The organism is Streptomyces sp. NPDC002209, from assembly GCF_042890265.1.
In the GTDB taxonomy this organism is placed as follows: domain Bacteria; phylum Actinomycetota; class Actinomycetes; order Streptomycetales; family Streptomycetaceae; genus Streptomyces.
Genome location: NZ_JBIARX010000002.1, coordinates 337890 through 564946, shown reverse-complemented (window position 1 = coordinate 564946; position 227057 = coordinate 337890). Strand labels below are relative to the sequence as shown.

At 71.6% G+C, this 227057-nt stretch carries 206 protein-coding genes, 5 tRNA genes, 2 pseudogenes and 3 riboswitches (2 of these 216 cut by a window edge); of the genes and pseudogenes, 72 read left to right on the top strand and 141 right to left on the bottom strand.

The features are described from left to right. A protein-coding gene (locus ACFYXK_RS07455) for an ATP-binding protein (RefSeq protein WP_389410204.1) crosses the window boundary here: on the bottom strand, positions 1-405 show its 5' end (the start). Its footprint begins 1707 nt before the window's first position; 405 of the gene's 2112 nt are visible here — the first part of the coding sequence; the start codon lies at positions 403-405; the stop codon falls past the left edge of the window. A gap of 248 nt (positions 406-653) precedes the next feature. Here ACFYXK_RS07455 and gabT point away from each other — a divergent pair, with 248 nt between their 5' ends. From gabT to ACFYXK_RS07440, 3 genes are all read left to right on the top strand, one after another. Then, the gene (gene gabT / locus ACFYXK_RS07450; protein ID WP_389022295.1) at positions 654-2000 is read left to right on the top strand and encodes a 4-aminobutyrate--2-oxoglutarate transaminase; all 1347 of its coding nucleotides are present in this window, start codon (positions 654-656) and stop codon (positions 1998-2000) included. Between the two features lie 133 nt (positions 2001-2133). Beyond that, the gene (locus ACFYXK_RS07445) at positions 2134-2904 is read left to right on the top strand and encodes a phosphatase PAP2 family protein (protein WP_389410203.1); all 771 of its coding nucleotides are present in this window, start codon (positions 2134-2136) and stop codon (positions 2902-2904) included. A gap of 40 nt (positions 2905-2944) precedes the next feature. Further along, positions 2945-3397, top strand: a complete 453-nt coding sequence (locus tag ACFYXK_RS07440; RefSeq protein ID WP_389410202.1) for a hypothetical protein — start codon at positions 2945-2947, stop codon at positions 3395-3397. Here ACFYXK_RS07440 and ACFYXK_RS07435 read toward each other — a convergent pair. From ACFYXK_RS07435 to ACFYXK_RS07400, 8 genes are all read right to left on the bottom strand, one after another. Further along, on the bottom strand, positions 3394-5220 hold the full coding sequence (locus ACFYXK_RS07435) for a chitinase (RefSeq protein ID WP_389410201.1): 1827 nt from the start codon (positions 5218-5220) through the stop codon (positions 3394-3396). The two genes, ACFYXK_RS07440 and ACFYXK_RS07435, sit on opposite strands and share 4 nt — an antisense overlap. A gap of 85 nt (positions 5221-5305) precedes the next feature. Then, on the bottom strand, positions 5306-5770 hold the full coding sequence (locus ACFYXK_RS07430) for a hypothetical protein (protein WP_389410200.1): 465 nt from the start codon (positions 5768-5770) through the stop codon (positions 5306-5308). A gap of 164 nt (positions 5771-5934) precedes the next feature. Beyond that, positions 5935-7353 (bottom strand): NAD(P)/FAD-dependent oxidoreductase, encoded by a 1419-nt coding sequence (locus tag ACFYXK_RS07425; RefSeq protein ID WP_389410199.1) that lies wholly within the window; start codon positions 7351-7353, stop codon positions 5935-5937. Between the two features lie 21 nt (positions 7354-7374). Beyond that, the gene (locus tag ACFYXK_RS07420; RefSeq protein WP_389410198.1) at positions 7375-8169 is read right to left on the bottom strand and encodes an ABC transporter permease; all 795 of its coding nucleotides are present in this window, start codon (positions 8167-8169) and stop codon (positions 7375-7377) included. Continuing rightward, positions 8169-9098 carry an ABC transporter permease gene (locus ACFYXK_RS07415; RefSeq protein ID WP_389410197.1) on the bottom strand — a complete coding sequence of 310 codons (930 nt, stop codon included), beginning with the start codon at positions 9096-9098 and terminating at the stop codon, positions 8169-8171. Before ACFYXK_RS07415 ends, ACFYXK_RS07420 begins: the two co-directional genes overlap by 1 nt. Then, positions 9095-10246: an ABC transporter ATP-binding protein gene (locus tag ACFYXK_RS07410; protein ID WP_389410196.1), complete on the bottom strand. Its 1152-nt coding sequence runs from the start codon at positions 10244-10246 to the stop codon at positions 9095-9097. The genes ACFYXK_RS07415 and ACFYXK_RS07410 overlap by 4 nt, the downstream gene beginning before the upstream one ends. 71 nt (positions 10247-10317) lie before the next feature. Continuing rightward, positions 10318-11568, bottom strand: coding sequence for a spermidine/putrescine ABC transporter substrate-binding protein (locus ACFYXK_RS07405; RefSeq protein WP_389410195.1), 1251 nt, complete (start codon positions 11566-11568; stop codon positions 10318-10320). A gap of 72 nt (positions 11569-11640) precedes the next feature. Then, positions 11641-13158 (bottom strand): gamma-aminobutyraldehyde dehydrogenase, encoded by a 1518-nt coding sequence (locus tag ACFYXK_RS07400; RefSeq protein ID WP_389410194.1) that lies wholly within the window; start codon positions 13156-13158, stop codon positions 11641-11643. A 182-nt stretch (positions 13159-13340) separates the two neighbouring features. On the opposite strand from ACFYXK_RS07400, the gene ACFYXK_RS07395 reads away from it, so the two are divergent. Together ACFYXK_RS07395 and ACFYXK_RS07390 are read left to right on the top strand one after the other, a co-directional pair. After that, positions 13341-13895: an NADAR family protein gene (locus ACFYXK_RS07395; RefSeq protein ID WP_389410193.1), complete on the top strand. Its 555-nt coding sequence runs from the start codon at positions 13341-13343 to the stop codon at positions 13893-13895. A 477-nt stretch (positions 13896-14372) separates the two neighbouring features. Then, on the top strand, positions 14373-15968 hold the full coding sequence (locus tag ACFYXK_RS07390; RefSeq protein WP_389410192.1) for a TROVE domain-containing protein: 1596 nt from the start codon (positions 14373-14375) through the stop codon (positions 15966-15968). A 127-nt stretch (positions 15969-16095) separates the two neighbouring features. Here the strand turns inward: ACFYXK_RS07390 and ACFYXK_RS07385 are convergent, their stop codons facing one another. Continuing rightward, the gene (locus ACFYXK_RS07385) at positions 16096-16764 is read right to left on the bottom strand and encodes a DUF4190 domain-containing protein (RefSeq protein ID WP_389410191.1); all 669 of its coding nucleotides are present in this window, start codon (positions 16762-16764) and stop codon (positions 16096-16098) included. 111 nt (positions 16765-16875) lie between these two features. On the opposite strand from ACFYXK_RS07385, the gene ACFYXK_RS07380 reads away from it, so the two are divergent. The 5 genes from ACFYXK_RS07380 (at position 16876) to ACFYXK_RS07360 (ending at position 21895) form a co-directional block, all read left to right on the top strand. Next, entirely contained in the window at positions 16876-17901 is a 1026-nt protein-coding gene (locus tag ACFYXK_RS07380; protein WP_389410190.1) for an adenosine deaminase, read from the top strand. Between the two features lie 22 nt (positions 17902-17923). Further along, on the top strand, positions 17924-18631 hold the full coding sequence (locus ACFYXK_RS07375) for a glycerophosphodiester phosphodiesterase (protein ID WP_389410189.1): 708 nt from the start codon (positions 17924-17926) through the stop codon (positions 18629-18631). Beyond that, positions 18628-19821 (top strand): sensor histidine kinase, encoded by a 1194-nt coding sequence (locus ACFYXK_RS07370; RefSeq protein WP_389410188.1) that lies wholly within the window; start codon positions 18628-18630, stop codon positions 19819-19821. Before ACFYXK_RS07375 ends, ACFYXK_RS07370 begins: the two co-directional genes overlap by 4 nt. Next, positions 19818-20543 (top strand): response regulator, encoded by a 726-nt coding sequence (locus tag ACFYXK_RS07365; protein ID WP_389410187.1) that lies wholly within the window; start codon positions 19818-19820, stop codon positions 20541-20543. The genes ACFYXK_RS07370 and ACFYXK_RS07365 overlap by 4 nt, the downstream gene beginning before the upstream one ends. Before the next feature lie 146 nt (positions 20544-20689). After that, positions 20690-21895, top strand: a complete 1206-nt coding sequence (locus ACFYXK_RS07360) for a serine hydrolase domain-containing protein (RefSeq protein ID WP_389410186.1) — start codon at positions 20690-20692, stop codon at positions 21893-21895. On the opposite strand, the gene ACFYXK_RS07355 is transcribed toward ACFYXK_RS07360, so the two are convergent. From ACFYXK_RS07355 to ACFYXK_RS07345, 3 genes are all read right to left on the bottom strand, one after another. Then, complete coding sequence (locus ACFYXK_RS07355) at positions 21862-22362, bottom strand: hypothetical protein (RefSeq protein WP_389410185.1); 501 nt, start codon at positions 22360-22362, stop codon at positions 21862-21864. The genes ACFYXK_RS07360 and ACFYXK_RS07355 overlap by 34 nt on opposite strands. Before the next feature lie 99 nt (positions 22363-22461). Further along, the gene (locus tag ACFYXK_RS07350; RefSeq protein ID WP_389410184.1) at positions 22462-23640 is read right to left on the bottom strand and encodes a PotD/PotF family extracellular solute-binding protein; all 1179 of its coding nucleotides are present in this window, start codon (positions 23638-23640) and stop codon (positions 22462-22464) included. Between the two features lie 105 nt (positions 23641-23745). Continuing rightward, a complete protein-coding gene (locus tag ACFYXK_RS07345) occupies positions 23746-25185 on the bottom strand; it encodes a gamma-aminobutyraldehyde dehydrogenase (protein ID WP_389410183.1) in 1440 nt (479 codons plus the stop codon). Between the two features lie 169 nt (positions 25186-25354). On the opposite strand from ACFYXK_RS07345, the gene ACFYXK_RS07340 reads away from it, so the two are divergent. From ACFYXK_RS07340 to ACFYXK_RS07315, 6 genes are all read left to right on the top strand, one after another. After that, positions 25355-25858 (top strand): Lrp/AsnC family transcriptional regulator, encoded by a 504-nt coding sequence (locus ACFYXK_RS07340; protein ID WP_030298396.1) that lies wholly within the window; start codon positions 25355-25357, stop codon positions 25856-25858. 3 nt (positions 25859-25861) lie between these two features. Then, positions 25862-27223: an aspartate aminotransferase family protein gene (locus ACFYXK_RS07335; protein ID WP_389410182.1), complete on the top strand. Its 1362-nt coding sequence runs from the start codon at positions 25862-25864 to the stop codon at positions 27221-27223. A 184-nt stretch (positions 27224-27407) separates the two neighbouring features. Beyond that, a complete protein-coding gene (locus ACFYXK_RS07330; RefSeq protein WP_389410181.1) occupies positions 27408-28205 on the top strand; it encodes an ABC transporter ATP-binding protein in 798 nt (265 codons plus the stop codon). Beyond that, complete coding sequence (locus ACFYXK_RS07325; protein WP_389410180.1) at positions 28187-29260, top strand: hypothetical protein; 1074 nt, start codon at positions 28187-28189, stop codon at positions 29258-29260. Before ACFYXK_RS07330 ends, ACFYXK_RS07325 begins: the two co-directional genes overlap by 19 nt. Positions 29261-29286: 26 nt before the next feature. After that, on the top strand, positions 29287-30378 hold the full coding sequence (locus ACFYXK_RS07320) for an LOG family protein (RefSeq protein ID WP_389410179.1): 1092 nt from the start codon (positions 29287-29289) through the stop codon (positions 30376-30378). Between the two features lie 91 nt (positions 30379-30469). Next, entirely contained in the window at positions 30470-31387 is a 918-nt protein-coding gene (locus tag ACFYXK_RS07315) for a hypothetical protein (protein ID WP_389410178.1), read from the top strand. An 88-nt stretch (positions 31388-31475) separates the two neighbouring features. Here the strand turns inward: ACFYXK_RS07315 and ACFYXK_RS07310 are convergent, their stop codons facing one another. The 9 genes from ACFYXK_RS07310 to rpsB all read right to left on the bottom strand — a co-directional run bounded on the left by ACFYXK_RS07310 (position 31476) and on the right by rpsB (position 41324). Beyond that, positions 31476-32498, bottom strand: coding sequence for an ABC transporter ATP-binding protein (locus ACFYXK_RS07310; RefSeq protein WP_389410177.1), 1023 nt, complete (start codon positions 32496-32498; stop codon positions 31476-31478). After that, positions 32498-34114, bottom strand: coding sequence for an ABC transporter permease (locus tag ACFYXK_RS07305; protein ID WP_389410253.1), 1617 nt, complete (start codon positions 34112-34114; stop codon positions 32498-32500). The genes ACFYXK_RS07310 and ACFYXK_RS07305 overlap by 1 nt, the downstream gene beginning before the upstream one ends. Positions 34115-34185: 71 nt before the next feature. Beyond that, positions 34186-35289 (bottom strand): thiamine ABC transporter substrate binding subunit, encoded by a 1104-nt coding sequence (locus tag ACFYXK_RS07300; RefSeq protein ID WP_389410176.1) that lies wholly within the window; start codon positions 35287-35289, stop codon positions 34186-34188. An 85-nt stretch (positions 35290-35374) separates the two neighbouring features. Beyond that, positions 35375-35484: riboswitch (TPP riboswitch) on the bottom strand. Positions 35485-35542: 58 nt separating this feature from the next. After that, positions 35543-36655, bottom strand: coding sequence for a 23S rRNA (adenine(2503)-C(2))-methyltransferase RlmN (rlmN, locus tag ACFYXK_RS07295; RefSeq protein ID WP_053786137.1), 1113 nt, complete (start codon positions 36653-36655; stop codon positions 35543-35545). A 158-nt stretch (positions 36656-36813) separates the two neighbouring features. Continuing rightward, a complete protein-coding gene (locus ACFYXK_RS07290) occupies positions 36814-37890 on the bottom strand; it encodes a phosphatidate cytidylyltransferase (protein ID WP_266663282.1) in 1077 nt (358 codons plus the stop codon). Continuing rightward, entirely contained in the window at positions 37890-38447 is a 558-nt protein-coding gene (gene frr, locus ACFYXK_RS07285) for a ribosome recycling factor (protein ID WP_030298420.1), read from the bottom strand. The genes ACFYXK_RS07290 and frr overlap by 1 nt, the downstream gene beginning before the upstream one ends. Positions 38448-38531: 84 nt before the next feature. Next, positions 38532-39311 carry a UMP kinase gene (gene pyrH, locus ACFYXK_RS07280; RefSeq protein ID WP_351777809.1) on the bottom strand — a complete coding sequence of 260 codons (780 nt, stop codon included), beginning with the start codon at positions 39309-39311 and terminating at the stop codon, positions 38532-38534. Between the two features lie 162 nt (positions 39312-39473). Continuing rightward, positions 39474-40310, bottom strand: a complete 837-nt coding sequence (gene tsf, locus ACFYXK_RS07275) for a translation elongation factor Ts (RefSeq protein WP_319724501.1) — start codon at positions 40308-40310, stop codon at positions 39474-39476. Between the two features lie 135 nt (positions 40311-40445). Next, positions 40446-41324, bottom strand: coding sequence for a 30S ribosomal protein S2 (gene rpsB, locus ACFYXK_RS07270; protein WP_053786134.1), 879 nt, complete (start codon positions 41322-41324; stop codon positions 40446-40448). 250 nt (positions 41325-41574) lie between these two features. Here rpsB and ACFYXK_RS07265 point away from each other — a divergent pair, with 250 nt between their 5' ends. Beyond that, a complete protein-coding gene (locus ACFYXK_RS07265) occupies positions 41575-42039 on the top strand; it encodes a M23 family metallopeptidase (protein ID WP_389410175.1) in 465 nt (154 codons plus the stop codon). 25 nt (positions 42040-42064) lie between these two features. Here the strand turns inward: ACFYXK_RS07265 and ACFYXK_RS07260 are convergent, their stop codons facing one another. From ACFYXK_RS07260 to proS, 18 genes are all read right to left on the bottom strand, one after another. Then, positions 42065-42622 carry a TetR/AcrR family transcriptional regulator gene (locus ACFYXK_RS07260; protein ID WP_389410252.1) on the bottom strand — a complete coding sequence of 186 codons (558 nt, stop codon included), beginning with the start codon at positions 42620-42622 and terminating at the stop codon, positions 42065-42067. A 52-nt stretch (positions 42623-42674) separates the two neighbouring features. Next, a complete protein-coding gene (gene whiG, locus ACFYXK_RS07255; RefSeq protein ID WP_383515252.1) occupies positions 42675-43511 on the bottom strand; it encodes an RNA polymerase sigma factor WhiG in 837 nt (278 codons plus the stop codon). Between the two features lie 209 nt (positions 43512-43720). Then, positions 43721-45013: a DNA-processing protein DprA gene (gene dprA, locus ACFYXK_RS07250; RefSeq protein WP_389410174.1), complete on the bottom strand. Its 1293-nt coding sequence runs from the start codon at positions 45011-45013 to the stop codon at positions 43721-43723. After that, positions 45010-46644 (bottom strand): YifB family Mg chelatase-like AAA ATPase, encoded by a 1635-nt coding sequence (locus ACFYXK_RS07245; RefSeq protein ID WP_389410173.1) that lies wholly within the window; start codon positions 46642-46644, stop codon positions 45010-45012. The genes dprA and ACFYXK_RS07245 overlap by 4 nt, the downstream gene beginning before the upstream one ends. Next, positions 46644-47015, bottom strand: a complete 372-nt coding sequence (locus ACFYXK_RS07240; protein WP_389410172.1) for a YraN family protein — start codon at positions 47013-47015, stop codon at positions 46644-46646. The genes ACFYXK_RS07245 and ACFYXK_RS07240 overlap by 1 nt, the downstream gene beginning before the upstream one ends. Before the next feature lie 109 nt (positions 47016-47124). Further along, complete coding sequence (locus tag ACFYXK_RS07235; protein WP_006139554.1) at positions 47125-47433, bottom strand: DUF2469 domain-containing protein; 309 nt, start codon at positions 47431-47433, stop codon at positions 47125-47127. A 55-nt stretch (positions 47434-47488) separates the two neighbouring features. Further along, the gene (locus tag ACFYXK_RS07230) at positions 47489-47995 is read right to left on the bottom strand and encodes an NUDIX hydrolase (RefSeq protein ID WP_389410171.1); all 507 of its coding nucleotides are present in this window, start codon (positions 47993-47995) and stop codon (positions 47489-47491) included. Beyond that, entirely contained in the window at positions 47985-48815 is an 831-nt protein-coding gene (lepB, locus tag ACFYXK_RS07225; RefSeq protein ID WP_389410170.1) for a signal peptidase I, read from the bottom strand. The genes ACFYXK_RS07230 and lepB (ACFYXK_RS07225) overlap by 11 nt, the downstream gene beginning before the upstream one ends. Positions 48816-48859: 44 nt before the next feature. After that, positions 48860-49762 (bottom strand): signal peptidase I, encoded by a 903-nt coding sequence (gene lepB, locus ACFYXK_RS07220; protein ID WP_383515271.1) that lies wholly within the window; start codon positions 49760-49762, stop codon positions 48860-48862. A gap of 104 nt (positions 49763-49866) precedes the next feature. Further along, positions 49867-50697 carry a signal peptidase I gene (gene lepB / locus ACFYXK_RS07215; RefSeq protein WP_389410169.1) on the bottom strand — a complete coding sequence of 277 codons (831 nt, stop codon included), beginning with the start codon at positions 50695-50697 and terminating at the stop codon, positions 49867-49869. Between the two features lie 166 nt (positions 50698-50863). Then, positions 50864-51592, bottom strand: coding sequence for a signal peptidase I (gene lepB, locus ACFYXK_RS07210; RefSeq protein WP_389410168.1), 729 nt, complete (start codon positions 51590-51592; stop codon positions 50864-50866). 44 nt (positions 51593-51636) lie between these two features. Then, complete coding sequence (gene rplS / locus ACFYXK_RS07205; RefSeq protein ID WP_008737520.1) at positions 51637-51987, bottom strand: 50S ribosomal protein L19; 351 nt, start codon at positions 51985-51987, stop codon at positions 51637-51639. Positions 51988-52120: 133 nt separating this feature from the next. After that, positions 52121-52942 carry a tRNA (guanosine(37)-N1)-methyltransferase TrmD gene (gene trmD / locus ACFYXK_RS07200; protein ID WP_383515279.1) on the bottom strand — a complete coding sequence of 274 codons (822 nt, stop codon included), beginning with the start codon at positions 52940-52942 and terminating at the stop codon, positions 52121-52123. Beyond that, positions 52942-53505: a ribosome maturation factor RimM gene (rimM, locus tag ACFYXK_RS07195; protein ID WP_389410167.1), complete on the bottom strand. Its 564-nt coding sequence runs from the start codon at positions 53503-53505 to the stop codon at positions 52942-52944. The genes trmD and rimM overlap by 1 nt, the downstream gene beginning before the upstream one ends. Before the next feature lie 179 nt (positions 53506-53684). Then, positions 53685-53924, bottom strand: coding sequence for an RNA-binding protein (locus tag ACFYXK_RS07190; RefSeq protein WP_030011889.1), 240 nt, complete (start codon positions 53922-53924; stop codon positions 53685-53687). 2 nt (positions 53925-53926) lie between these two features. Further along, complete coding sequence (gene rpsP, locus ACFYXK_RS07185; protein WP_030298453.1) at positions 53927-54367, bottom strand: 30S ribosomal protein S16; 441 nt, start codon at positions 54365-54367, stop codon at positions 53927-53929. Between the two features lie 278 nt (positions 54368-54645). Then, positions 54646-55245 (bottom strand): hypothetical protein, encoded by a 600-nt coding sequence (locus ACFYXK_RS07180; protein WP_389410166.1) that lies wholly within the window; start codon positions 55243-55245, stop codon positions 54646-54648. A gap of 217 nt (positions 55246-55462) precedes the next feature. Beyond that, positions 55463-56875: a proline--tRNA ligase gene (gene proS, locus ACFYXK_RS07175; protein ID WP_389410165.1), complete on the bottom strand. Its 1413-nt coding sequence runs from the start codon at positions 56873-56875 to the stop codon at positions 55463-55465. 131 nt (positions 56876-57006) lie between these two features. Here proS and ACFYXK_RS07170 point away from each other — a divergent pair, with 131 nt between their 5' ends. Then, complete coding sequence (locus tag ACFYXK_RS07170) at positions 57007-57684, top strand: class I SAM-dependent methyltransferase (RefSeq protein ID WP_389410164.1); 678 nt, start codon at positions 57007-57009, stop codon at positions 57682-57684. 51 nt (positions 57685-57735) lie between these two features. Here the strand turns inward: ACFYXK_RS07170 and ftsH are convergent, their stop codons facing one another. The 6 genes from ftsH to ACFYXK_RS07140 form a co-directional block, all read right to left on the bottom strand. Then, a complete protein-coding gene (gene ftsH / locus ACFYXK_RS07165; RefSeq protein WP_389410163.1) occupies positions 57736-59655 on the bottom strand; it encodes an ATP-dependent zinc metalloprotease FtsH in 1920 nt (639 codons plus the stop codon). Between the two features lie 139 nt (positions 59656-59794). After that, on the bottom strand, positions 59795-61363 hold the full coding sequence (gene ffh, locus ACFYXK_RS07160) for a signal recognition particle protein (RefSeq protein ID WP_389410162.1): 1569 nt from the start codon (positions 61361-61363) through the stop codon (positions 59795-59797). A gap of 218 nt (positions 61364-61581) precedes the next feature. Beyond that, entirely contained in the window at positions 61582-64023 is a 2442-nt protein-coding gene (locus tag ACFYXK_RS07155; protein ID WP_389410161.1) for a [protein-PII] uridylyltransferase, read from the bottom strand. 17 nt (positions 64024-64040) lie between these two features. Then, positions 64041-64379, bottom strand: coding sequence for a P-II family nitrogen regulator (locus tag ACFYXK_RS07150; RefSeq protein WP_389410160.1), 339 nt, complete (start codon positions 64377-64379; stop codon positions 64041-64043). Then, complete coding sequence (locus ACFYXK_RS07145) at positions 64376-65722, bottom strand: ammonium transporter (protein ID WP_389410159.1); 1347 nt, start codon at positions 65720-65722, stop codon at positions 64376-64378. The genes ACFYXK_RS07150 and ACFYXK_RS07145 overlap by 4 nt, the downstream gene beginning before the upstream one ends. A gap of 382 nt (positions 65723-66104) precedes the next feature. After that, positions 66105-67610 carry a hypothetical protein gene (locus ACFYXK_RS07140; protein ID WP_389410158.1) on the bottom strand — a complete coding sequence of 502 codons (1506 nt, stop codon included), beginning with the start codon at positions 67608-67610 and terminating at the stop codon, positions 66105-66107. A 409-nt stretch (positions 67611-68019) separates the two neighbouring features. Here ACFYXK_RS07140 and ACFYXK_RS07135 point away from each other — a divergent pair, with 409 nt between their 5' ends. Beyond that, on the top strand, positions 68020-68688 hold the full coding sequence (locus tag ACFYXK_RS07135; protein ID WP_389410157.1) for a bifunctional DNA primase/polymerase: 669 nt from the start codon (positions 68020-68022) through the stop codon (positions 68686-68688). A gap of 95 nt (positions 68689-68783) precedes the next feature. Here the strand turns inward: ACFYXK_RS07135 and ftsY are convergent, their stop codons facing one another. Continuing rightward, positions 68784-70004, bottom strand: a complete 1221-nt coding sequence (ftsY, locus tag ACFYXK_RS07130) for a signal recognition particle-docking protein FtsY (protein ID WP_383515305.1) — start codon at positions 70002-70004, stop codon at positions 68784-68786. Positions 70005-70147: 143 nt separating this feature from the next. On the opposite strand from ftsY, the gene ACFYXK_RS07125 reads away from it, so the two are divergent. Further along, positions 70148-71638, top strand: coding sequence for a cytosine permease (locus ACFYXK_RS07125; protein ID WP_389410156.1), 1491 nt, complete (start codon positions 70148-70150; stop codon positions 71636-71638). 64 nt (positions 71639-71702) lie between these two features. Continuing rightward, positions 71703-72689 (top strand): LLM class flavin-dependent oxidoreductase, encoded by a 987-nt coding sequence (locus ACFYXK_RS07120; protein WP_389410155.1) that lies wholly within the window; start codon positions 71703-71705, stop codon positions 72687-72689. A 41-nt stretch (positions 72690-72730) separates the two neighbouring features. On the opposite strand, the gene ACFYXK_RS07115 is transcribed toward ACFYXK_RS07120, so the two are convergent. From ACFYXK_RS07115 to ACFYXK_RS07100, 4 genes are all read right to left on the bottom strand, one after another. After that, positions 72731-74167, bottom strand: a complete 1437-nt coding sequence (locus ACFYXK_RS07115) for a sugar porter family MFS transporter (protein WP_389410154.1) — start codon at positions 74165-74167, stop codon at positions 72731-72733. Positions 74168-74376: 209 nt separating this feature from the next. Then, positions 74377-78195 (bottom strand): AAA family ATPase, encoded by a 3819-nt coding sequence (locus ACFYXK_RS07110; RefSeq protein WP_389410153.1) that lies wholly within the window; start codon positions 78193-78195, stop codon positions 74377-74379. A gap of 220 nt (positions 78196-78415) precedes the next feature. Continuing rightward, positions 78416-78631, bottom strand: a complete 216-nt coding sequence (locus ACFYXK_RS07105) for a hypothetical protein (RefSeq protein WP_030162422.1) — start codon at positions 78629-78631, stop codon at positions 78416-78418. Between the two features lie 366 nt (positions 78632-78997). After that, entirely contained in the window at positions 78998-79279 is a 282-nt protein-coding gene (locus tag ACFYXK_RS07100) for an acylphosphatase (protein ID WP_266636384.1), read from the bottom strand. Between the two features lie 134 nt (positions 79280-79413). Here ACFYXK_RS07100 and ACFYXK_RS07095 point away from each other — a divergent pair, with 134 nt between their 5' ends. Both ACFYXK_RS07095 and ACFYXK_RS07090 read left to right on the top strand, forming a co-directional pair. Beyond that, positions 79414-80331 (top strand): CAP domain-containing protein, encoded by a 918-nt coding sequence (locus tag ACFYXK_RS07095; RefSeq protein WP_389410152.1) that lies wholly within the window; start codon positions 79414-79416, stop codon positions 80329-80331. Positions 80332-80450: 119 nt separating this feature from the next. After that, a complete protein-coding gene (locus ACFYXK_RS07090) occupies positions 80451-80828 on the top strand; it encodes a winged helix-turn-helix transcriptional regulator (RefSeq protein WP_389410151.1) in 378 nt (125 codons plus the stop codon). On the opposite strand, the gene mutM is transcribed toward ACFYXK_RS07090, so the two are convergent. The 9 genes from mutM to ACFYXK_RS07045 all read right to left on the bottom strand — a co-directional run bounded on the left by mutM (position 80801) and on the right by ACFYXK_RS07045 (position 89932). Beyond that, positions 80801-81661 carry a bifunctional DNA-formamidopyrimidine glycosylase/DNA-(apurinic or apyrimidinic site) lyase gene (mutM, locus tag ACFYXK_RS07085; RefSeq protein WP_389410150.1) on the bottom strand — a complete coding sequence of 287 codons (861 nt, stop codon included), beginning with the start codon at positions 81659-81661 and terminating at the stop codon, positions 80801-80803. The two genes, ACFYXK_RS07090 and mutM, sit on opposite strands and share 28 nt — an antisense overlap. Before the next feature lie 128 nt (positions 81662-81789). Then, positions 81790-82650 (bottom strand): ribonuclease III, encoded by an 861-nt coding sequence (rnc, locus tag ACFYXK_RS07080; RefSeq protein WP_389410149.1) that lies wholly within the window; start codon positions 82648-82650, stop codon positions 81790-81792. 19 nt (positions 82651-82669) lie between these two features. Next, positions 82670-82843, bottom strand: coding sequence for a 50S ribosomal protein L32 (rpmF, locus tag ACFYXK_RS07075; protein ID WP_003965982.1), 174 nt, complete (start codon positions 82841-82843; stop codon positions 82670-82672). A gap of 2 nt (positions 82844-82845) precedes the next feature. Then, a complete protein-coding gene (locus ACFYXK_RS07070; RefSeq protein ID WP_383515322.1) occupies positions 82846-83511 on the bottom strand; it encodes a YceD family protein in 666 nt (221 codons plus the stop codon). 122 nt (positions 83512-83633) lie between these two features. After that, positions 83634-84692, bottom strand: coding sequence for a DivIVA domain-containing protein (locus ACFYXK_RS07065; RefSeq protein ID WP_389410148.1), 1059 nt, complete (start codon positions 84690-84692; stop codon positions 83634-83636). 103 nt (positions 84693-84795) lie between these two features. Then, on the bottom strand, positions 84796-85275 hold the full coding sequence (gene coaD / locus ACFYXK_RS07060; protein ID WP_389410147.1) for a pantetheine-phosphate adenylyltransferase: 480 nt from the start codon (positions 85273-85275) through the stop codon (positions 84796-84798). 29 nt (positions 85276-85304) lie between these two features. Then, positions 85305-85883 (bottom strand): 16S rRNA (guanine(966)-N(2))-methyltransferase RsmD, encoded by a 579-nt coding sequence (gene rsmD, locus ACFYXK_RS07055; RefSeq protein WP_266663349.1) that lies wholly within the window; start codon positions 85881-85883, stop codon positions 85305-85307. A 130-nt stretch (positions 85884-86013) separates the two neighbouring features. Beyond that, on the bottom strand, positions 86014-88224 hold the full coding sequence (recG, locus tag ACFYXK_RS07050) for an ATP-dependent DNA helicase RecG (protein WP_389410146.1): 2211 nt from the start codon (positions 88222-88224) through the stop codon (positions 86014-86016). 16 nt (positions 88225-88240) lie between these two features. Next, the gene (locus ACFYXK_RS07045) at positions 88241-89932 is read right to left on the bottom strand and encodes a DAK2 domain-containing protein (RefSeq protein WP_389410145.1); all 1692 of its coding nucleotides are present in this window, start codon (positions 89930-89932) and stop codon (positions 88241-88243) included. Between the two features lie 249 nt (positions 89933-90181). On the opposite strand from ACFYXK_RS07045, the gene rpmB reads away from it, so the two are divergent. After that, positions 90182-90367, top strand: coding sequence for a 50S ribosomal protein L28 (gene rpmB, locus ACFYXK_RS07040; protein ID WP_030298506.1), 186 nt, complete (start codon positions 90182-90184; stop codon positions 90365-90367). A gap of 152 nt (positions 90368-90519) precedes the next feature. On the opposite strand, the gene thiD is transcribed toward rpmB, so the two are convergent. Both thiD and ACFYXK_RS07030 read right to left on the bottom strand, forming a co-directional pair. Continuing rightward, positions 90520-91323, bottom strand: coding sequence for a bifunctional hydroxymethylpyrimidine kinase/phosphomethylpyrimidine kinase (thiD, locus tag ACFYXK_RS07035; protein ID WP_389410144.1), 804 nt, complete (start codon positions 91321-91323; stop codon positions 90520-90522). Next, positions 91320-92303, bottom strand: coding sequence for a thiamine-phosphate kinase (locus ACFYXK_RS07030; RefSeq protein ID WP_389410143.1), 984 nt, complete (start codon positions 92301-92303; stop codon positions 91320-91322). Before ACFYXK_RS07030 ends, thiD begins: the two co-directional genes overlap by 4 nt. 244 nt (positions 92304-92547) lie before the next feature. Between ACFYXK_RS07030 and ACFYXK_RS07025 the strand changes: the two genes are divergently transcribed. Next, positions 92548-92781 (top strand): Lrp/AsnC ligand binding domain-containing protein, encoded by a 234-nt coding sequence (locus tag ACFYXK_RS07025; protein WP_030298511.1) that lies wholly within the window; start codon positions 92548-92550, stop codon positions 92779-92781. A gap of 23 nt (positions 92782-92804) precedes the next feature. Further along, positions 92805-93305: a DUF3515 domain-containing protein gene (locus ACFYXK_RS07020; protein WP_383515505.1), complete on the top strand. Its 501-nt coding sequence runs from the start codon at positions 92805-92807 to the stop codon at positions 93303-93305. Positions 93306-93391: 86 nt separating this feature from the next. Here the strand turns inward: ACFYXK_RS07020 and ACFYXK_RS07015 are convergent, their stop codons facing one another. From ACFYXK_RS07015 to ACFYXK_RS07005, 3 genes are read right to left on the bottom strand one after another with little or no spacing between them, the layout of a single operon-like run. Beyond that, positions 93392-94549 (bottom strand): D-alanine--D-alanine ligase family protein, encoded by a 1158-nt coding sequence (locus tag ACFYXK_RS07015; RefSeq protein WP_389410142.1) that lies wholly within the window; start codon positions 94547-94549, stop codon positions 93392-93394. Between the two features lie 39 nt (positions 94550-94588). Beyond that, positions 94589-95599 carry an NAD(P)H-dependent glycerol-3-phosphate dehydrogenase gene (locus ACFYXK_RS07010; protein ID WP_389410141.1) on the bottom strand — a complete coding sequence of 337 codons (1011 nt, stop codon included), beginning with the start codon at positions 95597-95599 and terminating at the stop codon, positions 94589-94591. Then, positions 95596-96348 (bottom strand): lysophospholipid acyltransferase family protein, encoded by a 753-nt coding sequence (locus tag ACFYXK_RS07005; protein WP_389410140.1) that lies wholly within the window; start codon positions 96346-96348, stop codon positions 95596-95598. The genes ACFYXK_RS07010 and ACFYXK_RS07005 overlap by 4 nt, the downstream gene beginning before the upstream one ends. A gap of 167 nt (positions 96349-96515) precedes the next feature. Here ACFYXK_RS07005 and cofC point away from each other — a divergent pair. Then, positions 96516-97193, top strand: a pseudogene (gene cofC / locus ACFYXK_RS07000) (2-phospho-L-lactate guanylyltransferase); the annotation flags it as partial. Between the two features lie 300 nt (positions 97194-97493). Here cofC and ACFYXK_RS06995 read toward each other — a convergent pair. The 4 genes from ACFYXK_RS06995 to leuC all read right to left on the bottom strand — a co-directional run bounded on the left by ACFYXK_RS06995 (position 97494) and on the right by leuC (position 100701). Then, a complete protein-coding gene (locus ACFYXK_RS06995; protein ID WP_383515343.1) occupies positions 97494-98168 on the bottom strand; it encodes an HU family DNA-binding protein in 675 nt (224 codons plus the stop codon). A 144-nt stretch (positions 98169-98312) separates the two neighbouring features. After that, positions 98313-98540, bottom strand: coding sequence for a hypothetical protein (locus ACFYXK_RS06990; RefSeq protein WP_008739877.1), 228 nt, complete (start codon positions 98538-98540; stop codon positions 98313-98315). 137 nt (positions 98541-98677) lie between these two features. Beyond that, positions 98678-99271, bottom strand: a complete 594-nt coding sequence (leuD, locus tag ACFYXK_RS06985; RefSeq protein ID WP_383515346.1) for a 3-isopropylmalate dehydratase small subunit — start codon at positions 99269-99271, stop codon at positions 98678-98680. A gap of 5 nt (positions 99272-99276) precedes the next feature. Further along, a complete protein-coding gene (gene leuC / locus ACFYXK_RS06980; protein ID WP_389410139.1) occupies positions 99277-100701 on the bottom strand; it encodes a 3-isopropylmalate dehydratase large subunit in 1425 nt (474 codons plus the stop codon). Positions 100702-100885: 184 nt separating this feature from the next. Here leuC and ndgR point away from each other — a divergent pair, with 184 nt between their 5' ends. Then, entirely contained in the window at positions 100886-101602 is a 717-nt protein-coding gene (gene ndgR, locus ACFYXK_RS06975) for an IclR family transcriptional regulator NdgR (RefSeq protein ID WP_030304142.1), read from the top strand. A gap of 179 nt (positions 101603-101781) precedes the next feature. On the opposite strand, the gene ACFYXK_RS06970 is transcribed toward ndgR, so the two are convergent. The 9 genes from ACFYXK_RS06970 to ACFYXK_RS06930 all read right to left on the bottom strand — a co-directional run bounded on the left by ACFYXK_RS06970 (position 101782) and on the right by ACFYXK_RS06930 (position 105775). Next, a tRNA-Glu gene (locus tag ACFYXK_RS06970) sits at positions 101782-101854 on the bottom strand. A 15-nt stretch (positions 101855-101869) separates the two neighbouring features. Further along, positions 101870-101941 (bottom strand) — tRNA-Gln (locus ACFYXK_RS06965). Positions 101942-101962: 21 nt separating this feature from the next. Beyond that, positions 101963-102035, bottom strand: a tRNA-Glu gene (locus ACFYXK_RS06960). Between the two features lie 64 nt (positions 102036-102099). Next, a tRNA-Glu gene (locus ACFYXK_RS06955) sits at positions 102100-102172 on the bottom strand. Positions 102173-102199: 27 nt separating this feature from the next. Further along, a tRNA-Gln gene (locus ACFYXK_RS06950) sits at positions 102200-102271 on the bottom strand. Between the two features lie 86 nt (positions 102272-102357). Then, complete coding sequence (locus ACFYXK_RS06945) at positions 102358-103086, bottom strand: HAD family hydrolase (RefSeq protein WP_389410138.1); 729 nt, start codon at positions 103084-103086, stop codon at positions 102358-102360. Positions 103087-103237: 151 nt separating this feature from the next. Beyond that, positions 103238-104713: a glutamate--tRNA ligase gene (gene gltX, locus ACFYXK_RS06940; protein ID WP_389410137.1), complete on the bottom strand. Its 1476-nt coding sequence runs from the start codon at positions 104711-104713 to the stop codon at positions 103238-103240. Continuing rightward, on the bottom strand, positions 104706-105494 hold the full coding sequence (locus tag ACFYXK_RS06935; RefSeq protein ID WP_383515357.1) for a fumarylacetoacetate hydrolase family protein: 789 nt from the start codon (positions 105492-105494) through the stop codon (positions 104706-104708). The genes gltX and ACFYXK_RS06935 overlap by 8 nt, the downstream gene beginning before the upstream one ends. Before the next feature lie 98 nt (positions 105495-105592). Then, on the bottom strand, positions 105593-105775 hold the full coding sequence (locus ACFYXK_RS06930; protein ID WP_383515507.1) for a hypothetical protein: 183 nt from the start codon (positions 105773-105775) through the stop codon (positions 105593-105595). A 564-nt stretch (positions 105776-106339) separates the two neighbouring features. Here ACFYXK_RS06930 and ACFYXK_RS06925 point away from each other — a divergent pair. The 8 genes from ACFYXK_RS06925 (at position 106340) to ACFYXK_RS06890 (ending at position 116711) form a co-directional block, all read left to right on the top strand. Then, positions 106340-110026 carry a nitrate- and nitrite sensing domain-containing protein gene (locus ACFYXK_RS06925; protein WP_389410136.1) on the top strand — a complete coding sequence of 1229 codons (3687 nt, stop codon included), beginning with the start codon at positions 106340-106342 and terminating at the stop codon, positions 110024-110026. A gap of 9 nt (positions 110027-110035) precedes the next feature. Then, complete coding sequence (locus tag ACFYXK_RS06920; protein ID WP_007266776.1) at positions 110036-110449, top strand: roadblock/LC7 domain-containing protein; 414 nt, start codon at positions 110036-110038, stop codon at positions 110447-110449. Positions 110450-110600: 151 nt separating this feature from the next. Continuing rightward, a complete protein-coding gene (locus ACFYXK_RS06915) occupies positions 110601-110993 on the top strand; it encodes a DUF742 domain-containing protein (RefSeq protein WP_030859942.1) in 393 nt (130 codons plus the stop codon). Next, positions 110974-111555 carry an ATP/GTP-binding protein gene (locus tag ACFYXK_RS06910; RefSeq protein WP_048475966.1) on the top strand — a complete coding sequence of 194 codons (582 nt, stop codon included), beginning with the start codon at positions 110974-110976 and terminating at the stop codon, positions 111553-111555. The genes ACFYXK_RS06915 and ACFYXK_RS06910 overlap by 20 nt, the downstream gene beginning before the upstream one ends. 333 nt (positions 111556-111888) lie before the next feature. After that, positions 111889-115074, top strand: coding sequence for a nitrate- and nitrite sensing domain-containing protein (locus ACFYXK_RS06905; RefSeq protein ID WP_389410135.1), 3186 nt, complete (start codon positions 111889-111891; stop codon positions 115072-115074). Between the two features lie 10 nt (positions 115075-115084). Then, positions 115085-115498 (top strand): roadblock/LC7 domain-containing protein, encoded by a 414-nt coding sequence (locus ACFYXK_RS06900; protein WP_008739857.1) that lies wholly within the window; start codon positions 115085-115087, stop codon positions 115496-115498. A gap of 93 nt (positions 115499-115591) precedes the next feature. Further along, entirely contained in the window at positions 115592-116149 is a 558-nt protein-coding gene (locus ACFYXK_RS06895; protein WP_389410134.1) for a DUF742 domain-containing protein, read from the top strand. Beyond that, positions 116130-116711, top strand: a complete 582-nt coding sequence (locus tag ACFYXK_RS06890; RefSeq protein ID WP_037792108.1) for an ATP/GTP-binding protein — start codon at positions 116130-116132, stop codon at positions 116709-116711. Before ACFYXK_RS06895 ends, ACFYXK_RS06890 begins: the two co-directional genes overlap by 20 nt. A 138-nt stretch (positions 116712-116849) precedes the next feature. Here the strand turns inward: ACFYXK_RS06890 and ACFYXK_RS06885 are convergent, their stop codons facing one another. Beyond that, a complete protein-coding gene (locus tag ACFYXK_RS06885) occupies positions 116850-117053 on the bottom strand; it encodes an acyl-CoA carboxylase subunit epsilon (RefSeq protein WP_383515365.1) in 204 nt (67 codons plus the stop codon). Between the two features lie 23 nt (positions 117054-117076). After that, positions 117077-118660: an acyl-CoA carboxylase subunit beta gene (locus ACFYXK_RS06880; protein WP_030304122.1), complete on the bottom strand. Its 1584-nt coding sequence runs from the start codon at positions 118658-118660 to the stop codon at positions 117077-117079. A 256-nt stretch (positions 118661-118916) separates the two neighbouring features. Here ACFYXK_RS06880 and ACFYXK_RS06875 point away from each other — a divergent pair, with 256 nt between their 5' ends. Further along, positions 118917-119543, top strand: a complete 627-nt coding sequence (locus ACFYXK_RS06875) for a YceI family protein (protein WP_389410133.1) — start codon at positions 118917-118919, stop codon at positions 119541-119543. A gap of 32 nt (positions 119544-119575) precedes the next feature. On the opposite strand, the gene ACFYXK_RS06870 is transcribed toward ACFYXK_RS06875, so the two are convergent. The 6 genes from ACFYXK_RS06870 to ureA all read right to left on the bottom strand — a co-directional run bounded on the left by ACFYXK_RS06870 (position 119576) and on the right by ureA (position 127114). Then, on the bottom strand, positions 119576-120922 hold the full coding sequence (locus ACFYXK_RS06870; RefSeq protein ID WP_389410132.1) for a hypothetical protein: 1347 nt from the start codon (positions 120920-120922) through the stop codon (positions 119576-119578). 99 nt (positions 120923-121021) lie between these two features. After that, positions 121022-122644: a citramalate synthase gene (cimA, locus tag ACFYXK_RS06865; protein WP_383515371.1), complete on the bottom strand. Its 1623-nt coding sequence runs from the start codon at positions 122642-122644 to the stop codon at positions 121022-121024. A gap of 295 nt (positions 122645-122939) precedes the next feature. Beyond that, complete coding sequence (locus ACFYXK_RS06860) at positions 122940-123548, bottom strand: TetR/AcrR family transcriptional regulator (RefSeq protein WP_365955399.1); 609 nt, start codon at positions 123546-123548, stop codon at positions 122940-122942. A 29-nt stretch (positions 123549-123577) separates the two neighbouring features. Further along, the gene (locus ACFYXK_RS06855; RefSeq protein WP_383515374.1) at positions 123578-124615 is read right to left on the bottom strand and encodes an agmatine/peptidylarginine deiminase; all 1038 of its coding nucleotides are present in this window, start codon (positions 124613-124615) and stop codon (positions 123578-123580) included. Positions 124616-124634: 19 nt separating this feature from the next. Further along, positions 124635-126368 (bottom strand): urease subunit alpha, encoded by a 1734-nt coding sequence (locus ACFYXK_RS06850; RefSeq protein ID WP_389410131.1) that lies wholly within the window; start codon positions 126366-126368, stop codon positions 124635-124637. After that, positions 126365-127114 (bottom strand): urease subunit gamma, encoded by a 750-nt coding sequence (gene ureA, locus ACFYXK_RS06845; RefSeq protein WP_389410130.1) that lies wholly within the window; start codon positions 127112-127114, stop codon positions 126365-126367. Before ureA ends, ACFYXK_RS06850 begins: the two co-directional genes overlap by 4 nt. Before the next feature lie 156 nt (positions 127115-127270). On the opposite strand from ureA, the gene ACFYXK_RS06840 reads away from it, so the two are divergent. After that, positions 127271-128713: a cytosine permease gene (locus ACFYXK_RS06840; protein ID WP_389410129.1), complete on the top strand. Its 1443-nt coding sequence runs from the start codon at positions 127271-127273 to the stop codon at positions 128711-128713. An 81-nt stretch (positions 128714-128794) separates the two neighbouring features. Here ACFYXK_RS06840 and ACFYXK_RS06835 read toward each other — a convergent pair whose 3' ends face one another. The 5 genes from ACFYXK_RS06835 to ACFYXK_RS06815 form a co-directional block, all read right to left on the bottom strand. After that, entirely contained in the window at positions 128795-129229 is a 435-nt protein-coding gene (locus ACFYXK_RS06835) for a hypothetical protein (RefSeq protein ID WP_389410128.1), read from the bottom strand. Between the two features lie 408 nt (positions 129230-129637). Further along, complete coding sequence (locus ACFYXK_RS06830) at positions 129638-130723, bottom strand: branched-chain amino acid aminotransferase (protein WP_389410127.1); 1086 nt, start codon at positions 130721-130723, stop codon at positions 129638-129640. Between the two features lie 232 nt (positions 130724-130955). Then, complete coding sequence (locus tag ACFYXK_RS06825; RefSeq protein WP_389410126.1) at positions 130956-131996, bottom strand: 3-isopropylmalate dehydrogenase; 1041 nt, start codon at positions 131994-131996, stop codon at positions 130956-130958. Between the two features lie 83 nt (positions 131997-132079). Then, positions 132080-132208: a hypothetical protein gene (locus ACFYXK_RS06820; protein ID WP_266625109.1), complete on the bottom strand. Its 129-nt coding sequence runs from the start codon at positions 132206-132208 to the stop codon at positions 132080-132082. 260 nt (positions 132209-132468) lie between these two features. Further along, positions 132469-133365 carry a LysR family transcriptional regulator gene (locus ACFYXK_RS06815; RefSeq protein ID WP_389410125.1) on the bottom strand — a complete coding sequence of 299 codons (897 nt, stop codon included), beginning with the start codon at positions 133363-133365 and terminating at the stop codon, positions 132469-132471. A gap of 101 nt (positions 133366-133466) precedes the next feature. Here ACFYXK_RS06815 and ACFYXK_RS06810 point away from each other — a divergent pair, with 101 nt between their 5' ends. Together ACFYXK_RS06810 and ACFYXK_RS06805 are read left to right on the top strand one after the other, a co-directional pair. Beyond that, entirely contained in the window at positions 133467-134483 is a 1017-nt protein-coding gene (locus ACFYXK_RS06810; protein ID WP_389410124.1) for an NADP-dependent oxidoreductase, read from the top strand. Positions 134484-134602: 119 nt separating this feature from the next. After that, a complete protein-coding gene (locus ACFYXK_RS06805) occupies positions 134603-136630 on the top strand; it encodes a phosphocholine-specific phospholipase C (RefSeq protein WP_389410123.1) in 2028 nt (675 codons plus the stop codon). Between the two features lie 4 nt (positions 136631-136634). Here the strand turns inward: ACFYXK_RS06805 and ACFYXK_RS06800 are convergent, their stop codons facing one another. Beyond that, positions 136635-137171 (bottom strand): GNAT family N-acetyltransferase, encoded by a 537-nt coding sequence (locus tag ACFYXK_RS06800; RefSeq protein ID WP_389410122.1) that lies wholly within the window; start codon positions 137169-137171, stop codon positions 136635-136637. Positions 137172-137270: 99 nt separating this feature from the next. Here ACFYXK_RS06800 and ACFYXK_RS06795 point away from each other — a divergent pair, with 99 nt between their 5' ends. Continuing rightward, positions 137271-137975, top strand: coding sequence for a nitroreductase family protein (locus ACFYXK_RS06795; RefSeq protein WP_389410121.1), 705 nt, complete (start codon positions 137271-137273; stop codon positions 137973-137975). On the opposite strand, the gene ACFYXK_RS06790 is transcribed toward ACFYXK_RS06795, so the two are convergent. After that, a complete protein-coding gene (locus tag ACFYXK_RS06790) occupies positions 137972-138418 on the bottom strand; it encodes a MarR family winged helix-turn-helix transcriptional regulator (protein ID WP_389410120.1) in 447 nt (148 codons plus the stop codon). The two genes, ACFYXK_RS06795 and ACFYXK_RS06790, sit on opposite strands and share 4 nt — an antisense overlap. Positions 138419-138506: 88 nt before the next feature. Between ACFYXK_RS06790 and ACFYXK_RS06785 the strand changes: the two genes are divergently transcribed. After that, entirely contained in the window at positions 138507-139433 is a 927-nt protein-coding gene (locus ACFYXK_RS06785; protein WP_389410119.1) for a zinc-binding alcohol dehydrogenase family protein, read from the top strand. 79 nt (positions 139434-139512) lie between these two features. Here the strand turns inward: ACFYXK_RS06785 and pruA are convergent, their stop codons facing one another. Next, on the bottom strand, positions 139513-141144 hold the full coding sequence (gene pruA / locus ACFYXK_RS06780) for an L-glutamate gamma-semialdehyde dehydrogenase (RefSeq protein WP_389410118.1): 1632 nt from the start codon (positions 141142-141144) through the stop codon (positions 139513-139515). Between the two features lie 31 nt (positions 141145-141175). After that, positions 141176-142102, bottom strand: coding sequence for a proline dehydrogenase family protein (locus ACFYXK_RS06775; protein ID WP_383515411.1), 927 nt, complete (start codon positions 142100-142102; stop codon positions 141176-141178). Between the two features lie 199 nt (positions 142103-142301). Between ACFYXK_RS06775 and ACFYXK_RS06770 the strand changes: the two genes are divergently transcribed. Continuing rightward, entirely contained in the window at positions 142302-143459 is a 1158-nt protein-coding gene (locus ACFYXK_RS06770; RefSeq protein WP_389410117.1) for a PucR family transcriptional regulator, read from the top strand. 65 nt (positions 143460-143524) lie between these two features. Here ACFYXK_RS06770 and ACFYXK_RS06765 read toward each other — a convergent pair whose 3' ends face one another. Then, complete coding sequence (locus ACFYXK_RS06765) at positions 143525-147907, bottom strand: CHAT domain-containing protein (protein ID WP_389410116.1); 4383 nt, start codon at positions 147905-147907, stop codon at positions 143525-143527. A gap of 189 nt (positions 147908-148096) precedes the next feature. On the opposite strand from ACFYXK_RS06765, the gene ACFYXK_RS06760 reads away from it, so the two are divergent. Together ACFYXK_RS06760 and ACFYXK_RS06755 are read left to right on the top strand one after the other, a co-directional pair. Beyond that, complete coding sequence (locus ACFYXK_RS06760; protein ID WP_389410115.1) at positions 148097-148516, top strand: hypothetical protein; 420 nt, start codon at positions 148097-148099, stop codon at positions 148514-148516. Then, entirely contained in the window at positions 148513-149451 is a 939-nt protein-coding gene (locus tag ACFYXK_RS06755; protein ID WP_389410114.1) for a hypothetical protein, read from the top strand. The genes ACFYXK_RS06760 and ACFYXK_RS06755 overlap by 4 nt, the downstream gene beginning before the upstream one ends. A 42-nt stretch (positions 149452-149493) precedes the next feature. On the opposite strand, the gene ACFYXK_RS06750 is transcribed toward ACFYXK_RS06755, so the two are convergent. Continuing rightward, positions 149494-150084: a TetR/AcrR family transcriptional regulator gene (locus ACFYXK_RS06750; protein WP_389410113.1), complete on the bottom strand. Its 591-nt coding sequence runs from the start codon at positions 150082-150084 to the stop codon at positions 149494-149496. A gap of 89 nt (positions 150085-150173) precedes the next feature. Here ACFYXK_RS06750 and ACFYXK_RS06745 point away from each other — a divergent pair, with 89 nt between their 5' ends. The 3 genes and pseudogenes from ACFYXK_RS06745 to ACFYXK_RS06735 all read left to right on the top strand — a co-directional run bounded on the left by ACFYXK_RS06745 (position 150174) and on the right by ACFYXK_RS06735 (position 152507). Continuing rightward, positions 150174-151718 (top strand): MFS transporter, encoded by a 1545-nt coding sequence (locus ACFYXK_RS06745; protein WP_389410112.1) that lies wholly within the window; start codon positions 150174-150176, stop codon positions 151716-151718. 67 nt (positions 151719-151785) lie between these two features. Beyond that, positions 151786-151914 (top strand): annotated as a pseudogene (locus tag ACFYXK_RS06740) (IS30 family transposase); the annotation flags it as partial. 371 nt (positions 151915-152285) lie between these two features. Next, positions 152286-152507 (top strand): hypothetical protein, encoded by a 222-nt coding sequence (locus ACFYXK_RS06735; protein WP_389410111.1) that lies wholly within the window; start codon positions 152286-152288, stop codon positions 152505-152507. A 454-nt stretch (positions 152508-152961) separates the two neighbouring features. Here ACFYXK_RS06735 and serA read toward each other — a convergent pair whose 3' ends face one another. From serA to ACFYXK_RS06705, 6 genes are all read right to left on the bottom strand, one after another. Continuing rightward, positions 152962-154551 carry a phosphoglycerate dehydrogenase gene (serA, locus tag ACFYXK_RS06730; RefSeq protein ID WP_389410110.1) on the bottom strand — a complete coding sequence of 530 codons (1590 nt, stop codon included), beginning with the start codon at positions 154549-154551 and terminating at the stop codon, positions 152962-152964. 277 nt (positions 154552-154828) lie between these two features. After that, complete coding sequence (gene ilvC / locus ACFYXK_RS06725) at positions 154829-155830, bottom strand: ketol-acid reductoisomerase (protein WP_383515431.1); 1002 nt, start codon at positions 155828-155830, stop codon at positions 154829-154831. Between the two features lie 124 nt (positions 155831-155954). Then, the gene (ilvN, locus tag ACFYXK_RS06720) at positions 155955-156479 is read right to left on the bottom strand and encodes an acetolactate synthase small subunit (protein WP_054223586.1); all 525 of its coding nucleotides are present in this window, start codon (positions 156477-156479) and stop codon (positions 155955-155957) included. Positions 156480-156511: 32 nt separating this feature from the next. Continuing rightward, on the bottom strand, positions 156512-158398 hold the full coding sequence (locus ACFYXK_RS06715) for an acetolactate synthase large subunit (RefSeq protein ID WP_383515434.1): 1887 nt from the start codon (positions 158396-158398) through the stop codon (positions 156512-156514). A 204-nt stretch (positions 158399-158602) separates the two neighbouring features. Further along, the gene (locus tag ACFYXK_RS06710; RefSeq protein ID WP_389410109.1) at positions 158603-161527 is read right to left on the bottom strand and encodes a putative bifunctional diguanylate cyclase/phosphodiesterase; all 2925 of its coding nucleotides are present in this window, start codon (positions 161525-161527) and stop codon (positions 158603-158605) included. Between the two features lie 282 nt (positions 161528-161809). Then, on the bottom strand, positions 161810-162757 hold the full coding sequence (locus ACFYXK_RS06705; protein WP_389410108.1) for a 2-hydroxyacid dehydrogenase: 948 nt from the start codon (positions 162755-162757) through the stop codon (positions 161810-161812). A 79-nt stretch (positions 162758-162836) separates the two neighbouring features. Here ACFYXK_RS06705 and ACFYXK_RS06700 point away from each other — a divergent pair, with 79 nt between their 5' ends. The 3 genes from ACFYXK_RS06700 (at position 162837) to ACFYXK_RS06690 (ending at position 165426) form a co-directional block, all read left to right on the top strand. Next, a complete protein-coding gene (locus tag ACFYXK_RS06700; RefSeq protein ID WP_389410107.1) occupies positions 162837-163844 on the top strand; it encodes an aldo/keto reductase in 1008 nt (335 codons plus the stop codon). A 138-nt stretch (positions 163845-163982) separates the two neighbouring features. After that, entirely contained in the window at positions 163983-165206 is a 1224-nt protein-coding gene (locus tag ACFYXK_RS06695) for a PQQ-dependent sugar dehydrogenase (RefSeq protein ID WP_389410106.1), read from the top strand. Positions 165207-165258: 52 nt separating this feature from the next. Then, complete coding sequence (locus ACFYXK_RS06690) at positions 165259-165426, top strand: DUF6191 domain-containing protein (protein ID WP_389410251.1); 168 nt, start codon at positions 165259-165261, stop codon at positions 165424-165426. Here the strand turns inward: ACFYXK_RS06690 and ACFYXK_RS06685 are convergent. The 6 genes from ACFYXK_RS06685 to ACFYXK_RS06660 all read right to left on the bottom strand — a co-directional run bounded on the left by ACFYXK_RS06685 (position 165392) and on the right by ACFYXK_RS06660 (position 173018). Next, positions 165392-168448, bottom strand: coding sequence for an AAA family ATPase (locus ACFYXK_RS06685; protein WP_389410105.1), 3057 nt, complete (start codon positions 168446-168448; stop codon positions 165392-165394). The genes ACFYXK_RS06690 and ACFYXK_RS06685 overlap by 35 nt on opposite strands. A gap of 80 nt (positions 168449-168528) precedes the next feature. Then, positions 168529-168696, bottom strand: coding sequence for a hypothetical protein (locus tag ACFYXK_RS06680; protein ID WP_168724336.1), 168 nt, complete (start codon positions 168694-168696; stop codon positions 168529-168531). A gap of 190 nt (positions 168697-168886) precedes the next feature. Next, positions 168887-169480, bottom strand: coding sequence for a hypothetical protein (locus tag ACFYXK_RS06675; protein ID WP_389410104.1), 594 nt, complete (start codon positions 169478-169480; stop codon positions 168887-168889). 103 nt (positions 169481-169583) lie between these two features. Then, on the bottom strand, positions 169584-170138 hold the full coding sequence (locus ACFYXK_RS06670; protein WP_389410103.1) for a GNAT family N-acetyltransferase: 555 nt from the start codon (positions 170136-170138) through the stop codon (positions 169584-169586). A 39-nt stretch (positions 170139-170177) separates the two neighbouring features. Further along, positions 170178-172427 carry an MMPL family transporter gene (locus ACFYXK_RS06665; RefSeq protein ID WP_389410102.1) on the bottom strand — a complete coding sequence of 750 codons (2250 nt, stop codon included), beginning with the start codon at positions 172425-172427 and terminating at the stop codon, positions 170178-170180. Between the two features lie 201 nt (positions 172428-172628). Further along, the gene (locus ACFYXK_RS06660; RefSeq protein WP_389410101.1) at positions 172629-173018 is read right to left on the bottom strand and encodes a signal peptidase I; all 390 of its coding nucleotides are present in this window, start codon (positions 173016-173018) and stop codon (positions 172629-172631) included. A gap of 60 nt (positions 173019-173078) precedes the next feature. On the opposite strand from ACFYXK_RS06660, the gene ACFYXK_RS06655 reads away from it, so the two are divergent. After that, positions 173079-173876: a GNAT family N-acetyltransferase gene (locus tag ACFYXK_RS06655; RefSeq protein ID WP_389410250.1), complete on the top strand. Its 798-nt coding sequence runs from the start codon at positions 173079-173081 to the stop codon at positions 173874-173876. A 75-nt stretch (positions 173877-173951) separates the two neighbouring features. After that, a complete protein-coding gene (locus ACFYXK_RS06650; RefSeq protein WP_389410100.1) occupies positions 173952-174452 on the top strand; it encodes a DinB family protein in 501 nt (166 codons plus the stop codon). A gap of 67 nt (positions 174453-174519) precedes the next feature. Here ACFYXK_RS06650 and ACFYXK_RS06645 read toward each other — a convergent pair whose 3' ends face one another. After that, the gene (locus ACFYXK_RS06645) at positions 174520-175254 is read right to left on the bottom strand and encodes a siderophore-interacting protein (RefSeq protein ID WP_389410099.1); all 735 of its coding nucleotides are present in this window, start codon (positions 175252-175254) and stop codon (positions 174520-174522) included. 61 nt (positions 175255-175315) lie between these two features. Between ACFYXK_RS06645 and ACFYXK_RS06640 the strand changes: the two genes are divergently transcribed. The 3 genes from ACFYXK_RS06640 (at position 175316) to ACFYXK_RS06630 (ending at position 179926) form a co-directional block, all read left to right on the top strand. Continuing rightward, the gene (locus ACFYXK_RS06640; RefSeq protein ID WP_389410098.1) at positions 175316-177436 is read left to right on the top strand and encodes a penicillin acylase family protein; all 2121 of its coding nucleotides are present in this window, start codon (positions 175316-175318) and stop codon (positions 177434-177436) included. Next, positions 177433-178023, top strand: coding sequence for a GNAT family N-acetyltransferase (locus ACFYXK_RS06635; RefSeq protein WP_389410097.1), 591 nt, complete (start codon positions 177433-177435; stop codon positions 178021-178023). Before ACFYXK_RS06640 ends, ACFYXK_RS06635 begins: the two co-directional genes overlap by 4 nt. A 73-nt stretch (positions 178024-178096) precedes the next feature. Continuing rightward, positions 178097-179926 carry a protein kinase gene (locus ACFYXK_RS06630; protein WP_389410096.1) on the top strand — a complete coding sequence of 610 codons (1830 nt, stop codon included), beginning with the start codon at positions 178097-178099 and terminating at the stop codon, positions 179924-179926. 88 nt (positions 179927-180014) lie between these two features. Here the strand turns inward: ACFYXK_RS06630 and gatB are convergent, their stop codons facing one another. From gatB to ACFYXK_RS06575, 11 genes are all read right to left on the bottom strand, one after another. Continuing rightward, positions 180015-181505: an Asp-tRNA(Asn)/Glu-tRNA(Gln) amidotransferase subunit GatB gene (gatB, locus tag ACFYXK_RS06625; RefSeq protein WP_389410249.1), complete on the bottom strand. Its 1491-nt coding sequence runs from the start codon at positions 181503-181505 to the stop codon at positions 180015-180017. Between the two features lie 37 nt (positions 181506-181542). Continuing rightward, the gene (locus ACFYXK_RS06620) at positions 181543-181788 is read right to left on the bottom strand and encodes a hypothetical protein (protein WP_360903907.1); all 246 of its coding nucleotides are present in this window, start codon (positions 181786-181788) and stop codon (positions 181543-181545) included. Continuing rightward, on the bottom strand, positions 181785-183281 hold the full coding sequence (gatA, locus tag ACFYXK_RS06615) for an Asp-tRNA(Asn)/Glu-tRNA(Gln) amidotransferase subunit GatA (RefSeq protein WP_389410095.1): 1497 nt from the start codon (positions 183279-183281) through the stop codon (positions 181785-181787). Before gatA ends, ACFYXK_RS06620 begins: the two co-directional genes overlap by 4 nt. 5 nt (positions 183282-183286) lie before the next feature. Further along, the gene (gene gatC / locus ACFYXK_RS06610) at positions 183287-183583 is read right to left on the bottom strand and encodes an Asp-tRNA(Asn)/Glu-tRNA(Gln) amidotransferase subunit GatC (RefSeq protein ID WP_010984178.1); all 297 of its coding nucleotides are present in this window, start codon (positions 183581-183583) and stop codon (positions 183287-183289) included. Between the two features lie 125 nt (positions 183584-183708). After that, on the bottom strand, positions 183709-185907 hold the full coding sequence (locus tag ACFYXK_RS06605) for a putative bifunctional diguanylate cyclase/phosphodiesterase (protein WP_389410094.1): 2199 nt from the start codon (positions 185905-185907) through the stop codon (positions 183709-183711). A 398-nt stretch (positions 185908-186305) separates the two neighbouring features. Further along, positions 186306-188519, bottom strand: coding sequence for an NAD-dependent DNA ligase LigA (ligA, locus tag ACFYXK_RS06600; protein ID WP_389410093.1), 2214 nt, complete (start codon positions 188517-188519; stop codon positions 186306-186308). Positions 188520-188549: 30 nt separating this feature from the next. Beyond that, the gene (locus ACFYXK_RS06595; protein ID WP_389410092.1) at positions 188550-189533 is read right to left on the bottom strand and encodes a methionine synthase; all 984 of its coding nucleotides are present in this window, start codon (positions 189531-189533) and stop codon (positions 188550-188552) included. Beyond that, positions 189530-190219: an SDR family oxidoreductase gene (locus tag ACFYXK_RS06590; RefSeq protein ID WP_389410091.1), complete on the bottom strand. Its 690-nt coding sequence runs from the start codon at positions 190217-190219 to the stop codon at positions 189530-189532. The genes ACFYXK_RS06595 and ACFYXK_RS06590 overlap by 4 nt, the downstream gene beginning before the upstream one ends. A gap of 21 nt (positions 190220-190240) precedes the next feature. Beyond that, positions 190241-191203, bottom strand: coding sequence for a hypothetical protein (locus ACFYXK_RS06585; protein WP_389410090.1), 963 nt, complete (start codon positions 191201-191203; stop codon positions 190241-190243). A gap of 2 nt (positions 191204-191205) precedes the next feature. After that, positions 191206-191550, bottom strand: a complete 345-nt coding sequence (locus tag ACFYXK_RS06580) for a DUF1330 domain-containing protein (protein WP_389410089.1) — start codon at positions 191548-191550, stop codon at positions 191206-191208. 100 nt (positions 191551-191650) lie between these two features. After that, the gene (locus ACFYXK_RS06575) at positions 191651-192631 is read right to left on the bottom strand and encodes a GlxA family transcriptional regulator (protein WP_389410088.1); all 981 of its coding nucleotides are present in this window, start codon (positions 192629-192631) and stop codon (positions 191651-191653) included. A 114-nt stretch (positions 192632-192745) separates the two neighbouring features. Between ACFYXK_RS06575 and ACFYXK_RS06570 the strand changes: the two genes are divergently transcribed. Next, positions 192746-193669 (top strand): NADP-dependent oxidoreductase, encoded by a 924-nt coding sequence (locus ACFYXK_RS06570; RefSeq protein ID WP_389410087.1) that lies wholly within the window; start codon positions 192746-192748, stop codon positions 193667-193669. 18 nt (positions 193670-193687) lie between these two features. On the opposite strand, the gene mnmA is transcribed toward ACFYXK_RS06570, so the two are convergent. Continuing rightward, positions 193688-194824: a tRNA 2-thiouridine(34) synthase MnmA gene (gene mnmA / locus ACFYXK_RS06565; RefSeq protein ID WP_389410086.1), complete on the bottom strand. Its 1137-nt coding sequence runs from the start codon at positions 194822-194824 to the stop codon at positions 193688-193690. Positions 194825-194893: 69 nt separating this feature from the next. Between mnmA and ACFYXK_RS06560 the strand changes: the two genes are divergently transcribed. After that, on the top strand, positions 194894-195577 hold the full coding sequence (locus ACFYXK_RS06560; protein ID WP_389410085.1) for an N-acetylmuramoyl-L-alanine amidase: 684 nt from the start codon (positions 194894-194896) through the stop codon (positions 195575-195577). A gap of 63 nt (positions 195578-195640) precedes the next feature. On the opposite strand, the gene ACFYXK_RS06555 is transcribed toward ACFYXK_RS06560, so the two are convergent. From ACFYXK_RS06555 to ACFYXK_RS06505, 11 genes are all read right to left on the bottom strand, one after another. Further along, positions 195641-196804, bottom strand: coding sequence for a cysteine desulfurase family protein (locus tag ACFYXK_RS06555; protein WP_389410084.1), 1164 nt, complete (start codon positions 196802-196804; stop codon positions 195641-195643). 231 nt (positions 196805-197035) lie between these two features. After that, positions 197036-197887, bottom strand: a complete 852-nt coding sequence (locus ACFYXK_RS06550) for a thioesterase family protein (protein WP_389410083.1) — start codon at positions 197885-197887, stop codon at positions 197036-197038. Positions 197888-197945: 58 nt separating this feature from the next. Then, positions 197946-198602, bottom strand: coding sequence for a trimeric intracellular cation channel family protein (locus ACFYXK_RS06545; protein ID WP_383520965.1), 657 nt, complete (start codon positions 198600-198602; stop codon positions 197946-197948). A gap of 115 nt (positions 198603-198717) precedes the next feature. Then, positions 198718-199788: an ABC transporter ATP-binding protein gene (locus ACFYXK_RS06540; protein WP_389410248.1), complete on the bottom strand. Its 1071-nt coding sequence runs from the start codon at positions 199786-199788 to the stop codon at positions 198718-198720. Positions 199789-199793: 5 nt separating this feature from the next. Continuing rightward, positions 199794-200810 (bottom strand): ABC transporter ATP-binding protein, encoded by a 1017-nt coding sequence (locus ACFYXK_RS06535; RefSeq protein ID WP_389410247.1) that lies wholly within the window; start codon positions 200808-200810, stop codon positions 199794-199796. A gap of 98 nt (positions 200811-200908) precedes the next feature. Further along, complete coding sequence (locus tag ACFYXK_RS06530; RefSeq protein ID WP_383520960.1) at positions 200909-201910, bottom strand: ABC transporter permease; 1002 nt, start codon at positions 201908-201910, stop codon at positions 200909-200911. Between the two features lie 141 nt (positions 201911-202051). Further along, positions 202052-203818 carry an ABC transporter substrate-binding protein gene (locus ACFYXK_RS06525; RefSeq protein WP_389410082.1) on the bottom strand — a complete coding sequence of 589 codons (1767 nt, stop codon included), beginning with the start codon at positions 203816-203818 and terminating at the stop codon, positions 202052-202054. A gap of 41 nt (positions 203819-203859) precedes the next feature. Further along, entirely contained in the window at positions 203860-204852 is a 993-nt protein-coding gene (locus tag ACFYXK_RS06520) for an ABC transporter permease (RefSeq protein ID WP_383520955.1), read from the bottom strand. A gap of 514 nt (positions 204853-205366) precedes the next feature. Beyond that, complete coding sequence (locus tag ACFYXK_RS06515) at positions 205367-206107, bottom strand: enhanced serine sensitivity protein SseB C-terminal domain-containing protein (RefSeq protein WP_383520952.1); 741 nt, start codon at positions 206105-206107, stop codon at positions 205367-205369. Positions 206108-206168: 61 nt separating this feature from the next. Then, complete coding sequence (locus ACFYXK_RS06510; protein ID WP_389410081.1) at positions 206169-206903, bottom strand: enhanced serine sensitivity protein SseB; 735 nt, start codon at positions 206901-206903, stop codon at positions 206169-206171. Positions 206904-206976: 73 nt separating this feature from the next. Further along, on the bottom strand, positions 206977-207648 hold the full coding sequence (locus tag ACFYXK_RS06505) for an AAA family ATPase (protein WP_389410246.1): 672 nt from the start codon (positions 207646-207648) through the stop codon (positions 206977-206979). 194 nt (positions 207649-207842) lie between these two features. Continuing rightward, a riboswitch (glycine riboswitch) is annotated at positions 207843-207946 on the top strand. A gap of 184 nt (positions 207947-208130) precedes the next feature. Between ACFYXK_RS06505 and gcvT the strand changes: the two genes are divergently transcribed. The 7 genes from gcvT (at position 208131) to ACFYXK_RS06470 (ending at position 214392) form a co-directional block, all read left to right on the top strand. Then, positions 208131-209246 (top strand): glycine cleavage system aminomethyltransferase GcvT, encoded by a 1116-nt coding sequence (gcvT, locus tag ACFYXK_RS06500; RefSeq protein WP_389410080.1) that lies wholly within the window; start codon positions 208131-208133, stop codon positions 209244-209246. A gap of 113 nt (positions 209247-209359) precedes the next feature. Then, complete coding sequence (gene gcvH, locus ACFYXK_RS06495) at positions 209360-209740, top strand: glycine cleavage system protein GcvH (protein WP_389410079.1); 381 nt, start codon at positions 209360-209362, stop codon at positions 209738-209740. Positions 209741-209755: 15 nt separating this feature from the next. Beyond that, on the top strand, positions 209756-211012 hold the full coding sequence (glyA, locus tag ACFYXK_RS06490; protein ID WP_301366366.1) for a serine hydroxymethyltransferase: 1257 nt from the start codon (positions 209756-209758) through the stop codon (positions 211010-211012). A 219-nt stretch (positions 211013-211231) separates the two neighbouring features. Then, on the top strand, positions 211232-212614 hold the full coding sequence (locus ACFYXK_RS06485; protein ID WP_389410078.1) for an L-serine ammonia-lyase: 1383 nt from the start codon (positions 211232-211234) through the stop codon (positions 212612-212614). A gap of 255 nt (positions 212615-212869) precedes the next feature. Next, positions 212870-213175 (top strand): hypothetical protein, encoded by a 306-nt coding sequence (locus ACFYXK_RS06480; RefSeq protein WP_389410077.1) that lies wholly within the window; start codon positions 212870-212872, stop codon positions 213173-213175. Between the two features lie 183 nt (positions 213176-213358). Next, positions 213359-213775 carry an SsgA family sporulation/cell division regulator gene (locus ACFYXK_RS06475; RefSeq protein WP_389410076.1) on the top strand — a complete coding sequence of 139 codons (417 nt, stop codon included), beginning with the start codon at positions 213359-213361 and terminating at the stop codon, positions 213773-213775. Positions 213776-213891: 116 nt separating this feature from the next. After that, on the top strand, positions 213892-214392 hold the full coding sequence (locus tag ACFYXK_RS06470) for a hypothetical protein (RefSeq protein ID WP_389410075.1): 501 nt from the start codon (positions 213892-213894) through the stop codon (positions 214390-214392). Between the two features lie 40 nt (positions 214393-214432). Here ACFYXK_RS06470 and ACFYXK_RS06465 read toward each other — a convergent pair whose 3' ends face one another. After that, positions 214433-215146, bottom strand: a complete 714-nt coding sequence (locus tag ACFYXK_RS06465; protein ID WP_389410074.1) for a flavodoxin family protein — start codon at positions 215144-215146, stop codon at positions 214433-214435. 83 nt (positions 215147-215229) lie between these two features. Continuing rightward, positions 215230-215425: riboswitch (cobalamin riboswitch) on the top strand. 28 nt (positions 215426-215453) lie between these two features. Between ACFYXK_RS06465 and ACFYXK_RS06460 the strand changes: the two genes are divergently transcribed. The 5 genes from ACFYXK_RS06460 to ACFYXK_RS06440 all read left to right on the top strand — a co-directional run bounded on the left by ACFYXK_RS06460 (position 215454) and on the right by ACFYXK_RS06440 (position 218734). Further along, positions 215454-216149, top strand: a complete 696-nt coding sequence (locus ACFYXK_RS06460; RefSeq protein WP_389410073.1) for an energy-coupling factor ABC transporter permease — start codon at positions 215454-215456, stop codon at positions 216147-216149. Next, positions 216149-216538, top strand: a complete 390-nt coding sequence (locus tag ACFYXK_RS06455) for an energy-coupling factor ABC transporter substrate-binding protein (RefSeq protein ID WP_389410072.1) — start codon at positions 216149-216151, stop codon at positions 216536-216538. Before ACFYXK_RS06460 ends, ACFYXK_RS06455 begins: the two co-directional genes overlap by 1 nt. Before the next feature lie 3 nt (positions 216539-216541). Next, positions 216542-217291: a cobalt ECF transporter T component CbiQ gene (cbiQ, locus tag ACFYXK_RS06450; protein ID WP_389410071.1), complete on the top strand. Its 750-nt coding sequence runs from the start codon at positions 216542-216544 to the stop codon at positions 217289-217291. Then, the gene (locus tag ACFYXK_RS06445; protein WP_389410070.1) at positions 217288-218109 is read left to right on the top strand and encodes an energy-coupling factor ABC transporter ATP-binding protein; all 822 of its coding nucleotides are present in this window, start codon (positions 217288-217290) and stop codon (positions 218107-218109) included. Before cbiQ ends, ACFYXK_RS06445 begins: the two co-directional genes overlap by 4 nt. Before the next feature lie 64 nt (positions 218110-218173). Next, positions 218174-218734: a PadR family transcriptional regulator gene (locus tag ACFYXK_RS06440; protein WP_389410069.1), complete on the top strand. Its 561-nt coding sequence runs from the start codon at positions 218174-218176 to the stop codon at positions 218732-218734. Between the two features lie 71 nt (positions 218735-218805). Here ACFYXK_RS06440 and ACFYXK_RS06435 read toward each other — a convergent pair whose 3' ends face one another. After that, a complete protein-coding gene (locus ACFYXK_RS06435) occupies positions 218806-219018 on the bottom strand; it encodes an EF-hand domain-containing protein (RefSeq protein ID WP_389410068.1) in 213 nt (70 codons plus the stop codon). Between the two features lie 256 nt (positions 219019-219274). Between ACFYXK_RS06435 and ACFYXK_RS06430 the strand changes: the two genes are divergently transcribed. Together ACFYXK_RS06430 and ACFYXK_RS06425 are read left to right on the top strand one after the other, a co-directional pair. After that, complete coding sequence (locus tag ACFYXK_RS06430; protein ID WP_389410067.1) at positions 219275-220057, top strand: tRNA-dependent cyclodipeptide synthase; 783 nt, start codon at positions 219275-219277, stop codon at positions 220055-220057. Further along, positions 220038-221279: a cytochrome P450 gene (locus ACFYXK_RS06425; RefSeq protein WP_389410066.1), complete on the top strand. Its 1242-nt coding sequence runs from the start codon at positions 220038-220040 to the stop codon at positions 221277-221279. The genes ACFYXK_RS06430 and ACFYXK_RS06425 overlap by 20 nt, the downstream gene beginning before the upstream one ends. Positions 221280-221364: 85 nt before the next feature. Here the strand turns inward: ACFYXK_RS06425 and ACFYXK_RS06420 are convergent, their stop codons facing one another. The 6 genes from ACFYXK_RS06420 to ACFYXK_RS06395 all read right to left on the bottom strand — a co-directional run. Further along, positions 221365-222555, bottom strand: a complete 1191-nt coding sequence (locus ACFYXK_RS06420; RefSeq protein ID WP_389410065.1) for a YncE family protein — start codon at positions 222553-222555, stop codon at positions 221365-221367. Continuing rightward, positions 222552-223343, bottom strand: coding sequence for a polysaccharide deacetylase family protein (locus ACFYXK_RS06415; RefSeq protein WP_389410064.1), 792 nt, complete (start codon positions 223341-223343; stop codon positions 222552-222554). Before ACFYXK_RS06415 ends, ACFYXK_RS06420 begins: the two co-directional genes overlap by 4 nt. Before the next feature lie 380 nt (positions 223344-223723). After that, complete coding sequence (locus ACFYXK_RS06410; protein WP_383504173.1) at positions 223724-224227, bottom strand: ATP-binding protein; 504 nt, start codon at positions 224225-224227, stop codon at positions 223724-223726. Between the two features lie 228 nt (positions 224228-224455). Next, entirely contained in the window at positions 224456-225223 is a 768-nt protein-coding gene (locus ACFYXK_RS06405) for an enoyl-CoA hydratase/isomerase family protein (protein WP_030295145.1), read from the bottom strand. Positions 225224-225309: 86 nt separating this feature from the next. Next, positions 225310-226554, bottom strand: coding sequence for an Ig-like domain-containing protein (locus tag ACFYXK_RS06400; protein WP_389410063.1), 1245 nt, complete (start codon positions 226552-226554; stop codon positions 225310-225312). Between the two features lie 141 nt (positions 226555-226695). Further along, positions 226696-227057, bottom strand: the 3' portion of a protein-coding gene (locus ACFYXK_RS06395) for an Ig-like domain-containing protein (protein WP_389410245.1). The gene runs 859 nt beyond the window's last position; only the last 362 of its 1221 coding nucleotides appear in the window; its start codon lies off the right edge, out of view; the stop codon is at positions 226696-226698.

Genomic DNA, 227057 nt, shown 5'->3' with positions numbered 1-227057 from the left:
GCCGTACCAGATGTAGGAGGCCACGACGGAGGGGAGCTTCCCGGCCCAGGAGTCGGGCGTGAACATGTAGAGGGGCCAGAGCCAGAAGCCGCCCAGGTAGCCGTTCCACAGCAGGGACCACAGCAGCAGCCCCGCGAGCAGGGCGATCAGCGCACCGCTGATCAGCTGCCGGGTGGGGGTCCGCTCGGGTTCCTCGGCGGCGCGCGGCACGTGTCCGTACGTCCACACGCCGGGCCCGTCGGAGCTCCGCGGCGTGCGCAGCCAGTCGGTGAGGGACGGGCCGGGGTCGGCGGGGGCGTGGGCGGGCTTCGGCGGGAGTGCGGGCGGCGGGCCGGCGGGCCGCGGGACGTGCCCGGCGCGCGGCGGCCGCTTCTCGTCCGTGCCGTACGTGCCGTCGGTGTCCATGAAACCCCTGCCCCCTGCCCGTGCCTGCGCTGCGTCGCTCAATGTAGTTGCCCGGAGGCGGCCGTGGGCCCGTACCGGCCTGTACTGCCGCCGCGTCCACAAGACATGCGGCATGTCCTTCCTATGGCCGTCACGGACAAGGACACGCGGGCACCACTCCCGAACGGAGCATGCCGTACCCCCTCCCCCGGGCCTAGCCTGCGGACAAAGACACAAGTGCGTCCGAAAACACCCCCCAGGAGCCCTCTATGACCGCTGTCCCGCAGGAGCGCCGCATCGTCACCGCGATCCCCGGCCCCAAGTCGCAGGAGCTGCAGGCTCGCCGTCTCGAGACGGTCGCCGGCGGCGTGGGCTCCGTGCTCCCCGTCTTCACGGCCCGCGCGGGCGGCGGCATCATCGAGGACGTCGACGGCAACCGCCTCATCGACTTCGGCTCCGGCATCGCCGTGACCTCCGTCGGCGCCTCCGCCGAGGCCGTCGTGCGCCGCGCCTCCGCGCAGCTCGCGGACTTCACCCACACCTGTTTCATGGTCACGCCGTACGAGGGTTACGTCGAGGTCTGCGAGGCCCTCGCCGAGCTGACCCCGGGCAACCACGCGAAGAAGTCGGCGCTGTTCAACTCCGGTGCCGAGGCCGTCGAGAACGCCGTCAAGATCGCCCGTGCGTACACCAAGCGCCAGGCCGTCGTCGTCTTCGACCACGGCTACCACGGCCGTACGAACCTGACGATGGCGCTGACCTCGAAGAACATGCCGTACAAGAACGGCTTCGGCCCGTTCGCCCCCGAGGTCTACCGCGTCCCGGTCGCGTACGGCTACCGCTGGCCCACCGGCGCCGAGAACTGCGGCCCCGAGGCCGCCGCCCAGGCGATCGACCAGATCACGAAGCAGATCGGCGCCGACAACGTCGCCGCGATCATCATCGAGCCGGTCCTCGGCGAGGGCGGCTTCATCGAGCCGGCCAAGGGCTTCCTGCCGGCGATCGTGAAGTTCGCCAACGACAACGGCATCGTCTTCGTCGCCGACGAGATCCAGTCCGGCTTCTGCCGCACCGGCCAGTGGTTCGCGTGCGAGGACGAGGGCATCGTCCCGGACCTGATCACCACCGCCAAGGGCATCGCGGGCGGTCTGCCGCTCGCCGCCGTGACCGGCCGCGCCGAGATCATGGACGCCGCGCACGCGGGCGGCCTGGGCGGCACCTACGGCGGCAACCCGGTGGCCTGCGCCGGTGCGCTGGGCTCCATCGAGACCATGAAGGAGCTCGACCTCAACGCCGCGGCGAAGAAGATCGAGTCCGTCATGAAGGCCCGCCTGACGGCCATGCAGGAGAAGTACGACATCATCGGCGACATCCGCGGCCGCGGCGCCATGATCGCGATCGAGCTGGTCAAGGACCCGGTCTCCAAGACCCCGTTCCCGGAGGCGGCCGGCGCGCTCGCCAAGGCCTGCCACGCCGAGGGCCTGCTCGTCCTCACCTGCGGCACCTACGGCAACGTGCTCCGCTTCCTCCCCCCGATCGTCATCGGCGAGGACCTGCTGAACGAGGGCCTGGACCTCATCGAGGCGGCGTTCGCGGCCATCGGCACGGACGTCTGAGCGACCCTCCGAACACGAGAGCCCGCCGGTACCCCCGGTAACGGGCGGAGGCTGTGAAGAAGATGTGGGGGGCCGATGGCAGGAGCGCGATCCTGCTGTCGGTCCCCTTTCCGCTGCCGTACGGTTTCTGCAGATGAGTGAGACACCCCGCTCCCGGGAAACCGGGGGCGACACCAGTACCGGGCTTCCCCAGCGCCGCACTGGGCCTGCGTTCGCGCACACTCCTCACCGATCGGACGGCCGTTCGCCCCAAACCCCCCGGGGCGCTCGGCAACCCGATCCGGGCGGCCGTCCCGGAACCATCCCCCCTGTTCCGGGACGGCCGGCCACTCTCCTCCTTCTCTCCCTGCTGGGGCTCGCCCTGACGACCTGGCAGGTACTGGTCTCGGGTCCGCTGCTCTCGCCGGACGAGCGCCTCAGCCGCGCCCTGGTCCGCACGGTCCCCGACTCCGTCACCGAGCGCCTCTCCGACCTCGGCAACGTGCCGGTCGCCGTGCCGGTCCTGGTGCTGGCGATGGCGTACTCCGTCCGGCGCTCCCGAGCCTGGGCCCCGGCCCTGACCGCGGGGCTGGCGATGGCCCTGGTCCCGGCCGTGATCGTGCCGCTGAAGGAGTGGACCGCCCGTCCGGGGCCCCTGGAGCCCTGGGCCGCCGGCTACTACCCCTCCGGCCACACCGCCACCTCGGCCGTCGCCTACATCGGCGCGGCCCTGCTGGTCTCCCCGTACACGCGCCGCCCCTGGCCCATGGCCGTCGCCCTGTTCCTGACGGCCGCGACGGCCACCGGCCTGATCCTGCGCGGCTGGCACTGGCCCGTCGACGTCCTGGCCAGCTGCTTCCTGTGCACGCCCCTGCTGCTGGCCGTCGCCCGCGCCGTACGCCGCGCTGTCAGACCTCCCACCTAGCCTGACTCCCGTTCTGCATCGGCGAGAGAGGGGTGGCGCGGTGGGTGCCAGCGGCTGGGACTACGTGACGGAGTACGAGGGCAGCGTCGAGGCGTCGCTGGCCGCCCTTCAGGCCCGGGTGTTCGCGCAGGAGTTCGGGGAGATGGGCGACTACCCGGACCTGTCCGCCCTGTGGGCCGACCACGAGTTCATGGGCACGCAGGGCACGCACACGATCCTCGACGTGGTGCGGGTCGTCCCCGGCCCGAAGGAGGAGGACGGCACCGTCCGGCCCCTCGGCCCCGGCCGGCTGCTCCACCACTTCGGGACGGACCGGCCGACCGTGGCCCAGTACGAGGAGGCACTCGCGCGTGCGGAGCGGGCGATGAGCCACCAGGAGTACACGCAAAGCCTGCTGGGCGAGGCCGACCTGCGCTGGAGCGGGCTGTACGTCCTGCTGTTCACGGACGGGCAGCCCACCCACGTCGCCTTCTACGGCTCCTCCGGCGACTAGCCGCCGAAGTACGCGTCGAAGTTCTTCGAGAACTCCCAGCCGCCGAAGCGGTCCCAGTTGACCGACCAGGTCATCAGGCCGCGCAGGGCGGGCCAGGTGCCGTGCGTCGCGTAGGTGCCGCAGTCGGTCTTCTTCGTCAGGCAGTCCAGCGCCTTGTTCACCTCGGCGGGCGCGGTGTGGCCGTTGCCCGCGTTCGTCGTGGCCGGGAGTCCGATCGCCACCTGGTCCGGGCGCAGCGGCGGGAAGACGCGCGCGGTGTTGCCCGCGACCGGGAAGCCGGTGAGCAGCATGTCGGTCATGGCGATGTGGAAGTCGGCCCCGCCCATGGAGTGGTACTGATTGTCGAGGCCCATGATCGAGCCCGAGTTGTAGTCCTGCACGTGGAGCAGGGTGAGGTCGTCGCGCAGGGCGTGGATGACCGGGAGGTAGGCGCCGGCGCGCGGGTCCTGGCCGCCCCAGGGGCCGGAGCCGTAGTACTGGTAGCCGAGCTGGACGAAGAAGGTCTCCGGGGCCATGGTCAGGACGAAGTCCGGGCCGTACTTGGCCTTCAGCGTCTTGACGGCGGAGATCAGGTTGACGATCACCGGGGTGGTGGGGGCGCGGAAGTCGGTGTCGCCCGTCGCCAGGGAGAGCGAGTGGCCCTCGAAGTCGATGTCGAGCCCGTTGAGCCCGTACTCGTCGATGATCTTGCTGACGGAGGACACGAAGGTGTCGCGGGCGGCCGTGGTGGCGAGCTGGACCTGGCCGTTCTGGCCGCCGATCGAGATCAGGACCTTCTTGCCGGCCGCCTGCTTGGCCTTGACGGCCGCCTTGAACTCGGCCGCGGATTCCACGTTCGGGCATTCGCTCACCGGGCAGAGCGAGAAGCGGATGTCCCCCGAGGTCACCGACGTCGGCTCGCCGAACGCGAGGTCGATGACGTCCCAGGAGGCGGGTACGTCGGCCATCCGGACGTAGCCGGAGCCGTTGGCGAAGCTGGTGTGGAGGTAGCCGACCAGGGCGTGGGCCGGCAGGCCGGGGTTGCCCGGGTTGCCACCGCCGCTCGTCGTGGAGGCGGGGACGGGGGCGCTCTTCGCGGACTCGCCGGCCGCGTTCACCGCGCTGACCTGGAAGGTGTACGCGGTGGACGCGGCGAGTCCGGTGACCGTCGCCGACGTCCCGGTGACGCTCACGGGCGCGGCGCCGTCCCGGTGGATCTTGTACGAGGTGGCTCCGGTTGCGGCCGTCCAGGAGAGGTCGATGCTGTTCGCGGTGGCGCCGGATGCGGTCAGGCCGGTGGGGACGGCCGGGGGCCGGGGCTGGCCGGGCCCGGAGCCGCCCGGGTCGGGGCCGACGAGCGTGACGTCGTCCGTGAGGTGCGCAGGCTGGCCGTACCAGCCGTGCGTGTAGATCGTCACGGAGGTGGTGGCCGCGCCCGTGCGGAAGGTCGTGCTCAGCTGCTTCCAGGCGCCCGGGGTCTGCGTCCAGGTGGACACGTCGGTGGTACCGGTCCCGGCCGCGCCGAGGTAGACGTACGCGCCCTGCACCCAGGCGCCGAGCGTGTACGTGGAATCGGGCTTGACGGTGACGGTCTGGGAGCAGCGGGCGTTGTCCTGGCCGGCCGGGGTGGCCTTGAGGGCAGAACTTCCGCCGTGGACGGGTGTGGTGACGACGGCTCCGCTGCCGGCCGAGCAGCTCCAGCCGTCGAGCCCGGCTTCGAAGCCGCCGTTGCGGGCGAGGTCGGCGTCGGCCGCGGCGGCCGGCTGGCCCGCGGCGAGGAAGCCGGCCACCGCGAGGGCGGCCGCGGTGAAGAAGGCGGCCGTTCTGGTTGGGGGGATGCGCACAACTGCCTCCGGAACATGGGGGGATGGAGCCAGGCCGCCGGTGGAGCGGCAGCGGCGCCCAACATGGTCCAGACCAATGCCCTTGTCAAGGCTTCCGGCTCTCCTCCCCCACCGCCCGGGCCGCGGCCTCGTGCATCGCGAGCTCCAGCAGCACCGGGTCGGTGAGCGTCCCGCGGCCGTCCGGGACCACCAGCCAGCGCACCCCGCCCGTGTGCCGGCCGGGGTACGGGACCACGATCCAGGTCCCGCGCCCGGCTCCCCGTACGCCGGTGGCGATCCAGCGGGACGCCGTACCCGGGGGCACGAAGAAGCCCAGCCGCGAGTCGGCGAAGTCGGCGAGCACCGGGCCGGGCCGGTGGAGGAACTGCATCAGGACCTCGAGGGCCGCCTGCCCCAGCTCCCCGGGCAGGATCAGCACGTCCCACTGCCGGCCGGCGGGCAGCAGGGCGACCCCGAGGGGGTTGCGCTCCCACTCCCACCGGCAGGCGTCGGGGTCCGGCGCCGCCGACGCGAGCCATTCCACCGCGGTCCTGATCTGCGAGCCCTGCATCGCCCGGCCTCCGTTCCTCTGGGGTGAGGTGTCCTCACCGGGAGAGAGCGGAGCCGGGCCCTGCGATGACGCGGGTTTCACCACCCCGTGGTGGTGAAACGGCTCACGGCACGGACCGCGGCGCGCGCCGGGGGCCTGCGGGCCGTCGTGCGGTCATGGTTCGGTCAGCTGTCGAAGCCCAGGCCGAGCTTGTCCAGGGCCTTCAGCCACAGGTTGCGGCGCCCGCCGCGGGCGTCCGCCCGGGCCAGGGACCACTTGGTGAGGGTGATCCCGGTCCAGGCGAAGGGCTCCGGCGGGAACGGCATGGGCCGGGACTTCACCATCTCCAGCTCGGTCCGCTCGGTGCGGGCCCCGTCCAGCAGGTCCAGCATCACGTCGGCGCCGAAGCGGGTGGCGCCGACCCCGAGCCCGGTGTAGCCGGCCGCGTAGGCGACCTTGCCGCCGTGCGCGGTGCCGAAGAAGGCGGAGAAGCGCGAGCAGGTGTCGATGGCCCCGCCCCAGGCGTGGCTGAACTTGATGCCCTCCAGCTGCGGGAACGCGCTGAAGAAGTGCTGTGCGAGCTTCAGGTACGTCTCGGGGCGGTGGTCGTACTCGGAGTCGAGCTTGCCGCGGTAGGGGTAGATGGCGTCGTAGCCGCCCCACAGGATGCGGTTCTCCGGGGTGATGCGGAAGTAGTGGAACTGGTTGGCGCTGTCTCCCAGGCCCTGGCGGCCCCGCCAGCCGATGGCCCCCAGTTGTTCGGCGGTCAGCGGTTCGGTCATCAGCGCGTAGTCGTAGACCGGGACCGTGAACGGGCGGATCCGCTTGACCAGGGACGGGAAGATGTTCGTGCCCAGCGCCACCCGCCGGGCGTAGACCCGCCCGTACGGGGTGCGTACGGCCATCCCGGCGCCCGAGGCGGCCAGGGACAGCCCGCGGGTGTTCTCGTAGATCCGCACGCCCAGCGACAGGCAGGCCTCCTTGAGGCCCCAGGCGAGCTTCGCGGGGTTGAGCATGGCGACGCCGTCGGTGTCCCACAGGCCCGCGAGGAAGGTCGGCGAGTCGACCTCCGCGCGCAGCTCCTCGCGGTCCAGCCAGCGCGAGCCGCCCGCGAGGCCGAGCTTCTGCGCCTCCTCGTAGAGCTCGCGCAGCTCCTCGACCTGGTGGGGCTCGGTGGCCACGTCGATCTCGCCGGTGCGCTCGAAGTCGCAGTCGATGCCGTAGCGGGCGATGGCCGCCTCGATCTCGTCGAGGTTGCGGGCGCCCAGCTCCTCCAGCTTGGCGAGCTCGCCCGGCCAGCGGGCCATGCCGTTCGCGAGGCCGTGCGTGAGGGAGGCGGCGCAGAAGCCTCCGTTGCGTCCGGAGGCGGCCCAGCCCGCCTCCTTCGACTCGATCAGGACGACGTCCCGGGCGGGATCGCGCTCCTTGGCGATCAGCGCGGTCCACAGTCCGCTGTACCCGCCGCCGATGACGAGCAGGTCGCAGGCCTCGTCCGAGGTCAGCGCCGGCTGTGCGGCGGGCTTGCCGGGGTCGTCCAGCCAGTACGAGACCGGCAGTGCTTCGGAAAGCGATTGAGCAACACTTCGCATGGCGACTGGGGCCATGGCTTCCAACTCCCTACAGAGTTACTTGGGCTGTGCGTTCTTGCGGCGGTTCCCGACCATCTGGCCGGCGAGCACCACCAGCACCGCGATGACGAACATCGCCGTACCGATGACGTTGATCTGGACAGGCGTACCGCGCTGGGCCGATCCCCACACGAACATGGGGAAGGTGACGGTGTTGCCCGAGTTGAAGTTGGTGATGATGAAGTCGTCGAACGAGAGCGCGAACGAGAGCAGTGCGCCGGCGGCGATACCGGGTGCCGCGATCGGCAGGGTGACCCGTACGAAGGTCTGCACCGGGCCCGCGTAGAGGTCGCGGGCGGCCTCCTCCAGCCGCGGGTCCATCGACAGGACGCGCGCCTTGACTGCGGCGACGACGAAGCTGAGGCAGAACATGACGTGGGCGATCAGGATCGTCCAGAAGCCCAGCTGGATGCCCATGTTGAGGAAGAGGGCGAGCAGCGAGGCCGCCATCACGATCTCGGGCATGGCCATCGGCAGGAAGATCAGCGAGTTGACCGCGCCGCGCGCCCGGAAGCGGTAGCGCACCAGCGCGAAGGCGATGGCCGTACCGAGCACGGTGGCGCCGATGGTGGCCCACACGGCGATCTGGAGCGACAGGGACAGCGAGCCGCACAGGTCGGCGACCCCGCAGGGGTCCTTCCAGGCGTCGAGCGAGAACTCCTGCCAGGCGTAGTTGAACCGCCCGGAAGGGTTGTTGAAGGAGAAGACCGTCACGACGACGTTCGGCAGGATCATGTACGCGAGCGTGCCGAGTCCGAAGATGACGACGAGATTGCGCCGGAGCCAACGCATCAGACCAGGTCCTCCGTCCCCGCTCGGCGGATGTAGATGGTGACCATGATCAGCACGATGGCCATGAGGATGAAGGACAGCGCGGCGGCCGTCGGGTAATCGAGGATGCGCAGGTACTGCGACTGGATGACGTTGCCGATCATCCGGGTGTCCGTGGAGCCGAGCAGCTCGGCGTTCACGTAGTCGCCGCTCGCCGGGATGAAGGTGAGCAGGGTCCCGGAGACCACGCCCGGCATGGAGAGCGGGAAGGTCACCTTGCGGAAGGTCGTGGCGGGGCGGGCGTACAGGTCCCCGGCGGCCTCGTGGAGGCGGGTGTCGATCCGCTCCAGGGAGGTGTAGAGCGGCAGGATCATGAAGGGCAGGAAGTTGTACGTCAGACCGCAGACGACGGCGAGCGGCGTGGCGAGCACCCGCTCCCCCTCGGTCATCCCGAGCCAGCTGGTGACGTCCAGGACGTGCAGGGTGTTGAGGACCTCCACCACCGGGCCGCCGTCGGCCAGGATCGTCTTCCAGGCCAGCGTGCGGATCAGGAAGCTGGTGAAGAACGGCGCGATGACCAGCACCAGCAGCAGGTTGCGCCAGCGGCCCGCCTTGAACGCGATCAGGTAGGCCAGCGGGTACCCGAGCAGCAGGCACAGGACCGTCGCGGTGCCGGCGTACAGCAGGGAGCGCAGGAACTGCGGGTAGTACTCGGTGAAGGCGTCCCAGTAGGTCTGGAAGTGCCAGGTGACCCGGAAGCCCTCTTCGAGGGAGCCGGTCTGCACCGAGGTGGAGGCCTGGTAGATCATCGGCAGGACGAAGAAGACCAGCAGCCACAGGATGCCGGGGAGCAGCAGCCAGTACGGGACCAGCCGCTTGCGCACGGACGGCCTGTGGACCGGGGGTTCGGTGGCGGCCTCGGCCTCCGGTGGCGCGACGGTGGCGGTCATGCGCCCTCCTCGACCGTCTCGATGCCCGCGTCGATGTCTTGAGCGGCGTCCAGGCCGAAGGTGTGCTCGGGGTTCCAGTGCAGGACGACCTCGGCACCGGGGGCCAGGCGGGCGTCGCGCTCGATGTTCTGGACGTACACCTCCAGCTCGGGGCAGACCTGGCTGTCGATGACGAACTGGGTGGAGACGCCGATGAAGGAGGAGGCGGCTATCTTGCCGCGGACCTTGTTGCGGCCGGCCGCGACGGTGTCCTCCTCGTCGGCGTGGACCAGGGATATCTTCTCGGGACGCACCCCGACCAGCAGCTTTCCGCCGGCCTTGGGCGTGGTCGAACATCGGGCCGCGGGCAGGCGCAGCGTGGTCCCGGCCGAGCTGACCACGACATCGGCGCCGCCCGCCTCCAGGACCTCGGCCTCGATCAGGTTGGACGTGCCGAGGAAGTTGGCGACGAAGGTGGTCTTCGGGTTCTCGTACAGCTCGGCGGGGGCGCCCAGCTGCTCGACGCGGCCGCCGTTCATCACGGCGACCGTGTCGGCCATGGTCATGGCCTCCTCCTGGTCGTGCGTGACGTGCACGAAGGTGATGCCGACCTCGGTCTGGATCCGCTTGAGCTCCAGCTGCATCTGGCGGCGCAGCTTGAGGTCGAGGGCGCCGAGGGGCTCGTCGAGGAGCAGTACCTGCGGGTGGTTGATGAGCGCGCGGGCGACGGCCACGCGCTGCTGCTGGCCGCCGGAGAGCTGGTGCGGCTTGCGCTGGGCGAACTGGCCGAGCTCGACCAGCTCGAGCATGTCCTCGACCTGCTTCTTGACGGACTTGATGCCGCGGCGGCGCAGCCCGAAGGCCACGTTCTCGTAGATGTTCAGGTGCGGGAACAGCGCATAGCTCTGGAACACCGTGTTGACGGGGCGCTTGTACGGCGGCAGCTGGGTGACCTCCCGGTCCCCGAGGTGGACCGTACCGGTGGAGGGCTCCTCCAGGCCGGCGATCATGCGCAGGGTGGTGGTCTTCCCGCAGCCCGAGGCGCCGAGCAGGGCGAAGAAGGAGCCCTGGGGGATGGTGAGATCCAGCGGGTGCACGGCGGTGAACGAGCCGTAGTGCTTGCTGATCCCGGCGAGGCGGACGTCGCCGCCCGCGGTCTTGTCAGTCATGGGTCGCGGCCTTCGGTGGTGGTGTCGTCGGAAGGGTGCGGGGCGCGGATGCCGGCACGGGAGGAGGTTGGTCAGGCTCCGATGAGCTTGGCGAACTTCTCCTCGTACGCGGTCTCTTCCTCACTGGTGAGGGAGCGGAAGGCGTGGGCCTTGGCCGCCATCGCCTTGTCCGGAATGATCAAGGGGTTGTCCGCGAGCTCGGGATCGATCTTCGCAAGGTCTTCCTTGACGCCTTCGACCGGGCAGACGTAGCTGATGAACGCGGCCAGCTGGGCGGCGATCGGCGGCTCGTAGTAGAAGTCGATGAGCTTCTCGGCGTTGGCCTTGTGCCGGGCGTGGGCGGGGACCAGCAGGTTGTCGCTGGAGGTGATGTAACCGGGCGCCGGTATCGCGTACTTGATGTCCGGGTTGCCGGCCTGGAGCTGGATGATGTCGCCGGCCCAGGCCAGGCAGGCGGCGAGGTCGCCCTTGTCGAGGTCCGACGTGTAGTCGTTGCCCGTGAAGCGGCGGATCTGCTTGGTGTCCACGCCCTTCTGGAGCCGGCCGATGGCCGCGTCGTAGTCGGCGGTGGTGAAGTTCGCCGGGTCCTTGCCCTGGTCGAGCAGGGTCATGCCCACGGTGTCGCGCATCTCGGTGAGGAAGCCGACGCGGCCCTTGAGGGAGGGGTCGTCGAGCAGCTGCGTGACGGAGTCGACCTTCTTGCCGTCGGTCGCCTTCGCGTTGTAGGCGATGACGGTGTCGATGCCGGTCCAGGGGTAGCTGTAGGAACGGCCCGGGTCCCAGTCGGGGTTGCGGAACTGCGGGATCAGGTTGGCGTAGGCGTGCGGGAGGTGGGAGGGGTCCAGCTTCTGCGCCCAGCCGAGCCGGATGATGCGGGCGGCGAGCCAGTCGGTGACGACGATCAGGTCGCGCCCGGTGTCCTGGCCGGCCGCCAGCTGCGGGCGGACCTTGCCGAAGAACTCGACGTTGTCGTTGATGTCCTCGGTGTACTTGACCTTGATCCCGGTCCGCTTGGCGAACTCCTCCAGCGTGGGGTGGGTCTTCTCGTCCTCGCTGGTGTCCATGTACTCGGTCCAGTTGGAGAAGTTGATCTCCTTCTCCCGGTCCGAGTGGTCGTCGGAGGCGACGGCCGTGTCACCCGCGCGCTTGGCGGGCGGGATGCCGCAGGCGGACAGGGAGGCCAGGCCGCCGAGGGTGAGCGCGCCGACCCCGGAGGCGCGCAGCAGTGAGCGGCGGGTGAGGGCGCCCCGCCCACTGGTGAGGCTGCGCCGCATCGCGGCGAGTTGCGCCGCCGAGAGGCGGTCGGGCTCGTACTGCTCCATGAGCTGCCCTTTCGGGAGGGGTGGCGCCGCTGGTCAGGCGGCCTGCTGCCACTCGGCAAAAGCCGTGGACGGTTAGATGCGGTCCCCGAAGATGGTGCGGTGCCAGTCCTTCTCGGCCACCGCCGTGTTGTCGTACATCACGTGCTTGACCTGCGTGTACTCCTCGAAGGAGTAGGCGCTCATGTCCTTTCCGAAGCCACTCGCCTTGTAGCCGCCGTGGGGCATCTCGCTGATGATCGGAATGTGGTCGTTGACCCAGACGCAGCCCGCCTTGATCTCGCGGGTGGCCCGGCCGGCCCGGTAGACGTCGCGGCTCCAGGCGGAGGCGGCGAGGCCGTACGGGGTGTCGTTGGCCAGCCCGATGCCCTCGTCGTCGGTGTCGAAGGGCAGGACGACGAGGACCGGGCCGAAGATCTCGGACTGGACGACCTCGCTGTCCTGGGCGGCGCCGGAGACGAGGGTGGGCCGGTAGTACGCGCCCTCGGCGAGCTCGCCCCCCGGGATCTCACCGCCGGTGACGACGGTGGCGTAGCCGCGGGCGCGTTCCACGAAGCCGGCGACCCGGTCCCGCTGGGCGTGCGAGACCAGCGGGCCGAGGTCGGTGGCCGGGTCGAAGGGGTCGCCGAGGCGGACGGTGTCCATCAGCTCGGCCACGCGGGCGACGAAGGCGTCGTGCAGGGGGCGCTGGACGTACGCGCGGGTCGCGGCGGTGCAGTCCTGGCCGGTGTTGATCAGGGACGCGGCGACGGCGCCGTGCGCGGCGGCCTCCAGGTCGGCGTCGTCGAAGACCAGGAAGGGCGCCTTGCCGCCGAGCTCCAGGTGGAGCCGCTTGACGGTGGCGGTGGCGATCTCGGCGACCCGCTTGCCGACGGCGGTGGATCCGGTGAAGGAGGTCATGACCACGTCCGGGTGCCCGACCAGGTGCTCGCCCGCGTCCCGGCCGGCGCCGGTGACGATGTTGACCACGCCGTCGGGCAGGCCCGCTTCCTTGGCCGCCTGGGCGAACATCAGGGAGGTGAGCGGAGTCAGCTCGGCGGGCTTGAGGACGATCGTGTTGCCCGCGGCGATCGCCGGGAGGATCTTCCAGGCGGCCATCTGGAGCGGATAGTTCCAGGGCGCGATGGAGCCGACGACCCCGATGGCCTCGCGGCGCACGTAGGAGGTGTGGTCTCCTGAGTACTCAGCTGCCGCCTGCCCCTGCAGATGCCGGGCGGCGCCCGCGAAGAAGGCGGTGTTGTCGATGGTCCCCGGTACGTCGAACTCGGTGGACAGCTTGATCGGCTTGCCGCACTGCAGGGACTCGGCGTACGCGAAGTCCTCCGCCTGCTCGGCCAGTACGGCGGCCAGCCGGTGCAGGGCGTCCGAACGCTCACCGGGAGTGGCCGCGGACCAGGCCGGGAAGGCCCGCTTGGCGGCGGCCACGGCCGCGTCGACGTCGGCAGTGGAGGCGAGCTCGTACGTGAGCACCTCCTCGCCCGTCGCAGGGTTCACGACGGTGTGCGACCGGCCGGAGGTACCGGACCTGAGCTGCCCGTCGATGTACTGCGCGCCGTCTGCGAAGCGGTCCTTGACCTGGAAGCGATTACCCATCACGCTCTCACGCTCTCCGTAGCTTCAGCTCGAATTGAGTGCCGATCCTGGCAGAGGTGTTCCCCACCGCCAAGTGATTCCGTTGTTGCCTTTTGATTACGCGACGGAATCGGTCGACCATGTGTCGAGACACACCCCAAATCCCGTACGAAGTGTCAGTGGCGACTGCCACACTCGCGTGCATGGAGATGATCGACAAGTTGATCGAGCAGGTCAGCCGCGGTGAGCGGGTGAAGTACCTGCCGTTCTGGGGGCACCGGCCGCGTCCTGACGGGACGCTCGGCCCCAGCTGCATGAGCCAGTGGTGGCCCTCGCCGTTCACCGTGGGTGATGTCCGGTACGACACGGCGGAGCACTGGATGATGGCCGGCAAGGCCCGGCTGTTCGGCGACCCCGAGGCGGAGCGCGCGGCGCTGGGGGCGAAGACTCCGGCGGAGGCCAAGAAGGCCGGGCGCCTCGTGCGCGGCTTCGACGACGCGATATGGGAGCGGGAGCGGTTCGCGCTGGTCGTGGAGGGCAGCGTGCACAAGTTCGCGTCGACCCCCCAGCTGCGCGCGTACCTGCTGGGCACGGGGAACCGGGTGCTGGTGGAGGCGAGCCCGATGGACCGCATCTGGGGCATCGGTCTGGCGGCTGACGACGAGCGCGCGCTGGACCCGTCCCGCTGGCGCGGGCTGAACCTGCTGGGCTTCGCCCTGATGGAGGCACGCGACCGGCTGCGCACGGGCGAGGTCTGACCCCGGGGGCGCGGTCCTAAATGCGTGGCGGGCGGGTGAGCAGGCCGCCTAACGTAGGACTCGTCCAGGTGCGAAGGCGAGACCTACTTCCACTCTTAATGGGGCGGTCGCGGGTTCGAGTCCCGTCAGCGGCTTCGTGCCGGTGTAGCTCAGTCGGTAGAGCACCACGTGGTTTCGCCGGCCCGGAACTCTGGACACCTGCGTCACGCACCTCCCGGTGCGCCGTGCTGCGGCTCCTTCTTTCCAAGAATCCCAAGCCGCCGCCACTTTGATCTCGGGAGGCACGCGTGCGGGATGCCCGGTGCGCGGGCGACGGTTACTTCGGGGACCAGGAGGTCGCGGGTTCGAATCCCGCCCGGCTCCGGCCGGTGGAGCAGCTCGGCAGCTCGCCTGGATATAAGTCCGTCGCCGACCCTGATCTCGGGCATCCCGCACGTCACGCCTCCCCCACGTTCCGCTGAATTCGGGGGGATTCACATGGCTCGCTTCAACCTGCGCCGCGCGTCCAGGGCCGCATCCGCGGCCGCCGCGCCCACCTCACCCGTGCGCTCCACCGGCCGCACCGCGAACCACCAGGGCAGCCGCGGCTTCGCCCGCGACCCGCGCTCCGAGCTGTTCCTGCTCGCCGTTGCCAACTTCGTGACGCAGCGGACGTTCTACGAGAGCGCCGAGGCCCGCGACGACCGGTTCTGCGCCCTCGTGCGCCGCCTCGCCGTCGAGGACCCCGCGTGGACCGCCGGTCTGCTCGGCTGGCTGCGCACCGAAGCGAACATGCGGACCGCCTCGCTGGTCGGAGCCGCCGAGTACGTCAAGGCGCGGCTCGACGCCGGAGCCACGGAAGGGCCGTCGAACCGCCAGGTCGTGGACGGCGTGCTGCGGCGCGCGGACGAGCCCGGCGAGCTGCTCGCCTACTGGACGGCTACGTACGGGCGGAACGTGCCCAAGCCGGTCAAGCGCGGTGTCGCGGATGCCGTCCGCCGGCTCTACTCGGGCGCCTCGCTGCTGAAGTACGACACCTCGTCGAAGGGCTTCCGTTTCGGCGACGTGCTGAACCTCGTGCACGCCTCCCCCGATCCCGCCAAGGCCTGGCAGGGCGAGCTGTTCCGGTACGCCCTCGACCGGCGGCACCACCCCGAGACGGCGCAGGTCCCGGCCGGCAACCGCACCCTGGCCGCCCACCGGGAGCTCATGGAGCTCCCGGTCGAGGAGCGCCGGGCCGTGGTCACCGCGCCGGACGCAGCCGAACGGCTCGCCGCCGCGGGCATGACCTGGGAGGCGCTGGCCGGCTGGCTCCAGGGGCCGATGGACGCGGCCGCCTGGGAGGCGGTCATCCCGTCCATGGGCGCGATGGCGCTGCTGCGGAACCTGCGCAACTTCGACCAGGCCGGGGTCTCGGACGCGGTGGCCGCGCAGGTCGCGGCGAAGGTCTGCGACCCGGAGGTCGTCGCCCGGTCCCGGCAGTTCCCGTTCCGCTACCTGGCCGCCTACCAGCACGCGCCCTCGCTGCGCTGGGCGTACCCGCTCGAGCAGGCACTCGGCCACTCGCTGGCCAACGTACCGGCCCTGCCCGGCCGGACGCTGGTCCTCGTGGACCGCTCGGGGTCGATGTGGGCGCCGCTGTCGGACCGCTCGCAGCTCAACCGGGCGGACGCGGCGGCCGTGTTCGGCACGGCGCTGGCGCTGCGCGCCGAGGAGGCGGACCTGGTGCAGTTCGGCACGGACAGCAAGCAGGTCCCCTACGGCCGGGGCGAGTCCGTACTGAAGGTGCTGGAGCGGTTCGAGGACCTCGGCGGCACCTACACCGCCGAGGCGGTGCGGCGGTTCTACAAGGGGCACGACCGGGTCCTGATCGTCACGGACGAGCAGGCGACGTACCGGCACGGCGGCGACCCGACGGCCCTTGTCCCCGACGAGGTCCCGGTCTACACCTGGAACCTGGCCGGATACCGGGCGGGCCACGCGCCCTCCGGGTCCGGGAACCGGCACACCTTCGGCGGGCTCACCGATGCGGCCTTCCGCATGGTGTCCCTGATCGAGGGCGGCCGGGACGCCGACTGGCCGTGGACGGCGTAGGCCCCGGTACGGGCTGACGGACGGACAGACGGCCGGCCGGCCGAACAGGCGGCAGGACGGCACAGGGCCGGGAGCGGGCACGAGCTGCCCGTTCCCGGCCCTGGGCCGTGCAGTGTGTGGCTGTGCGTCAGACGTTCTCGCGGATCCGCGTCGGCGACGCCGGGCCGTCGAAGTCGGAATTCCTCTCCGGGTCACCGAGCAGGACTCCGGCGATCACGAGCGCGATCATCAGAATGCTGATCAGGATGCTGACCGAGCCCAGGATGATGCCGGCCAGTGCCATCGAGCCGTTGTCGGCCTCGCCGCGCCGGGCCTTGCCGCGGCCCAGGGCGCCGAAGATGACCGCCGGGACTCCGAACAGGACGCCCAGGTAGCAGGTGACCACGCCGATGATGCCGAGGACGAGGGCGGTGACCCCGAAGCCGTTGCTCTTCTGCGGATAGGCGGGGTACCCGGGGTATCCCTGATAACCGGGGTATCCCGGGTAGCCGTACGTGGGCTGCGCGGGCGGCGGTCCGGGGTACCCGTAGCCCCCTGGGTCCGGCTGGGCCGGGTACCCGTACGCGGGCGGCGTCGTCGCGGCGGACTCCGGCGTGGGCGCCGGAGCCTGTATCGGATGCGGCCCCGGTATCTGCGCCGGGGGGAGGTCGGCCCCCGGCATCCCCGCGATCGTGGGCTGGTCGTGCACGGACGGCGGACCCGACACGCCCGGTGTGGCCTGCGGTTTGCCGAGTTCCACCGCCGGCCGCTCCGGCGGCGCCCACGGGTCCCTCGGTTCGGGGCTCTGGTCGGTCATGCGGCGCCCCCCTCTCGTACGGCCATGCTAAGCGCTGCCACCGACGGTCCCGGAGCTGCCTACGATGAAGCCCGATCTGTCCGCACCCGCGTCCCTTCCGGAGGCTCCCTCATGCCCGACCTGACCCCCTTCATCGCAGGGCTGCCCAAGGCGGAACTCCATGTCCACCACGTCGGCTCGGCCTCCCCGCGCATCGTCGCCGAACTCGCCTCCCGCCACCCCGACTCCAAGGTCCCCACCGACCCCGCGGCACTCGCCGACTACTTCACGTTCACCGACTTCGCGCACTTCATCGAGGTCTACCTCTCCGTCGTCGACCTGGTCCGCACCCCCGACGACGTACGCACCCTGACCTTCGAAGTCGCCCGCGACATGGCCCGGCAGAACATCCGCTACGCCGAGCTGACCATCACCCCGTACTCCTCCACCCGCCGCGGCATCGACGAGAAGGCCTTCATGGAGGCCATCGAGGACGCCCGCAAGGCCGCCGAGACCGAACTCGGCGTCATCCTGCGCTGGTGCTTCGACATCCCGGGCGAGGCCGGCCTGGAGGCCGCCGCCGAGACCGCGCGCCTCGCCGTCGAACTGCGCCCGGAGGGCCTGGTCTCCTTCGGCCTCGGCGGCCCCGAGATCGGCGTCCCGCGCCCGCAGTTCAAGCCGTACTTCGACGCCGCACGGGCCGCGGGCCTGCACAGCGTGCCGCACGCCGGCGAGACCACCGGCCCGGAGACCATCTGGGACTCGATCCGCGACCTCGGCGCCGAGCGCATCGGCCACGGCACGAGCGCCACCCAGGACCCGGAGCTCCTCGCGTACCTCGCCGAGCACCGGATCGCGCTCGAGGTCTGCCCGACCTCCAACATCGCCACGCGCGCGGTGACCGACCTGGACCGGCACCCCGTCAAGGAGATGGTGCAGGCGGGCGTGCTCGTCACCATCAACAGCGACGACCCGCCGATGTTCGGCTCGGACCTCAACAACGAGTACGCGGTGGCCGCGCGGCTGCTCGACCTCGACGAGCGCGGGCTCGCACAACTGGCCAAGAACGCCGTCGAGGCCTCCTTCCTGGACGAGGCCGGCAAGGCGAAGATCAGCGCGGAGATCGACACGTACACCGAGGCCTGGCTGGCGCGCTGACGGACTGCGCGGAACGCCGACAATGGCGGTCATGCGCACTCTGACTGCCGTAGGCCACCGCGGAGATCCCTACCGTGTCCGCGAGAACACCCTGCCCTCCATCCGCTCGGCCTTCGCACGCGGAGCGGACGCGGTCGAGATCGACGTACGGCTGACCCGCGACGGGGAACCGGTGCTGCTCCACGACGAGACGCTCCAGCGGCTGTGGGGCCATGACGTGCGGCTCGACGCCGTCACGGCCCCGCAGCTCGAGGAGTTGACGGAGGGTGGGATCCCGACGCTCCGCGAGGCACTGACGGCTGCGGGTGCGGGCCGGGTGATGATCGACCTGCCCGGTGCGACGACCGAATCCGTACGGACGGTCGTCGGCCAGGTCCGGGAATGCGGGGCGCGCGAGCGCACGTACTACTGCGCGGGGCCGGACACCATGCTGGCCGTGCGCGCCGCCGATCCGGGCGCCGAGATCGCGCTGACGTGGACCACGCTGGCGCCGCCGCGCCGGGTGCTGATCGACGCGGTGGCGCCGACCTGGCTCAACTACCGCTTCGGGCTGGTGGACCGGGAACTGACGGACGCCCTGCACCGGGACGGCCTGCTCGTCTCGGCCTGGACGGCGGACACCAGGCGGACGATGCGCAGGCTGATCGCGGCCGGGGTGGACTCCGTCACCACCAACCGGGTGGACGCGCTGGCCGGCGTGCGGGCCGAGTTCGGGCTGCCCGGCCGGTGATACGCGTCTGGGGGGAGCGGATCCGGGGGGCGGATCCACGGTGGCAGGACCTGGGGCTGACGCTGCTGGTGCAGGTGGCGACGACGATTCCGTTCGTCGTGCCCCGTGATCCGCTGGATTCGCCGGCCACCTGGCCGGCGTACCTGCTGACCACGCTGGGCAATGTGCCGCTGGTGTGGCGGCGGCGTGCGCCCGTGTGGGCGATCTTCGGGATGGTCGCGGCCGGCTCGCTCTACACGCTGGCGCTGGACGGCCCCGGGCAGCCCCTGCCGTACGCCCCGCTGATCGGCGTGTACACGATGGCCCTCCTGTGCCCGGCCCGGGTGCGGATCACGATGGGCGTGACGCTGGCGGGGCTGATCCTCGCCTCGGTGGCGCTCAACACCGGGACGGCCAGGGAGCTGCTGTTCGCACTGTTCGTCTTCGCGGCGGCGTATGCGCTAGGGCGGCTCCAGCACACCCGCCAGGCCTACACGGCGGCCATCGAGGCGCGGGCCGCCGAGCTGGAACGGGCGAACCGGATCGAGGCGGAGCAGGCGGCGGCGCGCGAGCGGGCCCGGATCGCGCGGGAGATGCACGACATCCTCTCCCACGCGGTCAGCATCATGATCGTGCAGGCGGAGGCCGGTCCGGTCGCGGTGCGCAGGGCCCCGGAGCGGGCGGAGGCGGCCTTCGACGCGATCGCCGAGACGGGGCGGGACGCGATGGCGCAGCTGCGGACGATGCTGGGGGTGCTGCGGGCGGACGGTGCGGCGCAGGCGGCTCCGCGCACGCCGCAGCCCGGGATCGAGGAGCTGCCGGGGCTGCTGGAGCGGGTCCGGGGCAGCGGGCCGCAGGTGTCGTACGAGCGGACGGGTGCGGTGCGCGCACTGCCCGCGGCGCTGGAGGCGACGGTGCACCGGGTGGTGCAGGAGGCGCTGACGAACGTGGTGAAGCACGCCGGGGCCTCGGCGGTGTCCGTACGGCTGGAGTACGGGACGCAGTCGCTCGCGGTGACGGTGACGGACGACGGGCGGGGCCCGGGGGCGGGAGCTGCCGGCGGCGGGCACGGTGGCGGGCACGGTCTGATCGGGATCCGGGAGCGGGCGGCGGCGCACGGCGGTACGGCGCAGTACGGTCCGGGCCCCGGTGGCCTGGGGTTCTCGGTGCGCGTCGTGCTAGTAACCTCGCCGCTGGAGGTGGGGCGTTGACGATCCGTGTGGTGGTGGCCGACGACCAGGAGCTGGTGCGCAGCGGCTTCGCGATGATCCTGGACGCGCAGGAGGACATCGAGGTCGTCGCGGAGGTCGGGGACGGCGCGGCGGCGGTGGCGGCGGTGCGGGAGCTGGGGCCGGACGTGGCGCTGCTGGACATCCGGATGCCGGTGCTCGACGGCATCGGGGCGTGCCGGACGATCTCGGCCGGGACCTCGTGCCGGACGGTGATGCTGACGACCTTCGACTCGGACGAGTACGTGTACGAGGCGCTGCACGCGGGGGCGAGCGGGTTCCTGCTGAAGGACGTGCGGCGGGACGACCTGGTGCATGCCGTACGGGTGGTCGCGGCGGGCGATTCGCTGCTGGCGCCTTCGGTGGCGCGGCGGCTGATCGAGGAGTACACGGCGGCGACGGCGCGGCCTGCGGCCGCGGGGTCGCCGCCCGCGCAGCGGCTGGAGGTGCTGACGGCGCGGGAGCGGGAGACGCTGCTGCACCTGGGGCGGGGATTGTCGAATGCGGAGATCGCTGCCGCGCTGGTGGTGAGTGAGCACACGGTGAAGTCGCACGTGGGCCATGTGCTGGCGAAGCTGGGGCTGCGGGACCGGATCCAGGCGGTGATCTGCGCGTACGAGACGGGCCTGATCGCGGCCGGGAGCGGGGCGGGGACGGGGGCCGGGAGCGGGGCCGGCTCTGGGGTATCTCCCTCTGGGGAGTGAGGAGCCGGTGGCCGTATCCCTCGCGCCGGTGAGTTGTCGTACCGGTGAAGACCCCTCTTGGTGGTGATCCGCGAACACCCCTCTGAGCTGCAGCATTGAGTCATCGGGGCCGCTGGGGCCCGGATGGTTCACAGGGGGTTGCCACCATGAAGGCCCGTACGCGCACACTGATCGCCGCTGCTCTGGTCCTGGGCATCGCGGCCGGACCGGCCGTCGCCCATGCCGCCCCGGCGCCTGCGCCGGTGTCCGCGGGCGTGTCGGCGCCGCCCGTCTTCACGACCCCGCCCGACGCGGCGGCGCTGCGGAAGGCGATCGCCGGGGTCGGTCCGGACAGCAAGGATGCGACGGCCGCTCTGGTCCGGGTGGGCGGTACGAGCGGGCGCTGGGTGGGCAGTTCCGGCGTGGCCGATGTCCGCACCGGACGCAAGGCGCTCGATGGCGCCCGGTTCCGGGCGGGTTCGGTGACCAAGACCTTCACCGCAGCGGTGGTGCTCCAGCTGGCGGCCGAGGGCAGGGTCGATCTGGACGAGCCGGTGCAGCAGTACCTGCCGGGGCTGCTGCCTGCCGGCCCGAAGGGCTTCGAGCCCATCAGCGTGCGGCAGTTGCTGAACTACACGAGCGGAATCCAGCCGGCGGAGGGCCCGGGAGACTCGTTCGAGGCGCAGTACGCCCACCGGTTCGATGTGGTCGACCCGCATGCACTGATCGCCGAAGCGGTGGCGAAGGGGCCCGAGTTCCGGCCGGGCGAGAAGCAGCACTACCTCAACATCGACTACACGGTCCTGGGCGTGCTGATCGAGAAGCTGACCGGGACGACGTACGAGCAGGCCCTGTCCGCCAGGATCCTCAAGCCGCTGGGTCTGCACCACACTTCGGTTCCGTCGCGTCGGGAGAACCGGATACCGGGGCCGCACCACCACGGCTACCAGGCGGTGCAGAAGCCCGGCGGCGGGACCTCGCTGGTCGATGTGACCGAGTGGAACTCCTCGTCCAACTGGGCTGCCGGGGACCTGATATCGACCACGGCGGACCTGGAGAAGTTCACCGAGGCCCTGTTCGCCGGCCGGGTGGTGCCGAAGCCGCAGCTGGAGGAGATGTTCACGGTGCCCGCGGTGTCGGACTTCGAGTCCGGGAAGGAGGCCGTGCAGACCGCGGGGATGAAGCGGTTCGTCCTGCCGGACGGCACGACGGTCTACGGCAAGACGGGCTCCCGGTACGGCTACAGCACCGTGATCGGCGGGGCGCGCGATCTCTCGCGCACCCTCGTCTACTCGGTCAACTCCACCGACGCCAAGGGCCAGGACATGAACAAGGTGGCCTACGGGATCGTCGCGGCGGCCTTCGCCAGGTAGCCGTCGGACGGCATCGCCTCGAGGCGCTTGATCATGCGGCGGAGCACCAGCAGGGGTATGACCCCGAAGACGCCGAACGACATGTCGATGACGCTCCACCCGAAGGGGATGCCCCGGATGGGGCCGCAGATCAGGGCCAGCGGGATCACGCCGGCGCAGGCGATCATGCCGGCTTCGACGATCCAGATGTTGCGGACGGGGTCGCGGTGGACTCCGTAGAAGAAGACGGCGATCACCAGGTGGGCGAAGGCGAGCCAGTCGGTGCCGTAGAGGAGGAAGGGATGGTCGGTGTCGGCCCGGTCCAGCCCTTCCCCCACCCGCCGCAGCCATGTGTGGGACACGAGGGAGTTGGCCCAGTGCAATTCGCTGACCAGGGGGAAGGCGGTGATACCGCTGAGCACGAGGCAGACGGTGAACAGGACCAGCCAGGCACGGATCCGCCGCTGAAGGGCGCTTCTCTCGCTCATGGAAGGAAGCGTACGCCTGTTTCTGAACACGTTCAGCCAAATCTCTGAACGTGTTCAGTTCTGTGGCGGGACCGTGATCATTCGGCTCCGCGAGGTCGCTCAGAGACCGACGATGGCGTTCCAGCGCTGGGCGAGGGAGCGGCGCTCGGCCGAGGAGATGTCCCGGGCCACGACGAGGCGCTTGCGCATCTCCCCGTCGGGGAAGATCAGCGGATTCTCGGCGAGTGCGGCGGTCTCCTTGTCGTCGGAGCCGGCCAGCACCTCGCGGGCGGCCGGGACCGGGCAGACGTAGTTGACGGCGGCGGCGAGCTCGGCGGCCACCTCCGGGGCGTAGTAGTAGTCGACCAGGGCCTCGGCGTTGGCCTTGTGCCGGGCCAGGTTGGGGACGAGCAGGCTCTCCGCCCAGAGCTCGGCGCCCTCCTCCGGGACCACGAACTCGATGTCGGGGTTGTCGGCCCGGAGCTGGATGGCGTCGCCGGAGTACGCCTGACAGGCCAGGACGTCGCCCTTGCTCAGGTCGGAGGTGTAGTCGTTGCCGGTGAAGCGGCGGATGTGCTTCTTCTTCACCATGTCCTGCACCCGGTCGCACATCCGGTGGAAGTCGGACTCGGTCCACCGGGTGACGTCCACGCCGTCACCCTGCATCAGCAGGGCGAAGGACTCGTCGAGACCGGAGAAGAGGGTGACCTTGCCCGCCAGGTCCGGGTGCCACAGGTCCTTGACGGACTTGATCTCCCGGCCCAGCGCCTTGCGGTTGTAGGCGATGCCGGTGATCCCGGACTGCCACGGGACGGTGTGCAGGCGGCCCTCGTCGAAGGCGGGGGACCGCAGCTGCGGGTCCAGGTGGGCGGCCACGTTGGGCTGCGCCGACCGGTCCATCTTCTGGGCCCAGCCCAGGTGGACGAAGCGGGCGGCCATCCAGTCGCTGACCACCACCAGGTCGTGGCCGGTCTCCTGGCGGTTCATCAGGGCCGGGCTGACCTTGCCGAAGAACTCGTCGTTGTCGTTGATCTCCTCGGTGTACCGGACCTCGATGCCGGTCTTCTCCGAGAAGGCGTCCAGCGTGGGACGGCGTTCCTCGTCCTCGTCGTCGGTGTCGATGTACAGCGGCCAGTTGGAGAAGGCGACCTTCTTGTCCCGGTCGGAGCGGTCCGGGCCTCCCCGGCGGTCCTCGGGGACGTAGGCGGCGGGCACGCCGCAGCCGGCGAGGGCCGCGAACAGGCCGGCGGCACCGAGGCCGCGCAGTGCCGCGCGGCGGGAGAAGGCGAGTTCAGGCATGGGGAAAGCCTCAGGGGAACAGGAGAGGGCGGGCAATAGACACATTGTCTACTGCCCGCCCTCTCAAGCTCCTTCGGTGATCGATGCGATCTCCGCGGAGAGCGATCAGCCGTCGAGCGAGGTCATCACGTGCTTGATGCGGGTGTAGTCCTCGAAGCCGTAGGCGGAGAGGTCCTTGCCGTAGCCGGACTTCTTGAAGCCGCCGTGGGGCATCTCGGCGACGAGCGGGATGTGGGTGTTGATCCACACGCAGCCGAAGTCGAGGTTCTTGGACATCCGCATCGCGCGGCCGTGGTCCTTGGTCCACACGGAGGAGGCGAGGGCGAACTCGACGCCGTTCGCGAACTCCAGGGCCTGGGCCTCGTCCGTGAAGGACTGGACGGTGATGACGGGGCCGAAGACCTCGTTCTGGATGATCTCGTCGTCCTGCTTGAGGCCCGAGACCACGGTCGGGGCGTAGAAGTAGCCCTTCTCGCCGACCTGGTGGCCGCCCGCCTCGACCTTGGCGTGCGCCGGGAGGCGCTCGATGAAGCCCGCGACCTGCTTGAGCTGGTTCGGGTTGTTCAGCGGGCCGTAGAGCACGTCCTCGTCGTCCGGCTGGCCGGTCTTGGTGTCGGCCGCGGCCTTGGCGAGGGCGCTCACGAACTCGTCGTGGATGGACTCGTGCACGAGCACACGGGTCGCGGCGGTGCAGTCCTGGCCGGCGTTGAAGTAGCCGGCGACGGCGATGTCCTCGACGGCCTTCGCGATGTCGGCGTCCTGGAAGACCACGACCGGGGCCTTGCCGCCGAGCTCCAGGTGGACGCGCTTGACGTCCTTCGAGGCGCTCTCGGCGACCTGCATGCCCGCGCGCACCGAGCCGGTGATGGAGGCCATCGCCGGGGTGGAGTGCTCGACCATGGCCTTGCCGGTCTCACGGTCACCGCAGATGACGTTGAAGACGCCCTTGGGCAGGACCGAGTCGATGATCTCGGCCATCAGGACGGTGGATGCCGGGGTGGTGTCCGAGGGCTTGAGCACCACGGTGTTGCCCGCGGCGATGGCCGGGGCGAACTTCCACACGGCCATCATCATCGGGTAGTTCCACGGCGCGACCTGGGCGCACACGCCGACCGGCTCGCGGCGGATGATCGAGGTCATCCCGTCCATGTACTCGCCGGCCGAGCGGCCCTCGAGCAGGCGGGCCGCACCCGCGAAGAAGCGGATCTGGTCCACCATCGGCGGCAGCTCCTCGCTGGCCGTCAGGCCCAGCGGCTTGCCGGTGTTCTCCGACTCGGCGGCCACGAGCTCCTCCGCGCGCGCCTCGAAGGCGTCCGCGATCTTGAGCAGGGCCTTCTGCCGCTCGGAGGGGGTGGTGTCGCGCCAGCCCGGGAAGGCGGCCGCGGCAGCGGCCATGGCGGCGTCGACATCGGCCTGGCCGGACAGCGGGGCGGTGGCGTACACCTCGCCGGTGGCGGGGTTGACCACCTCGGTGGTCCGCCCGTCGGCGGCGTCCTTGAACTCTCCGCCGATGTAGTTGCGCAGACGACGCAGTTCGGTGGTCACTCCAGCCACACTCCTGATCACATGTCCAACGATTGAGACGAATCCCAATTCTAGCCCCTAGGCGGACGCTTTCGGCAGGGCCAGACGCCACGAACTACGAAATCAGTGAGATCGAAGTCCCGAGACAACGGATTTCATCGATTCCGTCTTGCGGAACAGACGACTCCTCGTGCACAGTGAGGTCGTGGTCAGTCGAAGCGCAGATTCCAGGAACAGACAACCGTCCCCTTCGGTCGATGCTGTGTCCCTGGCGATCATCGAGCAACTGCAGGAGGACGGGCGCCGTCCGTACGCGGCGATCGGCAAGGCCGTCGGCCTGTCGGAGGCGGCTGTGCGCCAGCGCGTGCAGAAGCTGCTCGACCAGGGCGTCATGCAGATCGTCGCCGTCACCGACCCGCTCACCGTGGGCCTGCGGCGCCAGGCCATGGTCGGCATCAACGTCGAGGGAGACCTCGACCCGGTGGCCGACGCACTGACCCAGATGGCCGAGTGCGAGTACGTGGTCATGACCGCGGGCTCGTTCGACCTGATGGTGGAGATCGTCTGCGAGGACGACGACCACCTGCTGGAGACGATCAACAAGAAGATCCGCGCGCTCCCCGGCGTGCGATCAACCGAAAGCTTCGTTTATCTGAAGCTGAAGAAGCAGACCTACATGTGGGGAACTCGATAGCCCGTGAGCCAGGACCTCTCCAAGACCGCGTACGACCACCTGTGGATGCACTTCACCCGCATGTCGTCGTACGAGAACTCCCCCGTCCCCACCATCGTGCGGGGTGAGGGCACCTACATCTTCGACGACAAGGGCAAGCGCTACCTGGACGGTCTCGCCGGACTGTTCGTGGTCAACGCCGGTCACGGCCGCAAGGAACTGGCCGAGGTCGCCTACAAGCAGGCCCAGGAACTCGCGTTCTTCCCCATCTGGTCGTACGCGCACCCCCAGGCCGTCGAACTGGCCGAGCGCCTCGCCGGCTACGCCCCCGGCGACCTGAACAAGGTCTTCTTCACCACCGGCGGCGGCGAGGCCGTCGAGACCGCGTGGAAGCTCGCCAAGCAGTACTTCAAGCTGCAGGGCAAGCACACCAAGTACAAGGTCATCTCCCGCGCGGTCGCCTACCACGGCACCCCGCAGGGCGCCCTGTCCATCACTGGTCTGCCGGCCCTGAAGGCCCCCTTCGAGCCGCTGGTCCCGGGCGCGCACAAGGTGCCGAACACCAACATCTACCGCGCCCCGATCTACGGTGACGACCCCGAGGCCTTCGGCCGCTGGTGCGCCGACCAGATCGAGCAGGAGATCCTGTTCGAGGGCGCCGACACCGTCGCCGCCGTCTTCCTCGAGCCGGTGCAGAACGCCGGCGGCTGCTTCCCGCCGCCGCCCGGGTACTTCCAGCGGGTCCGCGAGATCTGCGACGAGTACGACGTGCTGCTCGTCTCCGACGAGACGATCTGCGCCTTCGGCCGCCTCGGCACGATGTTCGCCTGTGACAAGTTCGACTACATCCCGGACATGATCACCTGCGCCAAGGGCATGACCTCGGGTTACTCCCCGATCGGTGCCTGCATCGTCTCGGACCGCATCGCCGAGCCGTTCTACAAGGGCGGCAACACCTTCCTGCACGGCTACACCTTCGGCGGACACCCGGTGTCCTCCGCGGTGGCGCTCGCCAACCTCGACATCTTCGACAAGGAAGGCCTCAACCAGCACGTGCTGGACAACGAGGACGCCTTCTTCTCGACGCTGAAGAAGCTGCACGACCTGCCCATCGTCGGCGACGTCCGCGGCAACGGCTTCTTCTACGGCATCGAGCTCGTCAAGGACAAGGTCACCAAGGAGTCCTTCACGGACGAGGAGACCGAGCGCGTGCTCTACGGCTTCCTCTCCAAGGCGCTCTTCGAGAACGGCCTGTACTGCCGTGCCGACGACCGTGGCGACCCGGTCATCCAGCTGGCCCCGCCGCTGATCGCGGACCAGGGCACCTTCGACGAGATCGAGGGCATCCTGCGCTCGGTGCTCACCGAGGCGTGGACCAAGCTCTAACCAGCAGCACGGCGAAGCGGCAAAGAGCAGCAAACAGTCCGAACCACACGGCCCGGATCCCTCCGTTCGAGTGAGAACGCGGGGGTCCGGGCCGCGTGCTGTCGCCATCCAAGACGTTCATCTCTTTACATCTCAGTGCGGCGCCAGTGACCGAACCGGTTCCGCTTCGTTCCCCCGGACGGAGGTGTACGCCATGGTGGCTCCACCGGACAACGCCCCACCGGACAATGACGTCCTCTGGGCACGGTCCGTTCACTACTCCCACTGGGGGTCCCCCCGGACGAAGTCCGGCGGAGGTTCACCCGGCCTCATCGGGGTCTCGGTCGGCGTCCGCGAGGGCGAGATCCTGGCCCTGACCGGCCCGCGCGGCAGCGGGAAGACCACGCTGCTGCGCTGCCTGGCCGGGCACGTGGTGCCCGAGCAGGGCGAGATCTGGTTCAACAGCGTGCCCGTCCACACCATGGCCGCGCCGGCCCGCGAGCGGCTGCGCCGCGACCGGTTCGGCTGGATCGGCCCCGATCCCCTGCTGCTGCCCGAGCTCAAGGTCTGGGAGAACGCCGCCCTGCCCCTGCTCATCGCCGGCGCCTCCCACCGCACCGCCAAGGCCGCCGCCTGCGAATGGCTGGACCGCCTCGACATCGGCGGCTTCGCCCGCAAGCGCCCGCGCGCCCTGACCCGCGCCGAATCCCAGCGGGTCGCCCTCGCCCGGGCCCTGGTCAACGAGCCCGCAGTGGTCTTCGCCGACGAACCCACCGCCCCGCTGCACCGCGCCGAGCGCGCCCTGCTGCTCCGTACGCTCACCACCGCGGCCCGCTCGCACGGGATCACCGTGGTGCTGGCCACGCACGACGAGGAGACCGCGGCCGTCGCCGACCGCCGGGTCGCGCTGCTCGACGGCCGCCCCGCCGGGACCGCGGGCGCCGTCGGCGGACCGTCCGACGAGACCCCGGAGGGCCAGGCCGCGTGCTCGCTCTCCGCCTAGCCCGCGGCTCCCGCCCGCTCGTCCAGCTGCGCCGGCTGCTGGTCGCCGCCGCCTGCGCCGGCACCGGCTTCCTCCTGCTGTACGTGCTCGCCGAGGCCACCGCCCGGCCTGCCGGATCGTTCCCGCGCCTGCTGTGGGCCCTGGTCCCGCTCGCCGTCACCGTGCAGTTCGCGGTCGCCGTCGCCCGGACGGACCCCGCGACCCGGCCCCGCGAGGGGATGGACGCCGTCGGGCTGGGCCCCGTACGGCTCACCCTCGCCGCGGCGGTCTCCACCGCCGTCTCGTGCACCCTGGGCAGCGCCCTGGCCCTGGCCGCCTTCCTCCACCTGCGGGGCGACCTCACCGGCCTGCCCTTCGACGGAGCCGGGGCCCGATTGCTGCACGCCGACCGGCCGTTGCCCGCGGCGGCCGCCCTCACCCTGCTGGCCCTCGTCCCGCTGGCCGCCTCCGCCGCCACGGCCCTCGCCCTGCGCCCGCACCCGCCGCTGGCCCCGCAGACCGGGCTGCCCTGGGGCATCGCGCTCACCGCCTGCGGACTGGCGGTCGAGGCCTGCACGGGCCTCGGCGGCGTCGGCATGCCGGCCGGCTGGGCACTCACCGCCGTCGGGCTCTCCCTCGCGGGCCCGGGCCTGGCCTACGCCTGCGGGGCCCTGGTGCAGGCGGTCCGCCCGGGCGCCGTGCGGCTGCTGGCCGGGCGCACCCTCCAGGAGGAGGCTCCGCGGCTGGGCCGTCCGCTCGGGCTGCTGTGCGCCGTCGGCGCGGGCGCCCTCACCGCCGCGGCCCTGCGCGACCGGGGCGGCTTCCCCGTCCCGCTGGGCCCGCTGACCGGGCCGGCCTTCGCCCTGGTGGTGCTGTGCGCCGCCGCGACCCTGCTCACCTGCGCCACGGAGGTCCGCCAGGGCCGCTGCGACACCCGCGCGACCCTGCGCGACCTGGGCACTACGGGCACGGTCCTGCGTACGGCCGCGACCCTGCGGGCCACCGCGCTGATGGCCGGGTGCGTACCGGTGGTGTGGGGTGTGGCGCAGCTGACGTCGCTGGCGTTGACCCGCTGACACAGGCAGCCCTTAGGGTGGGCCGAATGGTCAACGCAGACATCGAGATCGAGACGCTCGCCGAATTCGACCAGGTCGTGGCCCGCGGCTCGCTCAGCGGCTACCGGATCCAGTCGGTCAACCTGCTGGAGCGCACGTTCGCCCTGCTGTCCGCCGACACCTCCACTGCCGTCTTCCTGGGCTGCGCGATGGAGCCCGACGCATCGGCCAAGGTGCGCGCGGACGGCGCGCTCGTCTTCCCGCCGGTGCCGGACCTGCCCTTCAACCCGTACCGCGGCCTGCTGTACAGCCCCGACGAGCTGTTCGCGGGGCTGTCCGCCGGCTACGAGGCCACCCCTGACGCCCAGTCGTACGCCTGGTTCCAGGAGACCAAGGCGGACGGCGACGTCTTCTCCTCGATGCTGCGGTCCGTCCACGACGACGCCATCTCCGACGCTCTGGACGAGCACCTCGCCGGCGCCCGGGTGGTCGGTGTCATGGGCGGCCACGCGATGGCCCGCGGCGGCCCGGACTACCGGGGCGCGGCCGAACTCGGCCGGGAGCTGACCCGGTCCGGGCTGACGGTGGCCACCGGCGGCGGCCCCGGCGCGATGGAGGCCGCCAACCTCGGCGCCTACCTGGCCCCGGCCCCGGACCACGCCCTGGCCCAGGCGCTGGAGATCCTGGCCAAGGCCCCGTCCTTCGCGCCCTCGGTGTCCGACTGGGCGCAGGCGGCGTTCGCCGTACGGGACCGCTGGCCCGGCGGCGGCGACTCGGTGGGCATCCCGACCTGGTTCTACGGGCACGAGCCGCCGAACGCCTTCGCCGGCCACGTCGCCAAGTACTTCGCGAACGCCACCCGGGAGGACGGGCTGCTCGCCCGGTCGAACGCGGGTGTGGTCTTCCTCCCGGGCGCCGCGGGCACCCTGCAGGAGATCTTCGACAACGCGACGCCGAACTACTACGGGTCGCGGGGCGAGCCGACCCCGATGGTGCTGGTCGGGCCTACGCACTGGACCGAGCACCTGCCCGCGTGGCCGCTGCTCCGGGCGCTGGCGCGCGGCCGTGCGATGGAGTCCCGGATCGCGCTGGTCGACTCGGTGGCCGAGGTACCCGACGTACTCGCTTCCATGAAGTGAGTGGCGGACCGAGGCAACTTCCCGGCCCGATCGCACGTCTGCCATAGGTAATCAAAGTGCAAAACCCTGCCAGACGTGAACGGAGCCCTCGGTGCTCATAGGCCTGCTGACCGCGATCGCGGCATCCATCTGCTACGGCACGGGGTCCGTCCTGCAAGCCGTCGGCTCGCGCAGGGCGGCCCGGATGTCCCCGGCCGCCGCCGGGGTGACCGCGCACGGCGGCCCGAACCTCTCGTCCACCGCGAAGGCGGCGATGACGTGGGAGTTCATCGTCGGCACCATCCTGGACTTCGTCGGTTTCGGACTGGGCGCGCTCGCCGCCCGGCTGCTGCCGCTGTTCCTCTCCCAGACGGTGATCAGCGCCAACCTGGTGATCACCGCCGTGCTGAGCGTGAAGATGCTGGGCATCCGGCTGACCCGCAAGGAATGGACGTCGATCGGGGTCGTCTGCGCGGCGCTGGTGCTGCTGGCGACGGCGGCGGGCCACGAGGGCGGCCACCACGCCCCGATGTCCACGCACTGGTGGCTGTTCGCCGTGACCCTGCTGATCATCGCGGGCGGCACGGTCGCGGTCCGCCTCCTGGGCGCCCGGGCCGCGATCCTGGCGGGCCTGCTGTCGGGCCTGGCCTTCGGTGCGCTCGGCGTCGGCGTCCGGATCCTCGACGGGATCGACCCGTTCGACCTGGGCGAGCTGCTCGCCGACCCGGCCCTCTACGCCATCCTGCTGGCCGGCGTGGGCGGCATGTACCTGCACACGGTCGCCCTCCAGATCGGCTCGGTGAACGGCGCGACGGCCGCGCTGGTGGTCGGCGAGACCGTCCTGCCGGGTGCGATCGGGGTCCTGTGGCTGGGCGACGCGTCGCGGCCGGGCCTGGCATGGCTGGCGGTGCTCGGCTTCGTCCTGGCCGTCGCGGGCGCGGTGGCCGTCGCCTGGTACGGCAACCACGACGCCCCGGAAGCCCCCGCGCAGGCCCCCGCCCCGGCCGAATCCAGCCCCGCCGGCGTGTGAGGACCCTCCGGGCGCAGTCCGGGTGGAGCACCTCCCGGCGGTAGCCGGGGGGCGGCAGGGCCGGTGGGGAACCGGCCCCGCACGGCCCTCACCCCGCCGGGAGGACGACCACCTCGGACGGGGTGAAGGACACCGCGACCCGGTCCCCCACCGCCGGGGCACCGGCCAGCCCGCACTCCGCCTCCAGCTCCGGCCCCGCCTCCGGCCGCAGCCGCAGCGCCACGTGCGTGCCGCGGAACGTCCGCGCGAGCACCTCGCAGCGCAGCCCGGCAGCCGCCGGCACCACCCCGGCCGGCCGGATCAGGATCCGCCGCTCCCCCTCCGGCGACCCGGCCGGCACCTGCACCTTCCCCCACGCCGTGGCCGCGGCCCCGCCCACCACCGTCGCCGGGACCACGTTCTCGAACCCGAGGAACCGCGCCACGAACTCCGAGGCCGGCCGCTGCCACACCTCCAGCGGGGTCCCGGCCTGCGCGATCCGCCCGTCCTGCATCACCACCACCCGGTCGGCCAGGGCGAAGGCCTCCCCCTGGTCGTGGGTGACGGCCAGCACCGTGGTCCCCAGCCGGGAGAACAGCCCCCGCAGCTCCACCACCAGCCGCTCGCGCAACCCACGGTCCAGCTGTCCCAGCGGTTCGTCCAGCATCAGCAGCCGCGGCGAGGGGGCCAGTGCCCGGGCCAGGGCGACCCGTTGCTGCTCACCGCCCGAGAGGGAGGACACGGACCGGCGCTGGGCCCCGGGCAGCCCGACCAGCTCCAGCAGTTCCGCGACCCGAGCCTCGCAGGACCCCCGGCCGGAGCCCCCCATGCGCAGCCCGAACGCGACGTTGCCGCCCACGTCCCGGTGCGGGAACAGCTGGTGGTCCTGGAACATCAGGCCGACCCCGCGCCGGTGCACCGGCACCCGCACCTGGTCCGCGCCGCCGAGCAGGACCCGCCCGGCGGAGACCGGCTGGAGCCCGGCGACGACCCGCAGCAGGGTGGACTTGCCGCTCCCGCTCGGCCCGAGCACGCACACGATCTCGTGCTCGGCGACCTCCAGGTCGACCGCGTCGACGACGGCACGCTCGCCGAAGCGGACCGACACCCCGGCCAGTTCGAGCAACGTCATCAGAACTCTCCCGAGGTCTTGTCGGGGCGCAGCCGCTCCAGCACCAGCAGGGACACCGCGCACACCAGCATCAGAATCGTGCTCAGGGCCATCGCCTGCCCGTAGTTGAGCTCACCGGCCCGCCCCAGCAACCGCGCCACGGCCACCGGCAGCGTCGGACGGTCGGGCCGCGCGATGAAGACGGTCGCGCCGAACTCCCCCAGCGAGACGGCGAAGGCGAACCCGGCCGCGATCAGCAGTGCCCGCCGCACCAGCGGCAGGTCCACCTCCCGCCAGGCCCGCAGCGGGGACGCCCCGAGCACGGCGGCGGCCTCGCGCAGCCGCCCGTCGACCGCGCGCAGCACCGGCAGCATCGTCCGTACGACGAACGGCACGCCCACCAGCGCCTGGGCCAGCGGCACCAGGATCCACGAGGTCCGCAGGTCCAGCGGCGGCTCGTCCAGGGTGATCAGGAAGCCGAAGCCGACGGTGACCGCCGAAACACCCAGCGGAAGCATCAGCAGCGCATCGAACCCGCGCACGAACCGCCCCCCGCGCCGGGTCAGTGCCGCGGCCGCGAGCCCCCCGATGAGCAGGGCGATGGCGGTGGCGGCGAGCGCGTACTGCAAGGAGTTCCAGATCGCCTCCAGCGGGGGCACCAGGAACGTTCCGCCACCGGCGCCCGCGTCCTGGAGCGCCCGGTAGAAGCGCAACCCGTACCCGCCGGGGCCGTCGAAGGACCGTTCCACCAGCACCAGCAGCGGGGCCACGATCAGCAGCGCCACCGTCAGCAGCACCCCGCCCAGCAGGGCGCGCTGCCCCGGCCCGCTCGGCCGGTGTGCGGTCCGCGCCGGGTCCACCAGCCGCAGCGCCGTCTCGCGCCTGCGCACGGTCCAGGCATGAATGCCGAGGATGAGTCCGACCGCCACGAACTGCACCATCGTGAGGACGGCGGCCGTCGACAGGTCCAGCAGCTGCGCGGTCTGCCGGTAGACCTCCACCTCGAGGGTGGCGTACGAGGGCCCGCCCAGGATCTGCACGACGCCGAAGGAGGTGAAGGTGAACAGGAACACCATCAGCGAGGCGGCGGCCACGGCCGGCCCGAGCGCGGGCAGCGTCACCCGCCGCCAGGCGGCGAACCGCCCGGCGCCCAGCACCCGGGCGGCCTCCTCCTGGCGCGGGTCGAGCTGCGCCCAGAGTCCGCCGACCGTCCGTACGACGACGGCGTAGTTGAAGAAGACGTGCGCGAGCAGGATCGCCCACACGGTGGTGTCCAGCCGGACGCCCCACAGCTCGTCCAGCAGCCCGCCCCGCCCGACCAGTGCCAGGAAGGCCGTGCCGACCACCACGGTCGGCAGCACGAACGGGACCGTGACCACCGCACGCAGCAGTTGTTTGCCGGGGAACTCGAAGCGCGCGAAGACGTACGCGCCGGGGAGCGCGATCAGGAGCGTGAGCGCCGTGGACGCGAGCGCCTGCCAGGTGGTGAACCAGAGCACGTCGGCGATGTCGGGCCGGCTCAGCACCTCGCCGATGCGGCCGAACTGCCAGCCCTCGTCGGTCTTGATCCCGCGGCCGACGATCGCGGCGACGGGATAGGCGAAGAACAGCCCGAAGAAGGCGAGCGGTACGGCCATCAGGGCGAGCCTGACGGCCGTACCGCGTACGCCCTCCTTCGCAGGAGTGCCCTCGCGTGCGCCCTCGCGTCCTACTTCACGACGAGCGAGGACCATGCCTTGACCCACTGCTCACGGTTCTTGGCGATGGTCTCGGGAGCCACGTTCTCCGGCTTCTCGATGACCACGCCGTGCTTCGTGAACAGCTCCGGCAGCTTCGCGTCCTTGACCACCGGGTTCACGAACATCTGCAGCGGCATGTCCTCCTGGAACTTCTTGCTCACCAGGAAGTCCAGGAGCGCCTTGCCGCCCTCCTCGTTCTTCGCGCCCTTGAGCAGGCCCGCGAACTCGACCTGGCGGAAGCAGGTGCCGGTGGCCACGCCCGTGGGGGCCTCGGCCGGCTGCGGCTCGCCGTACAGGACCTCGACCGGCGGGCTGGAGGCGTACGAGACGACCAGCGGCCGGTCGCCCTTGGCCTTCTTGCCGCCCGCCGAGCCCGAGAAGCGCTCGTTGTAGGCCTGCTCCCAGCCGTCGACGACCTCGACGCCGTTGGCCTTGAGCTTGCTCCAGTAGTCCTTCCAGCCTTCCTCGCCGTACTTGCCGACGGAGGCGAGGAGGAAGCCGAGGCCCGGCGAGGAGGTCGCCGCGTTCTCGGTGACCAGCAGGTTCTTGTACTCCGGCTTGATCAGGTCGTCGAGCGTCTGCGGCGGGGCGAGCTTCTTGTCGGCGAAGTACGCCTTGTCGTAGTTGACGCAGATGTCGCCGGAGTCGATCGGGGTGACCCGGTGCTCCTTGTCGAGCACGTACTCGGGCTTCACGTCGGCCAGGCCCTTGGCCTCGTACGGCGTGAAGATCCCGTTGTCGAGGGCGCGCGAGAGGAGCGTGTTGTCGACACCGAAGAAGACGTCGCCGCGCGGGGAGCCCTTGGTGAGGATCTCCTGGTTGAGGGCGGCGCCCGCGTCCCCGGACTTCAGGACCTTGACGGTGTAGCCGCTCTGCTGCTCGAACTCCTTGAGGACCGTGTCGGTCACGTTGAAGGAGTCGTGGGAGACGAGCGTGACCGTCTTGGACTTCGGCGCCTCGCTCGCGCCGCCCGCGGACTTGTCCTTGGCGTCGCCGCCGCCGCACGCGCTGAGCGTGGCGACGCCGAGCGCGGCCGCGAGCGCTGCGCCCGCGAACTTCTTGGTGGTGCTCACTGGTGAATTCCTCCTGGGATGTCCAGGAGAAGACGCGGCCCTGCCCGGCGCTCAGTGCGAGCGGTCGCCGGGCAGGGCGCAACAGCTTGAGTGATGACCGAACTTCCTACCCCGAATGACCGGGGCGAGGTTCAGAGGGTCTGCGGATGACGGATACCGCACTCTCAGCGCTGTGGCGCTCCCCTGTCGGAATATGCAATTGGTTCGGCCACAGGGTACCCCGTGGCCGAATCGGGCCCGCGAAAACCGCAGGCTAGCGCTCCGAGGCCGCGAGCTGGCCGCACGCGCCGTCGATTTCCTGGCCGCGGGTGTCACGGACGGTCACCGGCACGCCGTGGCGGGCGATGGCCTCGACGAAGGCCTTCTCGTCCTCGGGACGCGAGGCGGTCCACTTCGAGCCCGGCGTCGGGTTCAACGGGATCAGGTTGACGTGGACACGCTTGCCCTTGAGTAGTCGGCCCAGCAGGTCGCCGCGCCAGGCCTGGTCGTTGATGTCGCGGATCAGCGCGTACTCGATGGAGATCCGGCGGCCGGACTTCTCGGCGTACTCCCACGCCGCGTCGAGGACCTCACGGACCTTCCAGCGGGTGTTCACGGGGACGAGGGTGTCGCGCAGCTCGTCGTCCGGCGCGTGCAGCGAGACCGCGAGGCGGCACTTGAAGCCCTCGTCGGCGAACCGGAGCATCGCCGGGACCAGGCCGACGGTGGAGACGGTGATGCCGCGCTGCGACAGGCCCAGGCCGTCGGGCTCGGGGTCGGTGAGGCGGCGGATGGCGCCGACGACCCGCTTGTAGTTGGCCAGCGGCTCGCCCATGCCCATGAAGACGATGTTGGACAGCCGGGCCGGTCCGCCGGGGACCTCGCCGTCGCGCAGCGCGCGCATGCCGTCGACGATCTGGTGGACGATCTCGGCCGTGGACAGGTTGCGGTCCAGGCCCGCCTGGCCGGTGGCGCAGAACGGGCAGTTCATGCCGCAGCCGGCCTGCGAGGAGATGCACATGGTGACCCGGTCGGGGTAGCGCATCAGCACGGACTCGACGAGCGTGCCGTCGTGCAGCTTCCACAGGGTCTTGCGGGTGGTGTCGTCGTCGCACGAGATGTGCCGGATGACGTTCATCAGCTCGGGGAGCAGCTCCTGCTGGAGCTTCTCGCGGGAGCCCGCCGGAATGTCGGTCCACTCGGCCGGGTCGTGCGCGTACCGGGCGAAGTAGTGCTGCGAGAGCTGCTTGGCCCGGAAGGGCTTCTCACCGATCGCGGCGACCGCCTCGCGCCGCTCCTCGGGCGTGAGGTCGGCAAGGTGCCGGGGCGGCTTCTTGGCTCCGCGAGGGGCGACGAAGGTGAGCTCTCCCGGAACGGGGCGGGCCATGGCAGGTACTCCTCGTAAGACGAAAGGCGCGCCGCAGAAGCAGCGCGCCTTTCAAGAGTAACCGCCCGGACCCACCCGAAGCCTTCGTACGTACGTCGGCCCGGCTCGGCGGGGTCCCCTGGTGAACCGCCCGCCGGCCGGAACCCGCGGAGCGGGTTTCAGCCCGTGCCGACGAAGGCCGCCAGCAGCAGCCACACCACCGGGGCGGTCGGCAGCAGGGAGTCGAGCCGGTCCATGATGCCGCCGTGGCCCGGCAGCAGCGTGCCCATGTCCTTGATGCCCAGGTCCCGCTTGATCATCGACTCGCCGAGGTCGCCCAGCGTGGCGCTGACCGCGACGGCGAGACCGAGCAGCAGGCCCTGCCACCAGGCGCCCCCGTCGATCAGGAACTCCATGCACAGCGCGCCGGCCGCCATCGCGAAGGCCACCGCGCCGAACAGTCCCTCGCGGGTCTTGCCGGGGCTGATGCGCGGCGCCAGCTTGTGCTTGCCGAAGCGCCAGCCCACCGCGTAGGCCCCGGTGTCGCTGACCACGGTCAGCAGCAGGAAGGTGACCACGCGCTCCGGACCGTCGTCGGCGGTGAGCAGCATCGCGACGAAGGTGGCCAGGAACGGCACGTAGAACGCCGCGAAGACGCCCGCGGTGACGTCCTTGAGGTAGTCCTCGGGCGGTTCGGTCATCCGCCAGACCAGGACCGCCAGCGCGGTCAGGGCCATGGCCACCCAGGCACCCTCGGCCCCGCGGACGTATCCGGCGATGACCATGGCGGCGCCGCCGACCGCGAGCGGGACGAGCGGCGCCTTGATGCCCTTCTTCTCCTGGAGCCGGGAGGTGAGCTCCCACAGGCCCACGACGACCGCGACGACGATGACGCCGACGAAGACCGCCTTCACGATGAACAGCGAAGCGAAGATCACCGCACCGAGGCCGACGCCGACCCCTATGGCGGCACGCAGGTCTCGCCCCGCCCGCTTCTTCTGCGGCGGGGGCGAGGCGTCCTGCGGTGCCTGCGAGGGCGGAGGCGGGGGGCTGGGCATGGGCTCCTGCGGCGGCGTCTCGGCGCGGAACGGGGGGCCGCCGTCGGCGGCGGCCCCCCGATCGCGTGCTTCCCGGTCGTCGAAGTCACGGCCGGCGGCATCGGGCACGATGGGCATGGGCCGAGTGTGCGGGCCCACCAGCGCATCGTATGCGGGACCCGCCGGAACCTGCTCCGTGGCCCAGGGAGAGTCGTTCATCAGACCTCGAGGAGCTCGGCTTCCTTGTGCTTGAGCAGCTCGTCGACCTGCGCGACGTACTTCGCGGTGGTGTCGTCGAGCTCCTTCTCCGCGCGGCGCACCTCGTCCTCGCCGGACTCCTTGTCCTTGACGAGCTTGTCGAGGGCGTCCTTCGCCTTGCGGCGGATGGAGCGGATCGAGACCTTGGAGTCCTCGGCCTTGGTGCGCGCGACCTTGATGTACTCCTTGCGGCGGTCCTGCGTCAGCTCGGGGAAGGTCACCCGGATGATATTGCCGTCGTTGCTGGGGTTGACGCCCAGGTCGGAGTCGCGGATGGCCTGCTCGATGTTGCGCAGGGCGCTCTTGTCGAACGGGGTCACGATCGCCATGCGCGGCTCGGGCACCGAGAAGGACGCGAGCTGGTTGATGGGCGTGATGGCGCCGTAGTAGTCCGCCACGATCTTGTTGAACATCGCCGGGTGCGCACGACCGGTGCGGATCGCGGCGAAGTCTTCCTTGGCGACGACGACGGCCTTCTCCATCTTCTCCTCGGCCTCGAGGAGGATTTCTTCGATCACCACGTGCTCCTGCATGTCAGATTTGGATGGTTCAGGCGGGCGGGGCGGGCTCGGCCCGGGGGGCCGGGCCCGGCGTCGGGACGCTCAGGCCCGGGTGCCCTGGTCGCTCACGAGCGTGCCGATCTTCTCACCCTTGACGGCGCGGGCGATATTGCCCTCGGCGAGCAGCTCGAAGACCAGGATCGGCAGCTTGTTGTCGCGGCACAGCGTGATGGCGGTGGCATCGGCGACCTTGAGGTCGCGGGAGAGCACCTCGCCGTACTCCAGCGCGTCGAACTTCACCGCGTCGGGGTTCTTCTTCGGGTCGGAGTCGTAGACCCCGTCGACGCCGTTCTTGCCCATGAGCAGGGCCTCGGCGTCGATCTCCAGGGCGCGCTGGGCGGCCGTGGTGTCGGTGGAGAAGTACGGCATGCCCATGCCGGCGCCGAAGATGACGACGCGGCCCTTCTCCAGGTGGCGTACGGCGCGCAGCGGGATGTACGGCTCCGCCACCTGGCCCATGGTGATGGCGGTCTGCACGCGGGAGTCGATGCCTTCCTTCTCCAGGAAGTCCTGGAGGGCGAGGCAGTTCATGACGGTGCCGAGCATGCCCATGTAGTCGGACCGCGCACGGTCCATGCCCCGCTGCTGCAGTTCGGCGCCGCGGAAGAAGTTTCCGCCGCCGATCACGACGGCGATCTCCGCGCCGTCACGGACCACCGCGGCGATTTCGCGCGCGATGGCATGGACGACGTCGGGGTCGACGCCCAGTCCTCCACCACCGGAGAAGGCTTCGCCCGACAGCTTCAGCATGAAGCGGCGGCCCTTCTTGTCGTGGTCGCTCTTGTCGTCGGAAGCGGTGTGGGGGTCCACGCCCTGATTCATGGAGATCTCCTCGTGCACATACGAAGAAGGCCATTGCCGGTGGGTCCTCGCGGTTCCCTCTACGGCAATGGCCTCCTCGTCAGATCTGCGGTCGTTCCGCGCGCGGGCGGACGACTGCTTCAGACCCTACCGGGGTCCGGTGTCCGTCGTGTACGGACGGACTCAGATGCCGACCTTGATGCGCGAGAAGCGCTTCAGGGTGACACCGGCCTCGTCCAGGACCTTCTGGACGGACTTCTTGTTGTCCAGGGCGTAGGCCTGGCCGAGCAGCGTGGCGTCCTTGAAGAAGCCGTTGACGCGACCCTCGACGATCTTCGCGATGGCAGCCTCGGGCTTGCCCTCCTGGCGGGTGACCTCTTCGGCGATGCGGCGCTCGGACTCGACCTTCTCGGCCGGGACGTCCTCGGCGGACAGCCACTGCGGGGCGAACGCGGCGATGTGCTGCGCGACGCCGCGGGCGACCTCGGCGTTCTCCTTGTCGAGCTCGACCAGGACGCCGATCTGGAACGGCAGGTCGGGCATCGTGCGGTGCATGTACGCCGTGACGTAACCGCCGGTGAACTGCGCGAAGCGGTCCAGGACGATCTTCTCGCCGAGGTTCGCGTTCGCCTCGTCGACGAAGGCGGTGACGGTCTTGCCGGGCTCGATCTCGGACGCGAGCAGCGCCTCGATGTCGGCCGGGGAGGTGGCGGCGACGTGCGCGGCCAGCTGGTTGGCGACGGCCAGGAACTTCTCGCCCTTGGCGACGAAGTCCGTCTCGCACTTCAGCTCGACGATGACACCGGAGGTGTTGTCGTCGGCGATGAGGGAGACGACGGCACCGTTCTCGGCAGAACGGCCCTCGCGCTTGGCGACGCCCTTCTGACCCTTGATGCGGAGGGCCTCCTGGGCCTTCTCGACGTCGCCGTCGGCGTCCACGAGCGCGTTCTTGCAGTCCAGCATGCCGGCGCCGGTGAGCTCGCGGAGCTTCTTGACGTCAGCGGCGGTGTAGTTCGCCATGAGTCTGTGATTCTCTCTCGAAGTCGTAGATCTACGGGTGAACGGCGGAGGCGCCGCGCCCCAGGCGCGGCTCCCCCGCCGTCATCGTCCGTGCTGTGAGTGCCCGGCGCGTGAACGCCGGGCGCTCTCAGTGGGTCAGGCCTGCTCGGCGTCGGCGGCCGGGGCCTCGACAGCCTCGGCGGCCGGGGCCTCGACAGCGGCCTCGGCCGGAGCGGCCTCGGCGTCGTCGGCCTTCTTCTCGCCCTCGAGCAGGTCGCGCTCCCACTCGGCGAGCGGCTCGGCGGCGGCCTTCTCGCCCGGCTTCGAGTCACCGGTCGCAGCACCGGAGCGGGCGATGAGGCCCTCGGCGACGGCGTCGGCGATCACGCGGGTGAGCAGGGTGACGGAACGGATCGCGTCGTCGTTGCCCGGGATCTTGTAGTCGACCTCGTCGGGGTCGCAGTTGGTGTCGAGGATCGCGACGACCGGGATGTGGAGCTTGCGCGCCTCACCGACGGCGATGTGCTCCTTCTTGGTGTCGACGATCCAGACGGCGCTGGGAACCTTCGACATCTCGCGGATACCACCGAGGGTCTTCTCCAGCTTGGTCTTCTCGCGGGAGAGGACCAGGAGCTCCTTCTTGGTGAGACCCGAGGCGGCGACGTCCTCGAAGTCGATCGCCTCAAGCTCCTTCAGACGCTGGAGGCGCTTGTAGACGGTGGAGAAGTTGGTGAGCATGCCACCCAGCCAGCGCTGGTTGACGTACGGCATACCAACGCGCGTCGCCTGCTCGGCGATGGCCTCCTGGGCCTGCTTCTTGGTACCGACGAACATGATGGAGCCGCCGTGGGCAACGGTCTCCTTGACGAACTCGTAGGCGCGGTCGATGTACGACAGCGACTGGAGCAGGTCGATGATGTAGATGCCGTTGCGCTCGGTGAAGATGAAGCGCTTCATCTTCGGGTTCCAGCGACGGGTCTGGTGACCGAAGTGGACGCCGCTTTCCAGCAGCTCCCGCATCGTAACGACGGCCATGGCCATCTCCTTGGTTTCTCGGTTTGGTTCCTGACGCCCCACCGCGTCCTGCCCCCGACAAGGGGACCGAGAGACGCTTCCACCCGGCCTGAGCGGCTGGTGCTGGGGCGTGCGAAGTCGACCCGGTGACCCGGATCGCCGTAAGAAGTGTACGGGACCGGGCGGTATGCCAGGTGACGCCGTTGTCCACACCCGGCCGTCCGTCCACAGGCGCGGTCACGCTGCGCGAGGTGTCGGCAACCTGGACGGCATGACGACACTGCTGATCACGCTGCTGCTGACCCTGACCCAGGCCCTCGTACCGGGGGCCCGGCCGCTGCCGCCCCCACTGGTGGTGGCCCGCTGGTGGGATCCGCCCCCGACCCCGTACGCGGCGGGGCACCGCGGGGTGGACCTGGCGGCCCCGGTGGGCGCGGAGCTCCGTGCGGTCGGGCCGGGCCGGGTGCACTACGCGGGCCCGGTCGCCGGCCGCGGGGTCCTCTCGCTCACGCTCCCGGGCGGCCTGCGCACCACGTACGAACCGGTGCGGCCGCTGGTCGCGGAGGGCGAGGAGGTCACGGCGGGCCAGGTGGTCGCCGTCCTCACGGAAGGGACGCACTGCGGGAGGCCCTGCCTCCACTGGGGCCTCCTGTCCGGCACCGCGTACCTGAACCCCCTGACGGTCCTCCCGCGCCCCACACCGAGACTCCTGCCGCTCGGGGCCGCCGGCGTCTGAGACACGGGGCCGGGGCCCGGGGGCCTCAGCCCTGCACACCCCGCAGGGCCATGGCCACGGCCGCCTCCGTCACCACTGCGGGATCCTCGGCGGCGCCGAGCTCGATGCGCCGCACCGCGGCATCCACGACCCCCTGCAGCAGCATCGCGGCGAGCCGGGGCTGCTCGTGCCCCAGGGCGCCGAGCGCCTCCACGATCATCGCCACGAGCCCCCCGTGCGCGGCACGGATCTTCTCCCGCGCGCCCGCGTCCAGCTCACTGGCCGAGATCGCCACCACCGCCCGGTGCCGCCGGTCTCCGACCAGGCCCAGCTGGCTGCGCACGTAGGCCTCGACCTTCGCCTCCGGAGACTGCGCCTGCTCCATCGCCGCCTCGATCTCGGCGGCCCAGACGGGGAAGTCCACGGCGCACAGCTCTTCGACCACGGCCGCGCGGGAGCGGAAGTACTCGTACACGGAGGACCGGGCGAGGCCGGTGCGCTCCGCCAGGGCGGGGAAGGTCAGCGCTTCCGTCCCGCCTTCGGACAACAGGGAGCGCGCAGCGTCCAGCAGGGCGCCGCGCTGCATCGACCGGTGCTCGGCCACGGAGGCCGCTCGAATCCTGGGCACCCGTCCACTCTACGGAGGTGGCGCAAGCTCACCGGCCGACATCCGCCAGCTTGGCCCGCAGTTGGAGCACCGACTTGGTGTGGATCTGGCTGACCCGGCTCTCCGTGACGCCCAGTACGTTGCCGATCTCGGCGAGCGTGAGGCCCTCGTAGTAGTACAGCGTCACCACGGTCTTCTCCCGCTCCGGCAGGGTGTTGATGGCCCGGGCCAGGAGCCTGCGCAGCTCACGGTCCTCGGCCACTTCGACCGGGTTGTCGGCGGCGGTGTCCTCCAGGGTGTCCATCAGCGAGAGGCGGTCGCCGCCCTCCCCGCCGACGTGCAGCAGCTCCTCCAGGGCGACCACGTTGGCGAGCGACAACTGGCTGAACACGGCGTGGAGTTCCTCCACGCCGATGCCCATCTCGCCGGCGACCTCGTGCTCGGTCGGGGTGCGGCGCAGCTGGGCCTCCAGCGTGGCGTAGGCCCGCTCCACGGCCCGGGCCTTCTGCCGCACCGAGCGCGGGATCCAGTCCAGCGCCCGCAGCTCGTCGATCATCGCGCCCCGGATCCGGGTGATCGCGTACGTCTCGAACTTGATGGACCGCTCGATGTCGAACTTCTCGATGGCGTCGATCAGTCCGAACACCCCCGAGGAGACGAAGTCGGCCTGTTCCACATTGGGCGGCAGGCCCACGCTGACCCGGCCGGCCACGTACTTCACCAGGGGCGAGTAGTGCAGGATCAGCTGCTCCCGCAGCCGCTCGTCACCGCTCTCCTTGTACGAGCGCCACAGCACCTCGAGGGACGAGGGCGCGGTGGTCCGCACGCTGCCGCGGGCAGCGGGGGGCACCGCAGCGCGGTCAGACCCTGAGGTGTGCTGGGGCATGCTTCGCCTTTGCCGGAGCCGGATTCCTTGGGAGCGTAGCGTGACGGAAGTGTCGCGGTGCGCGAAGAGTACGGGATCGCGCATGGGCACCGGGGCGTCGTGACTCGCGCGGGAGACCCGGGACCGGCGCCTGGCGCTCGGTCCCGGCGGCTGCCATCGGGAAGACCGCGTCTCTCATCGGCTTCACTCTTTCACCGGAACACCCCAGGTCAACGACCGCCTCGCCGGGTGCCGCCGGTTTGTGTGCCTCCTTCAGGTGATTGTGTGGTCAACTGCCAGCCCTCGCCCTGCCGTTCGACGAACCCCAGAGAGTGAAGTTCGTACAGTCTGCCGATGACTTCATCGGTGTCGGTGCCCGCCGCGAGGGCCACTTCGTCGGCGCGGGCGAGCCGCCCGGCCGGGACCGCTTCGAGCACACGGGCGGTCTCCCGGTCCAGCAGGTCCCGGGCGAGCACCGGGCCGCGCCGCTCGGGAGCCAGTTCACCCATGCCTCCGACCAGCTCGACCACTTCCGCGGCGTCGGTGACGAGCACGGCCTCGCCGCGCAGCAGTTCGTGCACTCCGCCGGAGAGCCCGCTGGTGGCCGGTCCGGGGATGCCCATGGTGAACCGCCCGAGCTGCTGGGCCCGCCGGGCCGTGACCAGGGAGCCGCTGCGGTGGGCCGCCTCGACCACCACGGTGCCCCGGGTGAGCGCGGCGATGACCCGGTTGCGCAGGACGAACCGGCTGGGGGTCGGGTGGCTGCCGGGCGGCAGCTCGCCCAGCACCAGCCCCTGTTCGGCGATCCGGCCGAGCAGCCCGGCATGACCGCGGGGATAGGCGATGTCCACTCCGCAGGCGAGCACCGCGGCCGTGGCGCCGCCCGAGGCCAGCGCCCCACGGTGGGCCGCGGCATCGACCCCGTACGCGGCCCCGGAGACCACCACCCAGCCCCGCTCGGCGAGCCCGGCGGCCAGCGTCTGGGCCATGTGCGCGCCGTACGGGGTGCAGGCCCGGGCCCCGACCACGGCGACGGAGCGCAGCGCCCAGGTCCGCAGGTCCGGTCTGCCCCGCAGCCAGAGCCCGACGGGCCGGGCGTCGCCGAGGTCGTCGAGCTGGGTCGGCCACTGCGCCGAGCCGGGGCAGATGAACCGGCCGCCGCCGCGGGCCGCGGTCGCCAGATCCCGCCGCGGGTCGGCGAGCGCTGCCCGTCTGCGGTATCCGGCGAGCCGCCCCTCCCCCACCCCGGTCAGGGCCGCCGCCCCGGCGGCCGGGCCGGTCAGCAGCCGTATCAGCCCGACGGCGCCGTGTTCGCGCAGCCACCGCCCGCCGTGCTCGTCGCCGGGCTCCAGCACCCGGGTCAGCGCAGCCCGCGCCAACAGCTCCGCATCGCACCCGGCGGCGGCTGTCCCGGACCCGGTGGCCGTGTCGGACCGGGTGCTTGTGTCGGACCCGGCGCCTGTGTCGGACCCGGTGCCCGGCTCGGGTGCGGTCGGCGGCTCGGGCACGGCGGTGGGGTTCATGATCCGGCTCCCATGGCCAGGGCCGCGCCACGGGCGATGCCGGTCCGCAGTTCCAGGGCAACGGCCACGTCCAGGGCCTCCGGGCGGTCCCGGCCCCGCAGGTCGGCCACGGTCCAGGCGACGCGGAGCACCCGGTCCAGCCCGCGGGCGGTGAGCAGCCCGCGCTCGAGGTCCCGCTCGGCCTGGGCCAGCGCTCCGGGGGCCGCCTGCCAGCGCGTGCGCAGCTCGTGCCCGGGCACCTCGGCGTTGAGCCGCCACGGGGTGTCGGCGAGCCGGGCCGCGGCGCGCTCCCGGGCCTCGCGCACCCGGTCGGCGACGGCCGCCGTGGCCTCCCCGCGGCCGCCGCGCCCCAGCAGGTCGGACCGGGTGACCGGCTCGACCTCCACCCGCAGGTCCACGCGGTCCAGCAGGGGCCCGGACAGCCGCGCCTGGTAGCGCCGGATCACGGACGCCGGGCATTCGCACCCGGCGCCGAGCAGGGTGTGCCGCCCGCAGGGGCAGGGGTTCGCCGCGAGCACCATCAGGAATCCGGCCGGAAGCCGGACCACCCCGGCGGCTCTGGCGATGACCACGTGCCCCGATTCGAGGGGCTGGCGCAGCGCGTCCAGCGCCTTGGTGCTGAACTCGGCGGCCTCGTCCAGGAAGAGCACGCCCCGGTGGGCCAGGGAGACGGCCCCCGGACGGGGCACCCCCGCCCCGCCGCCCACCAGGGACTGCATCGTCGCCGAATGGTGGGGCGCGCAGTACGGGGGCCGGACGACCAGCGGTTCGCCGGGCGGCAGGATCCCGGCGACCGAGTGGACGGCCGTGACCTCCAGGGAGTCCTGCCGGGAGAGCGGTGGCAGGATCCAGGGGATCCGCTCGGCCAGCATCGTCTTGCCGGCTCCCGGAGGCCCGCTGAGGAAGAGGTGGTGGCCCCCGGTGGCCGCCACTTCCAGGGCCCGGCGGGCGCCGTGCTGCCCGGCGACGTCGGAGAGGTCGGGGAAGTCCGCGGACTCTCCCTCCCCGGGCGGGCGCCGGGAGATCCCGGTGCCGAGCCCGGCGCCGGGGACCACGAGTCCGGCCAGCATCGGGTCCGGCCGCCCCTGGGGACCCGGTGCCTCCTCCTCGGGGACCTCCCCGTCGGTGAGGACGGCGATCAGCTGGCTCAGGCTGCGCACGCCGAGCACGCAGACGTCGGGCACGAGCATGGCCTCGGCCGCGCACTGCTGCGGAACCACCACGTTCCGGTACCCGGCATCCGCTGCGGCGAGGACCGCCGGCAGGATGCCCCGCACCGGCCGCACCCGGCCGTCCAGCCCCAGTTCCCCGATGAGCACCAGGTCGGCGATCGCAGCGGGGTCGACCAGCTCGGCGGCGCCCAGCACCGCGGCCGCGACGGCCAGGTCGAAGCCGGCGCCGGATTTCGGTACGGAGGCCGGACTGAGCCCGACGGTGAGCTTCTTCTGCGGCCATGCGGCGCCCGAGTTCACGACGGCGGCCCGCACCCGGTCCCGGCTCTCGACCAGGGTCTTGTCGGGCAGCCCCACCAGGGTGAAGGCGGCGAGCCCGGGCTCCAGGTCGGCCTGGACCTCCACCACCACGCCGTCGACCCCCACCAGGGCGACCGAACAGGCCCGTGCGAAACCCATCACGCCACCCCCCGGACGTGCTCCACCACGGGCGCACCGCGCCGCGGCAGCAGGACTCCCACGAGGTCGATGCGCACCCCGCCCGCGGGTGGTCCGCCGTGGTCGGCGAGCCATCGGCCGGCGAGCCGGCGCAATCGCTCGGCCTTGCCGGGGCGGACGGCGGCCATGGGATGCTCGAACTCACCCGCCCGGCGGGTCTTGACCTCGCACACGGCGAGGGCGTCCCCGTCCCGCGCGACGATGTCGATCTCCCCGCTGCGGCACCGCCAGTTCCGCGCGATCACGGTCATCCCGGCCTCGGCCAGCCGCCGCGCCGCGAGCTCCTCGCCGTACCGCCCCAATGCCTGCTGTGCCACGCCCTTCGCGTTCATCCGGCACCACCTCCGGCACCGACGATCCCGCGCCCCCGCCCACCTTGTGGATCTTGGTGGACAACCCGGCCGTTGTGGACGGCCCCGTCACCCTTCCGGGTGAGGGGAATCAGCTGCCGGGCAGTTCGAGGTCGCTCTTGTTGAGCTCCTCGATGTTCACGTCCTTGAAGGTCAGCACCCGCACCTGCTTGACGAAACGCGCAGGCCGGTACATGTCCCACACCCAGGCGTCGGCCATCGTGACCTCGAAGAACACCTCCCCCTGGACCGAGTGCACCTGCATCTCGTAGTCGTTCGTGAGGTAGAACCGACGTTCCGTCTCGATCACGTACTTGAACAGCCCGACGACGTCGCGGTACTCGCGATAGAGCTTCAGCTCCATCTCGGTCTCGTACTTCTCGAGGTCCTCGGCGCTCATGGCATGTTCCCCTTCAGCCGTGCGTCCCCCTATTGTGCGCCAGGCCCCTGCGCCCCTAAACGATTTCCGGGGCCAGGACCACCGGCGCACCCGGAGGACCGTCGTCGAGCAGCGTACGGAGCAGCTCGGCGAGTCTGGTCGGGTACACCGTCTCACGGGCCGCGAGAAGTTCCTCGGAGGTCCACCACCTGGCACCGGTGACGCTGCGGCGCTCCAGCTCGGTGAGCCCGCCCATCTCGGTGCGCGTCTGGGTGGTCCGGGCCAGGTAGTACCACTCGTCCTGCTCCCAGCGCCGCCCGTCGAACGGGAAGGAGCAGTACCGCTGCCACAGCACCGGACCCAGTTCCACCTCGGTGATCCCGGTTTCCTCGGCGAGCTCCCGCAGCGCGGCCTGCTCCCGGCTCTCGCCGCCCTCGAGTCCGCCGCCCGGGGTGAACCACCACTGGTCGGCGGGGTCGTCCGGCTCGAAGCCGTGCAGCAGCAGGATCCGGTCCGCGGGGTCCAGCAGGATCACCCGTGACACCTTGCGGGGGCCGTGCCCGGCGGCCGCTTCAGCGGGCACCGACCGGCTCCCGCCGCCGCCCGCGCCCCAGGACCCGTACGACGGGCCCGTACGCGGCCCCCAGCACCACCAGGGCGGCTCCGGCCACCACCGCGGCCAGCTGGAGGCGCAGCGGCCCCGGCTTCGAGGTCCCGCCGGGCAGGGAGGCGTAGGTGCCGGGCCGCTCGAGCATCGTCATCGAGGGCCAGGCGAGGGCGTCGACCCGGGCGTGCACCGCCGAGCGGGCCACGGTGCCCTGGCCGGCCTCCTGGAGGTGGGCGCGGGAGTCGAGCGAGGCGGACCGCCGGTCGCCCAGCAGGAAGAGGTTGCCCTCGGGCACCGTCACCTCGAACGGGGTGTCGGAGGCCACGCCCAGGCCCGTGCCGGCATCAGTACTGGTGCCCGTGCCGGTGCCCGTACCCGTGGCGGCCGCTTCGGGCTTGGTGTGCTCGATGTAGGGCTCGTCGAGCTCCTTGCCGTTCACGGTGAGCCGGCCGCCCTCGCCGCAGCACTTCACGGTGTCGCCGCCGATGCCGACGACCCGCTTGACCATCGGCGAGTCACTCCACGTGGAGTCGGTGAACACGACCACGTCGCCGCGCCGCACCTCGCCGCCGTCGATCCGCTGTGCGAGCACCCGGTCGCCGGGATTCACCGTCGGCATCATCGAGTCGGTCGGCACCGTGTACGGCTGGTAGACGAGCGCCCCCCAGACGAAGGCGCCCAGGAAGAGCACAAAGCCGACGGCCACGGCGACTCCCGACAGCACATTGCCGAGACCGCCGCGGCCGTCCTTGCCACCGCGTATTCCTTCGGTACCGCTTTCCTGCGTTCCGCCCATTGCAGCGCCCCCACACTTCCGGGATCGACGACCTGGGCGGCACCCTACCTGCCGGTAGTCCCGCTGGTCAGCCTCCGCCGGCGCCACATCACGACCGGAACCGCTCCGACGAGGCCCACCGCGGCCGGACCGAGCCCGACCGGAGCCAGGCCGGCGGCGTCGAGACCCATCGCGGTCGCCTTGGTCTGGTTCCCGATGCCCGGCTGGTCGAACGTGTCCGGGATGGGCAGCGTCGACCAGCGGGTGATCGGCCACGCCACCACCACGGCCCGCCCGACGACCTTCTCCACCGGCACGAAGCCCTGGGTGGAATCCTGCATGTGGTAGCGGGAGTCCTGCGAGTTCTGCCGGTGGTCGCCCATCACCCAGATCTTGCCCTTGGGCACGGTGAGCGGGCCGAACGGAGCGTCGTCGCACGGGGTGTTGCCGGGGTAGATGTACGGCTCGTCCAGCGGCTTGCCGTTGACGACGACCGGTCCCCCCTTCTTGCACTCGACCGTGTCACCGCCGATGGCGATGGTCCGCTTGATCAGGTCCTTCTCGGCCGCGTCGGGCATCAGGCCGATCTTGCTCAGGATCTGCTGCGCGAAGTTGGGCTCCGGGGTGGGCTCCCCGGCCAGCCAGCTCGCGGGGTCGTGGAAGACCACGACCTCGCCGCGCTCGGGCTCGGAGCCGAACCACGGGGTCAGCTTGTCCACGAGCACCCGGTCGCCGCGCTGCAGGGTGTTCTGCATCGAGTCGGACGGGATCGAGAACGCCTGCACCAGGAAGGTCTTGATCAGCAGGGCCAGCAGCAGGGCGATGCCGATGAGGAGCGGGAGCTCCTTCCAGAACGAGCGGTGCGGGCGCGCCTCGGCACCACCGTCCTCGGCCTCGCGCTCGGCTTCGTCCGGCCGCTCCTCGCCTTCGTCGCGTCCGGATCGCGCGCCTACTGCCACATCCCCCACATCCACTCCTCACTCGCAAGTCGCCGCCCGCGCCGAATCGGGCACGGGCCCTCCCCTCCCTTAACGAGCGGGAGTTCCCTAAGGCGCGGGAGACCGAGGACACACTATGCGAACGACGGCCGACGTCGGCGCCCACGGCGGCCGCGTCGCCCGCTCGGTGCCGGATCGGGCACCGTCCGGAAGGTCGCGGGCTGTTCGAGCTTGCGCCAGTGGTCGAACGGCCAGGCGATGACGACGGCCTGCCCCACGACGCCGTCCTCGGCGATGGTGCCGTCGAAGGCCTCGTCGAGGTGGAAGCGGGAGTCGGCCGAGTTCGCCCGGTGGTCGCCCATGACGAAGAGCCGCCCCGGGGGCACCTGCACCTCGAACCTGATTTCGGACGGGGCGTTGCCGGGGCTCACGTACGGCTCATCGAGGGGCGCGCCGTTGACGGTGACGCGGCCCTTGGCGTCACAGCACATGACGGTGTCGCCGCCGACGGCGATGACCCGCTTGATCAGGTCCTGCTCGTCGGCGGAGGGCAGCAGGCCGATGAAGGTCAGCGTCTCCTTGATCTGTTTCACGCCGACCGGGTCGGGGGCCGGGCGCGCGGCCTCGCCCTTGAGCCAGCCGCCGGGATCCTTGAACACGACGACGTCGCCGCGCTCGATCTTGGAGCCGAACCACGGGGTCAGCTTGTCGACCAGCACCCGGTCGCCGATCCGGATCGTCTGCTCCATGGACCCGGACGGGATGAAGAAGGCCTGCACCAGGAAGGTCTTGAGGACGAGCGCTATGCACAGCGCCACGATGATCAGCAGCGGCACCTCGCCCACCCGGCGGGTGCGCCTGCGCCGCTTGACCCGGCGGGCCAGCCGGCGCCGCTCGGCGCGGCCGCCGCCCTCCGCCGCGACGGGTCGCGCCGTGGTCCCCCGCCGCGGCCCGCGCTCCCGCACCGGGCGCTCGGGCTCCGCGGCGGGCTCGGGCTCCTGCCGGGGCCGGGGGCCTCCCGGAGTCTCGGGCGCACGCCAGAATTCGGGCTTGCGCGGGGGCTGGGGGGCGCGCCTGGGCTCCGGATCCGGCTCCGGTTCGGGGGCCCGGCCGCCCCTGGGGCGGCCCCGGCTACCCATGGGAGCCCCAGCGCGAAATCGGCCAGCCGATCCGGTCGGCCCGCCCGATCACCTTCTCCACCGGCACCATCCCCCCGCCCGGCTCCCCCAGGTGGTCCCGGGAGTCCCGGGACTGGGAACGATGATCACCCATGACCCACAGGGTCCCAAGCGGTACGACGATCCGGAAGGGCACCTTCGAGGGCGTGTCGCCGGGGTACAGGTACGGCTCCTCCAGCGGGACGCCGTTCACCTTGATCCGCCCGCCGGCGTCACAGCACACCACGTCGTCCCCGCCGACGCCCACCACCCGCTTCACGAAGTCGGTGTCGGACGGCTCGCCGATCCCGAGCGCGGAGGCCGCGCCGTGCAGGGCCTCGCCGATCGGGTTGCCCTCTTCGCGCTCCGGTACGAAGGACCCCGTGCCGTCGAAGACCACCACGTCCCCGCGCTTCGGCCGGTCGCCGAAACGGTACGCCAGCTTGTTCACCAGCACCCGGTCCCCGACCTGGAGCGTCGGCTCCATCGACCGGCTCGGGATCAGGAAGGGCTGTACGACGAAATTGCTGATCAGCAGCAGGAAGGTCGTGCAGAGCACGCCGAGCACCCCGGCCCGCCTCCAGGTCAGGAACGCGCGCCACCCGGGACGCGCACGGCGTCCCCACAACGCAAAACGCGGCCGCCCCTCCCCCGTCTCGGGGGAGGAGTGGCCGCGCTGTGTGAGCTCTGCTTCGGTGTCCATCGGTGGCGAGCCTATCCGGCCGCCCCCGAAACCCGGAGAGGAGATCAGCGGTCGCGCTTCTCCTTGATCTTCGCGGCCTTGCCGCGGAGCTCACGGAGGAAGTACAGCTTGGCGCGACGCACGTCACCGCGGGTGACGAGCTCGATCTTCTCGAAGATCGGGGAGTTCACCGGGAAGGTGCGCTCCACGCCGACGCTGAAGGAGACCTTGCGAACGGTGAAGGTCTCGGAGACGCCAGAGCCCTGGCGACGGATGACAACGCCCTTGAACTGCTGGATACGGGAGCGGTTGCCCTCGATGACGCGGACGTGCACGTTGATCGTGTCACCCGGGCGGAAGGCCGGGACGTCGGAGCGGATCGAGGCGGCGTTGACGCCATCGAGCAGGTGAGACATGTTCTTCGTCTGCTTTCTTCGCACGACGCCACAGGCCGCCGGTGCGGATTTCCGTAGAGAATTCGGGAGCCGGGTCACTCTGCGGACGACTGTCCCCCTGTGGCAGGGGCGTACGCGAGCACACAGCAGCCGCCTATTCTTCCACGGCCTGCGGCCTACGCCAAAATCGGCCGTCGGCGTCGGGCCGCCAGCCCAGGATGCTCAGCGTCTCGCGGTCCTTCTTGTCGAAGGCGGAGGCCTCGCAGCGCTCGATGAGGTCGGGGCGGTTCTGCGCGGTCCTGCGCAGCGCCTCGTCCCGGCGCCAGCGGGCGATCTTCCCGTGGTGACCGCTGAGCAGCACGTCGGGGATGCCCCGGCCGCGCCACTGCGGGGGCTTCGTGTAGACCGGCCCCTCCAGCAGGTTCTCCATCTCGCCGGGCGCGAAGGAGTCGTCGCGGTGCGATTCGGCGTTGCCGAGCACTCCGGGCAGCAGCCGGGCCACGGCCTCGGTGACCACCAGGACGGCGGCCTCGCCGCCCGCCAGCACGTAGTCGCCGATGGAGACCTCGTAGACCGGCATCCGCGTGGCGTACTCGTCCATGACCCGGCGGTCGATGCCCTCGTACCGGGCCGGCGTGAAGATCAGCCAGGGCCGCTCGGACAGCTCGACGGCGAGCTCCTGGGTGAACGGGCGGCCGCTGGGCGTGGGAACGACCATGACCGGCCCGTGCGCACCCGACTCGTATCCGTCGGCCAGCGCCTGGTCGAGGGCCTCGCCCCACGGCTCGGTCTTCATGACCATGCCGGGACCGCCGCCGTACGGGGTGTCGTCGACCGTGTTGTGCCGGTCGTACGTCCAGTCCCGCAGGTCGTGGACGTGTACGTCGAGCTGCCCGCGGGCCCTCGCCTTGCCGACGAGGGAGACGTTCAGCGGCTCCAGGTACTCGGGGAAGATCGTGACGACGTCGAGACGCATCAGGCTTCTTCCCCGGCCTCGGCCCCGTTGTCACGCGTGGAGACGATCTCGGCCCGGTCGTCGATCAGCCCGGGCGGCGGCGTGATGACGCAGCGCTGCTCCTCCAGGTCGATCTCGGCGACGATCTCCTCGACGAAGGGGATCATCACCTCGGTGCCGTCGGGGCGCTCGACGATGAAGAGGTCCTGCGAGGGCAGGTGGGAGATCTCGGTGATCCGGCCGATCTCCGTGCCGTCCTCCAGCACCACGTCCAGGTCCATGAGCTGGTGGTCGTAGTACTCGTCTTCTTCTTCGGGAAGCTCCGCCGGGTCCACTTCGGCGATCAGCAGGATGTTGCGCAGCGCCTCGGCGCCGGTGCGGTCCTTGACGCCGGCGAAGCGCAGCAGCAGCCTCCCGCTGTGCACGCGGCCCGTCTCGATGGTCAGCGGACCCGCCGAAGCCGGATCGGTCCGCAGCACGGCACCGGGCGAGAGCCGCAGCTCCGGCTCGTCGGTCCGCACCTCGACGGTGACCTCACCCTTGATCCCGTGGGCGCGGCCGATCCGCGCGACTACCAGCTCCACTTCGTTCCCCTTTTTGCGACCGAACCGCCGCCGCTCGCGCGGAGGCGGTGGTACCTCTCCGTCGTGGTTGCCCCATTGATGGCTGCTCTCGCCATGGGCGAAAACGACTCGGGCCGGGGTGGGCAACGATCGCCCTCCCCGGCCCGTGCCGGTGATTCACGTTCTCGATGAACCAAGTCTCAGCGGACCTGGTCCACGTCGACGAGGTCGACGCGGATCCCCCGGCCGCCGATGGCACCCACGACGGTACGCAGGGCACGCGCGGTGCGGCCGTTGCGGCCGATCACCTTCCCGAGGTCGTCCGGGTGGACCCGGACCTCGAGCACCTGCCCACGACGCAGGTTGCGCGAGGCGACCTGCACTTCGTCGGGGTTGTCCACAATGCCCTTTACGAGGTGCTCAAGAGCCTCCTCGAGCATGATCAGGCCTCGGTCGACTCGGCGGCGGCCTCAGCCTCGTCCGCCTTCTTGTCGGCCTTCTTCGCCTTCTGCGTGATGGCCTCGCCCTTGGTCTCGCCGATGCCCTCGAGGGCCTTGGCGAACTCGTCGAAGGAGCGACGCTTGCTCTCCTTCGTCTCCGGCTGCAGCAGCGGCGCGGGGGCCGGGAGGCCCTTGTGCGCCTGCCAGTCACCGGTCAGCTTCAGGATGGCGAGCACAGCCTCGGTGGGCTGGGCGCCGACCGACAGCCAGTACTGCGCACGCTCGGCGTTGACCTCGATGCGCGACGGGTTGTACGTCGGGTGGTACAGACCGATCTCCTCGATCGCACGACCATCGCGGCGGGTGCGCGAGTCGGCGACGACGATGCGGTAGTGCGGCTGGCGAATCTTGCCGAGGCGCTTGAGCTTGATCTTGACTGCCACTGGAGTGGTGTCTCCTGAACTTGACGTGGTTGGGCACATGAGATGCCACGTGGGGTTGCGGTACTCGGGTGCCCGATGGACGCGTCAGCCGGAGGAGAGAGGGGTCCTATGCGACTGTCGAGTACAGCTAGCCATTGTGCCACATGCCTGCGGCGCTTCTCGCGGGGAGCGGCGATCAGGGGCGCGCGACCGCGCACCACCGGGCCGCCCCCGCCCTGCAGAGGCACGCGCAGGCACTCCGCCCGTCCGTCACCGCCGTACGGCCCGGGGCCGCGGGCTCAGGAGGCGGCGACCGAGACGGCGACCTCGGGGATGCGGAACGGCTTCATGCAGCCGCCGCACACGATCGGCGCCTGGGCCAGCACGGAGGGGACCACCCGCACGTTGCGCCCGCAGTCGCAGACCGCCTTGACGCGGACACCGCCACCCGAGGAGCCGTGCCGGGCGGCCGGCCCGCGGAAGCTGCGCTTGGTGTCGGCTGCGGTCGCGGCCGTGTGCGCCTTCAGCGCGCGCTGGAGCCGCTCGATGGTGGGGCGGTAGCGCTTCTTCGCCTCGGGATTGAGCGAGACCAGGGAGAAGCCGCTGCTGGCATGCGGCTCGTCGGAGTGGTCCAGCCCCATCTCCTCGGCGATCGCGAGGAATCTGCGGTTGTGGTAGCGGCCTGCCCGCGAGGTGTCGCGCACTCCGCGGGCGGCGGCGATGCCGTGGACTGCCTCGTGCAGCAGTCGCTCGAAGGAGAGCTCGGCGCCGCAGGCGGACGAGGACTCTCCGATCAGGGACTCGGGCGCGGCAAGGTCAGGCAGCTCGGGGTGGTACCGCTGAATGTCGGCCCACGCCTGCGCCAGCTCTGCGGCGAGAACAGGTGGTGTCGTGCTCACGTCGTGACAACGAGCCGGAGTGCCCCGGTGTTCCGATTCCGGGCCATTCCAAATTTTTTGCACGTACCAGTCAGTTCAGTCTGATGCGTCCCGACGAGGACGGGTGCGCCGATCTCAGGAGGAGTCGGTACGTAACGACGACCAGACCGACACGAACCCGCCCCGGCGCGCGGCTCGTGCCGTGCGCCGGGGCGGGTCGGTGGTCAGTCAGGGGCGGTCAGTACGAGCGCGCGACGATGGCGAGCGTACCGGGGGCGTCGTCCGCCTCCGGAACCGACCCGTCCTCGGCGATCAGGCAGCGCACGGACACGGCCTGCTCGCCCAGCTTGGCCTCGCCCTCGGGGCCGAGGTCCGCCCACGGGATCCGCGCCCAGCCGCCGGCGATGGCGGCCTCGGCGGCCTCCTCGATGGTGGAGACGTCGGAGGTGCGGGCCAGGCGGCGCTCGCGGGACTCGCGCAGCAGCTGCGCCTGGTCCTCGTCGAGCACCTTGGGCAGCAGGTCGGCGAGCGCGTCGATCTGCACGGGCTCCTTGCCGCCCGGGATCCGGCGGGCCAGCATCGCGGTGCCGGCCTCCAGGTCGCGGGGGCCGATCTCGATGCGGACCGGTACGCCCTTGAGCTCCCAGTCCACGGCGCGGCGGCCGAAGGGGGTGTCGACGCGGTCGTCGACGTGCACGCGCAGGCCGGCGGCCTTCAGCTGCGCGCCGAGCTCGCGGACCTTGGTGACGGCCTCGTCGCCCTTGATCGCCATGACGACGACCTGGACGTGGGCCAGGCGCGGCGGGACGCGCAGGCCGTTGTCGTCGCCGTGGGACATGATCAGGCCGCCGACCATGCGGGTCGAGACTCCCCACGAGGTCTGCCAGACGAGCTCCTGCTTGCCTTCCTTCGACAGGTACTGCGTGTTGAAGGCCTTGGCGAAGTTGGTGCCGAGCTCGTGGCTGGTGCCCAGCTGCAGCGCCTTGCCGTCGCCCATCATGCCCTCGAGGGTGAGGGTGTTGATGGCTCCGGCGAAGCGCTCCTTGGCGGTCTTGCGGCCGAGCACGACGTCGATGCCGAGCACGTTCGTCATGAAGTCGCCGTACACGTCCGTGTGGATGCGGGCGGCGTAGTCGCGGGCGTCCTCGTACGTGGCGTGGGCCGTGTGGCCCTCCTGCCAGAGGAACTCACTCGTACGGAGGAAGACGCGCGGACGCATCTCCCAGCGGACGACGTTGGCCCACTGGTTGATCAGCAGGGGCAGGTCGCGGTAGCTCTGCACCCACTTGGAGAAGTAGTCGTTGATGATCGTCTCGGAGGTGGGCCGGACGACGACCGGCTCTTCCAGCTCCTTGCCGCCGCCGTGCGTGACGACGGCGAGCTCGGGGGCGAAGCCCTCGACGTGCTCGGCCTCGCGCGTCAGGTACGACTGCGGGATGAACAGCGGGAAGTACGCGTTCTGGGCGCCCGCGTCCTTGATGCGCGCGTCCATCTCCTGCTGCATCCGCTCCCACAGGCCGTAGCCGTACGGCCGGATGACCATGGTGCCGCGTACCGGACCGTTGTCGGCCAGCTCGGCCTTGTTGATCAGATCCTGGTACCAGCGGGGGAAATCCTCCGCCTGGGGGGTGAGAACGGGTGCCTTTGCCATGGCGCGAATGGTACGGCGCCGGGCACTCGATGCGTGAATCGGGTGGCGCACTCCTCTGGACGCGGGGGCGAATGGGGAGTTCTCTGGCAACGGGGGCAAGGGGGCGACAAGGAATCAGGAGCGCTCTTTCGATGACACCGACGCCGACGGCGACGCTCGTCGCCCGGGACTGGGCGGAGATCCAGGAACGGATGCTGGTACCGCTGTACGAGGCGGTCTACGAACGGCTGGAGGTCGGGCCGGGCGACCGGCTGCTCGGCCTGGACTGCGGGTCCGGGCTGGCCCTGCTGCTGGCCGCGGGGCGGGGCGCCGTCACCACGGGGGTGGAGGCGGATCCGGCGCGGCGGGAACTGGCGCGTGAGCGGCTGCTGGAGGTGGTCCCGGCCCCGCCGGCCGCCGCGCGGCCGTACGACGTGCTGCTGGCCTTCTCGCCGTCCGAGGCGGCCCTGGCCGCGGCCCTGCCGGCGGTCCGGCGGGGCGGGGCGGTGGTGCTGGCCGACTGGGGCCCGGCGGAGCGGTGCACGGTGCCCGCGGTCCTGGGCGGCGGACCCGCGCCGCAGGATCTGGACGCGGCGGTGGCGCGGGCCGGGCTCTCGCCCGACGGATCGGGCCGGGTGTTCTGCCCCTTCGGGTACGCGGACGTGGACAGCGCGGTACGGGGGCTGCTGTCGGCGGGGCTGTACGAGTCCTCCTCGGATCCGGCCCAGGTCGAGAAGGAGCTCACGGAGGCCCTTCACCCGTACGAGCGGCCCGACGGCAGCGTCTGGCTGCCGAACATCTTCCGCTACGTGATCGCCCGCGTGCCGTAGCCGCGGGCGGGGGCGCGGGCACGGCCGCGGGCGCGGAGGGCCTGCGCGCCGCTACTTCGACAGGCGGGGGATGCCCGCGGCCTCGTAGGCGGCCGGCTCGTCCAGGGTCTCGTTCGCCAGCAGGGCCTCGGTCAGGGCGTCGAGTTTCGGACGGTGTTCGCGCAGCAGCCGGCACGCCTCCACGTAGCACTCGTCGACGATCCGCCGCATCTCGTGGTCCACCGCGTCCAGCGTGGCGGGGGCCGCCAGCAGGCCGTACGGGCTCTGCGCGTCCGCCGGGATCGCGGTGAGGCGGCCGACGCGCTCGCTCATGCCCCAGCGGCCGACCATGCCGCGGGCGAGGTTGGTGACCTGTTCCAGGTCGTTCTCCGCGCCCGTGGTGATGACGTCGAACACGACGTGCTCGGCCGCCATGCCGCCCAGCGCGCCGATGATCCGGCCGCGGAGGTAGTCCTCCGTGTAGGAGTAGCGGTCCGCGTCCGGGGTCGAGAGGGTGACGCCGAGCGCCCGGCCGCGGGGCACGATCGTGATCTTGCGGACGGGGTCGGCGCCCGGCTGCAGCATGCCCAGCAGGGCGTGGCCGCTCTCGTGGTAGGCCGTGCGGCGGCGTTCCTCCTCGGGCATGACCAGCGCACGCGCCGCGCCCAGCTGGACCTTCTCCAGGGCGTCCATGAAGTCCGCCTGGGTGACCTGGCCCTGCTTGCGCTTCACCGCGAGCAGGGCGGCTTCGTTGGCCAGGTTGGCGAGGTCCGCGCCCGTCATGCCGGGGGTGGTGCGGGCCACCCGGTCGAGGTCCACGTCGGCGGCGAGGGGGATGTCCCGGGTGTGGATCCGCAGGATGGCCTCGCGGCCGGCCCGGTCGGGCGGGGAGACCGACACCGTGCGGTCGAAGCGGCCGGGGCGGGTGAGCGCGGGGTCCAGCACGTCGGGCCGGTTGGTGGCGGCGAGGACGACCACGCCCTCCGAGCCGGAGAAGCCGTCCATCTCGGTCAGGATCTGGTTCAGGGTCTGTTCGCGCTCGTCGTGGCCGCCCATGGCGGCGCCGCCGCCGCGGGCCCGGCCGATGGTGTCGATCTCGTCGATGAAGACGATCGAGGGCGCCACTTTGCGCGCCTCGGAGAAGAGTTCGCGGACCCGGGAGGCGCCCACGCCGACGATCATCTCGATGAACTCGGAGGCGGAGGCGGAGAAGAACGGCACCCCGGCCTCGCCCGCCACCGCCCGCGCCAGCAGGGTCTTGCCCGTGCCGGGCGGTCCGGCCAGCAGGACCCCGCCGGGCATCCGGGCGCCCAGGGCCCGGTACTGCTGCGGGTTCTTGAGGAAGTCCACGACGTCGTTGAGCTCGCCCTTGACCTCGTCGATGCCGGCCACGTCGGCGAACGTGGTGCGCCTGCCGCCCTCCAGCTCCACGGGCCTGGGCGGCTGCTTGCGGCCCAGCGCGCCGACGCCGCCCATGGCCGAGCCCATGCGGCGGGCGATGACCACCCACAGGAGGACCAGCAGCAGCATCGGCGCCAGGGAGATCAGCAGATTGGCCAGGAAGCTGCGCTGCACGACGACCGGGGAGGCCGTGACGACGACGTCGTGCCGGGTGAGGTTCGCCCACAGCTGGTCGTCGGCGAAGGCCGGGCGCTGGGTGACGAACTTCGTGTAGTCGCCCTTGCCGCCGTCGGGCAGCGGCTGCTTGTTCTTCAGCTCGCCCTGGATGGCGTCGCCCTTGGAGTAGATCTTCGAGACGTTGCCGTCGGCGACCTGCTTGCTGAACTCCGTGTACGAGACGGTCGGCTCGTCGCCCTCGTTGAAGAACGACAGGACCACGTTGGTGATCAGGAAGACGATCAGGGCGGCGAGGATCAGCCCGCGCCAGCCCCCGGGCATCCTCCGCTTGGGCGGCGGTGCGGGCGGCGCGCCCTCGGAGCGCCAGGGCGTGTCGGCGCGCTCGCGAGGCGGTACGGGGGTGGGGCTGGGCACGTGGCCTCCTTACTGCCGTCCTCGTGGCCGACCATAAGGGATATAACGCACCATTGCGCCCGCGGAGCGTACACGGAAGGGCCCCTGCCGGATCATCCGGCAGGGGCCCTTCCTCATGCGGCCGCGCTTGGCGCGCGCGTTACTTCATGAACTTCTTGAACTCGTCCGGGAGGTCGAAGTCCTGGCCGGACTGGCCCGCGGCGGGAAGGCCGAACGGGCTGCCGGTGGCGGGCGGGGCGCTCTGCGGGCCCTGCTCGCGGCGGGCAGCTGCCGCCGCCTCCTCTTCCTTGCGCTTCATCGGGTTGCCGCTCTTGCGCTTGCCCTTGGCCTGCTTGACCTGCTTCTTCTGCCGGCCGGGGCCGCCGCCCATGCCCGGGATGCCCGGCATGCCGGGCATCCCGCCGCCCTGGGCCATACGGGACATCATCTTGCGGGCCTCGAAGAAGCGCTCGACGAGGTTCTTGACGGCGCTGACCTCGACACCGGAGCCCTTGGCGATACGGGCGCGGCGCGAGCCGTTGATGATGTGCGGGTCGTGGCGCTCGGCCGGGGTCATCGACTTGATGATCGCGGCCGTGCGGTCGACGTCGCGCTCGTCGATGTTGTTGATCTGGTCCTTGATCTGGCCCATGCCGGGCAGCATGCCGAGCAGCTTGGAGATGGAGCCCATCTTGCGGACCTGCTCCATCTGGGCCAGGAAGTCGTCGAGCGTGAACTCCTTGGGCCCCTTCGCCAGCTTGGCCGCCATCTTCTCGGCCTCGGCCTGGCTGAAGGTCTTCTCGGCCTGCTCGATGAGGGTGAGCATGTCACCCATGTCGAGGATCCGGCCCGCCATGCGGTCGGGGTGGAACGCGTCGAACTCGTCGAGCTTCTCGCCGTTCGAGGCGAACATGATCTGCTTGCCGGTGACGTGCGCGATGGAGAGCGCGGCACCGCCGCGGGCGTCGCCGTCGAGCTTGGAGAGCACGACGCCGTCGAAGCCGACGCCGTCGCGGAAGGCCTCGGCGGTGTTGACCGCGTCCTGGCCGATCATGGCGTCGACGACGAAGAGGATCTCGTCGGGGCTGACGGCGTCGCGGATGTCCGCGGCCTGCTGCATCAGCTCCGCGTCGATGCCGAGGCGGCCGGCGGTGTCGACGATGACGATGTCGTACTGCTTGGTGCGGGCGTACTCGATGGAGTCCTTGGCCACCTGCACCGGGTCGCCGACGCCGTTGCCGGGGGCGGGCGCGTAGACCGCGACGCCGGCGCGCTCGGCGACGACGCTGAGCTGGTTGACGGCGTTGGGGCGCTGGAGGTCGCAGGCGACGAGCAGCGGGGAGTGGCCCTGGCCCTTGAGCCAGAGGCCGAGCTTTCCGGCGAGGGTGGTCTTACCGGCACCCTGGAGACCGGCGAGCATGATCACGGTGGGCGCGGTCTTGGCGAAGCGCAGGCGCCGGGTCTCGCCGCCGAGGATCGAGACGAGCTCGTCGTTGACGATCTTGAGGACCTGCTGGCCCGGGTTCAGGGCCTTGGAGACCTCTTCGCCGCGGGCGCGCTCCTTGACGTTCGCGATGAAGGAGCGGACGACGGGCAGGGCGACGTCGGCCTCGAGGAGGGCGATACGGATTTCCCGCGCCGCAGCGTCGATGTCCTGCTCGGAGAGGCGGCCCTTGCCCCGGAGGGACTTGAAGGTCGCGCTGAGGCGGTCGGAAAGCGTATCGAACACGGTGGTCGCGATTCCTCGGGTCGGGGGCGTGTGGTCGCCCCCCAGGGTATCGGGCCCTTCCCCTGTCCGGGGACCCGCCCGTTCCCGGTACGGCCCGCCGCCCCGCCCACCCCCGCCGACCGGCTGCGGCCCCACACGCCGGCGGGGCTCGCACGGCCCGTACGGCGGGCGAGGACCCGGGGTCCGCAGGGCGGGCCCCGGGTCCTGCGGATCCCGGGTCAGCGGAGGGCGGCCTCCAGGGCGGCGGCCATGGCCGAGGCCGCCGGCCACGGCAGGGGTTTGCCGTCGGCGTCGACCACGTACAGGGAGTCCACGGCATTGGCGCCGAGGGTCGAGACGTGCGCGCTGCGGACACGGACCCCGGACGATTCCAGCGCGCGCCCGATCCGGTGCAGCAGGCCCACCGCGTCCGGGGCCCGGACCTCCAGGACCGTGGCCAGGGAGGAGACGTCCGGGACCACCGTGACCCGGGGCGGCGGCGGGACCACCCCGCGCCGCCGCGGGTACGCCGCCTCGCGGTCCGCCAGCTTCGCCGGGACGTCCAGCGAGCCGTCCAGCGCCCGGACCAGGTCCGTCCGGAGCCGTGCGGCCTCCGGCAGGGCCCCGTACTCCGCGGCCACCCGCCAGCGGAGCACCAGCACCTCGCCCGCCAGATCCGGCAGCTCCACCGAGCGCAGGTCCGCGGCGCGGACCGTGAGCCGGTGCAGCGCCAGCACCCCGGCGACCGCCGGGAGGACGCCCGGCTGGTCCGGGACCGCCACGACCAGCTCGACTCCGACCGCGTCGTCCTCCTCCTGGCGTGCGTGCAGCGCCAGGACCGGCTCCCGGGTGCGCAGCGCCTCCACCGCGAGGCGTTCCTGCTCCGCCGTCGGGATGGCCGGCTCCGCGGCGGCGGGCGCGGCCCCGCCCAGGACCGACGCGACCCGTGCCACGAGGTCCGCCACCAGCGAGCCCCGCCACGTGCTCCACGCCGCGGGCCCGGTGGCCAGGGCGTCCGCCTCGGTGAGCGCGTGCAGTATCTCCAGCGTGCCGAGCGATCCCACGGCCTCCGCGACCGACCGGACCGTCGCCGGGTCGTCCAGGTCGCGCCGCGTCGCGGTGTCGATCAGCAGCAGGTGGTGCCGTACGAGCACCCCCAGCACGGCGGCGTCCTCCGCGTCGAAGCCCACCCGTACGGCCACGTCGCGGGCGATCGTCTCGCCCGCCACCGAGTGGTCCCCCGGCCAGCCCTTGCCGATGTCGTGCAGCAGGGCGGCCATCAGCAGCAGGTCGGGGCGGCTCACCCGGCGGGTCAGGGCCGAGGCGCGCACCGCCGTCTCGACCAGGTGCCGGTCCACCGTCCAGGTGTGCACGGGGTTGCGCTGCGGCCGGCACCGCACCCGTTCCCAGTCGGGCAGCAGCCGGGTGATCAGCCCCTCGGCTTCCAGGGCCTCCCAGACCGCCACCGTCGGCTCCCCCGCCCCCAGCAGCGTCAGCAGCTGTTCGCGCGCCTCCGCGGGCCACGGCACGGGCAGCGGCTTCGCCTGCGCAGCGAGCCGGCGTACGGCGTGCAGCGACACCGGCAGTCCGGCCTGCGCGGCCGCGGCGCCGAACCGCAGCGCCAGCACCGGGTCCCGGTCGGGCCGGGCCGCCAGGGCCAGGACGGCCTCGCCGTCCGATTCCACGACCCCCTCGGCGAGCGGCGCGCGCTCGGCTGCCGCGGCCCCCCGCGTCCCCAGCAGCCCGCGCAGCCTCGGCCGGGCCGCCCGGGCCCGAAGGACCCGCCCGACCTCGCGCCAGGTCACGTCACCCGCGTACGCGACGACCCGCGCGGCCTCGTACACCTCGCGCAGCAGCGCGTCCGCGTCGAGCAGGCCCAGCTGGGCGGCGACCTGGTCCTGTTCCTGGAGCGCGAGCCGGTCGGTCGCCCGGCCCGTCACCAGGTGCAGGGCGTCGCGCGCGTCCAGCAGCCGCCGCCGGGCCTCGGCCAGCCCCTCGCGCGGGGCGTCGGCCAGCCAGGACGCGGCGACCGCCCGCAGTGCGGTGGCGTCGCGGAGCCCGCCCCGGGCCTCCTTGAGGTCGGGCTCCAGCAGGAAGCGGAGCTCCCCGGCCCGCTCGGCCCGCTCCCGGCACAGGGAGTGCAGCTGCGGGAGCCGTTTGGCGGCCTGGTTGCGCCAGTCGGCCAGGACGGAGGTGCGCAGGCCCGCGAGCAGGCCCGCGTCGCCCGCGACCGGCCGGGCGTCCAGCAGACCCAGGTGCACCTTGAGGTCCTCGGCGGCGGTCCTGCGGGCCTCGGCCGGGGTCCGCACCGAGTGGTCGAGGGCCACGCCCAGGTCCCACACCGGGTACCAGATCCGGTCGGCCAGCGCGCCGAGCGCCCGCGGCTCCGCCTTGCCGTCGTGGAGCAGCAGCAGGTCGAGGTCGCTGCGCGGGGAGAGTTCGGCGCGCCCGTAGCCGCCGACGGCGACGAGGGTGGCGCCCCGCACCCCGGTCTCCCGCTGGGCCGTGGTGAACAGGGCGTTCAGCCAGCCGTCGGTCAGCGCGGCCAGCGCGGAACGCCGCGAAGGCCCGGACCGCGACTCCTCCTGGAGGAGTCGCAGCCGGGCCGCGGCGTACCCGCTGGGTCCCGAGCCGGACGGATCGCCGGAATCACCCGTCGTGGTCTGCTCGACGCTCGTCACCCAGGAGCTCCCGTCGCCTAGAGCGCTTCAGCGCCGCGCTCGCCGGTGCGGACCCGGATGACCGAGTCCACGGGGACGCTCCACACCTTGCCGTCACCGATCTTGCCGGTGCGGGCGCTCTTGACGAGGACCTCCATCACCGATTCGGCGTCGTCGTCCTCGACGACCACCTCGATGCGGATCTTCGGTACGAGGTCCACGGTGTACTCGGCGCCGCGGTAGACCTCGGTGTGGCCGCGCTGGCGGCCGTAGCCGCTGGCCTCGGAGACCGTGAGCCCCTGGACCCCGAACCGCTGGAGGGCGTCCTTGATCTCGTCCAGCCGGTGCGGCTTGACGATCGCGGTGATCAGCTTCATGCGTCAACCTTCTTGCTCGCGGCGGCAACGGGGACGGGGGTGGCGGTGCTCCGGGAGGAGGCGCCGCCGCCGGCTCCGCTGAAGTCGTAGGCGGTCTCGGCGTGCTCGACCTGGTCGATGCCGGAGACCTCGTCGTCCTCGGTGACCCGCATCCCGATCGTCTTGTCGAGGAGGAAGGCGAGGACCGCGGACACGACGAGAGAGTAGGCGAGGACCGAGAAGACCCCGATGGCCTGCTTGCCGAGCTGCTCCAGGCCGCCGCCGTAGAAGAGGCCGGCCACGTCGGACTGGACCCCGCCGGTGGCGAAGAGGCCGACGAGCAGCGAGCCGATCACACCGCCGACGAGGTGGACGCCGACCACGTCGAGGGAGTCGTCGAAGCCGAACCTGTACTTGAGGCCGACGGCCATGGCGCAGACGACACCGGCGATGGCGCCGATGGCGATCGCGCCGAGCGGGGAGCAGGAGCCGCCGGAGGGGGTGATGGCGACGAGGCCCGCGACCGCGCCGGAGGCGGCGCCGAGGGTGGTGAAGGAGCCGTGGCGCAGCTTCTCGTAGCCGAGCCAGGCGAGCATGGCGGCGGCGGTGGCGACCTGGGTGTTGACGAACATGACCGCGCCCACGCCGTCGTCGTTGCCGAGCCAGGAGCCGGCGTTGAAGCCGAACCAGCCGAACCAGAGCAGACCGGCGCCGAGCATCACGAGCGGGAGGCTGTGCGGGCGCATCGGGTCCTTCTTGAAGCCGACGCGCTTGCCGATGACCAGGATGACGCCGAGGGCCGCGGCTCCGGCGTTGATGTGGACGGCGGTGCCGCCCGCGAAGTCGATGACGCCGAGCTCGAAGAGCCAGCCGCCGGCGCCCCAGACCCAGTGGGCGACGGGGAAGTAGACGACGGTGACCCACAGGGCGGTGAACAGGGCCCAGGCGCTGAACTTCACGCGGTCGGCCAGGGCGCCGCTGATCAGGGCGGGGGTGATGACGGCGAACATCAGCTGGAAGACGGCGAAGACGTAGACCGGGATGGTGTAGCCGTCCCACAGCTCGGTGATGCCGATGCCGCTGAGGCCGACGTAGTCGGAGGACCAGCCGATGAAGCCGCCGGAGTCCGCGCCGAAGGCGAGGCTGAAGCCGTAGAGGACCCAGAGGATCGTGACGATCCCGAGGCTGATGAAGCTCATCATCAGCATGTTGAGGCTGCTCTTGACGCGGACCATGCCTCCGTAGAAGAAGGCGAGTCCCGGGGTCATCAGCATGACCAGGGCGGAGCAGATGAGCATGAACCCGGTGTTCGCAGCAGACAGCGTCGGGGCGTCTGCGGCGAGGGTCGTGATGGCTGATGCCATCGGCGTCTCCTCGTCGTCGGTACGTTCGCGTGCGGGCGATCGTGAAACCTGAGCGGCGCAAGGCGTAAGGCCTGGGGGGTGGGGCCTGGGGGCTGGCCGGTTATTGACCCTGAGATTCGCGCAGGCCGGTTTCCGGCGGCGCCGCTCGGTGTTTCGCACCGATGACGAAGGCGTCCGGGCTGTTACAGCACGATGAACACGGCGACCGTCGATCGAGGAACCACGACGGCGGGCAACCACCTCCGCGGGAGCGGCGCCGGTTCAGGCGCAGAAGAGGTGGGCCGGCCGCGGCAGTGACCCGGGGGACCTGGCTGGGGGAGCCTGATCGGGCTTCACGGGGTGACTGCCGCGGCCGGGGCCTTGGGGGCGGCCGCTCGGGCCGTCAGACGGCCTCCGCGGCTTCGGGGAGCCGGGAGGCGAGCTGGTCGGTCAGCCGGACCACGTCGGCGACGTCGCCGTACTCACGGGCGGCGGTGTCGACGGTCTTGCGCAGCCGCGTGTTCACCCTTTCGGACCGCACCTTTCCGGCCACGTCGAGGGCTCGGCCTACGAGGACGGTGGCCTGCTCGGGCTCGCGCTGGATCAGGTGCACGGTGGCCATGCCGATGAGGTTGAGGGCGTACGAGCGCTGGTGCTCGTCGTCCTTCTCGAAGAGCTCCACGGCCCGCTGCATCACGGGTTCGGCGAGGGAGGCGTACATGGGGCTGCGCCCGGCCACGTAGGCCAGGTCGCGGTACGAGTGGGAGTTCTCGCCGTTGAGCTCGGCCTCGGAGAAGAAGCGGATCCAGTCGGGCTCGGGCTCGCCGCCGAAGGCGACGTCCGAGAAGGTGTCCTCGGCCATCCGGACGGCCCGCTTGCAGCGGCTGGGCTGGCCCATGTTGGCGTAGGCGCGGGCCTCCATCGCATACAGCATGGCCTGGGTGCGCGGGCCGGCGCAGTCGCGGCTGCCGTACTGGGCGAGGTGGATGAGTTCCAGGGCGTCCTCGGGGCGGCCCAGGTGGATCATCTGGCGGCTCATGCTGGAGAGGATGTACGAGCCCAGCGGCTTGTCCCCGCCCTCCTTGGCGGCGTGCAGCGCGAGGACGAAGTACTTCTGCGCGGTGGGGTGCAGGCCGATGTCGTAGCTCATCCAGCCGGCCAGTTCGGCGAGTTCCGCGGCGACCTTGAAGAGCCGCTTCATGACGGGCGCCGGGTGGTTCTCCTGGAGCAGGTCGGTGACCTCGTGCAGCTGGCCCACGACGGCCTTGCGGCGCAGTCCGCCGCCGCACTGGGCGTCCCACTGGCGGAACATCACGGTGGTGGCTTCGAGGAGGCCGAGTTCCGGTTCGGAGAGCCGCGGCGGGCGGTGGCCGCTGAGGGCTCCGGCCGCTCCCGCCTCGCGGGGGCCCGGGTCGGCGGCGGGGACCGGGACGAGCCAGCGCTGCATGGGCTCGATGAGGGCGGGGCCGGCGGAGAGGGCGAGGGAGGTCCCCAGGAATCCGCGGCGGGCCAGCATCAGGTCGCTGCGGGAGAACTCCCCGAGCAGCTCGACGGTCTGCGGGCCGGCCCAGGGCAGGTCGACGCCGGAGACGGAGGGCGTCTGGTGGGCGGTGCGCAGCCCGAGCTGCTCGATGGCGACGACGGAGCCGAACCGCTCGGAGAACAGCTCGGACAGGATCCGCGGGACGGGCTCGCGGGGCTGCTCGCCATCGAGCCAGCGGCGCACCCGGGAGGTGTCCGTGCTGATGTGGTGGGCGCCCATCTGACGGGCCCGCCGGTTCACCTGGCGGGCGAGTTCGCCCTTCGACCAGCCGCTGCGGACGAACCAGGACGTCAGTTGCTCATTGCGGACCGCAGAGCCCGGGGCCTCCGGCTCCTCGCTCGTTCCGCTTGCGTCGTTGCCGCTCACTGGAACGCCCCCATCCGCTCAGCCTCTTCACTACGAAACCCTGGCTGGGGCGGCGAGCGCCGCCACGGACCTTCACAGGTCCTCCACAAGTTGCCTCCGGCATAACCACGGACGGCCCGCCTCCGGGGTTTGGTGCACTGAAAGTAATCCTACGATCACCCCTGCCGCGAGGTCGATTCCAGAAACGCCACCATTCGCCACCCCTTCGAATGAACTAGCCACCGGCCAGGCGCGATTCACTTGACACCGAGGCGAAAACGATCGGTTGGACGGGAGTGCACCGGGGGCGCACGCGGCGAGGAGTGCGCCGGGTGGCCCCTCGGGACACCGGGCTCGCACCCGGCCCCGCATCCCGTCCCGCCGACGTCGTAACCACCGGCGCGTCCGACCCGTTGGAGGGGGCATGGGCATGGGCTTCACGATCGGCGGCAGCCGCAGCACCAAGGAGTTCCGTTCCGGCTCGCGGCGCCGCGGCCGGACGTCGGAGTGCACGGCGGTCGCGGAGTACACCGGGCTGTGGGGCTGGGACGTGGTCCCCGGCGCCCGCGCCGCGGCCCCCGCCCGCGACTGCTCCTGCGGTCGTGCGAAGTGCAGCGCTCCGGGGGCGCATCCGCTGCCCCTCGCTCCGACCGTCCCGGCCGGCGCCACCCTCGACGAGGTCACCGAGACCTGGGGCGGGTACCCGGGCGCCGCGGTCCTGCTCCCCGTGGGCCGCACCTTCGACGTCATCGAGGTCTCCGAGGAGGCCGGGCGCCGCGCGCTGGTCCGCCTCGAGCGGATGGGCCTGCCGCTCGGGCCGGTCACCGCGACCCCGGACGGCCGGGCCCAGTTCTTCGTCGCCCCCGGCGCGGCCGCCGAGCTGCCGCAGCTGCTGTACCGGATGGGCTGGGACGACGCCGACCTCGACCTGCGCGCCCTGGGCGCCGGCGCCTTCCTGACCGCCCCGCCCTCCGACCACGCGGGCCTCGGCCCGGTCGGCTGGCTGCGCCCGCCGACGCTCGACTCCGCGGGCGGCCCGCCGCAGGCCCGGCTGCTGCTCGGCACCCTCGCGTACATCTGCCACCGCCTGCGGCGCTAGTACGCATACGCACGGCAGCGCCCCCGCGTTCCGGCCGGAATGCGGGGGCGCTGCCCTGGGTACTGCGAACTGCGTGCGCTGCGTGGCGTCTGCGCTCAGTCGCCGATCAGGGCGTCCACGAACGCCTCCGGCTCGAAGGGCGCCAGGTCGTCGGGGCCCTCGCCGAGGCCGATGAGCTTGACCGGGACGCCGAGCTCGCGCTGGACGGCGACGACGATGCCGCCCTTGGCGGTGCCGTCGAGCTTGGTCAGCACGATGCCGGTGATGGCCACGACCTCGGCGAAGACACGGGCCTGGGTCAGGCCGTTCTGCCCGGTGGTGGCGTCCAGGACCAGCAGGACCTCGTCCAGCGGGCCGTGCTTCTCGACGACGCGCTTGACCTTGCCGAGCTCGTCCATGAGGCCGGTCTTGGTGTGCAGGCGGCCGGCGGTGTCGATGAGCACCACGTCGGCGCCCTCGGCGATGCCCTCCTTGACCGCGTCGTAGGCGATCGAGGCCGGGTCGCCGCCCTCGGGGCCGCGCACGGTGCGCGCGCCGACCCGCTCGCCCCAGGTCTGGAGCTGGTCGGCGGCAGCGGCACGGAAGGTGTCCGCGGCGCCGAGCACCACGGAGCGGCCGTCGGCGACGAGCACGCGGGCCAGCTTGCCGGTGGTGGTGGTCTTGCCGGTGCCGTTGACCCCCACGACCATCACGACGCCCGGGGTGTCCACGCCGCTCTCGGTCTTCACCGCGCGGTCGAAGTCGGTGCCGACCAGGGTCAGCAGCTCCTCCTTGAGCAGGGCGCGCAGGTCCGCGGGGGTACGGGTGCCGAGCACCTTGACCCGCTCGCGGAGCCGGTCCACGAGCTCCTGCGTCGGCACGACACCGACGTCGGCGATCAGGAGGGTCTCCTCGATCTCCTCCCAGGTGTCCTCGTCGAGGTGCTCGCGCGAGAGCAGCGTGAGCAGCCCCTTGCCGAGCGAGTTCTGCGACCGGGCGAGGCGGGCGCGCAGCCGGACCAGGCGGCCGGCGGTGGGCTCGGGCACCTCGATCTCGGGGGCGGCCGGAGCCTCGGGCTCGGCGACGACGGCGGGCGCCTCGGGAGCCGCAGCCTCCGCTTCGGGGAGGCCGACCTCCTCGATGGTGCGGCGGGGCTCTTCCGCCGTCTCTACGGCGTCCTCCCCCACCTGCGGTTCGGCGGGCGGGGCAGTGATGGTCGGTGTGCTGGGCGGCGCCGGGGGCGGCAGCTGCTTCTTCTTGCGGCTGCCGACCACGAGCCCGCTGATCACGCCGACCGCGACCAGGGCGATGACTACAGCAAGGATGAGGATGTCCATAACCCGTCCAGTATCGGCCACGGCTGCCCCGGACCCCCGTTTCCGGCGCTTGCGACCAGGCCGTAAGCCTCCATTTGTGGACTTGCCGGTACATCTACGATGATGGGCGGATTCCTGTACGCCCTGCCCACCCGGAGTACCGCATGCCCGCCGAGCCCGCCGAAGGCGCGATACAGACGCCGCCCGAGACGACCGCCGAGACGTCGGTCGAGACCCGCGGCCTCGAGCCCGTGCCGGACGGCGAGCGCAGCGGCCGGGTCCGCGAGCTCGTGCCCACCTGGGTCGCCGCCAACATCAGCGTGCTGCTGCTGACCATGGGCGCGGGCCTGGTGATCTTCAACAAGCTCAACATCTGGCAGGTGCTCGTCGTCGCGGTCGCCGCGCCCGTCGTCTCGTACGGGCTCGTCGGCCTGATCTCGATCGCCGGCAAGCGCGGCGGCGCCCCCGGCATGGCCCTCTCGCGGGCCGTGTTCGGCCAGCGCGGCAACCTCTTCCCCGGCGCCCTGATCTGGGTCGCCCGCTGGGGCTGGGAGACCATCAACGCGGTCAGCGGCGCGTTCGCCATGCTCACCGTGCTGGACCTGCTCTTCGGCGTGCAGAAGAACACGGCCCTGATCGTGGTCACCCTGCTGCTCTTCGTCGGCTGCACCTTCCTGGTGTCCGGCCTCGGCATCAGCGCGCTGCGCGTCTGCTCGACCTGGTCGACGTACCTCTTCGGCGCCTTCAGCGTGCTCGTGCTCGGCTATCTGGTCGCGGAGAGCGACTGGTCCGCCGTCTTCGACAAGCCGGCCGGCTCGACGGCGATGATGATCGCCGGTATCGGCACCATCGCCGCGGGCGGCATCAGCTGGGTGCCGTCCGGCCCGGACTTCACCCGCTACCTGCCGCGCACGGCCTCCGCCAAGGGCATGGTCGGCGCGACGATCGGCGGCGCGGCCGTCGTCGTGATCCCGATGGTGCTGATGGGCGCGGTCATGGCGGTGGGCACCCCGGACCTGGCCTCGGCCCAGGACCCGGTGTCCTTCATCGGCAATCTGCTGCCCGTCTGGATCGCGGTTCCGTACCTGCTGATCGCGCTCGTCGGCATGCTGCTGATCAACTCGATGTCCATGTACTCGGCCGGCTTCACGGCGCAGACGCTCGGCATCAAGGTCCCGCGCGCGGCGGCCGTCAGCGTCAACGCCGTCATCAGCCTGGTCTTCGGCTTCCTGCTGATGGTGGTCGCGACCAGCTTCTTCGGCTCGTTCATCTCCTTCCTGACGCTGCTGGCCGTGGCCTTCTCCGCGTGGATCGGCGCCTTCGGTGTCGACATGCTGCGCCGGACCTCGTACGACGGCGCCGCGCTGCTGGACACCACCCGCAGCAGCGCCTACTGGTACCGGGGCGGGTACGCCTGGCAGGCCATGACCGCATGGGGCGTCGCCCTGGTCGTGGGGCTGCTCTTCACCAAGGTCGACTGGTTCGGCGGGCCGCTCGCCGACACCTGGATCGGGCAGAACGGCCTGGGCTGGGCGGCCGGCATCGTCACCTCCGGCGTGCTGTACGCCGCACTGCCGCGCACTACGGCCGCGGCGACCGGCGCGGCCGAGGCCGAGGAGCCCGCGCTCGCCTCCGCCGGATCCCTGTCCAACTGACGCCACGTCAGCTAACGTCCCCCTTCGCCCGCGCACCCCACATCCGGCGAAGGGGGACTTCTCCATGCCCATCACCGTGGCCCGGTTCAATCTCGTCGACCCCAACGGCACCCCCGAGACCCTCTCGGCCCGCTACAAGGCCGCGCTGGAGATGGCGAGGTACGCGGACGACCGCGGGATCGACACGATCCAGACCGAGGAGCACCACGGCACCGCCAACAACTGGCTGCCGTCGCCGTTCGCCTTCGCGGGCGCGGTCTTCGGCGCCACCCGCCGGATCGCGGTCACCGTCTCGGCGATCATCGGCCCGCTGTACGACCCGCTGAAGGTGGCGGAGGACATCGCGGTCCTCGACCTGCTGAGCGGCGGCCGCCTCGTGACGGTCGCGGGCATCGGCTACCGGCCCGAGGAGTACGAGCAGCACGGCGTGGAGTGGGGCCGGCGCGGCAGGCTCCAGGACGAGCTGCTGGAGACCCTGCTTCAGGCGTGGACCGGCGAGCCGTTCGAGTACCGCGGCCGTACCGTACGCGTCACCCCGCGGCCCTTCACCCGGCCGCACCCGCTGCTCCTGGTCGGTGGCAGCTCGAAGGCGGCGGCCCGGCGCGCGGCGCGGCTCGGGCTGCCGTTCTTCCCCAGCGCGCACCTCCCGGAGCTGGAGGCGTACTACCAGGCGCAGCTCGCGGAGCACGGGACGGAGGGGTTCTGCATGATGCCGGCGGCCGAGACCCCGCTGCTGCACATCGCGGAGGACCCGGACCGGGTGTGGGCCGAGTACGGCGACCGCTTCCTGCACGAGGCGGGCATGTACGCGTCCTGGCAGTCGAAGGACATCCGCAGCGCCGTACGGTCGTCCGCGCACTCGGTGGCGGAGCTGCGCGCGGAGGGCGTGTACCGGGTCCTGACCCCGGACGAGGCGATCGCGTACGCGCGGGGTGCGGGCGAGGCGGGGAACCTGGTGCTGCACCCGCTGTGCGGCGGGATGCCGCTGGACGAGGGCTGGCGCAGCCTGCACCTGCTCTGCGAACAGGTACTGCCCCGGCTCAAGGACTGAGCCGGGGCAGTATCGAGGAGAAGGGGTGTTGGCGGGGGTGGTTACCCCATCTCCTCCAGCGCCCTGCCCTTGGTCTCCGGCACCCATTTGAGGATGAAGGGGATCGAGAGCAGCGCGAAGAACGTGTAGATCATGTAGGCGCCCGAGAGGTTCCAGTCGGACAGCGACGGGAACGTGACGGTGATGACCCAGTTGGCGATCCACTGGGCCGCGGCGGCCACACCCAGGGCGGCGGCGCGGATGCGGCCGGGGAACATCTCGCCCAGCAGCACCCAGACCACCACGCCCCAGGAGAGGGCGAAGAAGAGGACGAAGAGGTTGGCCGCGACCAGGGCGGTGATGCCCTGCGCGTGCGGCAGCGAGATGTCGTCGCCGGTGCCGGTCTTGAACGAGAAGGCCCAGGCCGCCGTGCCCAGCGACAGCGCCATGCCCACGGAGCCGATGAGGGCGAGCGGCTTGCGGCCGAGCCGGTCCACGAAGATCATCGCGATGACCGTACCGATGATGTTCACGACCGAAGTCTCGAAGGAGTACAGGAACGAGTCGCTCGGGTCGATGCCGACCGACTGCCACAGCGAGGAGCTGTAGTAGAAGATCACGTTGATGCCGACCAGCTGCTGGAAGACCGAGAGGCCGATGCCGATCCAGACGATGGGCAGGAAGCCGAAGCGGCCGCCGAGCAGGTCCTTGAAGGTGGACTTCACTTCGGAGCGCATGGCGTGCTCGATCTCGGCGACGCGCCCGTCCAGGTCGATCTTCGAGCCCTCGACCTCGGACAGCACCTTCTTGGCCTCGTCGGTACGGCCGACGGAGACCAGGAAGCGGGGGGACTCCGGGATGACGAAGGACATCAGCCCGTAGAGCACGGCCGGGACGACCATGACGCCGAGCATCCACTGCCAGGCTTCCAGGCCGCCGATCTCCCCGCGCTGGTCGCCGTCGGCCAGGTTGAGGATCCCCCAGTTGACGAGCTGGGAGACGGCGATGCCGATGACGATCGCGGCCTGCTGGAACGAGGCGAGCCGGCCGCGGTAGGCGGCCGGGGAGACCTCGGCGATGTAGGCGGGGCCGATGACGGAGGCCATGCCGATGCCGAAGCCGCCGATGACGCGCCATGCGGCGAGGTCCCAGAGGGCGAAGGGGAGGGCCGAGCCGAGCGCACTCGCGGTGAACAGGACGGCGGCGATCTGCATGCAGCGGATACGGCCGATCCGGTCGGCGATGCGGCCGGCGGTGGCGGCTCCGAGCGCGCAGCCGATCAGTGCGGCGGCGATCACCTGGGCGAGTGCGGCCGACCCGACGTCGAACCGCTCGCGGATGGCCACGACGGCGCCGTTGATGACCGAGCTGTCGTAGCCGAAGAGGAAGCCGCCCATGGCGGCCGCGGCCGCGATGAAGATGACGTGCCCGAGGTGGTCGGGATGGGCGGCCCGGCCGCCGCCGCCCGGCACCGGGGCCTGCGCTGTGCTGCTGGTCAAGGTCTGCTCCTGCGGTGCCCGGCTGCGGTGACGGGCTGGGTGGGGGTGGTTCCTTCCAGTGGCGCACAGCTGAAGATCCGGCACCACCCGAAGGGAAAGGCAGCGGGAGCGAGCCTATGTGTTCAGTTCTTGAAGTCAAGAGGCGGGGAGTAGTTCATTTGTCTGGCGACTAAGGGTGGTGTCATTCACTTCTCGAACGAACGGCTGGATCAGCGGAGCCGCTGGCTGATGACCTTGGAGACGCCGTCGCCCTGCATGGAGACGCCGTACAGCGCATCGGCGACTTCCATCGTCCGCTTCTGGTGCGTGATGACGATCAGCTGGGAGCTCTCCTGGAGCTCCTCCATGATCCGGATCAGCCGCTGCAGGTTGGTGTCGTCGAGCGCCGCCTCGACCTCGTCCATCACGTAGAACGGGCTGGGCCGGGCCTTGAAGATGGACACCAGCAGGGCGACGGCCGTCAGCGACCTCTCGCCGCCGGAGAGCAGGGAGAGCCGCTTGACCTTCTTGCCGGGCGGCCGGGCCTCCACGTCCACGCCGGTGGTCAGCATGTTGTCGGGGTCGGTGAGGATCAGCCGTCCCTCGCCGCCGGGGAACAGCCGCGAGAACACCCCCTCGAACTCCCGGGCCGTGTCCCGGTAGGCCTCGGTGAACACCTGCTCGACCCGCTCGTCGACCTCCTTCACGACCTGAAGGAGATCGGCCCTGGTCTTGCGCAGGTCCTCGAGCTGCTCGCTCAGGAACCGGTGGCGCTCCTCCAGCGCCGCGAACTCCTCCAGCGCGAGCGGGTTGACCTTGCCGAGCTGCTGGTACGCGCGCTCGGCCGCCTTGAGCCGCTTCTCCTGCCGGGCGCGTACGAAGGGCCCCGGCTCGGCCTCCTCGTCCGGGTGCTCGCCCTCGGCGGGCGGACTCGGCGGCACCGGCTGGTCCGGCCCGTACTCGGCGACGAGGCCGGCTGCCTCCATCCCGAACTCCTCCAGCGCACGCGACTCCACCTGCTCGATGCGCAGCCGCTTCTCGGCGCCGAGCACCTCGCCGCGGTGCACGGAGTCGGTGAGCTTGTCGAGCTCGCCCTTGAGGTCGCGCCCGCGGGTCCGGGCCTCGCCGAGCTCCCGCTCGCGCAGGCCCTTGGCGTACTCGGCGGCGGCGCGCTCCTGTTCGGCCCGGCGCAGCGAGACCTCCAGGTGCGCGAGCAGCTGCCGGGCTCCGTCGGCGACGGCGCGGGCCACCTCGGCCTCGTGGCGCAGCCGCGCCCGGCGCCGCTCGGCGCGGGCCCGGGCCTCCCGCTCGGCGCGGGCCCCGCGGTCGAGTGCATCGGCCCGTCCGGCCAGGCCCTTGACCCGCTCCTCGTGGGTCCTGAGCTGGAGGCGGGCCTCCATCTCGGTCTGCCGCGCGTTCGCCCCGTCGGCGGCGAGCCGGTCCCGCACCGCGGTGTCGGGCTCCTCCTCGCCACTTCCGAGGGGGTCGTGCTCCTCGGCGATGGCCAGCCGTTCGGCGCACTCCTCGACATCGGCCAGCGCCTGCTCCAGGGCGTCCTGGGCCTTGGCCGCGGCGGCGGCACTGCGCTCGGCCTCGCCGGCGGCCCCCTTCGCCTGCCCGGCGAGCCGCCCCAGCTGCTGGGCCACCCCGGCCCGTGCCTGCTCCCCGGCCCGGCGCCGCTCGCCGATCTCCTCGACCCGCGCGGCGAGTTCCCGCCGCAGGGCCTGGGCGGCGTCGCGGCCTGCACCGAGCTCGGCGCACTGCGCATCGAGCCGTACGAGCTCACCCTCCGCCTCGTCGACGGCAGCCTGCACCTCGATGAGGCTCGGCGCCCCGCCGGAACCCCCGTGCGCGAGGTGCGCGCCGAGCACGTCCCCCTCGAGGGTCACGGCGACGAGGTCGGGCCGCGCGCCGACGACCCGTTCGGCCTCGTCGAGCGTCCCGACGACGACGTACTCCCGCAACACCCAGGCCACGGCCCGCATCACACCGGCATCCCCCTGCACCAACCCCCCGGCAGCCAGCCCCGGCCCGCCGCCTCGGACCTCCTGGCCCGAGCCGGCCGCCACGGCCTGCCCCGGAAGCGGGGTCCCGGCCGAAGGGCCCACCGGGTGCACGGCATCCGCGGAAGCCGGATCCGCCGGGCCGCCCGTGGCCAACGCCCGGCTCGGGAGCGGGATCCCGCCCTCCGGGGCCCGGGCGTCCGCGTCGGCGGCGGTCCGCCCCGCCGGGACCGCGGGGTCCGTGCCATCCGGGCCCGCGAAGGCCTGCCCCATCGGCCCGCCCGAGGCCGCGGCCTGACCGGGGATCGGGATGCCGGCCGACGGGTCCGCCGGGGCGGGGGTGATCAGGAACGTGGCCCGGCCCGCATCCGCGTCCCGCAGGTGGCGGATGGCGTCGGCCGCCGCGCCCGGGGAGGCCACCGCCAGCGCGTCCGCCGCGGAGCCTAGCGCCGCCGCCACCGCGACCTCGTACCCCGGGGTCACCGACAGCCGCTCCGCCGCCGGCCCCAGCAGTCCCGCCAGCCGCTCCCGCGCCGCGAGCAGCGCCCCCGTGCCGTCCTTCCTCCGCAGGCCCAGAGCCAGCGCATCCCGCCGCGCCGACACCGCCGCCCGGGACTTCTCCGCGGCCGTCACGGCGTCCCGCGCCGCCGTCTGCGCGACCTCGGCCGCCGCGAGCTCCGCCCGCGCCGCCGCGTACTCCTCGTCCACCGCCGGGTCTTCGAGCCCGCCGACCTCCTCGGCCAGCGCCTCGTACTCCGCCTGCGCGGCCCCGGCCCGGGACTCGGCCTCGTCCCGCGCCGCCACCAGCCGGTCGATCTCCGCCTGCGCGGCCCCCGCCCGGGACCGGGCAGCGCCCAGCCGCCCCGTCAGCCGGGCCAGTCCCTCGCGCCGGTCGGCGATGGCCCGCGCCGCGTCCCGCAGCCGCCGCTCCTCCCCGGCCAGCGACCGCTCCAGCTCCGCCCGGTGCTCGACGGTGTCCTCCAGCGCCCGCGAGGCCGCCTCCAGCGCGGCCGTCAGCTCCGCCTCCTGCTCGCGGATCCGCGCGGCCTCCCGCTCCATGTCCTCCGGATCGCGGCCGCGCCGCTCCTCCTCGGCCGGAGCCGAGGCCGACTTGACCCGCGCGTCGGCCAGGGACGCGGTCCCGCGTACCCGCTCGGCCAGCTGCGACAGCTCGTACCAGGTCTGCTGGGCCCGCTGGAGCCGCGGCGTCAACTGCCGCACCGTTTCCTCCAGCTGCGCCTCGCGCCGCATCGCGTCCGCGAGCTGGGCCTCGGCCGCCTCCTTGCGCTCCTTCAGCGCCGCCTCGTCCGCGATCTCCGCGTCGAGCGCGCCCCGCAGCGTGACCAGGTCGTCGGCGAGCAGCCGCAGCCGCGCGTCGCGCAGGTCCGCCTGGATGACGGCGGCCCGCCGGGCCACCGCGGCCTGCCGCCCCAGCGGCTTCAGCTGGCGCCGCAGTTCTTCGTTGAGGTCCTGCACGCGCGCGAGATTGGCCTGCATCGCGTCCAGCTTCCGCAGCGCCTTCTCTTTGCGCTTGCGGTGCTTGAGTACGCCGGCCGCTTCCTCGATGAAGGCACGGCGGCCCATCGGATCGGCGTGCAGGACGGAGTCCAGCTGGCCCTGTCCGACGATGACGTGCATCTCGCGGCCGATACCGGAGTCGGAGAGCAGCTCCTGGATGTCGAGCAGCCGGCAGGTGTCGCCGTTGATCTGGTACTCGCTGCTGCCGCCGCGGAACATGATCCGCGTGATCGTGACCTCGGCGTACTCGATCGGCAGGGCGCCGTCGGAGTTGTCGATGGTGAGCGAGACCTCGGCGCGCCCGAGCGGCGGCCGCCCGGTGGTCCCGGCGAAGATGACGTCCTCCATCTTGCCGCCGCGCAGGGACTTGGCACCCTGCTCCCCCATGACCCAGGACAGGGCGTCCACCACGTTGGACTTGCCCGAGCCGTTCGGGCCCACGACGCAGGTGATACCGGGCTCGAAGCGCAGGGTGGTTGCAGAGGCGAAGGACTTGAAGCCACGCAGGGTCAGGGACTTGAGGTGCACGCCGCCGGACTCTACCTTTCGCGTTCGGTTTCACCCATGAAGGTGCAGGGCACAACTGACGTTAAAGGAATCGGCCCCCCACCTGGCCCAACGTCCTCGCGCACGGATGGCGCGGTGGTCGCTGACGCGGTGGTCAAAGAAAGAAGGGACGCCGGAGCGTCCCTTGCAGATCATGCGGGGCTGTAGTCGAGCGACGAGTTGAGCGCGGATCAGGTGAGCGTCAGGTGAGCGCAGGCTCCGCCTGGGGTACGTCGATGTCGATGCGGTCCAGCAGCGAGTCTCCGTGCTGAGCGGCGGCCGCGTTCAGCGCGTCGTTTTCGGACTGAATCCGTACGAGCTCGGACTCGAGGTCCTGGACGCGCTGCTGAAGCCGTCGCATCTCGGCGAGGAGTCGCGGATCGGAACCGCCGACGTAACCGAGAAGCGCCTTTGCCATGATGGATGGTCCTCCACACTGAGTGACCGACCGAAGCGGTGTGGGTCGTGAGGGAATCGCACCCGCGGATGTCCGGCAGCGACTGTCAGTCACTGCACGCGTTCTTTTGCTAACACGCCTACTGCCAGCACTGCCAAACAGCTCAGGTGCGCGGGGCTTCCAGCGTCTCACCAAAAAGTTTGACGGTCAACACGATCACGCCCCGTATCGGCGGGCAGCCCGGCTCTCCCAAGGGACGTGGAGATCGTCCGCTGCTTCGAGCCTTCCACGGTTCGGGCCGGCCGGCAACGTGTCGACGGCGAACGCGCAGATCCGGCCGGGTGCGGACCGTCGAGAGATGTGATCAGTACATGATCAGTCGATCGCTCACCGGATGGCGAACCCGTCGTAGCCACCGCGCGGTGTGCCCCAGATCTCTGTCACTCCGTCCACCCTCCCGGGCGTGTCGGCGGAGCGCAGCCAGTCGAGCAGCCGGTGGCAATTCTCACGTTGACCTTCGGCCACGACCTGCACTCGCCCGTCGTCGAGGTTGAGCGCGAACCCGACGACCCCTCCGATCTCCAGTGCATTGGCCCTGGTGAACCAGCGGAAGCCCACTCCCTGTACACGGCCGCGCACCCAGGCGGTCAGGCGGACATCTTCATTCATGCGTGAACGCTAACCGGGCGGGGAGTTTCGGCCCACATCGCCCCCGCGCCCCATGGCGTACAGTCGCGCAGCAATGAACTCACCCATTTGGGCGAGTAAGGGATGATCTTGACCTGCAAGGAAGGTACGGGCCGATGGGACGCCACCGACTCCCCGCCGCGCCGGACCACGCCGGCAAGCGCCGCGCCCTCGTGCGGGGCGGCCTGCTGGGCGTCTCCGTGGCCGTGGCCCTCGGCACGGCCGCCGTGACCACCGGCATGGTGCCGGTCAGCACCTCCTTCCCCTATGTCGGCGTCTCCGCCGACAGCCCGGCCGCCAAGACGCGGGCCGCGGCCGAGGCTTCGCCGAGCCCGGACACCGCGGCCGAGCAGCAGGGCGGCCTCGCCAACCTGTCGGGCCGCGCCTCCTCGGGCCCCGACACGGGCAGCCGGTCGCCCTCGGCCTCCCCCTCGCCGTCGGCCTCCCCTTCCCCGTCGGCCTCGCCGAGCCCCTCCGCCTCGCCCACCCCCACCCCCTCCGTCTCCGCCTCCGCTCCCGCTCCCGCTCCCGCCAAGGAAGCGCCGAAGACGGAGAAGAAGCCGGCACCGGTACCGGTGCCGGCGAAGACGGCCGCGCCCAAGCCGCCGGCCCCGCCCGCCCCGCCCGCCCCGGCGTCCCCGACGCCCGCCGACGGCCACTCCGCGGAGGAGGCCGCCGTGCTCACCCTGGTCAACCAGGAGCGCGCGCAGGCCGGCTGCGGTCCGGTCCGGGCGAACCCGCCGCTCGCGGCGCTGGCCGGCGCCTTCAGCAAGGACATGGCCACCCGAGGGTTCTTCGACCACACCGACCCCGACGGGAACACCCCCTGGGACCGCGCCACCAACGCGGGCCTCTCCGGGCTCGGCGGCGAGAACATCGCCCGCGGCCAGGGTGACGCGCAGGCGGTCATGAACGCGTGGATGAACAGCCCGGGCCACAAGGCGAACATCCTCAACTGCGAGTTCCGCACCCTGGGCGTCGGCGCGTACGTCGCGGCCGGCGGCCCCTGGTGGACCCAGGACTTCGGCTTCTAGCGGCTTCCGGCCGCAGCACCGCGGCGCCGGCGGCGAGCGCCTGCCGAACACCCACCGAGCACTTACTGGCCGAAAGCGCAAGCTTCTGGTAAGCGCTGTGCGGAGCTAAGCTGGTCGCCATGGAGACACAGCTTCCGTTCGACGCCTTCGCGCGCGCGTGTCCGTCCCGGGAGACCTTGGAGCACGTCACGGGCCGCTGGGGCAGCCTCACGGTCGGCGCCCTGCGCGACGGCTCGTGCCGCTTCAACGAGCTGCGCCGCAAGGTCGACGGCGTGAGCGAGAAGATGCTCTCCCAGACCCTGCAGGCACTGGAGCGCGACGGCATCGTCCACCGCGAGGCGCAGCCGACGAACCCGCCGCGCGTCGACTACGAGCTGACCCCGCTCGGCATCGAGGTCGCCGACCGGCTGCTCGCGCTCATCCATTTCCTCGAGGGCAGCATGCCCGAGGTGCTGACCGCCCGTAAGTCCTACGACGCCACGCGCGGCGGCCGCTGACAGCGCGGGCAGAAGTAGCTGGACCGGTTCATCCACGGGCGGCGCCGCATCGGGGTGCCGCAGCGCCGGCACGGCTCGTCCTCGCGCCCGTAGGCGTCGAGCGAACGGTCGAAGTAGCCGGACTCTCCGTTCACGTTGACGTAGAGGCTGTCGAAACTGGTGCCGCCGACCGCGAGGGCCGCGTTCATCACGTCCCGGACGTGCCCGAGGAGTTCCGCGCTCCGCGGGCGCGTCAGCGTGGCGGTGGGACGCTCGTAGTGCAGCCTGGCCCGCCACAGCGCCTCGTCGGCGTAGATGTTGCCGACCCCGCTGATCAGGGACTGGTCCAGCAGGGCCCGCTTGACGGTGGTCCGCTTGGCGCGCAGCGCCGCGTGGTACGCCGCCTCGTCGAACAGCGGGTCCAGCGGGTCCCGGGCGATGTGCGCGATGACGTCGGGCAGCCCGTCGGCCGTGTTCTCGTGGAGCGAGAGCCCGCCGAAGGTGCGCTGGTCGACGAAGCGGAGCTCGGTCCCGGCGGTGTCCCGGAAGCGCACGCGGATGCGCAGGTGCTTCTCGTCGGCGGCCTCCTCGGGCTGGACGAGGAGCTGTCCGCTCATGCCGAGGTGCCCGAGCACGGAGAGGTCGCGCCCCTCCAGGGGCAGCCACAGGTACTTGCCGCGCCGCTGCGCCACGCCGATCGTCTCGCCCGTCAGCCGCGCCGCGAAATCGGCCCCGCCTGCGGGGTGACGGCGTACCGCGCGCGGGTGCAGCACCTCGACGGCCTCGACGGTCCGGCCGGCCACCCAGCGCTCCAAGCCCCGCCGTACGACTTCGACTTCGGGCAGCTCGGGCACGGTGGTCCTCCGGAGGGGGTGCGTTCTGGTCGCTCCCGGCGAGCGTACCGGCCTCCCCCGCCGGGCCCGGAAACGGGTCCGCCCGCCCCTGCGCGGCAGGGGCGGGCGGGAGATCCCGAAGGAAGGGCTCAGCCGTTCGGCGTCGGTTCGGCGGGCGTCGGCGCCCCGCCGTCCTCGGCCGGGGTCACGGCATCGGCCGGGGCCGCCACCGTGACCTGTGCGGCCGCAGAGGCCGCGGCTTCCGCCGCGATCCGCTCGTCCGCCTTGGCACGGATACCGCGCCATGCGGACTCCGCAGCCTGCTGTTCCGCTTCCTTCTTGCTGCGGCCGGTGCCGGTGCCGTACGAGACACCACCGACGCGGGCGGCAGCGGTGAAGGTCTTCTCGTGGTCCGGACCGGTCTCGGTGACCAGGTATTCCGGTACGCCGAGGCCTTCGGCCGCCGTGAGCTCCTGGAGACTGGTCTTCCAGTCCAGGCCGGCCCCGAGGTTCGAGGACTTCTCGATGAGCGGGTCGAAGAGCCGGTGGACCAGCTCCGAGGCCGCTTCGAGGCCCTGGTCGAGGTAGACCGCGCCGATCACCGCTTCAAGGGTGTCGGCGAGGATGGAGGCCTTGTCCCGGCCACCCGTGCCCTCTTCGCCCCGGCCGAGCCGGATGAAGGAGCCGAGGTCGAGGCCGCGCCCGACCTCCGCCAGTGCGCGCGAGTTGACCACCGCGGCCCGCAGTTTGGCCAGCTGGCCTTCGGGCAGGTCGGGGTGGGTCGTGTACAGCGTGTCCGTGACCACCAGGCCGAGCACGGAGTCCCCGAGGAACTCCAGGCGCTCGTTGGTGGGCAGACCGCCGTTCTCGTACGCGTACGAGCGGTGGGTCAGTGCACGCACCAGAAGGGCGGACTCGAGTCGATACCCGAGCCGCCCTTCCAGAAGCGTGTGGGACGAGGCCGCGTTGTTACTGTCTGCCTGCTTCTCAGCGTTGGACAGCTCAGACATTGCGCCTCTCACCAGCCGCTCAGACCTCGAGGACCTGGCGCTTGTTGTAGGTGCCGCAGCTCGGGCACGCGATGTGCTGGAGCTTCGGCTCCTGGCAACGCTCACACGAAACCAGGGTGGGGACCGCAGCCTTCCACTGCGACCGGCGGTGGCGCGTGTTGCTGCGCGACATCTTCCGCTTCGGAACAGCCACGGCTACTTCTCCTGCTTCTCGGCGGCGCCCTGAACTCCGTCAGAGGCAGTGCCGCTCATGTTGTCCTTCTCGACGCCCTGATCGGTGACGAGTCCTTGCAGTGCCGCCCAACGGATGTCGACGGCGTCATGGTGGTGGTCCGGGTCGTCGTTCAGGCTGAGCCCGCAATCGGGGCACAGTCCGAGACAGTCCTCCCGGCACACCGGCTGCATGGGCAGTGCGAGCACCACCACATCCCGCAGCACGGGTTCGAGGTCGAACAAACCGTCCTCGAGGAAGAGCGTGTCCTCGTCGTCCTCGGCGTCGTCGGCCGGTTCCGCCTTGCTGCGGCTCCGGTCGTCGGCGTCAGGGTACGAGAACATCTCCTGGAAGTCCGCCTTGAGCTCGCGCTCGACGGGCTCCAGACACCTTACGCACTCCCCCACGGCCGATGCACGGGCGGTGCCTGTGACAAGCACCCCTTCCATGACCGACTCCAGGCGGAGGCTGAGCTTCACCGGGGCGCCTTCCGGCACTCCGATGACGCCGACGAGACCGAAGTCCGCCGGTGCCGCGATCTCACGGGACAGCCGCTGCATGGCACCAGGACGCCGACCCAGCTCGTGCGTGTCGAACACGAGGGGGTTGCGGTGGTCGAGGCGGGTATTCAGGGCCGTTCCTGCTTTCACAGATCGCTGAAGATCAAAGATTGCCCCCCAGATGAAGCACCTGTGGGCAGCATGGATCGCGGTGCATACGCGCGACCGAAGAGCCAGGATACCCGGCGCTTCGCTCTGAGCCCAATCCGGCCCTAGCGCCCCTGCTCGTACTGGCGCAGCTGGTCCAGGTTGATCATGCTCGTGTCGAAGAAGCTGGTCTCGTCGAGGGCCGGCTGCTGCGGCTGCTGCGGGGCCTGCGGCTGCTGCGGGTAGGCCGCGTAGGGGTCCGGCTGCTGCTCGTAGCCCATCGCCGCGTACGGATCCGGCTGCTGTGCCTGCTGCTGGTAGCCGTACGGGTCCTGGTAGGCGTAGGCGTCCTGCTGCTGAGGCGGCTGGTGCTGCTGGTGCTGCTGGTAGCCGTACGCGTCGTACGCGGGCTCCTGCTGGGTCTGCGCCGGGATCGCGGGGGCCATCGGAGCCGCCGGCTCCGCCAGGCCCGCCAGGAAGTCCGCGTCGCTCGCCGAGCGGGACTGCTGCCCGCCCGCGGCGTCCTGGGCGGCCATGTGCGCGCCGAGGTCGTCCGTGGGCACCCGGCCCAGCAGCTTCTGGCGGCCCCGGCCGACCGCCTCGAGGGTCTTGGAGAGCACCGCCTCGAAGGTCGCCAGCTTGGTGTCCACGTACGCGTCCGCCTGCTGCCGCTGCGTGTCCGGATCGTGGCTGCGCTCGGGTGCGTCCGCGTCGGGGTAGCCCTGGTCGTCCAGGCCCGGGCCGCGGCCCAGCAGCTTCTCGCGGCCGCGGTCGACCGAGCCGATGGTCTTGGTGAGCACGACCTCGAAGTTCGCGAGCTTGCTGTCGACGTAGTCGTCGGCCTCGGCCCGGATCTCCTCGGCCTCCCTGCGGGCGTCCGCCAGGATCCGGTCCGCCTCCGCCTGCGAGCGGCGCGCGACCTCGGTGTCGGAGATCAGCGAACCGCGCTGGGCGTGCGCGGACTCGATGATCCGCTCCGCCTCGCGGCGGGCGTCCTCGACCATCTGCTCCCGGCCGCCGATGAGCTCCTGCGCCTGCGCGAGCGAGCCGGGCAGCGCCTGGCGCACCTCTTCGAGCTGGGCGAGCAGCTCGGCGCGGTTGATCACGCAGGAGGCCGACATGGGCATGGACCGGGCGCCGCCGACGGCCGCGACGATCTCGTCGAGCTTCTTCTGCACGTCCATGGGGGCTCGCACTCTCTCGGCCTCGGGCGGTTCCTGAGACGGACGGGACGACTGTAAGGCCACCGGGCGAACGCCCGACACCGACTGACGGCCCGTCAGTCGGTCAGCGGTTGGCGAGCCGCTCGGTCAGCGCCGCGTGCACGTGCGGCGGCAGCAGGTGGGCGACGTCGCCGCCCCAGGCAGCGACCTCCTTGACCAGGGAGGAGGACAGGAAGCTGTAGGTGGGGTTGGTCGGCACGAACAGCGTCTCGACGCCAGAGAGCCCCATGTTCATCTGGGCCATCTGGAGCTCGTAGTCGAAGTCGCTGACGGCGCGCAGGCCCTTGACGATGGCCGGGATGTCGCGCTGCTTGCAGAAGTCGACGAGCAGACCGTGGAAGGACTCCACCTCGACGTTGCCGTAGCCGGCGGTCGCCTCGCGGATCAGCTCGATCCGCTCCTCGACGGTGAAAAGCCCCTGCTTGGACTGGTTGATCATCACGGCGACGTGGACGACGTCGTAGAGCCGGGAGGCCCGGCCGATGATGTCGAGGTGTCCGTTGGTGATGGGGTCGAATGACCCGGGACAGACGGCTCGGCGCAACTTGGGTCCCTCGCTCTCCGGTGCGGGCATCATGAGTCTTCGCTGGTGAAGGCGGCGCGACCGTACCAAAGGGTGCCTTCGCCGTACTTGCGGGAGCGCAGCGGCTCGAACCCCTCGGGCCACGGGAACGCACCGCTCCTGGTACCGCGCTCCACGGTGACGAGCGCATCGTCCGTGAGCCAGCCATTGGCGCGGAGTGTGAGGAGGATCTCGCCAAGATCGCCGTGGCCGACGGCGTACGGCGGGTCCAGGAAGACGACGTCGTACGGGTCCCCGCCCGCCGCGGCCGCCACGATCTGCTCCGCCTTGCCGGCCCGGAACTCGGCGCCGGGCAGCCCCAGCGCCTTGATGTTGTCCCGGATCGCCTTGGCCGCCTTGGCCTCGGGCTCGACCAGCAGCGCGTGGGAGGCGCCGCGCGAGAGTGCCTCGAGGCCGACGGCGCCGGAGCCGGCGTACAGGTCGAGCACCCGGGCGCCCTCGACGCCGTGCAGCGACTCCCAGGTGGAGAACAGGCCTTCGCGCATCCGGTCCGAGGTCGGCCGGGTGCCGGTGCCCGGGGGCACGGTCAGCCGTCGCCCGCCGGCGCTGCCGGCGATCACGCGGGTCATCTGGGGTCCTTCGGTACGACGGTGGTGGTCGGGGTACTGCCGGGTGCTGCCGGGCCGTTTCCGGTCCTGCCCGGTGCTGCGGAGTCCAACGATAGGTCGTACCGCCCCCGGCGGCCCCGGGCGGTACCGCTCAGCCCTTCTCCAGGTACTGCTCCCGCTCGGTGTCCAGCAGGGCCTCCAGGGCGCTCCTGAGGCCCGGCAGCCGCTCCAGTTCCGGGTCGGCGGCGACCACGCGGGTGGCCTCCTCGCGGGCCTGGGCGATGACCTCCTCGTCCTCGATGACCGCGAGCATGCGCAGCGAGGACCGCACGCCCGACTGGGCCTGGCCCAGCACGTCGCCCTCGCGGCGCTGTTCCAGGTCGATCCGGGAGAGCTCGAAGCCGTCCAGGGTGGCGGCGACCGCGGCGAGCCGGGCCCGGGCGGGGCTCGCCTCGTGCATCTCGCTGACCAGCAGGCACAGGCCGGGCGCGGAGCCGCGGCCGACGCGGCCGCGCAGCTGGTGGAGCTGGGAGACGCCGAACCGGTCCGCGTCCATGATCACCATGACCGTGGAGTTCGGGACGTTCACGCCGACCTCGATGACGGTGGTGGCGACCAGCACCTTGACCTCGCCGGCGGCGAAGCGGCGCATGACGTCGTCCTTGTCGGCCGGGTCCATCCGGCCGTGCAGCACCTCCACCGACAGCCCGGCGAGCGGCCCCCGGACGAGCTGCTCGGCGATCTCCAGGACGGCCAGCGGCGGCCGCTTCTCGGCGTCGTCCTCGGCGGTCTTCTTCTTCGGGTTCTTCGGGTCGTCCTCGCCGTCGCCGATCCGCGGGCACACCACGTACGCCTGGTGCCCGTTCTCGACCTCCTCGCGCACCCGCTCCCAGGCCCGGGTCAGGAAGTGCGGCTTGTCCTTGGCCGGTACGACGTGGGTGGCGATCGGGGAGCGGCCGGCGGGCAGCTGGTCGAGGACGGAGGTCTCCAGGTCCCCGAAGACCGTCATCGCGACGGTGCGCGGGATCGGGGTCGCGGTCATCACCAGCAGGTGCGGGGGCTGCTTCCCCTTGGACCGCAGCGCGTCGCGCTGCTCCACGCCGAAGCGGTGCTGTTCGTCGACCACGACCAGGCCGAGGTCGTGGAACTGCACCTTGTCCTCGATGAGCGCGTGCGTGCCGATCACGATGCCGGCCTCGCCGGTGACCAGGTCCAGCAGGGCCTGCCGGCGCGCGGGCATCCCCATGGAGCCGGTGAGCAGCACGACCTTGGTGCCCTGGTCGGAGCCGCCGAGCATGCCGCCCTCGGCGAGCTCGCCCATCATCTCGGTGATGGAGCGGTGGTGCTGCTGGGCGAGCACCTCGGTGGGGGCGAGCATGGCGGCCTGCCCGCCGCAGTCGACGACGGCGAGCATGGCCCGCAGCGCGACCATCGTCTTTCCGCTGCCGACCTCGCCCTGGAGGAGGCGGTGCATGGGGTGTTCGGTGGCCAGGTCGTCGAAGATCTCCTTCGAGACGGTCTGCTGGCCCTCGGTGAGGGTGAAGGGGAGCTTGGCGTCGAAGGCGTCGAGCAGGCCGCCGGGAGCGGGGCGGCGCGGGACGGCCGGGAGCTGGGAGTCCGCGTGCCGGCGGCGGGCCAGCGCGACCTGGAGGACGAAGGCCTCGTCCCACTTCAGCCGCTGCCGGGCGTCGTCGATGTCGGCCTTGGTGCCCGGCCGGTGGATCTTCAGCAGGGCCTCGGTGAGGGGGACCAGCCCGCGGCCCTCGCGCAGGGCGTCCGGCAGCGGGTCCACGGCCTCCCGGGCGCTGGGCAGTACGGCGTCCACGCACTTGGCGATCTTCCAGGACTCCAGCTTGGCGCAGGCCGGGTAGATCGGGATGAGCTGGTTGGCGAAGGCGGTCGCCGCGTCCCGGTCGGAGGCGTCACCGCCCAGCGGCTCGTACGCGGGGTGGGAGAGCTGGAGCTTGCGGTTGAACATGCCGACCTTGCCCGCGAACATGGCGCGCGTGCCCGGCAGCAGGTCCTTGTGCGGCTTGTGGACGCCGGCCCCGAAGAAGACCAGCTGGAGGCGGCCGCTGCCGTCGGTGATGGTCACCTCCAGGCGCTTGCCGCGGCCCCCGTTGAACGTCAGGATCCGGGCGTCGGCGACCTGGGCGACCACCGTCACGTGCTCGTCGATCTGGTCCGCGAGCTCCGCCAGCGAGGTCAGCTCGCCGCGCTCGGCGTACCGCCGCGGGTAGTGGTGGAGCAGGTCCAGGGCCGTGTGCAGGCCGAGCTGCTCGGCCAGCACCTTGGCGGTGGCGGGGCCGAGCGTCTTCTTGAGGTCTTCGTCGAGCGCGGGCACGTGTTCATTGCACACCATCGCGCTGACAAGCCGGCTATTCGACCCCGATGAGGAGGGGTGCGGAGTACCGGCCGCCGCGGTAGGTGACGGTGTCCACCGCCAGGTGTCCGTGCTGGACGTACGCCTCCAGGCGCTCGGCGAGGGCGTCCGGCACCTCCGGTCCCAGGACCAGGGTGACCAGTTCGCCGCCGGAGCCCAGCATCCGCTCCAGGACCGCCTCGGCGGTCTCGGTGAGGCCGGATCCGATGACGGCGACGTCTCCGTCGATGAGCCCGAGCACGTCCCCGGCCTGGCAGATGCCGGCGGAGGTGAAGGACTGCCGTTCGGCGACGGCGAGTTCCGCGTAGCGGGTGGCGCCGGCCGCCGCGGTCATGGCGACGACGTCCTCGTCGAAGCTGCCGTCCGGGTCGTGCACGGCGAGGGCGGCCAGGGCCTGCACCGCGGACCGGGTGGGGATCACGGCCACCCGTACGCCGTCGGCGCGGGCCCGCTCGGCGGCGGCGGCCGCGGCCGCGCGCTGGTCGGCGCCGCCGGGCAGCAGCACCACCTCGCGGGCGTGGGCGCGCCGGACGGCGTCGACGAGTGCGGCGGCGTCGGGCACCTCTCCGGGGCGGGCCAGCACGGTGGTGGCGCCGGCCTCCCCGCACAGCCCGGCCAGCCCCTCGCCCGGGACCACGGCGACGACGGCCCGCTGGACGCGTTCCCCGCGCGCCCGGCGCCGCTCGTCGCCGAAGTGGGTGATGCGGATCCGGTACGGCCGCCCCGCGATCACGCCGGCCTCCACGGCGGCGCCGGGGTCGTCGACGTGGACGTGCACGTTCCACAGCCCGTCTCCGCCGACCACCACCAGGGAGTCCCCGAGCCCGTCGAGGCGCTCGCGCAGCTCGGCCACGGCCGCTTCGGCGGCCTCCAGCAGGTAGATCACCTCGTACGCGGGCCCGCCCTGCTCCTCGGCGTCGCAGGGCTGCGGCGGCTGCGGTACGGGTACGGCCCGGCCGCGGACCGCCTCGGCGGCGGGCTCCTGGCCGGACAGCGCCTGCCACAGCGCCCCCAGTACGGCGACCAGCCCGCAGCCCCCCGCGTCGACCACCCCGGCCCGGCCCAGCTCGGCCAGCTGCCCCGGGGTGTCCGCCAGGGCCGCGCGGGCCGCGTCGTAGGCGGCCCGGGCCACGTCCGCGGCGGTTCCGGCGGCCGCGCCGGCCGCCTCGCCGGCCCGCGCCGCCGCGGCGGCGACGGTGAGCATCGTGCCCTCCACCGGGTGCGCGACGGCCCGGTAGGCCTCTTCGGCGGCCCGGGTCAGCGCCTGGGCCAGCAGCCGGCCCGGCCCGCGGTCGCCGGGCTCGTCCCCCAGTACGTCGGCCACTCCGCGCAGCAGCTGCGCCAGGATCGTGCCGGAGTTCCCCCGGGCGCCTATGAGGGCGCCGTGCGCGTAGGCGCGTACGGCCTGGGAGAGGGAGGGGGTCCGGGGCCCGGCGTCCGGCCCGGGCCCTGTGGTCTCGCTCACGTCCGCGGGCGCCGTCCCGAGGGCCTCGGCCAGTGCGCGGTCCGCCGATTCCGCGGTCAGGTAGAGGTTGGTGCCGGTGTCCGCGTCCGCGACCGGGTAGACGTTGATCGCATCGATGTCCTCGCGGGCCCGGCCCAGTGCGGCCACGGCCAGCGAGCTCCAGGTGCGCACCGCTTCGGCGTCGAGCTCGTCGGGGGACTGCGGCTGCGGCTCGTGCGGCACCGGGCGTTCCTCCTTGTGCGGGCCAGGGTTCACCGCAGGGTAACCAAGGACTGCCGGGCGTCCGGGACCGCGGGGCGGGGTCGGCGGCAGCCATGGTAGTTTTCTTGGACCGACGCAGTCGTTGTATGCTGCTCCGGTTGCCCGATGAGAGTCGGGCCATTCCCCCGGCAAACCACTCAGACTTCTCAGACTTCTGATCCGGTGCGCCGGATTTCACTGTAAGTGCATCTGAAGTCTTTGGAGTGACCTGTGGCTGCCAACTGCGACGTTTGCGCCAAGGGGCCGAGCTTCGGCAACAACATCTCCCACTCGCACCGCCGCACCTCGCGTCGCTGGAACCCGAACATCCAGCGCGTTCGTGCCATGGTCAGTGGGACGCCGAAGCGCCTCAACGTCTGCACCTCGTGCATCAAGGCCGGCAAGGTCTCGCGCTGACGCCAACCGTCGTAGCGCAGCCCTTTCCGGTTGCCAAGAAGGCCGGTCCACCTGGTGGACCGGCCTTTTGCCTTGCCTGGACCGACCGGGCGGCAGAAGGCCCCCGCATCACGTGATGCGGGGGTCTTCTGCTGCGTGGGTCCGCGGTCCGCTCAGCGGTGCCACTGCCAGGCGTGGTCCACCGGGCCGATGCCGCCGCCGAGCGCGAAGCCGGCCGCGATGGCGCCGGTCACGTACTCCTTGGCCTCCATGACGGCCTGCGGCACGTCCTGGCCCTTGGCGAGCCCGGCGGCTATCGCACTGGCGAGGGTGCAGCCGGTTCCGTGGGTGTGCCGGTTGTCGTGGCGCGGCGCCCGCAGCCACAGCTGGGTCTCGCCGTCGGTCAGCAGGTCGGCGGCCTCGTTGCCGTGGGCCGCCAGGTGCCCGCCCTTGATCAGCGCCCACTCGGGTCCGTACGAGAGGACCGCGTCGGCGGCCCGCCGCATGTCGTCCTCGCTCTCCACCACCACGCCCGTGAGCTGCGCCACCTCGTCCAGGTTCGGCGTGGCCACGGTGGCCCGCGGCAGCAGTTCCTTGCGTACGGCGTCCAGCGCCGAGCCGGCGAGCAGCGCGTCGCCGTGCTTGGAGACCCCGACGGGGTCCACGACGGCGGGGGCGGAGGTGGCGGCGAGCAGCTCGGCCACCGTCTCCACCAGCGCGGCGGAGGCCAGCATCCCGGTCTTGACCGCCTGGACGCCGATGTCGTCCACGACGGCCCGGTACTGGGCCTCCACGGCCTCGGCGGGCAGCTCCCAGACTCCCAGGACCCCGAGGGAGTTCTGGGCGGTCACGGCGGTCACCACGCTCATCCCGTGCACACCGAGCGCCAGCATGGTCTTGAGGTCGGCCTGGATCCCGGCGCCACCGCCGGAGTCGGACCCGGCGACGGTCAGGCACAGCGGTGGCGCGTCGGTCATCTCGGGGTCTCCTCGGAGGACGGGTCTGAGCCGAAGTGGTCCCACCCGCCGGTGCTCGTCCAGGGGGCGCCGTCCACGGTCACCTGGGGCAGCGCGGACCGGTTCAGCACCTCCCCGATGACCTTCCAGCGGGCCGGCAGTTTCACGTCGGGCGGGAAGGTCGCCACGATGGCGTGATCTTCTCCCCCGGTGAGCACCCACTGCAAGGGGTCGACCCCGACGGCCTGCCCGATGTCGTGCATCTGGGTCGGGATGTCGACGGCCGCCGAGCGCAGGTCGATCCGTACCTTGCTGGCCTCGGCGATGTGCCCGAGGTCGGCGATCAGGCCGTCGCTGACGTCGGTCATGGCGGTGGCGCCGAGCCCGGCGGCCGCGGGGCCCGCGTGGTACGGGGGCTCGGGGCGCCGGTGCGCCTCGACGAAGGCCCGCGGGGAGCGGAAGCCGCGCGAGAGCACGGCGAATCCGGCCGCGGACCAGCCCAGCCAGCCCGTGACGGCCACGACGTCGCCGGGCTGGGCGCCGGAGCGCAGCACGGGCTCGTGGTTGCGCAGGTCGCCGAGGGCGGTGATGGCGACGGTGATGGTGTCCCCGCGGACGACGTCACCGCCGACCACGGCCGCGCCGGCGACCTGGCACTCGTCGCGGATGCCGTCCATCAGCTCGGTGGGCCAGGTGACCGGCAGCTCGGCCGGGACGACCAGGCCCAGCAGCAGTGCGGTCGGCACCGCGCCCATGGCGGCGATGTCGGCGAGGTTCTGTGCGGCGGCCTTGCGGCCGACGTCGTAGGCCGTGGACCAGTCGCGCCGGAAGTGCCTGCCCTCGAGCAGGATGTCGGTGCTCGCCACGACCCGCCGGTCGGGGGCCGACACGACCGCGGCGTCGTCGCCCGGTCCGAGCCGGACCGCCGGGGTGGTGGTGAGCCGTGAGGTGAGCTCCCGAATGAGCCCGAACTCCCCCAGCTCGCCCACAGTGCCCTTCATCGCTGTGCCCCTTCTTGCCCAGTCCGCTTGCGGTCGCGAGCCGTCACAGCTCTGGGTACCGTCAACAGATACGTCAACTTCTGCTCTCCGTACGCCCCGCTGTGCGTGGCGCCGTGCCCCCGGGTCTCCCCGTGGTGCTCGGCAACGCGGTACCGTGGCGTCCCTTCTTCCCCGGGCCCACCCGAATCCCTGGGCCCACCCGAAGGTTAGGGGAATCGATCCTCGTGGCCGCCCTGGAGGTTCCGTGGTACAGGCGTACATCCTTATCCAGACCGAGGTGGGCAAGGCGTCGTTCGTCGCCGAGTCCATCAGCCAGATCGCGGGGGTGATCCAGGCCGAGGACGTGACGGGCCCGTACGACGTGATCGTGCGCGCCCAGGCCGACACCGTGGACGAGCTCGGCCGCATGGTCGTCGCCAAGGTCCAGCAGGTGGAGGGGATCACCCGCACCCTGACCTGCCCGGTGGTCCATCTGTAGCCCCCGTCTACTCTTGGCCGGTGATGTCCTTCCACCGCCGGCCCCTGCGTCTGCCCGCCCTGCCCGTACTGGTCGCGGTACTGGCCCTTGCGGGCTGTACCCCGGGTGGTTCCGAAGCCCGGGTGGACCCGCCGCCCACGCCGCCCGCCGACGTCGCGGGGTTCTGTGCAGCACTGCACAAGGAGCTCCCGGAGACGGTGGCCGGCCTGGCGCGGGCCAAGGCAGCGCCGGAGTCGGATCTGACCGCCGCGTGGGGCGGCTCGGCGATCGTACTGCGGTGCGGTATCCCCAAGCCCCCCGAGATGACGGACGAAAAGCTGGGCGGCGTCGAGGTCGACGGCGTCCGGTGGCTGCTGAAGCCGGTCCCCGACAGCGCCGGCGGGGGGTTCCGGTTCATCACCGGGATGCGGCTGGCGTACACCGAGGTCCGGGTCGACAAGGAGCATGCCACGGATGCGGGCATGCTGGTCGGTCTGTCCGGCGTGGTGGCCAGGACCGTCCCCGAGGGCATCTCTTCGTATTGACGAGGGGCTGAACTCCCCCGCTTCGCACACCGACCGCCCGCCGGGAATCCCGGCGGGCGGTCGGTGTTTCGCGCGGGGTCCGCGCTCTAGCGCAGCCCGGTGGAGCGGGTCAGGGCCGCCTGGATCAGGCGGTCCACCAGCTCCGGGTACTCGACGCCCGACTCCTGCCACATCCGCGGGTACATGGAGATCGGGGTGAAGCCCGGCATGGTGTTGATCTCGTTGATGACGAAGGTGCCGTCCTCGGTGAGGAAGAAGTCGGCGCGCACCAGGCCCTCGCAGGAGGCGGCGTCGAACGCCTCGATCGCGAGCCGCTGCACCTCGGCGGTCTGCTCCGGGGTGAGCGGGGCGGGCACGATCCCGGAGGCGGAGTCGATGTACTTCGCCTCGAAGTCGTAGAAGTCGTGGCTGGAGACCGGCGGGATCTCGGCGGGCACGCTCGCGCGCGGCCCGTCCTCGAACTCCAGCACCCCGCACTCGATCTCGCGGCCGCGCAGCAGCGCCTCCACGATGATCTTCGGGTCGTGGCGCTGGGCCTCGCGGATCGCCTCGTCGAGGCCGGAGACGTCGTCGACCTTGGTGATGCCGATGGAGGAGCCGGCCCGGGCGGGCTTGATGAAGAGCGGCCAGCCGTGCTCGCCGGCGAAGTCCAGGATCCGCGCCTTGGCGGCGTCCCGGTCGGCTTCCCACTCGCGGGGGCGGACGGTCACGTACGGGCCGACGGGGAGGCCGAAGGAGGTGAAGACCCGCTTCATGTACTCCTTGTCCTGGCCGACGGCCGAGGCGAGGACGCCCGAGCCGACGTACGGGATGCCGGAGAGCTCCAGGAGGCCCTGCAGGGTGCCGTCCTCGCCGTACGGGCCGTGCAGCATCGGGAAGACGACGTCGACCTCGCCCAGGGCCTTGGGGACGGCTCCCGGCTCGGTGTAGACGACCTCGCGGTTGGCCGGGTCGACGGAGAGCACGACGGCGCCGTCCTCGGAGTCCGCGAGCTCCTCGACGCTCGGGAGCTTGCGGTCGGCGATGGCCATCCGTGCGGGCTCGTCGGCGGTCAGCGCCCACCGGCCGTCCGTGGTGATGCCGATCGGCAGCACCTCGTACTTGGACCGGTCGATGGAGCGCAGCACGGCGCCGGCCGTGACGACCGAGATGGCGTGTTCCGAGCTGCGGCCGCCGAACACGACGGCCACGCGGGGCTTGCGGCCCTGCTGCTCAGGGGTCTGGGGGAGGTTCTCGCTGCTCATATCGCCACGACGATACCCGCTCGGACGTCCGGAAAGGAGTCAGCGGCGTTCCGGTTTGGCGCTGCGCCCCATCAGTTCCTTCAGCGCGACCAGCGGCGGCTTGCCGTGGTGGACGATCTCGACGACGGTGTCGGTGATCGGCATGTCCACGCCGTGGCGGCGGGCCAGATCGGCCACCGACTCGCAGGACTTGACGCCCTCGGCGGTCTGCTTGGTGACCGCGATGGTCTCCTCGAGGGTCATTCCGCGGCCGAGGTTGGTGCCGAAGGTGTGGTTGCGGGAGAGCGGCGAGGAGCAGGTGGCGACGAGGTCGCCGAGGCCCGCGAGACCGGAGAAGGTGAGCGGGTCGGCGCCCATCGCCAGGCCCAGCCGGGTCGCTTCGGCCAGGCCGCGGGTGATGAGCGAGCCCTTGGTGTTGTCGCCCAGGCCCATGCCGTCCGCGATGCCGACGGCGAGGCCGATGACGTTCTTGACGGCGCCGCCCAGCTCGCAGCCGATGACGTCGGTGCTCGTGTACGGGCGGAAGTACGGGGTGTGGCAGGCCGCCTGGAGGCGCTGCGCGACGGCTTCGTCGGAGCAGGCGACGACGGCGGCCGCGGGCTGGCGGGCGGCGATCTCGCGGGCCAGGTTGGGGCCGGTGACGACGGCGACGCGCTCGGCGGGGACCTTGGCCACCTCCTCGATGACCTCGCTCATCCGCTTGGCGCTGCCGAGTTCGATGCCCTTCATCAGGGAGACGAGCACGGCGTCGGCGGGCAGCAGCGGGGCCCATTCGGCGAGGTTGCCGCGCAGGGTCTGGGAGGGGATGGCCAGGACCGCGAAATCGGCGCCGGCCGCGGCCTCGGCCGGGTCGGTGGTCGCGCGCATGTTCGCGGGGAGTTCGACGTCCGGGAAGTAGTCCGGGTTGGTCCGGCCGGTGTTGATGGCGTCGACGACCTCGCGGCGGCGGCCCCACAGGGTGACCTCGCAGCCTGCGTCGGCGAGCACCATGCCGAAGGCCGTGCCCCAGGAGCCGGTTCCGAAGACGGCTGCCTTCACGGGACGTGTCACTTCTGGTCCTCCCCCGCGGCCTTGCGCCGCTGTTCCGCCCTGGCCCTGCGATGGTCGTACGGCTGCTCGGGCGCCTTCTCGCCGCGCAGCTCCTCCAGCAGCTCCGTGATGGCTTCCATGATCGTCTCGGTGGCGGCCTTGAGCACCTCCGGGGTGGGCTCCCGGTCGTAGAACTCGGAGAGGTCCACGGGAGGTCCGGCGAGCACCTGGAGGGTCTTGCGCGGGAACAGCCGCACCTTGTCCTCCTTGGCGTAGGGCGGCATCGCGAGGTTCGCGCCCCACTGGGCCACCGGAATGACCGGCGCCTTGGTCATCAGCGCGACCCGGGCCGCGCCGGTCTTGCCGGCCATCGGCCACATGTCCGGATCGCGGGTGAGGGTGCCTTCCGGATAAAAGGCCACGCATTCGCCGCGCTCGATCGCGTCCACGGCGGCCCGGAATGCGTCCAGGGCGTTGGTGGTCTCGCGGTAGACCGGGATCTGGCCCGAGCCGTGCAGGATCGCGCCGACGACGGGGACCTTGAAGAGGGCCGCCTTCGCGAGCAATCGGGGCACCCGGCCGGTGTTGTACTGGAAGTGCGCGTAGGAGAGCGGGTCCAGATACGAGTTGTGATTGACGGCCGTGATAAACCCGCCGTCGGCCGGAATGTGATCCATTCCCCGCCAGTCCCGCTTGAAGAGCACCACCAGCGGCGGTTTTGCGATGACCGCCGCCAGGCGGTACCAGAAGCCGATTCTGCGGCGGGACACTCGGACACCTTCCTCTAGGACCGGTGCGCGGCTTTGGGCACCTCGTCGGCCGGACAAGTGTGGCCTCAGGTCCGGTCTCTGTCGAGAACACCGTACGCCCCGCTTGGAGCACCGGACCCCCCGGTCGACCGGGCAGCGGCGACAATGGGCCGACGCATGACCCGGCCATGACCCGGCCTTGGTCCACACATGTACGGACGTGCACCGGAGGGAAGGGGCCCGCCACGAACGCGGTCTGGAGTCTGGTGGTCCCGCTGAAGCCCCTGGCGGTGGCCAAGAGCCGTCTCGCGGCCGCCGTGGGCGCGTCCCGTCCCGGGCTCGCGCTGGCGTTCGCGCAGGACACCGTGGCGGGGGCGCTGGCCTGCGCGGCGGTCGCGGATGTGGTGGTCGTCACGGACGACGCGCTGGCGGGTGCGGAACTGGCCCGGCTCGGGGCGCGGATCGTGCCGGACACCCCGGCGGCCGGGCTCAACGCGGCGCTGGCCCACGGGGCGCGGGAGGTACGGGCGGTGCGGCCCGGGGCTGCGGTGGCCGCGATGAACGCGGATCTGCCCGCGCTGCGGCCGCCGGAATTGCTACGCGTGCTCGAAGCCGCATCCGCATTTCCCCGGGCATTTCTGGCGGATGCGGCGGGAATCGGCACGACCCTGCTTTCCGCGGCGCCGGACGTGGAATTGGCACCCTCGTTCGGGGGCCCGTCACGGGCCCGGCATTCGGCCTCGGGGGCTGCGGAAATAGCGCTCGCGGATGTGGAGAGCGTGCGCCGGGACGTGGACACGGCCGCGGATCTGCGGACGGCCCTCGTCCTCGGTGTGGGCCGTCACACGGCCCGATACAGTGCCGGTATGCAGGCGACCGCGTACACGTACGACTCCCAGACCCGCAGCGGCAGTGTGCTGCTGGACGACGGCACCCCGGTGCCCTTCGAGGCCCCGGCGTTCGACGCGGGCGGCCTGCGGCTGCTGCGCCCCGGGCAGCGGGTCCGGATCGAGACGGACGGCGAGGGCCCGGCGCTGCGGATCACCCTGATCACCCTGCAGACCTTCTGAGTCTCGGCCGTGCCGGCCTTCTGACCTGCACGGACAGCACCGCGGGCCGGCTTCCCCCGGGAGGGGAAACCGGCCCGGCGTGTGTGACTCGTGGCCTTACTTCTTGCGGGCCGTGGTCTTCTTCGCGGTGGTCTTGCGCGCCGTCGTCTTCTTGGCGGGCGCCGTGGTCTTCGCGGTGGCCTTCTTGGCCGCCGGAGCCGTCTTCTTGGCGGTGGCGGTGGTCTTCTTCGCCGTCGTCGCGGCCTTCTTGGCCGTGGCGGTGGTCTTCTTCGCCGTCGCCGTGGTCTTCTTCGCCGCGGCGGTCTTGGCGACCACCTTCTTGGCGGTGGCGACCTTCTTCGCGGTGGTCTTCTTGGCGACCGTGGTCTTCGCCGCCGCCTTCTTGGCGGTGGTGGCCTTCTTGGCCACGGCCTTCTTGACCGTCGCGGAAGCTCCGCCGGAGAGGCTGCCCTTGGGGGCCTTCTTCACCGACACCTCGCCGCCCTTGGGCAGCTTCTTGGTGCCCGCGACCAGGTCCTTGAACCCCTGGCCCGCGCGGAAGCGGGGAACCGAGGTCTTCTTGACCCGGACGCGCTCACCCGTCTGCGGGTTGCGGGCGTAGCGGGCCGGGCGGTCGACCTTCTCGAACGAGCCGAAGCCCGTGACCGAGACCCGGTCGCCCGCGACCACAGCGCGGACCATCGCGTCCAGTACCGCGTCGACAGCGTCCGCGGCCTGCTGGCGGCCGCCCAGCTTGTCGGCAATCGCTTCTACGAGCTGCGCCTTGTTCACGTCTTCCCCTTCGGAGACTTCGCCAGAACGAATGTGTTCAAGCTTATTTCGCACGTTAGGCGGATATATACCGCAAATCAAACACGAAACGGGCTAATCACCCTAGTGCCGCAACGGTGTAGGTCGTTACGGAGTTCCTTCGCATCAGTCGCCTTCAGGGAATCGACCCTCGTCGAGGTCCTTCATCAACCTGTCCAGGCGCCTTGCCGCATCGGCGAGATCGTGCTTCGCCGCGGCCGTGACGACCAACAGCTTCCGGGACAGCGCCATCCTTACGCCCTCCGGGACTTGCAGTGTGCGCACCCTTGTGTGTGCTTCTTTCAGCCGGTCCGCGACGAGTTCGTAGAGCTCAAGTTGACTGTCGCGTTCCATGCACAGATTGTGCCATCTGGGGCGAGTTGTCGCCTCACGGGGCCTCAACACACGGCTGTGCCCCCCGCCGGAAGGCGGGGGGCACAGTGTTGTCGATGTGATCACCCGAGGGCGAATAAGCGCTGATCAGGCAGGAATCAGGCCTGAATCGTGCGCGGCTTGAAGCTCGGCCGGGCGCTTTCGTAGGTGGCGATGTCCGCTTCGTTCTGAAGGGTGAGCGAGATGTCGTCCAGACCCTCCAGCAGACGCCAGCGGGCGTTGTCGTCGAGTTCGAACTCCGCCTCGATTCCCGCCGCGCGGACCTGGCGGGCGACCAGGTCGACCGTGACCTCGGCGGTCGGGTCGGCCTCGGTCAGCTCCCACAGCCGGTCGACGGTCTCCTGCGGCAGGACCACCGTCAGCAGACCGTTCTTCAGCGAGTTGCCGCGGAAGATGTCGGCGAAGCGGGAGGAGATGACCGTCTTGAACCCGAAGTTCTGCAGGGCCCAGACGGCGTGCTCGCGCGAGGAACCGGTGCCGAAGTCGGGGCCGGCGACCAGGACGGTCGCGCCCTGGCGCTCCGGGCGGTTCGTGACGAACTCGGGGTCCTTGCGCCAGGCCTCGAAGAGCCCGTCCTCGAACCCGTCGCGGGTGATCTTCTTCAGCCAGTGGGCCGGGATGATCTGGTCGGTGTCGACGTTGCTGCGGCGCAGCGGGACGGCCCGGCCGGTGTGGGTGGTGAAGGCTTCCATGGTTCTCAGACTCCGGCGGTCGCGTTGGCGTCGGACAGGTCGGCGGGCGAGGCCAGGTGGCCCAGTACCGCGGTGGCGGCGGCCACCTGCGGGGAGACCAGGTGGGTCCGCCCGCCCTTGCCCTGCCGGCCCTCGAAGTTGCGGTTGGAGGTGGACGCGGAGCGCTCACCGGGGGCCAGTTGGTCGGGGTTCATGCCCAGACACATCGAGCAGCCCGCGTGCCGCCATTCGGCGCCGGCTTCCTTGAAGACCTTGTCCAGGCCCTCCTCCACGGCCTGCAGGGCGACCCGGACCGAGCCCGGGACGACCAGCATCCGTACCCCGTCGGCGACTTTGCGGCCCTCGATGATGCCGGCGACGGCGCGCAGGTCCTCGATGCGGCCGTTGGTGCAGGAACCTACGAAGACGGTGTCGACCTTGATGTCGCGCAGCGGCTGCCCGGCCGTCAACCCCATGTACTCCAGGGCCTTTTCGGCGGCGTGGCGCTCCGAAGCGTCCTCGTACGAAGCCGGGTCGGGGACGTTCGCCGACAGGGGCGCGCCCTGGCCCGGGTTGGTGCCCCAGGTGACGAACGGGGACAGCGAGGCGCCGTCGATGACGACCTCGGCGTCGAAGACCGCGTCGTCGTCGGTGCGCAGGGTCTTCCAGTACGCGACCGCCGCGTCCCAGTCCGCGCCCCGGGGGGCGTGGTCGCGGCCCTCGAGGTAGTCGAAGGTGGTCCGGTCGGGGGCGATCATGCCCGCGCGGGCGCCGGCCTCGATCGACATGTTGCAGATGGTCATGCGCGCTTCCATCGAGAGCTTCTCGATGGCCTCGCCGCGGTATTCCAGGATGTAGCCCTGGCCGCCGCCGGTGCCGATCTTGGCGATGATCGCCAGGATCAGGTCCTTGGCGGTGACGCCCTCGGCCAGCTCGCCGGTGACGGTGATGGCCATCGTCTTCGGGCGGGCCAGCGGCAGCGTCTGGGTGGCCAGCACGTGCTCGACCTGGCTGGTGCCGATGCCGAAGGCCAGCGCGCCGAACGCGCCGTGCGTGGAGGTGTGGGAGTCGCCGCAGACCACGGTGGTGCCCGGCTGGGTCAGGCCCAGCTGGGGTCCCACGACGTGGACGACGCCCTGCTCGACGTCGCCCAGGGAGTGCAGGCGTACGCCGAACTCCGCGCAGTTCCTGCGCAGCGTCTCCAGCTGGGCCCGGGAGACCGGGTCCGCGATCGGCTTGTCGATGTCGATGGTGGGGGTGTTGTGGTCCTCGGTGGCGATGGTGAGGTCGAGCCGCCGGACCTTGCGGCCGGCCTGCCGCAGGCCCTCGAAGGCCTGGGGGCTGGTCACCTCGTGCAGCAGGTGCAGATCAATGAAGAGGAGGTCGGGCTCGCCCTCGGCGCGCCGGACGACATGGTCGTCCCAGACCTTCTCCGCGAGTGTCCTACCCATCGCTTTCCCTCCGGCCGGCCGGTTGTGCCGGCGCTTTATAGAGATCTGGTGCGCCTGACCGCCCGGACCCCACGCGCCGGACGGCGGCTCGGACCCAGTGGTTCGTGGACCCGCACATACAGACTCGCTGGTTCTTGGAAAAATTGAACTTGCGTTTCACAGTGTGAGACGCGAATATCGTTTCATGGACAACTCTAGCGGCGTCGGCGTTCTCGACAAGGCAGCTCTGGTACTGAGCGCACTGGAGTCCGGTCCGGCCACCCTCGCCGGGCTGGTCGCGGCGACAGGGCTCGCACGACCCACGGCACATCGCCTGGCCGTGGCACTGGAACACCACCGGATGGTGGCGAGGGACATGCAGGGCCGGTTCATCCTCGGTCCGCGGCTGGCGGAGCTCGCCGCCGCGGCCGGCGAGGACCGCCTGCTGGCCACGGCGGGACCGGTACTGACCCACCTCCGTGACGTGACGGGCGAGAGCGCGCAGCTCTACCGGCGTCAGGGCGACATGCGCATCTGCGTGGCGGCCGCGGAGCGGCTGTCGGGCCTTCGGGACACCGTCCCGGTGGGCTCCACGCTCCCGATGAAGGCCGGCTCGGCCGCGCAGATCCTGATGGCCTGGGAGGAGCCCGAGCGGCTCCACCGCGGGCTGCAGGGCGCGCGCTTCACGGCGACGGCCCTGTCGGGCGTACGGCGCCGCGGGTGGGCCCAGTCGATCGGCGAGCGGGAGCCCGGCGTGGCGTCGGTCTCGGCGCCGGTGCGCGGGCCGTCGAACCGCGTGGTGGCCGCCGTGTCGGTCTCCGGGCCGATCGAGCGCCTGACCCGCCACCCGGGCCGGATGCACGCCCAGGCCGTCATCGACGCGGCCGCCCGGCTGACGGAGGCCCTGCGCCGCTCCGGCTGACGGCTTCCCGGCCGCAGGCCTCTCCCCCATCCCCCGGGCCCGGGGGCGCGTACGACGCCGCACACGTCCGAACACGCGCCTCCGGGCCCGCACTTGTGCGGGCCCGCACGGGGGCCCGAGTGCGTTCGGGAACAGCGAAGAGGCCCTCCGCGACGAACGCGGAGGGCCTCTTCCGTGCGTACCCCCGACCGGATTCGAACCGGCGCTACCGCCTTGAGAGGGCGGCGTGCTAGGCCGCTACACAACGGGGGCTTGCTCTGTACTGCGCTGGGCTACCAGGACTCGAACCTAGAACAAAGGAACCAGAAACCTTCGTGTTGCCAATTACACCATAGCCCAATGTGGTCTATACCAGACCAGTACCCCCGACCGGATTCGAACCGGCGCTACCGCCTTGAGAGGGCGGCGTGCTAGGCCGCTACACAACGGGGGCCCTAGCGATCCTGCATCAAGACGTCCGGGAGCTACCCAAATGGAGATCTTGCGGGAAGGATCTGTACCCCCGACCGGATTCGAACCGGCGCTACCGCCTTGAGAGGGCGGCGTGCTAGGCCGCTACACAACGGGGGCAAAGCACTGCGTTACTGCTGCACTGCGCTGGGGTACCAGGACTCGAACCTAGAATAAGGGAACCAGAAACCCTCGTGTTGCCAATTACACTATACCCCACCGAAAGTCAACCCCCTGGGGGGATTTTCTTTCGAGTGGCGCCTCCGTCCGGCCTTTCGGCCCGCTCCGGCGGCGCAGAAAGAACATTACCGGATGCCTGACCGTGCTCCAAAACGGGTATCCGAGGCCAGCAGCTCCGGGAGCTGGGCGAGCCCGGCGATCCGGTGCACGCCGTCGGGGCCCGGCCCGCGCCCGCCGTCGCGGTCGAGCCAGACCGCGGTCAGTCCGGCGTCGCGGGCGCCGCGCGCATCGATCTCCGGCTGGTCCCCCACGTACGCCACGTCGCCCGGCGGCAGCGCGAGCGCCTCGCAGGCCGCCAGGAAGGCCTCCGCCTCCGGCTTGCTGACGCCCAGTTCCGCGGCGCACACGAGCACCTCGAAGCGCTCGCGCAGTCCGAGGTGGCGCAGCTTGGGGTCCTGGTTGACGGTGGAGGAGTTGGAGAGCACCCCGTGCCGGTAGTCGCCCGCGAGGGCGTCCAGTACGGGCAGCACGTCGGGGAACAGTCGCCAGGCGGCCTTGTAGTGCTCGACGTACCGGTCGAACCAGCCGTCGGCCTCGGCGGCGCTCAATCCGGGCTCCCCGAGGAAGTCCCGCACCCGGTCCCGGCGCTGTTCCTGGAAGCCCACCTCCCCGGCCGCGAAGCGGTCCCAGTGGCGGGTGGTGATCTCCCGCCACAGGGCGAGCGCCTGCGCGGGGGTCCCGTACCGCTGCGCGATGCCCTCCTCGGCGAGGCGGCGCGCGAGGCCGGCGCTGTCCGCCCCGGTGTAGTCGAACAGGGTGTCGTCGATGTCCCACAGCACGGCGCGGATCGGCATACCTCCGACGCTACGACATCGCCGGGCTCCGCCCCCGGGGTTTGCCGATGTCGGCTCCCCGAATCCCGGTCGGCGCCCCGCAAACGCCTCGGGGGGCGGCGGCCGGGGGGATTCCCCGGCCGCCGCCCCCCGAGGGGACGTGCGGGCCCGGCTACGCGGCGAGCTTGGCCAGGGCCGCGTCGATGCGGGACAGCGAGCGCTCCTTGCCGAGGATCTGGAGGGACTCGAAGAGCGGCAGGCCGACCGTGCGGCCGGTGACGGCCACGCGGACCGGGGCCTGCGCCTTGCCGAGCTTGAGGCCGTGGGCCTCGCCGGCGGTCAGGACGGCCTGCTTGAGGGACTCGGGGTCGCTCCAGTCGGCGGTGTCCAGGTTGGCGCGGGCGGTGGTCAGCAGGGCCGCGGGCTCGCCCTTCATCGCCTTGTCCCACGAGGCCTGGTCCTCGACCGGCTCCTTGCGGAACAGGAAGTCGACGTTGGCGGTGATGTCCGACAGGACGGTCACGCGGGTCTGGGCGTACGGCGCGATGGCCGCCCAGGCCTCGGCGTCGAAGTCCTCGGGCGCCCAGTTGGCGTGCGGGGCCCGGAGCCACGGGGTGCAGGCGTCCGCGAAGGCCTTCGGGTCCAGCAGCCGGATGTGGTCGGCGTTGATGGCCTCGGCCTTCTTGAGGTCGAAGCGCGCCGGGTTGGCGTTCACGCCGTCGATGTCGAACTTCGCCACCATCTCCTCGATCGAGAAGACGTCCTGGTCCTTGGAGAAGGACCAGCCGAGGAGCGAGAGGTAGTTCAGCAGGCCCTCGGGGAGGAAGCCGCGCTCGCGGTACAGGTTGAGCGAGCTCTCCGGGTCGCGCTTGGAGAGCTTCTTGTTGCCCTCGCCCATCACGTACGGCAGGTGGCCGAACTGCGGGACGTCCGTGGCGACGCCGATCTCCGTCAGCGCCTTGTACAGCGCGATCTGGCGCGGGGTGGAGGACAGCAGGTCCTCGCCGCGGAGCACGTGCGTGATCTGCATCAGCGCGTCGTCGACCGGGTTGACCAGCGTGTACAGCGGCGCGCCGTTGGCCCGCAGGATGCCGAAGTCCGGCACGTTCTCCGGGGTGAAGGTCAGCTCGCCGCGGACCAGGTCGGTGAAGGTGATCGGCTCGTCGGGCATCCGGAAGCGGACGATCGAGGAGCGGTGCTCGCCCTGGTAGGCCTCCAGCTGCACCTGGGTCAGCTCGCGGCAGTGGCCGTCGTAGCCGGAGGGCTTGCCGGCGGCGCGGGCGGCGGCGCGGCGCGCGTCCAGCTCCTCGGTGGTGCAGTAGCAGTCGTAGGCGTAGCCGCCGTCGCGCAGGCGCTGGGCGACGTCCGCGTAGATGTCCATGCGCTCGGACTGGCGGTACGGGGCGTGCGGGCCGCCGACCTCGGGGCCCTCGTCCCAGGTGAAGCCGAGCCAGCGCAGCGAGTCGAGCAGCTGCTCGTACGACTCCTCGGAGTCGCGCGCCGCGTCGGTGTCCTCGATGCGGAAGACGAACGTACCGCCGTGGTGGCGGGCGAACGCCCAGTTGAAGAGGGCGGTCCGGACCAGGCCCACGTGGGGGTTGCCGGTCGGGGAGGGACAGAAACGGACGCGGTAGTTCGCGTTAGCCACGCTTGATCACCTTGTTGGTGAGAGTGCCGATGCCTTCGATGGTGACGGCGACCTCGTCGCCGACGTTGAGGGGGCCGACTCCGGCCGGGGTCCCCGTGAGGATGACGTCGCCGGGGAGCAGCGTCATGGCCTCGGTGATGTGGACGATCAGGTCCTCGATGGAGCGGACCATGTCGCTGGTGCGGCCGAGCTGGCGCTGTTCGCCGTTGACGGTGCACTGGATGGTCAGGTCGCTCGGGTCGAGCTCGGTCTCGATCCAGGGGCCGAGGGGGCAGGAGCTGTCGAAGCCCTTGGCCCGGGCCCACTGCTTCTCGCGCTGCTGGACGTCGCGCGCGGTGACGTCGTTGGCACAGGTGTAGCCGAGGATCACGTCCTTGACGCGCTCCTTCGGGACCTCTCGGCACATGCGGCCGATGACCACGGCGAGCTCCGCCTCGTGGTGGAGGTCCTGGGAGAAGGAGGGGTACGTGATCGGGTCACCCGGGCCGACCACCGAGGTGGAGGGCTTGAAGAAGGTGATCGGGACGTCCGGGACCTGGTTTCCGAGCTCTGCCGCGTGCTCCGCGTAGTTGCGGCCGATGGCCACGACCTTGTTCGGGAGCACGGGCGGCAGCAGCCGGACCTTGCTCAGCGGGACCTTCGTGCCCGAGAGCTCGAAGTCCGCGAACGGAATGCCCTTGATGATGTCGAGGACGAGCTCACCCTCGGCGCCGGGGGCAGTGCTGCCCTCGACCGCGCCGAACGCGACATTGCCGTCGATGGAGAACCTGGCGATGCGCACGTGTTGCGCCTGCCCCTCTGTATTTCCGCTGGCTGGAGTCTGCGTCCCCAGGCTAACGCGGCGGGCAGCGGCGCTTCGCGCTCCTTTTGCCGAGTGGCTTACTGCGCGGCGGCGACCGGCGCGTCCATCAGGATCGTGCGGCGCGGGTTCGCGGTCTGGGTGGGGAGCTCGACGGCGTGCTCCGGAGCCTCGGCCGCCTGCAGCTCCTCGGCGTCCTTGAGGTGCGCGAGGGTGGTGCGGCGGGGGTTGGCTATGTTGCGGAACATCATCGTCGTCTTCACGGTGTCTCGGGCCCTCGGCTCGGTGGTGGGGTGGGGGTTGTCGGATCCGTCAACCCTGTAAAGGGCAAGGCTAAACATCCGATTCCCCGGCTCAACCGGGAAGTAATGGCCACGGCTGTGTGAGTTTGCTCACCCGTGACCAGGCAATACGGACATAACGGATGGTCAATTTTGGGTGACGAAACGGACATTGCGCCACTGAATCAGCCATTCCGCTCCTGATCATCTCGACTGGGACACCTTGCCAGCCGCCGCGTTTGGATGGCGTAAGTCCGTTTCCTCCTGAAAGGCGGACCACATCGCGTGATCCGGTGGTCACGGGAAGTCACCGACTCCCCGGGCCGACACGCGCACCTTGTTGGAGATCCGCCACTGTGCTGGAATTCGCGGGACCGCCGCGGGAACAGCCGGCGCGCAGGTGGCGCGACACAGCGCCGCGCGCGGCGGCAAGGAGAGGGAGACGCGCCGGTCACCGACGACCACCATGGGGCCGAAATGCCCCACGACTCGACACCGTCCCACCGGTCGCCCGGCGGGACGCCTGGTCCAGAGGTTGCGACGCTAGTGCAGGGACGATTCAAGAGGGATGGCAGCGCTGCGGCGGAGCAGGAGCCGCGCGGCGGGACCGACCGTGGCTCCTCGCCCCAGCACGCCCAGAACCGCGGGCCGGCTGTCGAAGGCGCAGGCAGCGACTCCTCCGCCACCGTGAACGCGGTGAAGGGGAAGGCGCGCCTCAAGCCCCGGGGCAAGGCGAAGAGCGAAGAGCCGGCCGACAAGGACGTGGCGATACCGAAGGCCCCCAGCGGGCCCGGTTCGCGATTCGCCATGCAGAACTGGCGCATCAGCACGCGACTCGTGTCGCTGCTGACCCTGCCGGTCGTCGCCGCCACCACGCTCGGTGGCTTCCGCATCAACGACTCGCTCAACGACATCAGCCAGCTGGAGCACATGCAGCTGCTGACGACGATGACCCGGCAGGCCACCAACCTGGCCGCCATGCTCCAGGAGGAGCGCGACAGGTCCGCGGGTCCGCTGTCGGTCGACAAGTCGGGCAAGCCCAACACCCTCGTCACGGGCGTCCGCGACCAGACCGACGCCGCCGCCAAGGCCTTCGCCGCCGCGACCGACAAGGTCGACAGCGCGCAGGACAAGGACGAGACCCTCAAGTCGATCCGCAACAACATCCTGCAGATCGGCCGCCAGCTCACCGGCATCGAGGAAATCCGCAAGAACGCGTACCGCAACAGCGCCCAGCAGACGGTCACCGAGTACAACGCGCTGATCGTCTCGCTGCTCTCGCTCTCCCAGGACATGGCGCAGGCCACCTCCAGCCCGGAGATGATCAAGCGTACGCGCGCCCTGGCGGCCTTCTCCTCCGCCAAGGAGTACGCCTCGATCCAGCGCGCCGTCATCGCCGCCTCGCTGCCCGACAGCGGCCAGCCCGCCGGCACCCTCACCGAGAACGACCGCCTGTACGCCCTCGCGGCGCTCCGCGGTGAGAGCCAGGCGAAGAAGACCTTCGAACTCGTCTACCAGGGCAAGCCCGAGGAACTCCTCGCGGTCCTCGGCGACGGCAACGCGGAGATCGGCAAGGCGGACCACTACACCCGCCGCGTCCTGTCGACCCAGGGTCAGTTCGCCAAGGAAACGCAGTACCGCTCCTGGATGGACTGGTACGACGCGGACGACACCAAGATCCAGGCGATGAAGCAGATCGAGCTCACCCTGCTCGAGGACATGGAGCAGAAGGCCCGCGAGCTCAAGAACTCCTCGCAGCAGGACGCCATCATCAACGGTGCCCTGATCCTCCTCGTCCTCGGTGTCTCGCTCGTCGGCGCCTTCGTCATGGCGCGGTCGATGATCCGCTCGCTGCGCCGCCTGCAGGACACCGCGACCCGGGTCGCCCAGGACCGACTGCCCGAGCTCGTCAAGCAGCTGTCCGAGTCCGACCCGCAGGACGTGGACACGTCCGTGGAGTCGGTCGGCCTGCACACCCGCGACGAGATCGGCCAGGTGGCCGCGGCCTTCGACGACGTGCACCGCGAGGCCGTCCGCCTCGCCGCCGAGCAGGCCCTCCTCCGGGGCAACGTCAACGCGATGTTCACCAACCTCTCGCGCCGTTCGCAGGGCCTCATCCAGCGCCAGCTCTCGCTCATCTCCGAGCTGGAGTCGCGCGAGGCCGACCCGGACCAGCTGTCCTCGCTCTTCAGGCTCGACCACCTCGCGACCCGCATGCGCCGTAACGGCGAAAACCTCCTCGTCCTCGCGGGCGAGGAGCCGGGCCGCCGGTGGACCCGCCCCGTCCCGCTCGTCGACGTGCTCCGCGCCGCCGCGTCCGAGGTGGAGCAGTACGAGCGCATCGAGCTGGCGTCGGTGCCCGGCACCGATGTCGCCGGCCGCGTCGTCAACGACCTCGTGCACCTGCTCGCCGAGCTGCTGGAGAACGCCACCTCGTTCTCCTCCCCGCAGACCAAGGTCAAGGTCACCGGTCACGCGCTGCCCGACGGCCGCGTGCTCGTCGAGATCCACGACACCGGTATCGGCCTCTCCCCCGAGGACCTCGCCGCGATCAACGAGCGGCTCGCGTCGCCGCCGACCGTGGACGTCTCCGTCTCCCGCCGCATGGGCCTGTTCGTGGTCGGCCGCCTGTCCCTGCGACACGGCATCCGCATCCAGCTGCGCCCGTCCGACTCGGGTGGTACGACGGCCCTCGTCATGCTGCCGGTGGACGTCGCCCAGGGCGGCAAGAAGCCGGGTCCGATGCCGGGCCAGGGCGGTCCCGGTGGCCAGGGCGGTCCCGGTGGTCCGGGCTCCGGCGGTCAGCAGGGCATGCCGGGTGCTTCCGCGCAGGGTTCCGTCCCGGGCGGCGGCGCACGCCAGCCCGTGGGCTCCGGCCCGCAGCGCGGCCAGGTCTCCGGCATGGGCCAGCGTGCCGCGCTGCCGGGACGCGACGGCGCCGCCGGTGCGCAGGGCGGCCCCGGTGCACGTCCGCAGCAGGGCGGCCCCGGCGGGCGTCCGCAGGGCATGCCGGGTGCTCCGACCGGCCAGGGCCAGGGTGCCTTCGGCGGCGGTGCCCCGCTGCCGGGCCGCGGTCCGGCCGGCGGTCCCCCGTCCCGTCCGACGCCCGCACCCACGGCTTCCGGCCAGGCCGGATTCCCGCAGGGCAACGGCTTCGAGCGGCCGCAGACGCCGCAGCAGCCCGCCCCCACGGGCCCGGTCCCCTCGGCCCAGGCGCCCGCCGCCCCGGCTCCGCGCGGCAACCGTCCGCAGCTGCCGCCGCGCGGTGGTGGCCCCCGTCCGGAGCTTCCGGGTACGGGTCCCGCCGGGATCCCGCAGACCACCAGCTGGGGCGCCGACCCGGCGCGCGGCGGCGGCCAGGAGGTCCCGCGCGGCCACGACGAGCTCTCGGGCCCCGGTGCGACGGCCGAGTTCCCCCGTCCGGACTTCAATGCCCCGCGCCCGCCGGCCGGCAACAGCACCACCGGCCAGTTCGAGCGTCCCGACCTGCGGGCCCCGCTGCCCCAGGCCGGCCAGGACATGTCCGGCACCGGGCAGTTCGAGCGCCCGGAGCTGCGCGGTCCGGCGGACCCGTCCACCACGGGCCAGTTCGCCCGCCCGGACTACCCGGCCCCGCGGCCCGGCGGCCCCGGTGTCGGCGGATACGCCCAGCAGCAGTCCCAGGCCCCGCAGTTGCCGCAGGCTCCCCAGCCGGAGGCGCTGCCGCCGGCTCCGAGCACCGGCAACGAGCGCAGCCCGATCTTCGACACGCTGGAGTCGAACTGGTTCCACCAGGAGGGCCAGCAGTCCTCCGGTCAGGCGCCGGCCGCACCCCAGCAGTCCGCCCCGGCTCCGGCTCCCCAGCAGCGCCTGCAGCAGCCGCTGCCGCAGCGCGGCCAGGAGCACGCGGCCGAGCCCGCCCAGGCGGCGAACGGCAGCTCGCCGACCGTCAGCTGGCGGTCCTCGCCGAACGACGAGCTGATGCGGCAGGCCGAGCGCGTGCGCCAGCCCGCCGCCGGCGGCATCACCACCTCGGGGCTGCCCCGCCGAGTACCACGGGCGAACCTCGTGGCCGGCACCGCGCAGCAGCAGGCCGACGCACAGTCCGGCCCGCAGGTCTCGCGAGCGCCGGACGACGTCCGCGGCCGTCTGACCAACCTCCGACGGGGTATCCAGCAGGGCCGTCAGGCCGGCAACAACGGCCCGGCGACCGGCAGTTACCACATCGACCCCACTTACCAGCAGGAGCGTTAGTTGAGTTCGATGAGCCAGGCGGCACAGAACCTGAACTGGTTGATCACCAACTTCGTGGACAACACCCCCGGGGTGTCCCACACGGTGGTGGTCTCCGCCGACGGCCTCCTTCTGGCGATGTCGGAAGGCTTTCCCCGGGACCGCGCCGATCAGCTGGCGGCCGTGGCCTCCGGTCTGACGTCGCTGACCGCAGGAGCCTCCCGCATCTTCGAGGGCGGCGCCGTCAACCAGACCGTGGTCGAGATGGACCGGGGATTCCTCTTCCTCATGTCCGTCTCGGACGGATCCTCGCTGGCCGTACTCGCACACCCCGAATGCGACATCGGCCTCGTCGGCTACGAGATGGCCCTCCTCGTGGACCGCGCCGGCAACGTCCTCACCCCGGACCTGCGCGCGGAGCTGCAGGGAAGCCTGCTCATCTGACGCCACATCTCCCGGCCGGACGGTACTTCCGGCCGGGGGACCGGGGCGCCAGCCCCGGGACCCAGTACCACCGTCAGGCCGTCATACCGTCCCCCCACCGGCCGCCCCGTCAGACGGCACGCTGACCACTGCTGTCCAGCCCGGAGGATCAATGACCCCGCCCCCCGCCTACTCCGATTCGTACGGTGATTCGTACTCGGAAGGCGACCAGCCGCTCGTTCGCCCGTACGCGATGACCGGCGGACGGACCCGGCCGCGCTACCAGCTCGCCATAGAGGCGCTGGTCAGCACCACGGCCGATCCGATGCACCTGTCCGGCCTGCTTCCCGAGCACCAGCGCATCTGCACGCTGTGCCGCGAGGTCAAGTCGGTCGCGGAGGTCTCCGCACTGCTGTCGATGCCGCTCGGTGTCGCCCGGATCCTCGTCGCCGACCTGGCCGAGGCCGGAATGGTGGCCATCCACCAGCCGGGCAATGGAGAGGCCGGCGGCACGCCGGATGTAACGCTGCTCGAAAGGGTGCTCAGTGGACTTCGCAAGCTCTAATGGCGGAACCGCCCGTTCCACCACCTCCGCGAAGATCGTGGTGGCGGGCGGGTTCGGCGTGGGCAAGACCACGTTCGTCGGGGCCGTCTCGGAGATCAATCCGCTGCGCACCGAAGCCGTCATGACCTCCGCGTCGGCCGGCATCGACGATCTGACCCACACCGGGGACAAGACGACCACCACGGTCGCCATGGACTTCGGCCGCATCACCCTGGACCAGGACCTGATCCTGTACCTCTTCGGTACTCCGGGCCAGGACCGGTTCTGGTTCATGTGGGACGACCTCGTCCGCGGCGCCATCGGTGCGATCGTGCTCGTCGACACCCGCCGTCTCGCCGACTGCTTTCCCGCGGTCGACTACTTCGAGAACAGCGGCCTGCCTTTCGTCGTGGCCCTCAACGGCTTCGAGGGACACCAGCCCTACACCCCCGAGGAAGTCCGCGAGGCCCTGCAGATCGGCCCGGACGCTCCGATCATCACCACCGACGCCCGCCACCGGGCGGACGCCAAGAGCGCGCTCATCACGCTGGTCGAGCACGCCCTCATGGCCCGACTCAAGTAACACGATTCGAGTCACGCGGCTCAAGGGGCACCACTCAAGTACCACGGGTTCTTCACAACGTGAGAGGGCGGGCTGTGTCATAGGACACGGCCCGCCCTCTCGGTTCATAACGTTTCGACAGAGAATTGCCGCCAGTTGGACACAGGGTGCGGTCGGCCGGTGCCGCTGCGCGCACGGATGACTCCATTTTTGCTGCCGCTCGCTCTTTATGTCCGATTTATGCGGGACATAAGTCTCTTGGAATGGCTGATTCCAACTGTTTGGAACACGGCCGTTAACCGTGCTGGAATTCAACTAACTAGCTAGTAGCACCGCCGGAAGGTTGTTGGTCGAGTGAGGCGAAGCAACTCGAGCCCCGCGGATGAACCCGCGCGCGGCAACTTCACCCCGCCGCAGCGCGCGGCCGCGTCGCCCGTCGACGTACCCGTGGACCCACCGGCGAAGAGCGGCAGCACCAGCAGGTTCGCACCCCGTAACTGGCGTGTGCCGACCAAGCTGAACGCCATCCTGCTCGTACCCGTCCTCGTCGGACTGGTCATGGGCGGCTTCCAGGTGAAGGGCTCCGTCGACAGCTGGAACGAGGCCAAGGACGCCGAGAAGACGGCCCGCATCGTCCAGGCGGCGGCCGAATACGGCCAGGCCCTCCTGAACGAGCGCGACCTCACGGCCGAACCGCTCCTCAAGGGCGACGCCAACAACTCGGTCGTCACGAAGGCCCGGGAGGCCACCGACGCGGCCAAGGAGAGGTTCGCCCAGGCCTCCAAGGACCTCCCCTCGAACTCGAACCAGGGACTGGCGCGGCGCCTGGAGCTCTTCCGTCTGGAGGAGCCCAAGCTCGCGGCCGTCCGCCAGACGGCGTACACCGCGCAGGAGACGGACAAGAAGAACCCGCCCAGCGCGAACGGTCCGATCCCGACCGAAGAGGGGTACGTGCTCGTCCAGCACTACCTCATGACGTTCTCCAACGAACTCGGCCTGGGCACCGGCAACGTCACCAGCTACGGCCGCATGGTCTACGCGGTCGAGCTGGCCAAGGCCGCCAACTCGCTCCAGCGCTCGGTCGGCACCCACCTGCTGGTCCGCCCCAACGAGAACGAACAGGTCCGCAAGGCCCAGCTCGTCGCCTTCGCCTCGTACGCCTACCTCGAGGACATCGCCATCGGCGAGTACGTCGCGGCCGGCACCGAGGACGACGTGAACCGCCTCAAGGAGGTCATGGGCAAGAAGTCGCAGGAGGGTGCTGCCAAGCTCGCCGCCGCCAAGCAGCAGGCCGAGCAGGCCGGCACCGTCTTCAAGACTCCGCCCATGGTGAACGGCTCCGCGCTCACCGGCATGACCGAGGCGATAGCCGGCGGCGACAACAAGGCCAAGCTCGCCGCGAACGGCACCACGCCCCAGGCCTGGCAGGCCGCGGCCACCGCCAAGTTCGAGGGCTACGCCGAGATCGAGAAGGACCTCCTCGCCAAGGCGGTCAACGACTCCGTCGCGGTCTCCGACGAGGCCCGCAACGACGCCATCTGGACCGGCGCCGTCGTGGTCGTGGCCCTGCTCGCCGCGTTCATCCTGGCCGCCATGATGGCCCGCTCGATGAGCAACTCGATGCGCCGCCTGCGCTCCGCCGCCTTCGACGTCGCCGAGCAGCGCCTGCCGATGCTCGTCGACCAGCTCTCGCGCACCGACCCGGGCAAGGTCGACACCCGTGTCGCGCCGATCCCGATCAACTCCCAGGACGAGATCGGCGAGGTCGCCCGCGCCTTCGACCAGGTCCACCGGGAAGCGGTCCGGCTCGCCGCCGAGCAGGCGCTCCTGCGAGGGAACGTCAACGCGATCTTCACGAACCTCTCCATGCGCAACCAGTCGCTGATCGAGGGCCAGCTGACCCTCATCACCGACCTGGAGAACAACGAGGCCGACCCGGACCAGCTGGAGAACCTCTTCCGCCTGGACCACCTGGCCACGCGTATGCGCCGCAACGGCGAGAACCTCCTCATCCTCGCGGGTGAGGAGCCGGGCCGCCGCTGGGACCAGCCGGTCCCCCTCGTCGACGTCCTGCGCGCCGCCTCCTCCGAGGTGGAGCAGTACGAGCGCATCGAGCTCTCGGGCGTCTCCGAGGCCGAGATCCACGGCCAGGCCGTGACCGACCTCGTGCACCTGCTCGCCGAGCTCCTGGAGAACGCCACCACGTTCTCCTCCCCGCAGACCAAGGTCCGCGTCAACGCCACGCGTCTGCCCGACGGCCGCGTCATGGTCGAGATCCACGACAAGGGCATCGGCCTCACCGCCGAGGACTTCGCGGACATCAACCACAAGCTGGCCAACCCGCCGACCGTGGACGCCGCGATCTCCCAGCGCATGGGTCTCTTCGTGGTCGGCCGGCTGGCGGACCGCCACAGCATCCGGGTCCAGCTGCGCCCCTCGGGCGAGGCCGCCGGCACCACGTCGCTGGTCATGCTGCCCGACGCGATCACCCATGGTGGTGGTGGCGAGGGGATCCCGGACGACGACTTCACCGTGTCCTCGATGATCCCGCAGCAGCAGGCCCAGCAGGCCGTTCCGATGCGTACGGCCGCCGAGCTCGGCTTCGACGACTCCCGCTACGACGGCCAGGGCGGCGACGCCCCCGGGCTCAACCCGGTCGGCCGCTCCCTGGCCCAGCAGGAGCGCAGAGCCGCGCTCGAGGCCCAGGTCTACGGGCAGGAGCAGCAGGCCGAGTACTCCGAGCAGGAGTATGCGGAACCGCAGCCGGAGCACGGGTACCAGCAGTACCAGGACTACGAGCAGCAGCCCGAGCAGGGTTATGACACCTCGTACGACTCCCGGCAGGCCCATGGGGCACAGCAGGGCTACGAGGCGTACCCCCAGCAGGACTACGGCTATCCGGAAGCCGGGTACCAGGATCGCCAGCAGGGCGCCCAGGCGTACGACGGCGGCTTCGGATCCCAGTCGCAGCAGGCCGAGTGGCCCGAGCAGAACACCTACTCCGGCGGCTACCAGCAGGGATACGGGACCGAATCGGAACCCCAGGCCGCTCCCGAACCCGCCGCGGAACGCGTAGGCTTCGACCGTCCGGGCGCCGCTGCCGACACCGGCCACGAAGTGACCGGAGCGGGCCTGCCGCGCCGCGGCAGCCAGCAGCAGTGGCAGCCGGCACAGAAGGAAACGGAGTCCTCCGGATCCCTCTTCGAGCAGCGGCCGCCGCGACAGCAGCAGCCCGCCGCCCCGGAGCGGGACGAGGAGGGCGGCAACGACTGGCGCTCGAACAACGACGAGCGCTGGCAGCAGGCCGCAAAGCTCCGTGAGCCGAAGGCGGGCGGGGTCACCCCGTCCGGTCTCCCTCGGCGCGTGCCCAAGGCCAACCTGGTCGAGGGTGCGGCGGAGACGACCCCGCAGGGCGGCCCCCAGGTCTCCCGCGCACCGGAGGACGTCCGCGGCAGGTTGAGCAACCTGCGGCGCGGTGTCCAGCAGGGACGCAGCGCGGGTTCCGAGCAGTCAAGTAACAGCTATGACCAGGAGCGTTAGTGTGAGCCCGATGAGCCAGGCGGCACAGAACCTGAACTGGTTGATCACCAACTTCGTGGACAACACCCCCGGGGTGTCCCACACGGTGGTGGTCTCCGCCGACGGCCTTCTTCTGGCGATGTCCGACGGATTCCCGCGCGACCGCGCCGATCAGCTGGCGGCCGTGGCCTCCGGTCTGACGTCGCTGACCGCAGGAGCCTCCCGCATCTTCGAGGGTGGCGCCGTCAACCAGACCGTGGTCGAGATGGACCGGGGATTCCTCTTCCTCATGTCCGTCTCGGACGGATCCTCGCTCGCGGTGCTCGCGCACCCCGAGTGCGACATCGGCCTCGTGGGCTACGAGATGGCCCTCCTTGTGGACCGAGCAGGCAGTGTTCTCACTCCGGAACTGCGCTCGGAGCTGCAGGGAAGTCTTCTCAACTAGCAAACAGGCAGTGCGTTTCGCGTCATCGCACCATAGGGTGCGGTGGCGCGGTTCCACAGGGAGTACTGCGTTCTTGGAGTCGGAGGAGGAAACGTGACAACACCCGGAGGTCATCCTTATGGCGGCGCGCAGCAGCCGCAGGGTGGGCAGCACGACCAGAACCGCTTCAACTTTCCCTCCGCTCCCAGCCGGCCCGTGCCGGAGCACAACCCCTACCAGCAGCCGTACGGCCAGCCCCAGCAGGTCCAGCCGCCTCAGCGGCCTTCGCAGCGGCCCCACCGGGGTACGCAGCCGCAGGCCCCCAAGGCCCACAACCCGCTGGTGCGCCCGTACGCGATGACCGGCGGCCGTACCCGGCCGCGCTACCAGCTCGCCATCGAGGCGCTGGTCAGTACCACGGCAGACCCCGCGCGGCTGCAAGGGCAGTTGCCCGAGCACCAGCGCATCTGCCGTCTGTGCCAGGAGATCAAATCCGTCGCGGAGATCTCGGCACTTCTCTCCATTCCTCTTGGTGTCGCCCGCATCCTCGTAGCCGACCTGGCGGAGGCGGGCCTTGTCGCCATTCACCAGCCCGGCGGCGACGAGTCTGCCGGTGGCCAGCCAGATGTGACACTGCTCGAAAGGGTGCTCAGTGGACTTCGCAAGCTCTAACGGCGGAGCGGCTCGCTCCACCACCTCCGCGAAGATCGTGGTGGCGGGCGGCTTCGGCGTGGGCAAGACCACGTTCGTCGGCGCGGTCTCCGAGATCAACCCGCTGCGCACCGAAGCCGTCATGACCTCCGCGTCGGCCGGCATCGACGATCTGACCCACACCGGGGACAAGACGACCACCACGGTCGCCATGGACTTCGGCCGCATCACCCTGGACCAGGACCTGATCCTGTACCTCTTCGGTACTCCGGGCCAGGACCGGTTCTGGTTCATGTGGGACGACCTCGTCCGCGGCGCCATCGGCGCCGTCGTGCTCGTCGACACCCGCCGCCTCGCCGACTGCTTCCCCGCGGTCGACTACTTCGAGAACAGCGGCCTGCCCTTCGTCATCGCCCTCAACGGCTTCGACGGGCACCAGCCGTACACGCCGGAGGAAGTCCGCGAGGCCCTGCAGATCGGCCCGGACGCCCCGATCATCACCACCGACGCCCGCCACCGCGCGGACGCCAAGAGCGCGCTCATCACGCTCGTCGAGCACGCCCTCATGGCCCGCCTGCGCTAGGCGCCACGGCCGACGCGGAAGGCCCCCGCACTCCTCGGAGTGCGGGGGCCTTCCCCTTGGGTGCCCGCGGCCGCGCACGACGAAGCCCCGGACGTACGGGCATTCGTACGTCCGGGGCTTCGTGAGGCTCTGCGGGGACTAGCCCTGCCAGCTGTGCGGGGCGCGGAAGCCGGGGGTGCGCTCCAGGCGCCGCCAGCGGGCCTGGGAGCCGATGCGGTGCACCGGGCGGGCCTCCGGGGTGGCCGCGGCGCGGGCCAGCAGGATCGCGGTGATCGCGGCCAGCTCCTCGGGGGCGGCGTTGCCCTTTTCGACGCGCAGCAGGGTGTCGGCAGTCTTGCTCATGGGTGGCAGGTCTCCTTCGCTGGTTACTGCGGCGGGTTGCCGTGCTTGCGGGACGGCAGATCGGCGTGCTTGCTGCGGAGCATCGCCAGGGCGCTGATCAGGGTTTCGCGGGTCTCGGCCGGGTCGATGACGTCGTCGACGAGACCGCGTTCGGCGGCGTAGTACGGGTGCATCAGCTCGGCCTTGTACTCCTTGACCATGCGCGCGCGCATCGCCTCGGGGTCCTCGGCCTCCGCGATCTGCTTGCGGAAGATGACGTTGGCGGCGCCCTCGGCACCCATGACCGCGATCTCGTTCGTCGGCCAGGCGTAGGTGATGTCCGCGCCGATGGACTGGGAGTCCATGACGATGTACGCGCCGCCGTAGGCCTTGCGCAGGATCAGCGAGATCCGCGGGACCGTGGCGTTGCAGTACGCGTACAGGAGCTTGGCGCCGTGGCGGATGATGCCGCCGTGCTCCTGGTCGACGCCCGGCAGGAAGCCGGGGACGTCCAGCAGCGTGATGATCGGGATGTTGAAGGCGTCGCACATCTGGACGAAGCGCGCGGCCTTCTCGGAGGCCTCGATGTCGAGGACGCCCGCGAGGTGGCCGGGCTGGTTCGCGACGATGCCGACGACCTGGCCGTCGAGCCGGGCCAGGGCGCAGATGATGTTGCGGGCCCAGCGCTCGTGGATCTCGAGGACGTCGCCTTCGTCGACGAGCTCCTCGATCACCTTGAGCATGTCGTACGGGCGGTTGCCGTCCGCCGGGACCAGGTCCAGCAGGACGTCCGAGCGCCGGTCGGCGGGGTCGGAGGTCTCGTGGACCGGCGGGTTCTCCCGGTTGTTGGAGGGCAGCATCGAGATGAGGTAGCGCACCTCGGAGATGCAGGTCTCCTCGTCGTCGTACGCGAAGTGCGCGACGCCGGAGGTCTCGGCGTGCACGTCGGCGCCGCCGAGGCCGTTCTGGGAGATCTCCTCGCCGGTGACGGCGCGGACGACGTCGGGGCCGGTGATGAACATCTGCGAGGTCTCGCGGACCATGAACACGAAGTCCGTCAGGGCCGGCGAGTACGCGGCGCCGCCGGCGCACGGGCCCAGCATGACCGAGATCTGCGGGATGACACCCGAGGCCTTGGTGTTGCGCTGGAAGATGCCGCCGTAGCCGGCGAGCGCGGAGACGCCCTCCTGGATGCGGGCGCCGGCGCCGTCGTTCAGGGAGACCAGCGGGGCACCTGCCGCGATGGCCATGTCCATGATCTTGTGGATCTTCGTGGCGTGGGCCTCGCCCAGGGCGCCGCCGAAGATGCGGAAGTCGTGCGCGTAGACGAAGACCGTGCGGCCCTCGACCGTGCCCCAGCCGGTGATGACACCGTCGGTGTACGGCTTCTTGCCCTCCAGGCCGAAGCCGGTCGCCCGGTGGCGGCGCAGCTGTTCGACCTCCTTGAAGGAACCCTCGTCGAGCAGCAGCGCGATGCGCTCGCGCGCGGTCAGCTTGCCCTTGGCGTGCTGCGCCTCGGTCGCCCGGTCACTGGGTCCACGCCGCGCCTGCTCGCGCAGGGAGTGCAGCTCGGCCACGCGCCCGCGGGCGTCCGTCGGCTCGCTCGGAGTCTGGTCCACAACGGTCATGTATCGACCTTACGAAGCGGTCGAAGAAAAACCTCCGTTGGTTCCACACAGTCTCGGGTGTGTTCCGCTGTCCGGCCCGGACAGAACCGCCACGTGATGCGCGGACACCACCAGGCGGGGCCCCCCTCCTTTGTGGAGTGTCCACAAAAGGGCGCGATACGCCTCCCAGATGTTGAAATTTGAACGGAATAGGTCTAGCGTCAGTCTCGTTGAAAGTTCAACCAACACCGAGCAGGACGCCCCGAAGGAGCAGATCATGGGTCTCTTCACCCGCCGCAGCCAGACCGCGCACATCCAGGACGGTGCCGACACCGCCGTCGCCACCCTCGAGGTGGACCCGGCCCTGGCGGCCCTCACCGGCGACTACGTCATCGACGCCGCCCACAGCAGCATCGGCTTCACCGTCCGCCACGCGATGGTGACCAACGTCCGCGGCAACTTCTCCGACTACGCCGGCACCCTCCAGCTGGACGGCAGCGACCCGGCCTGCTCCGCCGCCTCCCTCGAGGTGAAGGTCGCCTCCGTGGACACCGGCATCGCCGACCGCGACGGCCACCTGCGCAGCGGGGACTTCTTCGACACGGAGGCCTTCCCGCTGATGACCTTCCGCTCCACCCGGGCGGCCCAGCTCGGCGGCGACAAGTACCGCATCACCGGCGAGCTGACGATCAAGGACGTCACCCGCCCGCTCTCCATCGACCTGGAGTTCAACGGCTCGGCCACCGACGTCTACGGCAACGAGCGCGTGGGCTTCGAGGGCTCCGCCGAGATCCTTCGCTCCGACTGGGGCCTGACCTGGAACGCGGCGCTGGAGGCCGGCGGCGTCATGGTCAGCGACAAGGTGAAGCTGACCTTCGACATCTCGGCCATCAAGCAGGCTTGAGCCGCCCGACGCCGCCGGGACCGGGGGCGGTCCTAGAAGCCGCCCCCACCGTCGAAGCCGCCGCCGCCGTCGAATCCACCGCCGCCGCCGAAGTCCCCTCCCCCGAAGTCGGAGGAGTCGAAGTCGGCGCCGGAGTAGTCCCCGCCGTCGTAGCCGCCCATGTCGGAGGCGTAGGCGGGGCTCGACATCATCGAGCCGAGCAGCGTGCCCACGAGCAGGCCGGGCAGGATGCCGCCGCCGAAGTATCCGCCCGCCCAGGGGCCGTACGCCGGACCGGCGTCGTAGTACGGGCGCGGCCCGTACTCGGTGTCGACCGTGCGGACCATCGGGTCCTTGCCCTCGCGCAGGCGGACGGCGTCCGCCGCGCACACGGGGACGGTACGCGCCGCCCCGCCGGCCGGCGCCCAGCCGGCATCCTCCGTACTCGGCCCGTGCCGCGGGTCGAAGAAGCAGGGCGAACGGCGTTCGGGCAGCGCCCTGCCCTGACGGCGGGCATCGAGGCTCGCCAGCGCGAACCGGCCGTCCTCCAGGGCCTGGGTGACTCCCCTGACCTCGTCGGGGTGCCGGACCGAGGCCATGATGTCCTTGGCCTTCTCGTACGAGTCGAGGCCCTTCTCGTAGTCCGCCCGCATGGCGTCGTCCGCGCCGGGCTCACCGGGGTGGAAGTCGAGCCGGTCGAGCTCCTCGCCGAACGCGGTGATGTCCTCGTCGACGACCACGCGCAGCTTCTCGATGGCCTCGCGCTCCGCCTCTTCCTTCTTCCTGCGGTTGCGCCGCACCAGCGCGTACGCACCGCCGCCGCCGATGGCGGCCACCGCCCCGAGCGTGATCAGCCCGCCGACCGGGACCCCGCCACTGCTGCCGGAGTCACCCCAGGAGGCCGGGGCGCCGCCCCTGGCCTGGGCCAGGGCCTGGTCCACGAAGTTGTTCAGCTGCGTGCCCGCGTCCACGGGCCCGCCGGCCTTCACGGCATCGGTCAGGTTGCGGACGGCGTTGGCGGGCATGACGGCCCGGTCGGCGCCCGCGTCGAAGCCGTCGCCGAGCCGGATCGCGTAGAGCCCGGTGATGCCGGTCTCGGCCCGGACCGTACGCAGCACGCTGTCGGCGGGGAACTCCGCGGTGGCCGGCAGCACGGCGACGAACACCGGCTTACCGGCATCCTTGATCTTCTTGGCCAGCGCGTCCGCCTGGGCCTTCGGCAGCTGCGCCTCGGCGCGGGGGTCCACGTAGACCGGGCCCTGCTTGAGGGCCTCCGCCACGGCAGCGGGTCCGGTGGCCGCCGATGCCTGCGGGGCGGCCACGAGGGCGGTCGCGGACAGGGCCAGCAGCAGACCGGCCAGCAGCCGACCTGAACGTACGGGTATCAGCCTGGTCCTCATGTCCCCGACGCTACCGGAACCGCCACTTTCCTGTGTGAGCTGGACATAAACCCCACCGCCCCGCCACGGGGGCGGGGTGGTGGGGCGGGTGGGGCCCGGCTACTCGGCGGGCTCCACGCCGGCGTGGAGGAGGCCGTACGTGATGGCGTCCTCCAGGGCCTGCCAGGACGCGGCGATCACGTTCGGGGCGACGCCCACCGTGGACCACTCGCGGCTGCCGTCCGTCGTGGCGATGAGGACGCGGGTCGTGGACTCCGTACCGTGCTTGCCCTCCAGGATGCGGACCTTGTAGTCGATCAGCTCGAACTTGGCCAGCTGGGGGTAGAACCGCTCGAGGGCGACCCGCAGCGCCCGGTCCAGGGCGTTGACCGGGCCGTTGCCCTCCGCCGTGGCGACGATCCGCTCGCCCTTGGCCCACAGCTTCACCGTGGCCTCGTTGGCGTGGGTGCCGTCCGGGCGGTCCTCGACGATGGCCCGCCACGACTCCGTACGGAAGTACTTGCGGGCGCGGCCCTCGACCTCCGCGCGCAGCAGCAGCTCGAACGAGGCGTCGGCCGCCTCGTACGTGTAGCCCGACAGCTCCCGCTCCTTGACCCGCTCGACGACGCGGGAGACCAGCGCGCGGTCCCCGCCGAGGTCGACGCCGAGCTCCTTGCCCTTGAGCTCGATGGAGGCGCGCCCGGCCATGTCGGAGACCAGCATGCGCATGGTGTTGCCGACCCGCTCGGGGTCGATGTGCTGGTACAGGTCCGGGTCGACCTTGATGGCCGAGGCGTGCAGGCCCGCCTTGTGCGCGAAGGCCGAGACGCCGACGTACGGCTGGTGCGTGGACGGGGTCAGGTTCACGACCTCGGCGATGGCGTGCGAGATGCGGGTCATCTCGGCGAGCGCGCCGACGGGCAGCACCTGGCGCCCGTACTTGATCTCCAGCGCGGCCACGACGGGGAAGAGGTTGGCGTTGCCGACCCGCTCGCCGTAGCCGTTCGCGGTGCACTGCACGTGCGTGGCCCCGGCATCGACGGCGGCCAGGGTGTTGGCGACGGCGCAGCCGGTGTCGTCCTGGGCGTGGATGCCCAGGCGGGCCCCGGTGTCGGCGAGTACGGTCGCGACCACGGCGGTCACCTGGGCCGGCAGCATGCCGCCGTTGGTGTCGCAGAGGATGACGACGTCGGCGCCCGCCTCGTGGGCGGTGCGCACGACCGACTTCGCGTACTCGGCGTTGGCCCGGTAGCCGTCGAAGAAGTGCTCGCAGTCGACGAAGACGCGGCGGCCCTGGGCGACCAGGTGGGAGACCGTGTCCCGGACCATCTCCAGGTTCTCGTCCAGCGTGGTGCGCAGGGCGAGCTCGACGTGCCGGTCGTGGGACTTGGCGACCAGGGTGATCACGGGGGCGCCCGACTCGAGCAGCGCCCGCACCTGCGGGTCCTCGGCGGCCGAGCCGCCCGCCCGCCGGGTCGCGCCGAAGGCCACCAACTGGGCGTGCTTGAAGTCGATCTCGGCCCGGGCGCGGGCGAAGAACTCGGTGTCGCGGGGGTTGGCCCCCGGCCAGCCGCCCTCGATGAAGCCCACTCCGAAGTCGTCCAGGTGCCGTGCGATCGTCAGCTTGTCGGCGACGGTGAGGTTGATGCCCTCACGCTGGGCGCCGTCGCGCAGGGTGGTGTCGAAGACGTGGAAGCTGTCGTCGGGGCCCTGAGCCGGGTCCGTCGCCTCTGTCGTCGTCATGCTGATCTGACTCCTGTCGGATGAGTGGTTCCGGATACCCGCCCCAGGGCGGGCCGCCTCCACTGCCCCCATCATCCCGCGCAGTGCGTTCCCGGCAGGAATGGAGCCGGGAAACGAAAAGACCTCTCGCGGGTGCGAGAGGTCTGCGCGCGGGTCTGGGGCACGATGGCCGCTTCCGCGAAGGTCTTCCACGGTTCAGCGGCCACTGCGGACCGGCGCGCTGCTGTCCATAATCATGAGCTGAGCAGGCACATCCGCAGTGTGTCATACCGTCTCACCGCAAGAGCGGCGCGTCTCACGATACGAGAGCCTCGTCGAGGAATTCCGAGACGTGGGCCAGGATGTCCGCCCGCCCTATCCCGGGCAGGCCGACGGCGACCTGGATGCTGAACCCGTCGAGCAGGGCCCGCAGCCGGGCGCCGAAGCGGTCGGGGTCCACGGGCCGGAACTCCCCGCGCGAGACGCCCTCGGCGAGCAGGGCCACCAGGTCGCGGTGCCAGGCGCCCTCGATGGCGGCCTGGCGCTCGCGTTCCTGCGCGCCCGCGTTCTGCGAGCGGTTCCAGACCTCCAGCCACAGGGTCCAGTGCGGGTCCCGGGCCTCCTCGGGCACGTACAGGTCCACGTACGCCTGCAGGCGCTCGCGTGCCGGGCCGCGGCGGGAGAGCAGGGCCCGCCGCTTCGCGCCCAGGGCCGCCTCGCTCCACTCCAGCGTCTGCAGCAGGAGCTCGTCCTTGCTGCCGAAGTAGTAGAGGAGGTGGCCGCTGCTCATGCCGACCTGGCGGCCCAGCCCGGCCATGGTCAGGCCCTCCAGGCCGCGCTCGGCGATCGTGGCCATGGCGGCGACGAGTACGTCCTCGCGCGGCGGCGCGTTCTTCCGCACCGCGCGCACTCCACCCGCCGCCATGGGCCACTCCTTCGTCGATCCGCCTCGGGTCAGACCTTCGGCTGCTGCTGGGTGATGCAGTGGATTCCGCCACCCCCGGCGAAAATCGTACGTGCGTCGACCAGGGTCACGGTCCGCTCGGGGAACAGGCCGCGGAAGATCTCGGCGGCCTCCTCGTCGCGCGGGTCGTCGAAGGAGCACAGCACGACGCCGCCGTTGCACAGGTAGTGGTTGATGTAGGAGTAGTCCACCCACTCCCCGTCCTCCTCCAGCACGGTCGGCGCGGGGATCTCCACGACCTCCAGCTGCCGGCCCTGCGCGTCGGTGGACGCGCGCAGGATGGCGGCGATGGTCTTGCAGCGCTCGTGGTCCGGGTGGGCCGGGTCGGGCTGGGTGTGGACCATCACCACGCCGGGGCGGGCGAAGGCGGCCACGATGTCGACGTGGCCCTGCGTGCCGTAGGTGCCGTAGTCGCCGGCCAGGCCGTAGGGGAGCCAGATCGCCTTGGTGGTGCCGAGGTGGGCGTGGATCTCCTCCTCGACCTGCTGGCGGGTCCAGTCGGGGTTGCGCCCGGCGCCCAGCTGCACGGTGTCGGTGAGGAGCACGGTGCCCTCGCCGTCGACGTGGATCGCGCCGCCCTCGTTGACCAGCGGGGTGCTGTACGTACGGGTGCCGGCCAGGTCCGAGACGTATCGGGCGATCTTGGAGTCGTGCTCCCAGCGGGCCCATTCCTGGGCGCCCCAGCCGTTGAAGGTCCAGTCCACGGCGGCCAGCTCGCCGGCCTCGTTGGTGACGAAGGTCGGGCCGATGTCGCGCATCCAGGCGTCGTCGAGCTCGCGCTCCACCAGCTGCACGTCCTCGCCGACGACCGCTCGGGCGCTCTCGGCGTCGCCGGGCGAGACGACCAGGGTCACGGGCTCGTACGCGCGCACGGCGCGGGCGACGGCGCCCCAGGCCTCGCGGGCCTCGGCGAGCTCCTGCTCGTTGGTGAAGGTCGGGTTCGGGCTGGGCCAGGCCATCCAGGTCCGCTCGTGGGGCATCCACTCGGCGGGCATCCGGAAACCGTGGTCCGTGGGCTTTGCAGTCATGGCAGGGGTCCTTACGGGCTTACAGGAAGTACAGGCGGTTGAGGGAGACCGAGTCGGCCGCTTCGGAGCGCAGCGGGTCGCCGTCGAGGGTGACGAGCCCGCTGAGCGCGTCCACGTCGACCGCGCCCACCCGGGAGTTGAGGAGGAGGTTGCCCGGGCCGATGCCGCGGGTGCCGCGGACGGCGACCCGGCGGCGCCGGGTCGGCATCTCGTCGCTGCCCAGGGCCGCTGCGGCGGCCGAGACGAAGGCCACGGAGATGTCGGCGGCGGTGGCTCCGTACGAGCCGAACTGCGGGCCGAGGACCAGCGGTTCGCAGGTGTCGGTGGCCGCGTTGGGATCGCCGGTGACCCCGTACGCGGGGAAGCCGGACTTCAGGACCAGCTGCGGCTTGGCACCGAAGAACTGGGGGCGCCACAGCACGATGTCGGCGAGCTTGCCGACCTCGATGGAGCCGATCTCGTGGGCCAGTCCGTGGGCGATGGCCGGGTTGATGGTCAGCTTGGCCATGTAGCGCAGGACGCGGGCGTTGTCGTCGCCCTCGCCGTCGCCTTCGAGCGGGCCGAGCTCGCCCTTCATCTTGGCGGCCATGGCGAAGGTGCGGCGGATGGTCTCGCCGGCGCGGCCCATGCCCTGGGCGTCGGAGGAGGTGATGCCGATCGCGCCGAGGTCGTGCAGCACGTCCTCGGCGCCCATCGTGCCCGCGCGGATCCGGTCGCGGGCCATGGCGGCGTCGCCGGGGAGGTCCGGCTTGAGGTCGTGGACGGAGACGATCATGCCGTAGTGCTCGGCGACCGCGTCCCGGCCGAAGGGCAGCGTGGGGTTGGTGGAGGAGCCGATGACGTTCGGCACGCCGGCCATCTTGAGCACGTTGGGGACGTGTCCGCCGCCGCAGCCCTCGATGTGGAAGGCGTGGATGGTCCGCCCGTCCAGCACGCGCAGGGTGTCCTCCACGGAGAGGCACTCGTTGAGGCCGTCGCTGTGCAGGGCGACCTGGACGTCGTGCTCCTCCGCCACGCGCAGCGCCGTGTCCAGGGCGCGGGTGTGGGCGCCCATGTCCTCGTGGACCTTGAATCCGGACGCACCGCCCTCGGCCAGCGCCTCGACCAGCGGAGCGGCGTCCGAGGAGGAGCCGCGGGCGAGGAAGCCGATGTTGACGGGCCAGGCGTCGAAGGCGTTGAAGGCGTGCTTGAGGGCCCACGGCGAGTTGACGCCGACGCCCCAGACCGGGCCGAACTCCTGGCCGATGATCGTGGTGACGCCCGCGGCGAGCGAGGCCTCCATGACGCGCGGGGACAGCAGGTGGACGTGGGTGTCGACGGCGCCGGCGGTGGCGATCAGGCCCTCGCCGGAGACGATGCTCGTGCCCGTGCCGACGACGACGTCCACCCCGTCGAGGGTGTCGGGGTTGCCGGCCCGGCCGATCGCGTGGATCCGGCCCTCGCGGATGCCGACGGAGACCTTGCGGATGCCGAGGACGGCGTCGATGACCAGGACGTTGCTGATCACGACGTCGCAGGTCTCGCGGACGGCCGCGGCCTTCAGGTGCAGGCCGTCGCGGGCGGTCTTGCCGAAGCCGGCCAGGAACTCGTCGCCCGGCTTCTGGGCGTCGTGCTCGACCCGGACGGTGAGCCCGGAGTCCCCGAGCCGGACCCGGTCCCCGGCGCGGGGGCCGAAGACGGAGGCGTACTCGTGGGGGTCGATGTGCCGGCTGCCCGGAGCGCAGTGGTCGCTGTGCGGGGTCTTCTTGCTCATGCGGGGGCTCCTCCCGGGCGCGGGCTGTCGGTGTCGGGGGCGGCGGCTTCGCCGGAGGCCGGGGCCCCGGCGCCCAGGTAGCCGCAGGCGGCGGCGCGGCGCAGGGCCTCGTCCTTGGCCCCCGGCGCGTCCAGGGGGCCGTCGACCAGGCCGGCGAAGCCGATCGCGATGCGGTCGCCGCCGATGGGGACGAGGCCGACCTCGGCCCCGCCGTGCGGGTCGAACCGTACGGACGAGCCCGCGGGCACGCACAGCCGCATGCCGTAGGCCGCGGCACGGTCGAAGTCGAGGCGGGGGTTGGCCTCGAAGAAGTGGAAGTGGGACGTGACGCTCACCGGCACGGAGGCCGTGTTGCGCACGTGCAGGTGCAGCGCCGGCTCCGGCTGGGGGGCGCCGGGGCCGGGTACGACGGCTCCGGGGGCGTCCTCGCCGAGCGGTACCGCGCCCCGGATCGGGGCCGAGACCACCGCGAGACGGGAACCGTCGTCGAAGACGGCCTCCACGTGCACCTCGGTGACCACGTCGGACACGCCGGGCAGGACGTCGTCCGGGCCGAGCACGCTGCGGGCCTCCTCGATGGCCTCCGCCAGCCGCTTGCCGTCGCGCGCGGCCTCGCAGACCGTGTCCGCGATGAGCGCGGTGGCCTCGGGGACGTTGAGCCTGAGTCCGCGGGCCCGCCGGGCCCTGGCCAGTTCCGCCGCGCTGCGCAGCAGCAGCCGGTCGCGCTCCGTAGGGGTCAGCCGCACGCCGATCCACCACCTTTTGAGTCGATGGGTTAGAGCATCACTCTAACTCTTCATTTCTCGGCAATGAAGCATTGACCTGAGACCAGGGCTTAGGTCACATTGAGTGTCGCTCAAACACATGTGAACCACCCCCCGCCCTGCCAAGGGAGTCCCCCCATGCCCATCGAACAGCGCGGAGTCGACACCATCCCCGAGGAGGAGCGGACGAGCGGTCCCCGTGACCTGATCTCGATCCTGCTCGGCTCCAACCTGTGCCTCGGCGTGATCGTGTTCGGCTGGCTGCCCCCGTCCTTCGGACTGGGCCTGTGGCCCTCGGTCACCGCCATCGTGACCGGCACGCTCGTCGGCATCGCCTTCACCGCGCCGCTGGCGCTGGTGTCCCTGCGCACGGCGACCAACCTCTCCACCTCCAGCGGCGCCCAGTTCGGCGTGCGCGGCCGGCTCGTCGGCTCGGTCGTCGGCCTGCTGCTCGCCCTCGGCTACACGGCGCTCACCCTGTGGATCGGCGGCGACGTGATGGCCGGCACGCTGTCCCGGCTCATCGGCCTGCCCGACACGGGTGCCACGCGGGCCGTGATGTACGGCGTACTGGCCGCCTGTACCGTCGTCGGGGCCGTCTTCGGCTACCGGCTGCTGCTGCGCATGAGCAAGGTCCTGTCCATCGGCATGGTGGTCCTGCTCGCCGTCGGCATCTACGCCTACGCCCCCGACTTCACGACCGCCGCGCCGCCGGAGACCGCGTACCTGCTCGGCTCCTTCTGGCCGACCTGGCTGCTCGCCGCCGTCGCCGCCGGGCTCAGCGGCCCCGTCGCCTTCATCACCCTGCTCGGCGACTACACCCGCTACATCTCCCCCCGCAGGCACAGCTCCCGCAAGGTGTTCCGGGGCACCTGTCTCGGGCTGCTGATCGGCCTGCTGATCCCGCAGCTGTTCGGCACCTACACCGCGCTCGCCGCCAAGGCCGGCGCCGACTACGCCGGGCCCCTCGTCGAGGCCGCGCCGTTCTGGTACCTGCTCCCGCTGCTCGCCGCCGCGGCGGCAGGCTCGGTGGGCAACGCCGGGCTGATGCTCTACTCCATGGGCCTCGACCTCGACGCCATCGTGCCGAAGGCGACCCGGGCCAAGGCCACGCTGGTCGCGGCAGCCGTCGCCACCGGGTTCGTCTTCATCGGTTCCTTCGAGTGGGACGTGCAGTCCGCGATGACCTCGTTCGTCCTGCTGCTGACCGCGATCGGCACCCCGTGGGCCGTGATCACCCTGATCGGCTACGTCCGCTGCCGCGGGCAGTACGACGCCGATGCACTCCAGGTCTTCAACCGCCGCTCGGTGGGCGGGGTCTACTGGTACCGGGCCGGCTGGAACGTCGCCGCCACGGTCTCCTGGGCCGTGGGCGCCGGAGTCGGCCTGCTCGCCGTGACCACCCCGTTCTACGAGGGCCCGCTGCTCGCCCTGACCGGCGGCGTGGACTGCTCCTTCGTCCTCTCGGCCCTGGCCGGCGGCCTCGTCTACACGGCCTTGACCGCACGGCGCTCCCCCACCGCGGCCGGAACCGCGGAGCCGGCCGCACCGGCCGACAGGGTTGCGGTCGCCGCCGACTGACGGCGGACTCCGGGACCGGTGCGCGGCGCGGGCCCCGGGGGGACGTCCTCCCGGGGCCCGCGTGGCCGTCGCCGTCGCGCGCTAACGGCAGTTGTTCGCGGTCGTCGCCTGGGCGGCCGCCGTGTCCAGCGCCTGGATCTGCGGCTGGAGCTGGGTGATCGCGTCCTTGCCCGTGGTGTCGCCCGGAAGGTCCTCGTAGGCCTTCTTCAGGTTCTCCGCGGCCGTCGTGACGGCGTCCTTCTCGGCCGACTTCAGTGCCGAGCTGCTCTCCTTGACCTTCTTCCAGTCGGCCTGGACGGCGTCGTACGCCGACTTCAGCTGGTCCTTGGTGGCCGTGGCCGGGTTCAGCGCCTTGAGCGCGGCATTGTCCGACTTCAACTGGACCAGGCTGGTGCACAGCGCGGCGCTGGCCGACGAGGCCGCCTCCTCCGGCGTCGCGTTGTCGTCGCTGGAGCATGCCGAGGCGCCGAGTACCGCGGCCGCGCAGAGCAGGCCGGAGGCAACGAACCGCTTCATGGGGATCCGCCTTCCCGCCGGCCGTGACGGCCGGCGTACGAGAGATTCACGCCGCTGGGGGCGCACCGTGCCGCCCGGAGCCGGTGTCCGGCGCCGCATCGGCAGGCGTGATCAACGTCGCACGCCGGTACGTGCACTGCATCTCCGTGACGACCGGGCCCACGCGCCCCCACCGGGCGGCGGGCGGGGCCGAAAGACCCGCGGGCACTGCGGCAGGAGGGCCGCCGCGCCCGCGGCGGGCGACGGTGCGGAGCAGTCCCCGCGTACCCCCGTCCGGGTGGCACGGACGGGTGGCACGCACGGGTGCCCCGGCCCGCCCGCACCGCGCGGCGGACCGGGGCCCGGACGCACGAAGAGGCCCCGGCCTCCCGGCCGGGACCTCTTCTTCGCGGCGGGTGCGCGGCATCCCTAGCCGAGCGGGTGCATCCAGCCGTGGGTGTCGGCGGTGCGGCCGGTCTGGAGGTCCAGCAGGGCCTTGCGGAGCTTCATGGTGACCTCGCCGGGCTGCCCGTCGCCCTGGGTCCAGTTGGCGCGCTCGGACTTGACCGAGCCGACCGGGGTGATGACGGCGGCGGTGCCGCAGGCGAACACCTCGGTCAGGGTGCCGTTCTCGTTGTCGCGCTTCCAGTCCTCGGTGGAGATACGTCCCTCCTCGGCGGTGTAGCCGAGGTCGCGGGCGATGGTGAGGAGGGAGTCGCGGGTGATGCCCGGCAGGAGCGAGCCGGTCAGCTCCGGGGTGACGATGCGGTCGCCGTACACGAAGTACAGGTTCATGCCGCCCATCTCCTCGATCCAGCGGTGCTCGACGGCGTCGAGCCAGACCACCTGGTCGCAGCCGTGCTCGGCGGCCTGGGCCTGGGCCACGAGGGAAGCCGCGTAGTTGCCGCCGGTCTTGGCCGCACCGGTACCGCCCTTGACGGCGCGGACGTACTCCTCGGAGAGCCAGACGGAGACCGGCTTGACGCCGCCGGGGAAGTACGCGCCGGCGGGCGAGGCGATGACCATGAAGAGGAACTCGTTGGCCGGGCGGACGCCCAGGCCGACCTCGGACGCGAACATGAACGGCCGCAGGTACAGCGAGGCCTCGCCGGAGGAGGGCACCCAGGCCGCGTCCTGCTTGATGAGCGCGTCGCAGGCCTCGATGAAGAGATCGGCCGGCAGCTCCGGCATCGCCATGCGGCGGGCAGAGGCCTGGAAGCGCTCGGCGTTGGCCTGCGGGCGGAAGCTGGCGACGGTGCCGTCGGGCTGGCGGTAGGCCTTCAGGCCCTCGAAGATCGTCTGCGCGTAGTGCAGGGTCATGTTCGCCGGGTCCATCGACAGCGGCGCGTACGGGACCAGTTCGGCGTCGTGCCAGCCGCGGCCCTCGGTCCACTTGATCGTCACCATGTGGTCGGTGAAGTGGCGGCCGAAGCCGGGGCTGGCCAGGATCGCCTCGCGCTCCGCATCGGACAGCGGGTTCGAGGAGGGCTTGAGCTCGATCGTGGGCGTCGTCATGAGTGCTTGTCCTTCACCGGTTGTGTATGGCGGACCGCGCTCACGGCGTACTACGACGTCCGAGCTTCCCCGCATTCCGCGGTCTCGCGTTCGATTATCGCGCGCGAGGTGCCTTCGGAGAAGCGGGGTGAATGCGGCCCAGGGGAGATGGTGGCACCCGGGGCCGCACAGGAAAAGCCGCCGGGTGCGTCGTGCGCGCGACCCGGCGGCTTCCTGAGGTGGAGCTGCCGGGTCAGCCGGCTACTCGTGCGGCGAGCGCGTCGCCGATCTCGTCGGTGGTGCGGAAGGTCCCGTCGCGCTCCGCGAGGTCGGCGGTGACCGCGTCCTCGATGCGGGCGGCCTGTGCCTCGTGGCCGAGGTGGCGCAGCAGGAGGGCGACGGACAGGATCGTCGCGGTCGGGTCGGCCTTGCCGGTGCCCGCGATGTCCGGGGCCGAGCCGTGGACGGGCTCGAACATGGACGGGAAGGCGCCGGTCGGGTTGATGTTCCCGGAGGCGGCGAGGCCGATTCCGCCGGTCACGGCGGCGGCCAGGTCGGTGAGGATGTCACCGAAGAGGTTGTCCGTCACGATGACGTCGAAGCGCTCGGGCTGCGTGACGAAGAAGATCGTCGCGGCATCGACGTGCAGGTAGTCGGTGGTGACCCCGGGGTACTCCTGGCCGACCTTGTCGAAGATGTTCTTCCACATGTGGCCCGCGTACACGAGGACGTTGTTCTTGTGGACCAGCGTCAGCTTCTTGCGCGGGCGGGAGTTGGCCCGCTCGTACGCGTCGCGGACGACGCGCTCGACGCCGTACGCGGTGTTGATGCTGACCTCGGTGGCCACCTCGGCGGGGGTGCCGGTGCGCAGGCTGCCGCCGTTGCCGGTGTACGGGCCTTCGGTGCCCTCGCGGACCACGACGAAGTCGATCTCCGGACGGCCGGCGAGCGGGGTGGCCGTGTTCGGGAAGAGCTTCGACGGGCGCAGGTTGATGAAGTGGTCGAACGCGAAGCGGAGCTTGAGCAGCAGGCCGCGCTCCAGGACGCCCGACGGGACCGACGGGTCGCCGATGGCGCCCAGCAGGATCGCGTCGTGGTGCTTGAGCGCCTCGAGCTCGTCGTCCGGGAGGGTCTCACCGGTGCGGTGCCAGCGCGTGGCGCCGAGGTCGTACTGCTTGGTCTCCAGCTTCACATCCTGGGGCAGGACCGCGGTAAGGACCTTGAGGCCCTGAGCCACGACTTCCTGGCCGATGCCATCACCGGGGATCACTGCGAGATTGATGCTGGTCGACATGTCGGAACCGTACTCCCTGTCCCAGCCCTCAGACATCTTGCGTCCACCATGTGGACGCAGATGTCCGAGGCGCCGGGCCTCGCTCAGTGGCCGGTCGAGCCGCCGTTGTCACGGCGGTCGAGGGCACGCTGGAGGGCGGCGGCGGCGTTCTTGCGGTCGGCGTCGGCCGTGGAGGAGTGGCGGACGCGGCGGGCTGCGGTGGATGCGGTCATGGTGATCGACTCCTTGAGATCACGGCGTGGCGAAGCCACGGATGAGGGGTTCCTTCAAGGCGCCGGAAGAGGCGGGGAGCTGTGCGCCGCAGGGGTTGCCTGCCAGGGGCGCGCGCTCTCGGCCGCCATTCGCCGGATCGGCGAGACGTTCGGCTTCTACAAAGCTAGGGCAGGTCCCGCTGTATGTCTCCGCAATTACTCGGACTTCCTACTATCTGAGACGGGCAACCGCCCGGAGGGCCCCCTCCCGGGCATCCGATTCAGCGCGTCTCGGAGCGAAGTTCCCTGATCAGAGCCCTTACGCCGAGGGTGGCGGCCAATTCCGGCGTGGTGACGTATCCCACGCGCCTCACCGGGCCCGAAGGGCCCAGTCCGGTGATGTCCACGGCGTCCGTGGCCTCGCGGAGCGAGAGCTCGGGCAGGATCGCCATGCCGAGCCCGCGCCCGACCATGGTCAGCACCATCGCGTCGTCCTCCGCCTTGACGGTGGCCCTCGGGATCCAGTCCTGGGCCTGCCACCAGTCGCGGGTGTACGAGCCGCAGTTCTCGTCCCAGTCGAGCAGGGGCAGCGCCTTCGGGTCGGCGTGTCCGGCGGGGTGCACCAGGGCGTACGCCTCCTCCCGGAGCACCCCCGTCAGCAGGCCCGCGGCGCCGCCCTCCGGTACGGGCCCCGCCGCATTCAGCGTGGCGATGCCCAGGTCGGCGCGGCCGGCGGCCACCTCCCCGGCCGTACCGGGGCCGAGCTCGCGCACCACCCGGACCTCGGGCCGGATGCCGGGGTGGCGGGCCGTGAGCCGCTCCAGGGCCGGGGGCAGCAGGTGCAGGGCCGCGCTGCGGAACGCCGCGATGCGCAGCACCCCCTGGGCCGTGCCGCCCTCCGGGGCGGTCCGCCCGGCGCTGCGCGCCTCCGCGCCGAGGACCTCGTACAGCCGCAGGATCCGGCGGGCGAGGCCGACGGCCCGCTCCCCCGCCGGGGTGGGCGAGGCGCCGGTGCGCCCGCGCTCGAAGAGCACCGCGCCGACCTTGGCCTCGCTGCCGCGCACGGAGTGCGACACGGCCGACTGGGTCAGGCCGAGCCGGGCCGCCGCGGCGGAGAAGCCGCCGGTCTCGGCGACGGCGACCAGGATCCGGAGTTCGTGCGGAGCGAGCTCGGCCACGGCGGCTCTCACCTCGTTCTATGAGCGGTGTTCATGAATGTGCGGCTTCCATGAACGCAACCCTCTGCCCGGGCCGGTGATTCCTTCCTAACGTCCTCGCCATGACCACGAACCGCACCGCCCACGCCGTCCACCTGATCGCCCGCCCCACCGGCTTCCCCTCCCCGGCCGACTTCGCGTACGTCGAGACCCCGGTCCCCTCCCCCGCCCCGGGCACCGCCCTGGTGCAGAACCTCCTGCTCTCGGTGGACCCGTACCACCGCGGACTGATGGACGGCGGCGAGGGCGGCTTCGAGCTGAACACCCCGCTGGAGGGCCGCGCGGTGGGCCGGGTCCTCGCCTCCCGCGACCCGGGGCTGCGCGAGGGCGACCTGGTCTTCCACCGCGAGGGCTGGCGTACGCACGCCCTCGTCACGCTCGGCGTGGACGGCACCCGGAAGCTGCGCGGCCACGAGGGCGTCCCGCTGGAGGCGTACCTGGGCATCCTCGGCGGCACGGGCCTGACCGCGTACGCCGCCCTCACCCGGACGGCGGCCCTGCGCGAGGGCGAGGACCTCTTCGTCTCGGCGGCAGCGGGCGGGGTCGGCACCGCGACCGGCCACATCGCGCGGCTGCTGGGCGCCCGCCGGATCATCGGCAGCGCGGGCTCGGCGGCTAAGGTCCGCCACCTGACCGACGTGCTCGGCTTCGACGCGGCCTTCGACTACCACGACGGGCCGGTCGGCGAGCAGCTCGCCGAGGCCGCACCCGAGGGCATCGACGTGTACGTGGACAACGTGGGCGGGGACCACCTGGCGGGCGCGATCGACGTGCTGCGCGAGTACGGGCGGATCGCCTGGGTCGGCGGGATCTCGATGTACAACGGGGACCGCTCGCCGGCCGCGCCGCGCAACCTCTTCGAGGTCGTCCACAAGTCGCTGCGCCTGGAAGGCGTATTGGTTCGAAACCACACCAATCTGCAAGACGAGCTGGAGGACTTCCTGGTCCCGCACCTGCAGAGCGGCCGCATCGGCACGGACACCACCGTTGTGCAGGGAATCGATCACACGGTGGACGCCTTCCTGGGCGTACTCCGCGGGGACAATCTGGGCAAGATGCTCGTCCGTCTCGAGGGCTGAATCCAGCCAACCGGATGTTCACCGACTTCTTACCGCACGGATGTAGACCTTTGACGCGGCGCCCGCCACTCTTTCCGTCAATGTGCCAGCGGGGCACTTGAGTTGGAGGCGAGTAGCCAGTGACACCGATCAGCCGCAGAGGTTTCGTGGGAATCGGCGCCGGGCTGATGGCCGGTGCCGCCCTGCCGGCGATCGCGCCGACGTCGGCGGCAGCGGCCGCCGCGAGCGGCACGATCACCGACGTGAAGCACGTCGTGATCCTGATGCAGGAGAACCGCAGCTTCGACCACTACTTCGGCAGGCTGAAGGGCGTCCGCGGCTTCGGCGACCGCGCCGCCGGCAACATCCCGGGCGGCTGGGGCATGTTCAACCAGCCCAACTGGGGCGGCCGCCAGTACCCGTGGAAGCTCAGCGCCACCCCGCCGGCGGGCGGCGTGGACGGCGAGACCCTGGCCCAGTGCAACGGCGACCTCCCGCACAGCTGGACCTCGCAGCACGCCGCCTGGAACAAGGGCCGCATGGACAACTGGGTCACCGGAGTCGGCAACACCCGCACCCTCGGCTACCTGGACCGCGGGGACATACCCTTCCATTACGGGCTCGCCGACAACTACACGATCTGCGACGCCTACTTCTGCTCCACGCTGAGCGCGACCGGCCCGAACCGCACCTTCCTGTGGAGCGGCAAGGTCGACGCGGGCAGCAAGGACGGCGGCGACGAGTCCGGGCTGACCTGGGAGACGTACGCGGAGGCCCTCCAGCGCGCCGGCATGAGCTGGAAGGTCTACCAGAACGCCCAGGACAACTACGGCGACAACGGGCTCGCCTACTTCAAGAAGTTCACGGACGCGGCGCCCGGCAACCCGCTGTGGGACCGCGGCATGGGCTCCGTCCCCAAGGTCACCGGCTCCACCCCCGACGACATCGCGGCCGCGATCCGCGCGGACGTCGTCGCCGGCACCCTGCCCCAGGTCTCCTGGGTCGTCGCCAACGAGGCCTTCTCCGAGCACCCGTACGCCCCGCCCGGCGACGGCGCGCACTTCGTGGACCTGGTCTACCGGGCGCTGGCCGCGAACCCCGAGGTCTTCGACTCCACCGTCCTCTTCCTCAACTACGACGAGAACGACGGCTTCTTCGACCACGTGCCGCCGCCGGTCGCCCCGCCCGGCACCCCCGGCGAGTACATCGACGGCACCCCGATCGGGCTCGGCTTCCGCGTGCCCATGCTGGTCATGTCCCCGTGGACGCGCGGCGGCTGGGTGAGCTCGGAGGTCTTCGACCACACCTCGGTGCTCCGCTTCATGGAGACCTGGACGGCGGCCCTCGGCACCCCGGCGACCTGCCCGAACATCAGCGCCTGGCGCCGCAAGGTGGTCGGCGACCTCACGGGCGTCTTCGACTTCGCGCACCCGGTGTACGGGGTGCCGTCCGGGCTGCCCTCGACCGCGAAGGTCATCGGCCAGTCGACCTGCGGCCCGCTGCCCAACCCGGCGCCGCAGGACAACGCGCTCCCGGCGCAGGAGGCCGGCACCCGCCCGGCGCGGGCCCTTCCGTACCAGGTGAACGGCAATCTGGACCGCTTCGAGTTCGGCGCGGCCGGGAAGATCCTGGCCTGGTTCTCGATGACCAACCAGGGCACGCAGGCGACGCGGCCGGCGCACTTCTCGATCCACCCGCACCAGTACCGGGACACGGCGGCCTGGCAGTACACGGTCGACCCGGGCGCGACGTCGACGGACTACTTCAACATCGGGCTCGGCAGCGGCTCCGGCAAGTACGACATCTCGATGTACGGGCCGAACCGCTTCCTGCGCCGGTTCATCGGCGACGCGTCGAAGGCGGGCAAGGCGATCGAGGTGGCGGCCCGCTTCGCGGTGGAGCCGGGCACGGGCAGGACGGCGGTCTACTTCAAGATGACGAACACGTCGGCCGCTCCCGTCACCTTCACGATCCGCTCGAACGCCTACCGCTCGGACGGCCCGTGGACGTACACCGTCCCGGCGAACTCCTCGCGCGAGGACTACTTCAACGCGGTCGCCTACAACGACGGCTGGTACGACTTCACGATCGTCGCGGACAACGACGGCACCTGGTCGCGCCGCTACACGGGACACATCGAGACGGGCGCGCCGAGCATCTCGGGCTGACGGCCTACAGCACGTCCCCGTCCCTCCAGTCGAAGTCGAGCCGCCCGGCGAGGTCGTCCAGGACCCCGCCGGGCGGGAGCCACACGTACGTCGACCCCTCCTCGTCGGGGAGCCGTACCGGCCCGGCGGGCGACAGCGCCCCGATCCGCCCGCCCCACACGGCCCACCCCCGTCCCGCGTACAGCCGGGCCCCGTCGTCGGATGCCGACAGGGCCCCGAGCACGTAGGCCCGCTCGATGACGCCCTCGAGCCCGGCCATGACCTGCCCGCCGAGACCGCTCCGGCGCCGGTCCGCCCGTACGGCCACGGCCTCGACGTACCCGGTCCGCAGGGCCCGTCCCCCGTGCAGCACGCGCCGCTGCACCACGCTCCCGTGCGCGACGAGCTCCCCGCCCTCGCGCACGAGCACGTGCATGCCGCCGAGCGCGTGCTCGAAGTCCTCGTCCCCGAAGTCCCCGCCGAAGGCCCGGTCGAGCAGCTCCCGCAGCTCGCGGAGCTCGCCGTTCCCGAGCTGGGAGGTGTGCTTCAGCAGTACGTCCATACGGCGAAGCTATCAACGGTCCCGGGAAAGGCCGGAAATACGCGAGGGCGACCGGAACGGGCCCTGGCCCGGGCCCGGTCCCCGCGTGAGGATCGGTCCATGTCGCCCGAGACCGAACAGCAGTGGACCCCGACCCACGGCGAGCCGTATCGCCCCGTCGCCTACCGGCCCGAGCGGATGCCGAGCGGGGAATCGCTCGCGCGCACCGCGCAATTGCGGGCGAGCATGGACGGGCGGCGCACGGTCCGCCGGTTCTCCCCCGACCCCGTACCGGAGCAGGTCGTCCGGGACGCCGTCGCCTGCGCGGCGACCGCCCCCTCCGGGGCGCACCAGCAGCCGTGGACCTTCGTCCTGGTCAAGGACCCGGCCGTGCGGCAGCAGATCCGCGCGGCCGCCGAGCAGGAGGAGCAGCTCTCCTACGACGGCCGCCTCGGCGACGAATGGCTGGCCGCCCTGCGCCCCCTCGGCACGGACGCGGTCAAGGCCCACCTCACCGACGCCCCCGCCCTGATCGTCGTCTTCCAGCAGCGCTACTGGCTCGGCCCGGACGGCACGAAGCGCAAGCACTACTACGTGGACGAGTCGGTCGGCATCGCGGTCGGCATGCTGCTGACCGCCCTGCACCTCGGCGGCCTCGCCGCCCTGATCCACACCCCGAGCCCGATGCGCTTCCTCTCGCACGTCCTGCACCGCCCGGAGAACGAGAAGGCCTTCGCGGTCATCCCCGTCGGCTACCCGGCCGACGACTGCCAGGTCCCGGACCTGATCCGCAAATCCCTGGACCAGGTCCTGGTCGAGGTCTAGGTCTGCGGATCACCGGGAGCTTCGTGGATGCGGGTCAGGAGGGTGGTCAGCTGTTCGCGTTCCGCCGGGGTGAGGGGGGACAGGAACGCGGCGTTCGCCGTCTCGGCCAGGGCGGCGCAGCGGGTGAGGGCGGCCGCGCCCGCGGGGGTCAGGGTGACGGCGTTCTTGCGGCGGTCCGCCGGGTCCGGGGCGCGCAGGAGGAGGCCGGCGCCTTCGAGGTGGTTGAGGAGCCCGACCAGGTCCTTGGGGTCGATCCCGAGCCGGCGGCCGAGGTCGGCCTGGGCCACCGGGCCGTACTCGGCGGTCGCCGCCAGCACCGCGTGGTGCGCGAGCTTCAGCCCTTCCGCGGCGAGCGCCTCGGCGACCAGGCCGCGGCCGCGCGCCGCGACCCGGCCGACGAGCCAGCTCGGGAGGGCCTGGATGTGTGCGAGGGCCGAGGTCATGGGCCCAGCCTAACAATTCATTGGGATTCCCCACGATCCCGTATATCGTTGGGACGCCCAATGAATCCGACCCGGTCCGGGAGGTCCTGTGCTGCGCATCCGCCACGAAGTCAACGGCGGCCCCGAGGTGCTGTTCGCCGAGGACGCGGCCGTGCCCGCGCCCGGACCCGGGGAGTTGCTCGTCGCGGTCGAAGCCGTCGGGGTCACGCTGCCCGTCGTGCGCAAGGTGCGGGAGGGCGGCGGGGCGATACCGCTCGGCGGGGAGGTCGCGGGGACCGTGGCGGCGCTCGGCGAGGGGGTGCGGGGCTTCGCGATCGGCGACCGGGTCACCGGCCTGTGCTTCGGCCACGGGTACGCCGAGTACGCGCTCCTCGCGGTCCCCTTCGCCTCCGCCGTTCCCGAGGGGGCGAGCTCCGTGGACGCCGTCGCGCTGGTGCGCAGCGGGCTCGTCGCCCGGGGCGCCCGGGAGGCCGGGCAGGTCCGGCCCGGGGAGTCCGTGCTGGTCACGGCCGCCGCGAGCGGGGTCGGCAGCCTCGCGATCCAACTGGCACGGGCGGGCGGGGCGGGCCGGCTGGTCGCCGCCGTCTCCAGCCCGGACAAGGCCGCCTTCGTACGCGGCCTCGGCGCCGACGAGGTCGTGCTGTACGAGGACCCGGCCGCCTGGGGCCACCCGTACGACGTGGTCCTCGACGGGGTCGGCGGCGAACTGCTCGGCCCCGCCGTGCGGGCCCTGGCCACGGGCGGCCGGCTGGTGGCGTACGGCTCGGGCGGCGGCACGGTGGAGGCGTACGAACTGCTGGTGCGCGGCGCCTCGGTGATCGGCTTCCAGGTCCGGGCCGTCGCCCAGGGCCGGCCCGAGGTCTTCGAGGGCTGGCGGCGCGAGCTGTGGAAGGCGTACGCGGACGGCTCGCTGCGCCCCGCCGTGCACGAGGAGATCCCGCTGGCCGAGGCGGCCCGTGCGCACACGCTGATCGAGGAGCGGCGCAACCTCGGCAAGGTGGTCCTGATCCCCTGACGGAACGGGGCACGACTGGAACCGCCCCCGATCCGGACTTGGGGGTACCGGAACGGGGGCGGGGTTCAGCGGGGCAGGATCAGCCCATGTGCGGGTACGCGTAGTCCGTCGGCGCGACCAGGGTCTCCTTGATGGAGCGCGTCGAGGTCCAGCGCTGCAGGTTGCTCGCCGCGCCCGCCTTGTCGTTCGTACCCGAGGCACGGCCGCCGCCGAAGGGCTGCTGGCCGACGACGGCGCCGGTCGACTTGTCGTTGATGTAGAAGTTGCCCGCCGCGAAGCGGAGCTTCTCCATCGCGTCCGCGGCCGCGTAGCGGTCGGCGGCGATGATCGAGCCGGTCAGCGCGTACGCCGAGACGGACTCCATCTGGGCCAGCATCGCGTCGAAGTCTGCGTCCTCGTAGACGTGGACCGCCAGGATCGGGCCGAAGTACTCGGTCGTGAAGACCTCGTTCTCCGGGTCGGTGCACGCGATGACGGTCGGGCGGACGAAGTAGCCCTCCGAGTCGTCGTACGTGCCGCCCGCGATGATCGTGCAGGTCGGGTCGGCCTTGGCCCGGTCGATCGCGGCCTTGTTCTTCGCGTACGAACGCTCGTCGATGACGGCGCCGATGAAGTTGGTCAGGTCGCGGACGTCACCCATGGTGATGCCGTCGACCTCGGCCGCGAAGGCCTCCTTGAAGCCGTCGTTCCAGATGGAGGCCGGGACGTAGGCGCGCGAGGACGCCGAGCACTTCTGGCCCTGGAACTCGAAGGAGCCGCGGGTCAGGGCGGTCTTCAGGACGGCGCGGTCCGCGGACGGGTGCGCGACGACGAAGTCCTTGCCGCCGGTCTCGCCGACGAGGCGCGGGTAGGACTTGTACTTCTCGATGTTGTTGCCGACCGTCTTCCACAGGTACTGGAAGGTCTTGGTCGAGCCGGTGAAGTGGATGCCGGCCAGCTCGGGGTGGTTCAGGGCCACCTCGGAGACCGCGATGCCGTCGCCCGTCACCAGGTTGATGACGCCCTTCGGCAGGCCGGCCTCCTCCAGGAGCTCCATCAGGAGGACCGCGGAGTGGGTCTGCGTCGGGGACGGCTTCCAGACGACCACGTTGCCCATCAGGGCGGGGGCGGTCGGCAGGTTGCCGGCGATGGCCGTGAAGTTGAACGGGGTGATCGCGTAGACGAAGCCCTCGAGCGGGCGGTGGTCGCTGCGGTTCCACACGCCGGCGGAGTTCGCGACCGGCTGCTCGGCCAGGATCTGGCGGGCGAAGTGGACGTTGAAGCGCCAGAAGTCGACGAGCTCGCAGGGGGTGTCGATCTCGGCCTGCTGCGCGGTCTTCGACTGGCCCAGCATGGTCGAGGCGGCCAGCTTCTCGCGCCACGGGCCCGACAGCAGCTCGGCGGCGCGCAGGATGATCGCGGCGCGGTCGTCGAAGGACATCGAGCGCCAGGCCGGGGCGGCGGCCAGGGCGGCGTCGACGGCCTCCTGGGCATCGGCCTGGGTGGCGTTGGCGTAGGTGCCGAGCACGGACTTGTGGTCGTGCGGCTGGACCACGTCGAAGCGCTCGCCCCCGCCCATGCGCTTGACGCCGTTGATCGTCATCGGCAGGTCGATCGGGTTCTCGGACAGCTGCTTGAGCTGCGTTTCGAGACGCGCGCGCTCCGGGGTGCCGGGGGCGTACGAGTGGACCGGCTCGTTGACCGGCGCGGGGACCTGGGTCACAGCATCCATGGGACTGGTAACTCCTTGACCTGGTTCTTGGCTAGTTCTTGGTGATCATCGAGCGGAGGAAGAACAGGAGGTTGGCCGGCTTCTCGGCGAGGCGCCGCATGAAGTAGCCGTACCAGTCCGTCCCGTACGCGGTGTAGACGCGCATGCGGTGGCCCTCGGCGGCGAGCCGCAGGTGCTCCTCGCTGCGGATGCCGTACAGCATCTGGAACTCGTACTCGTCCAGCTTGCGCCCCGCCTTGCGGGCGAGCTCCTGGGCGATGGCGATGAGGCGCGGGTCGTGCGACCCGATCATCGGGTAGCCCTCGCCCTCCATCAGCGTCTTCAGGATGCGGACGTACGCCTTGTCGATCTCGGCCTTGTCCTGGTACGCGACCTCGGCGGGCTCCTTGTACGCGCCCTTGACGATCCGGACGCGGCTGCCGGCGGCGGCCAGGCGGCGGGCGTCGGCCTCGGTGCGGAAGAGGTACGCCTGGATCACGCAGCCGGTCTGCGGGAAGTCCCGGCGCAGCTCCTCGTGGATGGCGAACATCGAGTCGAGGGTGGTGTGGTCCTCGGCGTCCAGCGTGACGGTGGTGCCGATGGCCGCGGCGGCCTCGACGACCGGGCGGACGTTGGCGAGAGCGAGCTCGTGGCCGCCCTCCAGCGCCTGGCCGAACATCGACAGCTTGACGGACATCTCCACCGTCTCGCCCAGTTCCAGGGCGGCCAGGTGCTCGATGAGCTCGAGGTAGGCGTCACGCGCGGCGTAGGACTGCTCCACGGTGGTGATGTCCTCGCCCACCACGTCGAGCGTGATCTCGAGGCCCTTCTGCGTGAGGTCCACGACGATCGGGATGACCTGGTCGACCGTCTCGCCGGGGATGAACCGGTTCACCACGGGCTTGGTCACCGGGGCGGCAGAGACGATTCGGCGCATCTTGTCGCTGCGCGAAGCGGCGAGGATCGCGGGACCCAGCACGGGGCACCTCCAACAGGTGGCAGAAGCAGACATACGGTCCGCGCGGGGGTGGGCGGGGGCCGTAAGGAAAACGCATGTAAAACCACCGTGAAACCTAAGGATCGCTTTGATCCTCTGCCATCGACAGCTGTCACGCATCCGTGTCCCCGATCTCATACATCTGTCTGAAGACCGGGTTTCCGGGTGGGAGAATGTCCGGGTGAAGGGCGATTACCAGGACCTGGTGGATGAGATCTCGGCGCTTCTCGGCGCTCCGGCGACGCTGGAGAACCGGGACTTCCGCCTCATCGCCTTCGGCGCGCACGACAGCGACGACGACCTCGCGATGGACCCGGTACGCACCCGCTCGATCCTGACCCGCCAGTCGACGGCGGCCGTACGGGCGTGGTTCGAGGCGTTCGGCATCGCGCGCGCCACCGGCCCGGTACGGATCCCGGCGGCACCGGACGCGGGGGTCTTCCGGGGGCGGATCTGCCTGCCGGTGCGCTACCGCGGCATCGTGCAGGGCTACGTATGGCTCCTCGACCAGGACCCGGGCCCCGGGCCGGACGTCCTGGCGGCGGCCATGGAGGTGGCCGAGCGGATCGGGATCCTGCTCGCCGAGGAGGCGAAGGCGGGGGCCGACCTGTCCCGGGAGTTCCTCGCGGTGCTCACGGCCGGCCGGGGCTGGCAGCAGGACATGGCGGTGGCCGCGCTGCGGGTGGCACTGGGCCCGGGGGCGGACGGACTGCACGCGGTGGTGTGCGTGACGCCGTGGGCCGGCGAGGCCCCGGCGTCGGTGCCGGGCACGGCGGCGGTGTGCACCGTGCCCGCGCCGGGGCGCCAGGCCCTCGCCGTGCTGGTCAGGCTCCGCTCGGCGGAGGTACTCGTCCCCGCCATGGGCGTCGCGACGCGGCTGCTGCCCCACGCCGACACGTCGGCCGCCCGGCCTCACGCGGGCCCCACCGCCGGGATCGCGGAACCCCGCCGGGAGCTGGCCGCGCTGGCCGACGCCTGGGCGGAGGCCTCGGCGGCGGCGCAGGCGGCCGCGGCCCAGCCCCGGTTCGGCCCGGTGGCCCAGTGGTCGGCGATCGGCCCGTACCGGATGCTGGCGGCGCTCGCGGCCGCCGACCGCGAGGGCGACCCGGCGACCCGGGTCCTGCTCGGCCCCGCTCACCGGGAACTCGCCCGGACCGCCGAGCTGTTCCTGGACTGCGCGGGCCAGGCGGGGCGCGCGGCGGCGGCCCTGGGCATCCACCGCCAGACCCTGTACTACCGGCTCGGCCGGGTGGAGCAGCTGACCGGCCTGGACCTGGACGAGGGCGAGGACCGCCTGTTGCTCCACATGGCGCTCAAGGCGGCCCGCCTGCACGGCTGATCGCAGATCCGCCGGGCCGCCGGCAGGGGCCTGCCGACGGGGCGCCGACGCCGGACGCCGGGCGCTCAACTGCCCGTGTGCGTATGGGCGGCCCACAGTCCGGGGCTGTTCGGGTAGCGGGCGCGCATGCGCCTGACGGCGTGGTGCAGGGCATGCGCGCTGAAGCCCGTGCGGGGCGCAGTGGTGCCGTCGGCGGTGAGGTGGGCGTAGAACTCGGCGGCCAGCTCGGCGGCGGCGCGGTCGTCGACCGACCAGAGGGTGCCGATCACGTGCTGGTAGCCCGCGATCTGGAACGCACCGGTGATGTGGAGCGATTCATCGGCCAGACGGGACGGGGAGACACCGGTGTCGCACGCCGACAGATAGCTCAGCGAGGCGCTCAGCCGCAGGGCGCTGATGTCGGCGAGGGTCAGCGGGGCCTCGGCGTGGTCGCTCAGCACGAGGTGGCTGCGCGCCGGGTCGTCCGGGTCTGCGTAGCCGTGGCAGGCGAAATGGGCCGTGCCGTGGCGGGGCAGCGCCGCCAGCACGCCGGCGCGGGTGGCGCCGGTCAGCACCCGGGCGTCCGGCACCATCCCGGTGATGGCGCGGATCTCGTCGGCGATCCCCGGGAGCGGCATGTCGGGGATGTCGGGCACGGGCACGATCAGGGTGCCGTCCTCCACGGCGCTCGACCGGCGTGCGCGCGCATGGGCCAGCACCCGGACGGTCGTGGTGTACGAGGAGACGACGCGGTCCATCAGCGTGGTGTCGGCCGGCCCGTCCGTCGTGCGGCCCGCGGCGTGGATCGGGAGGAAGGCGAGGATTCCGACCGGGCACCACCACACCCGCGGCCAGGCTTCGCCGCTTCGGGGAGCGGCGGTGTGGCCGAGGTGTTCCAGGACGGGCTCGGCCACGGCGGTCCACAGCCACTCCAGGACGGCGAGGACGTCCCGCTGTGCCCTGATGCGGTTCACTGGGTCGAGCGCGGGGTCGACGGCCCTCCGCCGGGCGGTGAGGAGCCGGTTGGCCCATGCGTAGGCGTCGTCGTGGGCGAGGCCGGTCAGCGGCACCACCTCGACGGGTTCCCCGTCTCCGCCGTCCCTCAGGACCAGCGCGTCACAGCGTGAGCGGCTGGTGGTCACGAAGACGACGGGCCCTTCCTGCGCCTGCCGGGACAGAAGGCGGACGGAGGGGGCCTCCAGGAAGTCCTCGCACCCCGGAACCGAGCGGATGCGCGCCAGCAGCCCCTGCCAGGCCTCGAAGGCCTCGCGCCGGTCCGCGGCCAGCCGCCGCCCGGCATCCGGCTCCGGCCCGGTGCCGGCGCCCGGCACCGGATGGCGGCCGTGCGCGGGGGCCGGCCGGTCCGGGGTCGTGAGGCGGGCGCGCAGCCGGTCGAGCTCCACCGCCAGGTGGGGGGCGTGTTCGTCGAGCCGCGCGCGGTCGTCGCCGGGCACTGCGAGCGCGTCGGCGGCGAGGATGCCCCGTACGCGTTCCAGCAGTTCGACCGCGCGAGCCGGGCGGCCCGCGAACAGGGCGGCTGCGGCGGCCTCGCCCGCCAGGTCGGCGACCCGGCCGATCTGGTGCTCCCGGTCGGCACGGGTGAGGCTTCCCGGCGCGAGGGTCCCCACCAGGTCGATCGCCTGCTCCACGGCCCGCAGCCCCTCCTCGGCACGCCCGGGTTCCGTGGACACCCGTGCGAGACGCCGGTGGGCGTCGATGCGCAGGAACGTCGAGGCGGCCGTGCTCCCGCCCGCCTCGCGGTAGCAGCGGCGTGCCTCGTCGAGCAGGTCGCCCCGTCCGTCGTGGTCGGACCTGGTCTGCAGGGCGGTCCCCAGGTTGATGAGGTACGCGGCACGTTCCGGGTGGTCGTCGGGCGTGGCCCGCACGGCCTCGCGCGCCGCCTGCGCCGCTTCGTCCAGGATCCGGGGGTCCATCAGTTCCCGGCTGTGCAAGAGCCACTCGATCGTGCCGCCGAGGGGGTTCTCGAACTGTGCCGCCTCGTCGATGCTCACGCTCCCCGGCTCCTTGAACGTGCGCCTCGCCTTCCTGAACGTGGTCACCAGGGTCGCGGCGAGGCCGTTCAACTGCCCGGCGTACTGGGGCCGGTCCTGGGGCGTGAGCGCCAGCGCCTGCCGCGAAATCCGCAACGCCTCCAGGAGCGGGCCGATCTGCTGGGTGCGCTCGTGCAGCGCACCCAGGATGCCCGCGAGGTTCCTCAGCCGTCCGGCCCGGGCCGGATGGCCGTCCGGGGTGAGCGCCACGGCCTCGCGGACGGCCTCGACCGCCTCCTCCAGATCGGCCGGCCGGCGCGTGCGCTCGTACAGGTGGTGGAGGGCGCTCGCGACGTTGTTCAGGTACATCGCGCGTTGCGGATGGTCCCGGGGCGTGAGTTCCACTGCCTCGCGCTCGGCCCGGACCGCCTCTTCCAGCGGTGCGGTCTCGCCGGTGCGTGCGTGGAGGTGGCCCAGGGCGCCGCCCAGCGCGGTCAGGGTCTGCGCGCGATCGGGATGGCCGGCCGGGGCGTCCGCCACCGCCTCCCGCCCGATCCGCACCGCCTCCTCCAGGACGGCCGGCTGCGCCGTGCGGACGTACAGCCGCAGCAGCGCGTTCTCCAAGTTGAGCAGGTGCAGGGCGCGTTCGGGGCGTCCGGGGGGCACGAGTGCGAGGCCCTCGCGCTCGGTCCCGATCGCCTCGTGCAGGAGGTCCGGCCGTCCGGTCTGCTCGTACAGCCCGGCCAGCGCGCCGGCGAGGTTCGTCAGCCGGGCGGCGCGGTGGACGTCGTCGGCCGGGGCGGCTGCCACCGCCTCGCGTCCGGTCCGCACCGCCCGCTCCAGCAGTTCCGGTCGGCCGGTGCGCTCGAACAGCGTCTGGAGGCCGATGGTGAGCTCGTCCAGACCCGCGCCGCGCTCGGGATCGTCCGGGGACGCCGCCTCCGTGGCCTCGCCGAGGACCTGGAGCGACTCCTCCAGCACGCCCGCGCGGTCGGTCGCGGCGAACAGGAGCCGCAGTTGGCCGTGGAACATGCGGACGGCCGAGGCCCGGCGATCGTCTCGGGGCATCGCCGCCACCGTCTCGCGCATGATCCGCACCGCCTCCTCCAGTACGTCCACCTCACGCGTGCGCTCGGCCAGGAAGCCCAGTACGAGTCCGAGGTGTTCGAGCTGCGCGGGGCGCAGGGGGTGGTCCGGCGGCGTCGCCGCCAGCGCCTCCCGTCCGAGCGGCGCCGCCTCTTCCAGGAGGGCGAGCCGTTTCGATGCGACGTAGAGCGTGAGCAGCGCTTCGCCGAGGTTCGCCACCACGCGGAGCCGGTGGGGCGAGTCGGGCGGTGTGGCGGCCGCCGCTTCCCGTCCGTACCGGACCGCTTCCTCCAGCAGCTCCGGCCGCTCGGTGTGCCGGTACAGCACCCGGAGGGAGGTCTCGAGGTTGATCAGGTACCTGAGGCGGTCGGGATGGCCCTGGGGCGCGAGGGAGACCGCTTCGCGAACGGCCTCGGCGGCCTCCTCCAGCGCACCGGGCCTTCCGGTGTGCCGGTACTCGGCTTCGAGGGCGCTGCCGAGCACGTCGAGGAGTCCGGCACGGCGCGGATCCTGCGGTGGGGTACGGGCCACGGCCTCGCGCGCGGCCCGGACGGCGCCCTCCCCTTCCTGCGTCCGCCCCCTGCGCTCGGCCTGGATGTCGAGGAGATGGACGAGGCTCGCCAGTTCCGAGGCCTGGCCCGGATGTCCGGGCGCAGTGAGCGCCACCGTCTCCTGCGCGGTCCGTACCGCCTCGTCCAGCACGGCCATGTCGTCGGTGCGGTGGTACAGATGCCGCAGGGAGACGGCGAGGTTGCTCAGGTGGTGGCGCCGCCCGGGGTCTGCGGGCGGGCTGAGCGAGACCGCCTCGCGGCTCGCCGCCACCGCCTCCCGCAGGTGGTCCGTCTCCCCGGTCTCCTCGAACAGCATCCCAAGGGCGGTGCCCAGATCGGTCAGCCGGCCGGCGCGTCCGGGGCCGTCCGGCGGGGCGGCGTCGAGTGCCCCGCGCAGCAGGAGGACCGCCTCGTCCAGCGCCTGCCGGCGACGCGTGCGCCGGTATTCGTCGACCAGGCCCAACGCCCGTCGCCTGAGTCCGGCCGGGCCCTGCGCACCCGCCGTGCGGTGCGGTGCGGGCGGGGACTTCGCCAGGTGGTCGGCGAGCGCGGCGCGTACGGGTTCGGGGACGCGCTCCGGGTCGGCCCGGAACACGGGAGTCAGGAACCGTACGACGGAGGCCACGTCGTTCGGGCCGGCCGAGCCGGCCAGGGCCACGCAGCGCAGCCAGTGGTACCAGCCCAGAGCGTGCGCCGTCGCCAGGTCGCCCGCCGGGTCGGGTGATTCCAGGAGGACGGACGCGGCCCGGGCGGCCGCGTCGTCGAGTATCAGCGCGGGGTCCGTGGCCGCTCGGGCGACATGGTCGCGGAGGACTCCGAGCGCCGCCTCACGGTCCGGCATGACCCGCCACGCCTGCCGCCACGCCTGCCTCCAAGTGCCCGTCCCGGTCGCCGACTTGTGGATCGTACCCACGCCCCGCCGGGTGCGGCGTAGGCTTTTCCGGACGACGATGGCGCATTCGGCGGGGCGGTCCCGCCGCATCGGCAGGCGAGCCGCCGGGACGGGGCCGAGCGGGAGGACACCTCGGATATGGACGCGGCAGTCAGGAGCAGGGCGGGGCTGCTGTGCGACCAGCTCAGCCGCTGGCCGTCCCTGCGGGAGATCATCCGGGAGGGCGGGGCCGGAGCCGAGCTCGACGAACTGCTCGCACTGCTCGCCGGCTCGGCCGAACCCGCCCCGCCGCGGATGGCCGAACTGGTCGACGCCGTCGAGCGGTCCTGCGCGCGGCAGGGCCTGGCGGGGTGGACCAGTCGCGAGGGCGTCCCGCTCCCCGGGGTCCCGGCCCTGCCCCCGGGGATGACCGGCACGGCCGGGGTGGCCGGCTGGACCTGCCCCTTCGCCCGGTGCGACCGCGTGGTCACCCCGGACGAGTCCCCGCGCCCGCCCGAGTGCGCGGCCGCCCACGGCCGGGATGCCCGGATGAAGCCCTACCGGCCCGTGGCCTCGTGAGCACCTTCCTGACCCAGATCGGCACGAAACTCGCCGACCGGTGGCTCGGCGCCGTGCTCCTGCCGGGCCTGCTGTGGATCGCCCTGCTCGCCGCCGGACTGCACCTGGGTCAGGGCCGGCCGTTCGCCGCCGGGCGACTGGCGGCGTGGCTGGACCGGCTCGCTTCCCGCCCTGCCGCGCACACCTCCCTCACCGCCGTGCTCGCCGCGGGCGCCGTCCTCCTGGCGGCGGCCGGGATCGGCCTGCTGGCCGGGGCCCTGGGCGGCCTGGTCGAGCGGGTGTGGGCCCTGCCCGCCGGCCCGCCCCCGGCGGCCTGGCTGCTCCGACGCCGCCAACGGGCGTGGGACGAGGCGACGCGCCGTCTGAAGGCCGCGATCCTGCAGGCCGCACAGCCCCCGCACCCCGGACTCGACCCCGCCCGGGCCGCCGCCCTGGTGCGGGCCTGCCGGCGTCGCCGCGACCGGCTCGGACCCGCCCGGCCCGTGTGTCCGACGCGGATCGGCGACCGCTTCGCGCGGACCACCGCACGGGCCGCCGCGGTCAACGGGGTCGAGGACTTCGCGCTCGTGTGGCCACGGTTGTGGAGCGTCCTGCCCGACGAACTGCGCACCGACATCGCCACCGCGCGCACCGGCTACGCCTCGACGGCACGCCTGGCGGCCTGGGGCCTGCTCTACACCCTGCTCGCTGCCGTCTGGTGGCCGGCCGCCCTGATCGGTCCCGCCGTTGTCGCTTGCGCCGTGCCGCGCTCGCGCGCCGCCGCCGGAGCACTGGCCGAGCTGATCGAGAGCGCCACCGACCTGTACCTGGGGGACCTGGCCGAACGGCTCGGCGTCACCGCCGCGCCGACGGCCGGCGGCACCGGAGAAGCCGTCACGGCCCGGCTGCGTGACGCCGTCGCCGCGCCGCAGGGCCCGGCCGGCCGGGCCTCCTGACGGGATCCCGGCCGGCTCGAGGCCCGACGGCCCGACGGCGGCTCAGACCGCGTCGCCGCCCTTGCCCTCGGTGAGCATCTCCGCGGTGCGCCGCATGCCCTCCGTCAACTCCTCCGCGGTGACCGCGCCTTCCGGGTTGAACAGCCACTGCGCCATCACTCCGGTCAGCAGGGCCTCGTACAGCGCGCCGAGCGTCCGCTCGTCCCGCTCGTCGAGGTCCTCCTCGGGGATGCCGGTGAGCAGTGCGATGAGCCCGCGGCGACCCTCCCCCTGGGAGGCGGCCAGCATCGCCCGCAGCTGCGGCATCCGGTCACGGCTGAGCGCGACCTCCATGCTGGCCGCCCAGATCGGGGCCGACTCCTCCTGACGGTCGATCACGCCGTCCCACACGGAGCGGAAGCGCTCCAGCGAGCCCCCCTCGCCGGTCACCTCCGGCGAGAAGGAGTCGCCCCACTCCTGCGCGAGTTCGACGTAGGCCTGCGTCAGCAGGGCGTCCTTCGAGCCGTAGTGGTAGCCGATCGACGCCAGGTTCGCCCCCGAGGCGTTGACGATGTCGCGCGCGGTCGTCCGCACGAAACCCTTCTCGACCAGGCACTTCTTGGCGCCTTCGAGCAGATCTTCACGGTGTCCCATGAGCTCACCGTATCAAGACAACCGTCATAGACAACCGTTCCATACATCTGTACTAGACAAGCGTTTATGACACTTGTACATTGCTGCTCATGACGAACTCCGCAGCACGTCTCGCCGGCCGCCGGGAATGGACCGCCTTCACCGTTCTCCTGCTGCCCCTGCTCCTGGTCTCCATGGACGTCTCCGTCCTCTACTTCGCCATCCCGGCGATCACCCAGGAGCTCGACCCGAGCGCCACCCAGCAGCTCTGGATCTTCGACAGCTACGCCTTCGCCCTCGCGGGACTGCTCATCACCATGGGTTCCCTCGGCGACCGGATCGGCCGCCGCAAGCTGCTGCTGATGGGAGCGACCGCCTTCGGGCTCGCCTCCGCCGGCGCCGCCTACGCCACCAGCGCCGAGATGCTGATCGCGGCCCGCGTCCTGCTCGGCATCGGCGGCGCGACCCTGATGCCCTCCACGCTGGCGCTCGTGCGCAACCTCTTCCAGGACGCCAGGCAGCGCGGCCAGGCCATCGCCATCTGGTCCGGTGCCATGACCGGCGGGATCGCCCTAGGCTCGGTGCTCAGCGGCGTGCTGCTGAACCACTTCTGGTGGGGTTCGGTCTTTCTGATCAACGTGCCCGCGATGCTGCTCCTGCTGGCCCTCGTCCCGGTGCTGGTCCCCGAGTTCAAGGACCCGGCCCCCGGCCGCTTCGACCTGCTGAGCGTCCCGCTGTCGACGGCCGCCGTGCTCCCGGTCGTGTACGGCCTCAAGGAGATCGCCGCCGAGGGCGTCTCACCGCTCCACGCGCTCTCCGTGGCCGTGGGCCTGGCCTTCGGGTTCGTCTTCGTCCGCCGCCAGCGCAGCCGTGACGACGCCATGGTCGCCCGGGCCCTCTTCCGGGGCCGTGGATTCGGCGCGGGGATCGCCCTCAACACCATCGCCGCGTTCGCCATGATGGGCTCGGCCTACTTCACCACCCAGTACCTGCAGTCGGTGCTCGGCATGGGCACGCTGGAAGCCGCCCTGTGGAGCCTCGCCCCCTCGCTCGTCATCGGCGCCGCCGCCCCGGTCAGCGCCGCCCTGGCCCAGAAGACCGACCGGGCGTACGTCATCGCCGGCGGCTTCGTCCTCGCCGCCGGCGGGTTCACTCTGATCAGCCTGGTCGGCAGCGACTCGCTGTGGCTGCTGCTGACCGGCGCCGGCGTCCTGGCCTCGGGCCTCGTCACCGTGATGTCCCTGGTCTCCGACATGGCACTCGCCTCGGCGCCCGCCGAGAAGGCCGGTTCCGCCGCCTCCCTGCTGGAGACCGGCTCGGAGTTCGGCGGGGCGCTGGGCATGGCGGTCCTGGGCAGCCTGGGCACCGCCGTCTACCGCTCCGATCTGCCGGGTGCGGAGCCTGCCGTACGGGAGACCCTGGGCGGCGCCGTCGCCGCCGCCCACCAGCTCGGCGGTGCGGCGGGCGAGCAGGTACTGGCCCTGGCCCGCGAGGCCTTCGTCCACGGCATGCAGTACGCGGCCTGGGGCGGTGCGGCCCTGCTGCTCGCCGGCGGCGTCCTCGCAGTGGCCCTGACGCGGGGGCTCGGCGCCCCGGCCACGGCCGGGCAGCCCGCCGAACAGCCCGCCGGGCAGGCCGCGCCCCTCGCGGGCTGAGTCCCGTACGGCCGGACGGAGCAGCTCGCGGAACACGGCGAAGGGCCCGGGGAACCTTGAGTGCAGCCTGTCCGGCCACACCCGGGACCACCTCGACGCAGTCGCTGCCGAACTCAACAGCCGCCCACGCAAGGCGCTCGGCTGGGAAACCCCAGCCGAGCGCCTGTTCAAACTGCTCGCCACCACGCGTCGGTGATCACGGGTTGCAACGACCCCTGGGATTCGCCTATGAGCTGGGCCTTCGCCGTGGAGCGGGTGACGGGAATCGAACGCGCGCTCTGAGCTTGGGAAACACCGGGCCGTCACGGAGGGAGTTGACGCTGACCAGCGCAAACGGCCTCTGGTGATTAATCGCGAGGCGTCGCGCTTGACTGCTCTTGACCGCTGGGATCCGCTCTTTCTGGCACGGATGCGGCACGGGCTTCCATCCGCTCTGACGGGTCGCGTCACCGACCCCGCACCCGACAACACTGTCACCCGAATGGCCCAACATAACGTGCCACCCACATGGGTGAAGATCAGGCTGGCTAGTGCCCCAACCGAGGCAATCTGTGAAAGGCGAACCAAATGCGCATTCGACGAATCCTCGCCGCAGTCTTCGCCACGGCAGCCCTCGCCGGACTCGGCCTCACAGGCGCCGCCACCGCCGCCACCGCCACCGTCGGCAGCGTCACCCCGGCCAGCGTCACCCCGGGTGAGTGCACCGACAACGGCGGAACGATCGATCGGTCGACGCCCGTGCTCCCGACCTGCAGGGGCGGTATGTACGACGGGCAGACGGTCGACTAAACCCCACTAGGCCCGTTGCGAAAGTGGATCGTCGCCCCGCAGCCACGCGTTGCGGGGCGACTCCCTCGCGAGCGTTCTCCCTCGGCTGACGGCTCAACGTACCTGGGAGGCGTGACGATCGCACACGGGCCCGATGAGGTCGGCGGGAGCGGCTTTGGGCTGGAGCTGCCATGGGGCGAGAGATTGGGGCCCGTACGCTGGTCGCGAATCGGGCAGTCTCTAGGGCAGCAGCCTGTCCGGCCACACCCGGGACCACCTCGACGCAGTCGCCGCCGAACCCAACAGCCGCCCACGCAAGACGCTCGGCTGGGAAACCCCAGCCGAGCGCCTGTCTGAACTGCTCGCCACCACACGTCGGTGATCACGTGTGGCAACGACCCCTGGAATTCGCCGACTCCCCGGGCCCTTCGTCCGTTGCTGCGCGGCTGCCGGCGGCTGCCGCCCGCCAAGGGGTTCAGCCGAGGCTGACCGTACGCGCCGAGACGGCGCCGATCTCGGCGGAGATCTCCGCGACGACGTTCACCGGGACCTCGGCGTCGACCGTGAGGACGCCGAGCGCCTCGCCGCCCTCCTCGGCGCGGGCGACCTGCATGCCCGCGATGTTCAGGCCGGCCTCGCCGAGGATGCGGCCGACGGTGCCGACCACGCCCGGGCGGTCGGTGTAGCGCAGCACGAGCATCTGGTCGGCGAGCGCCAGGTCCACGTCGTACTCGCCGATGCCGACGATCTTCTGCAGGTGCTTCGGGCCGGCGAGGGTGCCGGAGACCGAGACCTCCTGGCCGTCCGACAGGGTGCCGCGCACGGTCACCACGTTGCGGTGGTCCGGGGACTCCGAGCTGGTGGTCAGGCGCACCTCGACACCGCGCTCCTGCGCGAACAGCGGGGCGTTGACGTAGGAGACCGTCTCGTCGACGACGTCCTCGAAGACGCCCTTGAGGGCCGAGAGCTCCAGCACCTTGACGTCGTGCTGGGTGATCTCGCCGCAGACCTCGACGTCGAGGCGGACCGCGACCTCGCCCGCGAGGGCGGTGAAGATGCGGCCGAGCTTCTCGGCGAGCGGCAGGCCCGGACGGACGTCCTCGGCGATGACGCCGCCCTGGACGTTGACCGCGTCCGGTACGAGCTCGCCGGCGAGCGCGAGGCGCACCGACTTGGCGACCGAGATGCCGGCCTTCTCCTGGGCCTCGTCCGTGGAGGCGCCCAGGTGCGGGGTGCAGACGACCTGGTCGAGCTCGAAGAGCGGGGAGTCCGTGCAGGGCTCCTTCGCGTACACGTCGAGGCCGGCGCCGGCGACGCGGCCCTCCTTGATGGCCGAGTACAGCGCGGCCTCGTCCACGATCCCGCCGCGCGCGGCGTTGACGATGCGGACGGACGGCTTCACCTTGTGCAGGGCCTCGTCCCCGATGAGACCGAGGGTCTCGGGGGTCTTCGGCAGGTGCACGGTGATGAAGTCGGCGACCTCGAGGAGCTCGTCCAGCGTCAGCATCTTGACGCCCATCTGGGCGGCGCGCGCGGGCTGTACGTAGGGGTCGTACGCGACGATCTTCATACCGAAGGCCGACATGCGCTGGGCGACCAGGACGCCGATGCGGCCGAGGCCGACGACGCCGAGGGTCTTCTCGCTGAGCTCGACGCCCGTGTACTTGTTCCGCTTCCACTCGCCGTTCTTCAGGGCGGTGTTGGCCTGCGGGATGTTGCGGGCCGAGGCGACGAGCAGGCCGCAGGCGAGCTCGGCGGCGGTCACGATGTTGGAGGTCGGGGCGTTCACGACCATCACGCCGGCCTTGGTGGCCGAGGAGACGTCGACGTTGTCGAGGCCGACACCGGCGCGGGCGACGACCTTCAGCTTCCTGGCGGCGGCGATGGCCTCCGCGTCGACCTTGGTCGCGGAGCGCACGAGGATGGCGTCGACGTCCACGATCGCGGGGAGCAGCTCCGCGCGGTCGGCTCCGTTGACGTGCCGGATCTCGAAGTCCGGGCCGAGCGCGTCCACCGTGGCGGGCGACAGCTCTTCGGCGATGAGTACGACAGGTTTCGAGCTCACGTGGGTCCTCACAAGTCCAGTGCGGACGGCCGTCCCGACGGCCGCAGGCGGTGGAGGGGGTAGCCGCGTGGAAGACGCACGACACTGTGGGCCTGACGCGTTGTGTTGAGCAGTGTAGTGGCGGATCCCGGCCGGAATTCCGCCTGTACGGAAGGATCACCCGTCCGGGGTTGGCCGGGGTGGACAAGCCGCCCCGAAGAGGGCCTGCATTCCGCCGAACCGGTGGTGCGCCGCGGGGCCGGGGCGGTGCGCCGCCCCGGCTCCCACGGCTGCGAGATCAGCTCTCGTCGCTGTCGACCCAGCTCATCAGCTTGCGCAGCTTCTTGCCGGTGGTCTCGAGCAGGTGTGCCTCGTCGGCCTTCTTGTACTCGTTGTACTTCGGCAGACCGGCCTTGTACTCGGCCATCCAGGTGTTGGCGAACTCGCCGCTCTGGATCTCGGCGAGGATCTGCTTCATCTCGGCCTTGGTGGCGTCCGTGATGATGCGGGGGCCGGTGATGTAGTCGCCCCACTCGGCGGTCTCGGAGACCGACCAGCGCATCTTCTCCAGGCCGCCCTCGTACATGAGGTCCACGATGAGCTTCAGCTCGTGCAGGCACTCGAAGTACGCGATCTCCGGCTGGTAGCCGGCCTCGGTCAGGGTCTCGAAACCGGCCTTGACCAGGGCGGAGGCGCCACCGCAGAGGACGGCCTGCTCACCGAACAGGTCGGTCTCGGTCTCCTCGGTGAAGGTGGTCTTGATGACACCGGCGCGGGTGCCGCCGATGCCGGCCGCGTACGAGAGCGCGAGGGCGAAGGCGCTGCCCGAGAAGTCCTGCTCGACGGCGGCGATGCAGGGCACGCCGCGGCCTTCCTCGTACTGGCGGCGGACCAGGTGGCCCGGGCCCTTCGGGGCGACCAGGGCGACGTCCACGTTGGCCGGGGGCTTGATGAAGCCGTAGCGGACGTTGAAGCCGTGGCCGAAGAAGAGCGCGTCGCCCTCCTCGAGGTGGTCCTTGATGGACTCCTCGTAGATCTCGGCCTGCAGCGGGTCCGGGGTCAGGATCATGATGACGTTGGCCCACGCGGCGGCCTCCGACACGGAGACGACCTTCAGACCCTGCTCCTCGGCCTTGGCCTTGGACTTCGAGCCCTCCTTCAGGCCGACGACGACGTCGACGCCGGAGTCACGCAGCGACAGCGCGTGGGCGTGGCCCTGGCTGCCGTAGCCGATGACCGCGACCTTGCGGCCCTGGATGATGGACAGGTCGGCGTCGTTCTCGTAGAACAGCTCGGCCACTGGGATATCTCCTTGGTGCGCTGGTGTTGCTCCCACCGTACGGCGGGGAACGTAGAGGAAGTTTCTTGGTCTCGCGATGCGAGAGGCAACGCGACGTCAGCGTGTTGCTCAGGCGCCCTGTTGCTCAGGCGCTGCGGTCGAGTGCGCGCAGGCTGCGGTCCGTGATGGACCGGCCGCCGCGCCCTATGGCGATCGTGCCGGACTGCACGAGCTCCTTGATGCCGAACGGCTCCAGCATCTTGAGCATCGCGCCGAGCTTGTCGGCACCGCCGGTGGCCTCGATGGTCACGGCCTCCGGGGAGACGTCGACCGTCTTGGCGCGGAACAGCTGGACGATCTCGATGATCTGGGACCGGGTCTCGTTGTCCGCCCGGACCTTCACCAGAACGAGTTCGCGTTCGATGGCGTTGTGCGGCTCCAGCTCGACGATCTTGAGCACGTTGACCAGCTTGTTCAGCTGCTTGGTCACCTGCTCCAGCGGGAGGTCCTCGACGTTCACGACGATGGTGATGCGCGAGATGTCGGGGTGCTCGGTGACGCCGACCGCGAGCGAGTCGATGTTGAACCCGCGGCGGGAGAACAGCGCGGCGATCCGGGCGAGGATGCCGGGCGTGTTCTCGACCAGGACGGAGAGCGTGTGCTTGGACATGTGAGTCGTTCTCTCTCTCAGGCTCTCTCGGCTCAGTCGTCTTCGTTGTCGCCGAAGTCGGGACGGACGCCCCGGGCTGCCATGACCTCGTCGTTGGAGGTGCCGGCGGCGACCATCGGCCACACCATGGCGTCCTCGTGGACGATGAAGTCGATCACGACGGTACGGTCGTTGATCGCGTTGGCCTCGGCGATGACCTTGTCCAGGTCGGCCGGGTCCTCGCAGCGCAGCGCCACGCAGCCCATGGCCTCGGACAGCTTCACGAAGTCCGGGACGCGGGTGCCCTTGCGGGGGGCGGTGGACTCGCCGAGCTGGGAGCCGACGGTGTCGTGGCCCGTCTCGTCCGCGTGCAGGACGGTGTTGGAGTACCGCTGGTTGTAGAACAGGGTCTGCCACTGGCGGACCATGCCCAGCGCACCGTTGTTGATGATCGCGACCTTGATCGGGATGTTGTTCAGCGCGCAGGTGACCAGTTCCTGATTGGTCATCTGGAAGCAACCGTCGCCGTCGATCGCCCAGACCGTGCGGTCCGGCATGCCGACCTTGGCGCCCATCGCGGCCGGGACCGCGTAGCCCATGGTTCCGGCGCCGCCGGAGTTCAGCCAGGTGCGGGGCTCCTCGTAGTTGACGAAGTGCGAGGCCCACATCTGGTGCTGGCCGACGCCGGCCGCGTAGATGGTGTGCTCGGGCGCGAGTTCGCCGATGCGCTGGATGACCTGCTGCGGCGAGAGCATGCCGTCCGCGGGGGTCTCGTAGCCGAGCGGGTAGGTCTCGCGCCAGCGGCTGAGGTCCTTCCACCAGGCGGAGTAGTCCCCGGCGTTGCCCTCCGTGTGCTCGGCCTGGACCGCCTGGATCAGGTCGGCGATGACCTCGCGGGCGTCACCGACGATCGGGACGTCGACCTCGCGGTTCTTGCCGATCTCGGCCGGGTCGATGTCCGCGTGGATGACCTTGGCGAACGGGGCGAAGCTGTCCAGCTTGCCGGTGACGCGGTCGTCGAAGCGGGTGCCGAGCGCGATCAGCAGGTCCGACTTCTGCAGGGCGGTGACGGCCGTGACCGCACCGTGCATGCCCGGCATGCCCACGTGCAGCGGGTGGCTGTCGGGGAAGGAGCCCAGCGCCATCAGGGTGGTGGTGACCGGGACGCCGGTCAGCTCGGCGAGGACCTTCAGTTCGGCGGTCGCGCCGGACTTCATGATGCCGCCGCCGACGTACAGGACCGGGCGCTTGGCCTGGCAGATGAGCTTGGCGGCCTCGCGGATCTGCTTGGCGTGCGGCTTGGTGACCGGCCGGTAGCCCGGGAGGTCCTGCGAGGGCGGCCAGGTGAAGGTGGTCTTCGCCTGCAGGGCGTCCTTGGCGATGTCGACCAGGACCGGGCCGGGACGGCCGGTGGAGGCGATGTGGAAGGCCTCGGCGATCGTCTTCGGGATGTCCTCGGCCTTGGTGACCAGGAAGTTGTGCTTGGTGATCGGCATCGTGATGCCGACGATGTCCGCCTCCTGGAAGGCATCGGTGCCGATCGCCTTGGAGGAGACCTGGCCGGTGATCGCGACGAGCGGCACGGAGTCCATGTGCGCGTCGGCGATCGGGGTGACCAGGTTGGTGGCGCCCGGGCCGGAGGTGGCCATGCAGACACCCACCTTGCCGGTGGCCTGTGCATAGCCGGTCGCAGCGTGGCCGGCGCCCTGCTCGTGGCGGACCAGGATGTGGCGCACCTTGGTGCTGTCCATCATCGGGTCGTACGCCGGGAGGATGGCCCCGCCCGGGATTCCGAAGACGGTGTCGCACCCCACCTCTTCGAGAGAGCGGATGAGGGACTGCGCACCCGTGACGTGCTCAACTGCGGCGGGCTGGTGTCCGCCGGAACGGGGCCGCGGCTGCGGATGGTGGGCCCCGGTGGCCTGCTCGGTCATCGGCATTCTCTTCTCGAGGCTGAGGGTTTTACGAGGATTCGAAGGTGTGCCAGTGCAACAAAAAACCCCTCGTGCCAGGAGGCAAGCGAGGGGAGCGCGTCGGGTGTGCGGAGCGGGGACATGATGGCCCCAGCTTCAGCCGACGCGCTTTCCAAGTACGAGAATTCGGGTGCGCATGGCACTGACCCTCCCTCCGGCGGGAGGGGGATGTCAAGCGGGTGGGACGGGCGTCTCATTATGTGAGCCTCTACGGATGGCCATCGAGCCCCCGGACGAACCACCGGCCAAGGCAGGCTGGGCCGCCCCGCCCGGTACTGGGAACGTACCGCGCACGAGCGCGCGGCGCAGCCTGTACTCGTCGAGCGGGCCGGAAAAGGCCGCTCCCTGGCCATGTGTGCAGCCCATCGCGCGCAGTGCCATGACCTGCTCGGGGAGGTCCACCCCGTCGGCCACCGACTGCATGCCCAGATCATTTGCAATGCGCAACAAACCGGCGGTGATCTTGTGGAGTCGGGCGGACTCGACCACGCCCTCGACCAGGCCTCTGTCCAGCTTCAGGACGTCCACGGGGAGCCGGCGCAGGGCGCTGATGGCCGCGTAGCCGCTGCCGAAGCCGTCCAGGGCGATCAGGACCCCGAGGCGGCGCAGGGCCGCCAGGCGCCGCTCCAGCTCGTCGAAGGGGACTCTGGGGTCGCTGTCGGCCAGTTCGATCACCAAGGCCCCGGACGGCAGCCCGTGGCGGTTCAGCAGGGCCTCCACGGAGCCGAGCGGCGCGACTCCCCCGGCTGCCGCCGGCCCCAGGTCCAGCAGCCGCTGCGCGCTCATCCGGACGGCCACCGGTACGTCGTGCCCGATCCGGTGCCGCTCGGCGGCCTGCCCCACGGCCTCCTCCAGCAGCCAGCGCCCCAGCTCGGCGGCCCGGGTGGGTACGCCCCCGGGGAGCCCGCCGCGACCGTCCGGCCCCGCCGCCGCGCCCTCGCTGTACTCGGCCACCCGGAGGAATTCCGCCGGGGTGAACAGGATCCCCTGGGCCGAGCGCCAGCGGGCCTGCGCCGCAACGGCCGTGACCTCGCCGCTCGCCAGCGAGACCACCGGCTGGTGCAGCAGGGCGAACTCCCCGTCGTGCAGCGCGGTGCGCAGCCGCCCGGCGAGCTCCGCCTTCCGTACGACCTCGGCCTGCATCTGGGGCGCGTACAGCTCGACCCGGTCCTTGCCGCCCGCCTTGGCGCGGTACATCGCGAGATCCGCGTTGCGCATCAGGTCCGAAGGGGTGATGCCGGGGTCGGCGAAGGCCACGCCGATGCTGGCGGCGACCCGGACCTCGCTGCCGGCGATCCGGTACGGCTGGGACAGGGTGGTGCGCAGCCGGTCCGCGATCTCGTGCACCTGGTACTCGCGGGCACTGCGGTCGCGGCTGCCGTCGCCCAGGATCAGCGCCGCGAACTCGTCGCCGCCGAGGCGGGCGGCGGTGTCCCCGGCGCGCACCGAGTCCTGGAGCCGGTGCGCGGCCTCGATGAGCAGCTCGTCGCCCGCCTGGTGGCCGATGGTGTCGTTGACCGCCTTGAAGCCGTCGAGGTCGATGAAGAGCACGGCGGTGCTGTGGTCCCCCGCGCGCCGGCCGGTCAGGGCCTGGCGGACCCGGCGGGTGAACAGGGCCCGGTTGGGCAGGTCGGTCAGCGGATCGTGCTCGGCGCTGTGCTGGAGCTGGGCTTGGAGGCGGACCCGCTCGGTGACGTCCCGGCTGTTGAGGATGAGGCCGCCCTGGTGGCGGTTGACGGTCGACTCCACGTTGAGCCATTCGCCGCTGCCCGACTTGAAGCGGCATTCGATGCGGGTGGTCGGCTCCTCCGCGGGCGGTGCGGCGAGGAAGCGGCGTACCTCGTGGACCACCCGGCCCAGGTCGTGCGGGTGGATCAGGCTGGCGAGCTCGGTGCCGACGAGCTCCTCGGCCTCGCGCCCGTAGACCCCGGCCGCAGCCGGGCTGACGTAGCGCAGGGTCCCGGTGGGTGCGGCGATCATGATGACGTCGCTGGAGCCCTGGACCAGGGAGCGGAAGTGGTTCTCCTTCTGGGCCAGTTCCTGCGTCAGCGCGATGTTGTCGATGAGCATGATGCCCTGCCGGATGACGAGGGCGAGCACGACCGTGCAGCCGGTGAAGACGACCACCCGGTCGACCTTCCGGCCGTCGACGACGTTGTACAGGATGCCCAGGGTGCAGACGGCCGCCGCGAGGTACGGCGTGAGGGCGGGCAGCGAACCGCTGATGGGGCGGCTGACGGGGCGGTCGGCGCGCGGGAGCCCGGGCGCCGCCGGTGCCGGGTGGATGCGCCGGGCGCCCCAGGGTGCGTACGCGAGCAGCAGCGAGCCGGCGAACCAGCCGGCGTCGAGCAGCTGCCCGGACTGGTACTCGGCGCTCAGCAGCGGCGAGGTGAACAGGGCGTCGCTGAGCACGGTCAGGGCCAGGGCCGCGATGGCGGTGTTGACGGCCGAGCGGTTGGCCTCGGAGCGCCGGAAGTGCAGGACCAGCACCATGGAGACGAGCGCGATGTCCAGCAGCGGGTAGGCGAGGGACAGCGCGGCGCGCGGGACGCTGCCGGGGGCTCCGGACTGGGCGGTGCGCGCCGCGTGCGCGAGGGCCAGGCTCCAGGACAGGGTGAGCAGGGAGCCGCCGATGAGCCAGGAGTCGAGCCCGAGGCAGACCCAGCCGGCGCGGGTGACCGGGCGTTTGGCGAGGACGAGCAGGCCCACGATGGCGGGCGGCGCGAAGCAGAGGAACGCGAAGTCGGCGATGGAGGGCTTCGGCACGGCCTCGCCGAGGATCACCTCGTACCAGCCCCAGACGGCGTTGCCGCAGGCTCCCATGAGGGAGGAGAACGCGAAGAGCAGCCAGGCCGGGCGCTCGCGGCTGTCGATGACCCGTGCGTAGGTGTAGCAGGAGACGGCGGCGAGCAACGCGGCGGCGCTGAGCCCGAAGTCGCCCATGATCTCGGCGAGTTCCTCGGAGCCCCAGCCGAGGGCGGCACCGACGGCGTACCCGCCGCTGACCACGGCGAGGAGCAGCTGCATCGCCAGGCTCCTGCCACCGCCGCCCGGGACGGGCTGCCTGGTCAGCAGCGCCGCCCCCGGGGCACTCACCGGTCCCCCTCGCCGGCTGGTTCCGGTGCAGCCCAGTCCCGGCTGCGTCGCCTCCGGCGGCTGTGCCGCATCGGATCCTTCGTCCATTGGCCGTACATCGCCCGTCGCCCCCCAAAGTGTCCGATCACTCCCCAGCGCCAGACGAACGCGCTGCAGCCCCTTGTTCCGGACGATACACCACTTTCGTCACTCAGGGACATAGATGGTCTACTCTCCGTTACCACGCGGGGAGTTGTGGCCACTGTGCGCGTCCGGACGGATGCGGAGCGTGCGCACAGCGCGTCACCCGGTGATCAGGACCGTGTTCTCGACGGGCTCCCCGGCGGCGAACCGGTGCAGCTGGCGGGCCACCAGGCGTTTGGCCCGCGGGGCGAACGCCGTGCTGCTGCCGCCGACGTGAGGCGTGATCAGGACATTCGGAGCATGCCAGAGCGGATGGCCGGCGGGCAGCGGTTCCGGGTCGGTGACGTCGAGTGCCGCGCGCAGCCGGCCCGACTCCAGTTCCGCCAGCAGCGCTGCGGTGTCGGCGACGGGGCCGCGCGCCACGTTCACCAGCAGGGCGTCCTCCTTCATCCGGGCGAGGAAGGCGGCGTCGACCAGGCCCCGCGTCTCGTCGGTCAGCGGCATGGACAGGATCACCACGTCGGCCTGCGGGAGGAGCCGGGGCAGGTCGGCGTGTGCGTGCACCGGCCCGCGCGTGGTGGTGCGCGCCGAGCGTGCGACCCGTGTGACCCGCGCGCACTCGAAGGGCGCGAGCCGGTCCTCGATGGCCGCGCCGATCGATCCGTACCCGACGATGAGTACGGACCTGTCGGCCAGGGCGTCGTAGAAGCCGCCGTGCCACTCCTCGCGGTCCTGGCCGCGCACCATGCCGGGGATGCCGCGCAGCGAGGCGAGGGTGAGGGTGAGCGCCAGCTCGGCGGTGCTCGCCTCGTGGACGCCGCGTGCGTTGCACAGCCGTACGCCGGGGCGCAGGAGGTCGAGGCCGCCCAGCACGTGGTCGATGCCCGCGGTCAGCGTCTGCACGACCTCGAGGTCCGGCATGACGGCCAGCGGGCGCAGGGTGACCTCGGCGGACTTCATGTACGGGGTGACGTAGAAGACGCAGGCGGCCGGATCGGCCGGGAAGGTGTCCTCACCGTCCCAGTGGCGGTAGCGGAAGGTGTCGGGGAGGCCCTCGATCTCCTCGGCGGGGAACGGGAGCCAGACGTCCGCTGTCTTTGCAGTCATGATCACGAGGCTATGCCAAGGCCAAAGGATCCTGATCAAGCCGTTAGTTTGTTTGCCGGACCGGGAGGGGGACGCACGGGTGGAGCGCAGGTCGATCGGGGCGGGGGCGCTGACGGTGGGCGCCGTCGGGCTCGGGTGCATGCCGATGAGCTGGGCGTACGCGCCCTCGCGGCGCCGCGGCGAGGAGTCGCTGGCCACGGTGCACACCGCGCTGGACCTGGGGGCGAACCTGCTGGACACCGCCGACCTGTACGGGCCGTTCACCAATGAGCTGCTGCTGGGGCGGGTACTGCGGGAGCGGCGGGCGGAGGCGTTCGTGTCGGCCAAGGTGGGGCTGCGGGCGGGCGAGCAGCACGTGGTGGCGGACGGCCGGCCCGGTTACATGCGGCGGGCCTGCGACGCCTCGCTGCGGCGGCTGCGGACGGACGTCATAGACCTCTACCAGCTGCACCGGGTCGATCCCGACGTCCCGGTGGAGGAGACCTGGGGGGCGATGGCGGAGCTGGTGGGCGCCGGGAAGGTGCGGGCGCTCGGGTTCTGCGCGCTGGGCGCGGGGGCCGGGCCGGGGGCGGGACGGCGCGGGGACCGGGCGTACCGGGTGACCTTGGGGCACCTGGAGCGGGTCCAGCAGGTGTTCCCGGTGAGCGCGGTGCAGGCGGAGCTGTCGGTGTGGTCCCCGGAGGCGGCGCGGCAGCTGCTGCCGTGGTGTGCGGCGCGCGGGGTGGGGTTCCTGGCGGCGATGCCGCTGGGCAGCGGGTTCCTGACCGGGACGCTCAGGCCGGGCGAGGGCTTCGAGTGGGAGGACGTACGGGCGCGCCATCCGCGGTTCACGGCGGAGTCGATGGCGGCGAACCAGGTGCTGGTGGCGGGGCTGCGGCGGGTGGCGCGGCGGCTCGGGCCGCAGGTGACGGCGGCGCAGGTGGCGCTGGCGTGGGTGCTGGCGCAGGGGCCGCAGGTGGTGCCGGTGCCGGGGGCCGACCGGGCGCACTGGGCGGCGGAGAACGCGGGGGCGGCGCAGCTCCGACTGACGGCCGGGGACCTGGCCGAGATCGCGGCCCTGCCGGCGGCGGTGGGAGCCTGGGACTGAGCGGGGCCCGGGTCCGGGGCCGCAGCCGGCTCCGGGACAACCACTCGATCGGGTGTACGAGTGGTGGAACTTCGGGAACTGCCGCAGCTGTTGAGACAGATGAAAGGCACGATCGCAGGACCGGAGGGGAGCAGGACGATGCGATACGGACAGGCGCACAAGCCGTACGAGGGCCCGCGGCCCCGGACCCGTGGAGTGCTGGCGGCCTTCGCCCTGGCCGGATGCGGGGCTCTGCTGGCGGCGGGCTGCGCACCGGCGGGCGCGCCCGGCGGCAAGGCGGGCACCTCGCCACCCCGCGCGGCACCCACGGCGTCGGAGGCCGGCCCGGCGGGCTCCCCGTCCGGTTCCTCGGAAGCCCCGCCGCCGGCCAAGGGCTCCGTGACGGTGGCGGGCGAGATCGCCAAGGACCTGGAGTCCCCGTGGGGCGTGGCCCCGCTGCCCGACGGGGACCTGCTGGTCGCCTCGCGCGACAAGGGGACGATCAGCAGGGTCGCGGCCGCCACCGGCAAGGTGACGCCGATCGGCAAGGTGCCCGGGGTGGCCCCGGGTGGGGAGGGCGGGCTGCTGGGGCTCGCGCTGTCGCCCGCGTTCGCCTCGGACCGCATGGTGTACGCGTACTTCACGACGGAGTCCGACAACCGCATCGCCCGGATGCGCTACGACGAGCAGAGGGACGCCGGTCAGCAACTGGGGGCGCCGGACACGGTGTTCCGGGGCATCCCCAAGGGCCTGGTCCACAACGGCGGGCGGATCGCCTTCGGCCCGGACAAGATGCTCTACGCGGGGACGGGCGAGACCGGCGACACCGGCCTCGCGCAGGACAAGAAGTCGCTGGGCGGCAAGATCCTGCGGATGACCCCGGACGGGCAGCCGGTGCACGGGAATCCGGAGGCCGACTCCGTCGTCTACTCCTACGGGCACCGCAACGTGCAGGGCCTGGCCTGGGACAAGGACAAGCGGCTGTGGGCGGCCGAGTTCGGCCAGAACACCTGGGACGAGCTGAATCTGATCGAGCCCGGTGCGAACTACGGCTGGCCGGAGGCCGAGGGGAAGGCGGGCAAGCCCGGCCTGCGTGATCCGGTGGCCGTGTGGAAGACCGACGAGGCCTCGCCGAGCGGGATCGCCTGGGCGCAGGGCTCGGTGTGGATGGCCGGGCTGAAGGGCGAGCGGCTGTGGCGGATCCCGCTGGCCGGGGCGCATCCGCTGGCCGAGCCGGAGGCCTTCCTGACGGGGAAGTACGGCCGGCTGCGCACGGTGATCGCCCTCGGCGGGGACAGATTGCTGCTGGTCACGAGCGAGACGGACGGGCGCGGATCGCCGGAGGCGGGCGACGACAGGATCCTGACACTGACGGTGCGGTAACCGACGGGTCCCCGGTGGGGGGGCGGAAGGCACGGTGGGCGCGGTGTTCAACATGATCGAGGAGCTGTTCAACCCGGGGCGCAAGCACACGGACGAGGAGAAGAAGCGGCTGGAGCTGTCCCGGACCGACGTGAACGACGGCGATCCGGGACGCGGTCCGATAGACCTCGACTCCGGCAAGGTGCTCATACGCCCGTCGGAGCAGCCCCCGCAGGAGTGAGGGGCGGCGCGAACAGCCGCAGCCGGTGGGCGAGGGCCGCTGCCTCGCCGCGGCCGGCGACGCCCAGCTTGGCCAGGATGTTCGAGACGTGCACGCTGGCCGTCTTCGGGGAGATGAAGAGTTCCTCGGCGATCTGGCGGTTGCTGTTGCCCGCCGCGACCAGGCGCAGTACGTCCCGCTCGCGGCTGGTCAGGCCCAGGGCCTCGACGGGGTCGGTGTCCGGTGCGGGCAGGGCCGGGGGTGTGTCGGCCTCGGTGAGCGGGAGCCGGGCGCGCTGGGCGAGCAGGGCCAGGTCCTCGCGGAGCCTGCGGGAGCCGAGCCGGTCCGCGGTGGCGTAGGCCTCGCGGAGCAGCGCGGCGGCGGTCTCGCGGCAGCCGCCGGAGGCCAGCAGGGCCTCGGCGAGCCGGTGGCGGGCGCGGGCCAGCAGGTACGGGCGCTCCAGCAGGCGGACGGCCTGCTCGACGGCGGCCCAGTCGGTGGCGGTGTCCCGGTCCTCGGCCCGCAGCAGCTCGGCGCGGAAGAACTCGGCGTGGGCGGTCCACACGGGCACCGGCGTGGCCAGGGCGCGGGCGGCGCCGCGGAGCACGGCCAGGGCGGCTTCGCGGCCGGCGTCGGCGACGGGGAGTCCCCGGGCGTCCGCCTCGGCGGAGGCGGCGGCGAGCAGCAGCGGCCAGGCGTAGCGGTGGTGGCCGAGCGGGAAGCCGTAGGCGACCGCGTCCGCGATCTCCGCGCGGACGTCGGCGATCCGGCCCTCCCCCGCGGCCACGCCGACCGCGAGGCGGTAGAGCGGTATGCGGTGCTGGGGCTGGCTGTCGTGGGTGCCGAAGTGGGCGTGGGCGGCGGCGAGCCGGGCGGTCGCCTCGGTCATTTCGCCGCGCGCCAGGGCCAGGTAGGACAGCCGTGCGGAGGCGGAGCCGCGCGGGGCCGCGCTCTGGCCGACGCTCAGGGCGCGCCGGGCCGCTTCGGCGGCCTCGTCCCAGCGGCCGAGGTTGTACAGGCTCTCCGCCATGTTTCCGCTGAGCCAGGCCTCGGTGTCCAGCAGCCGGGACTTCTTGACGAGTTCGACCCCTTGTTCGGCCAGTTCCACGGCTTCGCGGGAGTGGCCCGTGCTTTCCAGATGAGAGGTGAGGTTGATATGTGCACGTCCTGCCAGCATGACGAGCCCCAGTTCCGTGGCCCGCTCCCGGACCGCCTGCATCTCGGCGAGGCCGCGCTCGGCGTCGCCGGAGTCGGTGAGCAGGCAGCCCACCGTGATCCGGGCGTTGAGCTCGATCTCCTCGGCCCCGAGCATGCGGGCGTAGTCCACGGCGCGCTCTGCGGCGTCGAGGTTGCCGGGGCCCGGGTCGTGGATCATGCCCCAGCCGGCGGCCCGGACCAGGACCTCGGCGTGCACCTGGGACGGGGGCAGCCCCTTGACGAGCTCCTGGGCCCTGGCGAGCTCCTCCCAGCCGTCGCCGCGGCCGAGGCTGGCGACGAGCCGGGATCGCTCGGTCCAGAACCAGGCGGCCCGCAGCGGGTCCTGGTCCTCCTCCAGCAGCCGCAGCGCCGTCTTGGTGATCTTCAGGGCGCGTTCGCGTTCGCCGCCGAAGCGGGCGGCGACGGTCGCCTCGGCCAGCAGGTCGAGCCGTTGCAGCGGGGTGGTGGCCGGGTCGCAGCCGCACGGAGGGTACACATCGGTGTAGTCCACCGGACGCAGCGCCTCGCGGACCTCCTCCGGCGCGCTCTCCCACAGGTCCAACGCCCGCTCCAGCAGCCGCAGTTGTTCGGAGTAGGCGTGCCGGCGGCGGGCGGCGACCGAGGCGGCGAGGACGGCGGGCAGCGCCTTGGCGGCGTCGTTGGCCTGGTACCAGTAGCTGGCCAGCCGGATGACCCGCTCCTCGGCGCGGATCAGCGAGCCGTCGGCCTCCATGGCCTCGGCGTAGCGGCGGTTGACGCGGGCGCGCTCGCCGGGCAGCAGGTCGTCGCTGACGGCCTCGCGGACCAGCGAGTGGCGGAAGCGGTAGCCGTCCCCGTCGGTGGTGGCGAGGAGGATGTTGGCGCCGACGGCGGCCCGCAGGGCCTCGATCAGCTCGTCCTCCGTCAGCCCGGCGACGGCGCGCAGGAGCGGGTACTCCACGGTGGAGCCGCCCTCGGCGACGATGCGCACCACCCGCTGGGCGGCGTCCGGCAGCACCTCGACGCGGACGAGCAGCAGGTCGCGCAGGGACTCGGGGAGTCCGGCGCGGCAGCCGCTCTCCTGGCAGGCGGCGAGCTCCTCGACGAAGAAGGCGTTGCCGTCGGAGCGGTCGAAGACGGAGTCCACGAAGGCCTCGTCGGGCTGCGCGGCGAGGATGCCGGCGAGCTGGCGGCGCACCTCGGCCCGGTTGAAGCGGGGCAGTTCGATGCGCTGGACGGTGCGGAGCCGGTCCAGTTCGGCGAGCAGCGGGCGCAGCGGGTGGCGGCGGTGGACGTCGTCGGCCCGGTAGGTGGCGACGACGACGAGCCGGCCGCTGGCGAGGGTGCGGAAGAGGTAGGAGAGCAGGTGCCGGGTGGAGGTGTCCGCCCAGTGCAGGTCCTCCAGGACGAGGACGACGGTGCGGTCCGCGGCGAGGCGCTCCAGCATCCGGGCCGTCAGTTCGAAGAGCCGGGCGGTGCTCTCCTCGTCGTGCGGGCCGCGGGGGGTGTCGCCGAGTTCGGGGAGGATCCGGGCGAGTTCGTCCTCCTGGCCGGCGGCCGCGGCCGCCAACTCCCCCGGGAGCTGCCGGTGCAGGGTGCGCAGGGCCGTCGAGAACGGGGCGAAGGGAAGCCCCTCCGCCCCGATCTCCACGCAGCCTCCGACGGCCACGACCGCACCGCGGCGGGCCGCTTCGCAGAGGAACTCCTCGGTGAGGCGGGTCTTTCCGACCCCGGCCTCGCCCCCGATGAGCATCGCCTGCGGCTCCCGGCCGGCGGCGCGGGCCAATGCGTCGGTGAGTACGGCCAGTTCGTCGGCTCGGCCGACGAACACCGGGCTGACAGATCTGGTCTCCACGTCGCCGAGCATCGCACAGGATCCCGGGCCGACGGCACTCGTTATCGGTGCGCTTCTCATCACGTGCCGGTCCACGCGTTTCGCGGCGCCGGCTACGCGGCGCGGGTGAAGCGGCTGCGCTGCCCGCTCACCGGCCCTTCGGGTTCCTGGCTGCGAGAGGAGGCGCGGCGCGCCTTCTTGGCCTCCTGGACCCGGCGGTACGCGTCGGCCTCGCGGATGAGGTCGGCGCGGCGGGCGGTGGCGATCTCGTACTCGAACATCTCGTACTCCCCGGTCTGCGTTTCTCGGCACCTCGTTCGGTGTGATCCAAGATTCGCGTCCCAGGGGGTGCCGGCACATCGGGCGCATGCCGCATCTGTGCGGGGCGGGGGTCCTTAGGCCGCGGCCGAAGGACCCCGGGGCGGACCGGGAGTGCCTAGGAGGGGGTCCTAGGCAGGCGAAGCGGAGGTCCTAGGCGGCCTTCGGGAGGGGAGCCAGGATGTCGAAGTACATGAGGCCGAAGAGCAGGACGCCCAGGGCGCCGAGCCCGACGGCGGCCCAGGAGACGGCGCGGACCCAGGTCGGGAGGGTGCGGCCGGGGGCGCCGAAGGCGGGGCGGGCCAGCACGAAGACGGCGAGGAGGAGGGCGAGGGTGGACAGGACGCCGTTGACCAGGGCGGTCATGTGCCAGGCGTCGCCGTACAGGGCCTGGATCTTCGCCTCGGTGGTGGCGGCGTTGACCGACTCGATCTGGCCCACGAGGGTCTGGCGCTCGGCTATGACGCGCGAGACCCAGCTGCCGCTGAGGGCGACGAGCCCGAGACCGGCCGCGACGACGGCGCACGCCCCGGCGCCGACGCCCTCGGAGGCCTTCTCGGTGTCGTCGAGCTCGTCGTGGAGCGCGTCCTCGAGCTCCTCGTCGGAGAGGGCGGGCTCGGTGGCCTCTTCGCTCTCCGCGGCGGGGGCGTCCTTGAGATCGGCCGTGGCCTCGGCGGCCTCGGCGGCCTGGGGCTCGGCGGTGTCCGCCTCGGGAGCGGTCGGGTCGGCGGTCTTCGTGGTGTCCATGCGGGGCACCGTAGGCGGCTTGTCTGAGAGGTTTCTGAGAAGGCGCCGACGCGGTCGGGCCGGGCCGGCCGCGGGCCCCGGACCGGGGCCGCGGCGGGTGGTGTCAGGCGGTGGGAGCCGGCGGCCACTCGTGGGCGAGGACGGCCCAGATCTCGGTGTTCTGGCGGACGCCGCGGTACGGGTAGGCCTCGCGCAGGACGCCCTCGCGGGTCATCCCGAGGCGCTCCGCGACGGCGAGGCTCTTCTTGTTGGCGCTGGAGGCGTGCCATTCGGCGCGGTGCATGCCGCGCTCGTGGAAGGCCCAGTCGATCAGGACGCGGCAGGCCTTGGTCACCAGGCCCCGGCCGGCCGCCGTCGGCTCCAGCCAGCAGCCGACCTCGCAGTTGCCCGACTCGGCGTCGAAGATCCGGAAGAGGACCCCTCCCACGAGGGTGCCGCCGACGCGGATGCCGTAGATCCGCCCGCCGTCGGCGGCCGTCTTCTGCGCGTACGTGGAGAGGAAGCCGCGCGCCGAGTCCAGGTCGGTGACGTAGTCGGCCAGGACGATGTGCTCGCCGATGAACTCCCGGCCGCGGTCCATGTGTGCCAGGAACTCCTCGGCGTGCCAGACCTCCAGCGGAAACAGCTGGGCGTCGTCGGCGAGGTCTATCGAAAACATGCGGCTTCTTCCTTGGGTCTCATACGGCGGGTCGCCGGATCACCGGGATGCGGTGGCGGGCTCGGCGCCGTCCTCGCTCGTGGCGGAGCCGGCACCGGGTCGCTGCGCGGGAAGTGTCGCACGCGGACGGCGCTCGGGGGGCTCGATGCTGATCTTGGGCAGCCGGCGGTCCAGCCAGGCGGGCAGCCACCAGTTGGCGCCGCCGAGCATGTGCATCAGCGCCGGGACGAGGAGGGTGCGCAGCACGAAGGCGTCGAGGGCGACGGCCGCGGCGAGCGCGATGCCGAACATCGCGATGATCCGGTCGCCGCTGAGCACGAAGGCCAGGAAGACGGAGATCATGATGACCGCCGCGGAGTTGATCACCCGGCTGGTCTCGGCGAGGCCGATGCGCACGGCCCGCCGGTTGTCGCCCGTCTCCAGCCACTCCTCGTACATCCGGCTGACCAGGAACACCTGGTAGTCCATGGACAGTCCGAAGAGGACCGACACCATGATCACGGGCAGGAAGGGCTCGATCGGGCCGGCGCTGCCCAGGCCCAGCAGCTCACTGCCCCAGCCCCACTGGAAGATCGCGACGACGACGCCGAAGGAGGAGGCGACGGCCGCCACGTTCATGGCGGCGGCCTTGAGCGGAATGCCGAGGGAGCGGAAGGCCAGCAGCAGCAGGACGCAGCCGAGGGTGATCACCACCCCGACGAACAGCGGCAGTTTTCCGACGATGACGTCGGCGAAGTCGTCGTAGCCCGCCGTCACGCCGCCGACGTGGACGTCCATGGTGTTGCCGTGCCCGGCGGCCGGAATGACGTCCTCGCGCAGTGTCGTGACCAGCTCGCTCGTGGCCCGGGACTGCGGGGCGAAGTCCGGTATGACGGTCAGGACGGCGGTGTCCCCGCTCCGGTTGAAGACGGCAGGGCCGGCCGCTGCGACGCCCTCGGTCGTCCGGAGGGCCTCGGCCAGGTGATCGACGGCCATCCGGTCCCCGGCGCCGTCGAGGCGGGAGACGACGGTGAGCGGGCCGTTCATGCCGGGTCCGAAACCGTCGGCGAGCAGGTCGTAGGCCTGCCGGGTGGTGGAGCCCGCCGGGTTGTTGCCCTGGTCGGAGGTGCCCAGGTGGAGGGAGAACGTAGGCAGCGCCAGTACCGCCATGACCAGCGCGGCGACGGCGCCGAGCAGTTTGGGGTGCCGCTCCACGAAGGCCGACCAGCGGGCGGCGAACCCGGTGGGCGTCTCGGGCCGCGGGCCCTCGGCCGCGAGCCTGCGGCGCTCGCGGCGCGAGAGGGCGCGCATGCCGATGTACGAGAGGAGGGCGGGCAGCAGCGTGACCGACGCGGCGACGGTCAGCACCACCGTGAGGGAGGCGGCTATCGCGACGCCGTTCAGGAAGTTCAGCCGCAGCACCAGCATGCCGAGCAGTGCGATGCAGACGGTGGCCCCGGCGAAGACGACGGCCCGGCCCGTGGTGGCGACGGCCCGCTCGGCCGCCTCCCCGACGGGCAGGCCGCTCATGAGGCCCTTGCGGTGCCGGGTCACGATGAACAGCGCGTAGTCGATGCCCACGCCGAGCCCGACGAGGGTGCCGAGCATCGGGGCGAAGTCGGCGACGGGCATGGCGTGCCCGAGGAGCGTGATGCCGAAATAGGCGGTGCCGACACTGACCAGGGCGGTCGCGATCGGCAGCAGGCTCGCCGCGAGCGAGCCGAAGGCCAGGAAGAGGACCAGGGCCGCGACGGCCACGCCGATGACCTCGGCGACGTGCGCGGTGGGCGCCTCGGTCAGGGCGATCGCCCGGCCGCCGAGCTCGACCCGGAGGCCGTCCGCCTCGGTGGCGGGGTTCTTCGCGGCGTCGACGACGGCCTCGGCCTGCGCCTTGGGTACGGAGTCGGCCTGCTGGTCGAACGTCACCACGGCATAGGCGGTGCGCCCGTCGGGACTGATCTGCGCGGCGCTCTCGGGCCCGGCGCCGTAGGGGCCGGCGACCGAACCGACGCCGGGGAGCGCGGCGATGGCGTCGAGGGCCTTGGTCATGCGCTGTTCGACGTCGGGGGTACGGACGCTCTGATGCTCCGGGGCCCGCCACACGACGGTGTCGGTGTCACCGCCGTGGCCGTGGAAGCCCGCCCGCAGGAGGGCATGGGCACGGCTGGACTCGGTGCCGGGGACCTCGTAGTCGTTGGAGAACGCCGATCCGGCGGTCGCTGCCGCCGCGGCGGCGGCGCCGAGTGCCAGCAGCCACAGGAGAACGGCTATCAGCCGGTGCCGCAGGCACCACCGTGCGATCGCTGCCAACGGACGTGCTCCCTGGTGGTTCGGATCTTCACCGGGAGCTGCCCGACGCAAAGACACTGGAACTCGTGGAGGCCGGCGCCCCGGGGGGTCGCCCCGGGTACCGGCCAAGAAGGTATACACCGCCACGATCCCAGCGTTTCGTGATCGTTGGCCCCTTTCGTGTGCATCGTCACAGGGCCGTGGAGCGGTGCGGGACCAAGGTCATCCGCTCGACGGGCCGTCCGGCTCGTCGGCCCGGTAGCCCGGGACGGAGGGCCACCTGACGGTGAGGACCACCGCGTCCTCCTCCGCGTACCAGGAATGGTCGACTCCGCGGCCCCATACGACGTAGTCCCCCTGCTCGGCGAGGACGACGGTCCGGCCGGGGAACTCCAGCCGGAAGCGCCCGCTGATCAGCACCTGCAGCGCGGTGCGCTCCTCGCCCCGCACCCACTGGGCCCGCTCGTCGCCCTTCGGGTGGACGCCCCACTTGATCTCCACGTCCGTGCTGTGGCGCGGATCGGCGGGGTCCTTGAAGTGGCCGAGGAGCCAGCCGCGGTCGGTCGCGGCGTCCGGGGTGGCCTTGCCGGTGTAGATGGAGTCGTCGTTCACGGGGTGAGGCTAATGCAGTTGTGCGGGTGGGCTGACGGCTGGTGAGCTGGGCCGATGACGATGGATGCTGACGAACTGCTGAAGGTACGGGCCCAGTACGACCGGGAGATGCGCCGCGACGCACTGCCGGACGCCACGGGGGCCAGGGTGGAACGGGCGGGAGCGGTGGTACGGCAGACCGTGCCCGGGCCGGGATGGAACGGCGTGCTCTGGTCGGACCTCGACGAGGAGACCGCGGACGCGGAGATCGCGGCGCAGGTGGCGTACTTCGCGGGGCGCGGGGCCGAAGACTTCGAGTGGAAGCTGTACGACCACGACCGGCCGGCGGATCTCGGGGACCGGCTGCGCGCGGCGGGCTTCGTCCCGGAACCGGCCGAGACCCTGCTGGTGGGGCGGGTGGACGAGCTCGCCGCGCTGCCGGTGGAGCCGCCGGAGGGGATCACCCTGCGGGTGGTGACGGACGAGGCGGGCGTCGACCTGATGATGGACGTCCACGCGAAGGCCTTCGGAACGGAGCGCCCCAGGATCCGGCACCTGCTGCTCACCCTGCTGGAGGAGGAGCCGCAGACCATCGCGGCGGTGGTGGCGATGGCCGGGGACACCCCCGTCAGCGCGGCCCGCATGGAGATGCGCCCGGGCTCCTCCTTCGCGGGCCTCTGGGGCGGCGGCACCCTCCCGCAGTGGCGCGGCCGGGGCATCTACCGCCTCCTGGTCGCCCACCGGGCCCGCATCGCAGCGGAGCGCGGCATCCGCTACCTCCAGGTGGACGCGTCGGACGACAGCCGCCCGATCCTGGAACGCCTGGGCTTCACCCGCCTGGGCACGACGGTGCCGCACGTCTGGACCGCGGCCGCGTAGCCGCCCCCGCGCCAAGACCCGCCCATGTGCCCGCCGGCCCTTCCGGCCCCGGCGCCTCCCGGGCAGGATCACCCCATGGAACGCATTGGACCGCCGCTGACCGGCGACGAGCGCGAGACCCTGCGCGCGTATCTCGACTACCACCGGGCCACCCTCGCCTGGAAGTGCGAGGGACTCACCGACGAGGAACTGCGGCGGCCCTCGTCGCCGCCCTCGGCCCTCTCCCTGCTGGGGCTGGTCCGGCACATGGGCGAGGTCGAGCGGCACTGGTTCCGCCGCACCCTCAACGGCGAGGACCTTCCCCATCTCTGGTCCGACACCCACGACTTCCAGGCCGCCTACGACGCCGGCGGCGCCACCCGCGAGGAGGCGTTCACCGCCTGGGAGGCGGAGGTCGCGCACGCGCGGCGCATCGAGGCGGCCGCCGAGTCCCTCGACGTGACGGCGTACGTGGCCAGCTGGAAGGAGGAGGCCTCGCTGCGCCTCGTCATGCTGCACCTGATCCACGAGTACGCCCGGCACAACGGCCACGCCGACCTCCTGCGCGAGGCCGTCGACGGCGCCACCGGGGCCTGACGAGACCCGGCGGGGCCGCCCGCGGCCCATCAGGCCCGCAGCCCGAAGGTCCGGGGCCCGGGGCCCGTCAGGCGGCCCGCCAGTAACCCAGGGCGTTCACGCGCTGCTTCGGCAGGGCCAGTTCCTTGCGCAGGTACGCCGTCAGCGTCCGGGTCGTCACCGTGTCGCAGGCGAGCCAGACGTACGCCGACGCCGGGTCCGCGACGAGCTCCGGGAGCTCTGCCTTCACCCGGTCCACCAGTGCCGAGCCGGTGCGCTCGACCCGCCTGATCTCGTGCCGGGCCGGGTCCAGGCGTACCGGCAGGCCGGCGTCCGACGCGTGCTGCGTCTCCAGCCAGATCGTCGCCGGGGTCTGCGGGTAGGCGTCCAGCAGGGAGTTGATCGCCGGGACCGAGGCCGGGTCGCCGATCACGAGCAGCCGCTCGGGCTCGGGCGCCGGGGCGGTGAAACCGGTCCCCTGGACGGTGGCCTCGATGGTGTCGCCCGGCTTCGCGGCCCGCGCCCACGCGCTCGCGGCGCCGTCGTGGAGCGCGAACTCCAGGCTGAACGTTCCCGCCGCCGGATCCGGGTCGACCAGGGTGTACGCCCGCGTGTGGGGCTTGCCCGCGCTCTGGAACCACAGCCGCACCCACATCGTCGGGTGGAGCGACTCGCCGGCCGCCGCGAGCAGCCCGCCGTCCGTCACGTGCACGCGACGGTAGTGCTCCGTGACGTCCTGCGCGCCCGTGACCGTGAACGTGAAGTCCTTGCCCCGCAGAAGCCGAAGGACCACGCCCTCCCAGCCCTTGCCGACGCCCGCCATGCGTGACCACCCCTCCCTCGAGCCCCTATAGTTAGGGAAGCCTAACCTAATGTACTGGGGGATGAGTGTGAGCCTTGTGACCAACGCGGACGCCGCCGGAGCCGGAACCGGCGCCTTCGAGCTCTACCGCGACGACTGGGGCATCCCCCACCTCCGCGCCGCCGACGCCGAGCGCCTCGCCTACGCCCAGGGCCACACCACCGCCCTCGACCGCGCCTGGCAGCTGGAGGTCGAGCGCCACCGCGCCCAGGGCTCCAGCGCCGCCTTCCTCGGCCCGGAGTCCGTCGCCTGGGACCGCTTCGCCCGCCGGTCCCGGCTCGCCGACACCGCCCGCCGCTGCCACGAGGCGCTCGATCCCGACACCGCCGCCTGGGTCCGGGCCTACGTGGACGGCGTCAACGACGGGCTGGCCGCCGGCGCCGCCCGCGACGAGCGGTTCGCCCGCACCGGCCACGCCCCCACCCCGTGGGAGCCCTGGGTCCCCCTCGCCATCTGGATCGCCACCCACATCCTCTTCGCCGGCTTCGCCACCAAGCTGTGGCGCGAGCGCGTGGCCCGCGCCCTCGGCGACGAGGCCGTCACCCTCTTCGCCACCGACGGCCCCGGCACCGCCGGCAGCAACGGCTGGCTGGTCCCCGGCGACCGGACCGCCACCGGCTCGGCGATCATCGCGGGCGACCCGCACCGGTTCATCGAGGACCCGGGCGTGTACCAGCAGATACGGCTCTCCTGCCCCGAGTACGACGTCCTCGGCCTGGCCGTCCCCGGCATCCCCGGCCTCGGCCACTTCGGGCACACCGGCAGCGCCGCCTGGGCGATCACCAACGCCATGTCCGACTACCAGGACCTGTACGTCGAGCAGCTCCGCACCGCCCCCACCGCCCCTGACGTCATCGAGGCCCTCGGCCCCGACGGCACGTGGGAGCCCGTCGCCCGGCACACCGAGACCATCACCGTCGCCGGCGCCGACCCGGTCGAGGTCGAGGTCCTGGAGACCGCCCGCGGCCCCGTCATCGTCCGGGACGAGACGGACGACGGCGGCGGCGGCGGCCAGACCCTCGCCCTGCGCTACCCGCCCCGCGTCCGCCGCGACCTCGGCTTCGCCGTCCTGCCGGCCCTGCTGCGCGCCCGTACCGTCGCCGACATCGACCGGGCCTTCGACGGCTGGGCCGAGCCCGTCAACGTCGTCCACGCCGCCGACGCCGAGGGCGGTCTGCTGCACCGCGTCGCCGGGGCGGTCCCGCTGCGCCACCGGGCCAACCGGCTGCGCCCGGTGCCCGCCTGGGATCCGCAGTACTCCTGGCAGGGCTGGGCCGAGACCCCCGCCGAGCCCGTCCAGGGCTTCGCCGTCATGGCCAACGCGCGCGGCATCGCCTCCCCGCTCGGCGTGGAGTTCGCGCCGCCGCACCGCGCCAACCGCATCCGCGAGCTGCTCTCCGGCTCCGCGGACTGGACCCCGAAGGCGATGGCCGACGTACACCGCGACACCTACCTGGCCTCCGCCGAGCCGCTGCTGGCCCTGCTGCCCGGACTGGACGCCCTCTCCCCCGGGGCCGCCGCACTGCGCACCCGGCTGCTCGCCTGGGACCGCCACATGGCGGCCGAGAGCACCGACGCGACCGTCTTCTCCGCCTTCCGGACCGCGACCGTACGCCGCTTCGCCGCCGACCCCGTCTTCGCCGCGCTGGCCGGCGCCCCCGCCGGCCCGGAGGTGTTCCACCCCTGGTTGTACCTGGTCCCGAAGATCGGCTACGCCCTCGAGGGCCTGCTGACCACCACCCTCCTCCCCGGGCTCGACCGCGCGGCCCACGTCCGCGCCGCCCTGGAGGAGACGGCCGCCGCCGCCCGCCCCGACGCCCCCTGGTCGCAGGTCCACCGGCTGGCCCCCTGGTCGGCCCTCCCCGACCCGGAGGCCGAGTGGCCCGGCCTCGGCGGCGACCACGACTGCGTGAACGCCACCTCCACCGTTCCGGGGTTCACCGATCTCACCGCCCGTGCATCGTCGGCCCGTTACGTCTGGGACCTGGCCCGCCGCGAGGACAGCCTCTGGGCGGTCCCGCTCGGCGCGGACGGCGTCACCGGCTCGCCCCACCACCGCGACCAGCTGCCGTTCTGGGCGCGGTGCGAACTCGTCCCCGTCGTCACCGACTGGACCCGCCTCACGAAGGAAACCCCCAGATGACCACGTCCACCCGCCGCCCCGTGCACACCCAGCTCGTCGAGGGCCTCGGCACGGTCACCCTCACCCCCGTCGACCCGGCCGCCGACGCCGCGCTGATCCACTCCTGGGTCACCGAGGAGCGGGCCCGCTTCTGGGGCATGCGCGGGGCCAGCCGCGAGCTCGTCCAGGAGATCTACGAGGACGTCGACCGCCGCACCACCCACCACGCGTTCCTGGTGCGCCGCGACGGCGAGCCGGTCGCCCTGTTCCAGACGTACGACTGCGCCGAGGACCGGATCGGCGAGTGCTACGAGGTGCAGCCCGGCGACACCGGCGTGCACCTGCTGGTCGGCCCGACGCGCGGTGCGGCCGAGCGCGGCTTCAGCTCGGGCCTGATCGGGGCGTTCCTCTCGTACGTCCTGGCGCAGCGGACCACCCGCCGGGTGGTGGCGGAGCCCGACGCGCGCAACGAGAAGGCCATCGCCCGCCTGGTGCGCAGCGGCTTCGAGCTCGGCCCGGAAGTCGAGCTTCCGGAGATCGACCTGCCCGAGGTCCACCTGCCGGCGAAGAAGGCCCGCCTCGCCTTCTTCGCCCCCGAGGCAAACTGACCGTTCCGATTGACCGTGTGATTCCGGCCACGCCAGACTGATGCCCACTCAAAGCATCGGCGCTGGGGGGAAATTGACCAGCCAGAATCTGCACATCGGGCCGGATGCGGCAGCTGACCGGTACCGGCTGCTCCGGTCGATCGGGCGCGGCGGGGAGGCCGTCCTCTACCTCGCGGAGATCGAGCTCGCGGGTGGCAGCGAACCGGTGGTCGTCAAGGTGCTCGACTCCAAGACGACCATCACGCCCGACGAGTTCGACCGGATCAGCCGGAAGTGGAACGAGCAGGCCGAGCTCCTGCGCTTCGTGCACCGCCCGGGCGTCGTCGGCGTCCGGGAGCACTTCGAGGGGCCTCCGATCCACCGGTCGGGAGAGTCCGGGACGCTGACCGGGCGGGCCCTCGTCCTCGTGATGAACCACGTCGACGGGCTCGACCTGCGCGACTGGCGCGCCGAACGCAACCTCGCCACCGCCGCCGAGCGGCGCGAGGTGATGCGGACGCTGGAGCAGCTGGCCGACGTCCTGGACTGGCTGCACTCCGGGAAGGCCACCCCGTCCGGGCGCCAGGTCATCCACGGTGACCTGTCACCGGGCAACGTGATGGTGGACGGCCACGGGCAGGCGACCCTGGTGGACTTCGGGCTCAGCAAGCTGACCGCCGACCACCAGACGGCGGAGGTGTGGTTCACCCCGGGGTACGCGGCGCCCGAGGTCTTCGACGGCAAGCGCACCCCGGCGGCGGACCGCTACGCCTTCGGGGCCATCGCGTACTTCCTGCTGAGCGGCGAATCTCCGCCCAACTCCCCGGAGCAGCTGGCCCGCGCGATGGCGGCGCTGCCGCAGATCGCGGTGCTGGACGCCGAGCGGCGCGAGCGGATCACCGCCCTCCACGCGGGTGATCCGGTGCAGCGGCCCGTCAGCCTGGCCGGCTGGATGAAGGACGTACGGCACGCGGTCGTGTCCACGACCTCCTCCACCTCGCAGCGGGCGGTGCAGGACGCGGTCCCGGCACCGGTCCGGCCCGTGGTGCCCCCGCAGCCGGCGGGCCCGCCGGCTGCGGCGCCGGTCCACGCACCGGTGCAGACGCCCTCGTACTCCCCGCCCCCGCCGACCCGGGAGGCCGTGCCGCAGCCGCAGCCCGAGCCGCAGACCCGGCCCGAGCACGTGCCCGCCGGGTACGGGCCGACGTACCCGCTGCACGAGTCCCCGCCGCCGGGGCCCGCCGCGCCGAAGAAGCGCCGGGCCGCGATCGTCCTGGGCTCGGTTGCCACCGTCCTGGTCATCGCGGCGCTCGCCGTGCTCGGCGTACGGCTGCTGGAGAAGGACAAGGGCGACGGCCAGGCCGCGGACGGCAAGGGCGGCAGCTCCGCCTCCGACGCGGCCGTACCGGAGGAGGAGTCCCCGACGCCCACCCCCTCACCGAGCACGAGCGAGAGCGCCGGCGCCGACTCCGACTCCGGGGCGACGCCCGACCCCACCGCCGGCGGCACCCAGCCCGGGGGCGTGGCAGCGGACATCAAGGCCGCCGACCTGACCCAGCTGACCCCCATCGCGGGACTGGGCAACTTCACCGTCGGAGCCGCGAAGATCAACACCAAGCAGTACGGGGCGGCCTTCATCGCGCACCCCGACTGCAACGACGAGGCGATCACCGAGTTCGACCTCAACCGCGAGTGGAAGCACCTGGAGTTCACCGCCGGCATCGACGACGGCTCCACGAACGCGAAGGGCCGGGTCAGCATCTCGCTCGACGGGAAGCCCGCGGCCTTCTCGGAGCTCGTGGAGCTCGGCAAGCCGGCCACGAAGTCGGTGGACGTGACCGACGCCCTGCGGCTGCGCGTCAAGGTGGACATGGGCTGCGACAACGGCACCGTCGTCATCGCCGCCCCGCAGCTCACCCGCTGAGCCGCACCGGGCCTGGACGGCAGGCGCAGACGCACGGCGGCCCCGCACCGGACACCGGTGCGGGGCCGCCGCCGTACGCGGGGTGCTGCTACTCGGAGACGCCCAGGCGCTCCAGGATGAGCTCCTTGACGCGGGCCGCGTCGGCCTGGCCGCGGGTGGTCTTCATGACCGCGCCGACCAGGGCGCCGACTGCGGCGATCTTGCCGCCGCGGATCTTGTCGGCGATGGCCGCGTTGCCCGCGATGGCCTCGTCCACGGCCGCGCCGAGCGCGCCCTCGTCCGAGACGACCTTCAGACCGCGCTTCTCGACGACCTCGTCCGGGGTGCCCTCGCCGGCGAGGACGCCCTCGAGGACCTGGCGGGCCAGCTTGTCGTTCAGCTCACCGGCGGCGACCAGCGCCGCGACGCGCGCGACCTGGGCCGGGGTGATCGGCAGCTCGTCGACGACGACGCCCTGCTCGTTGGCGTTGCGGGCCAGCTCGCCCATCCACCACTTGCGCGCGGCGGCCGAGTCGGCACCCGCCTCGATCGTGGCGACGATGGAGTCCACCGCGCCCGCGTTGAGGATCGACTGCATGTCGTGCTCGCTGACGCCCCACTCCTCGCGGAGCCGGTTGCGGCGTACGCGCGGCATCTCGGGCAGGCCGCCGCGCAGCTCCTCGACCCAGTCGCGGGCCGGGGCGACGGGGACCAGGTCGGGCTCCGGGAAGTACCGGTAGTCCTCGGCGTTGTCCTTGATGCGGCCGGCGGTGGTGGAGCCGTCCTCCTCGTGGAAGTGCCGGGTCTCCTGCACGATCGTGCCGCCGGACGAGAGCACCGCCGCGTGGCGCTGGATCTCGAAGCGGGCCGCGCGCTCGACGGAGCGCAGCGAGTTGACGTTCTTCGTCTCGCTGCGGGTGCCGAACTCGGACTCGGGGGTCGGGCGCAGCGACAGGTTCACGTCGCAGCGCATCTGGCCCTTGTCCATGCGGGCCTCGGAGACGCCGAGGGCCTTGATGACCTCGCGCAGCTCGGCGACGTACGCCTTGGCGACCTCGGGGGCCCGTACGCCCGCGCCCTCGATCGGCTTGGTGACGATCTCGATGAGGGGGATGCCGGCGCGGTTGTAGTCCAGCAGGGAGTGGGACGCGCCGTGGATACGGCCGGTGGCGCCGCCGACGTGCAGCGACTTGCCGGTGTCCTCCTCCATGTGGGCGCGCTCGATCTCCACGCGGAAGATCTCGCCGTCCTCCAGCTGGACGTCGAGGTAGCCGTTGAAGGCGATCGGCTCGTCGTACTGGGAGGTCTGGAAGTTCTTCGGCATGTCCGGATAGAAGTAGTTCTTCCGGGCGAAGCGGCACCATTCGGCGATCTCGCAGTTCAGCGCGAGGCCGATCTTGATGGCCGACTCGACTCCGATCGCGTTGACGACGGGCAGCGAGCCGGGCAGACCGAGGCAGGTGGGGCAGGTCTGCGAGTTGGGCTCGGCGCCCAGCTCGGTGGAGCAGCCGCAGAACATCTTGGTCTTGGTGCCGAGCTCGACATGGACCTCGAGGCCCATGACGGGGTCGTACGAGGCGAGAGCGTCCTCGTACGACATCAGTTCGGTGAAGGTGGTCACGGTGAAACTTTCCCTCTCAGCCCAGCAGGACGTCGTCGTCGCCCAGGCGCTTCAGCTCGCGGTACAGGATCGCGAGGCCGGTGACGATGGCGGCGGCGGACACGGCGGCGTCGACCAGCTTCAGCACGTCGTGCTCGCTGCGGGCCTTCTTGACCTGCTTGATCACGCTGATCGCGCCGAAGGCGGTGGTGCCGATCGACAGGTAGGTGCCGGTCTTGGACTTCTTGAAGCCCTTGGCCTTGGACAGTGCACTGGTGCTCACAGGGACGGTGCCTCCTCAAGCAGCGGGTGACCCCAGCGTGCGACGAAGGCCGCCTCCACGGCGGCACCGACCTTGTACAGCCGGTCGTCCTTCATCGCCGGGGCGATGATCTGGAGCCCGACCGGGAGACCGTCCTCCGGTGCCAGGCCGCAGGGGAGCGACATGGCGGAGTTGCCGGCCAGGTTGGTCGGGATGGTGCACAGGTCCGCGAGGTACATGGCGAGGGGGTCGTCGGTGCGCTCGCCGATGGCGAAGGCGGTGGTCGGGGTCGTCGGCGAGACGATCACGTCGACCTGCTCGAAGGACTTCTCGAAGTCCTTGGTGATGAGCGTGCGGACCTTCTGGGCGGAGCCGTAGTACGCGTCGTAGTAGCCGGAGCTCAGCGCGTACGTACCGAGGATGACGCGGCGCTTGACCTCGTCGCCGAAGCCGGCCTCGCGGGTGAGCGCGGTGACGTCCTCGGCGGACTTGGTGCCGTCGTCGCCGACGCGCAGGCCGTAGCGCATGGCGTCGAAACGGGCCAGGTTCGAGGAGCACTCGGACGGCGCGATCAGGTAGTACGCGGCCATCGCGAGGTCGAAGGAGGGGCAGTCCAGCTCGACGATCTCGGCGCCCAGCTCCTTGAGGAGCTCGACGGACTCGTTGAAGCGCTGGACGACGCCGGCCTGGTAGCCCTCGCCGGCGAACTGCTTGACGACACCGACGCGCATGCCGGCGACGGAGCCGTTGCGAGCCGCCTCGACGACCGGCGGGACCGGGGCGTCGATGGAGGTGGAGTCCAGCGGGTCGTGGCCGGCGATGACCTCGTGGAGGAGCGCCGCGTCCAGGACCGTACGGGCGCAGGGCCCGCCCTGGTCGAGGGAGGAGGAGAAGGCGACCATGCCGTAGCGGGAGACACCGCCGTACGTGGGCTTCACGCCGACCGTGCCCGTGACGGCGGCGGGCTGGCGGATGGAGCCGCCGGTGTCCGTGCCGATCGCGAGGGGCGCCTGGAAGGCGGCCAGCGCGGCCGCGGAGCCGCCGCCGGAGCCGCCGGGGATGCGGGTGAGGTCCCAGGGGTTGCCGGTGGGCCCGTACGCGCTGTTCTCGGTGGAGGACCCCATGGCGAACTCGTCCATGTTGGTCTTGCCGAGGATGACGACGTCGGCTTCCTTGAGCTTGCGCGTCAGGGTGGCGTCGTACGGCGGGATCCAGCCTTCGAGGATCTTCGAACCGACGGTGGTCGGGACCCCGACGGTGGTGAAGATGTCCTTGAGGGCGAGCGGCACGCCGGCCAGCGGGCCGAGCTTCTCGCCGCGCTCGCGCTTGGCGTCGACGGCGCGCGCCTGGGCGAGCGCGCCTTCGCGGTCGACGTGCAGGAAGGCGTGGACCTTCTCGTCGGTCGCGTCGATGCGGGCCAGGTGGGCCTCGGTGACCTCGACGGCCGTGAGCTCGCCGGAGGCGATCTTCTCGGCGGTCTGCGCGGCCGTGAGCTTGATGATCTGGTCAGTCATGGTTGTTAGTCCTCCCCCAGGATCTGCGGCACCTTGAAACGCTGCTGCTCCTGGGCGGGAGCGCCGGAAAGCGCCTGCTCGGGGGTGAGCGACGGTCGGACCTCGTCCGCGCGCATGACGTTCGTCAGCGGCAGCGGGTGGGAGGTCGGCGGGACGTCTTGGTCGGCGACCTCGGAAACGCGGGCGACCGCGCCGATGATGTCGTCGAGCTGTCCGGCGAAGTGGTCCAGCTCTTCGGCCTTGAGCTCCAGACGTGCCAGCCGAGCGAGGTGGGCAACCTCCTCGCGCGTGATGCCAGGCATGCAGCGATCCTCTGGGGGTGGTGAGTGTGTAGTTTCGTGCCCAATCCTATGGGGCCGGGCCCCGGACCCACGAAACCGTTTCCCACCAGGAGTCCCTGCGGGCCCGGCGCCGGCTGCCGCGTCGGCTACTGCGCCGGGGTTTCCGCGCGGGTCGGGGCGGCCGAGAGTTCCGCCGTGATGTCCGCCGGGCGGCGCCATCCGCGTTCGCCGCGGGCCAGGAGCCAGGCCGTGGCCTCCTGCGGGGGCATGGCGGCCGCGACCAGCCAGCCCTGGACGGCGTCGCAGCCCAGGTCGCGCAGACGCTCCCAGGTCTCGTCGTCCTCCACGCCCTCGGCGACGACGAGCAGCCCCAGCGAGTGCGCCAGGTCCACCGTGCAGCGCACGATCTCCGCGTCCTGCGCGTCCACCGCGAGCCGCGCCACGAACGAGCGGTCGATCTTCAGCTCGCTGACCGGCAGCCGCCGCAGGTGCACCAGGGAGGAGTAGCCCGTGCCGAAGTCGTCGAGCGACATCTTGACGCCGTGGCCGGTCAGGCCCGCCATGGTGTCGGCCGCCCGCTGCGGGTCCTCCAGCAGGACGTGTTCCGTTATCTCCAGCTGGAGCCCGCTGGCCGGGACCCCGTGCCGGGCCAGCCGGGCCGCGACCGCGCCCGCGAAGCCGGGGGTGTGGACGTCGCGCGGCGAGACGTTGACGGCGACCGGGACCTTCAGGCCCTGCGCCCGCCACCGCGCCACCTGGGCGAGGGCCGTCTCGAGGACGTACTCGGTGAGGTGGGGCATGAGCCCCGAGGTCTCGGCGATCGCGATGAACTCGTCCGGCGACACCCGGCCCCGCTCCGGATGCACCCAGCGCACCAGGGCTTCGAGCCCGGCCACCTGGCCGTCGAAGCGGACCTTGGGCTGGTAGTGCAGTTCCACTTCACCGGCGTCGAGGGCCCGGCGCAGATCGCCGAGGAGGCCGAGGCGGTCGGGGGTGTTGCTGTCCCGCTTGGACTCGTACACCTCCACGCCCGTGCGGTCCCGCTTCGCCTGGTACATCGCGACGTCGGCGCGGCGCAGCAGCCCCTCCGCGTCCAGCGCGTGGTCGGGGAAGACGGCGAGGCCGGCGCTGGCCTCCAGGACGAGGGTCAGGCCGTCCAGGTCGAGGGGCGAGCTGAGCTCGGCGACGAGGTGGCGGGCGACCCGCTGGGCGCTGGTGGTGGAATCGGCGACGGGCAGGAGCACGGCGAACTCGTCGCCGCCGAGCCGGGCGGCCTCGGCGTCCTCGGGCAGGGCCTGGCGGAGCCGGTCGGCGATCTGGAGCAGCAGCCTGTCGCCGGCGAGGTGGCCCAGCGTGTCGTTGACCGCACGGAACCGGTCCAGGTCGATCAACACAAGAGCTGACCGGGTGCCCAAACGTTCAGCCTCGTCCAGAGCGGACCACGCCCGCTCCAGGAGCCACTGCCGGTTCGGCAGCCCGGTCAGCGGATCGCGCAGCTGCTCCTCGGCACGCGCCCGGGCGATCCACAAGGTGGAGTCGAGCGCGATCAGCGGTACGGCGAACAGCGGCAGCAGCACCGGCTGCGCCACGGCGACCACGCAGATCAGCGGGGCGATGCCGAGCAGGGCGACGGCCACTAAGGCCTGCCGGAGCAGGGCCGTGCGGGCGACGGTGGGCAGGGATCCGCCGCGCGGGGTCAGCGCGAGCCACAGCAGCACCTTGGTGACCAGCAGGTAGGCCAGGGCCACCAGGATGACCTCGGGAGCCGCCTCCAGCCCCCAGGTGGTGGGCCGCCACGGCGTCTCGACGCTCGGCGCCTCGCCGAACGCGGCGAGTACGAGGGCCCCCGCACCGATGCCGAGGATGTCGGTGGCGCCGTGCAGCAGCCCTTGGCGCCAGCGGTGCCGGCGGGCCGCCCCGACCAGGGAGACCACCGCGAGCGAGACCAGTCCGGCGGGGACCCAGCCGTACAGGATGAGCACGCCGAGGGTGAGGGCCGCGCCCGACCCGGTGCCGCCCCACCAGCGGTCGCGGCCCAGCGCGACCAGGTGGCCGACGATGATGCCGGTCAGCAGGGCGAGCGCCCAGCCGACCGGGCCGCCGGGGAACAGGGCATGACGGTCGCTCAGCGCGGAGACGATGCCGGCCGCGAGGACCACCGCGGACAGGCCCACGACGATGAAGGGCAGCACGGTGCGCTGCGCCGCTCCGCCCGATCCCGCTCCGGTGTCGAGCGGGTGGGTGTCCGGCGTCCTGGAACCCAGGACACCGAGCCGGCCCGTCCGCATGGACGGGATCTCCCCGCCGACATCAGGTGACGGGTCGGCGCTTTCGGTGGGTTTCATGCCCGTCCCTCTCACAGCCGGCAATGCCGATGCCACGCGATGGCCCCGATGTCATGCCATCACGGCTGGAATCGCATCACGCAGCCGTGCACGACAGGCGCACCCCTCAACAGTAGGACGCGAGAGGCTCCCAGGGGCAGCGGTCGGCGGCGGTTGCCCGAATGCGACCCAGCCATCCTCATCAGTACGGTATCCGCCGAACGGGTGAGTTTGGACCAGGACCCTCAGGTCACCCATCCGATGATCCGACAGGTCACCGCCCTGCGAACAGCCCTGTACCAGCCTTTTACCACCGGGTGTTGCGCCTGGCGTGCGCCCGCCCGTACGGCCGCACACCACGCATCCGTTCGCCCGGGCCAATTTCCCCGAACGCGTCCCGTCGTGTCGTTCAGGGGGTGTTACTCCGCTCCGGCGGCGCCGTCCACCGGGAGCGCAGCCTCGCGCGCCGCGTCGGGGCCCTGTTCGAGGAGGACCGCGAAGCCCGCGTCGTCGAGGACGGCCAGCTTCAGCTGCATCGCCTTGTCGTACTTGGAGCCCGGGTTCTCACCGACCACGACGAAGGAGGTCTTCTTCGAGACGGAGCCCGTCACCTTGGCGCCGCGGCTCTGCAGCGCCTCCTTCGCGCCGTCCCGCGTGTGGCTCTGCAGGGTGCCGGTGACGACGACGGTCAGGCCCTCCAACGGGCGCGGGCCCTCCTCCTCGCCGGAACCCTCCTCCTCCATCCGGACACCGGCCTCCCGCCACTTGCGCAGGATCTCCTGGTGCCAGTCCTCGGCGAACCACTCCTTCACCGAGGCCGCGATGATCGCGCCAACGCCGTCGGTCGCGGCCAGCTCCTCCTCGGTCGCCTGCTCGATCCGCTCGATCGAGCGGAACTCGCGGGCGAGCGCCGCCGCCGCGACCGGGCCGACGTGACGGATCGACAGGCCGTTGATCACGCGGGCCAGCGGCTGGCTCTTGGCTGCCTCGATGTTCGCCAGCATGGCCAGCGTGTTGGCCTTGGGCTCGCCCTCCTTGTTGGCGAAGAAGGTGACGACCTTCGGCTCCCCGGTCTTCGGATCGATCTTGGGCTGACCCGAGTCCTGATCCCGCACGTAGGACGTGATGGGGAGCAGCTGCTCCAGGGTGAGGCCGAAGAGGTCGCCCTCGTTCGCCATCGGAGGGACCGACGGCTCCAGGGGCTGGGTGAGCGCGGCCGAGGCGACATACCCGAAGTTCTTGACGTCCAGGCAGGCGCGGCCGACCAGATAGAAGAGCCGCTCGCGCAACTGCGCCGGACAGGTACGGGCGTTGGGGCAGCGGAGGTCGATGTCGCCCTCCTTCATCGGCCGCAGCGCCGTCCCGCACTCGGGGCACTCGGCCGGCATGACGAACTCCCGCTCGGTGCCGTCGCGCAGGTCCACCACGGGGCCGAGGATCTCGGGGATGACGTCGCCGGCCTTGCGCAGCACCACGGTGTCCCCGATGAGCACGCCCTTGGCCTTGACGACCTCCTGGTTGTGCAGCGTCGCGAACTCGACCTCCGAGCCGGCCACCGTCACCGGCTCCACCTGCGCGTACGGGGTCACCCGGCCGGTGCGGCCGACGCCGACCTTGATGTCGACCAGCTTGGTGTTGACCTCTTCGGGGGCGTACTTCCAGGCGATCGCCCAGCGCGGGGCGCGGGCCGTGGAGCCGAGGCGGCCCTGGAGCGGGATCTCGTCGAGCTTGACGACGACCCCGTCGATCTCGTGCTCCACCGAGTGGCGGTTCTCGCCGAAGTAGGCGATGAACTCGCGGACCTCCGCGAGCGAGGACACCGCCTTGTTGTGCCGGGCCGTGGGCAGGCCCCACTCGCTGAGCAGCTCGTACGCGTGGCTGAGCTTGTCGATGTCGAAGCCGGTGCGCGCGCCGATGCCGTGCACCACCATGTGCAGCGGGCGGGTGGCGGTGACCTTCGGGTCCTTCTGGCGCAGCGAACCGGCGGCCGCGTTGCGCGGGTTGGCGAAGGGCTTGTCGCCGGCCTCGACGAGCCGGGCGTTGAGCTCCTCGAACTTCTCCATCGGGAAGAAGACCTCGCCGCGGATCTCGACCAGCTCCGGGATCCGGTCGCCCTTGAGGCGGTCGGGGATCTCGGCGATGGTGCGGACGTTGGGCGTGATGTCCTCGCCGGTGCGGCCGTCGCCGCGGGTGGCGGCCCGGGTGAGGCGGCCCTTCTCGTAGGTGAGGTTGACGGCGAGGCCGTCCACCTTGAGCTCGCACAGGTAGTGGAAATCGGGGGTGTTGACGTCCCGGGCCACCCGCTCGGCCCAGGCCGCCAACTCCTCGTCGTCGAAGGCGTTGTCGAGGGAGAGCATGCGCTCCCGGTGCTCGACGGACGCGAAGTCCGTCTCGTACGCCCCGGCCACCTTCTGGGTGGGCGAGTCGGGCGTGCGCAGCTCCGGGTACTGCTCCTCCAGCGCCTCCAGCGAGCGCAGCAGCTTGTCGAACTCGGCGTCGCTGACGACCGGCTGGTCGTTCACGTAGTACCGGAAGCGGTGCTCCTCGACCTGCTCGGCCAGCAGCGCGTGCTGCTCACGCACCGCCGCCGGTACGGCCGTGCCGTCGCCGGCCTGCTTCTGTTCGGCTGCCATGCCGTGTCCTCCCGTGGCCCGTCTGTTCCGTCACTCAGGGTTGTCGGCGAGCGACCTCGCCGCCCTGACGCAGTGCGCCTGCACCGCGCGGGCGTACGCGGGCGAGGCGCCCGCCAGACCGCACGACGGGGTGACCACGACGGACTCCGCCAGAGTCCCCGGGGCCAGCCCCAGCCTGCGCCAAAGCTTCCTGACACCCATGACGCTACCGGCAGGGTCCGACAACGGGGCGTCGGTGCCCGGCACCACTCCGGCGAAGAGTTTCGTACCGCTTTCGACGGCCTCGCCGATGGCGTCGTCCTCGCGCTCGGTGAGCAAGGAGAAATCGAACGACACGCCCGTGGCGCCGGCCCGCCGGAGCAGCCCGAAGGGCACCTCGGGGGCGCAGGAGTGGACGACGACCTCGCCGTCGTGGACGGCGAACAGCTCGCGCAGGGTGCCCTCGACGACCTGCCGGTCGACGGCCCGGTACGTGCGGTACTTGCTCGCGGACCTCACGCGTCCCAGCAGCACCGCGGTCAGCGACGGCTCGTCGAGCTGGAGCACGATCTGGGCTCCGGGGATGCGCTTGCGGACGTCGGCCAGGTGGTCGCGCAGGCCCTCCGCGAGGGATCCGGCCAGGTCGCGGCAGGCGCCGGCGTCCTGGAGCACGGCCTCGCCGCCGTGCAGTTCGAGGGCGGTGGCCAGGGTCCACGGGCCGACGGCCTGGACCTTGAGCCTGCCCGTGTACCCCTGGGTGAACTCCTCGAGCGCGTCCAGGTCCTCCCCCAGCCAGGAGCGGGCCCGCTTCGAATCCCGGCCCGGGCGGTCGCTGATCCGCCAGCCGCTGGGCTCGACGTGGGCGTACATGTCGACGAGCAGCCCGAGGGAGCGGCCGATCATGTCCGCGCCGGGCCCGCGGGCGGGCAGCTCGGGGAGGTACGGGAAGTCCTCGAAGGACCCGGTGACGGTCTTGGCGGCCTCGCGGGCGTCGCCGCCGGGCAGGGACCCGATGCCGGTGGCGCTCGCGGTCATCGGCCGGGCCTGACGCTCAGGTCGTTGACCTCGGCGTCGCGCGGCAGGTCGACGGCCATCAGGATCGTGGTGGCGACGGACTCGGGGTCGATCCACTGGGCGGGGTCGTACTCCTTGCCCTCCTGCGAGTGCACCTTGGCCTGCATGGCGGTCGCGGTCCGGCCGGGGTAGACGGAGGTGACGCGGATGCCGTTGGGCTTCTCCTCGGCGCGCAGCGAGTCGGCGAGCGCCTTGAGCCCGTGCTTGGAGGCGGCGTACGCGCTCCAGTCGGCGTGGGCGGTCAGGCCCGCGCCGGAGTTCACGAAGACCACCGTGGCGCGGGAGGCGCGCAGGGTGGGCAGCAGCAGCCGCGTGACCTCGGCGGGGGCGATCAGGTTCACGTTGAGCTGCTGCTGCCAGGTCTTGGGGCGCAGCTCGCCGACGGGGCCGAGGTCGACGATCCCGGCGATGTGCAGGAGCGAGTCGATCCGCTCCGGGATGGGCTGCTTGGAGAAGGCCCACGACAGCCGGTCGGGGTCGGAGAGGTCGCCGACGAGCGCGCGGGAGCCGGGGTAGCGCTCGACGAGCTGCTTGCCGCGGGCGGCGTCGCGGGCGAGCAGGACGAGGTCGTCGCCGCGTGCGTGCAGCCGGGCGGCGACGGCGGCGCCGATGCCCGCGCCGGCACCGGTGATCAGGTGAGTAGCCATGCCGCCCATGCTCGCACCCCGTCAGGTCCCGGTGGCCTCGCGGTACGCCGCCCGGGCCGCCTCGCGGGCGGCGGCGGCCCGCCCGGCGGGGACGGCGGGGGCGAATCCGTCGCCGACCAGGATGTGCGGATGCGCCGCGACCAGTGCCGCCCGGGCATCGCCCCGCGGACCGGCCCAGCGTTCCAGGACCTGGTCCCGTACGTCGGCCAGCGCGGCGGCGCGGTCCGGCGCGGGCGGGGCGAAGCGGCCGCCGCAGGCCCGCTCGTGCTCGGCCCAGCGGTCCTCCCAGAACTCCACGGTCCAGCCGGGCCAGCGCGCGGCGAGTGCATCGGCGGGGACCGCGGGGGCGCGGGTGAGCCACCAGCCGATCCGGCGCCGCTCGGGGTCGATGTGGATCCCGGCGTCGGCCGGCAGCCGGTGGCTCCCGTGGTCGGGGGCGTCCCGGAGCCGGTCCAGCAGGGAGGGGCCCTCCTCGAGCGGGTGGGGGGCGACCCCGCCCAGGACGTGGCAGCGGTCCGGGCCGATGGTGACGACCGCCACGACCGGGTCGGGGTCGGTCAGTTCCTCGTCGTCGGGGTCGAGGGGCGCGGCGGTGTACAGGAGGGCGGTGCCGTCGTCCGCCGGTTCGGGAGCGAGGCGGAGGTGGGCGCGCAGGCCGGGCTGGCCGTCGTAGAGCCACCGCACCTCCCAGCCGGGCCAGGCGCACCGCAGCAGCTCCAGGGCGGCGGCCCGGGTGCGCAGGCCGGCACTGGGGCCCTCCTGGACGAAGAGCAGCAGGAGCTTGCGGGCGGGGTCGACGAGTACGCCGGCCTCGACGGCGTCGTCGGGGTACCAGCCCGCCTCCAGGGCGTGCCCCGCCAGGAAGGGCAGGGCCGCCTCGGGCCCGGCGAGCAGGTCGAGGTCGAGCCCGACGGCGCCGAAGGAGGAGCGGTGGCGGACCGGGCCGTCGGGGCCGACGATCACGAAGGTGGCGCGGTTGCCCATCGTCAGAGCCCCGCGGCTTCGCGCAGGCCCGCGGCCGTCTTCGCGGCGTCGTAACCGGGCGGGACGCCGTCCACCAGGATGACCTCGCCCGGGATGTGGCGGGTGCGCAGCGGGAGCAGGGCCCGGTAGGCCGGCGAGTCGTACCAGGCGCGTGCGCTCTCGATGTCGGGGAAGGCGATCACGACGACCGTGCCGGGCCAGGGTCCCTCCTTGACGTCGACCTCCGCCCCGTGCACGAGGAAGCGGCCGCCGAAGGGGTCCATCGTCGACTGGATCTCCTCGATGTAGCGGAGGATGTCCTCGTTCATCGTCTCGGGGCGTATGTGGCCGATGGCGTACGCGGTCATGGCGACCTCCACAAGTCCGGTTTTCAGCCGGGCCGTTGGCGGCCCGCTTCGCTGATTGAACCCTGACAGCACGGGGCGGGCGAATCGATTACCCCGGTGGTCATGACTCCGCGAGCGCGGGGCGGTAGGTCCGGCGGTAGGCGATCGGCGAGATGCCGAGGGCGGTCCGCATGTGCTGGCGCAGCGAGTTGGCGGAGCCGAAGCCCGCCCGGTGCGCGACCAGGTCGACCGGCAGGTCGCTGGACTCCAGCAACTGGCGGGCGACCTCCAGGCGTTGGACGGTGAGCCACTGCACCGGGGTCATGCCGACCTCGTCGCGGAACCGCCGGGTGAAGGTGCGCAGGCTCATCCGGGCGTGGGCGGCCAGTTCGGCCAGCGTGACCGGCTCGGCGAGCCGCTCCAGGGCCCAGGCGCGGGTGGCGGTGGTGGTGGCGACGGTGGGTTCGGGGACGGGCCGGTCGATGTACTGGGCCTGCCCTCCGTCGCGCCACGGCGGTACGACGCACAGCCGCGCGGCGCGGTTGGCGGCGGCGGTGCCGTGGTCGGCGCGGATCAGGTAGAGGCAGAGGTCGATGCCGGCGGCCACTCCGGCCGAGGTGAGGATGTCGCCGTCGTCGACGAAGAGCACGTCCTCGTCGAGGAGGACGCGCGGGAAGGCCCGCTGGAACTCCGGTGCGTGCGCCCAGTGCGTGGTGGCGCGCCGGCCGTCGAGCAGCCCGGCGGCGGCGAGCACCTCGGAGCCGGTGCAGATGGACACGGTCCGGGTGCCGGGCCGGATGCCGGCGAGGGCCTTGCCCAGGGCCGGCGGCAGGGGCTCGCCGCGCAGCAGCCCCGGCATGGCGTGGGTGGGCGGGACGATCACGGTGTCGGCCGCGGCGAGCGCCTCGGGGCCGGCCGTGACGCCGATGGTGAAGCCCGCGTCGCTGGCCACGGGCAGGCCGTCGGCGGTGCAGACGGTGACCTCGTACAGGTCGCCGCCGTCCTCCGCGTGGGCGTTGCCGAACACCCGGGACGGCATCCCGAGCTCGAAGGGGGCGACGCCTTCGAGGGCGAGTACGGCGATTCGATGCAAACCGGGCATGGCCAGATCCTGTCACATGGTGGCCGTACGGCCAACACCATGCGGGCCGGACGGCGGCCAAGCTGGTGTCATCGGCCGGGGAAACCGGTACGGAAAGCAATGAGGGAGACAGTTATGCGTGCCGTCGTCGTGAGCCAGTGGGGCGGACCCGAGGTTCTCACCGAGGTCGAGACGGAGCGGCCCGAGCCGGGCCTGAACGAGATCCTCGTACGGGTCCACGCGGCCGGCGTGAACCCGGTGGACTGGAAGACCCGGGCCAGCGGCGGCCTGATCTCCTGGGGCGAGGTCCCGATGGTCGGCTGGGACGTCTCGGGCACCGTCGAGGCGGTCGGCCCGGGCGTGACCCTGTACCGCGAGGGCGACGAGGTGTACGGCATGCCGAACTTCCCGCGCCAGGCGGGCGGCTACGCCGAGTACGTGGTCGCCCCGGCCCGCCACTTCGCCCGCAAGCCGGCCTCCCTGGACCACGTGCAGGCCGCAGCCCTGCCGCTGGCGGCGCTGACCGCCTGGCAGGCCCTGGTGGACACGGCCGGGGTCACGGCCGGGCAGCGGGTGCTGGTCCACGCGGCGGCGGGCGGGGTCGGCCACCTGGCCGTGCAGATCGCCAAGGCCCGCGGGGCGTACGTGATCGGCACGGCCAGCGCGGCCAAGCACGGGGTGCTGCGCGAACTGGGCGCCGACGAGGTGATCGACTACCGCACCACCGACTTCGAGGACGCCGTCACGGACGTGGACGTCGTGATCGACGCCGTCGGCGGGGACCACGGGCAGCGCTCGCTGAAGGTCCTCAAGCCCGGCGGGCACCTGGTGACCCTGCCCGGCCCGGACGGGATCCCGGCCGACCCGCAGGGCGTGCACGCCTCCTGGGTGCTGGTGGAGCCCGACCTCAAGGGGCTGGAGGAGATCGCGGCGCTGGCCGACAAGGGCCTGCTCCGTCCGCTGATCGACACGGTGCTGCCGCTGGAGCAGGCCGCCAAGGCCCACGAGATCGGCGAGCAGGGCCGGACCACCGGCAAGATCGTCCTCACGGTCGGCTAGCCGGCCCGGGACTCGGCCTCACACGGACGCGGCGGTGGCCCGGGTGGTCGTCGCGATGGTGGCGGAGCCGACCACGCGGGTGCCGTCGTAGAGCACGATCGCCTGGCCGGGGGCCACGCCGCGGACCGGCTCCGTGAAGCGGACCCGCAGCTCGCCGTCCACCAGCTCGGCGAAGACCTCCGTCTCGCCGCCGTGGGCGCGCAGCTGCGCCGTGTACGTGCCCGGGGCGGCGGCCGTGGAGCCGCACCAGCGGGGGCGGATCGCGGTCAGGGCGCTGACGTCGAGGGCCTCGGCGGGGCCGACGGTGACGGTGTTGTTCACCGGCGAGATGTCGAGGACGTAGCGCGGCTTGCCGTCGGGGGCGGGGTGGCCGATCCGCAGGCCCTTGCGCTGGCCGATGGTGAAGCCGAAGGCGCCGTCGTGGGTGCCGACCTTCTGGCCGGTCGCCTCGTCGACGATGTCGCCCTCGGACTTGCCGAGGCGGTTCGCGAGGAAGCCCTGGGTGTCGCCGTCGGCGATGAAGCAGATGTCGTGGCTGTCGGGCTTCTTCGCGACGGCCAGGCCGCGCTCCTCGGCCTCGGCGCGGATCTCCTCCTTGGTGGTGAGCGTGTCACCGAGCGGGAAGAGGGCGTGGGCGAGCTGCTTCTCGTCGAGGACGCCGAGGACGTAGGACTGGTCCTTGGCCATGTCGGAGGCGCGGTGCAGCTCGCGGGTGCCGTCCTCGTTCAGGACGACGGTGGCGTAGTGGCCGGTGCAGACGGCGTCGAAGCCGAGGGCGAGGGCCTTGTCCAGCAGCGCCGCGAACTTGATCTTCTCGTTGCAGCGCAGGCAGGGGTTCGGCGTGCGCCCGGCCTCGTACTCGGAGATGAAGTCCTCGACGACGTCCTCGCGGAAGCGCTCGGCGAGGTCCCAGACGTAGAACGGGATGCCGATGACGTCGGCGGCGCGGCGGGCGTCGCGGGAGTCCTCGATGGTGCAGCAGCCGCGGGCGCCGGTCCGGAAGGACTGCGGGTTCGCGGAGAGCGCGAGGTGGACGCCGGTCACGTCGTGCCCGGCTTCGACGGCGCGAGCGGCGGCGACGGCGGAGTCCACACCGCCGGACATGGCGGCCAGGACGCGGAGGGGGCGGACGGTGCGCGGCAGGTTCTGAGTCATAGCACCGTCCAGAGTACGGGGGAACCGCCCGGGGTCACAGCGCGTTATCGGGTGCAGGGGGTGGATCACATGGGGAGCAAGGTCGATGCTGCGCCGAAGGCGGCGCCGCGCAGGACCCGCCGGGCGGTGCTGTTCGGGGGGCTCGGGGTCTTCACGGCGGCGGCGATCGCCGGGCAGGACGAGCTGCGGCGCGCCTGGTGGCTGCTGCCGGGCGTGGGCAAGCCCCGCAAGGAGGGTGAGGTGGACCACGTGGGCGTGGGCTGGACGTCGGCCTCGCCTGCGAACTGGCGCATGGCGGACCGCCCCGAGGACTACCGGGTGGACCGGATCGTCATGCATGTCACACAGGGCAGCTTCGCGTCCTCGGTGGACGCCTTCAAGAACCCGTTCCACCGGGCGTCGGCGCACTACATCGTCGGCCAGGACGGCCGCATCGAGCAGATGGTGCGCGAGATGGACGTCGCCTTCCACTCGGGCAACCGCTCCATGAACGAGCGCAGCATGGGCATCGAGCACGAGGGCTTCGTGGACCGGCCGCAGGACTTCACGGAGGCGATGTACGCGGCCTCGGCCCGGCTGGCTGCCGACATATGCCGCAGATACGGCATACCGGTGGACCGTGCGCACATACTGGCCCACTCCGAGGTCCCGGGCACCGACCACACGGACCCGGGCCCCCACTGGGACTGGGACCGGTACCTGGGCCTGGTCCGCTCGGAGCTCGCGGCGGCCCCCGCCAAGTCCTCGGGGTGACGGGCTGCCGGGCTGCCCGGCCGGTGCGGTGGACCCTTCGGTCACGGCACCAGGGGGCACCCCCTAGCTGAGGCCTGCCGTACGGGCGCGCGCGACGGCCGGTCCGATGGCGGCGGCGACGGCCTCGACGTCCTCCTTGGTGGAGGTGTGGCCGAGGGAGAAGCGCAGCGTCCCGCGGGCCAGCTGGGGATCCGTACCGGTGGCCAGCAGGACGTGGCTGGGCTGGGCCACGCCGGCGGTGCAGGCGGAGCCGGTGGAGCACTCGATGCCCTGGGCGTCCAGCAGGAGCAGCAGGGAGTCGCCCTCGCAGCCGGGGAAGCTGAAGTGCGCATTGGCCGGGAGCCGGCCGTCCGGGTCCCCGCCGAGGACGGCGTCGGGCACCTCCCGGAGCACGGCGGCGACCAGTTCGTCGCGCAGCGCGCCGATCTCGGCGGCGAACCGCTCGCGCCGCTCGGCGGCGATCACCGCGGCCACCGCGAAGGCGGCGACGGCGGGCACGTCGAGGGTCCCGGAGCGCACGTGCCGCTCCTGGCCGCCGCCGTGCAGGACGGGCACGGGGCTCTGGTCGCGGCCCAGCAGCAGCGCGCCGATGCCGTACGGGCCGCCGACCTTGTGGCCGCTCACGGTCATCGCGGCGAGGCCGCTGTCGCCGAAGCGGACGTCGAGCTGGCCGAAGGCCTGGACGGCGTCGGAGTGCAGGGGGACCGCGAACTCACGGGCCACGGCGGCCAGTTCACGGACCGGCATGACGGTGCCGATCTCGTTGTTGGCCCACATGACGGTGGCCAGGGCCACGTCGTCGGGGTTGCGCGCGATGGCTTCGCGCAGGGCCTCGGGGTGCACGCGGCCGTAGCGGTCGACGGGGAGGTACTCGACCTGGGCGCCCTCGTGCTCGCCGAGCCAGTGGACGGCGTCGAGGACGGCGTGGTGCTCGACGGGGCTGGCGAGCACCCGGGTCCGGGCGGGGTCCTGGTCGCGGCGGGCCCAGTAGAGGCCCTTGACGGCGAGGTTGTCGGCCTCCGTGCCGCCCGCGGTGAAGACCACCTCGCTCGGGCGGGCGCCGAGTGCCTCGGCGAGGGCCTCGCGGGCCTCCTCGACGGTACGGCGGGCGCGGCGGCCGGCGGCGTGGAGGGAGGACGCGTTACCCGTGGCGGCGAACTGCGCGGTCATCGCCGCAGCGGCCTCCGGGAGCATCGGAGTGGTGGCGGCGTGGTCGAGGTAGGCCATGATCCCCCGATTCTACGAGTCCGCTCCACGGGGCCGGACCCCGCGGGGCCCGGCCCTCCCGCCGGCCCTCCCGCCGGGCCGCGCCCGGCAGCCGCCGGCCGGCCCGGAAGGGCCCGCCCGGCGGTCCTTGCCCGGACCCCGCTCGGGCCTCTGCCCCCGAACGGCCACCCCCCAAACCCGCCGGAGCCGTGTCCGGCGCGACCCGGCCGGAAGTCCCCGTTCCCCGCTCGGTCAGCGGGGGGCGCGGGCCAGCTGGCGGGACTGGGCCACCAGGCGGTCGGCGGAGTCCCAGACCTCGGCGTCCTCCTCCAGGAAGCCCCCGGCCAGGTTCCGGGTCGTGATGGAGATCCGCAGCGGGCCCGGAGCCGGGCGGTGGCGGATGTGGGTGGTGAGCTCGATGGTCGGGCTCCAGCCCATCAGGCCCAGGTCGAAGCAGGTCGGCGGCAGCGCGTCCACCGCGAGCAGCATCGAGAGCGGGTCCGCGTCGCGCCCGTCGGCCAGCTCGAACCAGGCCCGCATCTCGCCCTTCCCCGACGGCGCGCCGAGCGCCCAGCCCGCCGTCGCCGGGTCCAGCCGCAGCCGGAGCCGGTCCACGATCGCGTTGCTGCCCGGGATCGGGGCCGGACCGGCCTCCGGGCCGAGGCAGTCGGCGTAGGGCGGGATGACCGGCGGGACGGCCGTGGTGCGGACGTCGTCCGGGAGGGCGGCGAGGTCGCCGTACGAGGCGACGACCCGGATCCGCTCGATCTCGGCGCCGTTCTCGTCGTACTGGAAGAGGGAGGCCTGGCCGGTGGAGAGCGTGCGTCCCACCCGGACGACCTCGGTGCGGATCACCGCGGGGCCGGGTACCGACGAGGTCAGGTAGTGCGCGGAGACGGTGAAGGGGTCCGGGTGCGGCAGGGCCGCCGACAGCGCCCGGCCGACCAGGGCCAGCAGATAGCCGCCGTTGACGGCGGTGATGATCGTCCATCCGGCGGAGAGCTCCGTGTCGTACACCCCGGGCTCGCCCGCGCGGGCGGTGACGGTGGTGTCGCGGTCGAACTCGCTGTCGCCGATGGTTGCCTGGGCCGCTGCGTATGCCATGAATTCGACACTACAACGCGAAGCTACTAAGCGGTAGCTTTCCTTTGCTACGTGCTGGTTACGGCTCTTCGGCCACCGAGGAGCGTCGGTTCCAGGCCAGCGGGGCCCGCCAGTGGTAGCGCATGGCGAGGAGCCGGAGCACGAACGTGGTGACGATCGCGAGGGCGGTGGTCACGGCGTTGAGGCTCTCGAAGGCGATGGAGAGGGCCACCATCGCGGCGCCGACGATGGCGGGGACGGCGTACATCTCGCGGTCGCGCAGCAGCGACGGGACCTCGTTGGCCAGGACGTCGCGCAGCACGCCGCCGCCGACGGCGGTGGCCACGCCGAGTGCGGCGGACGCCGTGAGTCCGAGGCCGAACTCGTACGCCTTGGTCGTGCCGGTCACGCAGAACAGGCCGAGGCCTGCGGCGTCGAACACGTTGATGGCGCGGTTGATCCGCTGCACCTCGGGGTGGAGGAAGTAGACGATGACCGCGGCGATCAGGGGGGTCACGAAGAAGCTGAGCTCGCCGAAGGCGGCCGGCGGGACGGCGCCGATGACGAGGTCGCGGAAGAGGCCGCCGCCGAGGGCGGTGACCAGCGCGAGGACGCAGATGCCGAAGACGTCGAAGTTCTTGCGTACGGCGAGCAGGGCGCCTGCGGTGGCGAAGACGAAGATGCCGGCGAGGTCCAGGGCATGCTGGATCCCGGGCGGGAAGAGATCGTGGAGCACCGCCCCATTGTGCCGTTCGCCTGGCCGTCTGTTCGACTGGCCGGGCCCGGACAAGCCGGTGTCCCGGGCTCCGACCGCTACGCGGAGACCGGGACACCGGACGACGTGGGCCCGGTCACTCCGAGACCGTCACCACCGCATCCGCCGCGCCCGGCAGGGCCGGGTCGCCCGGGGCCTGGTCGGCGGCGTTCTCCGGGTGGTGGCAGGCCACCTGGTGGCCCGTGGCCAGGGCCAGCATCGGCGGCTCCTGCGTCGTGCAGACCTGCGTGGCCTTCCAGCACCGCGTGTGGAAGCGGCAGCCGGAGGGGGGCGAGATCGGCGAGGGCACGTCGCCCTTGAGCAGGATGCGCCCGCTCTTCGCACCGCGCCGGCGCGGGTCCGGCACCGGCACGGCCGACAGCAGCGCCTTGGTGTACGGGTGCATCGGGTTCTCGTACAGCGACTTGCGGTCGGTCAGCTCCACGATCTTGCCGAGGTACATCACCGCGATGCGGTCCGATACGTGCCGGATGACCGACAGGTCGTGCGCGATGATCACGTACGTGAGGCCCAGCTCCTCCTGGAGGTCGTCCAGCAGGTTCACCACCTGGGCCTGGATCGACACGTCCAGCGCCGAGACCGGCTCGTCGGCGACGACCAGCTTCGGCTTCAGGGCCAGCGCGCGGGCGATGCCGATGCGCTGGCGCTGGCCGCCCGAGAACTCGTGCGGGTAGCGGTTGTAGTGCTCCGGGTTGAGGCCCACCAGCGACAGCAGGCGCTGCACCTCCGCCTTCAGGCCGCCCTCCGGCTGCACGCCCTGCAGCTTGAACGGGGCGCTGACGATCGTGCCGACCGTGTGCCGCGGGTTCAGCGAGCCGTACGGGTCCTGGAAGATCATCTGCACGTCGCGGCGCATCGGCCGCATCGCGGAGACCCCGAGGTGCGTGATGTCGCGCCCCTCGAACTCGACCGTGCCGCCCGTGGGCTCCAGCAGGCGCGTGATCAGGCGGCCCATCGTCGACTTGCCGCAGCCGGACTCGCCGACGACGCCGAGCGTCTCACCGCGCCGGACGTCGAAGTCGATGCCGTCCACGGCCTTGACGGCCCCGACCTGCCGGCGCAGCAGCCCCTTGTTGATGGGGAAGTGCTTGACCAGGCCGGTCACCTTCAGCAGCGGTTCCTCGGAGGCGTCCGCCGTCTTCTTCATGTCGGTCACAGCTTCGGCGCAATCTCTTCGGTCCAGATCCGGGTCCGCTCCTCCTGCGACATGTGGCAGGCGGACCAGTGCCGGCTGTCGTCCTCGGTGAGCTCGGGCCGCTGGGTGCGGGTGATGCCGCCCTTGGGGATGTCGGCGTACGGGCAGCGCGGGTTGAAGGCGCAGCCGCTCGGGATGTTGATGAGGCTGGGCGGCGAGCCCTTGACCGGGATCAGCCGCTCGGTCTGCTCGCGGTCGATGCGCGGCATGGAGCCGAGCAGGCCCCAGGTGTAGGGGTGGCGGGGTTCGTAGAAGACCTTCTCGGCGGTGCCGCGTTCGACGCACCGGCCGCCGTACATCACGAGGATCTCGTCGGCCATCTCGGCGACCACGCCGAGGTCGTGCGTGATCATGATGACCGCGGAGCCGAACTCCTTCTGCAGGTCGCGGATCAGGTCGAGGATCTGCGCCTGGACGGTGACGTCCAGGGCCGTGGTCGGCTCGTCCGCGATGAGCAGTTCGGGGTTGTTGACCAGCGCCATCGCGATCATCGCGCGCTGGCGCATACCGCCGGAGAACTCGTGCGGGTACGCGTCCACGCGCCGGTGGGGCTCGGGGATGCCGACCCGGTCGAGCATCTCGACCGCGCGGGTGCGGGCGGTCTTCTTGTCGACGTCCTGGTGGGTCCGGTACGCCTCGATGATCTGCTTGCCGACCGAGTAGTACGGGTGCATCGCGGACAGCGGGTCCTGGAAGACCATCGCCATCTTGCGGCCGCGCAGCTTGCGCACGTGGTCCGCGTCGGCCCGTACGAGGTCCTCGCCGTCGAGCACGACCTGGCCCGAGATGTCCGGGCGGCTGCGGGCGTTGCCGGTGCGGTGCAGGCCCATGATGGCCAGCGAGGTCACCGACTTGCCGGAACCGGACTCGCCGACGATGCCGAGCGTCTTGCCGCGCTCGAGGTCGAAGGAGAGCCCGTCGACGGACTTGACCAGGCCGTCGTCGGTCGGGAAGTGCACCTTGAGGTCGCGCACCGAGAGGAACGCGGTGTCCTTGGGAGGTCCGGCCTGCTCTGGGACGAACGCGGGCCCGCCGGAGGTGCTCTCGCCGGAGGCGGTGGTGGGGTTCTCGGTCACGTCAGCCTCACGCGCGGGTCGATGACGGCGTACAGCAGGTCCACGATCAGGTTGGCCATCACCACGAAGAGCGCGGCGAGCAGGGTGACGCCCATGATCACGGGCAGGTCGCCCTGGCCGATGGCGGCCACGGCCGCCGTCCCCAGACCCTGGAAGTTGAAGGTCGTCTCGGTGAGCACCGCGCCGCCGAGGAGTCCGCCGAGGTCCAGGCCGAACATCGTGACGATCGGGGTGAGGGTGGAGCGCAGGGCGTGCTTGCGGATGACCACGCCCTCCTTGAGCCCCTTGGCGCGGGCGGTGCGGATGTAGTCCTCGCCGAGGACCTCGAGCATCGTGGCGCGGGTGATGCGGGCGTAGGTGGCGGCGAAGAGGAAGGCCAGGGTGATCCAGGGCAGGATCAGGGAGTTGAGCCAGGCCAGTGGATCCTCTGTGAACGGTTTGTAGTTGGACACGTCCAGCCAGCCGAGGCTGTAGACGAAGATCGCGGGGGCCACCATGCCGGTGAAGAAGATCGGCAGGGAGACACCGGCGAGCGCGCCGACCATGACGGTGCGGTCGATGGCGGTCCGGCGTTTGAGCGCCGAGACGACACCGGTCGCCACACCGGCGATCACCCAGATGACCGCTGCGCCGAGGGCGAGCGAGAGGGTGACCGGCATGCGGTCGACCATGGTCTCCCAGACGGGCGCCTCGGTCTTGAAGGAGTAGCCGAAGCAGGGGGCGGCGCAGTGGGTGACATCTGTACCGCCGTCGTAGTCGCGGCCGACGAAGATGCCCTTGACGAAGGTCAGGTACTGCTCGGAGATGGGCTTGTCGAAGCCCATCTTCACGCGGATGCCCGCCAGGGCGGTCTCGTTGGTCTCGCGGCCGGCGTACATCAGGGCCGGATCGCTGCCTGTGATCTTGGGGACCGCGAAGAAGATGCCGAAGGTGACCACGGAGACCACCAGCAGCGTGGCGACGACGTTGAACAGCCGCCGTATGAGGTAGACGAGCACTGCAGTCGGCCGCCCGGGGCGGGCGGCTGCCGTCCCTCGTGGGGACGGCAGCCGCCGCCTGCGGCCTTCACCTGCCCTTCGGACTAGCGCATGTGCGGTGAAGGCACTTGCCTGTTGTTACGTGACGACTCGACGACTCGACTACTTGGCGGCGATGCCGACGGTGGCCAGGTCGATCTTGCCCATGGAGTCGTTGAAGTAGACGTTCGTCAGACGCGGGTTGTGGTAGACGAAGGCCTTGTCGAAGTTGATGGGAAGGTAGAGGGCCTTCTCCATGACCTTCTTGTTGATGTCCGTGTAGAACGGAGCAGCGGCTTCCGGAGTCGCGGCGGCAGCAGCCGTCTTGAAGAGCTCGTTGATCTCCGGGTCGTTGATCATCGTGTAGTTGTTGTTGGCGTTGGGCTGGATGAACTTGCCGTCGACGAGCGGCTGCAGGAAGCCCGAGCCGGAGTTGTAGTCGGCGCCCCAGCCCATCACGATGATGCCGTAGTTCTTCTTCTTCACGTTCTCGGGCGAACCGATCGTGGAGGAGGAGAGCTTGCCGTCGTACTGGTCGATGGTGACCTTGATGCCGACCTTGGCGAGCGACGCCTGGAGGGACTCGGCGGTCTTCACCTCGGGGGCGCGGTTGTTGCGCACCGCGATGGTGGTCTCGAACCCGTCCGGCTTGCCGCAGGCCTTGAGGGCCTCCTTGGCCTTGGCCTCCTGCGGCTCGCCCTTGGTCAGGTTGTACGGGTCGTAGCCCTTGTCCGAACCGGGGATGCCGGGCGGCAGCATGTTCGCGCCGAGGTCACCGCTGGTCGGGCCGCCGCGGGCGGTCTGCAGGGACTTCGGGTCGGCCGCGTAGATGACGGCCTTGCGGCACTCGATGTTGTCGAACGGCGCGACCGTGGTCGGGAAGGCGAAGTAGCGGATGTAGCCCGTGAACGGGTTGTCCGCGTTCTTCTTCAGGTTCTCGTCCTTGAGGACCTTGTTCTTGCCGGCCTGCTGCATGCCCGTGCCGTCGATGGCGAGGTCGATGTCGCCCGACAGCAGACGCGCGTCCATGTCGTCCGGGTTGGTGGTCACCGTGAAGGAGACCTTGTCCGGCAGACCCTTGCGGATCGTGTCGGTCTTCGGGTCCCAGTTCTCGTTGCGGACGAAGGTCGCGCCCTTGCTCGCGGTGAAGCTCTCGACCTTGTACGGGCCGGTGGAGACCGGCTTGTTGGTGTACGTGGCGCCCGTGTCCTTGCCCGCCGGGACCGGCGAGGAGGACGGCATGGCCAGCAGGTAGCTGAAGTCGGAGTTGGCGCTCGCCAGGTTGAAGACGATCGTCTTGTCGTCCGGCGTCTCGACGGACTTCAGACCCATCTTGTTGGGGTCGGTGTCCTTGTACGGGCCGGGGTACTTCTGGCCCTGGTCGAGCAGGTCGATCAGGTAGGTGGGACCGCCGGACAGCACGTCCTGCGCGAAGACGCGCTCGATGCCGTACTTGAAGTCCTTCGAGGTGATCGGCGTACCGTCCTCGAACTTCACGCCGTCCTTGATCTTGAGGGTGTACGTCTTGCCCTCGTTGCTCAGGACCGGCAGGGCCTCGGCGAGGTCCGGGACGATCTTGCTGCCGTCCTTGCCCGGCTTGCTGTCGTACGCGAGCAGCTGGCGCACGTAGAGGCGCTGGATGTCCCACACGAAGCCGTAGTAGGCACGCGCCGGGTCGAGGTAGTCGACGTCCTGCGGCGACCAGAGCTTGAGCTCGCCGCCCTTGGCGTCCGAGGGGTTGACCATGGCGGTGGTCGCGGCGTTGAAGGCAGCGCCGCCACCGCCCTTGCCCTCGGACTTCTTGTCGCCGTCACTGCCACCGCACGCGGCGGTCAGGGACAGGGCAGCGATCACGGCGGTGATCGCGAATGCCTGCTTTCTGCGGATCACGTTGGTCCAACCTCCATAGGTGGGTGAATCGATGAAGCGGTTCAGCTGCCCTTGGGGTCGAGTGCGTCACGCAGCCCGTCCCCGAAGAGGTTGAACGCCAGGACGGTGATGAAGATCGTGATACCCGGGACCACCATGTACGCGGGGTCGTCCTGGTAGATGGGGATGGCGTCGGAGAGCATCTTTCCCCAGGAGGCGGTGGGCGGCTTGACGCCGGCACCGAGGAAGCTGAGGGCCGCCTCCGTAAGGATGTTGGTCGGGATGAGCAGCGTCGAGTAGACGAGGATCGGCGCGACCAGGTTGGGCAGCAGCTCCTTGATCAGGATGTAGCCGCGGCCGGCGCCGAGGCTGCGGGCGGCCTCGACGTACTCGCGCTCCCGGAGGGAGATCGTCTGGCCCCGGACGATACGGCCGATGTACGGCCAGCCGAAGAAGCCGATGACGACGATCAGTACGCCCATCCGGACGCCCGAACCCTCGAACCCCCAGAGGGAGTTGGGGACGACGGAGACCAGGGCGATGGTGAACAGCAGCTGCGGGAAGGCGAGCAGCAGGTCCATCAGGCGGCTGATGAGGCCGTCGACCCAGCCGCCGAGGAACCCGGCGAGCGCGCCGAGCAGGCTGCCTATCGTGACCGACACGAAGGCCGACAGGAAGGCGACGACCAGCGAGATGCGGGCACCGTAGACGATCCGGCTGAACACGTCGCGGCCGTTGGTGGGTTCGACGCCCAGCAGGAAGTCGGAGCTCATCCCGCCGAAGGAGCCGAGCGGTGTGCCCAGGTCCGGGTCGATCAAGTCCTCGTGGAACTCGTTGGGCGGGTGGCCCAGCAGGCTCACGATCTGCGGTGCGAAGACCGCCACCAGGATCAGGAAGATCACGACCACGCCGCCGGTCAGCGCGACCTTGTCGCGCTTGAGCCGCATCCAGGCGATGCGGCCGGGCGAGCGGCCTTCGATGGCCTTGGCAGGGACGTCGGCTACGGACACGGTTGCGGGTGTTTCCGCGCTCGTGTCATGCAGTGGTGCCGTCATCGTGGTGGGGACCCCTCTCGGCCGACGGGTTGCCGGCCCATGCCCGCCGCTGTGGCGGCGTTGGTGCGGAGTGGCGCTCGGAGTGCGTGGTGACACGCAGGACGCGTGCTGAAGTGCAGGAACTGCAGGAAGTGCGGGGCAGAGCCACAAGCGAAATGCATATGCCGAACCGGACTTCGCAGGACTGACCGGCTCTTGGGTGGGGAGTCTTCATCGGCGCTGCAATCAGCCGCCAGACCCGCAGATGAATGGATGCGCAACCGTGATGTGAGGGCCGAGTTCCCGTTATCCGGACTTCGCTCTCGCCTGAGCGGATCAAGACCGTCCGTTCGGTACGCAATCGGACATGGCGCCCAACTAGCGCTAGGAGCATGTCTTTTGGCTCCACAACAGCGATGAAATCCGGACAAGCCGAAGGCCGCAGGGAACGGTGGTTCCCTGCGGCCTCCGGCCGGTTCGATACGGCTGTCTCAGCGGCCGGGCAGACCTCGCCGGAGGTCGGCCCGCGCCGGGCTCAGTACGCGGGCGCCTGGCCCTCGCGGTCGTAGAAGGGGCGGCTCTGGGCGCGCAGCCACATCGCCACGGGGTCGTGCTCGTCCGCCAGCGCCACCGTGCACACCGGCACGCCCTCGGGGACGGCTCCGACCGACTGGCGCATCATCTCCCGTACGGATTCCAGCGCGGGCGCGGAGGCGTCGTACAGGTCGAGCCCGACCGCGAGGTACGGCGAGCCCAGCGAGGGCTGCACCCAGGCGCGGCGCAGCGAGCGGACGGCGGGGGTGCGGTGCGCGTGCTGGGTCAGCAGCCCGTAGAACTGCGGGAGCTCCAGGGCGGGCTCGGACAGCCGCAGCGGGCCGGCCGGCATCCGGTCGAGACCGGTGGCGATCCGGCGCAGGTCGGCCCAGGGGATGCCGAGGCCGCCGCCCTGGGCGTGCGGGTTGAGCCACAGGCCCCAGCGGTCCGGGTAGAGGGCGCGGGCGATGTCCCGGCCGGTCACCACCTCGTAGCCCCGGTTCCAGCCGCTGGCGGCCAGCTCCTGGGGGGAGGTCACGCACGGCGCATACCCGAGGCCCTCGACCTCCATGCCGCCGTACTGGGCGTCCGGGGAGCCCGGGCTGCCCTGCCAGAGCAGCATCCACAGGCGGCCCTCGGCAAGGGCGTGCAGAAGCGACTCATAGCTCTCGTAGCGCCCGGGAGTCACCTGGCGCATCATGTGCTCGAGCTGCCCGGCCGCGGCCGTGCCTGACGCACTCACCCGGTACTCCTTCTTCGTCTGCCCGTCGTCCCACCCGTATCCGCACCCAGCTTAAGCGGCCCTACGGGAGGTAGAAGGGGCGTACGCGCGTAACGATGAAGTCGACCACCGGGTCCTGCGCGGCGTCCAGGAGGATCAACTGCACGGGCCAGGGCGGCGGTACCCGGGTCAGGGCCCGGCCGAGGGCGTCCAGCGGGGCGCTGCGCATGTCGGGCTCCCATCCCAGCAGCCGGACTCCGATGTAGAGCTCCGGGGCCCCGCCCTCGACGCTGGCGAGGCAGCGGTGGGCGGCGGCGACCACGCCGGTGGCGCGGAACTCCTCGGCGGCGGCGGCCAGGAAGTCCACCGGGTCTTCCTGCCAGTCGGGCTCGTAGAGCCGGACGCGGCCGCCGGTGGCGGGGCCGTCGAGCGGGGTCCGGCCGGTGCGGCAGAGCGCCGCGACGGCGGGCGGGGGCAGCGGGACGCCGACGGCGCCCTCGGGGTTCACCGCGATGCCGAGCTGCGGGGGCAGGCCGCGGGCGAACTCGACGGCGGGGGCGACGGCGAAGTCCATGGCGGGGCCGGCGCAGGCGCGGAACTGGGCCTCGGAGCTGTAGACGGGGACGTACGCCGCCCCGTCGATCTCCATCGTGGGCAGCATGAGGCCGGCCCCGTCCGGGCCGCCGCCGGCGGGCAGGGGCACCCAGAGCAGGCTCCGGCCGAGCACCTCGACGATCCGGGCCCCGGCGTCCGCCTGCCCGAGCGCCGCCCCGAGCACCTGCTCCAGCTCGTTGTCCGGCCAGCCGCCGCCCTGCATGTACGCCTCCGCTGATTTCGCCCCACGCTGTCGGCCCGAGGTTAACGGCTCGGGCCCCGGCCTCTTGCGGGGGCTACGCCGAGTCCCGCCGGAACGCTATGCGGCTCACGGACGCGGCCGAGCCGCGGTCCAGCAGGATCGCCGACGTGCAGCCCGCGGGGAGGCGGCCCGATTCCGCCTCGCGCAGCAGGCGGGCCACCGCGCCGCGATGGCGGGCGAAGGCGTACGCCGACACCCCGCGGCCCCGCGCCGCCTGCCCGGACAGGGCCTCCTCGGGGGTGGTGTCCAGCAGCAGCAGGTGCAGCGCCCGGCCCCGCCGCCGCGCGGCCGCGGCCAGCAGGCTGCGCACCCAGCTCTGCGTCCCGCAGTCGTGGACCACCGCGGAGGCCCCGGAGCGCAGCGTCCGCCACAGTCCCCAGTAGTGCGCGCAGCGGACCAGCGGCCGGTACACCGCGTACGGCAGTGCCCGCGGCATGCGCCGCTCCCAGCGCTCGCGCACGTCCTGGGAGTCGATGCCGCCGCCCTCCGCGGCCCGCTTGATCAGCGTGCTCTTGCCGCCGCCCGGCAGGCCGGACACCACGACGATGTCCCCTTCGGCGAAGCCGAGCCACTGCGGTCCGTGCGGCCCCCGGCCGCGCAGGTCGCGCACGGGACCGCCGAGCGAGCGCGCCCGCCGCGCCGCCGGCACTTCCTCCACGGCTCCCGTCCCGGTCGCCGCCAGCACTCCGAATCTCCGCACAGTGATCGCCTTCCCCCATCGGGCCCGCAGGCCCTTCATGCCCACTGAGTGTAAAGAGACGGTAATCCGGCAGCGTCCGGTTCCGGCCTGCGCTTCCCGGCCGCCTCGCCGGTCCGTACGTTCTTCCGGGCCCGACCGCCCGATCACCCGGACGGCGTGCAATGATGTGCGCCATCTGGACCAACTGCATACCGGCCGCTTGAATCCGCGCGGGAGAGTCCCGGCAGGCCGCGAGGCCGTGCCCGGGCGCCGAAGGAGCAAGTTCCTCCCTTGAATCTCTCAGGCCCCGTACCGCGTGGATGAGGCAGATCTGAAAAGCGAGCCGCGCCGCCGTCCCTCACGACGGCATCCGCGTGCGCTCCACCCAAGGTGCAAGTCGAGGTTCCCCGGGTCCGACCGGGAACTCTCGGCGAACCTCTCAGGTTCCGATGACAGATGGGGAGGATCGTCCTCGTCATGTCATGCCCTGGGACCCGGGAGCCACACCCATGAGCACTGCCCCCCGCCTGACCGCCCTCGATGCGCTGCACCGCTCGCTCGGTGCGACCATGACCGACTTCGCGGGCTGGGACATGCCCCTGCGGTACGCCAGTGAGCGCGACGAACACAACGCCGTCCGCACCAAGGCCGGCCTCTTCGACCTGTCCCACATGGGCGAGATCACGCTGACCGGCCCGGAGGCCGTCAAGGCCCTGGACTACGCGCTGGTCGGCAACATCTCCACGGTCGGCGTCGGCCGCGCCCGCTACACGCACATCTGCCAGGAGGACGGCGGGATCGTCGACGACCTGATCGTCTACCGCCTGGGCGAGACCGAGTACATGGTCGTCGCGAACGCCTCCAACGCCCAGGTCGTCCTGGACGCCCTGACCGAGCGCGCCGCCGGCTTCGACACCGAGGTCCGCGACGACCGCGACGCGTACGCGCTGATCGCCGTGCAGGGCCCGGAGTCCCCCGGCATCCTCGCCTCCCTCACCGACGCCGACCTGGACGGCCTGAAGTACTACGCCGGCCTGCCGGGCACGGTCGCGGGCGTGCCCGCGCTGATCGCCCGTACCGGCTACACCGGCGAGGACGGCTTCGAGCTGTTCGTCGCCCCCGAGCACGCCGTCGAGCTGTGGCAGGCGCTGACCAAGGCCGGCGAGGGCGTCGGCCTGGTCCCGGCGGGCCTGTCCTGCCGCGACACCCTGCGCCTGGAGGCGGGCATGCCGCTGTACGGGCACGAGCTGACCACCTCGCTCAACCCGTTCGACGCGGGGCTGGGCCGGGTCGTGAAGTTCGAGAAGGAGGGCGAGTTCGTGGGCCGCGCCGCCCTGGAGGCCGCCGCCGAGCGCGCTGCCACCAACCCGCCGCGCAAGCTGGTCGGCCTGATCGCGGAGGGCCGCCGCGTCCCGCGCGCCGGCTTCCCCGTCGTGGCCGACGGACAGGTCATCGGCGAGGTCACCTCGGGTGCCCCGTCCCCGACGCTGGGCAAGCCGATCGCGATGGCGTACGTGGACGCGGCGCACGCCGCGCCCGGCACCTCCGGTGTCGGCGTGGACATTCGCGGTACGCATGAGCCGTACGAGGTCGTGGCCCTGCCGTTCTACAAGCGGCAGAAGTAACACCCGTACCCCGTACCGGCTCCCTACCGCCGTCGTACGGGCGCCGTACCGGCCGTCTCAGTACGCAAGACCACTGTTCGTATCCACTCCCCCGCATCCAGGAGAATCAGGTCATGAGCAACCCCCAGCAGCTGCGTTACAGCAAGGAGCACGAGTGGCTGTCGACCGCCGAGGACGGCGTCGCGACGGTCGGCATCACGGAGTTCGCGGCCAACGCGCTCGGTGACGTCGTCTACGCCCAGCTCCCCGAGGTCGGCGACACGGTGACCGCGGGCGAGACCTGCGGTGAGCTGGAGTCGACCAAGTCCGTCAGCGACCTGTACTCCCCCGTCACCGGTGAGGTCGTCGAGTCCAACCAGGACGTCGTGGACGACCCGGCGCTCGTGAACACCGCCCCGTTCGAGGGCGGCTGGCTGTTCAAGGTGCGCATCGCGGAGGAGCCGGCCGACCTGCTCTCCGCCGAGGAGTACGCCAAGCTCACCGCCGGTAACTGACCACAGGGGATCCTGATGTCTGTTCTGAACACCCCTCTCCACGAGCTCGACCCGGACGTCGCCGCCGCCGTCGACGCCGAGCTCGCACGCCAGCAGTCCACCCTGGAAATGATCGCGTCGGAGAACTTCGCTCCGGTCGCGGTCATGGAGGCCCAGGGCTCGGTCCTGACCAACAAGTACGCCGAGGGCTACCCCGGCCGCCGTTACTACGGCGGCTGCGAGCACGTCGACGTCGTCGAGCAGATCGCGATCGACCGCATCAAGGCGCTGTTCGGCGCCGAGGCCGCGAACGTCCAGCCGCACTCGGGTGCGCAGGCGAACGCCGCCGCGATGTTCGCGCTGCTGAAGCCGGGCGACACGATCATGGGCCTGAACCTGGCCCACGGCGGTCACCTGACCCACGGCATGAAGATCAACTTCTCCGGCAAGCTCTACAACGTGGTCCCGTACCACGTCGACGAGACCGGCGAGGTGGACATGGCCGAGGTCGAGCGCCTCGCCAAGGAGTCCAAGCCGCAGCTGATCGTCGCCGGCTGGTCCGCCTACCCGCGCCAGCTGGACTTCGCCGCCTTCCGCCGCATCGCGGACGAGGTCGGCGCGTACCTGATGGTCGACATGGCGCACTTCGCCGGCCTGGTGGCCGCGGGCCTGCACCCGAACCCGGTGCCGCACGCCCACGTCGTCACCACCACCACGCACAAGACCCTCGGCGGTCCGCGCGGCGGTGTCATCCTGTCGACGCAGGAGCTGGCCAAGAAGATCAACTCCGCGGTCTTCCCCGGTCAGCAGGGCGGCCCGCTGGAGCACGTGATCGCGGCCAAGGCGGTCTCCTTCAAGGTCGCGGCCTCGCCCGAGTTCAAGGAGCGCCAGGAGCGCACCCTGGAGGGCGCGAAGATCCTCGCCGCCCGCCTGGTCCAGGACGACGTCAAGGCCGTGGGCGTGGACGTCCTCACCGGCGGCACCGACGTGCACCTGGTCCTGGTCGACCTGCGCAACTCCGAGCTGGACGGCCAGCAGGCCGAGGACCGCCTCCACGAGGTCGGCATCACGGTCAACCGCAACGCCATCCCGAACGACCCGCGGCCGCCGATGGTCACCTCGGGCCTGCGGATCGGTACGCCGGCCCTGGCCACCCGCGGCTTCGACGCCGAGGCCTTCACCGAGGTCGCCGAGATCATCGCGCAGGCGCTGAAGCCCGCGTACGACAGCGAGGCCCTCAAGGCGCGCGTCTCCGCGCTCGCGGCGAAGTTCCCGCTGTACCCGACGCTCTAGCGACGGCTTGGGAGGGCCCGGCCTGGTGTCACACAGGGCCGGGCCCTTCCTGTGTGACACGAGCCATACCCGAGCGCCGTCCGGCGACCATCGCGGGCAGACGAAACGTTCACCTCGCCACGTTAAGCTCGACTGTCGGACAAAATCCGAACAATCCCCCCTCATACGATCAGCCCCGCCTGCCCCTCCACCCACGAGCAGACAAGGGAGTCCGCCACCGTGGCCATCTCCGTCTTCGATCTCTTCTCCATCGGCATCGGTCCCTCCTCCTCCCACACGGTCGGTCCGATGAGGGCCGCCCGCATGTTCGTGACGCGGCTGAAGAAGGACGGCGTACTCGCCCAGACCGCAGCGGTCCGGGCAGAGCTGTACGGCTCCCTCGGCGCGACCGGCCACGGCCACGGCACGCCCAAGGCCGTGCTGCTGGGCCTGGAAGGCCACTCCCCCCGCTCGGTGAACGTGGAGACGGCCGACGACGAGGTGGAGCGCATCCGCCGGACGGGGCGCCTGCGCCTGCTCGGCACCGAGATCGGGGAGGCGCACGAGATCGCCTTCGACGAGCCGAGCCAGCTGATCCTGCACCGCCGCCGCTCCCTGCCGTACCACGCGAACGGCATGACGCTCTTCGCCTACGACGCCTCGGGCGCCCCGCTGCTGGAGAAGACGTACTACTCGGTCGGCGGCGGCTTCGTGGTGGACGAGGACGCGGTCGGCGAGGACCGGATCAAGCTCGACGACACCGAGCTGAAGTACCCCTTCCGCAGCGGCGACGAGATGCTGCGCATGGCCCGGGAAAGCGGGCTGTCGATCTCCGCGATGATGCTGGAGAACGAGAAGGCCTGGCGCACCGAGGAGGAGATCCGCGAGGGCCTGCTCGAGATCTGGCGCGTCATGCAGGCCTGCGTCTCGCGCGGCATGTCGCGCGAGGGCATCCTGCCCGGCGGCCTGAAGGTCCGGCGCCGGGCGGCGAACACCGCCCGCAAGCTCCGCTCCGAGGGCGACCCGCTGGCGCTGTCGATGGAGTGGATCACCCTCTACGCGATGGCCGTGAACGAGGAGAACGCCGCGGGCGGGCGGGTGGTCACCGCTCCGACGAACGGCGCCGCGGGCATCATCCCGGCGGTCCTGCACTACTACGTGAACTTCGTGCCCGGCGCCGACGAGGAGGGCGTGGTCCGCTTCCTGCTGGCGGCCGGCGCGATAGGCCTGCTCTTCAAGGAGAACGCCTCGATCTCCGGCGCCGAGGTCGGCTGCCAGGGCGAGGTCGGCTCGGCCTGCTCGATGGCGGCCGGCGCCCTCGCCGAGGTCCTGGGCGGCACCCCCGAGCAGGTGGAGAACGCGGCCGAGATCGGCATGGAGCACAACCTGGGCCTGACCTGCGACCCGGTCGGCGGCCTCGTCCAGATCCCGTGCATCGAGCGCAACGGCATGGCGGCGGTCAAGGCGGTCACCGCGGCGAAGATGGCGATGCGCGGCGACGGCACCCACAAGGTCTCCCTCGACAAGGTCATCAAGACCATGAAGGAGACGGGCGCCGACATGAAGGTCAAGTACAAGGAAACCGCCCGCGGTGGTCTGGCGGTCAACGTCATCGAGTGCTGATCCGGCACGCATGACGAGTGAGGGGCCCGGCGCAACGCGTCGGGCCCCTCCGCGTTGCCCGCCGCAACAGGCTTAATTCGCAGGTGATTTGAGGTTTGCGGGGAGTTGATCACGCGTGAGGGCGAACCCTCGGCCGCGGGCTGGTTTCTCGATGATCACCTGCGCCATGGTGATCACGTGACGTCGCGGCCACACCCCCGGCGGCCGGCCAACCGCCTTGGACCGCAGCCTTTTTGCGTACTGGAGGACTTCATCATGGCAAGCAACCGCAGCATCCGCGTGATCTCCGCCGTCGCCTCGCTCCCCTTCGCCGTCGCGCTCTTCGCCGGCGTCGCCCAGGCCGACAACGGGGCCGGTGCGGGCGTCTCGTCCAACGCCGCCGTCGCCGAGATCCTCGGGAGCGGGGTCGCCGGCAGCAACCTCGGCAACGCCTCCACCACCCAGCAGGTCGCCACCGGCTCCGGGGCGTCCAACCAGAGCAACGGCGCCCAGGCCAACGGCGCCGGCTTCACCGCCGTCGGGCAGTCCAACGACTCGCTCGTCTTCAACCCCGTCCCGTAACGGACCGGTGACGCAGCGGCCCGCCCTTCCCCCGGAGGGCGGGCCCCTTCGCTTTCCTGTGCCAAGACGGGCCCAGCGGCCCTCCGGGTCGGGACCTTCGGCCCGCTGGGGCGGCCGGCAGGTGGGCTAGCTTGCCCGAGAGGGCGGATTCTCCCCCCGCGAGCCGACGGAGAGGTGGAGCGCATGGACGGCACGGACGGTATCGAGCACCACGTCCTTGCGCTCCGGCTGGAGGCCTCGCCCGCACCCCTTCCGCTGCTCGGGGCCTTCACCTACCGCTGCGACCGGCCCTACGAGCTGGCCCTCGACTTCCGGGGCGCCGGGATGCACGTGGCACGCTGGGTCTTCTCCCGGGACCTGCTGCTCGACGGGGAGGTCTGCGCGACGGGCGAGGGGGACGTCCAGGTGTGGCCCCGCTGGCAGGGCAGGGAGCCGCGGGTGTTCCTCGCCTTCACCAACGGCGAGCGGAGCTGCGTGGTGTCCGCCCGTGCGAAGGACGTGCGCACGCTGTGCCGGCGGCTGGTCGGGCTGGTGCCGCGGGGCGAGGAGCAGCGGCACTACGACCTCGACGCCGAGCTGAGCACCCTCCTGCCCCGATAGGGGGCGATTGGTCCCTTTTCTTTTTGTTTCTGGCGTTTTGGGTGCAACCATGAGCCTGCCCGGAGTGTCCTCAGCAGTGACACCGGTCCCCGCCTCCGAAGAATCAGGGGGACGTCATGAACCACCTCCGCCGCCGGCAGCTCGTGGCCCTGGCCACAGGTGCGCTGCTCACCGCCGGGATCACCCTCGCCGCGCCGGCCTCGGCCGTCGTCCGGCCCACGCCGCTCGTCGTCAACGCCCGCTGGGGCGGGCACTGCACGTACGACCGCATCGTCATCGACCTGCGGGGACGCGTCCCCGAGGTCGTCGTCACCCGCGTGCCGAAGCCGGTCCAGGACGGGTCCGGCATGCCCGTCCCGCTGGCCGGGAAGCACTTCCTGCAGATCCGCCTGCACCCCGCCGCCGCGCACGACCGCGCGGGCGACAGCACGTACCACGGGCCGAAGCTCGTCAAGATCTACCTGCCCCGGCTCAAGGGCCTCGCCATGACCGGCGACTTCGAGGGGTACGTCACCTTCGGCGCCGCCTTCGACGCCAAGCCCGCCTTCACCTCCTTCACGCTGCACGGGCCCGAGCGGTTCGTGCTGGACGTCGCCCACCGCAACGTGTGCCGGTGAAGACGGGAGTGGACGCTGGCCGACGTATCGGCGTGAGGGACTACCGGTGCTCGGGGTTCGGGAAGTCGAAGCGGCAGCCGGCGTCCCACTCCGAGCGCTGGTTGCCGTGCGCCGGGATCCCGCCCGAGCGCTTCAGCAGGGCCGCCAGGTGCATGAGGTTCCAAGACATGAAGGTCGTGTTCCGGTTGGTGAAGTCGTTCTCGGGACCGCCCGAGCCGGGGTCCAGGTACGAGGGCCCGGGCCCGGCCTCGCCGATCCACCCCGCGTCGGCCTGCGGCGGGACGGCGTAGCCGAGGTGCTGGAGGCTGTAGAGGATGTTCATGGCGCAGTGTTTGACGCCGTCCTCGTTGCCGGTGATGAGCGCGCCACCGACGCGGCCGTAATAGGCGTACTGGCCCTGATCGTTCAGGATCGAGGAGCAGGCGTAGAGCCGCTCGATGACCTGCTTCATGACGGAGCTGTTGTCGCCGAGCCAGATCGGTCCGCACAGCACGAGGATGTCGGCGTCCATGACCTGGCTGTACAGGACGGGCCACTGGTCGGTTTCCCAGCCGTGCTCGGTCATGTCGGGCCAGACACCGGTGGCGATGTCGTGGTCGACGGCGCGGATCAGCGAGGTCCGGGCGCCGGCCGCCTCCATGACGGCGCGGCTCCGCTCGATCAGGCCCTCGGTGTTGCTGGGCTCGGGCGAGCGCTTGAGGGTGCAGTTGACGTAGAGGGCGGTCAGGTCGGAGTAGTCGTAGTCGGCGGCCACGCTGCCAGCCTGGGCGGCGATCGCCGGGGCCGCCAGCGGACCGCACCCGTTCGGGCCGGGTTGGTACCGGTCCGTCCGTCCGACTAGGGTCAACGGGCCTTGGTGTACGGGAAACCGGTGGGAAACCGGTGCGGCCCTCGCCACTGTGAACGGGAAGTCCGGCTCCACTCCTCTGGGAAGCCACTGGGCGGCGCGGGGGGATCCGCATCGCCCGGGAAGGCGGAGTCAGGGCATCAGCACCCGAGAGCCAGGAGACCGGCCGGGGCGCGTTGTCCATCCACGAGGTGCTGGAGAGGTCTCCCTACCCATGCATATAGCCGAGGGGTTTCTGCCCCCTTTGCACGCGGTCGCCTGGGGCGCCGCGTCCGCTCCGTTCGTCGTCCACGGTGTGCGCGCCCTCACCCGCGAGGTGAAGGCGAACCCGGAGAGCACGCTGCTGCTCGGGGCGTCCGGTGCATTCACTTTCGTCCTTTCCGCACTGAAGATCCCGTCGGTGACGGGCAGTTGCTCGCACCCCACCGGGACCGGGCTCGGCGCGATCCTGTTCCGGCCGCCGATCATGGCGGTGCTCGGCACGATCACCCTGCTGTTCCAGGCGCTGCTGCTGGCGCACGGCGGACTGACCACACTCGGCGCGAACGTCTTCTCCATGGCGATCGCCGGGCCCTGGGCGGGGTACGGGGTCTATCTGCTGCTGAAGCGCCTCGGCGTCCCGCTGATGGTGACCGTCTTCTTCGGCGCCTTCTTCGCCGACCTGGTCACCTACTGCGTGACCTCCGTGCAGCTGGCGCTGGCCTTCCCGGACCCGGGCAGCGGGTTCCCGGGGGCGCTGGCGAAGTTCGGGGGCATCTTCGCGGTCACCCAGGTCCCGCTCGCGGTGAGCGAGGGCCTGCTGACGGTGCTCGTGATGCGGCTGCTGATGCAGTCGAGCAAGTCGGACCTGGTCCGGCTGGGCGTCGCGAAGCTGACCGGCGGCAGCGGGCAGAAGGCGACGGCGGTCTGATGGCGATGAACCGGAACACGAAGATCAACGGCCTGCTGCTGCTCCTGGTGGCGGCCCTGGCCGTGCTGCCGCTCGCGCTGGGACTGGGCGAGGGCAAGGAGGAGCCGTTCACGGGCGCCGACGCGCAGGCGGAGGCGGCGATCACCGAGCTGAAGCCGGACTACGAGCCGTGGTTCTCGCCGCTGTACGAACCCCCCTCCGGGGAGGTGGAGTCGGCACTCTTCGCCCTCCAGGCGGCGCTCGGCGCGGGCGTGCTCGCGTACTACTTCGGCGTCCGCAAGGGCCGCCGGCAGGGCGCGGCCGCGGCGGCTGCCGCGGCCGCGGACACGGCTGCGGCTCCGCCGGACCCCGCGGGCGTTCCCTCGGGCACCGGCGCCACGGGGTCGTAGGCGGTGCTGCCGATCGACGTGGCCGCGCACAGCAGTCGCTGGCGTGGCCGCCATCCGCTCGAGAAGGCCCTGCTGGGACTGGGGCTGACGGTGACCGCCGTGTGCCTGCCGCCCTGGCCCGGCGGACCGCTGGTCGCCGCGGCGACGCTGGCGGTGCTGCTCGGCCCGGCCGGTGTGGCCGGACGCCGGCTGTGGCGGGCCTTCCGGATCCCGCTGGGCTTCTGCGTCACGGGCGCACTGCCGCTGCTGGTCGCCGTCGGCGGACCGGCCGGGTTCGTCTCGCTCGCCCCCGACGGCCCCCGGCATGCCGCGGAGCTGCTGCTGCGGACCTCGGCGGCCTCCCTCGGCGTGCTGCTGTTCGCCTTCACGACGCCCGTCTCGGACGTCCTGCCCCGGCTGGTCCGGGCCGGGGTCCCGGCGCCGGTGGTGGACGTGGCGCTGGTCATGTACCGCATCGGCTTCCTGCTGCTGGACTCGATGGCCCAGGTCCGGCGCGCCCAGGCGGCCCGCCTGGGGCAGTCGGGCCGGGCCGCGGTGTGGCGTTCGCTGGCCGGGCTCGCCGCGACCTCCTTCGTACGGGCCTTCGACCGCGCGGCGCGGCTCCAGGTGGGCCTGGCCGGGCGCGGCTACGACGGCGCCCTGCGGGTCCTCGTACCCGAGGCGGCCCTGTCGTGGCGGTTCCTGGCGGCGTCGGGGGCCCTGCTGGCGGTCCTGATCACCCTGACTCTCACCCTGAAGGGGCTGTACCTGTGAACCCGTTGGTGGAACTGGCCGGAGCCGGCTACGCGTACGAGGACGGCCCGGCGGTCCTGTCCGACGTGGACTTCGCCATCGCGGAGGGCCGGGCACTGGTCCTGCTGGGCCGCAACGGCAGCGGCAAGACCACGCTGATGCGGCTGCTGAGCGGGGGCCTGCGGCCCGGCTCGGGGGCGCTGCGCCTGGACGGGACGGCGGTGTCGTACGACCGGGCGGGCCTGGTCCGGCTGCGCACGTCGGTTCAGCTGGTGGTCCAGGACCCGGACGACCAGCTGTTCGCGGCGTCGGTGGAACAGGACGTGTCCTTCGGCCCGATGAACATGGGGCTGCCCGCGGACGAGGTCCGCGCCCGGGTGGACTCGGCGCTCGCCGCGCTGGACATCACGGCGCTGCGGGACCGCCCGACGCACCTGCTCTCGTACGGGCAGCGCAAGCGCGCGGCGATCGCGGGGGCGGTGGCGATGGCTCCGCGGGTGCTGATCCTGGACGAGCCGACGGCGGGCCTGGACCCGGACGGTCAGGAGCGGCTGCTGGACGTCCTGGCGGGCCTGCGAGCGGCCGGCACCACGGTGGTCATGGCCACGCACGACGTCGACCTGGCGGTCCGCTGGGCCGACGACGCGGCGGTGCTGACCCCGTCGGGCATCCGCGTCGGCCCGGCGCAGGACCTCCTGTCGGACCCGGAGCTCCTGGCCTCGGCAGGCCTCCGCCAGGCCTGGTCCCCGGCGGTGACCGCCTTCCTCCGCGCCCACGGCCTCCTCCCCCCGCACGCCCCGGGCCCGAAATCCCCCGAAGCCCTCGCCGCTTGGGTCTAGGGGGCGTCTCGTGGATCATGCCGGGCTCGCGGGCCTCGGTCTCCCGCATCCCTAGGATGGCCGCATGTCGCTGCCGCACGCCATCCTGACCGCCCTGCTGGAGAAGCCCTCGTCGGGGCTGGAGCTGACCCGGCGGTTCGACAGGTCGATCGGGTACTTCTGGTCCGCGACGCACCAGCAGATCTACCGCGAGCTCGGCCGCCTGGAGGAGGCCGGGCTGATCCGGGCGCTGCCCAGCGAGGTGCCCGTACGGGGGCAGAAGAAGCAGTACGAGGTGCTGGCGGGCGGGAGCGCGGAGCTCGCGCGGTGGGTCGGCGAGAGCCAGGACCCGAAGGCCATCCGGGATCCGCTGCTGCTGCGGATCCGGGCAGCCGCCGTGGTGGGCCCGCACGGGCTGGCCGGGGAGCTGCGGCGCCATCTCGATCTGCACCGGCGGCAGCTGGCCGTCTACGAGGCGATCGAGGAGAAGGACTTCCCGCCGGAGCGGGACTCCGACGAGGACCGGCTGCGGCGGCTGGTGCTGCACGGCGGCATCGGCCTGGAGACGTTCTGGCTGCGCTGGCTGGAGGAGGCCCTGGGCGAGGTGGAGGACATGGCGCCGCCGCCCGGCGGAGCCGTCTCCTGACCCCGGGAAACGCGCCGGGGCAGCGCAACGCCCCCGCCCGGCCGGAAGGCCTGGCGGGGGCTGTGCAGGGCTTACTTGTTCAGGGAGGCCCAGAACTCGTCGAAGCTCAGCAGGCCGTCGCCGTTGCTGTCCTTGGCCGCGATCACGGCGTCCGCGACGGCGCCGGTCACGTACGCGTCGCCCATCGCCTTCATGGCCGCGCTGTACTCGTCGGCCGTGACGAAGCCGTCACCGTCCGCGTCGAACTTGCCGAACGTCGCCCGCGCGCTCTCGATGTCAGCCACTGGGATCCACCCCTTCTCGGTGCTTGTTGACCGGCCAAGGGTAGCGGCAGCCGGGCACCTCCCCCGCCCGCGGGTCCCGTTCGGGCGGCAGATATAAATTCAATTAACCTTCCGCGATGCGGAAGAAATAATTCCTGCCAAGAAATACGGCTTGGACTTGTCACGTTCCGGGGTCACGGCATAACGTACCGGCATTGCCGCCACACCAGGAGCGCAGGGCTCCCAGGGACAAGCGGCAACAAGGGCGATCACACAGATGACGATCACAGTCGACGCATCATTCGAAGTTCTGCCCTTCACCCGCACCTGCCGCCATATCTGGGAAGACGGCGATCATGTTCTCATCGGAGTCAGCCCCGGAAACAGCTACTTCAGTGCAGAGCGCATCAGAAGTCTCGCCGGATGGGCCGTGACCCGCTTCGCGCAGGTCGACTTCGTGTACGCAGACCTCCATGTGGACCGGATGTTCGCCGCCTTCGGCCACACCCGGGAACACGCACGGAAGCGCGCCGCGAAGGAGATCAAGGCGGTCCGGCGGCGCATTCTCAAGGGCGTGGAGGAATCAGGGCACCCCCATGCGGAAATCCGCGTGAGAGCACTTTCCGAGTTCCAGCCGAACCCCGTCTACCAACTCCTGCACCGCCGCATCCTGCATTTCCTGGAGACCGACGAGGAATTCCGCAAGGGCTGCGAAGAGATGGCCTTGCACTTTGTCGGCTCCAAGTTGCCGGAGGGTGAATCCATCACGGCCGGCCAGTTGCAGGTCTGTTTCGACTACATGGCGGCCGAGCTGCCGTTCTTCGTGGACACCCCGAGCATTCTGGACGTGCCGTCCTCGGTGGCGGCCTACCACGTCAAGATGCCGCTCACGGACGTCCTCTTCGCCCGCGGCGGGGGCCTGCGGGCGACCCGCAACCAGGCGTACGCCGTCGTACGGCCCGAGGCCGCACAGGCACCGCACCCGGCGCCCGTGGCGGCGGCGCCGCCCGCGCACCGCGCACCGACCGGAGGGAACGCCGATGGGCGTCGAGCAGCTTGAGGGCCGGGAGCACGACGCCGGCGGGGCCCTCCTGGACTTCCCGCTCTCACGGCGCGGCGACGTCCTGCCCGAGGAGTGCACGTGGCTGCGCGAGAAGGCGCCCGTCGCGAAGGTCCGCACCCTCACCGGGGACCCGGCCTGGCTGGTGAGCAGCTACGCGCTGGCCAAGCAGGTGCTGGAGGACGAGCGGTTCAGCCTCGAGGACACGGCGAACGCCGGGGTCCCGCGCCAGTACGCGCTGACGATCCCGCCCGAGGTCGTCGACAACATGGGCAACATCAACAGCGCCGGCCTGCGCGACGCGGTGATGAAGGCGCTGAACCCGCGCCGGAAGGGGCTCCAGGACCGGCTGCGCGCCCAGGCCGGGGAGCTCGTCGACCGGATCGTCGCCGAGGGCGCCCCGGCCGACCTCCGGGCGGGGTTCGCCGACCCCTTCTCGGCGGCGCTGCACTGCCAGGTGCTCGGGGTGCCGTTCGAGGACCGGCGGCGCCTGATGTCGGGGCTGGACGTCGCGTTCATGACCGCTCGCGAGCCGTTCGCCGACTCCGCGCTCAACTGGTACAAGGACGTCGGCTACTTCGCCGATCAGCTGAGGGCGCAGCTCGCGCGGCCTGCCGAGCAGCGTACGGGGCTGCTCGGCAGGTTCGCGGAGCTGAAGGAGGCGGACCCGCAGTCGGCTCACCTGACCGACGACATGTTCGCGACCGTCGCCGTCTCGCTCTTCGGGGCGGGGGCGGTGTCCACCTCGGCGTTCCTCGTGCTGGCGGTCCTCGCGCTGCTGCAGAGGCCGGAGCTCATCGGCTACCTGCGGGAGCACCCCGAGCGCATGGGCCGGGCCGTCGACGAACTGCTGCGCTGGAACCTGTCGGTCGGTGACGGCCTGCCGCGCATCGCAACGCAGGACGTCCAGGTGGGCGACGTCCTGGTCCGGGAGGGTGAGCTCGTCCTCGTCCTGCTCGAGGGGGCCAACTTCGACCCGGAGGCCTTCGAGAACCCGGGCGAGCTGGACCTGGGGCGCAAGAGCCCCAACGCCCACCTCGCGTTCGGCGCCGGCCGGCACTTCTGCCCGGCCTCCGCGCTGGGCCGGACGCACGCCGAGATCGCGCTCGGGGTGCTGGTGGAGCGGCTGCCCGGCCTGCGGCTCGCGGTGCCCGCCGAGAACCTGGTGTGGCGTACGGGCTTCATCAAGCGGCTGCCGGAGCGGCTTCCCGTCGCCTGGTGACGGAACGGGGGTGTCCCGGGAGCCGTGCGAGCTCCCGGGGCGCCGCCGTGCCGCCGTGTCCTGTACTCCCCGTACTACCGGCGGTCTAGCGGAAGATGCCGGTGTGGCCGAGCGAGTAGCGTCCGGGCTGCGGGTAGACGGCCAGGCCGTGCGGGCCGCCGCCCACCGGGATCTTGGCGAGCTGCTCGCCGGTCGCCGTGTCGATCGCGTAGACCTCGGAGTTGTAGCGGCCCGACAGCCACAGCACCTTGCCGTCGGCGGAGACGCCGCCCATGTCGGGGCTGCCGCCGTCGGGGAGCTCCCACTTCTTGGTGAGCTTGTTCTGCTTGAAGTCGAAGACGGAGATGCTGCCCTCGCCGCGGTTGGAGATGTACATCTCCCTGGAGTCGCGGCTGACGTACAGGCCGTGGGTGCCCTTTCCGGTGGGCAGCAGTTTGGGGATGTCGAACTTGTCGCCGCTGAACACCCACATGCCGTGCGCCATCATGTCCGCGACGTAGAAGGTCTTCCCGTCCGGGGAGACCTTCACGTCCTGTGGCATCGCGCCCTCGAAGGGCAGCTTCTGCTGGGCGACGACCTCCATCTTCTCGGTGTCGACCTTGAGGAGCTCGCCGGAGAACTCGCAGCTCACGATGAAGTAGCGGCCGTCGGCGGAGAAGTCGGCGTGATTGACGCCGAAACAGGTCACCGGGACGGTCTTCACGCGGTTCATCGTGTGCGGATCGCGGAAGACCAGTTCGCGGTCCATGGAGGCCATCACGACCGCGTACTTGCCGTTCGGCGTGAAGTACAGGTTGTACGGGTCGTGCACCTCGACGGGCGCGCCGGCCTCGCCCGTGGCGGGGTTGATCGGCGTGAGCGTGTGGCCGCGGTTGTTGTTGACCCACAGGGTCTTCATGTCCCAGGACGGGACCACGTGCTGGGGCTGGACGCCGACCGGGATGGTGTCGATGACCTTGTACGTCTTCGGGTCGATGACGGACACCGTGTTGGACGTGGTGTTCGGCACGTAGACGCGGGAGGGGAAGTCCTTGACCACCGGGGCGAGGTTGTTCGGCCGGTCGGCCGCGTACACGTCGTTCGGGTCGAGGAGCGGCGGCATCCCGGCCAGGCCCTGCGGCACGGCCGGTACGGCCTTGACGGGCTCCCGGGCCGGGGCCGCGGAGCCGAGCGCCTCGGCGGGCTCCTTGTCGGCCGATCCGCAGCCGGCCAGGGCGGCGAGGACCAGACCGGCCAGCAGCACGGTGGCCCTCCGGGGAAGGCGGGTGGTCGTCATGAGGTCAGCAGCTCCGTGGTGGTCACCGCGCGCAGCTTGCGGCGCGCGAGTTCTTCGAGGAGGGGCGGCATCGCGTCGACCGTGTCCGCGTAGCCGAAGTGCAGGCTCACCACCGATCCGCTGCGGATCGTCCCGGTGACGGTGCGGATGACGGCCGCGGCGCCGGGCGAGGTGAAGTCGAGGGAGTCCACGTCGTACGAGAGCACGTGCGGGTAGCCGGCCCGCCGGGCCAGCTTCGTGACGAGTGGGGTCGCGTACTGGGTCTGGGAGGGCCGGAACCAGGTGCCGATGGAGCCGGTGAGCCGCTTGAGCCGCTGGGCGCAGCCGGTGATCTCGACGTAGGCCTCCGCCTCGGGCATCTCGTTGATCGCGAGGTGGCGCTGGGTGTGGTTGCCGAGCTCGTGGCCGCCGTCCAGGACCCGGCGGGCCATGTCCGGGTGGGCGTCGAGCCAGCTGCCGATCGCCAGTACGGTGACCCGCGCGCCCGCTCTTTCGGCCTCGGCCAGTACGGCCCGGGCGATGGCGGGGTCCCCGTTGCCGTGGAAGGTGAGGGCGACCCGTGGACGGTCGCGCGGACCGTGCCCGATCTCGTCGGGCTGTCCGGGGATCCGGCGCGGGGCGGGCGCGGCCGCCCGGCCGACCCGCGCGGCCGGGCCGGTGGCCGGGGCGGCCTCGGCCGGCGGCGCGGAGGGGGTCGGGCCGCCGGCGCCGCAGGCGGCGGTGAGGGCGCCGGCGGCGGCCGCCGCGCCGGCGCGGAGGGCAGATCGGCGGTCCGGGTAGCAGAGCACCCGCCCATTTAAGTGGTGGATGACCCCGAAGATAACGATTGACCCAATTCGGGACCTCCACCGGAGTACACCCACCCGAGGGAGTGTCCGGTATGCGATCAACGAATCACACACTGCGGTGGATAGTTATTCATTGATTGCGAGGCGAGTGGTCGACCTCACCTAGGATTTAGACGGAAACTCTTAGTATTTGCACACTTATGTCCAAGTTGGGACTTTTGGCGTTTGGTCGCCCGTCTGCCATAGTCGGAATCACGGCTTCCCCATTGACCCGAGCGAAGTCGCCACGCCGAGGATCACACCCCCTTCGATCCTCGGCGGATCCATGAAGCCCCCACGACGCCCCACCGCGGCGACCGGGGGCTTCAGGCATTCCGGGGTCAGCGGTCGGCCACCCGCATCTCGAACCAGGTGAACTTGCCGCGCGGCAGCAGGTCGGCACCCCAGCGGTCGGAGAGCTTGTCGACGAGGAAGAGCCCCCGGCCGGTGGTGTCCAGCTCGTGGACCGGCATCAGGCAGGGCAGCCCGCGCGAGGGGTCGCGCACCTCGACCCGGATCCAGCCGCGCCGCCGCAGCATCCGTAAGCCGAAGGAGCGGGCGCCGGTATGGCGCACCGCATTGCCGACGAGTTCCGAGACCAGCAGGACGGTGTGCTCGGACACCTGCGGGGAGAAACCCCAGAAGCGGATCACCACGTACTGGGTGAGCCGGCGGGCGGTGCTCGCCGACTCGGGCATGGACGGGAGCGTCACTTCCGCCTCGGCCGGATTCCCGTACAACTCCAGTGCCTTGAGACCCTGTTCGTCCTCAAGAGCCGCCGTCAGCCGTACGGCGGAAGCGCTGCTGCGCTGCCGCGGCTGTTCCACACCCTCCAGGCCCGCCATGAACCCATCATGGACGGGAGATACGCCCGTCCGGGCCGTTCCACAGGAAAACACCCCCCGGAATGGTCGATTCCAAGGGGGCGTCCCGTCATATGCGTTGGGCAACCGGAAGCCCGTGAAACCATCCTGATCTGCGGTGACACACCGCTCCCGGACGAGCACCCCTAGTGGATCTCCACAGCTCCTTAAGGTTTCTTTAAGGCCTGGCTAATCCACTCCCAGGGAGGACTAGAGGAACTTCGCCTTGCCGGGGCCCTCCTCGACGAAGCTGCGCATGCCGCGCTCGCGGTCCTCGGTGGCGAACAGGCCCGCGAACCAGTTGCGTTCGATGGTCAGGCCGGTGTCGATGTCCGCCTCCAGGCCCGCGTCCACGCACTCCTTGGCGGCGCGCAGCGCGATCGCCGGGCCCTGGGCGAGCTTGGCGGCCCAGGCGTGCGCCTGCTCGTACACCTCGGCGGCGGGCACGACCCGGTCCACGAGTCCGAGCGTGAGCGCCTCGTCCGCCTTGACCATGCGGCCGGTGAAGATCAGGTCCTTGGCCCTGGACGGCCCGATCAGCCGGGACAGCCGCTGGGTGCCGCCGGCCCCGGGGATCAGGCCGAGCAGGATCTCGGGCTGGCCGAGCTTCGCGTTGTCGGCGGCGATCCGGTAGTCGGCGCACAGCGCGAGCTCACAGCCGCCGCCCAGGGCGTAGCCGGTGACGGCGGCGACGACGGGCTTGGGGATGCGCGCCACGGCCGTGAAGGCGTCCTGGAGCGCGCGGGACCGGGCGACCATCGCCGCGTGGTCCATCGTCTGCATCTCCTTGATGTCCGCGCCGGCCGCGAACACCTTCTCGCCGCCGTAGATGATCACGGCGCGGACGTCGGCCCGGTCGGTGGCCTCCACCGCGAGCTCGCGCAGCCGGTCCTGGGTGGCGATGTCCAGGGCGTTCATGGGCGGGCGGTCCAGGCGGAGGGTGCCGACGCCTTCGGAGACTTCGAGAGAGAGGGTCATACGGGGAAGGTTAGCCGCGGTTAACACGAAGTGGCCCGGTGCCGTGGGTCACAGCACCGGGCCACTCGACTACGTACGGGAGGGGACTACTTGATCCACTCCGCCCAGTCCATGTTCCAGCCGTTGAGGCCGTTGTCCGGGGCGATCTGCTTGTCCTTGGAGTTCTTCACGACTACGACGTCACCGATCAGCGACTCGTCGAAGAACCACGCGGCGGGCTGGTTGCCGTCGCCCGCACCGCGGACGTCCTTGAGGCCCACGCAGCCGTGGCTGACGTTCTCGGAGCCGAACGTGCCGGAGGAGGCCCAGTAGTTGCCGTGGACGAAGGTGCCCGAGTTCGACAGGCGCATCGCGTGCGGGACGTCCGAGATGTCGTACTCGCCGCCGAAGCCGACGGTCGCGCCGTTCATCCGGGTCACCTTGTACTTCTCGCTGATGACCATCTGCCCGTTGTACGTGGTCGTCGACGGGGCGCCCGCGGTGATCGGGAGGTTCTTGAGCACCTGGCCGTCGCGGACGACCTGCATCGTGTGCTCGCTCGCGTCGACCGTGGAGACCTGCGAGCGGCCGATGGTGAAGGTGACCGTACGGGTCTGCTTGCCGTAGACGCCGGGGCGGCCCTCGACCCCGTCCAGGGCGATCTTCACAGTGACCTTGGTGCCCGCGGCCCAGTACTTCTCGGGGCGGAAGTCGAGGCGGTCGTTGCCGAACCAGTGGCCCTCGACCGGCACGGACGGCTCGGCCGTCACGGTGATGGCCTTCTCGACGGCCTCGGTGTTGGTGATGCCGCGGGTGAAGTTGAACGACACCGGCATGCCCACGCCGACGGTCTCGCCGTCCTCGGGCGTGTAGTGGCCGACGAACGTGTTGGTCGGGGTCAGGGTGGTGAACGTGGTGTCCTTGGCGGACTCCCGGCCGGCCTCGTCCTTGGCGACGGCGTGCACCTTGTACTCGGTGGCGGCGGCCAGGTTGCGGGCGGGCTCCCAGCTCGCGCCGTCCTCGGCGAGCTTGCCGTCGACGGCGTTGCCCTTGGTGTCGGCGACGGTCACAGTGGTCAGCTTGCCGCCGGTGGTGGTTATCTTCAGGATGCCGCTGGTGGCGACCTCCTTGGCGCCGTCGTCCGGCTTGACGCTGACAACGGCCTTGGACGCCTCGGTACCGGTCTTCCCGCCCCCGCCGCCCCCGCCGTTGCCGCCGGCTCCGCCGCCGGTGTCGCCGCCCCCGCTGCACGCGCTCGTGAGCAGCAGTGCCGCTCCGAGCAGGAGGGCCGGCAGGCCGGTGCGGCGGGCGCGGCCGCGTATCGGCTGCACGTTCACTCTTCTTCTCCCCATGTCCCCCGCGCGCGGACAGTCGCGCGCTTGTCGACAGGAAATCACATGGGGGGATCACGAAGAGAAACGGTCTTGTCACCGTTCCGTCCCAAGAACGGAGAAGGACCGGCGTGTCGGGCGCGGACAGCGGTCCTCGGCGTGTCAGCCGAGGGCGGAGCCCGCGACCCAGTGCGCCCAGTCCATGTTCCAGCCGCCCAGCCCGTTGTTCGGCGCCACGGTCCTGTCCTGGGAGTTGACGACCTCCACCACGTCCCCGACCAGGGTGCGGTCGAAGAACCAGCCGGCCGGGGTGTCCGAACCGCCGCCCCTGTCGTCGCGCAGCCCCACGCAGCCGTGGCTGGTGTTGGTGGAACCGAAGGTGTCGGGGCTGGCCCAGTAGTTCCCGTGCAGGAAGGTCCCGGAGGTGGTGAGCCGCATGGCGTGCGGGACGTCGGGGATGTCGTACTCGCCGCCGAAGCCGACGGTCTGGCCGTTCATCCGGGTCACGTCGAACATCTCCAGCA

Excerpts from the sequence above, each read along its gene's own strand:
- gabT (WP_389022295.1), top strand. The coding sequence starts at position 654 with ATGACCGCTGTCCCGCAGGAGCGCCGCATCGTCACCGCGATCCCCGGC.
- ACFYXK_RS07445 (WP_389410203.1), top strand. The coding sequence starts at position 2,134 with ATGAGTGAGACACCCCGCTCCCGGGAAACCGGGGGCGACACCAGTACC.
- ACFYXK_RS07430 (WP_389410200.1), bottom strand. The coding sequence starts at position 5,770 with ATGCAGGGCTCGCAGATCAGGACCGCGGTGGAATGGCTCGCGTCGGCG.
- ACFYXK_RS07425 (WP_389410199.1), bottom strand. The coding sequence starts at position 7,353 with ATGGCCCCAGTCGCCATGCGAAGTGTTGCTCAATCGCTTTCCGAAGCA.
- ACFYXK_RS07420 (WP_389410198.1), bottom strand. The coding sequence starts at position 8,169 with ATGCGTTGGCTCCGGCGCAATCTCGTCGTCATCTTCGGACTCGGCACG.
- ACFYXK_RS07415 (WP_389410197.1), bottom strand. The coding sequence starts at position 9,098 with ATGACCGCCACCGTCGCGCCACCGGAGGCCGAGGCCGCCACCGAACCC.
- ACFYXK_RS07410 (WP_389410196.1), bottom strand. The coding sequence starts at position 10,246 with ATGACTGACAAGACCGCGGGCGGCGACGTCCGCCTCGCCGGGATCAGC.
- ACFYXK_RS07405 (WP_389410195.1), bottom strand. The coding sequence starts at position 11,568 with ATGGAGCAGTACGAGCCCGACCGCCTCTCGGCGGCGCAACTCGCCGCG.
- ACFYXK_RS07400 (WP_389410194.1), bottom strand. The coding sequence starts at position 13,158 with ATGGGTAATCGCTTCCAGGTCAAGGACCGCTTCGCAGACGGCGCGCAG.
- ACFYXK_RS07395 (WP_389410193.1), top strand. The coding sequence starts at position 13,341 with ATGGAGATGATCGACAAGTTGATCGAGCAGGTCAGCCGCGGTGAGCGG.
- ACFYXK_RS07390 (WP_389410192.1), top strand. The coding sequence starts at position 14,373 with ATGGCTCGCTTCAACCTGCGCCGCGCGTCCAGGGCCGCATCCGCGGCC.
- ACFYXK_RS07385 (WP_389410191.1), bottom strand. The coding sequence starts at position 16,764 with ATGACCGACCAGAGCCCCGAACCGAGGGACCCGTGGGCGCCGCCGGAG.
- ACFYXK_RS07380 (WP_389410190.1), top strand. The coding sequence starts at position 16,876 with ATGCCCGACCTGACCCCCTTCATCGCAGGGCTGCCCAAGGCGGAACTC.
- ACFYXK_RS07375 (WP_389410189.1), top strand. The coding sequence starts at position 17,924 with ATGGCGGTCATGCGCACTCTGACTGCCGTAGGCCACCGCGGAGATCCC.
- ACFYXK_RS07360 (WP_389410186.1), top strand. The coding sequence starts at position 20,690 with ATGAAGGCCCGTACGCGCACACTGATCGCCGCTGCTCTGGTCCTGGGC.
- ACFYXK_RS07355 (WP_389410185.1), bottom strand. The coding sequence starts at position 22,362 with ATGAGCGAGAGAAGCGCCCTTCAGCGGCGGATCCGTGCCTGGCTGGTC.
- ACFYXK_RS07350 (WP_389410184.1), bottom strand. The coding sequence starts at position 23,640 with ATGCCTGAACTCGCCTTCTCCCGCCGCGCGGCACTGCGCGGCCTCGGT.
- ACFYXK_RS07320 (WP_389410179.1), top strand. The coding sequence starts at position 29,287 with ATGGTCAACGCAGACATCGAGATCGAGACGCTCGCCGAATTCGACCAG.
- ACFYXK_RS07310 (WP_389410177.1), bottom strand. The coding sequence starts at position 32,498 with ATGACGTTGCTCGAACTGGCCGGGGTGTCGGTCCGCTTCGGCGAGCGT.
- ACFYXK_RS07305 (WP_389410253.1), bottom strand. The coding sequence starts at position 34,114 with ATGGCCGTACCGCTCGCCTTCTTCGGGCTGTTCTTCGCCTATCCCGTC.
- rlmN (WP_053786137.1), bottom strand. The coding sequence starts at position 36,655 with ATGGCCCGCCCCGTTCCGGGAGAGCTCACCTTCGTCGCCCCTCGCGGA.
- ACFYXK_RS07290 (WP_266663282.1), bottom strand. The coding sequence starts at position 37,890 with ATGAACGACTCTCCCTGGGCCACGGAGCAGGTTCCGGCGGGTCCCGCA.
- pyrH (WP_351777809.1), bottom strand. The coding sequence starts at position 39,311 with ATGAATCAGGGCGTGGACCCCCACACCGCTTCCGACGACAAGAGCGAC.
- tsf (WP_319724501.1), bottom strand. The coding sequence starts at position 40,310 with ATGGCGAACTACACCGCCGCTGACGTCAAGAAGCTCCGCGAGCTCACC.
- rpsB (WP_053786134.1), bottom strand. The coding sequence starts at position 41,324 with ATGGCCGTCGTTACGATGCGGGAGCTGCTGGAAAGCGGCGTCCACTTC.
- ACFYXK_RS07265 (WP_389410175.1), top strand. The coding sequence starts at position 41,575 with ATGACGACACTGCTGATCACGCTGCTGCTGACCCTGACCCAGGCCCTC.
- whiG (WP_383515252.1), bottom strand. The coding sequence starts at position 43,511 with ATGCCCCAGCACACCTCAGGGTCTGACCGCGCTGCGGTGCCCCCCGCT.
- dprA (WP_389410174.1), bottom strand. The coding sequence starts at position 45,013 with ATGAACCCCACCGCCGTGCCCGAGCCGCCGACCGCACCCGAGCCGGGC.
- ACFYXK_RS07245 (WP_389410173.1), bottom strand. The coding sequence starts at position 46,644 with ATGGGTTTCGCACGGGCCTGTTCGGTCGCCCTGGTGGGGGTCGACGGC.
- ACFYXK_RS07240 (WP_389410172.1), bottom strand. The coding sequence starts at position 47,015 with ATGAACGCGAAGGGCGTGGCACAGCAGGCATTGGGGCGGTACGGCGAG.
- ACFYXK_RS07235 (WP_006139554.1), bottom strand. The coding sequence starts at position 47,433 with ATGAGCGCCGAGGACCTCGAGAAGTACGAGACCGAGATGGAGCTGAAG.
- lepB (WP_389410170.1), bottom strand. The coding sequence starts at position 48,815 with ATGGGCGGAACGCAGGAAAGCGGTACCGAAGGAATACGCGGTGGCAAG.
- lepB (WP_389410168.1), bottom strand. The coding sequence starts at position 51,592 with ATGGACACCGAAGCAGAGCTCACACAGCGCGGCCACTCCTCCCCCGAG.
- rplS (WP_008737520.1), bottom strand. The coding sequence starts at position 51,987 with ATGTCTCACCTGCTCGATGGCGTCAACGCCGCCTCGATCCGCTCCGAC.
- trmD (WP_383515279.1), bottom strand. The coding sequence starts at position 52,942 with ATGCGTCTCGACGTCGTCACGATCTTCCCCGAGTACCTGGAGCCGCTG.
- ACFYXK_RS07190 (WP_030011889.1), bottom strand. The coding sequence starts at position 53,924 with ATGCTCGAGGAGGCTCTTGAGCACCTCGTAAAGGGCATTGTGGACAAC.
- proS (WP_389410165.1), bottom strand. The coding sequence starts at position 56,875 with ATGGCAAAGGCACCCGTTCTCACCCCCCAGGCGGAGGATTTCCCCCGC.
- ACFYXK_RS07170 (WP_389410164.1), top strand. The coding sequence starts at position 57,007 with ATGACACCGACGCCGACGGCGACGCTCGTCGCCCGGGACTGGGCGGAG.
- ACFYXK_RS07150 (WP_389410160.1), bottom strand. The coding sequence starts at position 64,379 with ATGAAGCTGATCACCGCGATCGTCAAGCCGCACCGGCTGGACGAGATC.
- ACFYXK_RS07145 (WP_389410159.1), bottom strand. The coding sequence starts at position 65,722 with ATGGCATCAGCCATCACGACCCTCGCCGCAGACGCCCCGACGCTGTCT.
- ACFYXK_RS07135 (WP_389410157.1), top strand. The coding sequence starts at position 68,020 with ATGGGCTTCACGATCGGCGGCAGCCGCAGCACCAAGGAGTTCCGTTCC.
- ftsY (WP_383515305.1), bottom strand. The coding sequence starts at position 70,004 with ATGGACATCCTCATCCTTGCTGTAGTCATCGCCCTGGTCGCGGTCGGC.
- ACFYXK_RS07125 (WP_389410156.1), top strand. The coding sequence starts at position 70,148 with ATGCCCGCCGAGCCCGCCGAAGGCGCGATACAGACGCCGCCCGAGACG.
- ACFYXK_RS07120 (WP_389410155.1), top strand. The coding sequence starts at position 71,703 with ATGCCCATCACCGTGGCCCGGTTCAATCTCGTCGACCCCAACGGCACC.
- ACFYXK_RS07105 (WP_030162422.1), bottom strand. The coding sequence starts at position 78,631 with ATGGCAAAGGCGCTTCTCGGTTACGTCGGCGGTTCCGATCCGCGACTC.
- ACFYXK_RS07100 (WP_266636384.1), bottom strand. The coding sequence starts at position 79,279 with ATGAATGAAGATGTCCGCCTGACCGCCTGGGTGCGCGGCCGTGTACAG.
- ACFYXK_RS07095 (WP_389410152.1), top strand. The coding sequence starts at position 79,414 with ATGGGACGCCACCGACTCCCCGCCGCGCCGGACCACGCCGGCAAGCGC.
- ACFYXK_RS07090 (WP_389410151.1), top strand. The coding sequence starts at position 80,451 with ATGGAGACACAGCTTCCGTTCGACGCCTTCGCGCGCGCGTGTCCGTCC.
- rnc (WP_389410149.1), bottom strand. The coding sequence starts at position 82,650 with ATGTCTGAGCTGTCCAACGCTGAGAAGCAGGCAGACAGTAACAACGCG.
- ACFYXK_RS07065 (WP_389410148.1), bottom strand. The coding sequence starts at position 84,692 with ATGGACGTGCAGAAGAAGCTCGACGAGATCGTCGCGGCCGTCGGCGGC.
- rsmD (WP_266663349.1), bottom strand. The coding sequence starts at position 85,883 with ATGACCCGCGTGATCGCCGGCAGCGCCGGCGGGCGACGGCTGACCGTG.
- recG (WP_389410146.1), bottom strand. The coding sequence starts at position 88,224 with ATGGTGTGCAATGAACACGTGCCCGCGCTCGACGAAGACCTCAAGAAG.
- thiD (WP_389410144.1), bottom strand. The coding sequence starts at position 91,323 with ATGACCGACGCGCCACCGCTGTGCCTGACCGTCGCCGGGTCCGACTCC.
- ACFYXK_RS07030 (WP_389410143.1), bottom strand. The coding sequence starts at position 92,303 with ATGAAGGGCACTGTGGGCGAGCTGGGGGAGTTCGGGCTCATTCGGGAG.
- ACFYXK_RS07020 (WP_383515505.1), top strand. The coding sequence starts at position 92,805 with ATGTCCTTCCACCGCCGGCCCCTGCGTCTGCCCGCCCTGCCCGTACTG.
- ACFYXK_RS07015 (WP_389410142.1), bottom strand. The coding sequence starts at position 94,549 with ATGAGCAGCGAGAACCTCCCCCAGACCCCTGAGCAGCAGGGCCGCAAG.
- ACFYXK_RS06990 (WP_008739877.1), bottom strand. The coding sequence starts at position 98,540 with ATGGAACGCGACAGTCAACTTGAGCTCTACGAACTCGTCGCGGACCGG.
- leuD (WP_383515346.1), bottom strand. The coding sequence starts at position 99,271 with ATGGAAGCCTTCACCACCCACACCGGCCGGGCCGTCCCGCTGCGCCGC.
- leuC (WP_389410139.1), bottom strand. The coding sequence starts at position 100,701 with ATGGGTAGGACACTCGCGGAGAAGGTCTGGGACGACCATGTCGTCCGG.
- ndgR (WP_030304142.1), top strand. The coding sequence starts at position 100,886 with ATGGACAACTCTAGCGGCGTCGGCGTTCTCGACAAGGCAGCTCTGGTA.
- ACFYXK_RS06945 (WP_389410138.1), bottom strand. The coding sequence starts at position 103,086 with ATGCCGATCCGCGCCGTGCTGTGGGACATCGACGACACCCTGTTCGAC.
- ACFYXK_RS06920 (WP_007266776.1), top strand. The coding sequence starts at position 110,036 with ATGAGCCAGGCGGCACAGAACCTGAACTGGTTGATCACCAACTTCGTG.
- ACFYXK_RS06915 (WP_030859942.1), top strand. The coding sequence starts at position 110,601 with ATGACCCCGCCCCCCGCCTACTCCGATTCGTACGGTGATTCGTACTCG.
- ACFYXK_RS06900 (WP_008739857.1), top strand. The coding sequence starts at position 115,085 with ATGAGCCAGGCGGCACAGAACCTGAACTGGTTGATCACCAACTTCGTG.
- ACFYXK_RS06885 (WP_383515365.1), bottom strand. The coding sequence starts at position 117,053 with ATGAGCAAGACTGCCGACACCCTGCTGCGCGTCGAAAAGGGCAACGCC.
- ACFYXK_RS06880 (WP_030304122.1), bottom strand. The coding sequence starts at position 118,660 with ATGACCGTTGTGGACCAGACTCCGAGCGAGCCGACGGACGCCCGCGGG.
- ACFYXK_RS06875 (WP_389410133.1), top strand. The coding sequence starts at position 118,917 with ATGGGTCTCTTCACCCGCCGCAGCCAGACCGCGCACATCCAGGACGGT.
- ACFYXK_RS06870 (WP_389410132.1), bottom strand. The coding sequence starts at position 120,922 with ATGAGGACCAGGCTGATACCCGTACGTTCAGGTCGGCTGCTGGCCGGT.
- cimA (WP_383515371.1), bottom strand. The coding sequence starts at position 122,644 with ATGACGACGACAGAGGCGACGGACCCGGCTCAGGGCCCCGACGACAGC.
- ACFYXK_RS06860 (WP_365955399.1), bottom strand. The coding sequence starts at position 123,548 with ATGGCGGCGGGTGGAGTGCGCGCGGTGCGGAAGAACGCGCCGCCGCGC.
- ACFYXK_RS06855 (WP_383515374.1), bottom strand. The coding sequence starts at position 124,615 with ATGACTGCAAAGCCCACGGACCACGGTTTCCGGATGCCCGCCGAGTGG.
- ACFYXK_RS06850 (WP_389410131.1), bottom strand. The coding sequence starts at position 126,368 with ATGAGCAAGAAGACCCCGCACAGCGACCACTGCGCTCCGGGCAGCCGG.
- ACFYXK_RS06840 (WP_389410129.1), top strand. The coding sequence starts at position 127,271 with ATGCCCATCGAACAGCGCGGAGTCGACACCATCCCCGAGGAGGAGCGG.
- ACFYXK_RS06835 (WP_389410128.1), bottom strand. The coding sequence starts at position 129,229 with ATGAAGCGGTTCGTTGCCTCCGGCCTGCTCTGCGCGGCCGCGGTACTC.
- ACFYXK_RS06830 (WP_389410127.1), bottom strand. The coding sequence starts at position 130,723 with ATGACGACGCCCACGATCGAGCTCAAGCCCTCCTCGAACCCGCTGTCC.
- ACFYXK_RS06825 (WP_389410126.1), bottom strand. The coding sequence starts at position 131,996 with ATGTCGACCAGCATCAATCTCGCAGTGATCCCCGGTGATGGCATCGGC.
- ACFYXK_RS06820 (WP_266625109.1), bottom strand. The coding sequence starts at position 132,208 with ATGACCGCATCCACCGCAGCCCGCCGCGTCCGCCACTCCTCCACGGCC.
- ACFYXK_RS06810 (WP_389410124.1), top strand. The coding sequence starts at position 133,467 with ATGACCACGAACCGCACCGCCCACGCCGTCCACCTGATCGCCCGCCCC.
- ACFYXK_RS06800 (WP_389410122.1), bottom strand. The coding sequence starts at position 137,171 with ATGGACGTACTGCTGAAGCACACCTCCCAGCTCGGGAACGGCGAGCTC.
- ACFYXK_RS06795 (WP_389410121.1), top strand. The coding sequence starts at position 137,271 with ATGTCGCCCGAGACCGAACAGCAGTGGACCCCGACCCACGGCGAGCCG.
- ACFYXK_RS06790 (WP_389410120.1), bottom strand. The coding sequence starts at position 138,418 with ATGACCTCGGCCCTCGCACACATCCAGGCCCTCCCGAGCTGGCTCGTC.
- pruA (WP_389410118.1), bottom strand. The coding sequence starts at position 141,144 with ATGGATGCTGTGACCCAGGTCCCCGCGCCGGTCAACGAGCCGGTCCAC.
- ACFYXK_RS06765 (WP_389410116.1), bottom strand. The coding sequence starts at position 147,907 with ATGCCGGACCGTGAGGCGGCGCTCGGAGTCCTCCGCGACCATGTCGCC.
- ACFYXK_RS06760 (WP_389410115.1), top strand. The coding sequence starts at position 148,097 with ATGGACGCGGCAGTCAGGAGCAGGGCGGGGCTGCTGTGCGACCAGCTC.
- ACFYXK_RS06750 (WP_389410113.1), bottom strand. The coding sequence starts at position 150,084 with ATGGGACACCGTGAAGATCTGCTCGAAGGCGCCAAGAAGTGCCTGGTC.
- ACFYXK_RS06745 (WP_389410112.1), top strand. The coding sequence starts at position 150,174 with ATGACGAACTCCGCAGCACGTCTCGCCGGCCGCCGGGAATGGACCGCC.
- ACFYXK_RS06735 (WP_389410111.1), top strand. The coding sequence starts at position 152,286 with ATGCGCATTCGACGAATCCTCGCCGCAGTCTTCGCCACGGCAGCCCTC.
- ilvN (WP_054223586.1), bottom strand. The coding sequence starts at position 156,479 with ATGTCCAAGCACACGCTCTCCGTCCTGGTCGAGAACACGCCCGGCATC.
- ACFYXK_RS06715 (WP_383515434.1), bottom strand. The coding sequence starts at position 158,398 with ATGCCGATGACCGAGCAGGCCACCGGGGCCCACCATCCGCAGCCGCGG.
- ACFYXK_RS06705 (WP_389410108.1), bottom strand. The coding sequence starts at position 162,757 with ATGACTGCAAAGACAGCGGACGTCTGGCTCCCGTTCCCCGCCGAGGAG.
- ACFYXK_RS06695 (WP_389410106.1), top strand. The coding sequence starts at position 163,983 with ATGCGATACGGACAGGCGCACAAGCCGTACGAGGGCCCGCGGCCCCGG.
- ACFYXK_RS06690 (WP_389410251.1), top strand. The coding sequence starts at position 165,259 with ATGATCGAGGAGCTGTTCAACCCGGGGCGCAAGCACACGGACGAGGAG.
- ACFYXK_RS06685 (WP_389410105.1), bottom strand. The coding sequence starts at position 168,448 with ATGCTCGGCGACGTGGAGACCAGATCTGTCAGCCCGGTGTTCGTCGGC.
- ACFYXK_RS06680 (WP_168724336.1), bottom strand. The coding sequence starts at position 168,696 with ATGTTCGAGTACGAGATCGCCACCGCCCGCCGCGCCGACCTCATCCGC.
- ACFYXK_RS06675 (WP_389410104.1), bottom strand. The coding sequence starts at position 169,480 with ATGGACACCACGAAGACCGCCGACCCGACCGCTCCCGAGGCGGACACC.
- ACFYXK_RS06670 (WP_389410103.1), bottom strand. The coding sequence starts at position 170,138 with ATGTTTTCGATAGACCTCGCCGACGACGCCCAGCTGTTTCCGCTGGAG.
- ACFYXK_RS06655 (WP_389410250.1), top strand. The coding sequence starts at position 173,079 with ATGGATGCTGACGAACTGCTGAAGGTACGGGCCCAGTACGACCGGGAG.
- ACFYXK_RS06650 (WP_389410100.1), top strand. The coding sequence starts at position 173,952 with ATGGAACGCATTGGACCGCCGCTGACCGGCGACGAGCGCGAGACCCTG.
- ACFYXK_RS06645 (WP_389410099.1), bottom strand. The coding sequence starts at position 175,254 with ATGGCGGGCGTCGGCAAGGGCTGGGAGGGCGTGGTCCTTCGGCTTCTG.
- ACFYXK_RS06640 (WP_389410098.1), top strand. The coding sequence starts at position 175,316 with ATGAGTGTGAGCCTTGTGACCAACGCGGACGCCGCCGGAGCCGGAACC.
- ACFYXK_RS06635 (WP_389410097.1), top strand. The coding sequence starts at position 177,433 with ATGACCACGTCCACCCGCCGCCCCGTGCACACCCAGCTCGTCGAGGGC.
- gatB (WP_389410249.1), bottom strand. The coding sequence starts at position 181,505 with ATGTCGTACGAGGACGCTCTCGCCTCGTACGACCCCGTCATGGGCCTC.
- gatA (WP_389410095.1), bottom strand. The coding sequence starts at position 183,281 with ATGACTGACCAGATCATCAAGCTCACGGCCGCGCAGACCGCCGAGAAG.
- gatC (WP_010984178.1), bottom strand. The coding sequence starts at position 183,583 with ATGCCTGGCATCACGCGCGAGGAGGTTGCCCACCTCGCTCGGCTGGCA.
- ACFYXK_RS06605 (WP_389410094.1), bottom strand. The coding sequence starts at position 185,907 with ATGAAACCCACCGAAAGCGCCGACCCGTCACCTGATGTCGGCGGGGAG.
- ligA (WP_389410093.1), bottom strand. The coding sequence starts at position 188,519 with ATGGCAGCCGAACAGAAGCAGGCCGGCGACGGCACGGCCGTACCGGCG.
- ACFYXK_RS06595 (WP_389410092.1), bottom strand. The coding sequence starts at position 189,533 with ATGACCGCGAGCGCCACCGGCATCGGGTCCCTGCCCGGCGGCGACGCC.
- ACFYXK_RS06590 (WP_389410091.1), bottom strand. The coding sequence starts at position 190,219 with ATGGCTACTCACCTGATCACCGGTGCCGGCGCGGGCATCGGCGCCGCC.
- ACFYXK_RS06585 (WP_389410090.1), bottom strand. The coding sequence starts at position 191,203 with ATGGGCAACCGCGCCACCTTCGTGATCGTCGGCCCCGACGGCCCGGTC.
- ACFYXK_RS06580 (WP_389410089.1), bottom strand. The coding sequence starts at position 191,550 with ATGACCGCGTACGCCATCGGCCACATACGCCCCGAGACGATGAACGAG.
- ACFYXK_RS06575 (WP_389410088.1), bottom strand. The coding sequence starts at position 192,631 with ATGCCCGGTTTGCATCGAATCGCCGTACTCGCCCTCGAAGGCGTCGCC.
- ACFYXK_RS06570 (WP_389410087.1), top strand. The coding sequence starts at position 192,746 with ATGCGTGCCGTCGTCGTGAGCCAGTGGGGCGGACCCGAGGTTCTCACC.
- mnmA (WP_389410086.1), bottom strand. The coding sequence starts at position 194,824 with ATGACTCAGAACCTGCCGCGCACCGTCCGCCCCCTCCGCGTCCTGGCC.
- ACFYXK_RS06560 (WP_389410085.1), top strand. The coding sequence starts at position 194,894 with ATGGGGAGCAAGGTCGATGCTGCGCCGAAGGCGGCGCCGCGCAGGACC.
- ACFYXK_RS06555 (WP_389410084.1), bottom strand. The coding sequence starts at position 196,804 with ATGGCCTACCTCGACCACGCCGCCACCACTCCGATGCTCCCGGAGGCC.
- ACFYXK_RS06550 (WP_389410083.1), bottom strand. The coding sequence starts at position 197,887 with ATGGCATACGCAGCGGCCCAGGCAACCATCGGCGACAGCGAGTTCGAC.
- ACFYXK_RS06540 (WP_389410248.1), bottom strand. The coding sequence starts at position 199,788 with ATGAAGAAGACGGCGGACGCCTCCGAGGAACCGCTGCTGAAGGTGACC.
- ACFYXK_RS06520 (WP_383520955.1), bottom strand. The coding sequence starts at position 204,852 with ATGACGGCACCACTGCATGACACGAGCGCGGAAACACCCGCAACCGTG.
- ACFYXK_RS06510 (WP_389410081.1), bottom strand. The coding sequence starts at position 206,903 with ATGCAGGGCGGCGGCTGGCCGGACAACGAGCTGGAGCAGGTGCTCGGG.
- gcvT (WP_389410080.1), top strand. The coding sequence starts at position 208,131 with ATGAGCACTGCCCCCCGCCTGACCGCCCTCGATGCGCTGCACCGCTCG.
- gcvH (WP_389410079.1), top strand. The coding sequence starts at position 209,360 with ATGAGCAACCCCCAGCAGCTGCGTTACAGCAAGGAGCACGAGTGGCTG.
- glyA (WP_301366366.1), top strand. The coding sequence starts at position 209,756 with ATGTCTGTTCTGAACACCCCTCTCCACGAGCTCGACCCGGACGTCGCC.
- ACFYXK_RS06480 (WP_389410077.1), top strand. The coding sequence starts at position 212,870 with ATGGCAAGCAACCGCAGCATCCGCGTGATCTCCGCCGTCGCCTCGCTC.
- ACFYXK_RS06475 (WP_389410076.1), top strand. The coding sequence starts at position 213,359 with ATGGACGGCACGGACGGTATCGAGCACCACGTCCTTGCGCTCCGGCTG.
- ACFYXK_RS06470 (WP_389410075.1), top strand. The coding sequence starts at position 213,892 with ATGAACCACCTCCGCCGCCGGCAGCTCGTGGCCCTGGCCACAGGTGCG.
- ACFYXK_RS06460 (WP_389410073.1), top strand. The coding sequence starts at position 215,454 with ATGCATATAGCCGAGGGGTTTCTGCCCCCTTTGCACGCGGTCGCCTGG.
- ACFYXK_RS06455 (WP_389410072.1), top strand. The coding sequence starts at position 216,149 with ATGGCGATGAACCGGAACACGAAGATCAACGGCCTGCTGCTGCTCCTG.
- ACFYXK_RS06440 (WP_389410069.1), top strand. The coding sequence starts at position 218,174 with ATGTCGCTGCCGCACGCCATCCTGACCGCCCTGCTGGAGAAGCCCTCG.
- ACFYXK_RS06430 (WP_389410067.1), top strand. The coding sequence starts at position 219,275 with ATGACGATCACAGTCGACGCATCATTCGAAGTTCTGCCCTTCACCCGC.
- ACFYXK_RS06425 (WP_389410066.1), top strand. The coding sequence starts at position 220,038 with ATGGGCGTCGAGCAGCTTGAGGGCCGGGAGCACGACGCCGGCGGGGCC.
- ACFYXK_RS06420 (WP_389410065.1), bottom strand. The coding sequence starts at position 222,555 with ATGACGACCACCCGCCTTCCCCGGAGGGCCACCGTGCTGCTGGCCGGT.
- ACFYXK_RS06410 (WP_383504173.1), bottom strand. The coding sequence starts at position 224,227 with ATGGCGGGCCTGGAGGGTGTGGAACAGCCGCGGCAGCGCAGCAGCGCT.
- ACFYXK_RS06405 (WP_030295145.1), bottom strand. The coding sequence starts at position 225,223 with ATGACCCTCTCTCTCGAAGTCTCCGAAGGCGTCGGCACCCTCCGCCTG.
- ACFYXK_RS06400 (WP_389410063.1), bottom strand. The coding sequence starts at position 226,554 with ATGGGGAGAAGAAGAGTGAACGTGCAGCCGATACGCGGCCGCGCCCGC.